This is a genomic window from Nocardia huaxiensis (assembly GCF_013744875.1).
Lineage (GTDB): Bacteria > Actinomycetota > Actinomycetes > Mycobacteriales > Mycobacteriaceae > Nocardia > Nocardia huaxiensis.
On record NZ_CP059399.1, the window covers coordinates 3503559 to 3734244 of the forward strand.

A 230686-nucleotide genomic window follows, 5' to 3' on the forward strand; every position below is an offset into this window, starting at 1 on the left:
CCGACGATTTAGACGTCGAAGTAGAGCTCGAACTCGTAGGGGTGCGGCCGCAGGTTGACGGGCGCGATTTCCTGAGTGCGCTTGATGTCGATCCAGGTCTCGATCAGGTCCTCGGTGAACACGCCGCCCTCGGTGAGGTAGTCGTGGTCCTGCTCCAGCTTGTCGATGACCGACGCGAGGGAGGTGGGGGCCTGCGGGATGTTCTTGGCCTCCTCCGGCGGGAGCTCGTAGAGGTCCTTGTCGACCGGGGCCAGCGGCTCGATCTTCTTCTTGATGCCGTCGATGCCGGCCATCAGCATGGCGGCGAAGGCCAGGTACGGGTTGCCCGAGGAGTCCGGCGCGCGGAACTCGATGCGCTTGGCCTTCGGGTTGGAACCGGTCACCGGGATGCGCACGGCGGCAGAGCGGTTGCGCTGCGAGTACACGAGGTTGATGGGGGCCTCGTAGCCGGGCACCAGACGGTGGTAGGAGTTCACGGTCGGGTTGGTGAACGCCAGCAGCGACGGGGCGTGGTGCAGGATGCCGCCGATGTAGTGACGCGCCAGATCCGACAGGCCCGCGTAGCCGGCCTCGTCGTGGAACAGCGGCTTGCCGTCCTTCCACAGCGACTGGTGAGCGTGCATGCCCGAGCCGTTGTCGCCGAACAGCGGCTTCGGCATGAAGGTAACGGTCTTACCCTCCTGCCACGCGGTGTTCTTCACGATGTACTTGAACAGCTGCAGGTCGTCAGCGGCGCCCAGCAGGGTGTTGAAGCGGTAGTTGATCTCGGCCTGACCGGCGGTGCCGACCTCGTGGTGGCCGCGCTCCAGCTCGAAGCCCGCGTTCTGCAGGTTGGTCGAGATCTTGTCGCGCAGGTCGACGTAGTGGTCGTACGGCGCGACCGGGAAGTAACCGCCCTTGTTGCGCACCTTGTAGCCACGGTTCGGGGTGCCGTCGGCGTTGTACTCGTTGCCGGTGTTCCAGGAGCCCGAGATCGAGTCGATCTCGTAGAAGGCGCCGTTCATGGCCGAGTCGTAACGGATCGAGTCGAAGATGTAGAACTCGGCCTCGGCACCGAAGTAGCAGGTGTCGGCGATGCCGGTCGACTTCAAGTACTCCTCGGCCTTACGCGCGATGTTGCGCGGGTCGCGGGAGTAGGCCTCGCGGGTGAACGGGTCGTGCACGAAGAAGTTCAGGTTGACGGTCTTCGCGGCACGGAACGGGTCCAGGCGGGCGGTGCTGAAGTCGGGCAGCAGCAGCATGTCCGACTCGTCGATCGACTGGAAGCCGCGGACGGAGGAACCGTCGAACGCCAGGCCCTCTTCGGCGAGGTCAGCGGTGAACGCCTTCGCCGGGATCGAGAAGTGCTGCTGCACACCGGGGAGGTCGGTGAACCGAACGTCGACGTACTCGACCTCCTCCTCCTTGATGTACTTGATGACCTCGTCGGCCGTGCTGAACGCCACTTAGTACTCCTTACGGATCGGTTCCCAGCCAGTTGTGAGTGCATGGGTTCGTCGCGACCAGACGGTATGGACGCGGTGTTTCCCCGCAATCAAGGCTGTGTTTCGTCAGTGTTACACGTACAGCTGGCCGGGGGGTCGGCGGTGCCCCCGGGTTCGCCGAGTGGCCTGTCCGGTCACGGAGTGACGCTCGACCAGCACCGATATCCTGCCATCCACCTGCGCCAGCAGTTCGCTAAGACTCCGAAAAGATAGGGGTCTTACGTGTCGCGGCCGCTCGGTGGTGAGAATCCTCACCGAGGGCGGCAGCCGCGCGGTTAACCCGAGTCGCGCGTCACCGCAGTCAACCACGGAAGCACGGCCCCCGCAGTGCGAGCGAACGCACGGCAGGGGAGCGAAACCGGTCGGCGTGCGCCGCCTAAGCTGGGGGCCATGGCACGCATCACCGGCTCCTGGCTGTCCGGACCGAACGCCGATTCCGGCAACAACGAGCCCGGTGACTACCCCGGCAAGGACCTGGGGCTGCCCGAATCCGGTGCGGGCGCACTCGCGCCGATGATGCGCCGCATCGTGGCCCTCATGGTCGACTGGTTCATGTCCATCGGCCTGGCCGCGCTCATCGTGCGGCCGAACGCCGACGAGATGCTCGCCAAGATGACCATCCCGGAGGGCCAGCAGCCGCCCTCGGATTTCACGCTGATCATGAGCCAGCTGTCGACTCCCACCCTGCTGGTGTGGTTCGCCATCGGCGTCATCGCCGTGACCCTGTTCGGTTTCACTCCCGGCCAGTACTTCCTCAAGATGCGCGTGATCCGCGTGGACGCCGCGGCCCCCGTCGGCTTCGTGCGCGCCCTGGCCCGGCAGGTCATCCTGCTGTTCGTCATCCCCGCGCTCTTCTCCGACGCGGACGGCCGCGGCATGCACGACCGGGCCACCGGCACCGCGCTCGCATACGCCCGCTAACTCTTGGCAAGAATTCAGCTCCTTCGTAGCCAATTTGTTACCGAATGTTGCTTTGCGTCGGTATCGTGGCGGCGTTCTGCCAGGGCCGAGCTGTGCTGAGCTCGTGTCAGGGCGAATAGCCGCTGTGGTGCTGACGGAGGATTCATGGGTGAGAACAACCGAACCGGCGAACGAGCGTTCAGTCGGCGATCGTTGTTCGCGTCCGCGGGTCTGCTCGGCGTCGCCGCCGCCGGAGCCGCGGCGGTGAGCGCCAGCGTGAACGCCGCCCCCGACGCCGACACCCCGCAACGCACCCTGCACGCGGGCGCCGTGGACGGCAAGACCGTCCTCGGCATCGACGCCACCATCCGCACCGAACGCCTCTTCTCCGCCGCCCGCGGCCGCGAGGTCGACGTGGTGACCATCCTCCCGCCGACCGTCCCGCTGGACGGCCTGCCCATGTCGCTGCTGCTGCACGGCCTGCACGGCAATGCCCACGAGGCCGCGGTCGGCGGACTCGCCGACGTGCTGTCGGTCGCCGTGGCCACCCGGCTGGTGCCCGCCTTCGGCTTCATCGCCATCGACGGCGGCGACAACTACTGGCACGAACACCACTCCGGCGACGACCCCATGCGCATGCTGCTCGACGAGGTCCCGCAGTGGCTGGCCGCCCGCCGCCTCGGCGGACCCGCCGGAGAACCCTTCGCCTGCACCGGAGTGTCCATGGGCGGCTTCGGCGCGCTCGTCTACTCGCGCCGGCGCAACGAACGCGGCCGGGCCGCCAATGCCATCGCCGCCATCTCGCCGGGCCTGCTCACCTCGTGGCCGGAGATGAGCAAGCGCAATGCCTTCTCCACACCGGACGAATGGGCCGCCCTGGACCCGCTGCGCAATACCGACAAGCTCGGCCCGTCCCCGATCGGCGTGTGGTGCGGGGACCGCGACAAATTCATCGACGGCAACCGCCGCTTCATGAGCTCGGCCCGGCTCGAGATCGCCCGCGTCACGCCCGGCGGCCACACCGAGGAATATTGGCGCACCATCACCCCGGATGTGGTCGGCTTCCTCGGCCGCCACGTCTGATCCCGTACGCTGGGACGCGCACCACCATGCTGTGACACCTGCCGTTCCCCCGGAGGGAAGTGATCGCATGAGCAGCTTTTCGCCCGGCTTCCAAGGCCGCCCGCGACAGACCGGTGACCGCGTGCCGCCCGGCCAATACCTGGTCGACGACTTCCCGGTGCTGTCGGCCGGACCCACCCCGCACATCGGCATCGACCGCTGGCAGTTCAGCATCACCAATGAGACCGGCCGCCAATACAGTTGGAGCTGGCCGCAATTCATGTCCCTGCCGCAGCAGCGCCCGCACACGGACATCCACTGCGTGACCCGCTGGTCCAAACTCGACACCGACTGGCAGGGCGTCTCACTCGACACCCTCCTCGAAAACATCGAAACCCAAGCCGAATACGCCTCGGTGTCCAGTTACGGCGGCTACACCACCAACCTGCCCCTGGATGAGCTGGTGGATGGAAAAGCCTGGCTGGTACACACTTTCGACGGCGAGGACCTGAGTCCCGAACACGGCGGCCCGGTGCGGCTGCTCGTCCCGCACCTGTATCTGTGGAAATCCGCCAAGTGGGTCAAGGGAATTCGGCTCCTCGACCAGGACGAACCCGGATTCTGGGAGAGCGGCGGCTACCACAGCCTCGGCGACCCGTGGCGCGAACAGCGCTATCAGGGCGACTGATGCGCTGGCAGCCCGCCGAATTGGTCGAGGCCCGCTTCGAAACCGCATCGGCCCGCACTCTCGTTCTGCGCGTGGACAATTGGCCGGGGCATCTACCAGGCCAGCATGTGGACGTGCGCCTCACCGCCCCCGACGGCTACCAGGCCGTGCGCAGCTACTCGCTCGCCGCCCCGGCCGCAGGCGATCTGATCGAGCTCACCGTGCAGCGGGTGCCCGACGGTGAGGTCTCCGGCTATCTGGTCGATGTCCTGCCGGTGGGTGCGCGGATCGAGGTCCGCGGCCCGGTCGGCGGCTGGTTCGTCTGGAATCCGGATCGGGGCGGCGCGGCGGTGCTGATCGCGGGCGGATCTGGCATCGTCCCGCTCACCGCCATGCTCCGGTCGCGCCGGAATTCGGTGCATACCAGCGCTTTCCGGGTGATCTACTCGCTGCGCGATCCGGTCGATCTGTACTACCGGTCCGAGTGGGGTGATGATCCGGTGCACGGCCGGGCCTACACCGGTTCGGATCCGGAGCCGGTGGAGGATGCGGCGGTGCGGCTCTTCCTCGCGTACACGCGCAGCGCACCGCTGGGGCATCCCCGCCCACCCGGCAGGCTGAGCGCCGAGGAGATCGCCGCGCACGCCTTGCCGCCGTCGCCCGAGGTCACCTGCTATGTGTGCGGCCCCACCGGATTCGTCGAATTCGCCGCCGCCGCACTGGTTTCCCTCGGCCACGACCCGGCCATGATCAGAACCGAACGCTTCGGACCGACAGGGAAGTAGCCGCCATGACGATGCCCTACACCTACGCCGCCGAGACTGGCGAGGATCTGCACCTGGACGGGAATGTGCTCGCCGGGATGCTGTCGGAGATCTTCACCGCCGATCTCACCGGATGCGGATGTCGCTGCGGCGCTTGCGGTGTGGTGGAGCCGCTGGCCCGCGCCCTGGTCTACGTGCGCTGCCCGGGCACGGTGGTGCGCTGTCCGCACTGCACCGCTGTGGTGCTGCGGGTGACCACGACGCCCACCGGCCGGTGGCTGGATTTCGGTGTGGGAGCCTCGATCTGCCTGCCGGCGCCGGGGGAGTAGGGGCGAAAAGCGCTGCGGCGCGGGGAATCCGTCAGCTCAGGGTGCGGCCCAGGAAGTCCCTGATGTACGCGGCGATTTCGGCGCCGTGGGTCTCCAGGGCGAAGTGGCCGGCGTTCAGCAGATGCAATTCGGCATCGGGCAGATCGCGCAGGTAGGCCCGCGCGCCGTCCGCGCCGAAGATCTCGTCGTGCTCACCCCAGGTGATCAGCGTCGGCGGCTGGTATTCGGCGAAGTACTTCTGGAAGGCCGGGTAGCCGTCGAGGTTGAGTTTGTAGTCGGCGAACAGCTCCAACTGGATCTCCTTGTTGCCGGGCCGATCCAGGTACGCCTGATCCAGGGTCCAGGTGTCCGGGCTGATCGACGCCTTGCGGTCTTCCGGAACACCGTGCAGGTACTGCCATTTCGTGGCGTCGAGTTCGAGCAGCTTGCGCACCTCGGGCTCGTGGGTGGCGCGGTCGTTGGCGTGGGCGAACAGCACCTCCCAGAACGGGGTGAAGCCTTCCAGGTACGCATTGCCGGACTGGGTGATCAGCGCGGTGACGCGCTCGGGGTTGCGCGAGGCGATGCGCAGGCCGATGGGTGCGCCGTAGTCCTGGATGTAGAGCGCGAAGCGGTCGATGCCGAGGGTGTCGATCAGTTCCAGTGTGATCTCGGTGAGCTTCTCGAAGCTGTACTCGAATTCGTCGACCTGCGGCATGGCCGACTGGCCGAAGCCGATGTGGTCGGGGGCGATCAGATGGTAGTCGTCGCCGAGGTCGCGCAGCAGATTGCGGAACATCGCCGAGCTGGACGGAAACCCGTGCAGCAGAACGACGGTCGGCTTCGAGGCGTCCCCGGCCTCGCGGTAGAAGATGTCCTGGCCCTGGATCTGCACGGTGTGGTGGCGCACGGTGGCGGTCATTGTTTCGTCCTGTCGTTCGGCGCCGGTTCGTCTAACCGGCTATCGATACATAGAAGGTTAGAGGCTCGGAGTTCATTCCCGTCCGCCGAAACTTTTTTCACCGAATCCGAACGCGCTCAAGCGAATCGGCGCTGACCTGCACGAACATCCCCGAAATACACGAAGGCCCGCGTCCGAATCGGACGCGGGCCTCGGTGGCTGGGTTGGCTCAGCGGCGGCGAATCGACCGCTGCATGCCCTTCATCTTCGCTCCGGAGGGCAGCGGACCCTTCGGCAGCGCCGGGCCGCCGCGGGTCGCCAGCGCCGACAACCGGCCCTCGATCAGATCCATCCGCTTGGTGTCGATATTGCGCGGCAGCTTGGTCAGGAACTTCTGCAGCTCCTTGAGCGGCACCTGATCCTTCTCGTTGCCGATGATCACGTCGTAGATCGGCGTATCGCCGACCAGCCGCGACACCTTCTTCTTCTCCTGCGCCAGCAGCGACTTCACCCGCGACGGCGACCCTTCGGCCACCAGGATCACGCCCGGCAGCCCGACCACGCGATGCACGGCATCCAGCTGCGTGGTCGCGGCCACACCCGGGGTGACCCGCCACTTGCCCTGCAGGTTGTCGAGCACCCACGCCGCCGCCCCGGCCTGCCCCTCGGCCTTGGTGTACACGTTCTTCTGCACCCGCCGCCCGAAGATGATGAACGCGGCCAGCGCACCCAGCAGCAGACCGATCGGCAGCAGGAACCACTGCAACCCGAAGATCAACCCGATCACCAGGAACAGCACGGTCACACCGACGAAAGCGCCGATCATCAGCGGCAGCAGCGCCTTGTCTTCCTTGCGCTGCATCTGGAACGCCTGCCACAGCTGCTGCCGACGCTGCTTGGACTCCGCCTTACGAGCCGCCTTAGCCGCGGCCTTCGCTTCCTTCGACGGGTTACCGCCCTTACCTGCTGCCATGGCACCCAGGATAGTGGCCGGGTACGGGCGATTCGCGGCGGGGACATGCCGGGCAGCGGTATCCCGCCATCTCTTTGCTGAAGCGCGCTCGAATGTGCTGTTCTTGAACCAGCTGTTGTAGCAAGCACTGGGGACGCCGCCGGGGCTTCCAATATTCGCGAGGGTCAGCCGGGCTACCGCATCGAATTGGATCGGGATCGCGACGGCATCGCCTGCGAGAAGAAGTAGGCAGTTGCGAAAGGCCGCCGAGCAGGCGGCCTTTCGTCATTCACGGGGGATTCTCAGTCGGAGTTCTTCGCCCGCATGTTCTCCGCCAGCTGGGTGGGCATGGGTTCGTGCCGGGCGTAGGTGCGGGCGAAGGTGGCCGCGCCGTGCGCCAGTGAACGCAGATCCACCGCGTAGCGGCTCAATTCGAGCTCGGGCACTTCGGCGCGGATGGCGGTGCGGCCGCCGCGGCCGATGGGTTCGGTGCCGAGTACGCGGCCGCGGCGGCCGGAGAGGTCACCGAGGACCGCGCCCACGTATTCGTCGGTCACCACGACCAGCACTTCGGAGATCGGCTCCAGCAGGCTGATCTTCGCCGAACTCGCGGCCTCGCGCAGGGCGAGGGCGCCGGCCATCTGGAAGGCGGCGTCGGAGGAATCCACCGAGTGCGCTTTGCCGTCGAAGAGCGTCACGCGCACGTCCACCAGCGGGTAGCCGGCCGCCACGCCACGCAGGGCCTGGGCGCGCACGCCCTTCTCCACCGACGGAATGAACTGGCGCGGAACGACTCCGCCGACCACCTTGTCCACGAACTCGATGCCCGACCCCTCGGGCAGGGGAGCGACCTCGATCTCGCAGATGGCGTACTGCCCGTGCCCGCCGGACTGCTTCACATGCCGTCCGCGCCCGGAGGCCGAACCGGCGAAGGTCTCGCGCAGCGCCACCTTGTGCTCGATGGTGTCCACCTGCACCCCGAATCGGGAGCGCAGCCGTTCCAGCGCCACATCGCGATGCGCTTCGCCCAGGCACCACAGCACCAGCTGCCGGGTGTCCGGATTCTGTTCCAGCCGCACCGTCGGATCCTCGGCGACGAGCCGGTTCAAACCCTGTGAGAGTTTGTCCTCGTCGGCCTTGCTGTGTGCCTTGATGGCGATCGGCAGCAGCGGATCCGGCATGGACCACGGTTCGATGAGCAGCGGAGAATCCTTGGTGGACAAGGTATCCCCGGTTTCCGCGCGCGCGAGTTTGGTGACGCACACGATATCCCCGGCAATGCCCTGCCCGAGCGGGCGCTGCTGTTTGCCGAACGGCACGGACACCGCGCCGATGCGCTCGTCGGAGTCGTGATTGGCGGTCTCGGTGGGCCCGTGCCCGCACACGTGCACGGTCTCGTCCGCGCGCAGGGTGCCGGAGAACACGCGCACCAGCGACATCCGGCCCACATACGGATCCGAGGCCGTCCGGATGACCTCGGCCGCCAGCGGCGCTCCCGGATCGCACACCAGCGGCGCGGATTTACCCTTGGCGCTGGTGGCCGACACCGGATGCTCTGCGGGAGTGGGGAATCCACTCGTGATGAGATCCAGGATCTCCACCGTCCCGAGCCCCTGCTTCGCCCCTTCCGGCGGCGGCGCGGCGATCAGCACGGGATGGAAACTCCCTCGCGCGACGGCCTTTTCGAGGTCGGCGACCAGCGTATCGAGGTCGATCTCCTCGCCGCTGATATACCGATCCATGAGGGTCTCGTCCTCACTTTCGGCAATGATCCCCTCGATGAGGCGATTGCGCGCCTCCTCCAGCTGCTCGCGCTGTTCCTCCGAGGCGGGCATCTCCAGATGCTCTCCGCTCGAATAGTCGTAAACATGCTGCGTCAGTAGATCGATGAGCCCGACCACCGGCCGATGCCCGTCCGCGCCTTTCGCCCCGTACACCGGAAGATGCAGCGGCAGAATACTTTCCGACTTCCCGCCGCCGAGTATTTCCCGGCAGGTCTCGGTCATGTCGTCGAAATCGGCCCGCGCCGTGTCCAAATGGGTGAGCACAATGGCGCGCGGCATGCCCACGCCCGCGCATTCCTCCCACAGCGCCAATGTCGGCCCGCCCACGCCTTCGATTCCCGCGGCGGCGGAGAGCACGAAAAGGGCCGCGTCCGCTGCTCGCAGACCGGCCCTCAATTCTCCGACGAAATCGGCATAGCCGGGGGTGTCGAGGAGGTTGATCTTCCTGCCTTCCCACCCCATCGGCACCACCGACAATTGCACCGAGCGATGCTGGCGTTGCTCGATATCGTCGTAATCCGACACCGAAGTGCCGTCCTCGACTCTCCCGGCTCGAATCACCGCCCCCGTGGCCACCGCGAGGGCTTCCACCAGCGTGGTCTTGCCGGACCCGCTGTGCCCTACCAGCACCACATTTCGTATGTCCTCCGGCCTTTCGGCCGTCACTGCCCTGCCGTTGGCGCCTGCCGACGCACTCGTTCGCTCGACCATATGGCTCGCTCCGGGGTCGATAGATGCGGTATCTCAACCTTCCCACCGGTGCCCCGATCGCGTCCACGAAACGCGCTATTGGGTGATGCCACCCCGGAATACGACACGGGCCGGAACCCCGTCGCGGGGATTCCGGCCCGAGGCGCGAACAATGTCAGGAGCCGTAACGCGCCAGCACCGAGGTGGCCTCCTGCGAGGCGGTGCCCTCTTCGGCGAGATGCGCCATCTCCGGCGCGATCTCACGGCCGTGATGCGCCATGGCCTGCGCGTACAACCGGCCCGCGCGGTAGGACGAGCGCACCAGCGGCCCGGCCATGACGCCGGCGAATCCGAGTTCGGTCGCGACCTTCGAGTGCTCGACGAATTCCTCCGGCTTGACCCACCGGTCCACCGGATGATGCCGCGGCGACGGCCGCAGGTACTGCGTAATGGTCAGAATGTCGCATCCGGCCTCGTGCAGATCCCGCATGGCCGCGGTGACCTCTTCGGGCGTCTCACCCATGCCGAGAATGAGGTTGGACTTGGTGACCAGTCCGGCCGCGCGGGCGGCGGTGATCACCGCGAGGGAGCGCTCGTAGCGGAAGGCCGGGCGAATGCGCTTGAAGATGCGCGGCACCGTCTCCAGATTGTGCGCGAGCACCTCGGGCCGGGAGGAGAACACCTCGGCCAGCTGCTCGGGATCGGCATTGAAATCCGGGATGAGCAGCTCGACGCCGGTGTGCGGGTTCAGCGCTTTGATGGCGCGCACGGTTTCCGCGTACAGCCACGCACCGCCGTCTTCCAGATCGTCGCGGGCGACGCCGGTGATGGTCGAGTAGCGCAGCCCCATGGCCTGCACGCTCTCGGCCACGCGCCGCGGTTCGTCGCGGTCCAGCGCGGCGGGCTTGCCGGTGTCGATCTGGCAGAAGTCGCAGCGGCGGGTGCACTGTTCACCGCCGATGAGGAAGGTGGCCTCGCGATCTTCCCAGCATTCGAAGATGTTGGGGCACCCGGCTTCCTCGCAGACCGTGTGCAGCCCTTCGCGTTTCACCAGTCCCTTGAGCTCGGAGTACTCGGGGCCCATGGTGGCGCGGGTGCGAATCCACTTGGGTTTGCGCTCGATCGGAGTCTCGGCGTTGCGGGCTTCGATGCGGAGCAGCTTGCGGCCTGCGGGCGCAGCCACGGGCCCGGAGGCGGCCGCTTGCGTAACCACGGAGGGACCAGCGGAGGCCGCGATGGGGTCCGGTGCGGCCGGGGTGTTCGATGTCGGGGTATCGACGGAGGTCACTCGTTCCACCCTACGCTCGTGATCATTCCGCCTTGGCGGGCACCTTGTCGGTGACCGGGGCGGGACGGTTGATCGTGTGATCGGTAACCGGGAGCTCGCCATTGAGCGCGGCGGTAATGGCCTCGGCAACCAGCGGGCGCACTTCGGCGACGGTCACTTCGCGGCCCAGTTCCCGGGACAGAGTGGTGACGCCGGCGTCGCGAATTCCGCACGGCACGATGGCGTTGAAGCCGTCGAGGCTGGAATTGCAGTTGAGCGAAATCCCGTGCATGGCCACGCCGCGCTGCACGCGCACTCCGATGGCCGCGACCTTCCGCTCCGGCAGGAAATCGTTCGCGGGCACCCACACGCCCGAACGCCCTTCCACCCGACCGGTATTCACGCCCAGCTGCGCGCACACGCTGATCAGGGCTTCCTCGAGCCGCCGCACATAGGCGACCACATCGACCGGTTCCGCTAGCCGGATGATCGGATACCCGACCAGCTGTCCGGGCCCGTGCCAGGTGATCTTGCCGCCGCGGTCCACCTCGATGACCGGGCTGCCGTCCATCGGCATGTCCTGCGCTTCGGTGCGGCGGCCGGCGGTGAACACGAACGGATGCTCCAGCAGCAGCAGCCGATCCTGTCCGATGCCTTCGGCGCGTTCGCCCGCGATCTCGCGCTGCTTCTCCCACGCCAGGGTGTAGTCGATGAGGCCCAATTCCTCCACCAGCAGCGGGGTGCTGTCGAGGCGGGCCGAGGTGCCGCGGGCCGGGGTGGTGGCCGTGCTGTTGGTGACAGAGGCGGCGGTGGTGCTCTCGCTCACGACAGCGACGTTACGCCATCGTCGATGACGAGTTGCATGAGCGTCAGATCGATCCAGCGCCCGAACTTGTGCCCGACCTCCGGCATGCGCCCGACGATCTCGAAGCCGAACTTCTGGTGCAGTGCGATGGAGGTGGTGTTGCCGGATTCGATGGCGGCCACCATGACGTGCACGCCACTGCGCCGGGCGCGCTCGAGCAGTGCGGTCATGAGTGTGCGGGCCACACCCCGGCGCTGGAATTTCTCCGCCACGTACACCGAATTCTCCACGGAGAAGCGGTATCCCGACTTCGGCCGGAACTGGGCGTAGCTGGCGTACCCGGCGACCGCGCCGTCGATCTCGATGACCAGGATCGGGTAGCCGCCCGCGGTGCGCGTCTCGAACCACGCCTTGCGTTCGTCGAGGTCGGCCGGTTCGGTATCCCAGATGGCGGTGGTCTCGGCAATGGCGTGGTTGTGGATCGCCAGGATTTCCGGCAGATCGCTCGCGCGGGCGTCGCGCACCAGGAGTTCGGTGCGCGCGGGGGAGGAGGTTTCGCTCACGGGGTCAACGGTAGCCAGGATGGGCCTGTGAGCTGGACCTCGCCCGGGTCGTCAATCGTCGTCGAGGCACTGCACGAGTTCACCGGGGGCCATCACGTGTGGCAGGCAGTGATAGGGGTCGTTGATCGTCGGGGCGTGGTATCCGGCCGCCAGCAGCGCGAATGCGACGACCAGGTCGGCCGCGATTTTCTTGAACATGGTGACCCCCTGTCACTCGATGGCCCGTAATCCACACGGGTCGAATGGGGAGTTATCGGAATCTGCTATTACCGAGTTACCGGATGGCGGACGTTCGCACCTGCTGGTCCGGGATCCGTAGCGCATCGCGCGCTACCGAAGTCGTGGATCATCCACCATACGCCGAGTGTGAAACGGACCGCTTTTGGCCTGGTGTTCAGCTACTGCGCCTCTACGTCAGTTCCGGCCGAGCGTGGCCGCCAGCGCCGCCCCGATGGTCGGATGCTGGAACTCGAACCCGGCCTCCTCCAGCGCCGCGGGAATGGCGCGCGGCCCGTGCAGAATCCCCTCCTGCGCGAATTCGCCCACGGCCCAACGCAATGCGAAGGCCGGCACCACCAGGGGAGTGGGCCGGTGCATGGCGCGACCGACCGCGCGCGTGAACTCGGCATTGGTGACCGGAGCCGGGCCCACCATGTTCACCGGGCCCGAGACGCTCTCCCGGGTCAAAGCGAAGACAATGCCCGCTACCTCGTCGGCGAGCGAGATCCACGGCAGATACTGGCGGCCGTTGCCCAGCCGCCCGCCCAGCCCCAGGGCATAGAGCGGATACAGCTGCCCCAACATGCCGCCGTGCCGGGCCAGCACCACCGCGCTGCGCAGGAGCACAGTGCGCACCCCGGCCTCGGCGGCGTATGTGGTCGCGTCCTCCCAGTCCCGGCACAGGCTCGCGAGGAAACCCGTTCCGGCGGAGTCGCTTTCGGTGACGACACGGTCACCGGTGGCGCCGCCGTAGTAGTGCACGCCGCTGGCGTTCACCAGCGTCGGCACCCCCAGGGCGGCGACCGCGGAGGCCAGCACATCGGTCGGCACGACCCGGCTGTCCCGCAGCTCCTGCTTGTAGCTGCCGTTCCAGCGCCGCCGCCCGATGCTCGCGCCGCAGAGATTCACCACGGCGTCCGCATCGCGCAGTGCCCGCTCGTCCAGATCGGCCCGTGCGGGATCCCAGCGGAACTCGTCCGGGGCCGCGGCGGGCCGCCGCACCAGACGGATGACCCGATGCCCGTCGCGGCGCAGAGCCGCGACGAGCGCCGTACCGATCAGTCCGGACGAGCCGGCGACCACTACCTTCATGCGAACCGCGCTACCTACAGGCCGAGGTCGCCCTCGAACCCGGCCTCCTCGAGACGGTGCTTGACCGTGGTGAGGAAGCGGCCGGCGTCGGCGCCGTCGATGAGCCGGTGATCGTAGGTCAGCGGCAGGTAGGCCATCGAGCGGATGCCGATGAACTCGCTGCCGTCATCGCTGATCACCATGGGGCGCTTGACGATTGCCCCGGTGCCCAGCATGGCCGCCTGCGGCGTGACCAGGATCGGGGTGTCGAACAGCGCGCCCTGCGAACCGATGTTCGTGATGGTGAACGTGCCGCCCGCCAGCTCGTCCGGCTTCAGGCCGCCGGTGCGCGCCCGGTTGGCGATATCGGCGATGGCGCGGGCCAGGCCCGCCAGCGACAGGTCGTTGGCGTTGTGGATGACCGGCGACAGCAGGCCCTTGTCGGTGTCGACCGCGATGCCCAGGTTGACCACCGAGTGGTAGGTGATCTCCTTGGTCTCCTCGTTGTACGAGGCGTTCACGTTCGGGTGCACCGCCAGCGCCTCGATGACGGCCTTGGCGTAGAAGGGCAGGAACGTGATGTTCACGCCCTCCCGCTGCTTGAACGCGGCCTTGGCCTTGTTGCGCAGCGCCGCGATCTTGGTCATGTCGACCTCGTGGACCTGCGTCAGCTGCGCGGTGGTCTGCAGCGACTCGACGGTCTTGGCGGCCGTGATCTGGCGGATGCGGTTGGCCTTCTGGACCGTGCCGGGCAGGTGCGCCAGGCTCGGACGGGCGGCCGGAGCGGATGCGGCGGGCGCGGCCGGAGCGGCGGCAGCCGGGGCCGCGGCGGCGGGCGCCGGAGCCTTCTTGGCCTCGGCGGCGGCGAGCACATCCTGCTTGCGGATGCGGCCGCCGACACCGGAGCCGGTGATGCTCGCGAGGTCGACGCCGTTCTCCTGGGCCAGCTTTCGCACCAGCGGGGTCACGTAGGGGCCGCCGTTGGTGGACGGCTCGTCGGCCGGAGTCGCACCGGCGGGAACCGGAGCGGGCTTCTGCGCGGGGGCCGGAGCGGGCGCGGGAGCCGGAGCCGGAGCAGCCGCGGCGGGAGCCGGGGCCGGAGCCGGAGCAGCCGCGGCGGGAGCCGGGGCCGGAGCGGGCGCGGGAGCCGGGGCCGGAGCGGGAGCCGCGGCGGGCGAGCCCGAGCCGATCACACCGAGCTGGCCGCCGACGTTCACCACGTCGTCCTCCTGCGCGGTGATCTCCAGCAGCGTGCCCGCGACGGGCGACGGGATCTCGGTGTCGACCTTGTCGGTGGAGACCTCGAGCAGCGGCTCGTCGACCTCGACCTGATCGCCGACCTGCTTGAGCCAGCGGGTGACGGTGCCCTCGGTGACGGATTCGCCCAGCTCGGGCATCTTCACCGGGGTACCGTTCGCGGCGGCGGCGGCGGGGGCCGGAGCCGGGGCAGGCGCGGGGGCCGGAGCCGGAGCGGCGGCCTGCGGCGCGGGGGCCGGTTCGGGTGCGGGTGCGGGTGCCGGCTCAGCGGCAGCGGGGGCAGGGGCCGAAGCGGGGGCCGGAGCCTCGCCCGCGTCGCCGATCACGCCGAGTTCGCCGCCGACCTCGATGACGTCGTCTTCCTGCGCCACGATCTTGACCAGGACACCGGCTGCGGGAGACGGGATTTCGGTGTCGACCTTGTCGGTGGAGACCTCGAGCAGCGGCTCGTCGACCTCGACCGTGTCTCCTTCCTGCTTCAGCCACCTGGTCACAGTGCCCTCGGTGACGCTCTCACCAAGAGCCGGCATCTGGACGGAGAAGGCCATGTCCGTTGACTCCTCTGACTGCTCGTCGGGTTAAACAGTTTGTCTCCGGGTGGATTTCACCGCGGGTCGCGATGAACTCCCGTACGACCACCGAACTTTCTGTGGCCCCCGGAGATCCGTAGGTTGTTGTTCCGGAACCCATCCTTGCACTACCGCGCGTGCGGCGTGTCACAGGGCGGCCGATCACCGGACCTCTCGCTACCGCCGCCCGGTTTGTGAGCGGTCCCCGACCGCCGCGAACTGCGCGGACGTCCAGGTCGGGGCGTGTCCCATGTCACCGGTCGATCGGGGCGCGCACGCCTGTGGTCCGCATCGCTGTGCTGGACGTCCGACCGAGTCTGCGCCGGTGCCGGTTGTGGCTTCAACCGGCGGAAATCCCGTCATTCGGACCTCGGCGCGGCAAACCGGACGGTGGCGAGGAAAATGAATCTTCCGAAACACACGTGTGGGAAGCATGGAGTTGCCTTGTATTTGCCTGATATACAGGCAGGAGTATGGACCTCGGTCCTGGCTGCGTTGACTTTTTTCCCGAGGGGTAGCTGCATTGCATAAGAAAGAATCACCCGCGGGTGATGCGCTATCGCTACCGACCTTCGGATCAGTCCTGCGGCGGTTGCGCGATGCGCGCGGCATCTCCCGCGAAAGGCTGGCCCGCTCCGCGCATCTGAGCGCCAGCTACGTCGCGCACCTGGAACTCGACGACCGCGACCGCAAACCCACCCGCACCGTGGTGGAGGCCCTGATCGGCTGCCTGGACGAGAAGGACCTGGTATCGGACGCCGACCGCAGGCACCTCTACGACCTGGCCGGCCTGACCGGACTCGACATGCCGACCGTCGACGATCTGCGCGCGTCGCTGTCGGCGGGCATGCGGCAGAGCCTGATCCGGCACGAACCGAATCCGGCCGCCTATCTCGACACCCGCTCGAATGTGCTGGCCTGCAACGCCGCTTACGGCCAGACCTTCACCGGCATTCTCGACAACGGCAGCATTCTGCGCTGGGTATTTGCCGACGAACGCTCGAAACATGCTTTGGTGGAATGGGAACGCGAGGCATACCTGACGGTTTCGCTCGTGCGCGGTTTCATCGGCCGCTCCGACAATCCCAAATGGTGGGCCGAAACTCTCGAGGATCTCAGCCGCTTTCCGGAATTCCGGCGCATCTGGGAGGCCGGGGACGCGGGCTACGGCCGCGAGACCCCGCGCATGGTGCTGCGCGACGCCGAGACGGGCGCGACGCGCACCATCGATCTGCAGCTCTTCCAGGTGGATTCGGTCGAATACCACGACCGAATCCTGTTCGTCGTGGGCATGCCGGCGGATCCGGTCGAGGAGTAGAACAGCTCGGCCGCCGCACAAGATATATCTTTCGGCGGCCCCCGGAGAGGCTCCGGAGCGTCGCGCACGGTGTCGGCGGGACCCCTACGGCCCCGCCGACTGCCGGACTCACTCCGCGGCGATGTCTTCCAGGGTCGCGATGAGCGTGCGCACCGGAACGCCGGTGCCGCCCTTGCCGATGTAGCCGAACGGCCCGCCGGTGTTGTACGCCGGACCCGCCACATCCAGGTGCGCCCACTGCACCGACTCCGGCACGAACTCCTTGAGGAACAGTGCGGCCGAGAGCATTCCGCCCCAGCGGTGCGCCGCCACATTCGCCAGATCGGCGATCTTGGAGTTGAGATCCGCCCGCAGTTCCGTGGGAAGCGGCATGGCCCAGGCGTTCTCGCCGACGCCCTGGGAGATGCGCGCCACTCGATCGCGGAAGGCGTCGGTGCCCATGACGCCCGGGGTGCGGGTGCCCAGCGCCACCATCTGCGCACCGGTGAGGGTGGCGACGTCGATGATGTAGTCCGGCTCGTCCTCGCCCGCGCGCACGATGGCGTCGGCCAGGATCAGCCGGCCCTCGGCATCGGTATTGAGCACCTCGACGGTGGTCCCGCCGTACTGCACCAGCACATCGCCGGGGCGCTGCGCGGTGGCCGAGGGCATGTTCTCGGCCATGGGCACGGTCGCGGTGACCGTGACGGGCAGGCTCAGCCGCGCCGCCAGCAGCGTGGTGGCGATGACCGCCGCCGCGCCGCCCATATCGGAGGTCATGTTCTCCATGTTCGCGGCCGGCTTGATGGAGATGCCGCCGGTGTCGAAGGTGATGCCCTTGCCGATGAGCGCGACCTTCTTGTCACCGCCGGCGTAGGTGATGCGGATGAGCCGCGGCGGCCGCGAGGAGCCCTTGCCGACGCCGAGGATGCCGCCGTACCCCTGGGTCTCCAGCTCGTTCTCGTCCAGGATCTCCACCTGGAGCCCGGCGGCCTTGGCCAATTCGGCTGCGCGATTGGCGAATTCGGCCGGGAACAGCGCGTTCGGCGGGGTGTTCACGAAATCCCGTGCGGTGGCGACGGCTTCGGCCACGGCCTGGGCGCGGAACAGCGCCTCGACGCCGAATCCCGCGTCGGGGACCAGGAATTCGACGCGGCCGACCGGCTGGTCGCCCGGCTTCGGCGCGGACTTGGCCGACCGGAACGCGGTGAACTGGTACGCGCCGAGGTAGAAGCCCTCGGCCGCCGCACCCAGATCCAGCCCCGACAGCGTGGTGACCGCGGTGCCGGTGCCGGTGAGCGCGCGCCCGGCCACACCGGCGGACTTGCGGATCTGTTCGGCGTCGACCTTCTCGGCCGGGCCGAGGCCGACGGCCAGCACACTGTCCACGCCGAGGCCGGCGGGCGCCGGAATCCGGGTCAGCTCTTCGGGCTTGCCCTTGGCCCCGACGGCGCGGAGCGCGGCGACCAGGGCCGCGCGGGTGTCGGCGTCCAGCACATCGTTGAAGGCATCCGCGGGGGCGATCACGGGTCCGTCGTCGGCGGAGGTGAGTCCGATGACGAGCACATCGGCCTCGCCGATGCTCTCGGTGCGTACCAGTTCCGGCCCGAGCGAACGATCTGCAACAGCTGTCATGGGCCCCACGTTACTGGGCGTGTCGAATTGAGCCGGGGTTCGGCGCGTCGAAGGTGAAATGTCTGATTAGCCGGTTTGCCTGCGGCGCTTTGTCCGGGTCCGTCCCGAGAGCTGAGATCACTCGTGTCGAATCCGCCCGCTACCGGGAGCGGTCACTAGGCTGTCTCGCACCGCTGCGGCGGTACAGGCGATGGAGGGTTGCGAGCTGGTGGAGTTGCGTGGCGACGTGGTGCCCGATGCTCGCGCGGGGGAGAGCGCGGAGAACGGATTCGGCTGGGACTGGCCGTCGAAATCGTCCCGAGTCCTGGAAATGCAGCGGCCGCAGCGAATCTGGGAACGACACCCGATCCGCGGCCGCGCCCGCCCCTATGTGGTCGCCGTCTTCAATCTCAAAGGCGGCGTGGGCAAGACGACCACCACCGCGGCCCTGGCCGAAATCCTCTCGGTCGAATTCGGCAAACGCGTCCTGCTGGTCGACCTCGACCCGCAGACCAACCTCACCACCATGATGGTCGGCGAAACCCGCAGGGACGAACTGGATCACACCGACCACACCCTCGCCGCCGTCTTCGCCGACGCCCTCGGCGGCCGCCGCCCCGGCAATGCCGCCCGCCTGGTCCAGCACCAGGTATCGCCCATGTCGGTGGTCACCTCGGTGGACCTGCTCCCCGCCTCCCCGAAACTCATTGCCCAGCAGGACGATCTGCCCCACCTGCGCGGCAACGACCCCACCACCGTCCTCGCCGCCTCCCTCGCGGATGTCCTCGGCGACTACGACTACGTGCTCATCGACTGCCCGCCCAATCTGGGCACCGTCACCCAGAACGGATTGCGCATAGCCGACGGCTATCTCATCCCCACCATCCCCGACTTCATGTCCACCTACGGCATCCCCTCGGTCCAGCACCACATCCGCCACCTCGCCGACGAATGGGGCGCCCCCATAGAAGAACTCGGCGTAGTCATCACCAAGTACCGCCGCTCCTCGGCAGTCCACCGCAAGGTCCTCGACGACCTCTCCCGCAACCACGCCCTGCCCCGCCTGTTCCCCACCCGAATCCCCGAATCCAACCAAATAGCCGCCGCCGCCGAATACGCCGACTTCGGCGGCCTCCGCCAGAAGTACGGCACCGGAGGCCAATTCCTCGCCCTCCGCGAACTCACCGCCGACTTCCTCGCCACCACCCGCATCAAACTCGCCTGGGGCCGTTGACCTCTCATGCACAGCCTGCCCGGCTATACATGAGAGGCGATCAGGGCTAGGCGGCCAGGACGTGGTGCGGTGTGCCACAGCCGGCCAGCCGGCCGTCGCGGAGCATCAGGCAGTGATCGGCGCGCTCGGCCTCGGCGCGATCGTGCGTCGACTGCACCACGGTGACTCCGGTGGCGGCGGCTTCGGCGAGGACGCGTGAGATCTCCTGCTGCGCATCGATATCCAGCCCGGTTGTCGGCTCGTCGAGCAGTAGGAGATCGGATTGCTGCGCCAGGGCCCGGGCGAGGAGCGCGCGCTGGCGCTGGCCGCCGGACAGGTCGGTCAACCGTCGTTCGGCGAGAGCGGTGATGCCCATTCGCTCGAGGCTGTCACCGACCACGGCGTGATCGGCACGGGTGAGCCGCCGCCACGGTCCGCGATGCGCCCACCGCCCCATGGCCACGGTCTCGCGCACCGTGATCGGCAAGGTTGCCGGAACGGCGGACTGCTGCACCACGAAGGCGGCCCGTTCGCGGCTCGGGCGGATCACCTCGCCGCGCAGGGGTGCGATCACCCCGGCCAGCACGCCGAGCAGCGTGGACTTTCCGGATCCGTTCGGCCCGACGATCGCGGTCACCCGGCCGGCCGGAATTGTGGCCGTCACCTCGTGCAAGACGGTCCGTGACCGGTAGCCCGCAGTTAGCTTGTCAATGCGAGTTTCCAACGCCGCTCGTGTGTTCACTACCTCACCTACCTTGAACTGAAAATCGTTTTCAGTATATGGTCCCGTGCCGTGGAGTTCCTGATCGCCCCGTTCGAGGTGTCCTTCGTGCAGAGAGCACTCTGGGGCGGACTGCTTGTCTCCTGCGTCTGCGCCCTGGCCGGGACCTGGGTTGTGATGCGCGGCATGGCATTCCTGGGCGAGGCCATGGCGCACGGGCTGCTGCCCGGAGTTGCCGTGGCATCGCTGCTGGGCGGAAACGTGCTTCTGGGAGCGGCTTTCAGCGCCGGAGCCATGGCGGCGGGCGTCACCGTCATGGGCCGCAGCGCCCGCTTCGCCGCCGACACCGCCATCGGCCTGCTGTTCGCGGGCATGCTCTCGCTCGGTGTGATCATCGTGTCCCGCTCGCAATCCTTCGCAGTGGACGTGACCGGCATGCTGTTCGGCGACATCCTCGCCATCCGCGACCGCGACCTGGTCTATCTGGTTGTGGCCCTAGGTATTTCGCTGGTGATCGCGGTCCTCGGTCACCGCGCGTTCGTGGCCCTGGCCTTCGACCCGCGCACCGCGCACACCCTGGGCCTGCGACCCCGGCTCGCACACGCCGCCCTCTTGGCACTGCTGACGCTGGCGATCGTCGCCTCCTTTCATATCGTGGGCACCCTGCTGGTCTTCGGCCTGCTCATCGCCCCGCCCGCCGCTGCCACCTACTGGTCCCACCGCATCCCGGTGATAATGGCCCTGGCCGCGCTGTTCGGCGGATTCTCCACCGTCACAGGACTTCTCGTGTCCTGGCATGCGGGCACCGCGGCGGGCGCGACCATCGCCGCCATCGCGGTCGGACTGTTCTTCGCCTCCGCGCTGACGGCCGCCCTGCGTGCGACCCTCCGCCGTGCGGGCGGATTCGGCTGGTCCCGTCGCCGTCTCGCCGCAGCCTCTCCGAATCTTGTTGTGGCGGTCGCCGTTCTGGCCTCGCTCGGCTCCCTGCTCGGCTGCGGCAAACCGGCGGACGACCCCGCCCCGGCCGACCTCCCGCACGGCTACGTGCCGGGCGCGGAGGAAACCGATTCACCCCGAACACGTTTGGTGGTCTCCGATACGGACGGAGCGATCCGCGTCATAGACCTGCTCACCGAAAAGGTCTCCGATGCAGGCCGGATCCCTGGCATCTCGGGTATCGCCGCCGACGACCGCTTCGCCTACCCGGCCACCGCCGACACCGCACGCATTGTCGACGGCGGCGCCTGGACCGTCGACCACGGCGACCATATGCACTACTACATGACCGACGTCCGCGAGCTCGGCGCACTCGGGCACGGCGGAATCCTGTCCGTGCACAGCGATTCCGAGACGGTCACGGTGATCACCCGCACCGGCACCTACCTGCTCGGCCGCAAGGCGCTGGATTCGGGCTCGATCATCGAACAGCGCACCCTCGCGGGCCTGGCCGTCCCGTACGCCTCCCACCTGATCACGGTGAACCCGTCCGGGCAGGCCGAAGTCCGGGACCGTGACGGCGCGACCCTGCAACCGCTGCCCGAACCGTGCATGGACCCGCGTGGCTCCGCGACCACCCGCCGCGGCATCGTATTCGGCTGCGCCGACGGCGCACTGGTCGTCACCGCCGATGAAGGCGTCTTCACGGCCGAGAAGATCGCTTACCCGGGCGCGGTGCCAGAAGCCGAGCGCCCGACCGCATTCACGCACCGCCCCGGCAGCACCACCGTGGTCGCCCGAGCCGGTGACCGCGGCGTCTGGCTGCTCGACATCCGTTCCGGCAGCTGGCGACTGCTCGACATCGGCCCGGTGATCGCGGCCAACACAGCCGGAGAAGGCAGCTCTCTCCTGACTCTGACCGCGGACGGCGTCCTGCACAGCTACGACGTCGCCACCGGCGCTGAAACCAGGCGCACCCCACTGCTTTCCGCGCCGGTACCCGGCACGGTTGTGATCGAGATCGACGCCAATCGCGCCTACATCAACGACCCGCAGGCCAGGGCCGTCCACGAGATCGACTATCGCGACAACCTCCGCCGCGCCCGCACCTTCCCACTCGATATCGCCCCCGCATACATGGTGGAGACCGGCCGATGATCACTACTCGCCATGAGCCGCAAACCACCCCGACTCGCGCCGATGCCTCCGCGCGTCGGCGCGCGACCCTCGTCGCCTGCGCGCTGTTGCTGGCGATCGCGGCCCTGCTGCCGGGCTGCGCCCGCACGGATGCCGACCGCCTCGAAATCGTGGTGACCACAAACATTCTCGGCGACCTCACCCGCGCCCTGGCCGGTGACGCGGCCTCGGTCATGGTGCTCATGCCGCCCGGCGCGGACCCGCACCAGTTCGCCATCTCGGCCCAGCAGGCCGCCCGCATCGAACAGGCCGCCCTCCTGATCCACAATGGCCTCGGCCTGGAGGAGGGCGTACAACGCCACGTCTCCGCCGCCGAACAGTCCGGCGTCGCAACCCTTTCCGTTGGTGAGCAGATCGATCCGATCGACTACCGCGCCACCGACCGCCCCGACCCGCACTTCTGGACCGACCCGGCCCGCACCCGCAAGGCCGTCGAGCTGATCAGCTCCCGGCTGCTGGAGCTCCCCGGAATCGACACCGCCGCAGTGCGTTCGAACACCGACCGCTACCTGGCAGAGCTGGACGCCCTCGACGCCTGGATGACCTCGAGCTTCGCTTCCATCCCGCCCGAGCAACGCCGCTTGGTCACCAACCATCACGTATTCGGCTACCTGGCTCAGCGTTTCGGCTTCGAGGTCATCGGCGCGATCGTCCCCAGCGGCACCGCTCTCGCCTCCCCGAGCGCCTCCGATCTCGCCGACCTCGCGACGGCCGTCCGCACGGCAGGCGTCCGCGCCGTGTTCGCCGACTCCTCCCAGCCCGATCGCCTCGCCCGAGTCCTGGCCGAGCAGGCGGGCCTGAACGTGAAAGTCGTGTCCCTGCACACCGAATCGCTCACCGAACCGGGCGGGGGAGCGGCCACCTACCTGGAAATGATGCGCACCAACACCGAGGCCATAGTCACCGGCCTCACCGCACCCTGATCAACCCCGTTTGTCCGATGAGGAGTTCCCCCATGCGTTTTCGTCCCGCCTCCGCGGCGGCCCTGACCGGCCTGCTGGCCTCGGCCGTCGCGCTCAGCGGCTGCGGCTCGGAGAAATCCGACGCCGCCCCGAAGATCACCGACCCGATCGCCGTCACCTACGACGGCGGCATCTACCTGCTCGACGGTGAAACCCTGAAGGTCGCAAGCGATCTGAAGCTCGAAGGCTTCAACCGCCTGAACCCCGCGGGCGACGACACCCACATGATGGTGTCCACCAAGACCGGCTTCCGCGTCCTCGACGCCGCGAACGCCAACTTCACCGATATCGAATTCCCCGGCGCCAAGCCCGGTCACGTGGTCCGCCACGCCGACCGCACCGTCCTGTTCGCCGACGGCACCGGCGAGGTCACCATCTTCGACCCGCACGATCTTGCGAACGGCAAGCCGGAAACCGAGGTGTACCAGGCCGCCGCCCCGCATCACGGTGTGGCAGTGCAGCTTTCCACCGGCGAGCTGGTGGTCACCCTCGGCACCGAGGAGAAGCGCGTCGGCATGGCCGTCCTCGGCAAGGACCGCAAGGAGATCGTCCGCAACGAGGACTGCCCCGGTGTCCACGGCGAATCCGCCGCCGCCGGTGAAGCGATCGTGATCGGTTGCCAGACCGGCGCTCTCATCTACCGCAACGGCGCCATCACCAAGGTCACCAGCCCCACCCCCTACGGCCGCATCGGCAACCAGTCCGGCAGCCCCGAGTCTCCCATCGTGCTCGGCGACTACAAGCAGGACAAGAACGCCGAATTGGAACGCCCCCAGCAGGTTTCGCTCATCGACACCCGCGACGGCAGCCTCCGTCTGGTTCCGCTGGGCACCAGCTACACCTTCCGCTCCCTGGCCCGCGGCCCCCACGGCGAGGCGCTGGTCCTCGGCACCGACGGCAAGATCCACGTCATCGACCCGGTCGCGGCCACGGTGACCCGCACCATCCCGGTCATCGGCTCCTGGGAGGAACCGCTGCAGTGGCAGCAGGCCCGCCCCGCCCTCTTCGTCCGTGGCGCAGAGGTTTTCGTCAGTGACCCGGCCACCAAGCAGATCCACCGCGTCGACCTCACCGCCGGCAAGGTCGTCACCTCGGTGACCCTGGACGCCGCCCCGAACGAACTCAGCGGAGTCGTCGGCGAGAACCACGGCCACTGAGCCGTAACCCGAACGCTCCTGCCCCGGTGGTCAAGGCAGGAGCGTTCGGCGTCTCGCCTAGCAGCTGTAGGCGTAGGTGATCCCCGCCGACGTGGCAACACCCGTCCCCGCCATCGATCCGAATCTCCCCGCCATTGTCGTAGTACAGGCTGTGCACGCTGACCCCACCGCGCGGCAGCCCACTCGGATCCTCCAGATGCAAAGCGGCGCCACTGTTCTGGCTCCACGCCTGGTCCCGTTCGTCAGGCGTCACGCACACATGATCCGTCGGCCTGGTCTCCCGCCACACATACCCCTGCACACAGGTATCCGGCCCGTAATCACCCCCGGTGGCCGACCGATGCGCGTCCGCCTCACTGTTCTGCCGCGCCGCCCGCCGCGCGTACTCGAGTGGTCCACCACTCTGCCGTCACACAGCCCACCCGGAGACGATCGAATCTGTTCCGCAGACCCCGGAACAAGGCGGCGCAGGACCCGGATTCGACACCGCCATTCGAGATCCCCACAGATTCGGCGGCCCGACAATGTTCCTCTGGATCCTCTTCCGCAATCACTGCTACCGCGCCATCCCACCGCGCGCCCGCACCGTCGCCGGGGCGGCACCGGCGCGCCCCCGGCGACCTCACCCCGACAACCGGCCGCCGCACCCGCCGGCCGTCGCACTGCCATTGTGGGATGGATCGCCCTGTATTCCTCCCGGCGCAGGCTATCCCCGCCAGTCCGCTGTGCCCGCGCGCAGCAGTGCGCACAGTTCGGATCGGTTGGCGACGCCGAGCTTTTGGTAGGCGATGTGCAGGTTGTTTTCCACGGTGCGCACCGACAGGACGAGTCGTTCCGCGATGTCGCGGTTCGGCAACCCGTCGGCCGCGAGCCGGGCGATCTCCAGTTCTCGCGGGGTGAGCCGCGGTGCGTCGAGGCGTGCCAGCGCGGGCGTGATCACGCCCTCGCAGGCGTCCGCGAGCAGCCGAGCGCGGGCCGTCGCCGAGCGGGCGGATGCGGAGCGGCCCGCCCTGTCGAAGACATCGGCGGCCTGGGCCGCGGCATCAGCGGCGAGCAAGAGGTAGCCGAGTGTTTCGAATCGCTGCGACACAGCCGTCAGCTCGGATCCATCGTTCGCCACCATCGCACGCGCGTGATCGGCTGCGGCCCGGGAGAATTCGCCCTGACAGCTCATCGCCAGTTCTGCGAGCTGTTCCGCGACACCCGCCGCGCATCCGAGCCGCACGGCATCGTGACCGGCCACCACCGCCTGGGTGATCGCCCCGGCGTGCCGCATGCGCTCCACATTGTCGAGCGCGATTTCCCCGGCCCGCGCGAATTCCCCGCGCGCCACCGCAATCCACGGCCGCGCCAGATCGACGCCGAAGCCCAGCACCACCTCGAGCGCCGTCTCCGCACCTTGGGCGAGCGCCGCTTCGGCAGTCTCGACATCCCCGGCCAATGCCGCGGCCGTCGCGAGCTCAGCCCATCGATGCGCCTGCATATCGCTCAAAGCGACTCCGGGAGTGGGGATTGCGAGCAGACGTGCCGCCGTCCGAACCCGCCCGCGCTGCCGTTCCAAGGCGCCGCGCGCGTGCGCGTTCTCGGCCTCCGACACCGCCCAGTCGGTGCCTTCCCCGGTCGTCGTCTCACCCAATTCCACTGCGGTGGCGGCTGTTTCGAGCTCACCGGCAAAAGAAGCGGCGATCTGCTTGATCCCCTGCAAGGCGCGCACGTACACCGGCACCGCGTCCTGCCACTGCTCCCGGCAGTCCAGCGCCGCCTCCACATCGGCCAGCGCATCCACCGTCCGCCCTATGAACGTGAGAATCCACCCCCGCTGTCCCACGGCCTGCGCCCGCATCGGAACACTCACCGGGTCCGCGAGTATCGCGTCCACCACGGTGAGCGCCTTGTCGAAATGCCCCAGCGCGAAGTGGATCGACGACTGCCAGAACATCAGCTCCTGCCGGTTCTCGGCCTCGGTGAGCAGCATCTCCGCCGTCTCCACCAGCGCGATGGCCTCCTCGGCGCGCCCCAGCGTCGCCAGAATGTTCAACCGCGTGGAGATCATCAATGTCCGAGTCCGCTCATCACACGGCTGTTCCCACGCCTGCGCCAGCACCGCCTCGGCCTGATCCAGCTTCCCGCCGTACCCGAGCACCGGCGCGAGCAAGACCGCTGCCTCCGGCCCCGCCCCCGATTCCACTGCCGCCCACCCGAATCGCTCGGCCAGCGGATAGTCGTACCCCGCCCAGGCCAGCCGCAGCGCCGCCAGCAACGGCCCCGGCTCGGAGCTCATCCCAGCCTCCAACCGCCACAACGCGATCCGCAGCTGGTCCCCGCGACCATCGGTGTCGTGCAGCTCGACCAGCCGTCGATACCGGTTCATGGTGCGCAGTCGCGGCAGTCCCGCCCGGACGACCTCCCCGTACAGCGGATGCGTCAGCCGAACCTCGGTACCGGCCTCGTCCGCGATCGTGACGAGCCCGCGCTCCTCCGCGCTCGCGAGCGCCTGCGGATCCTCCCCGGCGAGCAGTATGTTCAGCTCGATCGGCTCGCCGAGCGCGACCAGTTCGAGCACCTCCGCCTCCGCGGTGGTCAAGGCCCCGATGCGGGTGGTGATCAGCTCGCGCAGCTGTCCCGAGAGCGGTGCCGCCCCGCTCCAGCGCCACACGCCATCCTGCTGCGTGAGTTCCCCGCGCGTGACCGCCTCGTTCACCAATTCCCGCAGATACAGCATGTTCCCGCGACTGAGCGAGATCAGCCGCTCGGCGTTCTCGACCGATCCGCCCAGTACCCGCCTGAGCACCTCGGCCGCATCGGCATCGGAGAGCGGCTCCAATTCGATGCGTTCCGCCGGTCCCTCCCGCCACAGCGACCGGATCGTCTCCGGGCATGCCTCTCCGGACCGGACAGTCACCAAGAGCTGCTGCCCGCTGTCCGCCAGTTGCCGCACGAGCGCCCCCGACACCGCATCCAGTTGATGTGCGTCATCGACGACGAGCACCCCGCGCACGGCCTTCCGCACCAATTGCCCCGCCCATCCCAGCAGGTTGTCGGTCACCGCCTCCCCGGGCAGCAGTGCCCCGAATGCCCCGAGCGGCAGCGCTTTCGCGGCTTCGCTCCCGCGCACCCGCGCGGCCCCCGGCGCGGCCTCCGCCGCCAGCCGGCTCTTCCCGACCCCGGCCCCGCCCGCGAGCACCACGCTCCCGCCGCTTCCCAGCACCCGCCGGATTCGCGACAGTTCCTCACCCCGGCCCGCGAAAGGCCACGTCAACGACATCCCCGGATTGTAGGAACCTGTCGTCAATCCCGCTCGACTGCTGATCAGTTCATTTCCGACCTTTCACCCGACCAGCCCAATACTCTGAAATCGACACCGCAGTCGGGCATTGTCCAGCGGTGTCCTCACCCCTCCCCGATGTCCGCCTCGGATCCCACGGGCGCACAGGAGGATCGCAGTGGCGAAGGCGAAGTTCCAGCGGACCAAGCCGCATGTCAATGTCGGCACCATCGGCCACATCGACCACGGCAAAACCACGCTGACGGCGGCAATCACCAAGGTGCTGCACGAACAACATCCGGATCTCAATCCGTTCACCCCCTTCGACGCCATCGACAAGGCCCCGGAGGAACGGCAGCGCGGCATCACCATCTCCATCGCGCATGTCGAGTACCAGACCGAGAACCGGCACTACGCCCACGTCGACTGCCCCGGCCACGCCGACTACATCAAGAACATGATCACCGGCGCGGCCCAGATGGACGGCGCGATCCTGGTGGTGGCCGCCACCGACGGCCCCATGCCACAGACCAAGGAGCACGTGATCCTGGCCCGACAGGTCGGCGTCCCCAAAATCGTTGTGGCCCTGAACAAATGCGACATGGTCGACGACGAGGAGATCCTCGAGCTGGTCGAGATGGAAGTCCAGGACCTGCTCAACGAATACGAGTTCGACGGCGACAACAGCCCCGTGGTCCGCATCTCCGCCTATCAGGCGCTGGAGAATCCGGGCGGGGAGTGGGGCTCCGGCATCGTCGAACTGCTCGGGGCCGTCGACTCCTGGATCGACACGCCCGCCCGTGAGGTGGAGAAGCCGTTCCTCATGCCCATCGAGGACGTCTTCACCATCACCGGCCGCGGCACCGTGGTCACCGGACGCATCGAACGCGGCATCCTCAAGGTCAATGCCGAGGTGGAGATCGTCGGCATTCGCCCCAAGACCACGAAGACCACGGTCACCGGCATCGAAATGTTCCGCAAGCTGCTGGATGAGGGCCAGGCCGGCGAGAACGTCGGACTCCTGCTGCGCGGTATCCGCCGTGAGGATGTGGAGCGCGGCCAGTGCGTCATCAAGCCCGGCACGGTCACGCCGCACACCGAGTTCGAGGGCCAGGCGTACATCCTCTCCAAGGAGGAGGGCGGTCGGCACACACCGTTCTTCAACAACTACCGCCCGCAGTTCTACTTCCGTACGACCGATGTCACCGGCGTGGTCACGCTCCCCGAGAGCGTCGAGATGGTGCTCCCGGGCGACAACGTCCATATGTCGGTGAAGCTGATCCAGCCCATTGCCATGGAAGTCGGCCTCAAATTCGCCATCCGCGAGGGCGGCCGCACGGTCGGGGCGGGGCAGATTACGAAGATCATCAAGTAGAAGCCCGCAAAAATCGCTCTGACCAGCCGATTTGACATTGCTTTGTAGCGACACGTAACTTATTCCAGGTCAGAGCGACACGGACACCGACCCGGAGCCCCAAGGGCCTGGGAAACGAGGTTGGACGAGGAGCGCCTGATGATCACACTGGTTCCACCCTGATCAGCGGATTTGGTTCTGCTGCGACGGCTGGGCTAAGCTGTAAAAGTTGCCTCACGAACGAGCGGGACAAGCGCCCGGGAGTTCGTTTGTGCGTGTGTTCTTTGAGAACTCAATAGTGTGTCGATGAATGTCAGTGCCAATGTTTTATTGGTTCCGATCTTCACCCCCCGTGTGAGGGTCGGACATTTAGTCAGCTTAATTTCCGAGCTGGCGTTTATTTTGCTGGGTTTTCGGACTCACGTTTACTTCTGATTGCACTCTTCGGAGTGTGGTTGAGAGTCTTCAACGGAGAGTTTGATCCTGGCTCAGGACGAACGCTGGCGGCGTGCTTAACACATGCAAGTCGAGCGGTAAGGCCCTTCGGGGTACACGAGCGGCGAACGGGTGAGTAACACGTGGGTGATCTGCCTCGCACTCTGGGATAAGCCTGGGAAACTGGGTCTAATACCGGATATGAGCACCGAGTGCATGCTTGGTGTTGGAAAGGTTTACTGGTGCGAGATGGGCCCGCGGCCTATCAGCTTGTTGGTGGGGTAATGGCCTACCAAGGCGACGACGGGTAGCCGGCCTGAGAGGGCGACCGGCCACACTGGGACTGAGACACGGCCCAGACTCCTACGGGAGGCAGCAGTGGGGAATATTGCACAATGGGCGAAAGCCTGATGCAGCGACGCCGCGTGAGGGATGACGGCCTTCGGGTTGTAAACCTCTTTCGACAGGGACGAAGCGCAAGTGACGGTACCTGTAGAAGAAGCACCGGCCAACTACGTGCCAGCAGCCGCGGTAATACGTAGGGTGCGAGCGTTGTCCGGAATTACTGGGCGTAAAGAGCTTGTAGGCGGTCTGTCACGTCGATTGTGAAAACTCGCGGCTCAACCGCGAGCCTGCAGTCGATACGGGCAGACTAGAGTACTTCAGGGGAGACTGGAATTCCTGGTGTAGCGGTGAAATGCGCAGATATCAGGAGGAACACCGGTGGCGAAGGCGGGTCTCTGGGAAGTAACTGACGCTGAGAAGCGAAAGCGTGGGTAGCGAACAGGATTAGATACCCTGGTAGTCCACGCCGTAAACGGTGGGTACTAGGTGTGGGTTTCCTTCCACGGGATCCGTGCCGTAGCTAACGCATTAAGTACCCCGCCTGGGGAGTACGGCCGCAAGGCTAAAACTCAAAGGAATTGACGGGGGCCCGCACAAGCGGCGGAGCATGTGGATTAATTCGATGCAACGCGAAGAACCTTACCTGGGTTTGACATACACCGGAAAGCCATAGAGATATGGCCCCCCTTGTGGTCGGTGTACAGGTGGTGCATGGCTGTCGTCAGCTCGTGTCGTGAGATGTTGGGTTAAGTCCCGCAACGAGCGCAACCCTTATCTTATGTTGCCAGCGCGTAATGGCGGGGACTCGTGAGAGACTGCCGGGGTCAACTCGGAGGAAGGTGGGGACGACGTCAAGTCATCATGCCCCTTATGTCCAGGGCTTCACACATGCTACAATGGCCGGTACAGAGGGCTGCGATACCGTGAGGTGGAGCGAATCCCTTAAAGCCGGTCTCAGTTCGGATCGGGGTCTGCAACTCGACCCCGTGAAGTTGGAGTCGCTAGTAATCGCAGATCAGCAACGCTGCGGTGAATACGTTCCCGGGCCTTGTACACACCGCCCGTCACGTCATGAAAGTCGGTAACACCCGAAGCCAGTGGCCTAACCCTTGTGGAGGGAGCTGTCGAAGGTGGGATTGGCGATTGGGACGAAGTCGTAACAAGGTAGCCGTACCGGAAGGTGCGGCTGGATCACCTCCTTTCTAAGGAGCATCTAGCGCATGTCACCTCGAACAGTCGAGAGAGACTGCGCCAGAGCCGTTTCGGACTCACACGTAGTCCGGCGGAGCTCATGGGTGGAACACTGACAACTTTCATCGCACCAAGTTCGGAGCCAAGTCTTCGAGCGCGGTGAATATACCGACACACTATTGGGTCCTGAAAGAATACGCGTTTCGCGTTTCTTTCCAGGCAAGATAACGATCCGCTCGGATCTCCTCGAAACCGCCGGCCTCGCCGGTCAGGTCCTGGAAAACCGATTCGATGCGGGTGTGTTGTTTGAGAACTGCACAGTGGACGCGAGCATCTTTGTTAGTAAGTGTGTAAGAGCGTACGGTGGATGCCTTGGCACCAGGAGCCGATGAAGGACGTAGGAGGCTGCGATAAGCCTCGGGGAGCTGTCAACCGAGCTGAGATCCGAGGATTTCCGAATGGGGAAACCCAGCACGAGTGATGTCGTGTTACCCGCGCCTGAATATATAGGGCGTGTGGAGGGAACGTGGGGAAGTGAAACATCTCAGTACCCACAGGAAGAGAAAACAACAGTGATTCCGTGAGTAGTGGCGAGCGAAAGCGGAAGAGGCTAAACCAGGAGCGCGTGATAGCCGGCAGGCGTTTCGTTCTTGGGGTTGTGGGACCTATCTTCCTAGTTCTGCCGAACTAGGCAACAGTAAGAAACCAGAGCGTTAGTCGAATTGGTCTGGGACGGCCAACCGTAGAGGGTGAGAGTCCTGTAGACGAAAACGATCTGGCTGTTGTGATGGGCACCCGAGTAGCAGCGGGCCCGTGAAATCTGCTGTGAATCTGTCGGGACCACCCGATAAGCCTGAATACTACCTGGTGACCGATAGCGGACTAGTACCGTGAGGGAAAGGTGAAAAGTACCCCGGGAGGGGAGTGAAATAGTACCTGAAACCGTGCGCTTACAATCCGTCAGAGCCCTCATTGTGGGGTGATGGCGTGCCTTTTGAAGAATGAGCCTGCGAGTCATCGGTGTGTGGCGAGGTTAACCCGTGTGGGGGAGCCGTAGCGAAAGCGAGTCCGAATAGGGCGAGTGAGTCGCACACTATGGACCCGAAGCGGAGTGATCTACCCATGGCCAGGGTGAAGCGACGGTAAGACGTCGTGGAGGCCCGAACCCACTTAGGTTGAAAACTGAGGGGATGAGCTGTGGGTAGGGGTGAAAGGCCAATCAAACTCCGTGATAGCTGGTTCTCCCCGAAATGCATTTAGGTGCAGCGTCGCGTGTTTCTCACCGGAGGTAGAGCTACTGGATGGCCTAGGGGGCCCACAAGCTTACCGAAGTCAGCCAAACTCCGAATGCCGGTGAGTGAGAGCGCGGCAGTGAGACTGTGGGGGATAAGCTTCATAGTCGAGAGGGAAACAGCCCAGATCGCCGGCTAAGGCCCCTAAGCGTGTACTAAGTGGAAAAGGATGTGGGGTCGCGAAGACAACCAGGAGGTTGGCTTAGAAGCAGCCACCCTTGAAAGAGTGCGTAATAGCTCACTGGTCAAGTGATCCTGCGCCGACAATGTAGCGGGGCTCAAGTACACCGCCGAAGCCGCGGCATTCACACATTATCCCGCCTTCGGGCCAGGAGTGTGGATGGGTAGGGGAGCGTCGTGTAGCCAGGGAAGCGGCGGAGTGATCCAGCCGTGGAGGCTGCGCGAGTGAGAATGCAGGCATGAGTAGCGAAAGACGAGTGAGAAACTCGTCCGCCGAATGACCAAGGGTTCCTGGGCCAGGTTAATCCGCCCAGGGTGAGTCGGGACCTAAGGCGAGGCCGACAGGCGTAGTCGATGGACAACGGGTTGATATTCCCGTACCCGTGTATCCGCGCCCAATGGCGAATCAGTTGTGCTAAGTATCCAAAAGCGGATGGACCTCCTTCGGGAGGCCGGAAGTGGCTGCATACGACCCTGGCTGTAGTAGTCAAGCGATGGGGTGACGCAGGAAGGTAGCTGGGCCAGGTGATGGAATACCTGGTGTAAGCCTGTAGGGCGTGGTGTAGGCAAATCCGCACCGCATACAGCCTGAGAGGTGATGCGTAGCCGATTGAGGCGAATTCAGTGATCCTATGCTGCCGAGAAAAGCCTCTAGTGAGTTGATACACGGCCCGTACCCCAAACCGACACAGGTGGTCAGGTAGAGAATACCAAGGCGATCGAGATAACTGTGGTTAAGGAACTCGGCAAAATGCCCCCGTAACTTCGGGAGAAGGGGGACCTTGCTTGGTGACATCCCTTGCGGATCGAGCTGAGTGAGGTCGCAGAGACCAGAGAGAAGCGACTGTTTACTAAAAACACAGGTCCGTGCGAAGTCGTAAGACGATGTATACGGACTGACGCCTGCCCGGTGCCGGAAGGTTAAGAGGACCGGTTAGCGCTTCGGCGCGAAGCTGAGAATTTAAGCCCCGGTAAACGGCGGTGGTAACTATAACCATCCTAAGGTAGCGAAATTCCTTGTCGGGTAAGTTCCGACCTGCACGAATGGCGTAACGACTTCTCTGCTGTCTCAACCACAGACTCGGCGAAATTGCAGTACGAGTAAAGATGCTCGTTACGCGCGGCAGGACGAAAAGACCCCGGGACCTTCACTATAGCTTGGTATTGGTGTTCGGTACGGTTTGTGTAGGATAGGTGGGAGACTTTGATCCAGGGACGCCAGTTTCTGGGGAGTCGTCGTTGAAATACCACTCTGATCGTATTGGACCTCTAACCTCGGACCCTGATCGGGTTCAGGGACAGTGCCTGGTGGGTAGTTTAACTGGGGCGGTTGCCTCCCAAAATGTAACGGAGGCGCCCAAAGGTTCCCTCAGCCTGGTTGGCAATCAGGTGTCGAGTGCAAGTGCACAAGGGAGCTTGACTGTGAGACCGACAGGTCGAGCAGGGACGAAAGTCGGGACTAGTGATCCGGCACCGGCAAGTGGAAGCGGTGTCGCTCAACGGATAAAAGGTACCCCGGGGATAACAGGCTGATCTTCCCCAAGAGTCCATATCGACGGGATGGTTTGGCACCTCGATGTCGGCTCGTCGCATCCTGGGGCTGGAGTAGGTCCCAAGGGTTGGGCTGTTCGCCCATTAAAGCGGCACGCGAGCTGGGTTTAGAACGTCGTGAGACAGTTCGGTCTCTATCCGCCGCGCGCGTCAGAAACTTGAGGAAGGCTGTCCCTAGTACGAGAGGACCGGGACGGACGAACCTCTGGTGTGCCAGTTGTTCCGCCAGGAGCACGGCTGGTTTGCTACGTTCGGAAGGGATAACCGCTGAAAGCATCTAAGCGGGAAGCCTGTTCCAAGATGAGGTTTCTCACCCACTTGATGGGGTAAGGCCCCCGACAGACCATCGGGTTGATAGGCCGGAACTGGAAGCCAGGTAACTGGTGCAGGTGACCGGTACTAATAGGCCGAGGACTTACCAACAAAGAAGCTACGCGTCCACTGTGCGGTATCTGAAACAACACACGCATGCTCGCAGCCCGGAAGGGCGCGCAAGCGTGACAGTTTCATAGAGTTACGGCGGCTATAGCGGTGGGGAAACGCCCGGTCCCATTCCGAACCCGGAAGCTAAGGCCACCTGCGCCGATGGTACTGCACTCGACAGGGTGTGGGAGAGTAGGACACCGCCGGAACATCATTCGCGAAACCCCCTGACCTCGGTCAGGGGGTTTCTGCGTTTCCGGAACAAAATGGTGAACCCCACGAACAGCGCAATTCCCGGGAACAGCAAGAACATCGGCAGCTCATACCGCACGTCGTCAGCCGGCTTCGGTCCGACAATTCCGAGCGGATCATGTGTGACCACGATCCGATCACCCACCGCATGCCGCTTCGCCGTCTCCTCCATGCGTCCACCCAATCGATTCCCATCAGGACCCGCGAGCCGAATCCAGCAATCCGAACTCTGCCCGCGAATCCGATGGCAATATCGATCGACAACCACGCCGGATGTGGTTTCCCCGACCGCCTTCAGATAGGCGATCGGCACCGCGGTACTGCCGGGCACCAGCGTGCCGAAGACCAACGTTGTCGCCGCGACCGCCGTCCACCTCGGCGTCCCGCGCTGCCAGGTCGTTCCCTCGTACAGCACCGTGCAAACGACGATTCCCCACCCGAGGATGAGTGCGAACTGCCCGCCGTGTGCCGCGATGAGCGGCCCGACACATATGGCCCCCGATACGCGGAGAACACCCCACCACATCCCCGCAACCTACTCGTTCGTTCGCACCCCAAACATCGAAACGGCGTGTCGTGCGCGAGAACTCGTAGTCGAGCTCGATCGTCCGTTGTGCCTGGCAGGCTCGCCGCCATGACCCCAGTAAGCCGTGGCCGCAAGGCCGGTAAGCGCGGCAAGCCGTCCCGCTCCGAATATGCGGAGCTCGCCGACCTGCGCCGCAAGTTCGGTTCGGCCGTAACAGGATTCGACCCCTTCGAGGATCCGCTGGATGCGGAGTTGTTGGCCGCCTACCTGCTCGAGACCCTTGCCGACGACCCGGGTGACGTCGAATCCCAGTTCGTCCGAGCTGTTCTCGATATCGCGATCCCCGGAATCGCCGCTGCGGCCTCATCGAAAGCGGTCGCCATCCTGCGAGCCATCGCCGCACTCACGGTGGGCGAGGTATCCATGACCGCAGCCGGCGAAGCCGACCGGCTGATCGCGCAAGGCGTTGCCGTGCCGCCCTGGGTAGCCGAGCTGTCCGAACCGGTGACGGTATCCGACTGCACTCGTGTGTCCGAGCCGGAGGACGATGTCGTGTTGCTCCTGGCAGCCATTCACCGTGCCGGCCGCTCACACGTACTGGTCGCCGCGGTCGACCACCTCGATGATGGCGGCGTGGTCAACCTCAGCCTGTCGGCGCATACGCGGGTGAGCGAGTTCCTCGACGACCTGCGCGAGACCATGCCCGACCAGGTGTCAGAGCCGTTGTCCCCGGCGAGCTTTCGTACTCAACTGGAATCGGCCCTGGAGATCCGGTCCGACAGGTACTGGCACGCCCGGCAAATCCTGCGCTCGTCCGTCGACGCCCAGGAGGACATCGACAACGAGGACGACTACCGTGCCCTGGCCAAGCTCGTCCGGGCCCGTTTGGCCGGCCTGCCGGCCGCTCCCGTTCCTCACGACGTAGACGGCTCCCTCATGGACTTGCCGCCCCGCCGCGGGGAGTCCGACGGCCGAGCACCGATCGCTCACCTCAAAGTCCGTCTCCCAGAGGTCTATCCAACGATCTGGCGCCGTCTCGAGGTCCCTTTCGATATCACCCTGGAGCACCTGCACCGGGTGCTCCAAGCGGCTTTCGGCTGGGAAACCGTCCACCCCTACCTCTTTCTGACCCGCTCCGGCGCCTTCACGAATATCGAATGCGACTGCGGTGGCCACCGAAGCGAATCGCTGACCCTGGAGCAGATCGCGGAGGGTCAGAACGCGCGTCTGGCCTACCGTTACGACCCCGACGAGCAACGAGAACTCCACATTCTGCTCACACGACTGTCGGCCCCCGAGCAAGACGTGCGCTATCCCCGCTGCACAGGCGGCCGCCGGTCCGTCGCGCCCGAACCCGGCCCAGCCGGTTTCGATATGAACCGAATCAACCAGACCCTCGAGGCGTGACCAGCCATGAACCCACTCACTCTGCACCGCAAGTTCGCCTCCGCCGTAGCAGGTTTCGAGTTCCGCGCCGACCCCCTCGAAGCGGAACTCCTCGCAACCTTCCTCCTCGAGGCCCTCACCCGAAACCTCGATACCACCGGCCCCCGATTCGACCAAGCCATCATCGACACCGCCATCCCCGGCATAGCGTCGGTGGCTTCCCCGAAGTCCCTCGCGGTACTGCGCGCCATAGCCACCCTCACCCGCGGCAAGCCCGCCATAGCCGCCGCCACCGCAGCCGACCGACTGCTCGCCGCCGGTGTCCCCATCCCCGCCTGGGTCGCCGAATTGTCGGAGCGCACAACAGTTTCCGGCTGCACTTCCATTACCGGCCCCCAGCGAGACATCACCTTCCTGCTCGCGGCCTTCCACCGAGCCGGCCGCTCCCACCTCCTGGTAACCCAGGTCGACCACCGCCACGGAGGCACCGCAGTCGACATCACGTTGGCGGACGCCACCCGTGTGGGCGATTTCCTCGATCAGCTGAAGTCCGAAACCCCAACTCTGGTAGCGACCCGCCTGTCGACGAACGCCTTCCGCGCACAAGCCGAGTCCGTCTTGGCGATCCGAGCCGCCCTGGACCGGGCGGAACTGGAACAGGACTTCGCTCTCGGCGCCGTAGCCCAGGAGCACTACCGAGCCATGGCTCGCCTCCTCCGCACCCGTTTGAACACCCTCCCGCTCCCGCCCCTCCCGGTCAGGTGCGAGGCGCCGCGGCTGCGATCCGGTGTTCGGCGAGGTGGGCGAGCACGGATTGATTCGCTTCCCAGCCGTCGGGGAATTTGACCGGGACGCCGAGGTGGACGGGTTCGGTGGAGGGGTGGGCGTCGAGGAGTTCGGGGATGCCGGCGCGGCCCACGACGATGCAGGCGTGGCGGTGGCGGGAGGTGAGGACGCAGAGGCGGCCGGTTTCGAGGTGGAAGGCGGTGGCATCGCGGCGGCCCGAAAGGGGGTGCAGGACAATGGTTACGTCGTACTCGCGACCCTGTAGGCGGTTGGCGGTGTCGACGGTGACGGTGGCGGCGGGGGTGCCTTGGAGGGCGGCGCGGACGGCGGCGGCCTGGTCGCGGTGGGCGGTGCCGACGGCGATGCGGTCGGCCGTCACCGGGTTGGAGCCGCGTTCCGAGTGGGCTGTCGCGCCGCGCTCCAGAAGGCGGACAGTAAGTGCGGCAATCGCGGCGATGGCTTCGCTGTCGGTGCGGATGGTGTGGCGGGCGGGCAGTTCGTACCAGGCCCAACCGGTGAGCGCGGCTTCGTCGAGCGCGCTGTCGAGGGGCCCGCCCCAGCCGCCGGCGGTGGCGAATTCCATTCTGCGCTGGGCGGGTTCGGTGCCTGCGCGGAATCCGGTGAACGGGTAGAAGGCGTCGGAGACGACGGTGGCCGCCGAGGCGGGCAGTCGCCAGGACACCGGTAGTCGATGCATGGGGATGTCGGAGTTGTGGGCGAGCAGGACGCTGACGGCGCTCATGGTGGGATCCCAGGACAAGCCGGCCCAGCGTGCGGTGTCCACGGTGGCGAAGGGGTCCAGCTGGCCGGGGTCGCCCACGAACAGTGCGCGTTCGAAGCGGCTGGAGATGCGCAGCAGCATGTCGGAGCGCATCTGGTACGCCTCGTCGACGATGGCCCAGGACCAGTTGCCCTCCGACACGGTCGCCCATTTGGCGGCGGTGCCGATGAGGATATTGCGGTCGGCCAGATCCGTCGGACTCTTGGCGATCTTGACGTTCGGGTGCGCCATAACGCGTTCGGAAGGGTCGTACGTTCCGGCCGAGACCCGCCCGATCAGTAGTCCGGGGTCTTCGGTGGCGAGCCGGTCGATGAGGTCGTCGACCTGTTCGTTGGTTTGCGCCACGATGATCCGCTGATCCCCGCCACGGGTGAGGTGCCGCGCGGCCCGCACCACGAGCGTGGATTTCCCTGCACCAGGCGGAGAGTCGACCACGACGGCCCGATCGGAGTCCCGGTCGAGATCGGCCAGCACATTGTTGACGACCTGATCGGCGGTGCTCACGACCATTCCTCCTGAGCCTCTTCGGTTTCCGGATTCCACTCCGGTGGGGGACCGCCGTGCGTCCACGGAGTCTCTTCGCGTGCAGGCAGTTTGGGCGGCGCCTGATAGTCGTCACCGAAGCTGGCGAAGCAGACCTGCGCACCGGCCTCGGGGACGGAACCTTCCTCGGGGACAAGCTTGCGGCCCATCCCACCGGATAGCTCGAGCACGATGGTGCCGTCCTCGATGGACACCACCGTGCCCTTCTGATTCCGGCGTTCGACACTGCACAGTTTGCTGCCGATCTCGGCGGTGAACGGGTCCTCGGTTTCGACGACAATGCGCGGCCGCAGCGTAGGCCGCTTCCCGCTGGTGTCGACCCGGGTCGGGTCGCTTTGCACGACCACCCCGCGGAAGGCTTCCCCGGTGAGCCGGCGCTCTGCCATCACCCGCGGATCGTCGTATGCCCGTTGGGCTTCCAGCGCATCGAGCGCCTGCTCGCGGTCGAGCAGCCGCCGCACCGCACTCACGGCGTGATCCCGCCGCGCCTGCGGCACCCCTTCTTCGATGCTGTCCATGAACCGCGAAAAGCTGCCGCGATCCCGATCCCACCGCTTGGCCACACTCGCGCCCTCGGGTAGTGCTTGCAGCAGTTCCAGCCCCCGCCACATGAGCGCCCAGGTCGGTTCCAACTGCTGCCGCACCGACAGCTCGAGTCGTTCGAGCGCGGTATCGATGGCCCGCTCGTCGACCGCATTGTTGAACGCCGAAATCAGCGGCGCCAGTTCCTCATTGTCATATCCAGGATCGGTCGCCGGGCCTGCGGGCGGCGAACGCAACGGATCTTCCGCCAAAGCTGCCGCCTGCTGCCCGGTGAGTCCCTCCGGCGGATCGATCCACCCCAGCAGCGCCGCCAGATTCCCATCTTCCAGCGAGGATTGCCCGGAAGCCCAATGCATTCCGAGCACGGTCGTCATCGCCAAAAGTATTGAGGATCCAGGATGTTCGGCCCGATCGCCGAACCAGGTGAGCCACCGCCCGAGCAGCGGCACCGTTTCCGGCAGCGGGTTCGGCCCATCCGGTTTCAGAAACCGCAACCTGCGACCCAGCTTCTGCAGCAACGAGATTCCGCCCGAGTTCGGCACCCACACCTGCGGCGCGTCGAGGCACCGCTGATACGTCTCCCCGTCCTTGCCCGCGATCTCCTCGGTGTCCTCCAGGAACGACGCCAGATACGGCAGCACAACCTCGGCCAGTTCCGCCGCAAACCGCAACTGCAGCACCCGGTCTCGCGGCTGCGGCACGAACAACACCCGTGGTTCGGCCTGTGAGAACCCCAGCATCACCGCCAGCGGCGCCGCCGTCTCCCCAGCCATCCGCAACGGAATCATGACCAGCGGCCGCTCCGCCGAATGACAGTGCCGCACATCGGCAATCCGCTGCGCCCGCCCGGCTCGCGTGGCCTCCAACCGCGCCAGTGCGGTCAGCACACTCACCCGGCGACCTCCTGCCGCAGCCGATGCGCGAACCGCAGCACTCGAGCGATATCCGCATGCTCCTCACCCGCCGGCATGGACCCGTCCGCCAGCGCGAGAACCATTCCGATGCTGTCGATTCCGCCGAGCTGATCGCACACGCCCCGCCCGAGCATGTCGACGGACCCGCAGGCCCGCGACTCGTTTCGGCAGAAGAATGCCAGCTCACAACTCGACATGCATTCCGGCGCGTATCGCCCCGGCACTGCTCCGACAGCCTTGCCGAGATCGTCTCCCGGCTCGAAAGTCATTCCAGCAGGCAGTATCTCGACAAGGTCCTTGATGGAAGTCAATCGCGACAACTGCCGGGTGATGACGGCCAGCTGCTTCCGGACATCCACCAGTTCCGCGGTAGGCCGGTTGGTGAAATCCTTGGTGCACACCAGAATCACATTGTGCGACACCCGATCCGGCGATTCCCCGAGCTCCTCGACCAGTTCCCGTAGCGCCCGCACATACACCGCCGACTGCCGCGCGGCAGCGGCAACCTGCTCCGGATCGGCCTGCCCGTCGATGACGGCGAACGCCTTGATCTCGACAATATGAAACAGCCCATCGATCTGCACCGCAACCAGATCCGGTTCGAGAAACGCAGGCGCTCCCGCGATCTCCAACCGCAGCATCGGATGATCGAACAGCGTCCCCTCGCCGGTCTTCAGCGCCCGCGCGACGAGTTGCCGAGTCCGCTGATACCGCACATTGTTCCCGGTGTTGTCCCCCACGGAATTCAAATCGTCGTAGGCGACCTCCGGAATGGTCAACCCCAGCTTGGCCCGCAGCAGTGCCACCAACTCGGCACACCCATTGGCCTTCACCATCGCCTCGAACGCATTCCCGCGAGTAATGGCGAACTGCGACTGCCCGAACTGCGCCGGAAACCCCAACCCCTGCGCCACAGCCGCCTTGTCGACAGCGGCCGCATCCAGCACCGCCCGCCGCGAACACCCCGGATTACTGGTCAACGCCGCAATAGTTCGCGCGTTGTGCCGACAAGCCGGTGCGCCACCACGCAATTCCTCCAGCCGCGCCGACAACTCGTTCATCCCGCGGACCCTCCTGATCCCTGTCGCCGAGTACTTCCGAACCGTGTGCCGAACAGTTGCGCAGCCGGATCCCGCAGCTGCACCGCCGCCCGCTGAGCAGCATCCCACCGCTGTCCGACATCTACTTGCTGATGCACCGCGAGTTCATCGCGCGCCGCCGCGATAACAGCGTCGGCATCCACCTCGAGCCCGGTACTCCGAACCCCCGGAATAGTCGCCGAAAGCTGCCGCAGCACCCGATGCCCAGAGGGCGAAACCCGCTCGGCCTTTGAAACATGTTCCGCCAGCCGAATTACCGCCGTGAGCAGGTCCGTCCGCGCACTGAGCGGCCCCACCACCCGCCGCTCCAACGGCCACGTACTGACTGCCATCAGTCCCCGCGCAGGCGCCAGCAGATCCACCGTCAGGGCCGCACAAATGTAATAGGGCCGAGCCAACGGTGCCCCCCGAAAGCTGCGTTCCTCATCCCTGCGCAAACTTGTCAACCGGGCTGCCACCAGTTCGCCCGAAAAGAACCCCTCATGCACGCTGACAATCAACCGAGGCGCAGCCGGCACCGACAACAACGTCAACGCCCGATGCACATGCTCCCGCACCGGCACCCCGGCCCCACCCACATCCTCGATGTCCTCAGCGTCCTCACCCCCACCGAGAACAACAGCCTCCCAATCCTTTTCAGCCTGCCGCAACTGCGCCCGCAACTGCCGCGCCATAGTCCGATCCCCACCGGAAACGGCCCGCCGAACAGAACTCCGAAGCTCAGAGATCCTCTCTTCCAAGGCATCTGGCGAATCACTCACGGCACAGACATTAGCCGCACGTTCCCTCGGATGCCAGTGTCTACCAGTATTTCCCAGTATCCTGCCGCAGCCGGTGCTACTGCGGCGGATACGGCCCGGAGTACGGCGGATAGCCGGGATAGGTCGGATATACCGGCGCTGGCTGGAAGTAAGCGCGAGATTGCTTGTTCCACAACAGGATCACCGCCGCGAGCCCGACCAGCCACGTCACCACACTGACAGCAAGCGACACCGCCGTACCCTCCGCCCCCGGCATCAACAAGAACAGCATCGAAGCCGAATACAACCCGAAGAACACAGTCCCGGTGACCCGCGCCCAGTTCCTCCCCGCCCGATTCATGAACGCCATCCACACCCACAACCCCACCGACAACACCCCGAGAACGATCCCGAACCCGAACGACACCATGACAATGGTGTCGATATCCCCACTCGCAAGCACCCCACCAGAAGCCTCAGCCGCCTTCTCCCGCGCCGCCGGCAACTGCGTGAACCCAACAACAATCCCGAGCACCCCGAGCACCGCCCCGGCCAACATCAGATAGAACGCGTAGGTCACCGTCGGCGGAGGCGTCCGAGGCCCCGTAACGGCAGCTCCCGGATACGGCTGAGCCGCCCCGGGAAACGGCTGATACATATTCGGATCCGGGAAAGACTGAGGCTGCTCGTAGGTCATGATCCGCCCTTCGACATCGGTTGGGCTGGAGCATATCGGTACGGTCGTACAAACCAGGCGATCCGCTTGTTACAGTGCGACCGCTGCATCGGCACCCGCCCCTCGTCGACTCCGAATAGCTGGGCATGAGTCTCCTGGTCGGCGATAGCCAAGATTCAGACAATGGCCGGTGGAACGGGGTCGGAGGTGAATCGGCCCGCCCCGGCCCATCGACGTCGCCTGCCGACGAAGAAGCGAGGATGATGCGTAAGCCCACAACCATGGCAGCCTGCTTGCTCACGGCTTTCCTGGCCGCTGCCTGCGGTTCGAGCACGAGCCCGCTGCAGTCCGACGGAATGGCCGGGGACTGCACCGGCGTATTCGACTTCAACTCGAAGGCCGAGCCGTTGGGGTCGTCGCAGAATCTGGTGAACACCGTGTACAACCGCTCGGCCAGCCCCGATGTAATCACGTTGCAGGACTTGACAACTGCCGCCGGTTGGGCGGACGGATGGGATCGAATGATAGTCGCCGGCCAAGGCATCAGCAGGGATGTCCTCAACACCCGTGCAGATCTACCCGGGTACTGCTGGGAGAACTTCCCCAGCACCAACCCGACCGATCACCCGTACGATTGGTACATCTTCATAGAGGGGCAGACCCCCAAACAGGTGCTGAAGGTGTTGCGAAGCGACGGACTGTTCCAACGCGCCAAAGAGGGTGCACTGACTCCGGAAACCCGTCTGAGCCCAATCCCGCCGAAGGTTGGCGATCGGGGCTATTTCGTACCGGCCGAACAATAGGCTGTGCCCGGCGTTGTGCCGGGCGCAACGGCGGTGAGCCTGCGGAATCCGATACTCCTACAACCACTTCTGAACAAGTTCGATGGGGACGTCGATGCTGACCCACCATTGCCCTCGCTTCGGATCCCACCGTCCGCGAGCAACACGTTTGATCTCGTCATTGTCTGACATCGGAACATCGCCACGGAGGTATCGCCGGTCTCCGGCGACGGTCGATGGCTTGGGGGAACGGCGCTCGGCCTTCTTGTGATCGTCGGACCGATCCCGCTGAGCACGCTGGATGATCTTCCGGACCCGTTCGCAGGACCCACGATCGGTGATTCGCATCATGAGATCGGTGGGGCCACGGTTGGCCAGCAGATTCAGCGAGCCGTGCCACAGGATCTCTTCATCGACGATGACGACTTTCTCGTGCATCTGCTCGCGCTGCTGCATTTCACAACCGGCGGCACGCAGTCGTGAAGCCAAACGTCCTGCGCGCGAATCCGGTTGGTGATTCCGGGTATGGATTCGCACCGTCACCCCCGCATCGATTCGAGGTTGTAGTCGTGGCAGCCAGCGATTGACGGCGTCCGTATCGAGGAATGCACAGTAGATGTCGATACTGGACCGCGCGTTCTTGAAGTCCCAGTCGACGGCGAGTGGTACTTCGTCATGGGGGAAGAAGGCAGGTCGGTTGCGTTCGTCGGCGGGCATTCGGCCCAGTTCGTCGGCCGAACGAATAGGTACCAACTGATCGACCGGGATGTAGTACGCGTAGGTGGCCAGGTGGTCGATCATTTTGCGGGCTTCGCCGCGCGGCAGCAGCTTCTCGCGCAGGAAGTTCAGGTCGGCGACTACGACCAAGTGATCGCGGGCGCGACTGACCGCGACATTCAGCAGGCGGCACGTGCTCGATGACAGCCCCGCGCTCTCATAGAAGGTGCCGACTTTCGAGGAAGCTCCGGCCACGGTATCGATAATGACGATCGGCCGCTCGCTGCCTTGGAAGCGGTGCACGGTGTCCACCATTCCGTTGTACTTCTCACCGAACCGGTAGTTCAGGCTTGCCGTCAAGGACTGAACCTGGTCGCGGTAAGGGGTGATTACCGCGAGTGTCGAGTCGGCTCTGCCCTCGTTCGCGTAACGGGCAGGTAGAACCGTTTCATACTGCAGCGCACGCACCAACTCATGAATGATCGCGGCGTGCACCGGATTTGCGGTCGGGGTTCCCGTATTGCTGGTACCTAGGCGCTGCTGAGCTCCCGACGTATCGATCAGTACGAGCGGACTGGCCACGAGGGAGTCCTCGGACACCGACGTGGAGTCGATCCGGCCGGTGGTCAAGGGCATATCCGGGTAGGCGATCGTATTCACCAGCTCGCAGATCGCGGAACGCATTCGATACTGCTGGGTCAGGGCGACCAGCCGAGGGTCGGGTCTGACAACCCCATCGGGCCCGACCAGACCCGCGGAGTGGAAGACATCGCGATCCATCCACAGCCGGGCATGATCGCGGTCGTCCGCGGAAAGACCGCGTTCATTCGATGCCCGGGTTACCGCGGGAAGCTGACGGAAGTCGCCCGCGAAGACGATGCGTCGTCGAGCCATGCCCGCCACGCACCACGCTGATGGGAGATTCACCATGGCGGCTTCGTCCACCACCACAACATCGACTTCGTCCATGACGCGTGCGGATTGGATCGTGCGTGCCACAGTAGTGCCGAGCACTCGACAGGATTGTGCCAGCAGTTCGCGTATCTTGCTCCGTCGCTCGGTCAATTCCACGACGGCCTGCAGAGCTGTCTCGAGATCGCTTTTGACGGCCTCGAATTCAACTCCGTCCAGTTCCCGGTTGAGCTCATCGATTCGCTGATCGATCCGATCCTGCGGTGGGACGCGCCTCGGCTCCAGGCGGTCGCTGTGCGCAAGCAGCGCTTTGATGTTCACCTGCTCACTGCGCAGGGACGCAATCGCGTTGTCCAGTTCTGCGAGTCTGCGCTGACGACGCTGTGCGAACATTCCAGAAGGCTGGCCGATTTCCCCGATCTCGCGGCGGATCTCCGACAGTTCTCGTTCGATCTCCTGCCATCGGAGCAACATGCCGAGTTCCTCGAGGTTCTCGAGCCTGCGCTGGGCGCCTTCCCTCGAGATCTGCGCTGCCGCAAGCTGAATCGACAGGTCCGAGTCGAAGCGAGATGCGAGTCGATCCACATCGATCGCTGATCCGTATCGGTCCATCAGGGACGGCAGTTCGATCTCGCCGGCCCGCTGCACCAGCCCGAATTCGAATCCGGGTTCTTCACGAAGGAGATCGCAGATCCGTTCGAGAGCCTGATCGACTGCGACATTGGTGGGTGCGACGAACAACACCCGAAGTCCTTGTCGTACACAGCCTTCCACGATGTGCCCGATAACGGCTGTCTTACCTGTGCCAGGTGGTCCCCAGACGAAGGTGAGTTCACCGCCCAGCGCGAATTCGATCGCCGCGCGTTGCTGCGCGTTCAGCTGCAGACCGGCATAGCCGCGCACCCATTTCGCCGCGTCCTCCCGCTTGCCGGACACCGGCCGACCCTGCCCGAGCGTCCAACCCGCCTTGTCGAGGTCGAGTGTGTTGTGCGCAGTATCGATCCGGCGTTCCAGTGCTCGAAGTGGAGCCGTGTTGTCCTCGCGCAGCTCCGCGGTCTGGAGACCATCGTGTGCCGGGCTGTCGAGTGTCACCCGGACCCGCTCGTCCGACAACCAGACCGCGGACCCAGGTATCCATTTCTGCTGGGATCCGGCCCGGCGAATCAGCACCTTCGTATGCGGCGGAGACTTCCGTGCGACCGCGAACTCGAAGATGGTCGATCCGTCACCGTGGGCGAGCCGCAGCGGCACGCTGTCGCCAGCGCGTGAATCCGAAAGTGCGGCATCGATTTCCAGACGAACTGCATGGAGTAGCTGATCAATCGGAACCGGTCTCGACATGCGTCCCCCTGACAGCGGGTGATGTCAACTCGCTGGGCTCTCCCGCCCTCGAGCCACGGTCTCAGTATGGCGGCGGGTACGCAGAATAGCTGTCCCCATCGAAGCGGATGGCACCCTGCGTCAGTCCGAGTAGCCGTGGGTTGCTGTTCTCCGCCATGGCATCCAACTGCCGTCTGAACAGACCGACCAGAATTTGTGGCTCGCAAAGGAATTGCGTCACTCTAGTGGAGCGCCGTTCATCCGGGCGGCCGTCGTCGTCGCGAGAGCCGAGGTGGCAAGGTGGCGCGAGAAACGAGTCATGATCGGGAAGTCCGGCGAATCCGAGCGGTGGATACCCTGACCGCCATCAGGCCCATGTCTACTCGTCAACGGGATGTTCTAACGGCGATACTGGTCGACGGCCCGCGCGGTTGGAACCTGGTCGTCCGGGGTCCGGAGCCCGCGGTATCCGGCTCGGCCGACGCATTTCTGATCGGCCCCGGCGGGGTGTTCGGCCTGCTGTTCAGCGAGCGCCCACGTGAGGAAGCGGTGGCTCACCTGTTCCGGGAGCGCTGCGCGCAGTTGTTCGACGACCTGCCTATCGGCAACCATCGCAATGTCTTCGTTCCAGAAACCATCGAGTTCGTCCGGATCGTCGCTCCACATTCCGACATTCGCGGAGACGAGGGGTGCCGGGTGGTGAGCGCTCTGGAGTGGCGGTCCTTACTCGCTGCCGAGCCCAGAATGAAGCGGAGCGAGGCGGATCGGATCGCGGAGGCGGTGACGGTGCGGGATCGGGCCTACACGCGGGTGTCGGTCGATCGCTCGCTAGCTTCACGATCGGCCGACGACTCCGGCCTGCTCGACGTCGCCGATCTGTACGAGGGCGACCGCACGCGAGCGCTGGAAAAGCCCTTCCCGACGTGGATGACCTTCCTCGATCCCGCACAGCGTGCGCTGGCAACGCGTAACTACAACGGCCCGGCGCGTATCGCCGGTCCGGCCGGCTCGGGCAAAACGGTGGTGGCACTGCATCGGATGGCGCATCGGGCCCGCCGCACCACCGGAAAGTTATTGTTCACCACCTTCGTTCGCAACCTGCCACCGTGTCAGCAACGAGCTTTCGCGCAGCTCGCGCCGGACGTGAGCGCACGCGCGGAATTCAAGAACCTGCACTCCTGGGCGGGGGAGTTTCTGGCACGCCGCGACCTCCCCGACCGGATGGACCTTCGGAAGGCCGATAACGCCTTCAATATGGCTTGGTCGCGAGTCGGTAGCCGGGGTCCGCTCGCTGACATCGAATGCGACAACCGGTATTGGCGTGATGAGATCGACCGATTGATCAAAGGCCGTGGAATCGCGAAATTCGAGGAGTACGCCATCTTGGATCGGCGTGGTCGTCGAGGTGTCCTGCGGCGTCCGGCCCGAGAAGCTGTGTGGGAGCTTTACGAGCAGTACGAGAGTCTGCGCAAGCGGGCCGGGTTCCTCGACGCCAACGACCTGATCGCCGCGGCGCTGCGGGAGATTCTCAGGGAACCACCCGACGAGGACTACGCCATGGTCGTGGTGGATGAGGTACAGGACATGAGCGTGCTCGGATTGCGACTGGTGCACGCCCTCGTCGGAAACACTCCCAACGCGTTGCTGCTGGTCGGCGATCCCCAACAGCAGATCTACGCCGGTGGATGGCGATTGTCGGAAGCCGGCATACCGATCGTCGGACGCGGTGAAACCCTGAAGGTGAATTATCGCAACTGCGATGCGGTGCTCGAACTCGCCACAACCTTGGAAGGCCGGAACCTCGTCGATGATCTCGACGGCGCACCGGGCACCACCCTGAGTCGATCCGAATCCGTACTCACTGGCGGCACCGCCGAAAAATGGTGTGGCAGTGACGAAGACGTCGAGAACCAGGTCCGCGTCACGCTCGATTCGCTGGCCGAAGCGGGCATACCGCTCTCCGATACCGCCCTCATCACCCGCACCAACGCAGAAGCAGATCGGTTCCGAGTCGCATTGCGTGGCTGGGGAATCGAGTTCCGAAACCTGGAGAACTACGACGGCGCCGAGGAGGACATGATCAAAATCGGCACGGTGTATCGCGCCAAGGGCCTGGACTTCCGGGCGGTACTGCACCCCTACTTCGCGAAGTCGGTGCCGGAGGACGAACGTGGAGACTCGGCGCGTGACCGTGCGGACCTGGCAGCCAACCAGCGATTCGTCGCGATCACCCGGGCCCGCGAGTACGTCTGGCTGGGCATCGTGGCGAACGAATGAACGTCGCGGCGGTCGGCTACCTGTGTGAGCGCTGCGGCAATGCTCCTGAGCGGAAGCTCACACCGTAAAGCTGGTGTGCGCGATGGCCTTCCATGCCCGCGAGGACGGTGATCGCGGCGCACCCGCCGAGGAGCAGGGTCAGGTCGATCGGCGCGGGGAGCAGGGTTGTTTCCCGTGTGGTGAGGTTGATGATGGTGACCGTCCAGGTCACGACTACAGCCACGGTTGGTCCGAGCAACAGGTGCCCGTCGACAGCGTTGAACCAGTGCTTGGTGATCAGGAACAGGGCGCGAATCAGGAACGGCACAATCGCCAGCGTGAAGGCGATCACCGCCACCAAAACGATCAAGCCCACCAGGGGTCCGGCTTGCCCGTCGAAGGCCGACATCAGCCTGGGGACAGCGACGCAGGCGGCGATACCGGCGACACAGATTCCCATCGTCCGCAGCGGGTAGACCAGCTGGCGGGCGGTGGTGGTGCGGTGGGGCGACTCGGTGACGGCGATGAGCACGGCCATGGCGATGAGGCAGACAGGGAACGCGATCATGGCTGAAAGCATCACGCGCGCTGTGGAATCGAAGACTATCGCCTCGACCACATTGTCCGAATACTTCCCGAGGACAAGAAGATTGATCCCCACACCTATGACAGTGCGGGCCGTGCCGAGATCGTCGACGGTCTTGTCCAACGGTGCGAGCCGATAGCCCGGTGTGAACAACTTGCCCGCCAGCCCCCACCCGTAGGCGACCGGTGCGAGCAGCAGATCCCACATATGTTTCCCCCATGCTGTGCCAGGCGCACCACTGTATCCAATTGTATTGGTACGCACCAGTATCCGGCGTGCTCCGGATCCACATCGCTGTGGATCCGCCGGCTCAGGCGAACCTCTTGCCTTTGGTTGCGAGTGCGACGCGCCCGCGCGGACTGATCCGCCAGCTACCCTGCGGTTGTGTGCGTGCGGTTTCTGTGGTTGGGCGCGATGGCGTCCGGCGGGATGACGGCGGGGGAGTTCGAGCCTGCCGCCGTCGCACAGCGATAGGTGGACGGTGTCGGATTCCGCGGCGCGGGCCTCGCGGTGGAAGCCCCACGCGGACCAGAACATGATGAGCCCGCAGAGGGCGATGATCGACAGCAGTACCCATATGTACCAAGGCATTTCAGCCTCCGGTCATGGAGTTGGAACAGCGTGTGCAGATTCGGATGCAGCGGCAGACAGTCATCACACGACGGTTGTCCCCAGTCGAGGTTTATCTGCTGCTGGACGAGCAGCACTGCGGCGGGTAGCGGGTTCACGCAGAGCCATGGCCACGCAGCTCCGCGGCCTGGCTGACACTCCGCCCAACGTCACAGTCCAAGTGCTCCCTTTCAATGTCGGTTTCCACGTGGGCGGCCATGTCGGACCGTTCGTGATCCTGGAATTCCCCGGTGATCCCAGCACCGGCGACCCCATCGAACCCACCACCATCGATGTGGAGTCCGCGGATCTCGAACGGTTGTGTTTGAATTGCAGTGATTTGGCGGCCCGCCGAGCACCGAGTCCAACTCGTCGCTGCTCCCACCCGCCCACCGGATCCGGATGGGGCAGTGCGGGGAGTGCAGATGGCGCTGATGCGTGGTAGTGCGCGCAGGTTGTGGGAGTTGGCTGATGCCAATCGATTGCCCATACAACTATTGGAACGGGCGGCGACAGAGTGGGATCGGCAGCCGAGCCCTGGGGAAGTACGGTCGTGGAAGAACAGTTTGCACCGGTTTCTAGGTGATGTTGTGGAGGCGGGGCTCGGCGACATCGAGGTCTTGCTGGAGCACAGATTGCCGCATAGCCCGAAACGGGTTGATGTCATTCTGTGCGGTGTTCATCCGGAGACGCGCGTATCGAGTTTCGTTCTGGTAGAGCTCAAGCAATGGTCGGAAGCGGAACGGCTAACTCGTGACCTGGTCAGGGTGTCTTTCTACGACGATCCTGTATTGCACCCGATCGCGCAGGTTCATGAATACTGTCGGTACCTGGTAGATTTCACTCCAGACCTCGAGCGACACGATTGCTTGGTCCTAGGAATTGCATACTTGCACAATGCTCTGCCGGAGATGGGCCGGTCGCTGATGCGTGATCCTCGCGATCACGAGAGTTTGTTCACCCATGGCGATACGGACCGGATGCGGGCGCTTCTGTGTTCGTTGTTGGACGGTGGGGTTGATTCGGGAGCGGCGCGACGAGTTGCCGACGCATTTCTGCAGTTCGATCACCGGCCGAGCAAGAAGTTGCTTGACCTGGCAGCGGAAGAGATCGAAAGTCGTGAACTGTTCGTGTTGCTGGACGAGCAACGAGTCGCCTACGAGATGGTCGCCGCGGCCGTCAACCGGGCTTGGGAGGCAAGCCGCGCGCAAAGGAAAAATGTCGAGGTGTCCTTCCAGCGGACGGCGGTCATCGTGGTCGGCGGTCCGGGCTCGGGCAAGAGTGTGATCGCGCTGAGTCTGATGGGCCACCTCGCGCGTGGCGGATATGCCGTCACCCATGCGACGGGGTCCCGTGCCTTTACGAAGACAATGCAGAAAGCGTTGGGAGAGAAGTCTTCTCGGGGGCGATCACTGTTCAAATTCTTCAGTGATTACTCCGATGCCAAGAGTGGGGACGTGGATGTCCTGATTTGCGATGAGGCCCACAGGATCAGGACGACGGACGACGCTCAGCTGACGGATTCGGAGCGTCGAAGGGGTCGTCGGAACCAGTTGTACGAGTTGGTCACCGCTGCAGCGGTTCCGGTGTTCTTCCTCGATGACAATCAGGTTGTGAGACCTGGGGAAGCAGGTTCGCTCGCAACCATCAAGGAGGGGGCGGAAGGTGCGGGTCTCCGGGTTGACGTCGTCAACTTGCGTAGCCAGTTCCGTTGTGGCGGTTCGGATCTCTTCGAGCGATGGGTGGATCGACTGCTTGGTGTGATCGACGAGCCGCCACTGTCCTGGTCCCAGAGCTCTGCGGGCATCGACGACGCGTATGTGGTGGGAAGTGCCGGTTCGCCGGGCGAGTTGGAGGCATGGGTCCTTGCTGGGCAGGGCCAGGGGCCGGGCGCGGCGCGGATGTCAGCAGGCTACTGCTGGGATTGGTCAAGGCGCCCAACAGGTTCGGGTGCGAATCGACGGCTGGTGGCCGATGTTCAGATCGGCGGTTGGAGGCGACCGTGGAATGCCCGGCCGGGTGCGAATGTGCCGGGCGTTCCCGATTCGGATTTTTGGGCCTCCGACCCCGCAGGTGTCGGACAGGTCGGTTGTATCTACACCGCGCAGGGCTTCGAATATGACTGGGCGGGAGTCATTTTCGGGCCTGATCTGGTCCGGCGAGGGGGCACGTGGGTGGCGGATCGGTCATCGTCGTTCGACGGAGCCGTGAAGAGGGCCGATGTAGCGACATTCCCGGACCTGATTCGCAATACGTACAAGGTTCTGCTCACACGAGGCATGCGCGGGGTGCGTCTCTTCTCGACGGATCCCGAGACGCAGGCGTTCCTGGTGCGGATGACCAGTTGAACTACCCTCCGCAGCCCAGTTCGATTCTCGTGGAGAACATTCCGGTGCCGGTCCGGTCGGGGCAGGCCGAAGTCCAGTAATCTGATCTTCGCGGCCCGCCGGGCACCGAAGTGTCGCTTCGTCGCTGCCCCCACCCGCATGGTGAATTCCGCATGCGTCTATGGGGTGGCGAATGGTTCTTGTACGGGGTAGTGCCGAGTTCCTGCTGGCGGAGGCCAACACTGGTCGACTGACGCAACTGCTGGCTGACCAGGCGCTTTTCAAATGGGGCAAGAACGCCGGGACTTCCGAACAGCGTGCGTGGACCAACAGCTTGCCGGTCATGCTGAATGACATCGTCGATACGGGGCTCGGCAATGTCGAGGTGCTTATCGAATATGGCCTACCCCACAGCCCGAAGCGGGTCGATGCGGTGCTGTGCGGCGTGCATCCACGCACAGGGGCTCCGAGCTATGTCCTGGTCGAGCTGAAACAGTGGTCGAGGGTCGAAAGCGTGGCGGAGGATCTGGTCAGGATCCAGGGGTACCCGAGGCCGTCTTTGCATCCGGTCGAGCAGGTGCGGCGATACTGTGAGTACCTTGTGGATTCAACTCCGGCCCTTGCTGACCGGCCTGAAGTGGTGCACGGCATCGCGTACTTGCACAACGCACGATCGCGTATTGTCGCTGCGCTCGATCAGTACGAGCCCACTCCGTTCGGACTCATGTTCACCATGGACGACCGCGCACTGATGGCAAATCATCTGCGGGGCTTGCTGAACATCGGCGGGAGTCGCACCCACGCGCTCCAGGCCGCGGACGACTTCCTGCACTTCGAGCACGCTCCGACGAAGCCGTTGCTCGATCTGGCGGCGAAGGAGATTCAAGAGCGGGAGCAGTTCATTCTGCTCGATGAGCAGTGGATCGCCTACAAGCTGGTGATGCAAGCCCTCGAGCGTTCGCGCGCCGAGCACACTCGAACCGTCGTAATCGTTTCGGGCGGACCAGGTTCGGGCAAGAGCGTGATTGCGCTTAGTCTGCTCGGCGAGTTGGCGCGACAAGGTCGGCGGGTCCACCACGCAACCGGATCGAGTGCCTTCACAAGGACCATGCGGAAGATTGCCGGCAGGCGGAATCCGCGAGTGCAGACCTTGTTCAAGTACTTCAACAACTACATGAGCTCCGCGCCGCGTGAACTGGATGTTCTGATTTGTGATGAGGCGCACCGGATTCGGGAAACCAGTGCCAACCGATTCACCAGTGCACAGCAGCGCGCATCGAGCCGGCGGCAGATCGACGAGCTCCTCGAAGTGGCCTCGGTTCCGGTATTTCTGCTGGATGAGAACCAGACTGTGCGTCCAGGGGAGATGGGCTCGCTTGCGGAGATCACCGCGGCAGCGGAGGCCGCCGATTGCAAGGTCGACGTGATTCCGTTGGACGGTCAGTTCCGTTGCGGTGGTTCGGATCTGTTCGATATTTGGGTCGAGCACCTGCTGGGCTTGAACCCCCTGCAACCGATCAGCTGGTCGGAACTGACCGAGGGTTCTGACGACAGGTTTCGCGTCACCAGCGCTGTGTCGCCGCAGGCACTTGAGTCGTGGCTTCTGTGCCAGCAGGAGCGTCAGGGCGGGACTGCTCGGATCGCAGCGGGCTACTGCTGGCCGTGGAGTGACCCCGAAGCTATTGAAGACAGCAAGCGGCTGGTCGATGACATAAAGATCGGGGATTGGAAACGACCTTGGAACGCCAAGCCTGAGAAGCGAGTGCCTGATGCTCCTGAGTCCTACTACTGGGCGTCCGATGACCGTGGGTTTGGACAGGTCGGCTGTATCTATACCGCCCAGGGCTTCGAATACGACTGGGCTGGAGTAATTTTCGGCGAGGACTTCGTGCGTCGCGGCGACAAGTGGGTCGCGCGCAGGGGCCGTTCGCACGACCCCGCTGTACGAAAAGCATCCGAGAGCGAATTCGCGGCACTGATTTGCAACACCTACAAGGTATTGCTCACCCGGGGAATGCGCGGGACCTGTGTCTATTCGACTGACCCGGAGACGCAGGCATTTCTCGAGAAGATGACCGGTTGATCCTCAGCGCAGCTCGGAATGCTTCACTGCTCGCCCGCGGGTGAGCGCTACAGGATACCGCTCCTCGTTGGAGCGCACCTTCGCTTCTGCTGCGGCGACCAGATCAATCTGTAGTACGTCCGCGAGTCGCAGCAGATAGATGAAGACGTCGGCTAACTCTTCTTCCACTCGCGCCCGACCATGATCGTCGTTCGAAATGGCGGCGCTCTGCTCCGGCGTGAGCCACTGGAAGATCTCGGAGAGCTCGCCAACCTCACCCATTAGCGCCATCACCAGGTTCTTGGGGGTATGGAATTGATTCCAATCGCGCTCGGTCGCGAAGTCGGATATGAGCGCCTGCAAACGATCGATGGCCATGTGTCCTGTGTATCAGCTCGCAGGGCCGCGCACAGGTCGACGTGCCGACGTGCATCACACAATCCGAGATTCGATATCCGCAGTGTCGGATTATGTTGGGCGCCATTGCAAGCCACGCTCAACGAGCTCGAAGAGCAGTTCTCGGCCGAAACGAGTTGGATCATTCGGCCATCGAGCTCCGGCTGACCTGCGACGTCGCGGAGGAACTCCGACACGGCAGCGATGTGCCGGTTCGGGGTGAAGGGGCGGGCGACCTCGATTGCTTGTTGCTGTGAACGTATTTCGGCTTGGCGGATGGTGTCCACAAGAAGCCGTCCGAGCCTTGCCTCGCCGAGCCGCAGTGCCTGCGGGGTCAGACGGATGTCCTGGACCCGGCCCTGTGTGTCGGTGGTGACGCTGAGTTCGTGCGCGCGCGACGGGGTGACTACTCGGACTTGCGCCAGAGCATCTTTCAGTCGGTCATCGTTCACCACCGCCTTCAGCGGAGGTCGATTGCTCGAGGACGGTGATGGTGCTCGGATCGAGCGATGAGGCGGACAGGATTTCTTGGATCACTGCCTGTGGCGCCACGTCTGTGTTCAGCGCGACGACGGCGGTCCCCGAACGATCAGCCCATCCCGGCCAGATGAAGGCTACTTCCGCGCCGGATCGCAAACGGGCGAGGAGCATCTCGCGGTTGTAGCCCGGCGGGCGGCGGAGCATCTTGCGCAGCGGGCCTTGAATGGCAGGCCAGGCCACGTCGATTCGGGCGATGGGTGGGACGTCGACGAACTCGGTCCATCGGGACAAGGGGAGTTCTCGGAGAGCGGGGTCGGGCCACGGGCGCAGGTCGTCGAGTTCGGTGAGAACACGGGTCAGGAAGCCTTGGATGTCCGTTTGGGTGAACTTGGTCTGCACCACGGGATCGAGGTCTTCGCCGGAGGCCAGGGCGTCGGACAAGGCGCGGTACTCATCATCGACGGTCAAGTCCCACAATGGTTCTCGCGCCAATGTCGCCGCGGTGCGGCCGACTTCGTCGGGCCCCAGCCGCTCGGCGAACTGGATGCCGTACAGCACGGCGTTGACGACAGCGCGCCAATTGTCGGTCATGGCAGTCCCTTCTCGTGTCAGTTCGGTGCCAGCAGGGAGATCGGGCTCGGGTCGATCTTCAAGCCCTGGCTTCTCAACTGGTCTATGACCTGGTTGGAGAATGCCTGCGCGGGACGGTAGTGGCCGTTCGCGTCGGTGATCAAACGTAGTTCGCCGTTCAGCACATGCGGTTGGCCCGCGCCGGCGACGGGAGCTCCGGAACGAGAACGCCGAGCCGGGCCGCATCGTGGGATGCGACCCGGCTCGGTCGTTGTGCGGGAAGGGCTACGCGGTGCAGACGGTTGTCGCGCACTGCCTCTTGGTGGATTCCTCGGCCTTGATGACCCCGTCGACGGTGATGCGGCAGGGTTAGTGGAGGGAGACCTTGACGCCGCCGGAGAACATCGAGTCGTGGAGCATGATGTAGTCGGGCTGGGAGTCGGCGGGGAGGTCGAAGACGATCTGGGCGGTGATGGTGTTGCCGGGGTTGAGGTCGGCGTAGAGGCTGGTGTCGGCCTGGAGGTTCATGCCCGCCGAGGCGTCGTTGCTGAACTTGCGGTTCTTGGTGTCGAAGACGTACTGGTTGCCGGGGGAGAAGCCGTAGGGCTTGTCGGAGGTGTTGGTGATCGTGAGGGAGACGATGGTGTAGGCGCCCTGGGCCTTCTTGGCGAGGTAGGGGTTGTCGCCTACTTCGGGGATGCCGGACTGGATTTCGGTTACCACGAATTCGAACTTGCCGTCGCGGACGGGGGTGTTGAGGCCGGGGATGGGCTTGGTGGCGGGGGATTCCTTGGCGGGGGAATCGGTTGCGGGGGAGCCGGTTTCGGAGGTGGTGCCCTTGGATGCGGGGTCGGACTTGCTGATCAGGGCCGTGCAGCCGCCGCAGAGCACGATGATGGCGGCGAAGGCGATCAGGATGATCTTGAGGGCGTTGGACTTCTTGGGCGGGGCGGGCGGCAGGTACTGGGGCGGGACGGGGGGCGTCGGGTAGTTCTGGGGGCCGGGCTGGTAGGTCATGGGGTTCCTTTGGGGTGGAGCGGATTTGGGCGTGGCTGGGTGGGCGGCCCGCTGGTGGCGGGCCGCCTGGGTGATGGGGTGGGTCAGAGGTCGTACTGGGGGCAGTAGGCGAGGATCGCGGCGTTGAGGAAGGTGTAGGGGTACTTCAGGGTGTCGCGGGAGTCCTCGGCGAGCTTGATGTGGTTGGCGGCCGAGTTGCCGTGGGCGTCGAGCCAGCGGCACTGGGACTGGGCCAGGCGGATGGCGGAATCCTGGACGCTGCAGCTCTTTTCGTCGTAGTTGGACTTCTTCAGGAAGAGCTGGTCGGCGTTGCTGCGGGGGTTGCAGGAGGTGCCGGAGGAGCCGCCGGACGAGCCGGTGTTGGGGGCCGCGAGGGCGGTGGGGGCGGTGGCGGTGAGGGCTGCGGTGGCGGCGAGGGCGAGCAGGGTTGCGGTGGTGCGCATGGGTTTCCTTGTCGTGCAGTGGGCGTGCTGGATCGCGGCGGCACCTGTGGTGCGTGCGCCGTGGGGAGGTTGGGAGCCGGGGGTGATATCGGCCCGGCGGATGGTGGTTTGTTGATCCGCACTGTCGTGCCGGTCGATGCAAAACCGTACGAGTCGTTGAAAGCATTGTCAATCGAGATATCGAGATTGATTTTTGCTCACCTATCGATCATGGTGGGGGGACGTATACGAGAGGAGGGGTATGTCCAACCCCGCGTCAACGGTCAGCGCCGCGGAGATCTCCCGGCTCGCCGGCGTCACGCGCGCCACGGTGAGCAACTGGCGGCGGAGGCACTCCGACTTTCCCAAGCCGATCGAACCGGATGAGAGTCGTCCCCGGTTCGACCTTCGTGAAGTGCAGGAATGGCTGGCGGGGCACGGGTTCGAGGCGGCGGATTCGCCGACCAGCGAATTGCGGACGCTGGTGCGTTTGCGGGCCACGCCCGAGGCGGTCGCGCGGTTCATGGCGACGCTGCGGCGCGTCGATGACGAGTGGATCGTCGCGCCGGGCAAGGGCGGTGATGCGGAATTCGCTGCGGCCGCGACGCAGGTGATGGAGCGGTCGGCGGTCGCGGATGGTGCTCGCGCCGCTGTCGACGCACTGGCCGAGCGTGCGCTGGAGGACAGCGCGGCGTCGGGTGTGTACATCACCCCCGAGCGTCTGGCGGGTCTCATGGCGGCGCTGTTGGGCTCCCCGGGATCGCTCGAGCTGCACAGTGTGCTCGACCCCGCCTGCGGTAGCGGTTCACTGCTGCTCGCGGCGGCCGAGAACGGCGCCGACGAGTTGTACGGGCAGGATCTGCTGCCGGTGCAGGCGCAGCGCACGCGATTGCTGTTGGAAGCCGATACGACGGCCCGGCTCGTCATGAGCTCGGGGGATTCCCTCGGCGCGGACGCCTTCCCTGATCTGCAAGCCGATGCTGTGCTCTGCAATCCGCCCTACGGTCAACGTGATTGGGGCTCAGCGGAATTGGCGATGGATACCCGATGGATATTCGGCACGCCACCGCGCGGGGAGCCGGAACTGGCCTGGGTGCAGCACGCTGTGGCGCATCTGCGGCCGGGTGGCACGGCGGTGCTGCTACTTCCGCCTGCCGTGGCCACCCGGCCCTCCGGCCGCAAGATTCGCGCGAATCTGGCACGGCGCGGGGCACTTCGAGCCGTTATCGGTTTGGCTCCGGGTGCGGCGCCGCCATGGCATGTCGGTCTGCAGATGTGGGTGCTGCGGAATCCGCAACCGGGCGCTCCGGTTTCGGAGCATCTGTTGTTCGTCGACACGACCGCTCTCCCGGCGGGTGGCGACGGTGAGGATCGCATCGATTGGGATGCGGTGACGGCCGCGGTCACCCGGGCCTGGCGGGCCTTCGACAGCGAGAACCCTGAAACCGCAATTCGATCCGGAGTGGCCGCGGTGGTGCGCGTGGTCGAGATTCTCGACGACGATGTGGACCTCACCCCCGCGCAGTATGTCCGCTCATCATTGGATTCCGGAGCGGTTTCCGGTCAGGTCGACCACGCCATAGCGCGACTCTCCAGTGCCGCACAGGAATTGACGGCCGCGACCGGAGCATTGACGGGCTGGGCGGAATCGGCCGGTCAATCCTGGCGGTTCGTCACGATCGCCGACCTGCAGAATCACGGTCAGCTGCAGTGGATTCGGAATTCGCCACCGGCTTCGGAGAAACCCGCACCGGATGATCAACGCAGAGTTCTCACCGCGCCCGATGTGGCGACCGGCAGCCCGGCGTCGGGAACCATGAGTACGTCCGCGCCGGCGACGGTCGAAGAGATTCGCATCGGCGACGTACTGATTCCCGCGGTGCGCAGCGATCGCACCGGAGGCCGCAGCGCGCGGGTGGCCGAACCGGAGGATGCGGGCGCGATCATCGGCCCGCATGTGCACGCCTTGCGCGCCGATCGTGACCGGCTCGACCCCTGGTTTCTTGCCGGATTCCTCACCGGCGCCGAAAATGTTTCCGCGACAAGGACATCCACGGTCCGATTCGACCCGAGCCGATTGCGGATCCCGGTGCTCTCCCTCGCCGAACAGCAACGGTACGGGGAGATTTTCCGGCTCCTGTTCCAATTGCGCACGGCTGCCCGCCGTGCCACCTATGCGGCGGAGAATGCGGCGGAATTGGTGACGACCGGCCTTACCGCCGGTGCGCTCGCGCCCGAAGCCGACGAAGCGAAAGAGCGACTGTGGAGCACACGGAAATGACGGAATTCCGTTCGGCCGGTCCGTCCGGCCTCCGACTGCTACCGTTGCCGCTGACCGCAGAAAGTATGCGAGTGTTGATCTTGGGGGGAGACCGCGGATTGTGATGCGGGATACTGCTGACCACAGAGGATTTCGCGGTCCATTGGACGAATACCCCAAGCTGTGTGCCGATCTGCTCGAACACGTCTGGACAGTTCCCGAGCTCCACGCGAATTCCGCTGTACCGGAAGCGGTCTCGCTGGAGGAATTGATCGACGCCGAGGCGGTGACTCTGCTCGAGTCGCCGCTCGCCGTCATCTCCACCGAAGGCGATACACCGATGCTGACGGCGAAGGATGTCCGCCTGGGCCGTGCGCCCTCGCGGTGGGGTGCGGCCCGGACCGACGGCTCGGTGCTCGTCCGGACGGGTGACATCGCTGTCGTCACCGGTACCGATCCGGCTGCCCGCGTGTGCGTCGACGACGGAATGCTATTGGGGCCCACCGTGCAATTGGTGCGCACCAACCCCCGCGCGATCGACCCGCAGTTCCTGGCCGGTGTGCTGCGGGCCGCGGTCGACGCCGCAGCGGGAACCCTGGTCGACCTCTACCAGGTTCAAGTACCCCGTCTCCCGCTAGCCGAACAACGCCGCTACGGAACAGCATTCGAGCAGCTGGTCGCCCTCGAATCCGCCTGGGAACAACAGCGCGCGAGCGTCGGGCGGCTGGTGCGTCTCGGCTTCGGCGGGCTCGCGCAGGGGCGGCTGCGACCGGCCGTCTCCGCCGAGTAGGTTGGCATGTCAGCTTTTCTGGACTCACGGAGGTAGGGGCGGTGCAACCGGAGCAGGTCGTCGACGGCCGGTACCAGCTGTTCGACAAGATCGGCTCGGGCGGGATGGGACAGGTCTACGAGGGCTACGACCGGCATCTGGAGCGTCGGATCGCGGTGAAGTTCACCAACCCGGGCCTGGCCGACGACCCGGAGTGGACCAAGCGCTTCATGCGTGAGGCCCGGTTGATGGCGAGCATCAGCCACCCGGGCATGCCCGCGGTGCACGACGCCGGAATCGTTCGCGGGCAACCGGATCGGCCCTACCTCGTCATGGAGTTCGTCGATGGCGTCACCTTCGAGCAACTGCTCGACACCCACGGGCCGCTGTCGATCGGCGTGGTGGCCGCGCTGGGCTCGCAGGCGGCAGCCGTGCTCGCCGCCACCCACCGCAATCGCATCTACCACCGGGATCTCAAGCCCTCCAACCTGATGCTGTGCGCCGACGGCACCGTGAAGGTGCTCGATTTCGGATTGGCGATCGCGCCCGACACCGACATGACCAGGTACACCGCGACCGGTCACACCCTCGGCACCCCGGCGTTCATGGCGCCGGAACAGGTCAACGGACTGCCGGTGGCGCCGCAGACCGATCTCTACGCCCTGGGGCTGGTGCTGCACGAACTGCTCACCGGCGATCGGGTGATGACCGGAACGTCGGCCTTCGCGGTGTGGCACAACCAGGTCAATCAGCCGGCCCCCGATATTTTCCGCGAATGCCCGGGGGTGCCCACGGAAATGGGGCGGCTCATCATGAGCATGCTGGCCAAGCTGCCCGGTGACCGTCCCGAGGATGCCGCGACCGTGCACACCGTGTTATTGCGTCACGCGACCGGCCTCGGTGAGCTACCCGAGATCAATGACACGCGGAGCCCGGTGCAGATGTACGCGCACGCGGTGGGCGTGTCCGTGTCGCCGCGCCGAGCGCCGACCATCGTCAATCGAACCAATGGGTCGTCCAGGCCGCTCGACGTTGTCGCACCGCGTTTCGACGGGGATGCAAGTCCCACAGCCGAATTCAGCCGGGGGGATCTGCAGCGCGCCATGCGGCGGGCGCGCGATCTGGCCGACGATTCCCGCTACGGCCCGGCCATCCACGAACTGAAAACGATCGTCGATCGGGCGCAGCCGCTCCTGGGTACCCGCGACGCCGATGTGGTCGAGGCTCGGCTGCGGTTGGCGGATCTGCGTTTCGAAGGCGCGGACTACGCCGGTGCGAGTGACCTGTACCGCTCCCTCATCGACGATCTCACCGCCGAGCGTGGGCCCTACGACGACCAGGTCATGTACTGCCAGCGGCAGCTCGCCACCTGTCATGTGCACACCGGCGACAATCGGGCCGCGTTGACGCGCCTCAAGCGGCTGCACAGTCAGATGGCGGTGCGCTACGGGGAGCAGGATCGGCGTGTCGTCGAACTGGCCAATCAGATCAACAGCATTCGAGGCTCCTGACCTAGGTCGTACGGCTCGGGCGATGCGGTCGGATTCTCGGCTGACGTCCGAATAGTCCTGTCGCACAGTCGAAACAGACTCGTCGGCATGTGGGGTTCCGGGGCAACATGTCGGTGCCATCGTCTACGGTGGCCGATGCAAACCCGTCCGCAAGTACACGGAGTGTCATGAGCATCCCCGAGCAGGCTGTTCTGTCCCTGGTGGTTGTGCTGGACGAGGTGGAGGGTCGCCTCGTCGTGTGGCATGTGAATGTTGGGCAGCCGATTGGGCTTTCGCGGCTATCGGGCGCTTGGGTGCTCGAGCCGGGGGAGGGGGAGGCTGTCGCGATGTTGGCCGCAGGGCAGCGGATTGTGGTGCGGGGCGGGGGATCCGAGGTGCCAGGAGGTATCGCGGTCGCGGGGGTCGTGGATGTCGATGCCACGGTGGCGGCGGCGCAGGCCGAGGTGGAGGCGGTGGACGGGTTGTTCAGTTCGCATCAGGAGGCGGTGGCGGGGAAGTTGATACGGCCGCAATGGCCGGAGATGACGCATCCGGAGGATGGGCGGCAGGAGTTTCCCGCGGCGGATGAAATCGTGCGGCCCGCATTGGCTTTGGCGCACGGGATCGCTGATCTGGCGGATGCGTGGGCCGACTTCGAGTCGCTGCGGGTGGCGCGCTCGTTCCTTACCGCGCGTGGTGGGCGGACCGCGCGCGCACTGCCGCTGGTCGTGCGGTGACCATTCCCGGATTGTCCTTCGCTGCGCTCGATGTCGAGACGGCCAACTCCGCACGCGGAAGTATCTGTGCCATAGGTATTTCCGTGGTGCGCGACGGTCTGCGAGTGAGCACCCGGTCCTGGCTGTGCCGGCCACCGGCGGCTGTCGATTTCTTCGCACGGCACAACATTCGAGTGCACGGTATCTCGGCGGACATGGTCGCCGATCAGCCGGGTTTCGCGGATCGCTGGCCGGGCGTACTCGCCACGGTCGCGGATCTGCCGGTGGTCGCGCACAATGCCGGATTCGATAGCGGGGCCGTGCGGCAGGCGTGCGAGCACAGCGGAATCGAGGTGCCCCATTGGGAATTCCGCTGCAGCCTCGCCCTCTCTCAGCGGCACCTGGATCTCGACAGTTACCGACTGCCCAGTGTCGCAGCCGCGCTCGGTGTGGAATTGGTCGGACATCACGAGGCGGGCGCGGACGCAGCGGCGGCGGCCGACATCGTGGTGGCGCTGGCAGCCCGAGCGGGCGTCGCCTCGCTCGCCGAACTCGAGCGCATCGGAGAGCCGCAACCGATCCGACGCCGTGCGGCTCGGCGGCCCGTGGGGTCTGGTGGGTCGCGACAGCCCGAGCAGTCCGATGGGTCGCGACAGTCGAAGCGGCCCTACGAGTCTCGGCACCCTGAGCGTGGCGACTCTGGAAACTCCGGTCGGTCCCGACGGGCCTTCTTCGGCCGGGAGGAACTCGTGGCGCCCGAGGTCATTGCGCGTGACCCGGGGCATCCGCTGGACGGCCGGATCGTCGTATTCACCGGCGAGCTGGCGTCCATGACCCGGCAGGAGGCCTGGAACGCCATCGCGAAACATGGTGCGACACCGGCGAAGAACGTCACCCGCCGCACCACCTGCCTGGTCATCGGCGACGGCTACACCGGTTACGACGCCGCCGCATTCCATACGACCAAGGCACGGCGAGTGGCGGAATTGTGCAGCCGCGGACACGAGATCCAGGTGCTCGACGAACAGCAACTGCTCGCCCAGCTGGAATCGAAGCAGTCCACCGGCTAGGACAGTGGACTGCTCGTGCTGACACGTCCGTGCGTGGTGTCGTTCACGACGACCACCAGACGACCAGGCCGCCGCCGGTGACGAGTGCGGCGAGGAGTGAGACGGCGATACCCGTGCCCACCTGACGAGCTTGACCGCCGACCGCCCACAGCACCGGCACGGCCAACAGCTCGATGAGATACAGCGCCACGACGAAGACGATGAGGAGCGGTACCAGCAGGGTCACCAGCACATTCACGCAAATGCCCACGGCCGCGCCGAGGAACGAGATCTCGCCGAACCACGGTCCTCTCGTGGGCTTCGGTTCCGGGTGCGTGGGCGTCACCATACGATGCCCACCCCGGCGTGCATGAGTGCGGCGAGCAGCGTGCCGATGATCCAGAAGACGGTGGTCACCTTGGCGGCCCGGCCTACGGCGTGCGCGGTGGCGTTGGAACGTCCGCGCAGCAGGAACGCGGTGATCGCGGCGACAGCCGTGGTAACCAGAAATGCACGGAACGGTAGATCGATGACATCGAGGTCGGCGGCCGAGACGACCAGGCACATGAGTGCGATCTGGGCTACGAGCAGCGCCGCGATGCTGCACGTGGCGATTGCCCAGAATCGTTGGTCATCAGGTTTCGCCTCGGCTGACATACAACCCCTCCCCGGAAGGCAAATCGTGGGCGAACTGTAGCGCATGCGACGGCGCGGCGGCGCAGCGAATTGCCGGGGGCATCGTTGCAGCGGCGGACCGATAAGCTGCTACGGGTGACCGACGAGAAGCTGCTGCAGGGACCCATCCACAACGTCCATGTCGAATTGGGCGCCACCTTCGCGCCGTTCGGGGGGTGGGAGATGCCGGTTCAGTACGCGGGGACCGTCGGGGAGCACACCGCGGTGCGGACGACCGTCGGGTTGTTCGATGTGAGCCACCTCGGCAAGGCCACGGTCAAGGGGCCGGGGGCCGCGGCGTTCGTGAACTCGGCGCTGAGCAATGACCTCGGGCGGATCCGGCCGGGGAAGGCGCAGTACACGCTGTGCTGCACGCCGGAGGGCGGCGTCATCGACGATCTCATCGCCTACTACGTGAGCGATGACGAGATCTTCCTCGTGCCGAACGCCGCCAATACCGCGACCGTGGTGGCCGAGTTGCAGAAGGCCGCACCGGAGGGCATCACCGTCACCGACGAGCACCGGGGCTACGCGGTCTTCGCCGTGCAGGGCCCGAAGTCGGCGGAAGTGCTTGCCGCGCTGGGGCTTCCGACCGAGATGGAGTACATGGCCTACGCGGACGCCGAGTGGGAAGGCCGTCCGGTGCGGGTCTGTCGCACCGGCTACACCGGCGAGCACGGCTATGAGCTGCTGCCGCGCTGGGAGGACTCCGAAGCCGTCTTCCGCGCCCTGCTTGAGCAGGTGAAGGCCGCCGACGGTCAGCCCGCCGGACTCGGCGCTCGCGACACCCTGCGCACCGAGATGGGCTACCCGCTGCACGGTCACGAACTGTCGGTGGACATTTCGCCCCTGGAAGCGCGCACCGGCTGGGCGGTCGGCTGGAAGAAGGCCGACTTCTGGGGCAAGGCCGCCCTGGACAAGGAGAAGGCGGAGGGACCCAAGCGAATCCTGCTGGGTCTCAAGGCAATCGACCGTGGCGTCCTGCGTCAGGGGCAGACTGTTCTGCGCGGCGAGGACACCGTTGGCGAAACCACCTCCGGCACCTTCTCGCCCAGTCTGAAGGTTGGTATTGCCCTCGCGCTGCTCGATACCGCCGCGGGGATTCAGCCCGGCGATGAGGTCGAGGTCGATGTGCGTGGGCGTCGGCTCAAGTGTGAGGTCATCCGTCCGCCGTTCGTTGAGGCGCGGACTGCCTGAGGTGGTGTTTGGCCCGGCCTGAGCGCACACAATTTCGCGATCTTCTGCCATTTCGGCAGTTTTCGCCGCGATAGTGTGCGCTCAGGCCGGATCGATCACGGTTGATCGGGCCTGTGGCCGTCCGCCAACCCGGGGGAGCGTCGGACACGCTCGAGCGGGCAAATTAGACTCCCGGGCATGACAGTTGCCGCGCAGTTCACCCGTGTCACGCATCCCGCGCCCGTGCCGGCGCAGCGGCGGCAGGAGATTCTCGCGGAGCCCGGATTCGGGCGGTACTTCACCGATCACATGGTGTCGATCGACTATGCCGACGGCCAGTGGGGGAATGCGCGGGTCGAACCGTACGGACCGCTCCCCATGGATCCGGCGACCATGGTGTTCCACTACGGGCAGGCCATCTTCGAGGGGCTCAAGGCGTACCGGCAGGCGGATGGCAGCATCGCCACCTTCCGCGTCGATGCCAATGCGGCGCGGTTCCAGCGGTCGGCCAAGCGCATGGCCATGGCGGAGCTGCCCGCCGAGCTGTTCATCGAGTCGATTCGCCAGCTGATCGAGGTCGACGCGGAGTGGGTGCCGCCGGCCGGGGGCGAGGAGTCGCTGTACCTGCGGCCGTTCATGTTCTCCACCGAGGTCGGGCTGGGTGTGAAGCCTGCGGGTGCGTACAAGTACCTGCTGCTCGCCTCGCCCGCGGGTGCGTACTTCCCGCGCGGGCTGAAGCCGGTGCGCGTCTGGCTGTCCACCGAATTCGTGCGCGCGGCACCTGGCGGCACCGGTGAGGCGAAGGTCGCGGGCAACTACGCCGCCTCGCTGCTCGCGCAGCAGCAGGCCGCCGAGCAGGGCTGCGATCAGGTCGTCTGGCTGGATGCCTGCGAGCACCGCTACGTCGAGGAGATGGGCACCAACAACCTGTTCTTCGTGTTCGGCAGCGGCTCGGACGCGCGGCTGGTGACCCCCGAACTGTCCGGTTCGCTGCTGCCCGGCATCACCCGCGACTCGCTCATCACCCTCGCCGCCGACGCCGGTTACCCGGTGGAGGAGCGCAAGGTTTCGGTCGAGGAATGGCGCAAGGGCGTCGAAACCGGTGAAATCACCGAGGTTTTCGGCTGCGGCACCGCCGCCGTGGTGATCCCGGTCGGCTCGGTGAATTCCGCCGCAGGCGAATTCACCATCGGCAATGGCGAACCGGGCGAGGTCACCATGGCCCTGCGCGACACCCTCACCGGCATCCAGCGCGGCACCTTCGCCGACAGCCACGGCTGGCTGCGCACGCTCGGCTGAGTTGCCTGAAAGCTGAAATATGCCCGCCCTGAATGTATTCAGGGCGGGCATGTTCGTTTGGTGATCGGCGCTCCGCAGACGGTGTGGATCCCGGCCAAAAGCATGCCGGGATGACGGAGTGCTGCTGTGCCGGAATGATGGAGTGCTGGGTTGGCGGGGTGCGTACTGCTCAGCTGGGCATGAACATGTGCCACTGTTCCAGCGTCTGGGGGCGCATGACGTAGTTCTTGTCCTTGATGTGGGACAGGGCCGCGCTGGGTTCCTCGGAGTACCAGTGGCCGGGGTAGACGACCGGATCTCCTTGCAGCCCTGCGAGATAGCGCAGGCTGCGGAACATGGCGTCGGAGTCGCCGCCGGGGAAGTCGGTGCGGCCGCAGCCGTCGACGAAGAGGGTGTCGCCGGCGATGAGGCGGTCCTGGAAGAGGAAGCACTGGCTGCCGGGGGTGTGGCCGGGGGTGTGCAGCAGTTCGATTTCGAAGTCGCCGACCGCGACCTTGTCGCCGTGCTCGTGGCCGGTGAGTTCGCTGGGGGCGATGCCGGTGACATTCGCTACCCAGGGCAGCTCTTCCTTGTTGACGTGCACCGCCACATCCGTGCGCTCCAGGAGTTCCTTCACGCCGCGCAGGGTGAAGCCCATCATGGTGCCGCCGACGTGGTCGGGGTGGTGGTGGGTGGCCAGGACACCGGTCAGTCGCATTCCGTCTGCCTCGGCGAGATCCACCAGATCTCCGGCCGCGTACGCCGGATCGACCACCACGCATTCGCCGCTGTCGCGATCGCCGATCAGGTACGCGAAGTTTCGCATCTGCGTGGCGATGGGGTCGCCGACTGCCCAGTCACGGCCGGCGAGCAGCTGACGAAAATACAAACGGTCCGAAGCCATGGCTCACAGGTTAGTGCTTGAATGTCCAACGACCCGCACCGAGCACGCATTATGCGATCACCAACGCTGCGCTATGCCGCGAGCAAAGCCTTCGCCTCGAGCCGATCGTGAATGGCGCGCAGCCAGTTCGCGAAGAAGATCCCGGTGTGCCCGGACCAGTCGCTGGTCACCTCCGCGTAGGACGCGGGCAGCGGGAAATCGTCCAGCAGCGCCGGATCACCCTGGCTGCGCACCAGCATGGCGTGATGCATGAGGTACTGATGCGTCTCGAACGGGAAGTACGCCAGCGGGATCTCCGGAAACGGTCGCGTCTGATCGGCGAGCCAGCGCCGCAGGTCGCGCCGGTATTCGCGAGCCATGGTGTCGCACAGGTATTCCGGATGCCCTTGCAGGAACACGTGCTGGAGGCCGTCGGCGCTGGCGGCCAGATGCCATTCGGATTCGGTGGAATCCAGCAGGATCGGCACCGAAGCGTCGCGCAGATCCGCGGAGGTCATCACATTCCACCGTGAGTGCGGCACGAACACCTCGGCGGGCAGCCCGGCCACCAGTTCACCCGCGCCGGAAATCTCGTGCAGGAACGTGCCGTGGCAGCGCACCCCCAGCCGCTGTCGCCGCAGCCCGTACAGGAAATGCAGTGCGGCATGCGCGGACTGGCAGGAGAACAGCAGCGAGGTCGCCGCCGAGCACTCCCGCAGCATCCCCGCGATCAGTCCCAGGCTCGGCTCATCCGCGATATCGGCAGTCGTCGGCTCACTCCCGCTGACGATGAGCGCATCCATCGCGCGCAGCCCGGGCCAATCCACATCGTCCAGCGGACCTAGCGGGTCGATACCGAAAACTGTTGTCTCCAAACGGAAATCGCTCCGGTCGGAAATAAGCGCCGCCCCGGCCGCAACCGCTTCGGTAAATACTCGCCGCGTCATGCTGTCCGCGCGCAGCGAGATCAAGTCGACAATGCCGACCCGCACCACCATCATCAGGTCCTTCGAGAAAAGCTCAACAAATACCGCGCGATTCACCCGCGCAGAGAAAACCGCACGCCGATCACATGATCAGCGTGCGGTATGAAGAAGTCCGGCAGGTTTCAGCGAAGAATCGACTCGATCTCGGCCGCGGCCTCCGCGCCGTACGCCTCACGCAGACGCTTCAGGGCGACATCGCGATCGAGGGTCCATTCCTGGGTGCCGATGGTCTCCAGCACGAGAACCGCGATGAGCGAACCCAACTGGGCCGACCGCTCCAGCGACAGGCCCGCGGTGTGGCCGGTGAGGAAGCCGGCGCGGAAGCCGTCGCCGACGCCGGTCGGGTCGACCTTGGCGGTGTCGGGGACCACGTCGACGTGGATTTCGGTGCCGTCGCGGTCGACGATCTTGGCGCCCTTGGAGCTGAGGGTGGTGATCCGAATGCCCACGCGCTCACCGACTTCGGCCTCGGTCAGACCCGTCTTCTGGAGCAGCAGGCCCCACTCGTACTCGTTGGTGAACAGGTAGGCGGCGCCGTCGATCAGCGACAGCGCCTGCTCGCCGTCCAGGCGGGCCAGCTGCTGAGAAGGGTCGGCGGCGAACGGGATTCCGGCCGCGCGGCACTGCTCGGTGTGGCGCACCATGGCGTCCGGGTCGTTCGCGCCGACCAGCACCAGCGACAGGTCGCGGCCGGCAGCCAGCGCGGTGATGTCGATGTCGCGGGCCTCGCTCATGGCGCCCGGGTAGAACGAGGCGATCTGCGCCATGGCCTCGTCGGTGGTGCACACGAAGCGGGCGGTGTGCGCCTCGGTGGAGACCTTCACCGCGGAGCAGTCCACGCCATTGCTCTCCAGCCACTGCCGGTATTCGCCGAAGTCCGGGCCGACCGCGCCGACCAGCAGCGGGCTCTGGCCGAGCAGGCCCATGGCGTAGGCGATGTTGCCGGCGACGCCGCCGCGGCGGATCACCAGGTCGTCGACGAGAAAGGAGAGCGAAACATGCTGGAGCTGATCGGCCAGCAGCACGTCGGAGAACTTCCCGGGGAAGCGCATGAGGTGATCGGTCGCGATGGAAGCGGACACAGCGATGGTCACGAGCTTCAATCCTTCGGTGACGTGCGCTGCGCACACCTGGGCGGAACGGCAGACGCGGGGCGGCGGGTGGAGGAGGCGAACCGAGAGGTCCGCACCTTGAAAATACACTGTCCGAGACGGGAAGCCCCAGCACTCCGAGGGCTCGCACCGGTCGAGCGCCGGACGAATTCCCGGATGTCCGAGGGGGTTCGGGGGTGCAGGCCCGGAGAGTTGGGCTCGGACACACGTCAGCGCGGAACATCCCGCAGGATGTTCCGCGCTGGACGGTTATGTCAGTTGAAGCTGTCGCCGCAGGCGCAGGAGCCGGTGGCGTTCGGGTTGTCGATGGTGAAACCCTGCTTCTCGATGGTGTCGACGAAGTCGATCTGCGCGCCCTGCACGTAGGGGGCGCTCATGCGGTCGACGACGAGCTTGACGCCGCCGAATTCGACCTGCAGGTCGCCGTCGAGAATGCGGTCGTCGAAGAAGAGCTGGTAGCGCAGGCCGGCGCAACCACCCGGCTGCACGGCGATGCGCAGCGCGAGATCGTCGCGGCCTTCCTGATCCAGCAGAGCCTTCGCCTTGGAGGCGGCGGCGTCGGACAGAGTCACACCGTGAGTGGTGGTCTCGTTCTGCACAGTCATGAACTCTCCTAAAGGACCAATGGTCAACCCGTGAATTCAGCGCACGGCTCGTGGGCTGTCAACGCCACTTCGCGGGCGGCTATTCCCAATCCTACGCGGCCGGGATTCGAGAAATCGGCCAGGGATTGCGATGGTTGTCACGCCACGCGGACAGACCAGGTTTTTCCGGCGGACACGTCATCGAATAGCCTGGTCGGCGTGAAGTTCCTCCGCCGTGGCGAGTCCACCCCCTCTTCCGACACCTCCGCCGTCGACGCCGGTGGTGCCGCGACGGTCGCGGAGCGGCCTTCGAGCACCGGCAAAGGCAAGCCGACCCCGAAGCGACGCGACGCCGAAGCGCGCCGTCGCGGACCGGTCGCGCCCGCGCCGACCACCGCCAAGGAGGCCCGCGCCCGGCGCAAGGCGCTACGTGGTTCCAAGGAGGATCGCAAGGCGGCCTCGGCGCGCCGCAAGGTCGAGATGAACGATCGCCGCGCGCGCATGCTCGCCGGTGAGGAGCAGTTCCTGCTGCCGCGCGACAAGGGTCCCGTCAAGGGGTATGTGCGTGACATCGTGGATGCGCGTCGCAATCTGCTCGGGCTGTTCATGCCGTTGGCGCTGGTGTTGATCGTCAGCATGATCCTGTCGCCGGCGCTGCAGGCGATCGTGACGCTGGGCATGCTGGTGATGATGCTGTTCATGATCATCGAGGGCTTCGTGCTCGGCCGGATCGTGAACAAGCGGGTGCGCGAACGCTTCCCGGAGACCACGGACCGGCCGTTCTCGCTGGGCTGGTACGCCTTCGTGCGCGCCTCGCAGGTGCGCCGCATGCGCGCCCCGAAGCCGCGCGTGAAGCCGGGCGACAGCATCTGATTCGGGAATCCCGCGGCTCAGCCGTGTTCGCGCAGGCTTGCGACGGCACGGAGGTCGTGTTGTGCGCGCACCTGGTCGCGGTCGGAGAAGTTGGTGGAACCTGTGAGTTCCCAATTCGATTCGCGGTGGAACGGGACCGCGCGGCCGGCCGCTGCGAACAGGGCGAAGATTCGGGTGAACATGGTTACGGCTCGATGCTGGGTGCGGGTGTCGGTGTCGGCGCTGTGATCGCTGGTGTGGAATCCGGGCGCCGGGATCGCGGTTGTCATTACTGCTGCTCTCCGTCTTCGATGGAATCGGTTGAGTCCCACGCCATACCGGCGAAGGTGAGGTAGCCGAGGGCGCTCATGACGGTGCCTGCGGCGGTGATTGCGTGGAGGGCTTGCATGGCAGTAAGTTTTCTCCAGAACACTTACTGCCAACAGTGGCAGTAACGACATTGTTCGCAAATATCCGGCCAGGTATGGTGGGAACATGCTCTCGAAGGTCGCCGTCGTCCTCAACGACCGCCTCGCCATGTTCGAATTCGGCGTGGTCTGTGAGGTTTTCGGCCTGGATCGCACCATGGACGGGCTGCCCGGCTTCGACTTCCGGGTCTGCGGCGCGGAACCGGGGAAGCCGCTCAGCAGCAGCTCACCCGGCATTTCGGTAACGCCCGAATACGGCCTCGAGGCCCTGCTCGACGCGGATCTGGTTGCCATACCGGCGTTTCCGTTCACAGCCCGGCACCATTTCGACCCGCGGGTCGTGGCGGCGGTACGCGAAGCGGCCCAGCGCGGGGCCACCGTGCTCACCGTCTGCTCCGGGGCCTTCCTCGCCGGAGAGGCCGGACTGCTGGACGGACGCAAATGCACCACCCATTGGCGGTATGTCGAGCAACTGGCGCAACGGTACCCGGAAGCCACCGTCGACCCGGACGTGCTGTTCGTGGACGAGGGGAACCTGATCACCAGCGCCGGCACGGCCGCCGGCATCGACGCCTGCCTGCACCTGGTGCGGCGCGAACTCGGGTCGAGCGTCGCCAATGCCATCGCGCGGCGCATGGTAGTGCCGCCGCAGCGGGACGGCGGGCAGCGGCAGTTCATCGAAAGACCGGTCGTGGATTGCAGTTCCGACAGTCTCAGCGAGACGCTGCATTGGATGGGCGAGCATCTGGAGCTGCCGCACACCGTCGAATCGCTGTCCGCGCGCACGGCCATGTCCACCCGCACCTTCGCTCGCCGCTTCGCCGCCGAAACCGGGACCACACCGGTGAAATGGCTGACCGGGCAACGGATTCTGCTGGCCAAACAACTGCTCGAAGACACCGACATGGATTTGGAGACGCTGTCGCACCGGTGCGGATTCGGGTCGGGGACGCTGCTGCGGCATCACTTCCAGAAGCTGGTCGGCATCGCGCCCACCGAATACCGGCGGCGGTTCGGGAGCCGGGTGGACGAGAAATCGCCGGTGGCCTAGCAGCGCACCCCTGAAACAGTGGGTGTCGCAGGGCGATTGGCTCGGTTACTGTGCGGGGGATGAGCATCGAATTTCTGCTGACGACGCTCGTCATCGTGGCGACACCGGGCACCGGGGTGCTGTTCACCCTCGCCGCCGGACTGACGCGAGGTGTGCGAGCCAGTGTGATCGCGGCCTTCGGATGCACCCTCGGCATCGTCCCGCACATGGTGGCTGCCATCACCGGCCTGGCGGCGGTCATGAACACCAGCGCCGTCGCCTTCCAGACGCTGAAGTATCTCGGCGTCGCCTACCTGCTGTACATGGCGTGGAACACGCTGCGCGACAAGGGCGCTCTGGCCATTCCCGAGCAGGGGCAGGGCGTCGCACCGTCGGCGGGGCGCGTGATCGCCTCGGCCGTCGCGGTCAATGTGCTGAATCCGAAGCTGACGATCTTCTTCTTCGCCTTCCTGCCGCAGTTCGTCCCCACCGGGTCGAGCAACGCCACCCTGCGCATGCTCGAGCTGAGCGGGCTGTTCATGGCGGCCACCTTCGTGGTGTTCGCGGTCTACGGCGCTTTCGCGGCGGCGGTGCGCAACCATGTGATCTCTCGCCCCGCGGTGGTCACTTGGATGCGGCGCGTCTTCGGCGCTTCCTTTGTCGCCCTGGCTGGACGGCTGGCGGTGCAGAACCAGTAGGGATCCGGCCTCAGCGCACACAATCGGCGCAGAATCTGCCATTCGGCAGAACCCGGCGCGATTGTGTGCAAATAGGCCGACGATCGGACATACGGAGGTGCGGTCGCGAAGTTCTGGGTGGACTCGCGCAGCGGAGCCAGGTCGGCTGGACCGGGCGCGCTGTTGATACCGTGCTGACGTGTCGCACACTGCTCAGACAACCGATCGACCGCTGCGGACGCTGGTGCTCGGTGGAGCCCGGTCCGGGAAGTCGGCCTTCGCGGAACAGCTGGTCGCGTCGGAGGCGGTGCGCTATGTCGCGACCGCGGTCCCGGACCCGGCCGACGAGGATTTCGCCGAACGCATTGCGGCGCACCAGGCCCGGCGGCCCGCCACCTGGACCGTGGTCGAAGGCGACGCGGTCGCGGCCCTGGCCGACTCCGCCCCCGCCACCCTGATCGACGATCTCGGCACCTGGCTCACCGCGCGGATCGACGCGCGTGCGGCGTGGGAATCCCCGCGCGGCACCATCGCCCCGGACCTCGACGCCCTGGTCGGCGCGGTCGCGGCCTATCAGGACCGCCTGGTCATCGTCAGCCCCGAGGTCGGCCTGGGCGTGATCCCGTCGACCCGGTCCGGCCGCCTGTTCCGCGACGAACTCGGCAGCCTCAACCAGCGCCTGGCCCAGGTGTGCGACGAGGTGTACCTCCTCGTCGCCGGACAGCCCATGCGGGTGAAGCCCGACGGCGCGATCGCTTCCGCCGCCGCGCTGTCGGATGCCGCCGAGGCGATCAGCGGTGTCGCCTTAGCGGCCGGGCTGAGCGAGCCGGCGGATCAGGGGCGTGCGCAACACGCTGCCGCTGAGGCGCTTTCCGCCACCGGCCGTGCAGCGTCGCCGGATCACACTGCCCCGCAGGCGGATTCGGGCGACAGCCAGACCGTGTCGGACCCCGGCACAGGCAAGGCGGCAGCGGTCAGCGGTGCTGAAGGTGTCGATGTGGCGACGGGGCTCGCGGCTGATGCCGATGCGGCTGCGGTGGGAGCGGCGGACGCTACGGCTGCGCTCGTGAATGGTTCCTCGGCTGGCGGTGCCGGAGCGGTAGGCGCTGCGGCGGTTGGCGCTGAGGCTACGGCTGGGGGAGAAGACGATTCCGCTCCGAAGCTGACCAAGGTGTTGGCGCGGCCCGTCGAGTTCGGGCCGGTGGCTGGACCTGATGTCGCCGTGCGGGGGCTGGCGGAGGAGCGGCAGGGGCAGTTGACCAAGCCTGCGGGGGCGCTCGGGCGGCTGGAGGCGCTGGGGAATTGGGTGGCGGCTTGTCAGGGGGTTTGTCCGCCCAGGCAGTTCGAGCGGGCTCGGGTGGTGGTGTTCGCGGGGGATCACGGGGTGGCGCGGCACGGGGTTTCGGCGTATCCGAGTGAGGTGACCGCGCAGATGGTCGCCAACTTCCGCAATGGCGGGGCGGCGGTGAATGTGCTTGCGCGACTGGCGGATGCGACCGTGCGGGTGGAGGACATCGCGGTCGATGGGGAGACCGCAGCGGAGATCTCCAAGTTCAAGGTGCGGCGGTCGAGTGGCTCCATCGATCGTGAGGATGCGCTGAGCGAGGAGGAGGTGCAGGCCGCGCTGGCCGCCGGCGCCGCCATCGCGGACGAGGAAATCGATTCGGGCGCAGACCTTCTCATCGCCGGCGACATGGGGATCGGCAATACGACCCCGGCCACCGTGCTGATCGCGTCGCTCACCGACACCGAGCCGGTGATCGCGGTCGGTCGCGGCACGGGTGTCGACGATGCCGGCTGGATCCGCAAGACCGCCGCCATTCGCGACGCCATGTGGCGTGCCCGCCCGGTCCTGCGCGAGCCGGTTGCCCTGCTGCGCAAGGTATCCGGCGCAGACCTCGCCGCCATGACGGGCTTCCTCGCGCAGGCCGCGACCCGCCGCACGCCGGTGATTCTGGACGGCGTGGTCGTCACCGCCGCCGCCCTCGTCGCCGACCAGCTGGCCCCCGGCGCTCGCGCCTGGTGGGTCGCCGGGCACCGCTCCAGCGAACCGTCCCACAAGATCGCGCTCGAGCGTCTCCAGCTCGAACCCCTCGTGGACATGAATATGCGTCTCGGCGAAGGCTCCGGCGCGCTCACCGCACTGCCGGTGCTCCGCGCGGCCGTGGCGACCCTCGCCGACATGGCGACCTTCGCCGAAGCCGGGGTGAGCACCGCCGACGCCACCGAGCCCGCCAGTGCCTGATACGGCCGTGAGCGGGCTGCGGCTGGCTCTCTCATGGCTGACCGTGCTCCCGGTGCGCGGACCGGATCAGGTCGACCGGACTGCCGCGGGTCGTGCAATCGCGTGGGCTCCGGTGGTCGGGGTCTTGCTCGGGGCGGGGACCGCCGGGCTGTTGTGGCTGCTCGGGGCTGTCGGCGCGTCGTGGCTGCTGGGCGGGTTCGTCGCGGTCGCGGGGTTGGCGCTCATTACCCGGGGGATGCATATCGACGGGCTCGCCGACACCATGGACGGGCTCGGGAGTTACGGGCCGCCGGAGCGGGCCCGGGAGATCATGAAGAGTGGTGGCGCGGGGCCGTTCGGGGTGGCTGCGCTGGTGTTCGCTGTTGCGGTGCAGGCGGTTTCGTTCGCCGCGCTAGCGGAGGCCGGGCGGTGGGGTGCGATCGTGCTCGCTGTGGCGATGGGGCGGGTGGCGGTGGTGCTGGCGTGCCGGCGGGGGATCGACGCGGCTCCGGGAGCCGGATTCGGGGCGCTGGTGGCGGGTACGCAATCGCTGATCGGCGGGGCCGCCTGGAGTGGGATCGCTGTTGCCGCAGCACTGTTCGCTGCGCCGCAGTGGTGGCTGGGGCCGTTGGCCGTCGTGTCGGCGCTCGCGGTGACGGTGCTGCTGGTGCGGCATTGTGTGCGGCGGTTCGGTGGGCTCAATGGTGATGTGCTCGGCGCCGCAGTCGAATTGGCGACAGCGGTCACGGCGGCGGTGTGCAGCTTCGCCGTGTGAAGTCGGCCGCGCCTGTCACATTTCGGGTCCGCGCGGTGTCGCGTGTGTGTAGGGATGCCGCTGCCATAGCGGCATGACTCGATTGAGAGGACGAGGCCATGGAACCTCGTATCAATATGATGGCCACCGATTTCGGCGGCACGATCTTCAAGCGGCTCATCGGGCTGGGCCGGACGATTCAGGAATCGCCGCTGCCCCGGTCGATCCAGTTCCTGGTGCAGATTCGCGCCAGTCAGATCAACGGCTGTGGCGGCTGCACCGATATGCACACCAAGGACGCGGCCGCGGCGGGCGAGACTGCGGTGCGCCTGAACCTCATCGCGACCTGGCGGGATGCCATCGTGTTCACCGACGCGGAGCGGGCCGCGCTGGCCTTCACCGAGGAAGGCACCCGGCTGGCCGACGCACATCTGGGTGTCAGCGACGAGACCTGGGAGCAGGCGCGCAAGCATTTCGACGACGATCAGCTCACCGCGCTGATCGCGGCCGTCGCGGTGATCAACGCGTTCAACAGGCTCAATGTCATCGCGCGCATGCCCGCGGGTGAGTACGTGGCAGGCATGTTCGATTCGCTGTCCGTGTAAATGGATTGCGGCTCACGCGGGCTCGTTCCTAGAGTGGGCCGCATGACAGGTACCTGTTTCATGTTCGTGCGCGTGCGCAGCGACGGGGCTCTGGCCCGCTAGCGGACGCAGGTTTCGCACACACGACACCGAACTCGCGTCCGCCGGCGCGCCCAGGGCCCTTCGAGATCCCATTCACTCTCGAAGACCCGGAAGGGCAATCGCTGTGGCGCCGAAGTTTTCATCGCAGGATTCCGCGTACCGGAATTATTCGCATACCCAGAGCAAGGTCAAGGCCGGTAATGGCCGGACGCCCCGGGATCGAGCCAGACGTGTTCTGTCCCAGAACTTTCTGATCGACCCGCAGGCCATCGCCAGGATTGTCGCGGCGGCCGATCCCGTTGTGCCGGTACTGGAACCGGGCGCGGGGGAGGGAGCGCTCACCCGGGCGCTCGCCGATCACGGAGCGCGGGTGACCGCGTACGAAATCGACCCGCTGATGGCCGGGAAGCTGGCCGCCCGCACTCGTGATCACGCCGGAATACGGGTGGTGCGAGGCGATTTCCTGAAGGCCGCCGCGCCTCGGGAGCCGTTCGCGGTGGTCGGGAACATTCCGTTCTCGGCGACCGCGCGGATCGTGGACTGGTGCCTGCGGGCACCGGCGCTCACCTCGGCGACGCTGGTCACCCAGCTCGAGTACGCCCGCAAACGCACCGGCGATTACGGCCGGTGGAGTTTGGTGACGGCCGTGAACTGGCCGTGGTTCACCTGGGAGCCGGTGGGGCGCATCGAACGAAACAGCTTCCGGCCGATCCCGTCGGTCGACTCCGCGATCCTGCGCATCACCCGTCGACCCGAACCGCTGGTGCGGGATCGCCGGGCCTTCACCGAACTGGTCGAGCTCGGGTTCACCGGCCTCGGCGGCTCGGTCGACGCCTCGCTGCGCACCCGCTACCGGGGCGTGGACACCGCACTGGCGGCAGCGGGCATCAACCCCGGAACCCTTGTCTGCCATGTGCATCCGGACCAGTGGATCGAGGTGTACCGGGCGCTGCCGGGCACCCGCTGATCCCCGAGGCTGTGCCGACCGAACCGGGTCGGCGCAGCCCCGTCCGGGCCGCGTCGTGACCGGTCGCCGCGTTCTACCGCGCGAGCGCCGATCGCGCCACGGCCTGCTCGACGAACCCGATCAACCGCTCCGCCGAAAACGCCCTCCAGCGCCACCCGGACCAACTGCTCTCCGACCGCCCGCAGCGCGCCGGCCAGCACGTTTGCGTAAAAGGGCAGATGATCGAATATGGTTGTCACGCAACACCGGTCCGGGTGGCGGAATGGCAGACGCGCTAGCTTGAGGTGCTAGTGCCCGTATTAGGGCGTGGGGGTTCAAGTCCCCCTCCGGACACAACCAGTAGGCCCGTTGCCGATCATGGTGTTCGCCCATGGTGGCGGCTTCGTTTCCGGGGAACTGGACACCGCAGGTATCCCGCAGCCGAACACGGGCGTCGTACCGTTGTTCAAGGACAGCGCCACCAGCTCGGAAGGCGAGTCCGCACTCGCCGACGCGGTTCTCGTTCTTCCGCCAGCGGTTCGCCTGAGACCGTCTGGTTCCGCGGGACAGCCAGCCTCGTTCTATGACTCGATGCTGCTCTCGGCCGGGATCTTGGGGCCGAGCGCCGGGTTCGGGACGCTCGTTTCTCGGGTGGCGGGCAGGGCGCTGGGGATCTCTCGCGCGAGATGCTCCTGGAGCGCGCCGCGCACCTCGGCGCACAGCGCTCCCGCATCTGCCGCGTCGGTGACCGCCGCACTGATCTTCAAACGCAGCAATTGTGTATTCGGCTGAGGCTCCGCGACTGACACCGACCATTCGGTACGGTCCCAGAGTGTCGACGCGTCGAGGATTTCGCGAACCTTCTCGCGCACTTCGGGCACCGGGGTGGTCAGATCGACGTTGACGAAGGTTTCGGCCAGCACCCCGAGGTGCCTGCGAGTCCAGTTCTCGAAGGATTTAGTGGTGAAGAAGGTGACAGGTACGACGAGGCGCCGGTAGTCCGGGCGCTTCACCACCACGTAGGTCAGGGCGATCTCCTCCACGACGCCCTGCTGCCCGTCGACCACGACCGTGTCGCCGATGCGCACGATATCGCCGAAGGCGATCTGCAGTCCGGCGAAGAAGCTGCCCAGTGTGCCCTGGGCGGCGATGCCGATGACCAGGCTGAGCAGGCTGGCGGAGGCGAACAGGCTGGTGGCGATCGGGCGCGTCGCGGGGAAGGTGAGCATGATGAAGATGAGGGTGGCCAGCCAGATGATGACCGCCGCGGCGGTTTCGAAGACGCTGAGCTGGGTGTGAATGCGTTGCAGCCGTTGCGGATCGGCGCTCACCCGCTTGCCCACGCGGGCCGCCACAATGGCCATCAGCACCGCGGCGACCCGTACGACGAGCCATCCCAGCGCCAGCATCAACGCGACATTGAGCGCCATCCCGACCCACTGTCCCAGGTGCAGCACGCTTTCCAGCACGGCCTCGTAGGCGCGGGTCATGATCAGAACCACGACCGTGATCGCGGGCGCACGACACTGGCCCAGGCGGTCCAGAACATCGGAGTCGGCCTTGCCGCTGGCCACCCGCCGGGCGATGAGACGATTCAGCACCCAGCTGAACACCGACGTCACCACCACGATCGCCACCGCAGAGAGCACCAATCCGAGCATGCCGCCTCCGTCTGGGAGAAAAGCCGGTTCTCGCAGTCGCCGAACAAACGGTACGTTAGTACATTTTTGCTGGCGGTGGGGACAGCCCGTCGGCCGCCTCTGACCTGCGATATCGCTAGTCGCCGCGCGGTAGCACGAGACCCAGCAGCCGCGGGGAGACCCAGTCCGAGGTCAGCACCGAGGCGTGCGCGGTCGCCAGCTGCCGGGCCCGATCATCGGCCTGGCCGAGGTCGGGGTGACGGTTGCTCATCGTCGGCGTCACCTGCTGGGCGTTGGTCATGGTCAGCAGGTAGTGGTTGCGGTCGTACCATGCCGAATCCGCTTGTCCGCCCACATAGTTCGCCGCGTCACCGTCGAAGAACACGAACCAGTCGCGCAGCTGCGGGCGTGCGTAGCGCAGGCGTGGATCTCCGGTTTGCGCGGTCAGGACGGCGGGGAAGATCTGCGCGTCGGCGATCCGGCCCGCCTGCGCGAGCGACTCCAGATGGGTGGCGTACTCGATATCGGATGTGGTCGCCCGGAACGGGTTCATGGTGTCCAGCGGGGAGACCCCGGGGATGAGCTCCACGACCACCCGGCCGCGCATCGCCGAGCGGGTGGGCCAACCGTCGGCACGGGCGGCGGCATCGAGGGAGGGGTGGCCCGACAGCAGTTCGGCGGGGCGGTAGACCCGGTCACCGAGATGCTCGCGGAGCGCGGCATCGAGTTCGGCCGGACCGTGGCCGGGGCCGAATCCACCCTTGTTCTCGACCTTGATGATCAGCGGATCGCGGTTGGGGTTCTGCTCGAGCCACAGGCGGATATTGTCCAGGCAGGCACTGAAATCTTGATCGCGCACGCCGCGGCCGAGCTCGTCGGCTGTGCCGGCCACCGTGCAGTTGTTCTCGTTCGCCAGGGGATTGAGGTGACCGACAAGCCATTGTCCGGCTTGGGTTTTGGGCCAGATATCCAGCTCGACCAGACCCGCCCCGGCGTCGAGCGCCTCGGTGAGATACCCGAAGGTGGACCGGTCGTAGGTGTTGTGCACGCCCACGGAGGTGAGGTGGGCGAACCCGATGTCCGGGGTCGCGGTCGAATCTGCGGCCGCGCTCGGGGCGGTCAGGGCCATCATCGCGAAACCCAGGGCCGCTGCGGCGGGGCGCATAGTCGTAGTCGCTCGCACTGCTTTCATTCCTTGTCGCCGTTGCGGTGAGCCGTAGAGGTGCACAGGGCTGGACCCCCGAGAAGTTATACCTCCTGATGCGAAATCAGCCGTTGCGACAGCATCCGCGGCGTTCAGGCTGGGGCGGCGAGGATTTCCCAGGCAAGGCGTGTGAGGCCATGGAGCTCTATGAGGTGCTGCTGGTAGGTTCCGGTTCACTTTCGGGTGCGGGACTATGCGCTGGATGCTATGGGAGAGGACGAGATCGCTGCTGCTCGTAGGGTATTCGAGCGGAGCTGGTCCGGTTGGCCGCAGTTGGTGAGTGCCTTCTCGGCGGCTGCGGCGTTCGGGGTGCTCTGGCGGTGGGGGTGTTCGCGTTGTAGGGCGGGTTATCGGCCGGTGGTGTCCAGGTGGCGGAGGGCGTGGCGGTAGGAGTCGAGGAGGGTGGTTTCCACGTAGGGGATGCCGAGTTCGGCGCAGTGGGCTCGGACTATCGGCTGGGCTCGGTGCAGGCTGGGGCGGGGCATGGTCGGGAACAGGTGGTGTTCGATCTGGTAGTTGAGGCCGCCCAGGGCGGTGTCGGTGAACCAGCCGCCGCGCACATTGCGGGAGGAGAGGACCTGGCGGCGCAGGAAGTCGGTGCTGTCGCCTTCGGGGAAGACTTCCATGCCTTTGTGGTTGGGGGCGAAGGTGCAGCCCATGTAGAGGCCGAACAGGGCCTGCTGTACGGCAAGGAAGATGAGGGCTTTCGCCGGTGGCAGGACGAGGAATGCAGCGGAGAGCAAGCCGGTGGCGTGGGCGGTGAGTAGCGCGCCCTCCCAGATGCGATGGCGGATGGGCCATTTCGCTACCGCTCGGGCGCTCGAATAGTGCAGGCTGCCCGCCTCGAGGAGCAGCATCGGGAAGAACAGCCAGGCCTGGTAGCGGAAAATGAAACGCCGCCAGCCTTTTTCGGTCGCGACGCGGTGGGCGGAATGCGCCAGGATGCCGGAGACGTCGGGGTCCGCGCCTTCGGTGTTGGGGTGCGCGTGGTGGCGGTTGTGGTTGCTGGTCCACCAGCCGATGCTCAGGCCGATGGCGAGATTGCCTGCGATGAGACCGTACAGGTGGTTGGCGCGGCGGGTGCGGAAGATCTGGCGGTGGCCGGCGTCGTGGCCGAGGAAAGCGATCTGGGCGAATACCGCGGCCAGGAAGGCGGCAGTGGCCAGCTGCCACCAGGAATCGCCGAGCAGGCAGAACACGATCCAACCGGCTGCGTACGCGGTCGCGGTGGCCGCGGTCTTCCAGCCGTAGTAGTGCAATCGGCGATCCAGCAGGGCGGCCTGCCGGACTCGTCGCATCAGCACCGCGTAGTCGCTGCCGCGGATGGGGGCGGAATCGGACTTTGCCGGCAGAAAATCGACCGTCTGCACCGGCTCGAGTTGCGTCACGCCCACAGCATCCAGGGTGGTGGTCACTTTCGAGTGAACGGCCGGGGCGTTTCGCGCTACAGCGTGTCGGACACCTATCCATCCGGTCTACTGACCGGAATGTTTCCGGTGGCCGGGCCACCGCCGTCGTGGTCCGCGCCGAGATTGCCATTGGCGGACTGTCGTTTTCGGGAATCTCCCGATGGAGGCTGCGGGCTATTCGCCCGGTGCTCCCGCGGCCGAGTGGTCGGTGCAAAGAGCTGAGCCCGTTCGCCGCAAAGCTATTCGTGAGCAATACCTCACATGTCGTGTCGATCCGGGGAGGGGCTTGCCCGTTAGCCTGGCGGGCATGTCGGCGAACCTTCCCTCGCGAGAGGCTGAGCTACCTCGTGGCGAAGCGCGGATCATCGCACTGTGCAATCAGAAGGGCGGGGTGGGGAAGACCACTACCACCATCAACCTCGGTGCCGCGCTGGCGGAATGCGGGAAGCGGGTGCTGCTGGTCGATCTCGATCCACAGGGGGCGCTGTCGGCGGGGCTCGGTGTCGCACACAATGATCTCGCGCTGACGGTGTACGACCTGCTGGGCAGGTCTGCGCCATTGATCGACGAGGTGCTGATGAAGACCTGCGTCGACACCATGGATCTGCTGCCGAGCAATATCGATCTGTCGGCGGCGGAGATTCAGCTGGTGAACCAGGTGGGGCGCGAGCATGCGCTGCGGCGGGTGCTGGAGCCGGTGCGGGATCGGTACGACTACATACTCGTGGACTGTCAGCCGGCGCTGAGCGTGCTCACGGTGAACGCGCTCGCCTGCGCGGACGGGGTGATCATTCCGATGGAGTGCGAGTTCTTCTCGCTGCGGGGGCTGGCGCTGCTCACCGACACCATGGAGAAGGTGCGGGATCGGCTGAATCCGGGGCTGACGCTGCTCGGCATCGTCATGACCATGTTCGATGGCCGGCTACTGCATTCCCGGCAGGTGATGGCCCGGGTGGGTGAGGTGTTCGGCGGCGATGTCTACGAGACGGTGATCTCGCGGACGGTCCGGTTCCCGGATGCCACCATCGCGGGGGAGCCGATCCTCACCTGGGCGCCCAAATCCAATGGGGCGGAACAGTATCGGGCGCTGGCGCGGGAGGTGCTGCAGCAGACGGGCCGCTGAGGCCCGGCGCGAGGGGCTTGCCGGGGAGTGGCGCAGCCCGATTGACACACGGCTCCATTACCAATACCGTCGGTATTCGAATGCTAGCGGTATCCAACGAGGAGGTTGGGATGGTCCTGTGCGGTCCGGCGTGGGTGGGTGCTCGATGACTGCGCCCCGGGAGCCGCGCATTGTGATCATCGGCGCCGGTGTCTCCGGCATCGCCACTGCTATTACCTTGCAGCGCAACGGCTTCCACGACTTCGTCATGCTGGAGAAGGGCTCCGACGTCGGCGGGGTGTGGCATTGGAACCACTATCCGGGGCTGACCTGCGACGTGCCCTCGCAGCTGTACCAGTTCGGGTTCGCGCCGAAACCGGATTGGTCGCGCGTGTTCGCGCCCGGACCCGAGATCCAGGGGTATCTGGCCGATATCGCGGACAGGTACGGGCTGCGGCCGCATCTGCGCGTGAACGCCGAGGTGGTGGCGGCGCGGTTCACCGGGACCGGATGGCAGGTCGAGACCGCCGACGGCAGCAGCTACGACGCCGACTTCGTGATCGCGGCGACGGGGGTGCTGCATCATCCGGCCATACCCGATATTCCGGGACTGGCCGATTTCACCGGCGATGTGCTGCACACCGCTCGCTGGGATGACGAGATGCCCACCGACGGACGCAGGATCGCCGTCATCGGCACGGGATCCACTGGCGTGCAGGTGGTTTCGGCATTGCAGCCGAAGGCGCGGGCCATCGCGCACTTCGTGCGCAGTCCGCAGTGGGTCATCTGGGCGCCCATGAATCTGCCGCAGCCGGGCATCGTGGGCGCGGTGCTGGATCGGCTGCCGCAGCTGAATCGCGCGCTCCACCAGGCCGGAATGACCGGTGCGCGGGTGTTCACCGATGTCGTCACCCGGCCCAGCTGGCGGCGGCGCGCGGTGCAGGAGTACGCGAAGCTGAGCTTGCTCGCCCAGGTGCGGCAGCCCGCGATGCGCGAGCAGCTGACGCCCGACTATCAGCCGCTGTGCAAGCGACAGGTGTTGTCCGGCAGCTACTATCGCGCGCTGAAGGCCCGCAATGCGGAACTGGTCACCACCGGGATCGAGACGGTGACCCCGACCGGCATCCGCACTACCGACGGCCGCCACCAGGAATTCGACCTGATCGTGTTCGCCACCGGCTTCAAGGCGCACAACTACATGCGACCTATGAACCTGGTTGGCCGCGACGGCATTTCGATCGACGACGCATGGGAGAAGGGGCCGCGCGCCTATCGCATGACGGCGATTCCCGGCTTCCCCAACCTGTTCACCGTGCTGGGACCGAACTCGCCCACCGGCTCGATCCCGCTGCACCATGCGGCGGAGGTGACCGCCAGGTACATCACCCAGTGGATCGAGCGGTGGCGCGCAGGGGAATTCGACACGGTCGAGGTGACCGAGGAGGCCACCGGACGGTTCGAGTCCGAGGTCGCCGAGGCGCTCGGGCCGACCGTGTGGAACACCGGATGCAACTCCTGGTACTTCACCGAGGGCGGCAATATCGACCTGCTGCCCTTCGACCGTGCCGAGATGGAGAGCATGCTCGCCGTCCCGGAGCCCGCGGACTTCCAACTGCGGTGATCAGCGCACGCCGGCCTTGCTCGTGGTCGAGAATGTCGTCCAGAGCGGGCCGGCGACCAGCCAGATCAGCAGCACGGTGCTGAGCCGGCCCATCCAGGCCCACAGCGCTTCGGTGCGGTCGGGAGAGCCCGCGATGAGGACCAGCAGCAGCATGGCGCCGCAGGCAATGGCCCAGGCCAGCAGGCATTTACCCCATTCGCGCCATTCGTAGCCGATGCGTTTCGGGTCGTCGTGCGCGGGCGGTTTGACCGGCGGCGGCCCGCCCGCGAACCGATAGGCGACGCGCTGATCGGCCCAGCGGATCAGGCTGTGCCCGAACGCCACGCTGAACCCCAGATAGGCGGCCCCGATGCCGTGCACCGACGAGGCGGTGCTGCCGCGCGCCAGATCGACCACGGTCGCGATCAGCAGCACCACATCCAGCAGCGGGGTGCTGATCAGCAGCACATTGCTGGTGCGCCGCAACTTCAACAGGTACCGGGCGGCCAGCCCGGCCCCCAGCATCACCCAGAAGCCGATCTCGCACAGCCCGATCAGGGCCGCGAGCGGATTGGACCGAAGCTCTTCGAAGATCCCCTGCATGCCATCGAGCCTGGCCGGGAAAGAGATCGCCGCGCGTCGCCGATCAGGGCTAGTGCGCGTCATCACTTCGACGGAGGCTCGCGACATGTGGAGTCCACCGACAGCCGCGCGAAGGCTGCGTATCGGGCACCTCATCATTTCCGTTGGACGCCGGGCCGAAGCGAATCCGTACCGGGCCGAGGACGTCTTGACCGTGGCCGAGGGTGGTTGCGGGCGGCGGCTCGTCATCACTTCGACGGATCGCCGGGCCGGGCCGATCCACCCAATGGGCGAGGTAGCGGCGAGGCCGCTGTGCTGTGATGGAGGGTATGCGGCGGCCCTGGTTCGAGGATTGGCCTGCCTGGCAGCGGGACGGGCTGATGGCGGCCGCGTGCTTCGCTGTGGGCAGCCTGCTGCTGCTTGTGAACGCGCCGCTCGTGGTGCGGTTCGGCGCTGCGGCGGACGTGCCGGTGACCTGGTGGGCGCCCTATGTCGCGTTGGCCGCGATCTGCTGCACGCAGGTCTTGCGCACGCGCGCGCCGATCGCGGGCCTGCTGGCCGGAATCGTGGTGACGGCTGCGGCCGTGCCGGTGGCCGGGCTGAGTCTCGGTGCGCTGTATGTGCTTTCGGATCTGCTGTACAGCGCGACGATGAACAGTTCGCTGCGCGCCAATCGGATCATCATCGGCGTCACCGGTTCCACGGTCGCCGCGGTCGGCGTGAGTGTGGCGCTGGCGAGCGGGGACTGGCGGCTCGGGCTGCTGACCGTGCTGGGAGTGGGCGCCTTCCCGCTCATCCCGGTGTGGTGGGCCACCGAGGTGCGCTCGCATCGGGCCATGGCCGACGCCGCCCGCGAACGCGCCGACCAGCTCGAGCGCATCGCGGAGCTGGACCGCCGCGCCGCCGTCGTCGCCGAACGCGCCCGCATGGCCCGCGACCTGCACGATGTGATCGCCGGCCACCTCTCGGCCATCGCCATCCAATCCGAGGCCGCGCTCTCCATGGTCGACGGCGACCCCGAGATCACGCGCAAGGTCCTGCTGTCGGTGCGCGAGAACAGCGTCGCCTCCCTCACCGAGATGCGCGCCATGATCGGCCTGCTGCGCTCGGACGACCCGAACGCCCCCGAACCCCGCACGGCCCCGCCCCGGCTGACGGATCTGGATCCGCTGCTGGATTCGGCGCGCGCGGCCGGACTGGCGGTGCGCTCGCACATCGACACGCCACCGGATCTGCCTGCGGCGGTGGATCTTTCGGCCTACCGCATCGTGCAGGAAGCGCTCACCAATGCCGTCAAGCACGCGCCGGGCAGCCGAACCGAGGTGACGCTGTCCCGGTGCGAGGACACGCTGCTGATCGATGTGACCAACCGTGCCGCCGTCGGCGCACCCGCAAGCAACGGCGCCGCCGCGGCCCACGGACCCGACGGCGGTGTCCCGGACCACGAAAGCGGCAAGGGTGGAACAGGTTTGAGCAATATGCGGGAGCGCGCTCAGGCGGTGGGCGGGACCTTCGCCGCCGGTCCCTGTGACGACGGCTGGCGGGTGCGTGCGGAACTGCCGATTTCAGGAGGAGTTGGGTGACGGAATCCATTCGGGTGCTGCTGGCCGATGATCATGCCGCCGTACGGGCCGGGCTGGCGATGATTCTCGGTGCGGCGGAGGGGATCGAGATCGTCGGTGAGGCGGCGGATGGGCTGGCCGCGGTGCGCAAGGCCACCGCGCTGCGGCCGGATGTGGTGCTGATGGATATTCGGATGCCGGGGCTGGACGGAATCGAGGCCACGCGGCAGGTGGTGGGGCAGGGGATTGCCCAGGTGCTGGTGCTGACCACCTTCGATGTCGACGAATATGTCTATGGCGCACTGCGTTCGGGTGCGGCCGGGTTTCTGTTGAAGTCGGTGGAATCCGCGCGGCTCATCGAGGCGGTGCGGCTGGTGGCCGCGGGGGACGGGGTGCTGGAGCCGAGCGTCACCCGGCGCGTGATCACCGCGTTCGCGGATGCCGTGCCGACGCCGGCCGAACCGCCGCCCGGCTTGACTGATCTGACCGATCGTGAGCGCGATGTGCTGGAATGCCTCGGGGCGGGGCTGTCGAATCAGCAGATCGCGCGGCGGCTGATGATCGGTGAGGCGACCGTCAAGACGCATGTCTCCCGCGTGCTGGCCAAGCTGGATCTGCGCTCGCGCGTGCAGGCGGCCATGCTCGCCCGGGATGTGGGGCTCGGCGGTTAGCGCACTGCGCTGCCCTCGAGCCACTGGTCCCAGGGCAGCCCCCAGTCGCCGTTCTGCCAGACCTGTAGGGGTTCGCCGCCGGTATTGCGGATCTCGACGACGTCGCCGGGCAGTGCGAAGTTGTAGAACCAGCTCGCGTGGTCGGTGCTGAGGTTGAGGCAACCGTGCGAGACATTGGTGTTGCCTTGCGCCCACAGGGTGGCGTCGAGGGCGTGCAGGTAGACGCCGTCGGTGCTGATTCTCGTTGCCCAGCTGATGGTTTCGCGGTAGCCGAGGCGGGAGTTGATGGGCAGGCCGTAGGTGGAGGAGTCCATGATCACCGGGTTGGCCTTGTCCATGACGGTGTAGACGCCGGGCTGGGTCCAGAAGGAAATCGTGGTGCCGCCGATGGTTTCGCTGCCGCCCTGGCCCATGGAGGTGGGCATGGTGCGGACCAGGTTGCCGTTCTCGAACACTTCGATCCGATGCGTGCGGTCGTCGGCGACGGCGATGTGGGCGGGGCCGATGGTGAAGGTGGTGGCGCTGTCCTCCTGCCCGAAAAGTCCCGGGCCGAGTTGCGCGCCATAGATGTTCGCGGTGACGGTGACCCGGGTGCCGGGCTGGTAGTAAGCCTGTGGCCGCCAGTGGACATTGCGGGCGTCGAGCCAGTACCAGGAGCCTTCCACGGCCGGATCGGTGGTGACGGAGAGGCGTTTCTCGGCGGCCGCCCGGTCGGGTATGTCCTCGTCGAAGTGGGCGACGACGACCGTGCCGATGCCGTAGGTGCCGCCGTCGGCGAGAGGTTGGCCGCCGGTGGTCGTCAGGTACGCCTTGGTCTGGTTGCTCGGTGTCAGGGTGGTGAAGGTCGAGGTGATCACGCCGGTCGGTCCGTCGTCGCTGACGCCTTCGGCCTGCACGGTGTAGCTGCGGCCATAACCCAACGGTCCGTTCGGTTTCCATGTCGTCCGGTCGGGAGTGAACACGCCCTCGATCGAGCGGCCCTCCTCATTGGTCATGATCACCGTCGTCAAGGCGCCGCTGCTGATCTCGACCTGGATCGCGGCCGTGGGGTCGACATTCTGTGCACCTTGCGCCGGTTCGAACGAGATCGATTCGGCCGCAGCCTCTTTCCCGCCGGAACCGGATCCGGAGCAGGCCGCGGCGAGCAGGGTCAGCACCGCGAAAACCACTGCGGCGACGAGAGATCGGTGGCACCGTGATGAACTGGACATATCTCTCGACTCCCCGCTTCCCGCCGGAGGTAAACAATGCTGGTGGGCGGTCTGCTGCCGGATTGCGAAAGTTTTCAGGCGTACCGGTGGTTCGGTGAAGATGCGCCGGACATCGCACGGAACCCTGCCGCTGGGCCGCGCCCGCCGGTAGCGTTGACAGTGGTGCCGTTCGAGGATGTCCGGCGTTACGGGATGTGGTGTGCAGTGTGGGGTTTCGATGTGTCGCCCAGGCAATCCCTTGGTGAGTCGGTTTTGGCCGAGCTGCGGGAGCGGGCCGTCGCGGACAAGGTAGCGCTGCGGGTCGGCGTCGTGCTGGAGAACAATGGCGCGGTGCTGCTGTTGGAGCGCGATCCGCAAGGTCCGGGACGCAGTCCGCTGAGTCTGCCCGGAACCATTGTGCGACCGGGGGAGCCCTTGGCCACGGCGGTGGCGCGCGCAGTATTCGAGGAGACCGGTCTGTCGGTTGTCGATATCGTCCGGCATCTGGGCAGCTTCGACTATCTGTCGAATGCCGGAAAGCCGGTGCGGCGCGAACATTTCGCGGTCGACGTGGCCGGATTCGGGCCGATCCAGCTCTCCAACTACGCCGGATACCGGTGGGTTTCTCTCGATGGGGAACTACCGGTGACGCCGTCCATTCGCGGGATTCTCACCACCTATCGGAGCTGATGCGGCGACCGCCGTAACAGATTGTTTGCCCGCGCCATCCGAATGATCCGCGGCCGCGAATACACCGTGATCGTGTGCATGCCCGATCTCCTGTATTCCGTGGCCTGGAGGAGTCCGCCAGATGGCGCTGCAGATAATCGTGCCGGTGCTGTTCGCCGTCGTGGCACTGCTGATATTCGTGGTCGGTGATCGCCTGCGGCCCAAAACCTGGCGGCATGCGGACGATGAAGCCGCGGGCACCATGGTCACCGATCTGGTCAATATGTTCTTCGCGGCCATTGTGGCGTTCGCGGTCGTCATCTGCTGGCAGCAGTACGACAATGCCACCGCGCACACCGTGGCCGAATCCAAAGGGCTGCTGACGGTCTACTCGGCCGCCAATGATCTGCCGGACAAGGACCGCAGGGAAATCCAGGGCCTGGTCGAGGATTACACGCACGAGGTCCTCACCGACGAATGGTCGGAAATGGCGAAGCATCGCCGCCTGAGCGAAACCACCCAGACCACATTCGACGATCTCAGCGACGCGGTGGGCGCGGTGGAGTCCACCGAACCTGCGGTGCAGGACGCACTGGAACAGGCGGGCGCGGGCCTGGACGCGATCTCCGAGGCGCGCTACGACCGCGGCCTGGACGCCGAATACCGGATGCCCGCGTATCTCTATGTGGCGCTGTGGTTCGGCACGGGCATGCTGCTGCTCGGCACGGTGCTGTCCGGTGTGGGCGTCACCAAACGCAGTCTGCTCATGACCGGGCTGTTCGGCCTCGTGGTCGGTGGCGTGGTGCTCGCGGTCTACAACCTCGACGGTCCGTTCACCGGCGGCAATGTGGTGTCCAAGAGCGCTTATGAACTCGCGCTGAGCCAATTCGAGCATCTTGCCGCCACGGCCCCGGCGCAGACCATCCTGCCGCGCTGACTTCAGCCGCGAACGAGACACCCGCACACGGCGTTCGGAGACACGGCGTGAAAGACAAGACAGTGCCTGGCGACCAGACGGTGCCCGGCGACAAGACGGTGCGAACGCGGTGGACCGCACGAGGATTCGCGGTTGCGGCGGCGGTGCCCGTCGCGGCGGCGCTGCTCGCGACGCAGCCGGCGCCCGTCCGGGCCGAGCCGGGGCTGCCGGATGTCATCGGCGAAATCATCAGTGGCAGTGCGGGAAACGATGACGCCGGTCCGGTGGCCGAGCCGTCGGGTAGCTCGCTCGGTCTCGGCAGCGGGAGCGCGTTCTCCGGCAGTGGCGGGCCGGGCGGCGCCACGAACTCCGGCAGCGCCACCGGAGTCGACAGGGGCGGCGCCACGACCGGCAGCGCACTGGGGGTGGGACCGGGCCCCGTCGCCGCGGGAGTGCCGCTCGATACCGGTAGCGGGGCGGGGCAGATCGCCACCGGCGCAGGACCATTCGATACCGGCAGCGCACTCGGCGCCGGCGGTGCGCTCAGTGGCAGCGCCGGAGCTGCCAACACCCTCGCTCGCGGCATCGAAGTACTCGGCCTCGAACCGGCGGCCGCGAACCCGGTGGCCGGCACCCTCGGTGAAACCCTCGGCCTCGAATCCGGCAGTGTGCTGACCGCCTGCACCGGCAGCGCTGTGGTCGGTGTCGGCGCAATACTTCTCGGCATTGCCACCGGCAGTGTCAGCGGTTCCGGATTGCTGGGCCCCGGCTTCGTCCCCGGCTCCAGCGGCCTGGTCGGCCCGGGGTCCTCCGGTGCGGGCAGCGTCGTGGTGGGCAGCGCAGTCACCGGCAGCGCACTGCTGACTTGCCTTCTGCTGCTGCCGGTTCCGGAGCTGCCCGCGCCCGCCATCCCCCTGCTGCTGCCCCAGGCTGTCCCCGCGCAACTCGCGCCCCCGCCGGAGCCCGCGCCCGTCCCCGAACCGGTGGTCGTTCCACCGCCGCCCGTGGTCGCGCCGCCCGCTCCCTACGACCCGCCCGAGGCCCTGTTGCCCATCCCCACGTCCGAGGACTGGTCGGCCCTGCAGGTGATGACCGTCCTGATCATCACCATCATCGCCGCCACCCGCGTGAAGCGGGGCGCGCGCGACTGATCACTGCCGGAACTTGCCTTCCAGTTCGGTCAGCGTGGCTTGCAGATCGGCCTGATCGTTGGTCTTGAAGATCCCGCGATACCCGGACTCCGCCCGGATGGCCGCCTCGACGGCCGGATCATGGTAGATCTCCACGAGTTTCAGGTACGTCGGATTGTCCTTGTCGGCGGCCCGCGCCGCGAAGACATTGATGTACTGCTTCAGGTTCGGCCGTTCCGGATCATCGCTGTAGATGATCTGCTCATTGGTGAGCCCGGCCGGACCGGCGAAGGTGTCGTCCACGAACGCGGCATCCACGCTGTCCAGCGACTGTGCAGTCAGCGTCGGATCGATGGTGGTGAGCTGCACCCGGGAGGCCGCCCGGTCCACGTCCTCGATCTTGGAATCCCAGCTCGCGCCGTTCCGCAGCGTGATCAACCCCGCCGCGGCCAGGCTCAACAGCGGTCGCACCTGATTCGCGGGATTGTTGCTCAGCGTGATCTCGCCGCCCTGCGGAATCTCGGTCACCGACCTGTGCTTCTTGGAGTACAGCGCCAACGGGAACACCTCGGTCGCGCCGATCGGCACCAGGTTCTGATTGTTGCGGGCGTTGAAATTGGCCAGGTAGCGCACATGCTGAAACTTGTTGAGGTCGATCTGACCCTGTGCCAGCGCCGGATTCGGCTGGTTGTAATCGGAGAAGCTGACATATTCGATGGTGATGCCTGCCTCGGCGGCCTTCTGCCGGAAGACCTCCCAGTGCGGCAGCGCGAGATCGTTCACACCGATACGCACCACATCATCGCGGTGTTCCCGGCCACAGCCGGCCGTCACGGCCAGTGCCAGCAGCAGGGGAATCACCAGGATACGGCCCAGTTTTCGCATTTCAGCCAAGCTAGGTGCGCACCGCGCGCAGTCGCCAGGGTTTTGCTCGCGCGGATCACAACCATGGCTCCAGCGTGGTGAGCGGGGTTGCATGGCCGGGGTTCGATTTCGACTATCCATTCGGGAGCACGAGTGAAATTCAAGCGGGGACTGGCGATCCCGGTCCTGGTGGCGGCAGCCGTCGGCCTCACCCTCACGGCCACGGCATGCGGCAGCGACGACAGCGCCTCCGGCACAGTTGTGAAGATCGGCACCACCGAGAGCAGCCCGGAGTGGGATGTCTTCGAGAAGAAGGCGGCCGAGCAGGGCATCACCCTGAAGATCACCCGCTTCTCCGACTACTCGCAGCCGAATCAGGCGCTGGCGCAGCAGCAGGTCGACGTGAACCTCTTCCAGCACCTGCAGTTCCTCGGGCAGTTCAATGAGGCCAATGATCAGGATCTGACGCCGATCGGAGCCACCCAGGTGGTGCCGCTGGGGCTGTACTCCAAGAAGCACAACTCGCTGGCCGACATCCCGCAGGGCGGCGAGATCGCCATTCCGAACGATCCCACCAACCAGGCGCGGGCACTGTTCGTGCTGCAGTCGGGCGGGCTGCTGAAGCTCACCGGCAACCCGCGTCAGCCCACCCCGGCCGATATCGACAAGGCCGCCTCCAAGGTGAAGGTGACGCCGGTCGACGCCGCGCAGACCGCGCTGTCGCTGCAGTCGGTGGACGGGTCCATCATCAACAACACCTTCCTGCAGAAGTCCGGCATCGATCCGAAATCCGCGCTGTACAAGGATGATCCGAACAGCCCGGGAGCCGAGCCGTACATCAACGCGTTCGTCACGCGGGCCGCGGACAAGAACAATCCGACCTATCTGAAGCTCGTCGAGATCTGGCACGGGGCCGAGGTGCAGGCGGCCGTGCAGGAGACGTCCAAGGGCACCGCGGTCGAGGTGCGGCGCGGCGGACCGGAACTGGAGCCGATTCTGGCGCGGGTGCAGCAGACCATCCGCGAGACCAAGTGAGCGCGACGGCCGACGCCGCGGTCGAATTCCGTGCGGTCAGCAAGGTTTTCCGGACCGGGAAGCAGGAGCACACCGCGCTCGCGGAGGTGGATCTGCGCATCGAGAAGGGCGAGATCTTCGGGGTGATCGGCTATTCGGGCGCGGGGAAGAGCACCCTCGTCCGGCTCATCAACGCGCTCGAAAAGCCCTCCGGCGGAAGCATTCTCCTGTCCGGCCGGCCGATCACCGGGGTGCCGGAGTCGCGGGTGCGGCAGCTGCGCCGCGATATCGGCATGGTGTTCCAGCAGTTCAATCTGTTCCGGTCGCGGACCGCCGCCGGGAACATCGAGTATCCGCTGAAGGTGGCGGGCTGGAAGCGGGCCGAACGCAAGGCTCGCGTCGCGGAACTGCTGGAGTTCGTGGGGCTTTCGGACAAGGCCAAGAGCTACCCGGATCAGCTGTCCGGCGGGCAGAAGCAGCGCGTGGGCATTGCTCGCGCACTGGCCACCTCGCCGGCGCTGCTGCTGGCCGACGAGGCGACCTCGGCGCTGGACCCGGAAACCACGCAGGAGGTGCTGCGGCTGCTGCGGAAGGTCAATCGGGAGCTCGGCGTCACCATTGTGGTGATCACGCACGAGATGGATGTGATTCGCGCCGTGGCCGATCGGGTGGCGGTGCTGGCCGAGGGACGCATCGTGGAGCTGGCCGATACCTTCGACGTGTTCGCCGCCCCGCAGGCCGCACCCACGCGCTCCTTCGTGGAGACGGTGCTGCACAACCGGCCCGACGCCGGGGAACTGCGGCGACTCGGGGCCAAGTATCCAGGGCGGCTGGTCACCGTCGACATCGACGACCAGCGCGGCATCGGCAAGGTGCTGGCCATCGCCGTACGGGCCGGGGTGAACTTCGAGATCGTGTACGGCGGCGTGAGCACGTTGCAGGACAAGACCTTCGGCAGTATCACCCTCGCCCTGGACGGCTCGGCCGAAGCGGTGGACGGTGTGCTCGCGGCGCTCGCGCAAGGCGTCGCGCCGGTACGGAGGACCGCATGAATCCAGGGACCATCAGCACGGCGAATCTCGCTGCCGTGGACACCGATTGGGGCAAGCTGCGGCCGGTTCTCACCGAGGCCATCGGCACCACCGTCTACCTGGTGTTGCTCACCTTCGTGGTGGGCGGCGTCATCGGGCTGGCACTGGGCACCCTGCTCTACACCACGCGCAAAGGGGGCCTGCTGGCCAACGCTCCGGTGAATCTGGTGCTGAACGTGCTGGTCAACGTGGTGCGGCCGATTCCGTTCATCATTCTGCTGGCCGCATTGGGCCCGATCACGCTGGAGGTCATCGGCACCACCATCGGCACGGAGGCGGCGGCGTTCGTCATGATCGTGGCGGCGTCCTTCGGCATTGCCCGCATTGTCGAGCAGAACCTGGTGACCGTGGATCCCGGGGTGATCGAGGCCGCGCGCGCCATGGGGGCCGGGCCGGTGCGGATCATTCTGACACTGCTGATTCCGGAAGCGTTGGGGCCCTTGGTCCTCGGGTACACCTTCGTGGTCATCGCCATTGTGGACATGTCGGCCATGGCGGGCACCGTGGGTGGCGGGGGACTGGGTGACTTCGCGCTGGTCTACGGGTATCAGCGGTTCAACTGGGAGGTGACCCTCGTCGCCACGCTCATCATCATCGTGGGCGTGCAGGGGATCCAGTTCCTCGGGAACTGGGCGGCCCGCAAGGTGTTGCGGCGCTGACCTGCGCCGGCGGCGGTCGTTTCCTCCGGCCGCCGCCGGCGCCGCTCACCTCAGTGTGCTGATCCAGCGACGGGTATCGGCGGGGTCGATGACCGCGTCGAGTTCGAGAACCGTTGCGGCGGTGAGCGCTTTGCCATTCGCGTAGGCGGCTTGGACGAGCGCGTCGAAAGCCTGCTGCCGCTGCTGCGGATCCTCGATGGCCGCCAGCTCCTTCGCGAAACCCAGGCGCACAGCGCCTTCCAACCCCATGCCGCCGATTTCGCCGGTGGGCCAGGCGATCACGAATCGCGGTGCGCGGAATGATCCCGCCGCCATGGCCTGTGCGCCCAGCCCGTACCCCTTGCGCAAGATGACGGTGCCGAACGGCACGTCCAGCGCCGCCGAATCGATGAACAGGCGGCTGAACTTGGTCACCGTCGCGTGCTGCTCGGCCTCCGGTCCGACCATGAAACCCGGTGTGTCGCACAGCGAGACGATCGGCAGCCCGTGTTCTCCGCACATCCGCAGGAAGGCGCTGAGTTTATCGGCGGCGGGTGCGTCGATCGCCCCGCCGAGATGATGGCAATCGTTGGCGATCAGCCCGAACGGCCGCCCCTCCACCCGCACCAGTGCGGTGACGAGGCCGACGCCCCAGTCCCGCCGCAACTCCAGCACCGACCCGAGATCGGCGACGGCTTCGATGGCCGCGCGAATGTCGAAGGCCCGCAACCGATTCTCCGGCACGACGTGCCGGGCCAGCCGCGGATCCGGCGACTCCCACTCGGTCACCGCGCCCTGGAAGTACGCCAGGTACCGCCGTGCCAGATCCACTGCTTCCGCCTCGTCGGCGGCGACCACGTGCACCACCCCGTTGCGGCGCTGCACGTCGATCGGCCCGATGTCCTCCGGTGCGTACACCCCCAGCCCGCCACCCTCGATCATGGCCGGTCCGCCCATTCCGATATTGGCGTCCGGCGTAGCGATGACCACATCGCACATCCCCAGCAGCGCGGCGTTTCCCGCGAAGCAGCGACCGGAGACGATCCCGATCAGCGGCACCTTCCCCGACAGCGCCGCCATGGTGCGGAACGTGCCGACATCCAGCCAGGAGATCCCGCCGTGATCGGTGTCCCCGGGCCGTCCGCCCCCGCCTTCGGTGAAGAACACCACCGGAAGCCGTTGCTCCCCAGCGAGTTCCAGCATGCGATCGGTTTTGGCGTGATTGCGCACACCCTGCGTCCCCGCCAGCACCGTGTAGTCGTACGACATGACCACCGCCCTGGCCCGCTCGGCCCCGAACAGGCCCGCATTGATCGTGGCCACCCCCGCCACCAACCCGTCCGCAGGAGTGTTCGCGATCAGATCCTCGATACTCCGCCGCGCTCGCTGCGCCGCGATCCCCAGCCCGCCGTACTCCAGAAAACTGTCCGCATCAACCAGATCGGCCAGGTTCTCCCGCGCGGTCCGCCGCCCCAGTCGATGCCGCTTGGCTACCGCCTCGGGCCGCGCGGCATCCAGCGTCGCCGCGTGCCGGGCACGCACCTCGGCCAGGTCATCCCGTACCGAATCCAGATCCACCGCAGCCGATTCGGCGGCGGCCCCGTCGTGATCGGCGGCGGTCCAGGTCAACAGCACCGCATGCGGGTCCACGACCGCACCCGCGCCGACGATATGCCGCACCACCCGCAACGGTGTGTCGGCCCGCAGCACATGCTGCATCTTCATGGCCTCCAGCACCGCGATCTCCGCGCCCGCGGCCAGCAGTGTGCCCGGTTCCGCCAGCGAAACCACGGTCGCGCCCATCGGCGAGTGCAGCGCGACCTCGCTCTCGGTCAATTGCGGCCCGCTGACCCCTTGCTGCGGTGTCATGGTGTGCTCCGGCAGCGGGAGCGCGTATTCACTTGTGCGCGTCAGGAACTCGTCGAGATGTTGTTCGAGCCAGGTGGTCGTTACGGGTCCGGTGTGCACCAGGTCGTCGAGCAGCGCGCGCAGCAGGCTGAGGTTGGTATCGACTCCGACCAGCACGGTTTCGGCGAGTGCGTCCGAACAGCGTTGCAGGGCAGCGGAATACGTAGGAGCCTGCGCGATGATCTTGGCCAGCAGCGAGTCGAACCGCACGCCCTGGCGCATGCCGATCTGCGCGGCGGTATCGACTCGCACGCCGATTCCGGTCGGCGCGTCGAACCGGGTGATCGTGCCGGAGCTGGGCAGGATCGTGCCGTCGGCGGTGATCAACTCGGCATTGACGCGGGCCTGCACCGCGAATCCCCGTGGCGCAGGGGTTTCCGTGAGCCCCAACTCCGCCAGCTTGCGGCCTCGCGCCAGATCCAATTGCACCGCAACCAGATCGATGCCGGTCACCATCTCGGTGACGGTGTGCTCCACCTGTAGCCGGGGATTCACCTCCAGGAACCACACGCCCGCCGCGCCGACCAGGAATTCGACCGTGATCACGCCCCGGCAGTTCACCGACTCGGCGATCCGCACCGCGTACTCGTGCAACCGATCCCGCACTGCCGCATCCAGATCCGGTGCGGGCGCGACCTCGACGACCTTCTGATGCCTGCGCTGCACACTGCAATCACGATCGCCGAGCGCCACGGCCGCGCTTCCGTCCGCGACGATCTGCACCTCGATATGCCGCGCGTCGGCGGCGAGCGCCTCCGCATACACGGTGTCGTCCCCGAACCCGGCGAGCGCCTCGGCGCGGCTGTGCTCGTACACCTCCCCAAGCTGCGCGGGATCCCGCAGCACCCGCATCCCCCGGCCGCCACCTCCGGCCGCGGCCTTCACCATCACCCCGGCCGGATGCGCGGCCAGCAACGCCGCGATCTCCTCCGGCCCGGCCCCCGCGCGGGTAGCCGGAAGCACCGGCACCCCGGCCTGCTCGGCCGCCGCCCGCGCCGCGACCTTGTCCCCGAAGACCCGCAACACCTCCGGCGACGGCCCCGCGAAAACCAGCCCCGCCGCCGCGCATTCGGCAGCGAAGTCGGCGCTCTCGCTGAGGAAGCCGTACCCGGGGTGCACCACGGCCCCGGGGCCGTGTCCGCCGGCGGCGGTCACCATGGCCGCCATGTCCAGGTACGCCGCCGCGCCGTTCCCGGGCAGCAGCACCGCCTGATCTGCCAGGCGCACCGGCAGACTCGCGGCCTCGTCGGCCGTGTGCAGCACCACTGTCGACCATCCGCGTTCGCGGGCCGTCCGCAGCACTCGCACCGCGATCTCGCCCCGATTCGCAATCACCACTCGCACCCGGCCCAGTCTGTGCGGGAATGGTGGTCACGACAAGGGGGCACGCGGGTTGAAATCGGAGGCGGCGGCCAGTTCGGTGAACAGGCGGCGTTCGGTGTCGGAGAGGTGATCCGGCACCAGGATTCGGGCTTCGGCGTACAGGTCGCCGGGATCCCCCTGCGGATTCGGGAAGCCGCGGCCGCGCACCCGCAGGCGGCGGCCACTGGAGGTTCCGGGCGGCACCGTGAGTGTCACTGTGCCGCCGGGGGTTTCGAGGGAAACGGAGCCTCCGAGCGCCGCTTCCCAGGGGGTCAGGGGTAGATCCACGGTGATGTCGCGGCCGTCCAGCCGGTATCGCTGGTGCGGCATCAGGCGGATCACCAGGAACAGGTCTCCGGCCGGGCCGTCCCCTTCGCCCGCCGCGCCCCTGCCGCTGAGTCGAATGCGTTGCCCGTCAACGACTCCCGGCGGGATGGCAACGCGCAGTCTGCGCCATTGCGCACCGGCGGGCAGGGTCACCGGGCGGGGACCGCCTCGGAAGGCTTCCTCCACCGTGAGTTCGAGTTCGGCCTCCTGGTCGGCTCCCCGGGCCGGTTCAGGTTTCGCGTGGGCGCCCAGGAATGTGCCGATGAGATCGGCCAGGTCGAATCCGGAACCGAACGGTGAGCCGGAATCCGAACCGACCCAGACTCTTTCCCCGGGTGGCTCCTGGCGGCCGTCGTAGCGTTCGCGCAGGCGCGGATTCGAGAGCACGCGGTGGGCTTCCACGACCTCCTTGAAGCGCTCTTCGGCCTCGGGGTCAGTGCTCACGTCCGGGTGGAGGCGGCGCGCGAGGGTGCGGTAGGCGCGCTGGATCTCGTCCTGATTCGCGTCGCGGCTCACCCCGAGCGCTGTGTAGTAATCCCGTTCCGCCACCCGGTTCTCACCCTGCCTCGGCTCTACCGGTGCGAATACCCCGTGGGCGGGTGGGTTATTCGAGGGCGGGCGCGGTTTCGGGCTCAGCCGAACAGGCCGCCCAGCGCGCCGCCGCTCTGCCCGGCCTGCTGGCCGCCGCCGGTGCCGCCGATCAGACCGCCGGGCGGCAGCTCGGACGGCTGCACCACGACGAACCCGCGGCCGGAGAACTGCAGGGTCATGCCCTCGCCCGTGCTGCGGCCCATGAGCCGGCCCAAGCCGAAGGAGTCATTGCGCTTGATCCCGGTTTGCAGGCTCGACGACCACGCCACCGCGGCCTGCGGGTCGGCATAGGTGGGCGCGTCCACGTTCAGCACCACCGGATGCCCGTGCGTGGTGATGGCAATGCGCCCGCGTCCGGTGAACACGCAGTTGAAAAACCCTGCGTTGCTGGCATATCCGGCCGCGCCCTGCACCCGCTTGATGTCGTAGCGCAGGCTCGAATCGAAGGCCAGGACGTTCGAACCGTTGATGGTCAGGCCATCGGTTCCGTCCAGGTCGATGGTGTGCACATCGGCGGCGCTGTCGGCCAGGAACAGATCCCCGTGCCCGTTCACCTTCATCAACGGCACGCCTTCACCGGTGAGCCGCTGCTGAATGGCCCGCCCGATGCCGCCGGACCCGAGCGCCTGGAAGTGCAGATCACCCTGATACGCCACCATGGATCCGGCGCGCGCCATCACCTCGCCCTGCACGGCGACCTTGATCATCTTCCCGTTCTGCTTCTGAATGCCGACGCCATTGACCTCGGCATGACTCGGGCTGAACAGATCGCTCTGCATCGGCTGTGCTCCTTGCTGAGAGGCGAATCCAGGCGCCTGGGCGGCGGGCTGATATGGCTGTGGCGGGGGCGCCTGCGGCGGGTAGCCGGGCGGCTGTCCGCCTGTCGGCTGATACGGCTGCGGCGGTGCGTACCCCGGTGCGGGCGGCGCGGCAGCGTATCCGGGAGGCGTCGCGCCGCCCGGCTGCTGCGAATAGCTCTGTGCGGGTGGGGGAGTCGGAGGCTGCGTCGGCGGGGCCGGTTCGTCGTCCACGTTCACGCCGAACGCCGTGGCGATCCCCGCGAGCCCGTTGTCGTACCCCTGCCCGACCGCGCGCACCTTCCACGCGCCTTGGCGGCGGTAGATCTCCACGCACACCACGGCCGTCTCGGTTGTGAGTCCGGTGAGCGGGAAAGTCAGCGTGCCGGAAGGGGATCCGATCGTGGTGGTCAGTGCCCCGGCGCTGGCGAGGGTCGCTGGTCCGCGCCCGTCCAGACTGGCTGTCACGACGACCTTGTCCACGTCGGGCGGCAGTGCGCTGGTCGTGACGTCGACCATGTCGCCCGCGCCCTGCCCGTGCCGGTACATCACGCCCTGCGCGACCGGCTGGTTGAAGAACACGAAATCGCCGTCGGAGCGGACCTTGCCGTCGGTCCCGAGCAGCAGCGCCGAAACATCCAGTGGCGCGCCGCAGGTGACGGTGACCGTCATCCGATCTGCGGGTGCGGGACGGTTCTCGCCGCGAGCCAGCGTCGTCATCGCGTTCACGGCCTCCAGTCTGTCGTGAGTTCGGGCAGTACGCTACAACGCCGGGGCGCTGCCTCGGCGTGGGGTGGGGAGGGTGAAGCCCACGGCTGCGCCGCCGCCCGGGTTGGGGGCGGCGTGGACTGCGCCGCCGTGGGCGGCGATCACGTCGTGGACTATGGCCAGGCCCAGGCCGGAGCCGGGGGTGGAGCGGGTGGCGTCGGCTCGGTAGAAGCGGTCGAAGATGGCGGGGCGGTCGGCGGCGGGGATGCCGGGGCCCTGGTCTCGGACCGTGAGGCGGGGGCCGGACACCTCGACGGTGACGGGGGTGTCGGGTGGGCTGTATTTGGTGGCGTTGTCGAGGAGGTTGTCGATGGCGCGGGAGAGGGCTCGGGTGCGGGCTTGGACGGTGGCGGGGGATGCGGACGTGACTGTGATGAGGCGGGCTGTGCGCCTGCGGCAGCGGGCCGCGCAGTCTTCGGCCAGGTCGGCGAGCTGCAGGGGGATGGGGTCCTCGGTGGCGTACTGGTCCGATGCCAGGTCGACGAGTTCTCGGACCAGATCGTCGAGGGCTCGGGCTTCGTGGACGAGGGTGGTGAGGACTTTGGCCTCGTCTTCGGGGGAGAGGCGGCCGGCGGCGCGTTGCAGGAGTTCGGCGCTGCCTCGCACCGAGGTGAGAGGGGTGCGGAGTTCGTGGGCGGCGTCCTGGGCCAGGCGCTGTTGCTGGGCTCGGGAGACCCGCAGAGCGGCGAGCATGGTGTTGAAGTTGCGCGTCAGGTCGCCCACTTCGCCGCGGTGACGGTCGGGGAGGGTGGTGGAGAGGTCCTGGGTGTCGGCGATGCGGGCGGTGGTGGCGGCCAGGCGGCGGATCGGGCGGAGGATGCCGCCTATCGCGAGCCAGCAGAGCAGGGCGGCCACGGCCAGGGCGGCCGCGGTGATCCACATTGTGCGCGTGCGGACTTCGCTGTCGAGCTGTTCCACGCGCAGTGCCTCGGAATGATGCTGCGCCACCATGACCGCGCCGCCGCCCGGCCTGCCCTTGGTGAGGACGGCCAGTTCGGCACCGTCCTGTGCCACCTCGGTCTCGGCTTCGCCCGACCCGGCGCGGGCGATGGCGCGGTCGGTGTCGTTGACCGGCAAGGGTTTCCGGCCCGGGGTCAGGTGGGTGACGGTGCCGTCGGGGAGCAGGACCTGCTCGGTGGTGTCGGCGCGCTCCGGCACCGGCGCATTCGCTGCCACCAGGGCGAGCACGGTGTCGGCGCGGTCGGACATGCCGCGTTCGAGCTGATCGACGACCAGGGGCGCGACGGCGCGATAGGTGAGCATCATGGCCCCCACGATGGCCGCCGCCACCACGGCCACCGTGGCGAGAGTGATTCTGGTGCGCAGCATTACGACGGCCGGATGGTGTAGCCGACATTGCGGACGGTGTGAATCAGGCGGGGTGCGCCGCCCTCCTCGGTTTTGCGGCGCAGGTAGCCGATGTAGACGTCCAGGGAGCGGGATTCGGTGTCGAAGTCGAAGCCCCAGATGTCTTCGTAGATGCGGCTTTTCGGGAGTACCACGCGCTGGTTGCGCATGAGCATCTCCAGCACCTCGAATTCGGTGCGGGTCAGTTCGAGCAGGCGGTCGCCGCGGCGCACCTCCCGGGTCGCGGGGTCCAGGGTCAGGTCCGCCACGGACAGCACGTGCTGATCCACCTCGGGGGCATTGCGCCGCAGCAGGGCTCGCACCCGCGCCAGCAGCTCCTCGATATCGAAGGGCTTGCACAGGTAGTCGTCGGCGCCCGCGTCCAGGCCGGCCACCCGGTCGCCGACCTGGTGCCGGGCGGTGAGCACCAGGATCGGCACGCGGTTGCCCTTGCGCCGCAGGATGCGGCACAGCGACAGGCCGTCGAGCTCCGGCATGGTCACATCCACCAGGGCCGCGTCCGGTTGCTGCCGCTCGACGGCTTCGAGGGCTTCCAGGCCGTTGGCGGCCTGCTCCACCCGGTAGCCCTCGAATCGCAGCAGTTGATCCAGGGTGCTGCGCACATTCGGATCGTCCTCGACTACGAGAATCGTGGCGGGCACGAATTGCTGGGAGATCACCGAGCCATTCTCCATCGCATCGTTCAGCACCGGATCAGGGTGTGCGGCCTCGGACGCGGTCATGGCAGCCGTCGCCTCAGTTCGTCACCGGGGCCACCGCGATGGGCGGCACGGCGGCCACACAGTCGAGCGGGCCGGTGGCCCCGGTGCGGACGAAGGCGCCGATGATGCCCGCCGCGCAGCCGCTCGGCTCCATCTCCGGGACGTGGCCGGTATTGGGGACGGACACGAACGTGGCGTTGGCGAACTTGGCCGCGACACGGACGCCGTTCGCGTCGGGGGTGATGGCGTCGAGGTCGCCGGACATGACCAGCACCGGCACGTTCGGCAGCGCGGCGCGGATCTGGGCGGGGCGCTCGGCGGTGGTGGCGGGCCAGCCCAGGCAGGCGTCGCCGCCGTCACGCTGTGCGCCGGAGAATCCCTCGGCGCTGAACGCGCCCACCGTGCCGACCTGGTCGAGGGCCGCCCGGTACTGCTGTTCTCGTTGCGGCCCAGTGGCTTCCGGCGACCACAGCGTCGCGTAGTCGTTGCAGGTGACGGTCATGTAGAGGTCGATGTTCTCGTAGTTGGGCGCGGCGGCCGCCTGAACGGTCCACTCCCGCAACAGGGTGTCGTCGCCGCGCGCGGCCGCGTGCAGGGCCGCGGGCATGGTGCCCAGCAGGGTGGGCTGCTCGGGATGCGCTCCGACATCGGAGGTGCCTGTCTCGAACAGGAAACTGGCGAGCTTCTTCTCGTCGAGCCGCACCGGGTTCTCGCCGCCGACCTGGATCGGTGTGGTTCGCAGCCGGGCCGCCACCGTCTTCAGATCCGCCACCGCGGTATTCCCGTCACAGGCTTTGCTGCGGTCGCACACACGTTGCAGCGCACTGGAAACCGCCTCCGCGTTGGGCCGGTTCAGGGGATCGAAGTCCCACGGGTATGCCCCGGACAGCACCATGGACTGCACGCTGTCGGGATGCCGCTGCGCGTACATAGGCATGAGGTAGGTGCCGTAGGAGATGCCGTACAGCACCAGCTTCGGGATCTCCAGATGTGCTCGCACCGCGTCGAAGTCGTCGGCCGTTGCCGCCGAGGTGTATCCGGCCGCACGTTCGCCGAGCTGCTCGCCGCAGTGAGTGATGATCTCCCGCTGCCGTTCTCGCGTCGCGAGAGCGTATTCGCGTTCGTCCGCACCGCAATTCAGCGAGGTCGACACCCCGGTGCCGCGCGGGTCGATCAGCAGCAGGTCATGATCCTCGATCAGCCCGGTCCCCGTCATGACGGCGACCGCTTCGCCGGCCCGCTCGATCAGAGCCACACCCGGGCCACCGGGGTTCGGCGTGATGGTCCCCGCCGCCGGTGCGTTCGCATTGGTCCGCTGCACCCGGGCGTAACCCACCTGGATCTCGCCCAGATCCGGCCGCCCCGCCACCAGCGGCCGCATCACCTGGCCGCACTCGACCCGATGCCCCTCCACCGTCGGACACCAGTCCGGGGCAGCCGCCGTCTGCTGCGTTCCGCACGCCGTGAGCAATCCCGCCACGGTCGCCAGCGCGGCAATGCCGCTGATCACTGCCGATGCACTCTTGCGCTTTGTCATGGCAGTGATCCTGGGCCGCTCATGTCAGCGGTCAGCCAGAGCAATGGCAAAGGAATGTAAGAAGTTCCGGGGCTCAGGGAAGACGCCGGAAAACGGGAACGGGAGCGCCCTCGCAATGAGGTGCGCTCCCGCTCGCGGCAGATTCCGCTACAGGCTGACCGGGTACACCGGCTCCTGGATCTCCGGCTTGATCCGGTGCTCCACGAAGATGCCGTGCCAGATCATGAACACCAGCAGCGTCCACAGTCGCCGGCTGTGATCCAGCGGCCCGGTGCGGTGCTCCTCCAGCATGGCCAGGATCGCGGTCTTGTTCAGCAGGTGATCGGTCTGCGAATCCACGATCTGCTGGCGCGCCCAGTCGAACAGCTCCGGCCCGCGCAGCCAGTGCCGCAGCGGCACCGGGAAGCCGAGCTTGGCGCGGTTGAGCACATGCGGCGGGACGACGTCCGTGAGCGCCTGGCGCAGTGCGTATTTGGTGGTTTCCTTGGTGATCTTCTGGTCGTAGGGGATCTTCTCCGCGACCTTGAAGACCTCCGAATCCAGGAACGGCACACGCAGTTCCAGGGAGTTGGCCATGGTCATCTTGTCGGCCTTGACCAGGATGTCGCCGCGCAGCCAGGTGAACAGGTCCAGATGCTGCATGCGCGCGACCGGATCCCAGTCGCGGCCCTGCATGCCGTAGATGGGCGCGGTGACGTCCTGGTGCGTCCACTCGGGGCGGAATTCGCGCAGCACCGAACGCAATTGGGCGTCGTTGAAGCTGCGAGCATTGCCGTAGTAGCGCTCCTCCAGGGTGAGCGAGCCGCGGTGCAGCAGGCTCTTGCCGCGGGTGCCCTCGGGAATCCGGTCCGAGAGCTTGCCGGCCAGCTTGCGCACACCCTTGGGCAGGTACTCGAAGGGCTTGAGCGACAGCGGCTCCCGGTAGATGGTGTAGCCGCCGAACAGCTCGTCGGAGCCCTCGCCGGACAGCACCACCTTCACGTGCTTGCGAGCTTCCTTGGCCACGAAGTACAGCGGCACCAGCGCCGGGTCGGCCACGGGTTCGTCCAGGTACCAGACGATCTCGGGGATGGAGCTCGCGAATTCCTCGGGGCTCACGGTGCGGATGAAATGCTTGGCGCCGATGGCCTCGGCGGTCTCGGCGGCCACATCGGCCTCCGAGTAGCCCTCCCGCTCGAAGGCCGAGGTGAAGGTGAGCAGGTTCGGGTTGTGCCGGATGGCCAGGGCCGCAATGGCGGTGGAGTCGATGCCGCCGGAGAGGAACGCGCCGACGGTCACATCCGCGCGCATGTGCTTGGCGACCGAGTCTTCCAGGGCCTCGGCGATCTCCCGGTACCGGTTGGCCACGGTATTGGGCCGCTGCGAGACCGGACGCGGGTTGGTGGTGGGCGCGTACGCCGTCACATCACCGGGCTTGGGGAAGGGCACCACGCGGAACTGCGGGTTGAAGTAGCGGGTGACGCGCGGCGCCTGACCCGGTTCGATCCAGGCGTAGCAACCGGATTCGAGACGGCGGATGTCCTTGTGCAGGGTCTCCGGCTCGGGCACGTACTGCAGCACCGTGTAGTGCTCCAGGGCCCGCGGATCGAGGGCGTCCGAAAGCTCCAGCGCCGGAAGCAGTTCCAGCAGGCTCTTCTTCTCGCTGGAGAACGCCGTGCCGCCCTTGCCGGTGGCGATGAACAGCGGCTTGATGCCGAACGGGTCGCGTGCGATGAACAGCTTGTTCAGCTCGGTATCCCAGATGGCGAAGGCGAACATGCCGCGCAGCTTGCTCGCGGCCTTGGGGCCCCAGTAGTGGAAGGCCGCGACGATCGCCTCGGAGTCGCCCTCGGTCGCGAACATGGGTTCGCCGCCGAACTCGGCGCCGTGCTCGGCGGCCAGCTCCTCGCGCAGTTCGAGATAGTTGTAGATCTCGCCATTGAAGGTGAGCGCGTAGCGTTCCCGGTTCTCCGGCGGACCCCAGCGCAGCGGCTGGTGCGAGTGTTCGATGTCGATGATCGACAGGCGGTTGAAGCCGAAGATCATCCGCTCGTCGTTCCAGGTGCCCTTCTCGTCGGGGCCTCGATGGCGCTGGCAGTGCAGCGCTTCATACACCTGTGCGGCGGTCGTTTCGACGGTCCGCCCGTCCGGGGAAGTTGCCGTGGAAGCTGTCAGAAATCCGAGCAGGCCACACACTGCGCCGAGAACCTCGTTTCCGGAGTCGGGGATGGCGGCTCCCTCGACCGGGAGCGCGCAGGACGCGAAACTTACTGTCCGAGTATGCCGCACGCGTGCCGATCCCGCCGCCGGAGCCCGTAACCACGGCTTATCCGGTTTTCCTACCGAGGCGATCAGGTTCGCAGCGTGTTGAATGCGACCCGATCACAATGTCGCGCCCGGTTTGGTCTACGCTGCGTAGTACTCGGGAACTCCGAGGGTCAGCTGTGCGTTGCGCGCCGCCGATTCTCAGGTTTCCAAACGTGCTGAAAATGTGTCGCCCGGCGGTAGGGAGTTCGGGCGGCGCCGAGTCGGAATGACGACCAGGAAGGCGTTGAGCGTGGCGCACAAGGCGAGCGAAGCGATTGGGGCACGACCCGCCCAGGGTCGGCGCGGCCGTATCCTTCGCCGGGCCGGGCTGGCGGTATCCCTCGGGATCACCGCGATGCTCGTCTCCGGCTGCAACATCGACAATGAGGTGCTGCGGTTCGGCTGGCCTTCGGGTATCACGCCGCAGGCCACCCGCATGCGTGAACTGTGGACCTGGTCGGTCATCGCCGCGCTGGCGATGGGCGTGCTGGTGTGGGGTCTGACCTTCTGGACCGTCGCGTTCCACCGCAAGAAGGCGAACTCGCCGGAGTTCCCGCGGCAGACCGGTTACAACGTGCCGCTCGAGCTGAGCTACACCGCGATTCCGTTCGTCATCATCGCGGTGCTGTTCTACTTCACCGTGGTCGTGCAGAACTACGTGCACGAGAAGGTCGACAACCCGGATGTCGTGGTCGATGTGACCGCCTTCCAGTGGAACTGGAAGTTCGGCTACCAGAAGGTCGACTTCAAGGACGGCCAGGTCTACAACGGTGTCGACCTCGACCGGCAGTCGCTGAACACCGACATCCGCAAGGAATGCCTGGAGCGCAAGAACGAGGAAGGCCACGAGCAGCCCTGCCCGAACAACGGCCTGCCGTCCAACGACATCTCGTACCTGAACTACGACAAGATCGAGACCATCGGCACCTCCAACGAGGTCCCGGTCCTGGTCCTGCCGACCGGTAAGAACATCGAGTTCCAGCTGGCCGCCGCCGACGTCATCCACTCCTTCTGGGTGCCGGAGTTCCTGTTCAAGCGCGACGTCATGCCGAACCCGAAGGAAAACAACTCGGACAACGTCTTCCAGATCACCAAGATCGAGAAGGAAGGCGCCTTCGTGGGCCGCTGTGCCGAGATGTGCGGCACCTTCCACTCGATGATGAACTTCGAGGTTCGCGCGGTGTCGCCGGAGAACTTCAAGAAGTACCTGGCGGCGCGTGAGGCCGGTAAGACCAACGCCGAGGCGCTCGCGAGCATCGGTGAGTCGCCGGTCGCCACCAGCACCAAGCCGTTCAACACCGACCGCACCGCCCGCGGCGCGGGTCTCACCGAAGCCAAGTGAGGACTGAACTGACATGAAGGTCGAAGCTCGCATCTTCGAACTGATCACGATCTTCTTCGTGCTCGTGGCCGTCGTGTACGGCTACTTCACCGCCCAGTCCCGCACCGGCATCGAGTGGGCGGGCACCACCGCCATCGTGCTCTCGGCGGGCCTGTCGCTGATCGTGGCCACCTACTTCCGCTTCGTCGCCCGTCGCCTGGACCTGCGTCCCGAGGACTACGAGGACGCGGAGATCGTCGACGGCGCCGGTGACCTGGGCTTCTTCTCGCCCGGCTCGTTCTGGCCCATCCTGCTGGCCGCCGCGGGCTCCGTCGCCGCGCTGGGCTTCGCGTTCTTCCAGTTCTGGCTGATCGGCATCGGCGTGGTCTGCATCCTGATCGCCGCCGGCGGCCTGGTGTTCGAGTACCACCTCGGCCCGGAAAAGCACTGAGCTCTCCCCGCTGAACCGAAGCGCCCCACCCGAATCCGGGTGGGGCGCTTCGCTTTGTCTGCCGAACGGGCGAAAGCTATATGCCCAGTGCGTGTTTCAGGCGCAGGGTGGAGCGCGGGGCCATGTTCGCCAGGCCCACCAGGGCGCGCGGGAGGCGCGGCGGCTGCATCTGGGTGGGGCGGGTGCGGATGGCGGTTTCTATCCAGCGGGCGGCCTCCTCGGCGTCCGGGATCGCGTGCTCCGGGGCCGGGTAGTGGACCGTGGTGACGTGGATGCCGCGGGGGGACAGTTCGGCGTCGGCGCATTGGCCGAAGGTGGTCCAGGCGGCCTGGGAGCTGGCGTAGGAGGCGAAATTCGGTGCGGCGCCGGTGGTCAGGCTCCACGGGCCGACGTTCACGACGTGGCCGGAGCCGCCCGCGAGCATGGCGGGGAGCAGGCCGAGGGTGAGCCGCAGCGGGCCGAAGTAGTTGGCCGCCATCATGCGCTGGTAGTCGCGGAAGCGGTCCAGGGATTGCAGGACCGGGCGGCGCATGGGGCGCCCGGCATTGTTGATCAGGACATCGATGCTGTCGAAATCGGTGAGCAGCCACTCGACCAGCTGATCGACATCGCCCAGGGCGGAGATGTCGCAGCGGAACCAGTGTGCGCGGCCGCCGGTTTGGACGATGTCGGCGCATTCGGTGGCGAGCTGGCTACCGTGCCGTGCCACCAGCAGAACTTCGGCCCCTTGGGCCGCGAGTAATCGGGCGGTGGCGCGGCCTATGTCCGAGTACGCGTCGGTGATGACCACGCGTTTGCCCGCGACGGCTTCGGAGGGACGGGGACGGCGGGGGGAACCCGCGCGAAATTCGATCATGGGACAGGCAACCTTCACACGCGAAACGAGCTCGAGCTGAACCATGCCCCGGCACCCCGCTGCCGAAGCCGCCGCATCGGGGATTCCCAGCTGCTAATCGTTTGCTGGGAGTGCGGCGGAACACATTCTAATCGGTTGGGTCATAACGCCGGGCGCGTTCGGTGCGGCAGATCTCGTCGATTCCGGAAACGATGTCCCGCAACAGTTCCGAGGGCAGGGCGGCCGGCCGCAGGCGGCAGGTGAAGGTGATGAAGCCATGGTCCTCGTTGTCCAGTTCGCGCAGGTAGCGGGACCGCACGCCATAGGTGAGGGCCGAGATCACGGTGAAGCAGCCGGTGCGTTCGCGGTGTCCGGAGAACAGATCGTGCAGGCCGTGGAACACCCGCGGATAGGTGGACAGCGGCGCGAAAACCGAGATGCGGTAGGCGGGTCCGCGCTCCGAGGAGGAGATGACGGTGTCGGCCAGATACTCCGCGTCGCGCAGTGTCAGCACCTTGGGAGCGAACATGAGCGCACCCGCGGCGGCATTGCGCACCGGCATGCCCGCGCGCCCGCTGGCCGAGGACGCGATGGCGCCCAGCGACTTTCGGGCGCGCGCACCGACCTCGCGGCGGGCGCGCAGCGACAGGTTCGGCTGCGTGGGGTACAGGCTCGACCACTGCCCGAAGCGCACGGTGCCCAGCTGCACATGCCCGGTACCGACCGGTCGTGACACCTTCAGGGGCGCGGTATCCACCCAGCGCCCCACCTGCAACATGGACTCACCCGGCGACTGAATCTCCTTGAACGCCTGCTCCACGAAGGTGTCGAAGTCCAGGAACCGATGCGCGTCGGTGGTGAGCCAGGTCCGGTCCTTGTCGGTCTCGCGCACTTCGAGGGTGAGCGCCGTGATGATCCCGGTGCGCCCGCCCCCGCCCAGAATCCGATGGAACCGCTCGGTGTGATGATTGCGCCCGCAGGTGCCGAAACGCCCGTCCTGATCGACGTATTCGAGCTCCACCACATTGTCGCTGAACATGCCGTAGCGGTGCGAGGCCGTCGACAGCCCGCCCACCGCCGCGAACCCGCCCGCCGTGATGTCCCGATGGTCGCCGACGATGGGCAGCCCGAGCCCGTGCGCGCCCAGCGTGCGATCGATATCCGAGAGCCGTGCTCCCGCCTGCACGCGGACCGTCCGGGCGTCGGCGTCGACCACCTGCACCCGGTTCATCCTGCGCATGCTGAGCACGGCGCCCTGCTCGGGCGGCGCAAGTTCCTCGTCCGGCCGCTCCCCGCCCCGGATGATCAGCGGTTTCGTGGACTTTCGCGAATCCCGAACGGTACGAACCACATCCGCGGTGTCCCGCGGCAGAAATTCTTCGGGAAGGGTGGAGACGGGCGTGCTCATGGCGCTACAGCTAACCACAGTCACGCGCCTCGTGCTCGCAGTTGCCCGGCGGTCTCAGCGCCCGGGGGCCAACCGCTTGGTGAACAGCACGTTCCCGGTCGAATCGCACAGATTCACTGTGAGTTCGCGGGACTTCCCGTCGATCTTGACTTCGCCGAAGTGCTGATAGGCCGCATCCAGCGGCGATGCGTTCTGCACGGGCGGTGCGTGCACGAAAACCGCCTCCGGACCGAACGTCGGGTCGAGGTCGTTCGGACCGAACGCGCCGGCGTTCAGCGGGCCGGACACGAACTCCCAGAATTCATCGAAGTCCTGGTACGTGGCCCGCTCGGGCGAATAGTGGTGTGCCGCTGTGTAATGCACGTCGGCTGTCAGCCACACCACCCCGGACACCCGGTTGGACCTGATCGACGACAGCACCCGCGCGATCTCGGCCTCGCGGCCCGACGGCGCACCCGGATCGCCATTGGCCACACCCTCGAAGGCGGTGCGGTCCTTCTGCTCACCGTCCTTGACGATCAACCCGAGCGGCAAATCATTGGCGACGATCTTCCAGGTGGCCTGGGAACCGCGCAATCCGTCCATGAGCCACCGGGTTTGGGCCTCGCCCAGGATCGTGCCCGCGGGGGAGCGGTTCTCGTCGTTGGCGTCCTTGTAGGTGCGCATATCGAGCACGAAGACATCCAGCATCGGGCCGTAGGAGACCTTGCGATACAGTCGCCCGTCCACCGCCTCACGCGGCTCCACCGGCATCCACTCGTGGAAGGCCCGCCAGGACCGGGTGGCGAGGGTGTCCATGCTGCGTTCGGTGTAGCCCTGCTTGGCCGCGGGCACCTGACCGCCCGGGTACCAGTTGTTGACCGTCTCATGGTCGTCCCACTGCACGATCTGTGCCACCGCGGCATTGAACTTGCGGTAGTGCTCGTCGATCAGGTTGTAGGCGTAGTTGCCGCGGAACTGGTCGAGGGTTTGCGCCACAGCGTTTTTCGCCTCGGCGGTGATGTTCTTCCACACGCGTCCGTCGGCGAGGGTGACCGATTCCTTGACCGGATTGTCCGCGTAGATGGAATCGCCGGAGTGAATGAACAGGTGCGGATCCCGCGCGGCCATGGCGGAGAAGATCTGCATACCGCCCAGATCCGGATTGATGCCGTAGCCCTGACCGACCACATCGCCCGACCACAGCAGCGTGATATCGGAGGAAGCCGCAGGGACAGTGCGGAATACACCGGTGAGCGCCTCGGACGTCGCGCCGCCCTCGCCCTCCAGGGTGACGCGGTAGTGCACCTGCTGTCCGGCCGGCAGGCCGCTGAGACGCACCCGGCCGGTGCCGTCGGAATCCGGGGTGAGCATGGGACCTTCGAAACGCTTGGCGCCGGTGAAGGATTCGGTGGCGGCGGTCTCCACGATGAGCTTGGCGGGCCGGTCCGAACGCGCCCAGATCAGCGCGCCGTCGCTGCGCGGGTCACCCACCGCGACACCGTGGGTGAGCGCCGGGCGGTTCAGCACCAGCCCGGGGCCGTCCCCTTTCGCGCAGGCCGCGAGCGCGGGAGCGACCAGCAAACCGGTGGCGGAGGCGCGCAGCAGCGTACGGCGGGAGAGCCCGGATGAAGATTCGACAGCCATGGGGCCGACCTTTCAGCAACATGATCAACTCCGGTTGAACCGCGGCGAACCTGACAGCAAATTCTCGGCCATGCCGAACCCGGCGCCCAGGTAATCAGGGCCCCTCGGAATGTCGCGGTGCGCCCGTATAGTCCGCCCCATGGGTTTCCTCGGCGGGGTCTTCGGTTCCGAGCGAAAGCAGTTCGGGCGGAAGGTGTTACAGCACGTCCGCGGGCACGCCTCGGTCTGGGCGGCCGACTACGACCCGGCCGACGACACGGTCTTCTTCGAACTGCGCGGGGGCGGCACCGGGTGGATCAGCGTCTCGCTGCTCTACCAGCGCTGCGGCGGCCGGACCGGGACCGAACTGTGCGACGCCGTGCACGAGACGATCATGCGCGCCGGACCGGCGCTGACCACGACGCAGGACGGGCAGAACTGGGCGCGCATCGCACCCCGGCTGCGGCCCATGCTGCGCGAAGTCGAACAGAGCCACACCCCCGGGCAGGACCACAGTCCCAGCCTGCACGCCGACGGCCCGCTGCCCGGCGTGCACAAGCTCGCCCGGCCGGTGCTGCCGTATCTGGTCGAGATGGTGGTGATCGACCGGCTGGCCACCCTCGAATTCGTCACCACCCGGCATCTCGAGAACTGGGGCGTGGACGAGGACACGGCCTATGCCATCGCACACGACAATATGGCCGTCCTCGCCATGAACACCCTCGCCGCCTTCGAACCCGGCGACGGCATGCGCATCCTCGAATTCGACGACGACAAGGGCGAGACCTACGTCGGCTCGCTCCCGCTGGTGCCCGGCTGGCTGGCGGGCGTGGTCGCGCGCACCGGCACCCGGCCGATCCTCTTCTTCCCGCAGCACGTCGGCATGTACCTGGTGCTGGGCGCCACCGACGACGGACTGCGGGTTCTCATGGCCAAGATCGAGGAGCACTACCGGGCGGCGGCGCGGCCGGTGTCCCCGGTGCCCTACACGGTCGACGACGACGGCGAGCTCGTCCCGCTGTGGCTGCCCGACACCGACCCGGCCTGGAAACCCCTGCGGCACGCCGAATCCGTGCTGGAGGCCAGGGCCTACACCCTGCAGGCCCGCATTCTCGAAGACGACGAGGAACTGGCGAGCCGGGCGATCCTCAGCGCCATCAAACACGTGCGGCGCGCCGACGGCACCGAATTCACCTTCACCACCTGGGTGGACGGCGGCGTCACCCACCTGCTGCCCCGCGCACACGTGATCGTCCTCGTCGACACCGCCGGCACCCGCTTCGGCGTCACCTGGGACGACGTGGCCGCCTTCGTGGAGTTCCCGGCCGTCCCAGGCTTCTCGCCGCCGCGCTACCGCGCCGAAGGCCACCCACCCGCCGACATCATGGCCCGCCTGCGCGCCTTGGCTGTGCCGTTCTGACTGAATGAGCGGCTGTCCCAGCGAAACTCAGCGGCGGCCTGTCACCCGGGTCGGCTACTGTTCGGCGTCGTGGACAGAGCGCAGTTGACAGCGAGGATGGCGAACGGGGACCGTCCGGAATTCCTCTTCTTCTGGGGGCACACCCGCACACCGGGCCACGCCGTCGGCAAATGGGTGCTCAGCCAGTGGTGGCCGGTCGAGTTCACCGTCGACGGCCAGAACTACCGCAGCGCGGAACATTTCATGATGGGCGAGAAGGCCCGCCTGTTCGGTGACGAGGAGATCCGCGCCAAGGTGCTCACCAGCGAGACCCCCGCCGACGCCAAACGCCTCGGCCGCGCCGTCCGCGGCTTCGACCAGGACGCGTGGGTGGCCCACCGCTACGACATCGTCCTGCGCGGCAGCATCGCCAAATTCGGCCAGCACCAGCAGCTTCGGGAGTTCCTGCGCGCCACCGGCGACAAGGTGCTGGTGGAAGCCGCACCGCGCGACCGGATCTGGGGCATCGGCCTCGGCGCGGAAAACCCGGCCGCCGCCGATCCCGCACAGTGGCGGGGCGAGAACCTGCTCGGCTTCGCCTTGATGGAAGCCCGCACCGCGCTCAGTGCTGGGTAGCGCGCGTCAGCGCAGTGAATCCAATACCTGCCGCCCGGCCCCGTTCGGCGGTACGGAATGCGCTGCGGCGAGGCTTCGGAAGACGGCGGCCGTGGCGGTGTCCGGTGCCGCGCAGTAGACGATCATCCGCTGGTCGGTGTCGGAGATGGTCATGACCTGGCATTCGAATTCCAGCAGTCCCAGCGCCGGATGTTCGACGCGCTTGTGGTGCGCGCGGCGGACCTCGACGTCGTGGGCGTTCCACATGTCGGCGAAACGCGGTGAGGCGCCCAGCAATTCGGTGACCAGCTCGGCCAGTGCGGGATGCCCGGGATAACGGGCGTAGGCCGCGCGCAGATCGGCCACCGTGGATCGTGCGAAGCATCGGGTCGACTCGCTCGACCACTGCGGATGATCGTGTGCCTGCCGGAACATCCAGCGCACCATATTGCGCTCGTGATCCGGATTCGCGTCCGCATCACCGATGAACGGGATGGCGGCCCGATTCCAGGCCAGCAGTTCGTAGGTGGCGTCCACGACATAGGCCGGGGTGGCGAGCGTGTCGAGAATGACTCGAACCGAGTGCGGCACCGTGCGATTCGGGCCCGTCACCGCCGGTGGGTTCTCCCCGCCCATCCGGAACAGGTATTCCCGCTCGTCCACCGTCAGCATGAGCGCCCGCGCGAGTGCCGCGAGCACCTGCCGCGAGGGTTTCGCACCGCGCGCCTGCTCCAGGCGGATGTAGTAGTCCACCGAGATCCCCGCCAGCTGCGCGACCTCCTGCCGTCGCAAACCCGTTGCGCGCCGGTTGATCCCGTTCGGCAGTCCCACCTCGGCCGGGCTCAGGCGGGCACGCCGGGTGCGCAGGAAGGCGGCCAGTTCGTCGCGAGCGGTCATGGTTTCCAGTCTCTGCCATCACGGTCGCGCGTGGGTGGTACAACTTGGCCCTCCCGGACGCGCGTGCCCGGTGTGACGCTGGGCGATATGACGACAACAGCACTCATCACCGGAGCCAACAAGGGCATCGGCTACGAAACCGCACGCCGACTCGCGGCCCGCGGCATGACGGTCATCGTCGGCGCGCGTGACCCCGGACTCGGGCAGGCCGCGGCCGGGAAACTGCAAGCCGAAGGCGCGGACGCGCATTTCGTGCGACTCGACGTGACCGACGAGGACTCCATCGAACAGGCCGCCGCCTGGATCGGCGAGGAATTCGGCAGCCTCGACATCCTGATCAACAATGCGGGCATCGCCGGCGACCGGGGCGACGCCTGGACGCCCTCGGCCACCACCCTGCCCGCCCTGCGAAAGATATACGAAACCAATGTCTTCGGTGTCGTCGCAGTCACCAATGCGCTGCTGCCGCTGCTGCGGCGGGCCGAGGCGGCGCGGATCGTGAACGTCTCCAGCGAGGTCGGGTCGCTGACCGGAATGACCGATCAGAACAACCCGCTGTGGCCGATGGCGGCCATCTCGTACCCGTCCTCCAAAACCGCACTCAACATGGTCACCGTCATGTACGCGAAGGAGTTGTGGGACACCGGAATCAAGGTGAACGCCGCCAACCCCGGCTACTGCGCGACAGATCTCAACGGCAACACCGGATTCCGCAGCGCCGAACAGGGCGCGGAACCCAGCGTGCACCTGGCCACCCTGCCCGCAGACGGTCCCACCGGGCAGCTGTGGGGATACCTGTGGGGGCAGGACGCCTATGGGCGGCTCGACTGGTAACAGGCCCGATCGAATCAGCCTCCGGTGCTGCTGCTTTCGCTGCGTCCGGTCCTCTCGTGCAAGAGCAGCAGTAGGTACGCCGAGACGGTCTGACCGCAGTTGATCCGGCCATCGGCGATCATCGCTTCCAGCTCGGTGCGGGTGAACCACGCCGCCCGCATATCCGCCTCCGAGGGCTCCCGCTCATGCGGTCCCTCGGTCAGGCCGGTGGCGAGGAAGACATGCCCGCGATGACTGCACGTCGCCGACGCCGGAGCCAGTTTCCCCAGCAGCGTGAGGTTTTCGGCTCGCAACCCGGTCTCCTCCCGCAGTTCCGTGCGCGCGGCTTCGACCGCGTCGAACGTCTCGGCCCCGCGCACCGAGCCACCCGGGAATTCCCAACACCGTTCCTGGAGTGGATATCTGAACTGCTCGATCAGCTGAAACCGCTCGCCGTCCTGCGGAATGATGAGCGCGAAGTCGGATTTGTCGACCACCGCGTAGACGGAGGGCTCACCATTCGGCAGTCGAATGATGTCCTCACGAACCGATATCCACGGGTTCGAATAGATCTCGCGAGATGACTCGGGGGCGTCCATGGCGACGATCCTGCCGCATGTGGGTGCTCGGACAGCGTTTACGAAGAGTTGATCGGCGGGAAACCGCCATAACTGGGCAACCGACCAGCCTGGTTGTCGTGTCGTGACTTACCCTGCCCGGCACGGCAGCTCGGCGGAAGGAATCCCGTGAACCAGCCTGTGAACCTCAGTCGCAGAACACTTCTCCGAGGGGCGGCCGGTGCGGCCGTGGCCGCGACCATCACGACGACCCGACCGGCCGCCGCCACACCCGGAGCGAACCGGGACGCCGACGTCATCGTGATCGGCGCGGGACTGTCCGGTCTCGCCGCGACCAAGGCGCTCCGCGCGGCCGGACGGCGAGTCCTGCTGCTGGAGGCCCGAGACCGCGCCGGCGGCCGCGTCTTCAACGCCACCACACGCGGGGGAGTCGCCGTCGACGGCGGCGCGGAATTCCTCGGCCCCACTCAGGACCGCATCGCCGCCCTGGCCCGGGAATACGGCGTGCCGACCCTGCCCACCTACAACCAGGGCGAATCCCTGTTCTCGATTCGCGGTGTGCTGCACCGGGTTCCGGCCGCCGTACCGCTGCCCGTGCTGCCTGGCACCGTCGAAACGGCCGTCGCCATGGCCAAGATCGACACCACCGCCATCGGCTTCCCCGTCGGAGAACCCTGGCGGCACCCCGACGCGGCCCACCTCGACTCCATCACCTGGCAGGACTGGATCGACGCGAACGCGAACACCTACGAGGGCAAACTCTTCCTCGCCCTGGCCCAGACCGCCCCGCTGTCGGTGCGCCCGCACGAACTGTCCGCACTGTTCATGATGAACTACTTCGCCGCCGCCGGAAACGAACAGAACCCCGGTTCGTTCTCCCGCCTGCTCGGCGTGGACGGCGGCGCACAAGAACGATTCTTCGACGGCGGCGCGGCCCTGGTCCCCCTCCGCATGGCCGAATCCCTCTCCGACAGCATCGTTTACGGCGCACCCGCACGAGCCGTCGACCAAACCGGCGCCTGCCTGGAAGTACACACCGATCGCGGCGTCTTCCGCGCCGCGAAAGTCATCGTCGCCATGTCCCCGGCCATCGCCGACCGCATCGACTACCGACCCGTACTGCCTGCTGACCGCACCGAACTGACCAGCGGTTACACCATGGGCCGCATAGCCAAATTCCTCGCCCTCTACGACCGGCCGTTCTGGCGCGACCAGGGCCTCACCGGACAGGTGGTCGGCGACGGCACCCCCATCGACGTCACCTACGAGAGTTACGGTCAAGGCCACCACGTACTCATGGGATTCATCTCCGCCGACGCCATGGCCGATCTCGACAACCGCCCCGACCAGGATCTCGTCGAATCCGGACTCGACTGTTTCGTACAGTACTTCGGCGCTGAAGCCCGCAGTCGCGTCATCGATTACGGCTTCAAGAAATGGGACCACGACCCGTGGTCGTGGGGTGGTCCCACGGCGACAACCCGGCCAGGGATCCTCACGCGATTCGGGCCCGCCCTTCGCGAGCCGGTGGGCGGGATCCATTGGGCGGGCACCGAAACCGCCGACTACTGGCAGGGCTACATGGACGGTGCCGTTCGGAGTGGGGAGCGGGCTGCCCGGGAAGTGCTATCGGCGTGAGTTTTTCGGGGCAAGTCGGTGTTGTGCCCGGCTACGTAGGCCCCGAGCGCCTGCCCTTCGCGCGACGAACGTCAGACGGTTCGGGCGGCGGTGACCTGATCGGCGGCGGTGATGGTGGCGGTGGCCAGGTCGGATAGCCGGGCGGCGGAGAGGTTGGTGTCAGGGCAGGCGACTATCGAGGCGGCGACGGTGCCGTCCGCGGCGAAGATGGGGGCGGCCACCGAGACGACGGCATTGTGGTCGGTGAGCTCGTCGGGGAGGTAGTCGATGGTGATCAAGTCGGAGATCAAGGCGTTGAGGCGATGGCGGAGGGGATCCGTCACGGGGGAATGACGCAGGGCGGCAAGGGCTTCGAGCATGGGGGCGGAGTCGTCGGCGAGGCGTTCCACCGAGTAGCCGCGGGTGCGGATGGCGTCGAGGACCGACTCGAGGCGGGGCCGGTGGGACGGGTCGGCGGTGGCGAGCCAGGCGGTGCGGTCGGGATCCGGTGCCCAGGCGATGAATTCGCGGCAGACGGGCGGGGCCAGGGGGATGTGGCGGCCGGGGCGGATCCAGGGGACCGAGGGGGTGCCCACCACCTCGGTGATGACTATCGACGACTGTTCGCGCTCGGCCAGGAAGACCGGGATGCGGTGGGCCGTGGACAGTTCGCGCATGGCGTCGAGGGCCAGCCGGCGCAGCGGGAAGGCCGATTCGCTGCGGCGGGCGATCGAGAGCAGGCCGAGGCCGAGGCCGTAATTGCCTTCGTCGTCGCGCAGGGTCCAGCCGTCGGCGGTCAACTGCGACAGGACCGCGTGCGCGGTGGCGCGGGACATGCCGGTGGCGCGGACGATGCGCGCCAGCGACAGGTGTTCGGCGGGGCGGCGGGACAGCAACTCGATGGTCTGCACCACGCGACGGGTCGGCGGTGAGGTGAGGGTGCCGGATGCCGTATCCGCGTCCGAGGATGCGCCGGTGCGGGTGTCGGATGGCGCTGGGGCGGTGGTGATTTCGGGCACTTCAGACTCACTCACGGTTGGCGTGGGGCAGCGCGGCCGATGGTAGCGGGCTGGGCGGCCGGTCCTGTGGACACCCTCCAATACGCGGAATTCGCCGTCAGCTCTTGACCGGCCACGGCACGCCGACCTATCGTCGGTGTCACATTATCGAACGATAGCGTCGAATATTCGACAACGCAAGTTGGGCGAGATACGGCGCGGCGAGTGGGCAGGGCCGCGGTGAATGGGTAACGCAACACGGGCGGGATACGAGCTGTCGCATCTGGCGGCGTTGGAAGCCGAATCGGTGCACATCATTCGAGAGGTGGCCGCCACCTTCGAACGGCCGGTACTGCTGTTCTCGGGCGGGAAGGATTCGGCGGTCATGCTGGAGCTGGCGCGGCGCGCCTTCTGGCCCGCGCCGCTGCCGTTTCCGCTGCTGCACATCGACACCGGGCACAACTTCGACGAGGTGCTCGACTTCCGGGATCGCACGGCGGCGCGGCTGGGGGCACAGCTGCTGGTCGGCAGCGTGCAGGACGATATCGACGCCGGCCGGGTCGTCGAGAAGGCCGGGGAAACGCGCAATCGGCTGCAGACGGCGACGCTACTGCGGTCCATTCGCGAGCACCGGTTCGACGCGGTATTCGGCGGGGCGCGCCGGGATGAGGAGAAGGCGCGCGCCAAGGAGCGGGTGTTCAGCTTCCGGGACGAGTACGGGGCCTGGGATCCCCGGGCGCAGCGGCCGGAGGTGTGGAATCTCTACAACGGGCGGCACGCCAAGGGCGAGCACATCCGCGTTTTCCCGCTGTCGAACTGGACCGAGCTCGATATCTGGGAGTACATCGACCAGGCCGAGGTCGAACTGCCGTCGCTGTACTATGCGCACCGGCGGACGGTCCTGGAACGCGACGGAATGCTGTTGGCGGCCAACCGATTCCTGACAGTGCAGCCCGGCGAGCGGCAGCACGAGGCCACCGTGCGATTCCGCACCGTCGGCGACGCCACCTGCACCGGCTGCGTCGAGAGCGACGCCGCCGACCCAGCACAGGTGATCGCCGAAACCGCGGTCACCCGGCTCACCGAACGCGGCGCCACCCGGGCCGACGACCGCATCTCCGACTCCGGCATGGAAGACCGCAAACGAGAGGGCTACTTCTGATGCGCCGCAACCTTTTACGGCTCGCCACCGCCGGCAGCGTGGACGACGGCAAGTCCACGCTCATCGGGCGGCTGCTGTTCGACTCCAAGAGCCTGTTCACCGACCAGCTCGACGCCATCGAACGCGCGAGCATCGCACGCGGGGCCGGCGCGCCGGATCTGTCGCTGGTCACCGACGGACTGCGGGCCGAACGCGAGCAGGGCATCACCATCGATGTCGCGTACCGCTACTTCGCCACGCCGCGACGGAAATTCATCATCGCCGACACTCCGGGGCACGTGCAGTACACGCGCAATATGGTCACCGGGGCTTCGACCGCCGACCTGGCGCTGATCCTGGTCGACGCCCGCAAGGGCGTCTCCGAGCAGACCCGGCGGCACGCCTTCCTGTCCTCGCTGCTGGGGGTCGGGCACCTGGTGCTGTGTGTGAACAAGATGGATCTGGTCGACTGGTCCGAGCAGCGCTTCGAGGAAATCCGTTCGGAATTCGCGGATTTCGCCACCAAGCTGGATGTGGGCGATCTGAGCTTCATTCCGGTGTCGGCGCTGCACGGCGACAATGTGGTGGAGCTGTCCGAACACACCGCGGGCTGGTATCCGGGACCGCCGCTGCTGCGGCATCTCGAGGAGGTGCACGTCGCTTCCGACCGCAACCTCATCGACACGAGACTGCCTGTGCAGTACGTGATTCGGCCGCACGGGGAGACCCAGCGCAGTTACGCGGGCACCGTGGCGGGCGGGATCTTCAAGCCGGGTGACGAGGTGGTGGTGCTGCCGTCCGGTCGCGGCAGCCGCGTCGCGCAGATCTGGGGGCCGGGTGGCGACAAGGTGGAGGAAGCCTTCACCGGGATGGCGGTATCGCTGACCCTCGACGACGAAATCGATATCGGGCGTGGGGATATGCTCGCGCGGCCCGGCAACCAGCCGCATCAGGATCGCGAACTCGACGCCATGGTGTGCTGGTTCTCCGACGACACCGAACTGCGGGCGGGCCACGAGTACTCGATTCGCACGGCGACACAGACCTCGAAGGTGGAGGTCAGCGAGCTGGACTACCGGCTGGATGTGAACACCCTGCACCGGCAGACCGACGCGGATCGGCTGGGGCTCAACGACATCGGGCGGCTCATTCTCAAGAGCAGGCAGCCGCTGCTGTTCGACCCGTACCGGGACAACCGGGCCACGGGCAGCTTCATACTCATCGACGAGACCAGCAATCGGACCGTGGCCGCGGGCATGATCACCGGAAGATCCACGGGCGCACCGCGAGTCGAGCACAAGGCGTCGAATGTGGTGTGGCACCGGTCGGCCGTGGACCGCGGACAGCGACTCAGCACGGGAGCCACCATCTGGCTCACCGGGCTGTCGGGCTCCGGAAAGTCCACCATCGCGGTGGAATTGGAGCGGCAGCTCATTGCCTCCGGGCAGCCCGCCTATCTGCTGGACGGGGACAACCTGCGGCACGGGCTGAACAAGAATCTCGGCTTCACCGACGAGGACCGGCGGGAGAACGTGCGCCGGGTCGCGGAGGTGGCCGCACTGATGGCCGATGCCGGGATGGTCGCCATCGTCTCGCTCATCAGCCCGTTCGCGGCGCAGCGGCGAGAGGCGCGGAAGCTGCACGAGGACAAGCATCTTCGGTTCCGGGAGGTGTTCGTGGACACCCCGCTCGGGGAATGCGAACTGCGCGACCCCAAGGGGCTGTACAAGAAGGCGCGGGCGGGGGAGCTGCGGGAGTTCACCGGGATCGACTCGCCCTACGAGCGACCGGAATTCGCCGAGCTCGTGATCACGCCCTCCGATGGCACGCCGGCGGAGATCGCCGCACTCATTCGACGCACACTCGAGTCCTGAAAGAAGCCGATGGATCAATCCAATATCGAACAAGCAGAGCTACCGCTGACCGATCCGTTCCTGGCGGCGGTCACCGAGGCCGAGAAGCTCATCGCCGCAGCGGAATTCATTCGTGACGAGCATGATCTCGCCGAAGGCTACGACTACCTGCAGGGCAGTATCGCGGCGGTGCTCCAGCTGTCGCGGGCGCACGGGAAGTCGCATCCGTACTTCGTGACCTCCACCGGGCCCTACACCAAAATGGGGCTCGACAACCCGGACACGCTCTACTACCACGCGAGCATCGAACCGACCGCCGAATACCTGGTGACGGGCGTGCGGGGCAGCACGGCGGATCTGAGTTTCCAAGTGCTCAAGGGCGATTACACCGCCACCGATGTGCCCGGCGGTGAGGACGCCTTCGACGACCGGCGCATCGAGATCGCGGCCGACGGCAGCTTCGCGCTGAGATTCGGTCCGGCCAAGGAGAATCCGGAGCCCAACTACTTCCAACTCGGCGAGGGCGCGTCCATGCTCGCCGTGCGGGAGGTGTACGGGGACTGGAATACCGAGCGCAAGGGCAGTATTCGCATCGAGCGGGTGGATACGGTCGGCACCGCGCCGGCCGAGGCCACCGTCGAACAGTTGCGCAAGCGGTATCGGGCGGCCGGGCGCATGCTGCTGACCCGCGTGCACACCTGGTTCAACTTCCCGAAGTGGTTCTACCTCGATCTGGAGGTGAACACGCTGACCGAACCCCGGCTCACGCCGGGCGGTTTGAGCACCCAGTACTCCTCGGTGGGGCACTACGATCTCGCCGACGATCAGGCGCTGGTCATCACGGTGCCGAAATCCGATGCGCCGTACCAGGGCTTCCAGCTGGGCAGCCGCTGGTACATCTCCCTCGATTACGTGAACCACCAGACCAGCCTCAATCACACTCAGGCACAGGTGGATCCGGACGGCATGATCCGCATGGTGGTGAGCAACCGGAACCCGGGCATCACCAACTGGCTGGAAACCACCGGGCGTGGGCGCGGGATTCTGCAATTCCGGTGGCAGCGGGTGGCGCGGCCGATCACGCCCGCCGACGGTCCGACCGTGGAGCTCGTGCCCTTCGACAAGGTCCGGCAGGTGCTGCCGTACTACAGCGACAACATCATCGACGACCAGGCATGGCGGGATCGGATTGCCGCCCGTCAGCGCGCTTTCGCGGAAAGGATGCTCGGATGAGCTCGGAGAACACACGGTTGCGGACAGAACTGCTGCGCGACAAGGTCGTTGTCGTCAGCGGGGTCGGGCCGGGGCTGGGACGCGACATCTGCCTGGAGGCCGCCGCGGCCGGGGCGAAGGTCGTGCTGGCGGCGCGCACGGAATCGCGGTTGAAGGAGGTCGCGGCCGAGATCGAGGCCGAGGGCGGGACGACACTGTGCGTGCCCACCGACATCACCGATGACGAGGCCGTGCGGAACCTGGTGGCGCGCACGCTCGAGGCGTTCGGCCGAGTCGATGTGCTGGTGAACAACGCTTTTTCGGTGCCGTCGATGAAGCCGTTGGCGCGCACCGACTTTCAGCAGATCACCGACAGCCTCGATCTGACCGTGCTCGGCAATCTGCGCATGACGCAGGCGTTCACCGAGGCGCTGGAGGCGACCAAGGGCGCGGTGGTCATGATCAACTCGGCGGTGCTGCGGCACTCCGAACCCCGGTACGGCAGTTACAAGGTCGCCAAGTCCGCGCTGCTGGCCATGTCGCAGACCCTCGCCACCGAACTCGGGCCCAAGGGGATTCGGGTCAATACCGTTGCGCCGGGCTACATCTGGACCGATCAGCTGAAGTGGTACTTCGGTGAGGTCGCCAAGAAGTACAACATCACGCCCGAGCAGGTGTACGAGCAGACCGCGTCCCGCTCGGATCTCAAGCGGCTGCCCGAAACCTACGAGATCGCGCGCACCGTCGTGTTCCTCGCCTCGCCGTGGGCCAATGCCATCACGGGGCAGACCCTCGACGTCAACTGCGGCGAATACCACGTCTGAGCAAGGAGATTCACCACTCATGAGCCTACGTACCAACGTCGGCACGATCGAGGATCTGCACGCCTCGGCCACCAAGGTCAGCGGGCTGACCGACTTCGGGTCCACCGACTATCACGAGGCGCTCGGGGTGCTGCTCGAGTCCTACAGTCGCGACGCCGGGCTCACCGAGCTCGGGTCGAAGATGAGCCGGTACTTCCTGCGCGGGGCGCTGGTGGCGCGGGCGCTGAGCGAAGCGTCCTGGAAAGCGCATCCGGCGCATGCCGAAACAGCCATCGCCCGGCCGATTTTCGTGACCGGACTGCCGCGCACCGGGACCACGGCGCTGCACCGGCTGCTGGCCGCCGACCCGCAGCATCAGGCCCTCGAAATGTGGCTGGCGGAGTTCCCACAGCCGCGGCCGCCGCGGGAGAGCTGGGCCGGGAACCCGATCTATCAGCAGATCGACGCCGGGTTCGCGCAGCATCGCGTCGAGAACCCGGAATTCATGGGGCTGCACTACATGAGCGCGGCCGATGTGGAGGAGTGCTGGCAGCTGCTGCGGCAGACGGTCAAGTCGATCTCCTACGAGTCGCTGGCCTATCTGCCGACCTACTCGCAGTGGTTGCAGCAGCAGGACTGGACCGACGCCTACGCACGGCACCGAAAGAACTTGCAGCTCATCGGACTCGGTGACAGCCGGCGGTGGGTGCTGAAGAATCCGAGCCACCTGTTCGCGCTGGACGCGCTCATGACGGTGTACCCGGACGCGCTGATCATTCAGACCCATCGGGATCCGGTCACCATCATCGGCTCCTCGTGCAGCCTGTCCGAGCATGCGGCGCGCGGCTGGTCCACCACGTTCACCGGCGAGCGGATCGGGTCCACGCAGCTGGAGCTGTGGTCGCGCGGCTTCCACGACTTCAGCGCGGCGCGGGCGCGGTACAACCCGGAGCAGTTCCTCGACATCCAGTTCGAGGATCTGCGGGCCGATCCCATGGGGACCGTCGAGAAGATCTACAGCGCGTTCGGGCTGGAGTTCACCGAGGCGGCGCGCACGGCCATGCTCGCACTCGACGAGGAGAGCAAATCCGGGGATCGGAAACCGGCTCACCGGTACTCGCTGGCCGACTACGGACTCACCGAGGACCAGGTCAGAGCGCAATTTCAGAACTCCTGACCCGGTCTGCGCGGTCCCGGCAATCCTTCCAGCTATGGTTAGCATCACCTAACGCCGAACCTTGGGCGTTGAGTGGAAGGACTTGTCATGGACGGACGCGGTAAGCCGCCTGTGCGCAGCACGCTGTCGAAAAAGACAGCGCTGCGTGCGGCGGCATTCGGCGTGGCGATGGTGGTCGCGACGGCGTGCAGCAGTAACTCGTCGTCGGGCGATGATGTGAAGGCCCTCGACGGGAACCATTACGCGCAGACCAACCTGGCGGCCAACACCGCGTCCTACAAGGCGCAGTTCACCTTCCCCGACATGGTGAACGCCTGGGGTCTGGCCGACCGCCCCAAGGGTGCGGGCGGCCACTTCTGGGTCGGCGGCGGCGGGTTCTCCTTCCAGTTCGTCGGCGACGTCACCGCCTCGCCGAAGCCGGAGCTGCAGAAGCTGTTCCAGGATCAGCTGAAACTGGTCAGTGTTCCCGGCGCGGACAGCGACACCTCCGACGCGAGCATCGGCAAGACCACCGGCGTGGTTTTCAACCCGGCCGCCATCACCTCCGACTTGTTCGCGGTCCGGGATCAGCCGGTCACCGTCGACGGGAAAGAGCAGAAGCTCACCGGCTCTTCACGATTCATCTTCGCCACCGACTCCGGCAAGATCTCGGCGTGGACCGAACTGGGCGCGGGTGGCGAGATCGTGCGGCACGACGGGCCGGCGAATCTGGTGTTCGACGGGTCCAAGGACGGGATGCAGTTCTTCGGCATCGCGCTGAACCCGGCCGGGGATCAGCTGCTCGCGGCGGACTTCGGTGAGAACCCGCAGATCCGGACCTTCGACAAGAATTGGGCGCTGATTCCCACCAGCGGCTTCGCCAACCCGTTCGCCACCGGCGACGCGGTGGATCCGGCCGATCCGGCCAAGGGCAAGCAGGTGAAGCCGGGCGATCCGGCGCCGTTCAATGTGACCACCATCGGGCAGCGGGTGTTCGTGTCGTACGCGACCACCAAGCCGGATGAGGCCGATGCGGCCAAGATCGATGCAGGCGAGGAGGATTCGGCCGACGCCGACGCCGAGAAGGCCGCGAACCACAAGCCCGGCAAGGGCAAGCTGGCGGAGTTCGACGCGAGCGGCAAGCTCGTGCGCACGATCGACGGTGACAATCGGTTCAACGCGCCGTGGGCCGTGGCGGTCGCGCCGGCCGACTTCGGTCCGCTGAGCGGCAAGCTGCTGGTGGGCAACTTCGGCGGCGCCGGCCGCATTCTCGCGCTCGACGATCAGACCGGTGCGTTCGTCGACTACCTGCGCGACGAGGACGCCAAGCCGGTGGAGATCGAGGGCCTGTGGGCGCTCATGTTCGGCAACGGTGAGTCCCTGGGTGATTCGAACGCGCTGTACTTCACGGCGGGTCCGGAGGACGAGAAGGACGGGCTGTTCGGCAGCCTGCGGGTGCGCCGGCACTGACAGCTGAATTATGCAGGCCCCGAGTCGTTTCGGCTCGGGGCCTGCGCTGTGTGGCAGGAAAGCGGTGCGGCTCAGGGGGTGTCGATGCGCCGCCGTTTCGCGCGGCGCTCGGTCACGGCCTCGAAGCGCGGCCGGAGGCCGTCGATGAACGCGGCCAGGGCGAGTTCGAAGCTGTCCGTGTCGATTTCGTCGGCCTTGGCGCGCAGGCGGTGGGCCTGGTCGAGGTGCGGGTAGCGGTCGCGGTAGACCTGGGTGTCCTCGGGGAAGCCCCGGGAGAAGGAGCCGAGGGTGGAGCCCATGACCAGGTAGCGGGTGGCCGCGCCGATCATGGTGGCCTCGCGTGGGGGCCAGCCGGCGCTGATGAGGCCGCCGTGCACGGCGTCGGCGGCGCGCAGGTTCTCGTCCCGGTTGCCGGGGCCCGAGGCCAGGTAGGGGACGAAATTGGGGTGGCGGACCAGGGCGGCGCGATACGAGCGGGCCCAGTCGACCAGGCCCTCGCACCAGTCGCCGGATTCGAAGCCCGAGGTGTCGACCCGGGACATGATGCCGCGGGCGATGTCGTCGAGCAGGTCGTCCTTGGTGGGGTAGTGGCCGTAGAGGGAGGCGGCCTGCACGCCCAGTTCGGCGGCGAGTTTGCGCATGGACAGCTCGGGCAGGCCGTCGCGGTCGATGAGAGTGAGCGCGGCCCCGCGTATGCGTTCGCGGCTCAGCAGCGGCACTTTCGGCCTGGGCATGTGCAACTTCCTGTCGGGGGCGCGAGCGTCGAATTTATCACTCGGGTCTTGATAAACCGAACGGCGTTAGGATAGCTTGGGCCGCATAAACCTAACAACGTTTGGTTAGGAGCCTCACGAATGGACTTCGAACTCGGCGAGTCGCAGCGCGAACTGCGCGAACTCGCCCGCGCCTGGGTGGACAAGGAAGTTGTCCCGCACGCGGCCGCCTGGGACCGGGCGGAATCGGTGGATACCGCCATCGTCGGCAAACTCGGCGAGATGGGCTTCCTCGGCATCGAGATCCCGGAGGAGTACGGCGGGTCCGGCGGCACGGCGCTGGACTACTGCCTGCTGCTGGAGGAACTCGGGCGCGGCGACAGTTCGGTGCGCGGCATCGTGTCGGTGTCGCTGGGATTGGTGGGCAAGACCATCAAGACCTACGGGACCGCCGAGCAGAAGCGGGAATGGCTGCCGCGCTTGTGTTCCGGGGAATCGCTGGGCTGCTTCGGGCTCACCGAACCGGGCACCGGATCGGATGCGGGGAACCTGACCGCCAAGGCCGTGCGGGGCGGGGACGACTGGCTGCTGTCCGGCACCAAGATCTTCATCACCAATGGCACCTGGGCGGATGTGGCGATCATCTTCGCGCGCAGCGGCGGACCGGGGCCCAAGGGGGTCACCGCGTTCCTGGTGCCGACCGATGCGCCCGGATTCCAGCGGACCGAGATCAAGGGCAAGCTCGGGCTGCGCGGGCAGGCCACCGCCGAACTCGTGCTCGACGGGGTGCGGGTGCCGGACACCGCGCGGCTCGGGGACGAGGGGCAGGGGTTCAAAATCGCCATGGCCGCCCTCGACAAGGGGCGCATGGGAGTCGCCGCCGGGTGCGTCGGAGTCGCGCGCGGCTGCCTCGAGGCAGCGGTGAAATACGCTCGGGAGCGCGAGCAGTTCGGCAAGCCGATCGCGTCGTATCAGCTGGTGCAGGAACTGCTCGCGGATATCGCCGTCGATGTGGAGGCGGCGCGGCTGCTCACCTGGCGGGTGGCCGACCTGGTGGAGCGCGGCAAGCCGTTCGGCACCGAGGCTTCGGTGGCCAAGCTGTTCGCCAGCGAGGCGGCGGTCAAGGCGGCCAACAATGCCATTCAGGTGTTCGGCGGGTACGGCTACATCGACGAATTCCCGGCGGCCAAATACCTGCGGGACGCCCGGGTGCTCACGCTGTACGAGGGCACCAGCCAGATTCAGAAACTGCTCATCGGGCGCGCGCTCACCGGCGTGAACGCCTTTGTCTGAGAAGGAGATTCAGATGTCGAAAGTTGCCTTCGTGACCGGCGCGGCGCGCGGGATCGGCGCGGCCACCGCGGCGCGGCTGGCGGCCGACGGGTTCACCGTCGCCATCGCCGACCTGGACGAGACCGCCTGCAAGGAGACCGCGGCGCGGATCGTGGCCGACGGCGGCCAGGCGATCGCGGTGGCCTGCAATGTGACCGACGAGGCACAGGTCGACGCCGCCATCGATGGTGTTGTGGCGGAACTGGGTTCGATCGACGTGCTGGTCAACAATGCCGGCGTGCTGCGCGACAACCTGCTGTTCAAGATGTCGGTCGACGACTGGGACCTGGTCATGTCCGTGCACCTCAAGGGCGCGTTCCTGTGCACGCGGGCGGCGCAGCGGCACATGGTGAAGCAGAAGTCGGGCAAGATCGTGAACACCTCGAGCGTGTCCGCACTGGGCAGCCGGGGACAGGCCAACTACAGCGCCGCCAAGATGGGCATCCAGGGGCTGACCCGCACGCTCGCAATGGAATTGGGTCCGTTCGGGATCAATGTCAACGCGGTCGCGCCCGGCTTCATCGTCACCGAGATGACCGATGCCACCGCGGCGCGGGTCGGGGTCAGCCCGGAGGAGTTCCGGGAGAACGCCGCCAAGATCACGCCGCTGCGCCGGGTGGGCGAGCCCGCGGATATCGCGAATGTGGTGTCCTTCCTGGTCTCCGACGACGCCTCGTTCGTGACCGGGCAGACCATCTACGTCGACGGCGGACGCCGGCTCTAAGCGCAAGTCAGAGAGAAACATCCATGCAGCGAACAGTTTTCAACGCCGACCACGACGCCTTCCGGGAGACCGTGCGCGCCTTCATCGAAGCCGAGGTCGTGCCGGTGTACGACCAGTGGTACGAGGCCGGGATCGTGCCGCGCGAGTTCTATTACAAGCTGGCCGAACTCGGGGCCTTCGGGATCGAGGTGCCCGAGGAGTACGGCGGCGCGGGCATCGAATCGTTCAAGTTCCAGACCATCCTCATCGAGGAAACCGCCCGCGCCGGAGTGTCTTTCGGCGGATCGGGCGTGCACGTGGGATTGTGCCTGCCGTATCTGAAGAACCTCGCCACCGAGGTGCAGAAGAAGCGATGGCTGCCCGGGTTCGTCAGCGGCGAGATCATGTTCGCCATTGCCATGACCGAACCGGGGACCGGATCGGATCTGGCCGGAATGCGCACCACCGCAAAGCTTTCCGCGGACGGGACGCACTATGTGCTGAACGGGTCGAAGACGTTCATCACCGGCGGCGTGCACGCGGATCGGGTCATCGTGTGCGCGCGGACGGCCGCACCGCGCGAGGACGACCGGCGGTTCGGGATCTCGCTGTTCGTGGTGGACACCAAGTCGCAGGGGTACGCGGTCGGGCGCAAGCTCGACAAGCTCGGATTGAAGGTGTCCGACACCGCCGAGCTCAACTTCACCGATGTGAAGGTGCCGGTGGAGGACCTGCTGGGGGAGGAGAACAAGGGATTCTCCTACCTGGGGCAGAACCTGCCGCAGGAACGGCTGTCGATCGCGGTCGGGTCGTACGCGCAGGCGCGGGCGGCGGTGCGGTTCGCCAAGGAATACACCCAGCAGCGCAATGTGTTCGGCAAGCCGGTCGCCACCTTCCAGAACACCAAATTCGAGCTGGCCGCCTGTCAGGCCGAAGTCGACGCCGCCGAGGCCGTGGTGGATCGCGGGCTCGAGGCCCTGGACGCCGGGACGCTCACGGCCGCCGACGCCGCCTCCGCCAAGCTGTTCTGCACCGAGGTCGCGGCGCGGGTGATCGACCGGTGTCTGCAGCTGCACGGTGGGTACGGGTTTATCAACGAGTACCCGATCGCGCGGCTGTACGCCGACAACCGGGTGAACCGGATCTACGGCGGCACCAGCGAAGTCATGAAGATGATCATCGCCAAGGACATGGGGCTCTGACCCCACTTTCGGGTGGGCTCTCAGGGGCTTCGCCCCTGGAACCCCACAAGACAGGGCTGCAAATGAACGCGACTCTCTCCCTGGCAAGCATCCTCGCCGAACCGGCGCGGCGGCGGCCGGAGCATATAGCTCTTATCGAAGGCAATCAGCGGATCAGCTTCGCGGATCTGTGGCGGCAGGTGCGGGAACAGGCCGCGGCGCTCATCGACCTCGGGGTGCGGCCGGGGGATCGGGTGGCGCTCATGGGGCCCAATACGGCTGACTTCCCGCGGGCGTACTTCGCGATTCTGGCGGCCGGTGGGACGGTGGTGCCGGTGCATCTGCTGCTCACCGCCGATGAAGCCGAATATGTGCTGCGCGACAGCGGGGCCAAACTGCTCGTCTGTCACGAGTACAGTGCGGCCGTCGGGAAGGAAGCGGCGGCGCGGGTCGGGATTCCCTTCGTGAATCCGAAAGAGCTTGCCGCAGCGCCTATTGCGACGTTCGTGACGCGGAGCCCGCTCGATGTGGCGGTGGTGTTCTACACCAGCGGGACCACGGGGCGGCCCAAGGGGGCCGAGCTCAGCCACCTCAATATGGTCATGTGCGCCACGGTGAATGCGTTCGACGCCAATGAAGTTCACCGCGACGACATCGCGCTCGGGGCGCTGCCGCTGTTCCACGTGTTCGGGCAGACGGTGTCCATGAACTCGCACTGGCGGGTCGGGGCGACGCTGGTGCTGCTGCCGAGATTCGATGCGGCTGAAGCCATTCGGCTCATGGTGGCGGAGAATGTGAATACCTTCCACGGGGTGCCGACCATGTATCACGGGCTGCTGGCGGCCGCGGCGGGGCGCGACGAGCTGCCCAAGCTGCGGTTGTGCATCAGCGGCGGGGCGGCGCTGCCGCCGTCGGTGCTCGAGGACTTCGAGCGGGTGTACGGCGCGTATGTGCTGGAGGGATACGGGCTTTCGGAGACCTCGCCCACGGCCACGGTGAATCAGCCCATGCTCGGGCCCGAGGCGGGCACCGTCGGGCATCCGGTGTGGGGCGTGGACGTGGAGATCGCCGACGCGAACCTGCGCGACCGCATCGAACTGCTGCCCACCGGGAGCATCGGTGAGGTCGTGGTGCGCGGGCACAATGTGTTCAACGGCTACACCGGCAAGCCCGAGGCCACGGCGGAAGTCGTGGTGGACGGGTGGTTCCGGACCGGGGACCTGGGCGTCAAGGACGCCAACGGGTATCTGCGGATCGTGGACCGGATCAAGGAGATGATCATTCGCGGCGGGTTCAATGTGTACCCGACCGAGGTGGAGGCGGCGCTGCTGCGGCATCCGAAGATCGCACAGGTGGCGGTGATCGGGGTGCCGGACGCGACCTACGGCGAGGAGATCGTCGCGGTGGTGGTGGCGGCGGAGCCGGTGGACGCCGACGAGATCATCGACTACGCGCGAGAGCATGTGGCGCGGTACAAGTATCCGCGGCGGGTGGAATTCGTGGATGCCCTGCCGATGGGGCCGACACACAAGATCCTGAAGCGAGAACTGAAGGAGCGCTTCGCGACCGCGGGAGAGGAGCGGGCATGAGCCCTGTGGACTTCGCCGACTTCGAGGCTTTGAAGGCGGCCGTCGGCACGGAAATCGGTGTGAGCGAATGGATCACGATCGATCAGGGGCGCATCGACACCTTCGCCGACGCGACCGACGATCACCAGTGGATCCATGTGGATGCCGAGCGTGCGGCCGCGGGGCCGTACGGGAAGACCATCGCGCACGGATTTCTCACGCTGTCACTCATCGTTCCGATGACCGCGCAGGTGCTGAAGGTCAGTTGTGCCCGGATGGCAATCAACTACGGGCTCGACAGGGTTCGCTTCATCACGCCGGTGACGGTCGGCAGCCGCATCCGGGGCAGGGTCACCCTGGACACGGTCACCGACATCCCGGGCGGGGTGCAGACCGAGCGCACCGTCACCGTCGAGATCGAAGGCGCGGCGAAACCGGCCTGCGTCGCCGTGGGCATCGCACGCTACCTGGCGTGAATCACTCTCCCGGGCCGAAGGATTCGGCCCCGAGCGGGCTCTCGTCCGGAGTCATGGTGGCCACCACCGAGATTCCGGCCGCCCGGAAGTTGTTCAATGCCCGCCCGATGTGATCGGCCGAGGTGATGAGCACGGCCGCGTGCACATTGATCGCCTGCATGAGCTGCGCCGAGAAGGTCGCGTTCTGCACGGTCGAATTGGCGCGGGTCTCGGTGTGGATGCGCTCGGGCGCGACACCGCGCTGAATCAGCCAGTCCGCCATGGCCTGCGCCTCGGTGACGCCGTTCTGCGGATTGCCGCCGGTGACGATGATCGGGGCGGCGGGGGAGAGCAGCGCGGAGACGTAGCCGGCGTACAGGCGGTTGATCAGCTCCGGGCGCATCTCGCCCTCCGGCGTCAGGCCGTAGCCGAGCACCACGATGGCCGTGTCGGGGCTGAACAGGGCCGGCAGATCCAGGCCGGGCAGCGTGAAATTGAAGCCGCCCAGCGCATTGATGGCCGACAGGGCGTCCCGCGGGTAGGCGTCGACGTCGACCGGGGCCTCGATATCGGCAAGGCCGTCGACCTCGGTCCCGCTTTCGACTCCGGTCACGCCGTCGACCTCGGTGGCATCTTCGATCGCGGTCGCGCCTTCCACGTCGGCCAGGCCGGAGAGGTCGGTGAGGCCCTCGACGTCGGTCGGTCCGGCGACCTCGACAATGCCGCCCGCATCGGCCGCGGTGTCGATACCGCTGGGTGCGCTGGCCTCGGTGAGACCGTCCGGGTCGGTGTGCCCGTCGAAGGGATCCAGCGGTGCGGGTGCGGTGGGTTCGGCGTTCGCGGGGGCCGCCGTCGCGATGACGGTCAGCGTGATGCCCGCGAGCAGGGCGCGAACGGCATTCGTGCGGAAGGGATTCGGAACGACACGACGGTGCCGGCCTGGTGGAGCAGACCACTGGCGCAGGGCTTCGGGCACGCCACGGCGCAGGGCTGAGATGGGCGATAGCAGTTGATTGAGCATCGCAACCCCCTACGGCAGTCGACTTGTGACTACCGGTCGGTTCACAACTTCGGATAATGATGTCTTGAGTTGACCTCAGCCGGAAGCGAATTGGAGAAATCACGATCAGGTTGGCGGAACAGATCGCTGATCTGGCGGGACAGCCCACCTTCGTGTCCGAAGTGCGCCACGACCCGAAAAGGGCGATGGCCTCGATGCGCCGGGCGCGCCCGGGGTGTCCACGAACATGCTGGACGGTTCCGGACGCCGGTGATCGCATAAGGTTGGTCCCATGATTACCGCGATCGTGCTGATTTCCGCCGAGTCCGCCCGCATTCCGGAGACCGCGCAGGCGCTGGCCGATATCGAGGGCGTGGCCGAGGTGTACTCGTGCGCGGGCGACGTGGACCTGATCGCCAAGGTGCGGGTGCGCGACCACGAGCGGATCGCCGAGGTGGTGACCGGGCGGATCAACAAGACGCCGGGCGTCGTGCGCACGGCCACCCACATCGCCTTCAAGTCGTATTCGAGCGCCGATGTGGAGGCCGGATTCTCGATCGGCGAATAGCGCGCGACTCGAGATGTGGATCCCGGCCACAAGCACGCCGGGATGACGGAGGCGCGGTTGAGCCCGCCGGGATGACGGAGGCGCGGTTGAGCACGCCGGGATGACGGAGGCGCGGTTGAGCACGCCGGGATGACCGGGGTGGGTTGGGTCAGGCCGCGCCGAGGGTGTTGGTGACCGCGGCCCAGCGCTCCAGCAGGTCCGCGGCGGCACCGGTGTCGATAGCCGCGGCCACACGTTCCAGAGCTACCGCCAGCTTGGCGTAGAGGTCGGCCTCGAGGTCGTCGGCGGTGAGCTCGTAGGCGACCACGGCGGCGGCCGAATTCAGCAGCACCGCATCGCGGACCGGACCGCGGTCGCCGGCCAGCATATTGCGGGCGATCACCGCGTTCAGGGCGGCGTCACCGCCCTTCAACGCCTCCGGGGCGACCCGCTCGATGCCGAGTTTGGTTGGGTCCAGGGTGGTTTCGACGGTGCGGCCGCCCGCGACCAGCCACACGTCGGTGGTGTCGGCGGTGGTGATCTCGTCCAGGCCGTCGTTACCGCGAACCACCAGCGCCGACTGACCGCGCGCGGCGAACGCGCCCGCGATCACCGGGACCAGGTTGGCGAAGGCGCAGCCGATGAGGCCGGCCTGCGGCTGGGCCGGATTGGTCAGCGGGCCGAGGATATTGAAGACCGTGGGGATGCCGATCTCGCTGCGCGCGGGACCGGCGAAACGCAGGCCCGCGTGGAAGACCGGCGCGAAACAGAAACCGATACCCGCCTGGCGCACGCACTCCTCGACCGCCTCCGGGCCGAGCGCGATCTTCACGCCCAGCGCCTCCAGCACGTCCGCGCCGCCGCTCTTGGAGGAGGCCGCCCGGTTGCCGTGCTTGATGACCGGAATGCCGCTGGCCGCCACCACGATCGAGGACATGGTGGAGATGTTCACCGAACCCGAGCGGTCGCCGCCGGTGCCGACGATGTCCACCGCCCGGCCGTCGAACTCCACCCGCCGCGCGTGCGAGAGCATGCCCTTGGCCAGCCCGTCCAGCTCGGCCGGGGTCGGGCCCTTCATCTTCATGGCCACGCCGAACGCCGCGATCTGCGCGGATGTGGCGGCGTCGCTGAAGATCTCGTTCATGGCCCACGCCGCCTCGTCCGCGGACAGATCATTGCCGTCGGTGAGGGTGCCGAGGATTTCTCGCCAGCTGCGCGCGCTCATCAGTTCTTCTCTTCCGTCGCCGGGTGTTGTGGCAAGCCTAGTGTGCGGGCTGCAGGGCGTCCCAGCCCAGCACGCTGCCGTCGTGCCGCTGGGCCAGGCCCGCCATGCGGGAACGCTCCTGTGAACAGTGCAGAGCGTCCAGAATCTGCACCCGCCGCAGGATCAGCGTCGCCGGATCGGCGGCGTCCACCGCACCCGTGTCATAGCCATCCTGCGCGGCAATGACTTGCACCGCATTCACCCGGTCGGCAGGTATGACCAGATGGTGGCGCAGGACCACCTGCTCACCGGGGATCCAGTCCGTCGCGCGCCCCAGGGCGGCCGAACAGGCTTCCGCGTCATCGAAACTCGACGCCACGACAACCAGATCCGCGCGCGCGGGATCCAGTTCCGTTGCGCCGTCTCGCCGTAACAGCCGTCGCCACCAACTCATGGCCGACATTGTGCCCGCAGGGCCACAGGGAGCCGGAATCACGGCTCAGGTTTCTCTTACCTGCGGGTTCTAGGCTCTGCCGTGACACGCCGAGAGGCCCGCGAGACGCGCGCTCGCCCTGGGCTTTCCGACACGTACGACAAAGTTTCGTACCCGCCTACACCTGTCGTACTACGACGAGTCATACTTACCGGCGTGACGACCGCAGTAGGGACCCCAGGATCGGCCATTACCCAGCGTGTGCATTCGCTGAACCGGCCCAACATGGTCAGCGTCGGTACCATCATCTGGCTGTCGAGCGAGCTGATGTTCTTCGCCGGCCTGTTCGCCATGTACTTCGTTGCTCGCTCGCACGCCGACCCGGCTCTGGGCTGGCCGTCGAAGCCGACCGAGCTGAACATGGCGCTCGCGGTGCCGGTTACCGCCGTTCTGGTCGCGTCCTCCTTCACCTGCCAGATGGGTGTTTTCGCGGCGGAGCGGGGCGACGTGTTCGGCCTGCGCCGCTGGTACGTGCTGACCCTGATCATGGGTGCGTTCTTCGTCGGCGGTCAGGGCTACGAGTACTACAACCTGGTCCACGAGGGCACCTCGATCTCCAGCAGCGTCTACGGCTCGGTCTTCTACATCACGACCGGCTTCCACGGCCTGCACGTCATCGGTGGTCTCATCGCCTTCGTGTTCCTGCTGATCCGCACCGCGCTCAGCAAGTTCACCCCGGCGCAGGCCACGGCGGCGATCGTCGTCTCCTACTACTGGCACTTCGTCGACATCGTCTGGATCGGGCTCTTCGCCACGATCTACTTCGTCCGCTAGCGACGAGCGCGCCGCGACGGCCCAGCCCGCCGAACGGCACAGAAACTTCTTGTACAAGTCGGTTCCGTCTACTCCAAAGGGACACAGATGAGTTCATCTCCCCCGTCAGCGCCAGATCCCGCCGAAGGGACAGGCGAGGCCACCAAGACCCGCAAGCAGCGCCGCATCCGCCGGCGTCTGGCCGGCGGTCTGGTTCTTCTGATGGGCCTCGTCGGAGCCGGCTTCACGGCATCGGCCCTCACTCCGCAGGCACAGGTCGCCACGGCGGAGCAGGACCAGGCCGCGCTGATCCGCGAGGGCCAGCAGCTCTACGACACCTCCTGCGTCACCTGCCACGGTGTCAACCTGCAGGGTGTCCAGGATCGCGGCCCCAGCCTGATCGGCGTCGGTGAGGCCGCCGTCTACTTCCAGGTCTCGTCCGGCCGCATGCCCGCGGCCCGCAACGAAGCGCAGATCATGCGCAAGCCGGAGAAGTTCGACGCCCACCAGACCGACGCCATCGGCGCGTACGTGCAGTCGCAGGGCGGCGGCCCGACCGTCGTGCGCGACAGCAACGGCGAGATCGCCCAGGAGTCGCTCATCGAGGGCGCCGACATCGGCCGCGGTGGCGAGCTGTTCCGCATGAACTGCGCGTCCTGCCACAACTTCACCGGCAAGGGCGGCGCGCTGTCCTCCGGTAAGTTCGCGCCGCCGCTGGCCCCGGCCTCCGAGCAGCAGATCTACCTCGCGATGCTCACCGGCCCGCAGAACATGCCGAAGTTCTCCGACCGTCAGCTGACGCCGGAGGAGAAGCGCGACATCGTCGCCTACGTCAAGGACGCCACCGAGACCACCCCGCCCGGCGGCTACGGCCTCGGCGGCTTCGGTCCCGCCACCGAGGGCCTGGCCATCTGGGTGGTCGGCATCGTGGCACTGGTCGGTTCCGCCATGTGGATCGGATCCCGGTCATGAGTGAACAGGAGCGAAACAGCATGGGGGCGAACCCCTCTGGGGACTTGGAGCCCACCGAGGAGCAGCTCGACGCGATGACGCGCGACGAGCTCGTCGAACTCGGTACCAAGATGGACGGCGTCGACGTCGCCTACCGCGCGCCGCGCTGGCCCGTCGAGGGCACCCGCGCCGAGAAGCGGGCCGAGCGCCGGGTGGCGTTCTGGTTCGCGCTGTCGGCCGTCCTGGGTGTCGCGCTGATCGGTGTCTTCCTGTTCTGGCCTTGGGAGTACAAGAGCCGCAACCAGGACGGCAACGCCGCCTACAACCTGTGGACCCCGCTGGTCGGTCTGACCTTCGGTGTCGCGGTCCTCGCCATCGGCATCGCCGTGGTGCTCATCCGCAAGCACTTCATCCCGGCCGAGATCTCCATCCAGGACCGCCACGACGGCAAGTCCTCCGAGGCCAACCGCCGCACCCTGGTGGCTCAGCTGCAGGACGCGGCCGAGACCTCCACCCTGGGCCGCCGCAAGCTCATCACCCGCACCGCGGGCCTGGGCGCGGGCGTCCTCGGCATCGGCGCGCTGTTCGTCTTCGTCGGCGGCATGATCAAGAACCCGTGGGCCAAGGGCGACAAGTCGCCGCTGTGGGTTTCCGGCTGGACCCCGGACTACCCGGGCGAGACCATCTTCCTGCGCCGCGACACCGGCCGCCCCGAGGACATCGTCCTGGTGCGCCCGGAAGACCTCGACGCCGGCGCCATGGAAACGGTCTTCCCGTGGAAGGAATCGTGGCGCGGTGACGAGCACGCGACCCTGCAGTCGCTGCGCGGCATCCGCAACTCGGTCATGCTGATCCGCCTGCGCACCAAGGACGCCGAGTCGGCCATCAAGCGCAAGGGCCAGGAGAGCTTCAACTACGGCGACTACTTCGCCTACTCGAAGATCTGCACCCACCTGGGCTGCCCGACCTCGCTGTTCGAGCAGCAGACCAACCGGATCCTGTGCCCCTGCCACCAGTCGCAGTTCTCCGCGACCGAATGGGGTAAGCCGATCTTCGGTCCCGCCGCCCGCGCGCTGCCGCAGCTGCCCATCACCGTCAATGCCGATGGCTACCTGGTCGCCGCCGGCGACTTCATCGAGCCGCTCGGCCCGGCCTTCTGGGAGCGTCGTTCATGAGCCCTAGCAAAGCGGCCGCACAGGCCAATGAAATGGACGAGCGCTACCACCTGGCGGCGTTCGCGAAGCGATCGATCAACAAGGTCTTCCCGACCCACTGGTCGTTCCTGCTCGGTGAGATCGCGCTCTACGCGTTCATCATCCTGCTGCTGTCGGGTGTGTACCTGACCCTGTACTTCGACCCGTCGATGTCGGAGACCGTCTACAACGGCGCGTACCAGCCGCTGCGCGGTGTCACCATGTCGCGGGCCTACGAGACCGCACTCGACATCTCCTTCGAGGTGCGCGGTGGTCTGTTCGTGCGCCAGGTGCACCACTGGGCGGCGCTGCTGTTCGCGGCGTCGATCATCATCCACCTGTTCCGCATCTTCTTCACCGGCGCGTTCCGCCGCCCGCGTGAGGCGAACTGGGTGATCGGCTCGCTGCTGCTCATCCTGGCGATGTTCGAAGGCTTCTTCGGCTACTCGCTGCCGGACGACCTGCTGTCCGGTACCGGTCTGCGCGCCGCGTTCTCCGGCATCGTGATCGGCACGCCGGTCATCGGCACCTGGATCCACTGGCTCATGTTCGCCGGCGACTTCCCGGGCACCATCATCATTCCGCGTCTGTACATCGCGCACGTGCTGCTCTTCCCGGGCATCATCCTCGCGCTCATCGGCGCCCACGTGGCGCTGGTGTGGTACCAGAAGCACACCCAGTTCCCCGGACCGGGCCGCACCGAGAAGAACGTCGTCGGCGCCCGCATCATCCCGGTGTTCGCCGCCGACCAGGGCGCGTTCTTCGCCTTCACCCTGGGCGTCGTCGCCATCATGGGTGGCGTCCTGCAGATCAACCCGATCTGGAACCTGGGTCCGTACAACCCGTCTCAGGTCTCCGCGGGTTCGCAGCCGGACTTCTACATGATGTGGACCGACGGCATGGCGCGTCTCATGCCGCCGTGGGAGCTGTACCTGGGTCGCTACACGATCCCGGCGCCGTTCTGGGTCGCGTTGATCATGGGCCTGGTGTTCACCGTGCTGATCGCCTACCCGTGGATCGAGAAGCGCCTCACCGGCGACTACGCGCACCACAACCTGCTGCAGCGGCCGCGCGACGTGCCGGTGCGCACGGCGATCGGTTCCATGGCCATCGCCTTCTACCTGGTGCTGACCCTGGCCTGTGTCAACGACATTCTGGCGCTGCAGTTCTCGATCTCGCTCAACGCGACGACCTGGTTCTTCCGCATCGCCCTGCTCATCGTCCCGCCGATCGCGTACTTCGTGGCCTACCGCTTCTGCATCGGCCTGCAGCGCAGCGACCGCGCGGTGCTCGAGCACGGTGTCGAAACCGGTGTCATCAAGCGCCTCCCGCACGGTGAGTACATCGAGGTGCACCAGCCCCTCGGCCCGGTCGACTCGCACGGCCACCCGATCCCGCTGGAGTACCAGGGCGCCCCGGTGCCCAAGAAGATGTCCAAGCTGGGCTCCGCCGGCAAGCCCGGCACCGGCTCCTTCCTCCGCGCCGACACCGCCGCGGAGCAGGAGACCAACGTCGCCCTGGCGCACGAGGAAGAGCACCAGATGCTCGCGGTTCTCGAGCGTGCCCGCGACGAAGCGTCCAACGGCAACAGCGGACACTGAGTACCTGCATAAAGGGAAGGCCCCGAGTCGATTTCGACTCGGGGCCTTCCCCTTTTCCGAGGTTTCGAGGATCAGGGCGGTGGTCAGGCGACCGTGACCGGGAGGGAAATGCCGAGCGGGCGCAGGATGCGCTGGAATTTGGCGGTGGTCTCGGCCAATTCGGCGGCGGGATCGGATTCGGCGACGATGCCGCCGCCCGCGTGCGCGAGCAGGCTGCGGCCGTCGGCGGCGAGTTCGGCGCAGCGGATGCTGACCATCCATTCACCGTTGCCGTCGGCATCGCACCAGCCGACCGCGCCCGCGTAGAAGCCGCGGTCATCTTCGAGTTCGGCGATGAGCCGGGCGGCCTCGGCGGTGGGCGTCCCGCAGATCGCGGGTGTCGGATGCAGTGCCGCCGCCAGTTCCAGCGCCGACGGCCCGTCGGCGCGCACGGTGGCGGTGATCGGCGTCCCGAGATGCCACATTTCCGGGGTGCTGGTGAGTTCCGGTGCGGGCGTGTGTACTTCGGCGCAGCGATCACGCAGCACAGTGCTCACCTGATCGACCACATACCGATGCTCGTGCTGATCCTTCGACGACCCGAGCAGTGTCCGCGCGACCTCGCGATCGGTGGTGTCGTCGATATCGCGGCGGGCGGAGCCCGCGAGCGGATGGCTCAGTACGTCGATGCCATTGCGCCGCACCAGAATCTCCGGGCTCGACCCGATGAGGTGCCGCCCGGCATACCGTCCGCCTGCGGCGGAGAGATCGACGAGGAAGCCGTTGCCCATCGGGTCGGTGGTCACCAGGCGATCCAGGATCTGCATCGGGCGTACCGTGTCGGACGCCTGTGCCCGAATCGATCTCGCCAGCACGACCTTCCGGACCGGATGTGCCGGATCACGGAGCAGGCGAACGGCCTCGGCCACCCGGCGCATATGAGCCTCGGGTTCCGGGCGGGCCTCCCGGAATTCGAAGATCGGCTGGGCCGGACCGGGTGGTTGATAGCCGTGTTCGTCCACCGATATCGACCGCGGCGCCCACAGCGCTGCGGGAGCGTCCGCCACGAACGGCAGCGCCCCGACAATGTGGCCGACCTCGCCTCGGCGCAGCGCTGCCGCGGCCTGCTGTGTGGAGCGGAATACCCGTCCGGTGCCGTGCGCGATCACAGTGCGGTCGGGCCGGGCGAGGAGAAAGGCTGGATCGGGGTTCATCGTCTCGGGACCACTCGATTGCCCAGCAGGGCTGCCCATGCCGTGATGGTCGGTTCCGAGATCAGGTCGCCATAGGCGATGTCGTGACCCTCGTGCTGCCAGGTGGTGGCGAGCGACATGATCGCGAGCGAGTCGATCCCCTGGTCGACCAGGCTGGTCCGGCTGTCGAACTCCTCCGGTGCCCGCTGCACGACCGCGGCCACTGTCGCCCGGATTTCGTGCTCAAAGGGTGTCATCGAATGTCCTTTCGCTGAGAGTCGAGGCCCAGGCGGCTTTGACGAGATCACGGACCGGGGCCGCGCTGAGCAATGTGCGCAGTGGCAGGTCCAGCCCGGTGCGGCTGCGGAGTTCGGCGGCCAGGCGCAGGCGGGTGATCGAGTCGGGAGTGAAGTCGAGTAGTTCCGACTCCAGGTCGGGTTCCCGGCCGGTGGTTTCGTGGTAGACGTCCGCCACCACCGCGAGTATCTGTCCGGCACGGTCGTTTTCGAGGTGCTCGTCGCGGAGGTCGGTGAGAGGCCCCGGTGCACCGAGGAATTCGACCGCCAATCGGTGATACACGGCGGTGATCTCGTCCATGCGGGTTTCGTCGATGACGTCTCCGTCCGCGTTGAACAGCACCGTGAGCTGTTCGGTGAACGGATCGGTGACGAAGGTGACCAGCAGGGAGTAGTCGGTGTGCTCGAAGACCTTCGTCTCGATGATGACGCGATTGCCGTCCGCTCCCAATCGGTCGGCGAGGGTGCGGAAGTGGACGAAGTTGACGGCGGTCTGATCGGGCCGGATTCCCTTGGCGGAGGCCAGGATCGAGGCGTAAGAGTAGCGCGGGTACCGCATGGCGGTGTGCAGTGCGTCGGTCACCGATCCGTACAGCTCCGCCTCGGTGGGCGGCACGGTGATCCTGATCGGCTGGACGTTCAGGAACAGGCCGATCATGCGTTCCGCGTCGGGATGTTCGAGCCGGCCGTGGTTGAAGACCCCGGTCGTGACGTCGTCGGTGCCGGAGAGCATCGCCTGTGCACGAAAATGCATGGCCAGACAGATGTTGCGCACCGGCAGGCCGTGCTGTCGTGCGAGTTCGGCCAGGCGCTGGGAAGCCTGCGCGCCGAGGTCCAGCTCGGCTTCGGTCCAGCGCGGGCCGGTGCGCAGTGGGGGCAGTGTGGTGAGGGCGGGAGTCGGCGGTTGATCGGCGAGCACGCGACGCCAGTGGTCGTGGGCTTCGCGATCCTGCTGGGCGGTCTCCAGGGCCGCCACATAGTCCCGGTACGCGGGGGGTGTGGGAGAGGCGGCTACCGGCGGCAGTCCGAGTACCGCGCGGCGGTAGTCGTCGACGAGCCGGGCGATGAGCTGTGTGAAGCTCCAGCCGTCCAGAATCGAATGGTGGAATCCGATGGACAGTGTGAATTCTGCTGCGGCGAGGTCATGTACGGCGAAACGCAGCATCGCCGGGATCTCCCAGCGGAACGGGGTGTGCTTCTCGCCCTCTGTCCACAGCCGCACCGCGCGGCGTTGTCCGGCATCGTCGAGATGCCGGAGGTCGTATACCGCGAGGACCGGTTCGGCGCGCTGGTGAACCAGCTGTAGCGGTCTGGAATATCCCGCGAGCGCGAACGAGGTGCGCAGGACGTCGTGGTCGGCGACCATGCGCGCCAGCAGCCCGGACAGGATCGTTCGGTCCAGCGGCAGGGCCAGCCGGTAGGTGAACACGTCGTGGAAAGCCGCGCGGTTCGGATCGAGGTCGGTGTGGTAGATCATGCCGAGCTGGAGCTGCGTGGCGGGGTAGGCGTCGACGATGGTGGCGGATAGCCGATGCCTATCCGAGTCATCCAGCAGTGCAAAGGGTTTCGTTGTCTCCCACGCGGCGGAAGCGGCTTTGTGGGTGATCGCGCCGGCGTCCATGAGCCCGCGGATGGTCTGCCGCCGCATCAGCTCGTGGACCTCGGCCGCCCATCCGGCCTGCCGCATCGCGCCCGCCAGCCGGATGGCCACGATGGAGTCGATGCCGAGATCGTAGAGGCGGTCGTCGATACCGACGGCATCCCGTTCGAGCACCGTGGCCCAGATGTGGGCGAGACGCTGCTCGATCTCGTTCCGCGGGGGTGTGTGATGATCCGCAGTCGGTCCGCGCATGGTGCTGACCGCCTGTGCGGCAAGGGTTCTGCGGTCCAGCTTCCCGCTGGGCGTGAGTGGCATCCTGCCTAGCCACAGATAGTGGCTGGGCACCATATGCGCGGGCAGCCACTCGGAGAGTCTGTCCCGCACGGTGATCGGATCGGGGTGGTCGTCGGTGCGGGCGCACCCGACCAGTGTTTGCGCACCATTCGCCGTTGTCACAACGACAACGGCGACCTCCTCGCAGCGGGTGACCTCGCGCAGCGCGGTTTCGATCTCGCCGAGTTCGATGCGCAGGCCGCGCAATTTGATCTGATCGTCGATCCGCCCGAGGAATTCCACCGCGCCGTCGGGGCGGATGCGGGCGCGATCGCCGGTGCGGTAGAGGCGTTCGCCGGGGCGGAAGGGATCGTCGACGAAACGTTCCGCAGTGAGGTCCGGACGACGGAGATAGCCGCGCGCCAGGCCCGTTCCGCCCAGGTAGAGTTCGCCTGCGACGCCCGTCGGCAGCGGGCGCCGGTTCGGGTCGAGGACGAGCGTCCGGGTATTCCAGATGGGGTGGCCGATCGGAACCGGGTTTTCGGTTCGGTCGGGGCGGCATTCCCACCACGTGACGTCGATCGACGCCTCCGTCGGCCCGTACAGGTTGTGCAGTCCCGCGTCGAGAGTCCGATGGAAGGCCGCGCACAGTTCCGCGCTCAGCTCCTCGCCGCTACAGATGACGGTGGTGAGGGACGTGCAGTCCCGTGCGGTGGGTTCCTCGAGGAACGCACGCAGCATGGACGGGACGAAGTGAATCGTGGTGACGGAGTGGCGCTGGATCTCGCGGGCGAGGTAGTCGGGCTCGCGGTGTCCGCCGGGGCGCGCCAGCACCAGGGCGGCGCCGGTGAACAAGGGCCAGAAGAACTCCCACACCGAGACGTCGAAGCTCGACGGCGTTTTCTGGAGCACCCGATCGGTGGTGGTCAGGCCAAATGCCGACTGCATCCACAGCAGGCGGTTCACAATGCCCGCGTGCTCGATGACGACGCCCTTCGGCTTCCCGGTTGATCCGGAGGTGTAGAGGACGTAGGCGGAGTGGCCGGGTTCGATTCCGGTACAGGGGTTCTCGTTACCGCGGGACGCGAGGTCGGTGGCGACGGCCGGGTCGTCGAGTGCCAGGGTGGGTATGTGGCCCGTGGCCAGGGAGGTGGTCGTCTCCGTCAGGACGACCACTGGCCGGGCATCCTCGATCATGTAGCCCAGCCGCTCGGCCGGATAGTCCGGATCCAGAGGAAGGAAGGCCGCACCGGCTTTGAGTATCGCGAGCAGGGCTATGACCAGGCGCGGGGAGCGGTGCATGCCGACGGCGACGATCGCGTCGGCGGTCGCGCCCAGGTCGATCAGCCTGTGTGCCAGGCGATTCGCCTCGGCGTTCAGCTGCGAGTAGGTCAACTGGGAATCGTCCCAGATCAAAGCGGTATCGCTCGGCGAGGTGCGTACCCGATCCTGGATCAGATCCACCAGGGTCCGATTGGGTACCGGGTGTGCGCTCTGATTCCATTCCTGTTGCAGTGCGGCCCATTCGGTGGCGTTGAGCAGATCCAGCCCGCCGACGGTGTCGCTGCCGTCGGCCGCGCGCACGAACGTGTGGAGGAAGTCGTGGAAGCGCCGGGCATGCGAGGTGAGCTCGGCCGCGGTGTACAGCGCGGGATTCGCGTCGATATCGATCCGGGCGGCGCGACCGGGCTCCCGGTCGTAGACGAGCAGCGACAGGTCGTCGACCGGTCCGGCGGCAAGGTTGTGCATCCGGCACGATCCGCCCGGGAAGGCCGGCGGACGGAAGAAGGGCAGGAAGTTCACCTGCGCGCCGTGCAGTCGGGTTCGCTCTCCGAGATCGAGTGCGCGGCACAGCTCCTCGGCTCCGACGGTGCGGTGCCGCGCGGCCTCGCGCAGTTGATCCGCGGTGCCGCGGATCAACTCAGGCACGGTGTCCGCCGAGTGGACCCGCAGCCGCACCGGAACGACACGGACCGACATGCCGGGAACCCGATGCGCGACCGTCCCCAGTCCGGCGGCCAGCGGAATGCCCAGCACGAGATCATCGGCGCCGGTCATACGATGCGTGTAGGCGGCCCAGGCCGCAGTGAGCACCTCGGGCCAGGTGACCGAACACGCATGGGCGCAGGCGATCACGGCATCGAGACCGGTCAACTCGAGGGTCGTACGCAGGAATTCTGGTGCGGTCGTGGCAATTCGGCCCGAGAGCCCGGCATAGTCCGGTACGTCGGTGAACTCGCTGCGCCAGTAGGCCAGGTCGGCGGTACGGCGGGCCGTCGTGCGCTCGCTGAATTCTTCGTCCAGCAGTAGTGAAATGGGTTCTGCGGCAGTGAGGTCCGCTGCCGAGCCGCCCGCCAGGAGCGTGCTGTAGGCGGAGACCACGCGGCGCATCACGGCTGCCATTCCCGCGCCGTCGAGCATCAGGTGGTGGGCCCGCTGGTAATACCGATAGTGGTGGTCACCAACCCGAATCATGGCCTGGTGGAACAGCGGACCGTCGTCCAGCCGGACCGGCTGTCGCAGATCGGTCCTCATGAACTCCAGCGCCGCGACGTCGGGATCGACGGCCTCGGACACGTCGATGAACGGTACGTCGACCTGGCCGGGGTCTCCCGGGTGCAGTTCCTGGAATGGCCTGCCGTCACGTTCGAAGGGACGCGACCAGAGCGCCTGGGTGTCGGCCACCACGTGCCGGATGGCGCGGCGGAACAGGTCCACCTCGACCTCAGCCGAAATATCCAGGTATTGACCGGTATTGAAGATCGGATTGTCCGGCGCCAGCCGCTGGGCGTTCCAGATGCCGAGCTGTGGCGCGGTCAGCGGCCACACCTGTCGCGTGCTCGTCATCACGCGCCCCGCTCGGCCAGAACTTCCGCGCAGGTCGTGACGACGGCACATTTCCGGGCGGCGATATCGAGTGCGATGCGATGGTGTTCCGCGGAGAAGTCGGCGACCGCGTCGGCGACGAGGAAGGTCTGGATGTCGTTGCTGAACGCGTCGACGGCGGTGGTCAGCACGCCGATATGGGCGTACACCCCACAGACGATCAGCTGGTCACGACCGGCGTGGCGCATGCGTTCCAGCAGATCGGATCGGACGAAGGCGCTGTACCGCCATTTCGTGAACACCCAGTCCCCGTCGGCCGGGCGCAGATCCGCGATGACTTCGCGATCGGCGCCATCGCCGCGCATGCCGGGTCCCCAGAAGGCTTGCAGCAGACCGCGATCCGCTGCCGACATGGCGCCGGGCTGTTGGGTGTAGGCAATGCGGATACCCAATTCGTCGCAGCGTTTGCGGAGCTCCGCGATATTGGTGACAAGGCGCTCACGCAGACCTTCCGGTAGAGACCGCAGGAAGTACTGCTGCATATCGTGAATGAGCAGGACCGCTCGATCCGGGGCCACGGTCCAGTCCGCGACATTCGGCGGCAGTTCGTGGTTGGTCGGTAGCGGATAGTCGATGATTTCGGGCAGTGCGGACACGGCCATCCTTTCGTGCGGTGTCGAGAAGGGGTCAGACGCCGAGGGTGGCGCCGCCGTCGACGGTCAAGCGGTGCATGGTGATATGCGCGGCGCGGTCGGAGAGCAGGAACAGCGCGGCGTCGGCGATGTCCTCGGGCGCGGCCAGTTTCCGCAGCGGGATGCCGACCCGATAGGCGCCGGGTACGCCGTCGATGGTGCCGATGCGACCGGTCTCGTCGGCCCACATGGAGGTGAGCATCGGGGTGTCGGTGGAGCCCGGGGCCACCAGATTGCACCGGATTCCGTATTCGGCGACCTCGAGGCCGAGACACTTGGTGAACATTTCCGCGGCGGCCTTGGAGGCGGCGTACGCGGACATCTGGACGCGTGGGGTGGCGGCGGCATTGGAGACGATCGTGACCAGTGCGCCGCTTCCGCGCGGCGCCATGCGATTCACCACGGCCCGGGAGGTGTTGAACACGCCGGTGGCATTCACCGCGAAGGTCGTGGACCAGTCGGTGTCGGTGAGCTGCCGCGCAGCGCCGAGGCGCAGCACACCCGCGGCATTGACGAGGAAATCGATGGGGCCCAGCCGATTCTCGGTGGCTTCTACCATGTTCTCGACGGCGTCGGCGTCGGCGACGTCGCATGCGAAGGGCAGGACCTCCGGTGCGCCGGGCGCCGAATCCGGTTCCGCCGAGTGCAGATCCACGGCCGCGACCCGCACGCCCCGCGCGCCGAGCGATCGGACGACGGCGCCTCCTATGCCTCCCGCCGCGCCGGTAACGACGGCGACCTTGCCGCGCATCACAGCCCTCCGGTCCGGAGCTCGCGCGCTGCCTGATCGGCCAGTGCGCGTTTGTCGACCTTGCCGACGGGAGTGCGCGGCAGCCGATCCGCCACCAGCAGGATGTCCGGGTGCTTGTACGCGGCGACGCCGGATGTGCGGAGGTGGGACAGCACGTCCCGCAGGCTCGGGGCCGCGCCGTCCGCCACGACGACCGCGCAAATCCGTTCGCCGAGACGGTCGTCGGCGATGGGGACCACCGCGACATCGCGAATCAGCCCGTGCGAGAGCAGATGTCGCTCGAGCTCGGGTGCCGAGATCTTCTCGCCGCCCCGATTGATCTGGTCCTTGATCCGGCCCATCACCACGAGGTGCCCGCTGTCGGTCACCCGGACCAGATCGCCGGTGCGGTAGAAGCCGTCGGTGGTGAACGCGGAGCGATTGTGCTCGGGCGCGCGATAGTATCCGCGAATCGTGTACGGCCCCCGGACATGGAGTTCTCCGACCGAGCCCGCGGGAACCGGGACACCGTCGGCATCCAGCACCCGGATCTCGTCGGCGGGTGACATGGGCCGGCCCTGGGTGGTGTGGCGTACCTCCTCGGTATCGCTGGAACGGGTGTAGCAGATCAGGCCCTCGGCCATCCCGAAGACCTGCTGGATCGGACAGCGGAGCCGGCGCGAAATGCGGAGTGCTGCTTCAGGATCCAGGCGGGCCCCGCCGATCTGCAGCATTGCCAGCGAGGACAGGTCGGCGGATGTCGTCGTCGCGTGTGCGGCCCACAGCTCGGCCACGGCGGGCACGGCCGAGGTCACTGTGACGCCTTCCCGTTCGATCAGCGCGAAGACGGTGGCCGGGCTGGGGTCGGGTGCGAGGACCACCGTCCCGCCCGTGCTCAGCGCACCGAGCACGCCCGGACTCGCGAGCGGGAAGTTGTGCACCATCGGCAGTGCCGCCAGATACACACTGCCCGAATCGAATTCACACACCTGCGCACTGCCCCGGAAGGTGCAGGAGTAGTCGTCGTGGGTGCGGGGAATGAGTTTCGGCACCCCGGTGGTACCGCCCGACAGCAGGAACAGGGCGATCGTGCCGGGGTCGACCACGGGCAGGTCCGCCGGCTCCGCGTCCACGGCATCGAAGGAGTGGAACTCCGCTGGATCTCCGACCACGATCACCGTTCGCAGACTCGGCACTTCGACACCGACCTGCCGGGCCAGGGGACGGTAGTCGAAGCCCTGGTGCCGATCCACGATGAAGTACGCGCGGGCCTCCGTGTGCCGGGCGAAGTAGGTGATCTCGGCCTGCCGGTGACTCGCCATCGCGAAGACCGGGCGGACACCGATCCGGAACAGGGCCAGCATGAGCACGACGAGTTCGCTGCGATTGGGCAGCTGTACGACGACATTGTCGCCGGGGCGCAGCCCGGTACGCAGCAGCCCGGCGGCCAGGCGCTCGGTCCGGGAAGCCAACTCGCCGTAGGTGATCCGGCGTTGCGGATCGACAACCGCGACCGCCGCGGGATCCCCCGCCGCGATGACCCGGTACAGCGGCTCCCCGAGCCAGTAGCCGCTGTCTCGATAGGCCGCCGCCGTCTCGGCGGGCCAGGGGACCCACTCGGCGGCCCGCTCATCCGACCGGACATCCTTCGAATCGAGATCACTCGTCATACCCGTACCCCGTGCCCTCGCTGTGTGTAGTGGTCGTGCCCGCGCCGGATCAGGCGCGCCGGAAACGGCCTATCCAGGCCGGAATGTCGAACGGTTCCGGGGTGAAGGGGAAAGCTGTTCGAATGGTGGAGGTTTCGAGAGCCTCCAGCTCCCACCCAGCGGCGAAACCGCCGCGCAGCAGCTCAGCGCTCATCTTCGGCATGGTGGTCCAGTCGAAGCCGTTCCCGCCGTTCTGCGCTCGCATATCGCGGAGAATTCCGGCGAGGTCGTTGTCGAACAGCTCGCGCACGCGGTCGCTGATCGCGTGCACGATCACCACCGCACCCGGACGGCACACCCGGTGCAGGGCGGCCGCGTAGCGGACGAGTTCCGGGTGGCCGAAGCGGTGCGCGAGCCCGGAATCGACGACGGTGTCGAAGCTGTCGTCGTATCCGTCGAGCACCAGTGCGTCCGCAACGGCGAAGGTGGCCTGGAGATTTCGCTCGGCGGTTTTGCGGCGCGCGATCTCGATCGCGGTGGTCGACCGGTCCACACCGGTGACGGCGTAGCCGCGGCCCACCAGGTAGAGCGCATTGTCGCCGGTGCCGCAGCCGGCGTCGAGGACATCGCCGCGGATGTGGCCGGCGGCTTCCTCGGCGACGAACGCGGGCTGGGGGTCGCCGATCTCCCACGGCGGATTGCCGCCGAACGGTCCCTCGCCGCGGTAGACGGCCTCGTAGTCGAGTGTGCGGTCCCGTGCATCCTCGCGTGCCGTGGTCATGATGAAAGCTCCTGTCGTGCGGTTGTTGTCAGTGCTGGAGGACGGTTTCGGCTGCCGGTGACACCGGCAGGCGATAGCCCGCGCGGGTGGCCCGCTGATTTATCAGCCAGGCTTTGGCAATGGCCACGAGGATGTCGGCGATCGTCGCGACGGCGAGAGCGGGCGCCTTGCGCTGTGCGCCGACCGCCAATCGGAGATCGTCCTTCTCGAGCTCGCCGATGAGGCGGTAGTTCCGCCGGATATTGAAATCGAGGAAGGCCCGCGAGGTCGGGTGGACGGTCTGCGCCCAGTCCCGCCCGGCGTCGAGATGCCGGCGTGCGCGCTCGATCTGGAAGCGCATGAGATCCCGCAGCGCACGGCTCGGTGTGCCGGTGGTGATCTCGTGGGTGAGACGGGCCCGATCCAGCCCGAACTGCTCGAGATCCTAGAGCGGCAGATAGAGGTGCCCGGTTTCCAGGTCCTCGGGGACGTCCCAGATGAAGTCCATGAGCTTGAAAGCCGTAACCGCTTGGCGGCACAGTGCTTCCGACTCCGGTGACGAGGTCTCGTACAGCGTGTTCATCCACAGCGACGGCAGCAGCGTGATGTTCTCTACGTAGTCGAGCAGATCCTCGTATGTGCGGTATTCGGTGGTGTGGATGGCGCGGCGCTGGGCGTCGATGTAGTCGGAGACCCGCTCCAGTGGGAGATTCCAGGTACGCATCATGTGGACGAAGGCGCGCGCGGTGGCCTCGTCGTCCACCTCGCCGGTGGACAGGTTGGTGCGATCGCGGGCGGGCTCGTCATTGCGGTGGCGTTCGAACGCCCGCTGCCATTCCGCGAGTCGCAGGAGCCGGATCTCGGCACTCTGCGACGGCTCGTCGGCGAGGTCGTCGAGATATCCGATGAAGGTCCACAGCGCATCCATGTAGGGGCGCTTCGGCGTCGGGAACATGTAGCGAATCCGCTCCAAACCTCGACCGTGCCGGGCCAGGACGCGACCGGTGATCAGATAGTCGCGGCGCAGGCCGGGATCGGAGATTCCGGCGGCGTCGAGTTCTGCGTCGTTCATTACTGTTGTGCTCCTTCGGATTTCGAGACTTCCTCGGCGAGGCGCATGGCCTCCTCGATGAGGGTTTCGACGATGAGGTGTTCGGGCACGGTCTTGATGACCTCGCCCTTGACGAAGATCTGGCCGCGGCCGTTGCCCGAGGCGACACCGAGGTCGGCCTCGCGGGCTTCACCGGGACCGTTGACGACACAGCCCATGACGGCCACCCGCAGCGGGACCTCCATGCCTTCCAGGCCGGCGGTGACCTCGTTGGCCAGGGTGTACACATCGACCTGCGCGCGACCGCACGACGGACAGGACACGATCTCGAGCTTGCGGGGGCGCAGGTTCAGCGACTGCAGGATCTGACCGCCGACCTTCACCTCTTCGGCCGGAGGCGCCGACAGCGACACCCGAATGGTGTCGCCGATGCCCTGGGACAGCAGCGCACCGAACGCGGTCGCGGACTTGATGGTGCCCTGGAAGGCGGGACCGGCCTCGGTCACGCCCAGATGCAGCGGGTAGTCGCACTGGGCGGCGAGCTGACGGTAGGCCTCGACCATGACCACCGGGTCGTTGTGCTTGACCGAGATCTTGATGTCGCCGAAGCCGTGCTCCTCGAACAGCGAGGCTTCCCACAGCGCCGATTCCACCAGCGCCTCGGGGGTGGCCTTGCCGTACTTGGCCATCATGCGCTTGTCGAGCGAGCCCGCGTTGACGCCGATGCGGATCGGGATGCCCGCCGCGCCGGCCGCCTTGGCGACCTCCTTGACGCGGCCGTCGAATTCCTTGATATTGCCCGGGTTCACGCGCACCGCGGCACAGCCGGCGTCGATCGCGGCGAAAATGTATTTGGGCTGGAAGTGGATGTCGGCGATCACCGGGATGCCCGATTTCTTGGCGATGATCGGCAGCGCGTCCGCGTCCTCCTGGCGCGGGCACGCGACTCTGACGATGTCGCAGCCCGACGCGGTCAACTCCGCGATCTGCTGCAGGGTGGCGTTCACGTCATGGGTCTTGGTGGTGGTCATCGACTGGACCGACACGGGGAAATCACTGCCCACCCCGACATTGCCCACCATCAACTGGCGCGTCTTACGCCGCGGCGCGAGAGTTACTGTGCCGGTGGTACTTCCGGCGATGCCGGGCATGCCGGGCATGCCGAGCGCGATCGTGCCCGTCATCGGGTCACCTCCGCCAGCCAGGTGGTGACGCGGGTGGCGATCCCGGCACCCGTGAGTTCGAGTTCGCGCAAAATCTCATCGCGTGACCCATGTTCGAGAAACCGTTGCGGCACACCGGCAATACGGATCGAGGCGGAGACGCCGTCGTCCCGCAGCCGTGCCGTCACGGCCGAACCGAAGCCGCCGTGTACTCCCGAGTCCTCGACGGTGACCACGAGCCGGACCCCGGCCGCCAGTTCCGCGAGGGCCGGCGGCACGGGCAGCACCCAGCGCGGATCCACCACGAGCGCTTCGATTCCCCGCTCGTGCAGGGCCGCCGCGGCGATCAGCGCCTGCTCGGCGAGCGGGCCGACCGCGATCAGCAGCACTTCGGGATGCGCGGCAGCGCGCAGCACATCGACGCCACCGTCCCGTCGCGCCGCCGGAATGCCGGGTCCGGTTGCGCCCTTGGGGAATCGGAGCGCGGTCGGTCCGTCGGTGACGGCGAGCGCCTCGGCGAACTCCTCCCGCAGCGTCGCCGCATCCCGGGGCGCGGCCACCCGCATACCCGGCACCATGCCCAGCACGGACAGATCCCAGACGCCATTGTGGCTTGCCCCGTCCGGGCCGGTGACACCGGAGCGGTCCAGCACGAAGGTCACCGGCAGTCCCGGCAGCGCCACGTCCATCAGCACCTGATCGAAGGCACGATTGAGGAAGGTCGAGTAGACGGCCACGACCGGATGCAGTCCGCCCAGCGCCATTCCCGCAGCCGAGGCGACCGCGTGCTGTTCGGCGATGCCGACGTCGAACATGCGCTCCGGGAAGCGATCTCCGAACGTGGCCACTCCGGTCGGGCCCGGCATGGCGGCGGTGACGGCTACGAGATCGGGACGGCGCGCACCCCAGTTCACCAGTTCGGTGGCGAACACGTCTGTCCAGTCCGGGTATTCGGGCCGGGACGATTCGAGCGGAGCGCCGGTGATCGGATCGAGGGGCCCGCAGGCGTGCATCCGATCCCGCTCGTCGTTCTCGGCGGGCTCGTACCCCATCCCTTTGCGCGTCACCGCGTGCACGATGACCGGGCCGCCGGATTCCTTGGCGCGCACCAGCGCCGACTCCAGGGCCGGCAGGTCGTGTCCGTCGACCGGGCCGATATAGGCGATGCCCAGATCCGGGAACAAAGTATGCGGGCCGGGCGCGTCCGGCACGGAACGCAGTGTGGTCAGCCGGTTCGCGAGCCCCCCGACAGTCGGAGCGTAGGAGCGGCCGTTGTCGTTCAGCACAATGACGACCGGTTGGTTCGGGGACGCCGCTATGTTGTTCAGCGCCTCCCAGCACACGCCGCCGGTCAGCGCGCCGTCTCCGACGACCGCCACGACGTGCCGATCCGAACGCCCCGACAGGGCGAAGGCTTTCGCCAGTCCATCCGCACAGGACAGTCCGGTCGAGGCGTGGGACGACTCCACCCAGTCGTGTTCGCTCTCGGTGCGCGCCGGATAGCCGGACAGACCTCCGCGCCGGCGCAGTGTGTCGAATCCGTCCTGCCGCCCGGTCAGGATCTTGTGCACGTAGGCCTGGTGGCCAGTGTCGAAAATGATCGGGTCCGAAGGAGAGTCGAAGACCCGGTGCAGCGCCAGAGTCAGCTCGACGACCCCGAGGTTCGGGCCCAGGTGACCACCGGTCGAGGTGACCTTGCGGATCAGGAAGTGCCGGATCTCGCCGGCGAGACAGTGGAGTTCGGCGGCCGACAGCGTGCGCAGATCGGTCGGTCTCTGTATGCGGGTGAGCAGGTTGGATACCGCCGTTGCGGGTGACATGGTCGTCAGCAACGGCCCGACAGGGTCATCAGCCCGGTGGCCACAACCGCATGGCTCTGTGCCGGCACATAGCTGAGCAGCGGGCGCGGACCGAGCAGCTCCGGCGGACCGGGCCAGGAGCCGTCCGCGTGCTGTGTCGCCGCAAGGTATTCGACCGCTCGGTCCAGTGCCGCGCTGTCCTGCCAGCCGACGTGCACGAGACAGGCAAGGGCCGCGCCGGTCGCGGTGGCGCAGCTGTCCTCACCCGCTTCCTGGCCCCATCCGCCGTCCGAGTTCTGCGCCGCCGCCACACGCGCGGCCGCGTCCCGCACCGCGGGGTGGTCGTAACCGATCGCGGCGCCGATGGTGTCGATGGTGTAGGGCCGGTTCCGGTACACGCACAGGAATTCCTCACCCGCGCTGAACCGGTCCGAAAGCCATTGCCGCGCAACGGTGATCGACGGCGTCCCGGCTTCGGGAAGCTGTTTCAGGACGGCGACGATGTGCGCGACGCAGTCATCGGTCGGCACGTCCTTGGCGTAGTAGTAGGTGTTCCACAGACCGTCGGGCCGCTGGTGGTCCCGGTACAGGCCGACGGACCTCTCGATGACGGCCGGATCCGAGACGCCCACCAGTGCGTGCAGTGCCGCCGCGGTGCTGTCCAGATCCGGTTCGACCGTGGTGGCGTAGGGGAATCCGCCGTCCGGGTGCTGCATGGACTCCAGGAAGGCCACCGCGCGGTCCCGGCTGTGCTGCCGGAAGGTCTCGTGCTCGCGGAACGCCCAGATGGTGACGATGGTGTCCCACACATCGCAGACCAGCAGGCCGAATCCGCCATTGTCCAGCTGCTGTGCGACCAGATACGCCCGGGCCCGCCGCACCGCATCGCCGCCGGGATCCGCGATGCCCAGCGCCAGGACCGCCATCGCGGTGCTGATCGGCATGCCCGCGACCGAACCGTCCTCGGACTGAATGGATTCGATCGTCGCGGCCGCTTCGCGTGCCGCCTCCGCATCACCGAGATGAGTTTCGACGATCACCCGGGCAGCCGCTATCTCGACGATGCTCCACACCCGCAGCCGGTCCTTGCGCGCGGTCTCGTAGCGCTCCGACAGTTCGGACCGCAGCTGTGCCAGTGCGGCTTCGGCGCGGTCGCCCCACACGTGCTCCCACTGACCCGCGTGCAGCGTGAGCGCCTGCACCAGTGCGATCCGCCAGCGCAGCACCGGATTCCGCAGTGCGGGATGGTCCGGATCGAGTTCGACCGCCTTGCCCAGTGACAGGTCGCGAAGCGCGTTCTCGGTCATGATCGCGATCGGGTCGTGTTGCAGCGACGCGGAATTGAGTGCGAGCCAAGTGCGGGCGCGGGCTACCGCGTCGTCCGCGCCACCCGCGACGGACAGGGCGTAACAGGCGAATCCGGTCTCGAGAATGCGGGGTGCGGGCGGGGTGGTCCAGGAGCCAGCGGCGTCCTGGGTGTCGACGACGTGGCGCACCGCGCGTTCGAGGACGAGTTCGAGGGTGGACTGGGTGGTTTCCATATGTGGCTGCTTTCTGAAAGTCGTTGGCGGGCAGAAGATCAGCGGTCGCGGCGGAGAATCGCCAGCGTGAGATCACGCAGTGGACCGGCTCCCGACTCGAGCGGCCGTGCCCGGTCGAGCGCGGCCAGCGCACCGCGCGTACGGATTTCGGCTTCGGTGCTCGCCCACTCGCGCCCACCGGCGGCCTCGACCAGGTCCGCGGCCTCGAGGACGGTGGCGGCATCGAAGGGATCCGGTTGCCGGTACAGGTCGGCCAGCCGCTGACCGGCCGTCGTCCCCGACGTGAGCGCCGCGACCACCGGCAGCGACTTCTTCCGCGACGACAGGTCCGAACCCTGTGGTTTGCCGGTCTGGTCGGGCGGACTCCAGATGCCCATCAGATCGTCGACGAGCTGATAGGCCAGACCCAGCTGCCGGCCGAAGCGCCGGTAGTGCGCGGCAGTGGCGGCATCGGCGCCGGCCGCCAGCGCGCCGAGCTGGCAGGACGCCCCCAGTAGCGCACCGGTCTTGCCTTCGGCCATTCCGAGGCACTGCGCCAGTGAGACGTCCATGCGCTCCTCGAACGCGAGATCGGCGGATTGGCCGGCATAGAGCTCGAGCGTGGCCAGATTCAGTTCCCGGGTCATCGCGCCGGACAGCGGATCGTCGGCGAGCAGGTTGTTCGCAAGGGTCAGCAGGGCGTCCCCGACCAGAATGGCCTGGCTCGAACCGAATACCGTCCAGGCGGCGGGACGGCCGCGGCGCAGCTGATCCCGATCCATCACGTCGTCGTGGATCAGCGAGAAGTCGTGCACCAGTTCGACAGCCACCGCGGCATTGATGACGCTGGGGTCCTCCCAGGCGAGCGCGCCGGCGACCGCCTGGGCGCAGGTGATCGCCAGCGCGGGGCGCAGGGCCTTGCCCGCGTCGCCGGTCGGGCGGCCTTCGGCATCCCACCAGCCCAGGTGGTAGCCGGCCATGTGGCGCAGATGCGGGGCGAGATCGTCGACCACCGCGCGTTGTACCGGAGTGATCGCCCTGCGTGCGGCGGCGACGGCATCCGCCACGGCCTGGACATCCGGTGTCGATTCGCCCGCTTCTACAAGCGGTGCAATATTCGAGGTCATCGCTTCCCCCTTTCTCGTACGGCCTCCGACAGACAGGTGAGCGAGAGCATCCGACCGCGGCCGTTGCGGTGATTGATCACCTGAGCTTTTGTCACGGCCACCAGTGCGGCGCCGATCGTGTTGAGTGCCAGTCGTTTTCGTTCCATCCCGGGGTCGGCGAAGAATTCACATTCCGCGCGTTCCAGGTGCTCGAGCATGCGGTAGCGTCGCCGGACCTCCGTCTGGGCGAATGTCCGCGACGTCGCGTGCAGGGTGTCGGGCCAGGCGCTTCCGATATCCAGATGATTACGGGCGCAATCGATTTCGTAACGCATGAGACGGCGGACGGCTTTACTGGCGCGGCCGCTGCCGACCTCGTAGTGCAGACGTTCCCGATCGATTCCGAACTGCCGCAAACTCTCCTCGGGCAGGTGCAGCCGGCCCGCGTCCAGGTCCGCCCGGATATCCCACAGGAAGTCGATGAGCCGAAACGCCCGGGCGGCCTCCGAGCACAGATAGTCGGCCTCCGGGGAAATGGTTTCGAGCAGCGCGTTGAGCCACAGGGCAGGTGGCAGGGCGACCGCAGTCAGATAATCGTCGAGCTCGGCGCGCGTGCGGAATTCCTCGACCCACAGCGCGCGGCGCTGGCCCGCCAAGAAGGCGGGGACGGAATCCGCGGGCACTTTCCAGGTGTGCAGGAAATGCACGAATGCCTCGGCGAGCGCGGTATCGGCCCGCTGATCGGTTGTGGAACTGCTGGTTTCGGTGAGATCGGGGACGCCGTCCAGTGCGCACGAGAACGCGACCTGCCATTCGTCCAGGCGCAATGCGCGGACGGCGGGACTGTGCTCGAACCCGTCGGCGATATCGGTGAGGTGGGCGAGAACGCCCCAGCAGGCGTCCAGATGCGGGCGTTTGGCCGCGGGAAACAAATAGCGCGCGTGCTGTTCTCCGCGCCGCTGGCGGCGCAGGATCCGGCCGCTCGTTCGGAAAGCCGCGCGCAGATCCGGATCGTCGATGCCGGCCGCGTCGAGCTCATGATTCGACATCAGCTTCTTTGCCCTACGGTTCGTCGAAACGCCTGCGGCCCGCCCCCAGTGATGGCGTTCCCGGCACGAATTCCAATTCCACCGGGCCGGAGGCGATTCGAGTGTTCGCCCCGGCGGGAGAAGGCGGCTCGGCGCGCAACTCCCGGGGCAGTGAGAAGACCAGCGTCTCCTGCGCGGTCACCACCGGCTGCACATCGAGGTAGCCGAATTCGGCTAGCCGCTCGATCAACTCCCGTACCAGCACCGTTGGCGCCGACGCGCCCGCAGTGATGCCAATCGTCTCGGCGCTCGTCAGCCACTCGCGGTCCACCTCGCCGGCATTGTCGACCCGATGCGCCTGCCGGGCGCCCGCCTCGAGTGCAACCTCGACCAGCCGCAGCGAGTTGGAGGAATTCCGGGAACCGATGACGATCACCAGATCGCATTCGGCGGCCATGGCCTTCACTGCATTCTGGCGATTCTGGGAGGCATAGCAGATGTCGTCGCTGGGCGGATCCTGCAGTAGCGGAAAGCGTTCGCGGAGCCGCGCCACGGTCACCTTCGTCTCGTCGACACTCAGCGTGGTCTGCGACAGCCACACAACTTTCGATTCGTCACGCACGGTGACCGCGTCCACCGCGTCCGGGCCGTCGACCACCTGGACATGCGCGGGCGCCTCGCCGAATGTGCCCTCGACTTCCTCGTGACCCGCGTGCCCGATGAGCAGGATGTCGAAATCCTTGCGTGCGAAGGCGATCACCTCCTGGTGCACCTTCGTCACGAGCGGACAGGTCGCGTCGACGGTGCGTACACCGCGGTTAGTGGCGGCCTGGCGCACAGCCGGTGCGACACCGTGCGCGGAGAAGATCATCAGCGCGCCCGGCGGCACCTCGTCGACCTCGTCCACGAAGATCACCCCGCGTTCCCGCAGGCCTTCGATGACAAAGCGGTTGTGCACGATCTCCTTGCGCACGTACAGGGGTGCGCCGTGCAGGGCCAAGGCGCGCTCGACGGTCTCCACCGCCCGGTCGACGCCGGCGCAGTATCCGTGCGGTTGCGCCAGCAGAATTCGTTTCCCGCTCGCCGTGGTCATCGATCTGCCCCCTGGGAGGCGCAGCTGTGAAGCACTGAGGAATTCAACGATTCTCCTGATTTATTGCACGCGATTAATCGCCCGGATTCGATGTGATGTGGAATCGGAAGAACTGCCACTATTGCGTCCATTGCAGGTCGCGTGAAATCGATGAGTAGCAACTCCGAGAGGCTGCTGATCGCCAATTCGACTGGCTGCCTTGTGCTTCCAGGATATCCACGAATGCGCATCGCTCAAGTTGCTGGCAACATCTTGCCAACACCGGCGTCGGGGCCGCTGTCAGCTTGTTGCCAACGCACTGCTCGGATGTGCGGATCGACCAGTGCGCCATAGTATTTGGTACGCTCGTCGAGGTCTTGGGCAGTGCGATCAATGTCATGACAACCGCGCTGTACGAAGGTTGGTATTGCACGTGGAGGGGGTATGGCGTATGGTCGGCAATCTGGCGGCGGGATCGGTTGATTCGCTGTGTAATTCACCGAATGGATACGTTGACAGCGAGGTGTCGCGCTCTAATCCCGGTGCGGATCTCGAATCAGCGATGATGCTGGCGGAGAAGCTCCTGCGGCATGCGGCGGCAACCCGTGGCGGTACATCCGCAACCAATGATTCGACAACTTTGCTGTGCGATGAAAAGGAAGCTCGCGACTCCGTATTCGAAGCCCTGGAGTCGGCAGCCAGCGAAGTCATCTGCGTGACGCCGATCGACCGGATCGCCTTCGATCTGCTGTGGCCCGGCCAGGGATCCGCCCTGCCTGTGCTGCCGGACGGGCTCGACGTGCGCCTGGCCTACACGGCGCCGCGACGACTGGCCGACAGCCGAGCGATCGGCCTGCGGCCCCGATTACGCAGCCGCCGTGGGCCGGTCACCGTCGAGGTGGTGGAATCGCCTCCGGTACAAGCGCTCGTCGTCGATCAGCGGATACTATTCCTGCGCGGTAGTGACGCCACGAACTGGACACTGCGGACCACGGATACGCATCTGGCCCGCATGCTGCGCGCATTCCTGCTGCACCTTTTCACCCCCCTTCCCCCGCACGGCGACGACCGACTGCCCTGCTCACATCGCGACTGCGTCCAGGCGCGTGCCGTGCTCCAGGCAATGAGCGAGGGGCTCGGCGATACGCCCGCGGCCCGCAAACTCGGCATATCCGTGCGTACGTACCGCCGGCGCGTTGCCGATGTCCTGGCTCAGCTCGGTGCAGAAACCCGTTTCCAGGCGGGCCTTCTGGTCGCGGCCAATGGTCCGGTATGCCTCGCCGTAGTCGCAGGCTGATGTGGTCAGCCTGGAAGGACGGGAATCAGGTGTGGGTCCGAGCCGGTGTTACCGCGTGTTCCGGGGTGACCGGCTCCGTGGATGCGCGCATGGCATCCAGAGCGCCGGACAGGATGCCGCGCTGCCGGACGGCGATGTCCTGGTCGGTGCCGAGTAAACCCCGGCGGCGCAAGGGTTCCCGGATTCGGGCCGCCTGACGGAGGGCCAGGACGGCGGGATGATTGCGCGGTGGCGGAGTGTCGGGGTTGTTGTAGGCGTTCACGATGCGGCCGGTGCCGCCCCAGATCAGGGTGGACACGGCGGGGCGGAGGATCGGGGCCGTGTAGCGCCACAGTGGCTGGGGCAGAACGCGTTCGGCGCGGAGGCCGCCTCGCAGCAGGGCGCGGGTGAGGAGTTCGGTGTCGGCGTCGGGTGGGGCGAAGAGGGTGAGGGCGGCGCGGCTGAGATTCTCCGCGTCGGTGAAGGTGTGGGGGAGCAGGGGATCCGGGACGCCCATCAGGTGGCCGATCCAGTGCCAGAGGTGGCGAACGGATTCGGATTCGGGCTCGGTCAACGGCATTCCGAACAGGTCGTACATGGCCAGGGGGAGGAGCAGGAAGCCATCGATGGTCAGCGCCATGCCGGTGGTGTGGATGGGTTCGGCCCACAGGTCGGCGCGCCAGCGGCCGGAGGTGCGCAGATGGCGGCGAACCATGGCGTGCACGAAGCGGATTCGGATGGTGGCGTCGAAGCCGGGGCCGCCGGGGGTGACGGCGCCCGGGGCGGTGGCGGACAGCACCCAGCGGGCGGTTTCCTCGTAGCGGCGGGCGGCCATTTTCTCCGAGCGGGAGTTCAGAGCCTGAGGTTTGTTCAGGTCGCCGAAGTTGTAGGCGGTGAGCAGGCTGCCGCCCAGGCCGATGATGACGGCGGGCGCGAAACGCCACCAGACGCGGGCGCCGTGGGCCGCGAGTACCGGGTCGAACCAGGGAGGTGGAGACAGCAGCGGAGTCAGGAGTTCGCGCAGGGAATCCGGGGCGCCGGGTGGGGCAGGGTTGCGGGTGCGGAGGGCTTCGGCCAGCAGCTGCCAGCCCGCGCCGCGACCGAGATTCGCGAAATCTGTTACCACGCTGTCGATTACGGTGTCGGTGCGGGACATGCCCGCGAGTGCCCGGTCGACCGCGTCGTCGGGTGCCAGTCGACGTGCGCTCATTCCTGCTGGCCCGCGACCTGGTCGGGGCATCCCGGGTAGCCGGGCTGTTCATCTCACCGACGGTGCTACGCCTGGTCGCCGACCTGCGGCAGCCCATCCACGTCGACCTGCGCGATACCGTCACCCCGACCGAGATCGCCTTCGGCGCGTCCATGCTCAACTTCTTCGACATCCCCATCGAGATCGAATCCGGCGCGCACCGAACAGCTTTCACGATTCCCCGGGTGCTGCTGGACCAGCCGACCCCCGCCCCCGATCGCCACGTCGCGGCGATCTGCATCGCACAGTGCGAGGCCCTGCTCGACCAGCGCCACCGCTTCACCGGCACCGCCGCCCAGGTCCGCCACATCCTGCTGCGCGACCCCACCGCCATGCCGCCGCTCGGCGCCGTCGCACGCGAACTCGGCCTCTCCGAGCGAACTCTGCACCGCCGCCTGTCCGAAGACCACACCACCTTCCGAGACCTCCGCCAAAGCATCCGCGCCACCCTCTCCGACGAACTCCTCACCCAGGGCCTCACCGTCGAAATGGTCGCCCGCCGCCTCGGCTACGCCGACACCGCCGCCTTCAGCCACGCCTACCACCGCTGGCGCGGCCACCCACCCAGCCGCCGCCCCGGCAATCGCACCTAGACGCCGCCGGTCACGCGTGCACGGGTTTCGTCCAGAGCAGCGAATAGCGCCAGAGGACGTGACGGCGGACGCGGGAACCCGGGAGGAGGTTCGTGGCCAGATCCCGGAATTCCGGAAAGGTTTCCGGTGGTGGCCACGCCACCGGGGACGCGTGCTCCCACTGGGAGTGCACCAGGCGCTGCCAGATGGTGGCCGCCCATGCCGCCGCCACGTACGGGAGGTCGCGGGGGAAGGCATCGCGGGTGAGGCCGACCACGGCCAGGGTGCCTCCGGGGCGGAGCAGATCACGCATGTGGGTGAGGGCGGCAGTGGTGTCCATGTGATGCAGCGCGGCGACCGAGACTATGCCGTCGAAGGATTCGGGCGGGAAGGGATAGGTGAGGAAGTCGGCGTTCAGGTAGGTGATGCCGCCGTCGGGGGATTGCGCGCGCGCCCGCTCGAGGCTCGGCTCGTGCAGGTCTATCCCGGTGACCTCCGAGCCCTGCGCGCGCAGGCGGCGCGCCAGCATCCCTTCGCCGCAACCGATGTCGAGCACCTGCCCGGCGTCGGCCACCGCCTCCGCCAGCAGTCCGTGATAGTGGATGTTGTGGTTCCAGCGTTCCGCGTCAGGGACCTCCATCACCTGATTCTGCCTGCGCGCAAGGGCTTTCGTCGTGGATGGGCTGCTGCCCGAAAGTAGGGGCGGTGTGCGGCCGGGCCCCGCTACCGTGAACCGGGAGGGGGAGCCATGAGCATCATGTGGGCGCAGTGGGTGGTCGCCGTGGTTGTTGTCGCGGTGCGAATTCTGCTGGCGCCGGGGTGGATCACGATCATCGCGGTGTGGTTGGTCGTGCCGTTCCCCGTACTGCTCAGCCCGCTCGTGATCGCCGGGTATCTGGCTCCGCCCGGGATGGTGCCGTGGCTGGTGGCGGCGGATGTGCTGGTGATCCTCAGCGCTCTGACGGTGGTGGACGGTGACGACAATGACGCGATCATTCCGCTGGCGCGGCTCGTGGGCCGTGAACACGGGCCCGAGTCGTTGGTCGGGCCGGTGGGGACGTTCGGATTGCTGTGTCTGCTCGGGTATCTCGTCCTCGGCGGCGGGATGGTGATCGTGCTTGCTACTCGTTGAGCGGCGGGTCCTGGGATTTCTCGGCGGCTGCTGCGGCTTCCGCGTGGGTGAGCCAGGCGAGCCAGGGGCCGGCGCCGAGGCGGGGTTCGGCGTAGCCGTGGGTGGTGCGGACTATGCGGGTGCCGGGTTGTTCCAGCCAGCGGGCGAGCAGGCCCGCTTCTTCCGGGAGGGCGCCGCGCAGTGGGGGATACGGGCTGTCCGCGATCGGATCGTCGCCGGGCAGCGGATCGGGTGCCGGGTCGGTGGGAGCGGTCAGCCGCGCCGGGATGACCGTTTCGGCGGAGGCCACCAGGCGTTCGACGACCGGCATAGGGGAGATGCCGCGGCGGGCGGTGCCGGCGGAGGCGAGGCGGGCGTGGCGGATAACCGCGAACTCCCAGCCACCGGCGCCGTCGGGGTGGGCAGCTATCAGTTCGGGGATGGCGGCCAGCGCGGTGAGGCGCTGGGTGCGGCGGAGGGCTCGGAGCACCGGGACCATGCGGTCGCGCAGGCGGGCTGCGGCCTCGAAATGCTCTGCGGTGGAGAGGGATTCGAGTTTCGAACGCATCGCGTGGAGGAGGGTGTCGCTGCGGCCGGAGAAGAGGGCGCGGACCGCCTCGGGCGCGGCGGAGTATTCCTTTATATATAGCGCGCTGTTTTCGGCGCTCGCGGGGCAACCGCCGACCACGGCGGGCGGGCAATCGTGGCGGCCGGTGCGGGGGATGCGGGTGGTGCAGGTGCGCAGGCCCGCGTGCTCGGCGACGGTGGCGGCGATGTCGAGGGCGTCGGCGCGGGAGGTGAAGGGGCCGAGGGCATCCCGGGTCGGGGTGCGGGAGACGGCGAAGCGGGGGAAGGGCTCGTCGGTGAGGGTGAGCCACCAGGCGCGTTGCGGGAACTTGGAGCGGCGGTTGTAGGGCGGGGTGTGGGCCAGCAGCAGGCGGAGTTCGCGGACGCCGGCCTCGAGGGCGTGCGCGCACTCGACGTGATCGACGCGGGTGGCCAGCTGGACCATCTCGCGCATGCGCGGGCGGGTGTCGGAACCGGTGAAGTAGTTGCGCACCCGGCGGCGGAGATTCACCGCGGTCCCTATATAGAGGACTTCATCGGAAGGACCCCGGAAGAGGTAGACGCCCGGGGTGTCCGGAAGGTTCGCGGCGAGAGTGCGTTTGGCGCGCTGGCGGCGCGTCACCTCCGGCAGGTAATCGACCAGCTCGGTGAGGCTGTGCACGCCCTGATTGCCGACCCGCGCGATCAGGGCGTGCAGCACGTCCACGGTGGCGCGGGCATCGTCGAGGGCGCGGTGCGTGGGCCGGGTCTCGGAACCCAGGATCTGGGCGAGCATTTCGAGCTTCACCGTCGGCGCTTCGTCACGGCTGAGGACACGGCGGGCCAACTGCACCGTGCACACCACCTGGAAGGCCGGCCACGGCAGCGCGCAGCGGGCCGCGGCGGCGCGCAGGAAGCCGGTGTCGAAGCGGGCATTGTGGGCGACCAGCACCGCGCCGGCGGCGAACTCCAGGAAGCCGGGCAGCACGGACTCGATCGGCGGGGCGTCCATGACCATGGCGGTGGTGATGCCGGTGATGTGCACGATCTGCGGTGGAATCGCGCAACCGGGATTGACCAGGGTGGCGAACTCGCCGAGCACCTCGCCGCCGCGCACCTTCACCGCGCCGATCTCGGTGATGGCGTCGCCGTCGGGGCTGGTACCTGTGGTTTCCAGGTCCACGACCACGAACGTCGTGTCGTAGAGCGGGGTTTCGAGCTCGTCGAAGGCCAACTGTTCGGACACGGCCAGCAACTGTAGGCGCGGGGTCCGACAGGTCGGGCCGGAACGAATCGGCCCGTGACCGGGCGAATGCGCCGGAATACCACTGTGGAATATCGACCAGGGGATATGTCTGAATATCTCGTCGAGATTCTCGAGATGAAATCCCCGAATTGCGGAAATATGCTTCTTTGTGACCAGGGTCACAAAGATTCGAAAAGTGTATCAATTTTGGGAAAGGGGACGGTTGGTTCGCGTCCGCCTCCGGTGCGTGCTGTCCCGGGTCCGCGCGGTCGGGCGTGTCGCACTGGCGAGTCGGTCCGCCCCAGGTCGGGAGCCTCGACGCTGACCTGGTGTTATAGGGAATTCGTCCAGGTCGCGAGCGTCTCGAGCACCTGATCTTTACCCGCCGGTAGCCGTCTGGATGCTCCGGACAAAACGCCGCTCGTTATTGTTTCGTGATTGGTGTGACCTTTGTCGCACCGAAATGAGGGTGCGTAACACTTTTGGACTACCCGGGTCATCCCGCAGCTTTACAACCCACCGTTATGTCCTCGTAATCTTCCTGAGACCTCGCGGAGTCCGACCCACCAAACCGGTGCGGCGTCGCGGGGCAGATTGGAAGTTCCTCACCATGGCGACCACCACCGTCAAGCGACAGGTCCGGGGCATGCAGCGCAATGCCAAGCGCGCCGCCGCAGCCGGTGCCGTCGGCGCTGCCACGCTGAGCGCGCTGCTGCTGCCCGCTACCCCCGCGTCGGCCCAGCCGGTGACCATCCCCGGCGTCGGCACCTTCGATGTGCCCGACGCCATCCAGCTCCCCGCGGGCATCCCCGGTGTGCCGGAATCGATTCCGGTGCAGATCCCCGCCCTCCCGGGCGTCGAGGTGCCGGGCGCGCCCGCCGCGCCGCAGCAGAGCGTGCATCAGATGGCGGTCGACGCCGCGCTGAGCAAGGTCGGCTCCCCGTACGTGTACGGCGCCGCCGGCCCGAACGCCTTCGACTGCTCCGGCCTCATGCAGTGGTCCTACGCCCAGGCCGGCGTGAGCATCCCGCGCACCAGCTACGACCAGCTCGCCTCCGGCACCCCGGTGTCGATGGACGACCTGCAGCCCGGCGACATCGTCTCGTTCTACGGCGGCAGCCACTCCGGCATGTACGTCGGCAACGGCGAGGTCGTGCACGCCTCCACCTCGGGTCAGCCGGTCAAGGTTGCCCCCATCTCGTCCATGCCGTTCGCGGGCGCACGGCGCGTCTGAGACTCGGCCGCGGGCGGCGCAACTGCGACAAACAGTTGCCTGACCTGCGCACGAAGCGGCGACCGTAATTGTTCCGTGGCCTACTGGACACAAGCGGTCGCCGTTTCGTAATCTTATCGAGACCTTCTTTTCCGGCTTGGGGTAAGAGAACGGGACATGCCAAAGGTGGCAGCGCAGCGGAACGATCGAACACCGAAATACCGTGCACGGGGATATCGAAGTGCGCGCCTGGTGGGAGGCGCTCTGGCGATCGGGGTGGTCGTGCTCGGAGCATCCGGCACCGCCCCCGCGACAGCCGACCCGGTCGCCGCACCGGCCACCGCCGGGGAAGCGGTACAGCGGCTGGTCGACCTGTCGCGGGAGTCCGAACAGCTCAATCAGCAGGCGCTCGGCGCCCAGGCCGATCTCGACACCAAGCTCGCGGCGCTGAAGACCGCCGATGACCAGGCCGCCGTCGCCGCCGCCGCGCTCGACGCGGCCAAGGCCGAGATCCGCAAGTATCAGCCGGCCATCGACCGGGCCGCCACCTCGGCCCTGCTCACCAGCCGCAGCAATCAGCTCAGCTCCCTGCTGGCCGCCGACTCACCGCAGCAGCTGCTCGATCAGATGTCCATCGTGGATCTGATGGGCGCGCGCACCAATCGGCAAGTGAGCCAATACAAGCAGGCCAGCGACGCGGCCGCGGCCGCCGAATCCGCCGCCCGCGCCGCCGCCGACGCCGCCCGCGCGGCCAGCACCGCCGCCGACGCGCTGCGCACCGACCTCGAAACGAAACGCGCCGCGCTGCAAGGCTCCATCGCCGGCGTGATCGCCGCCTGGGGTCAGCTCTCCGCGGGCGACCGCTCGGCCCTGGCCGGCACCCCCTTCCCGCCCGGCTTCGACCGCGACACCCTGCTGCGCGGCCTGGTCCCCGGCAGCGGCACCAGTGCGCTGGCGGCCGGGCTCACCCGCATCGGCGCTCCTTATGTCTGGGGCGCAACCGGTCCCGACCAGTTCGACTGCTCCGGCCTCGTGCAGTGGGCGTTCAAGCAGGTCGGCAAGAGCGTGCCGCGCACCAGCCAGCAGCAGGCGAGCTTCGGCACCCCGGTGGCCGAGAAGGACCTGCAGCCCGGCGATGTGGTCTTCTTCTACCCTGAGATCTCACACGTGGGCATCTACGCGGGCAATGGATTGATGTTGCACGCCTCCACATTCGGCGTCCCGGTCCAGGTCGCGCCGATGGGGTCCACACCATTCAATTCGGCGCGCCGGTTCTGACCGGCTCCTGACCCGAGGGTGGCAATGAGCGCACTGCGACAGGCTCGCGGCTGGTTGTCGGCCAAACGACGATTCCAGTTCGTCCTCACCTGTGTGATGGTCACCGGGCTCACCGCGGCCTGCGGGGCGCTGCTCATCATGCCGAATTCGGTGCTGCCCAAGATCCGTGCGGTGGTGCCGGGGGACGCCGGGCTGGTGGCCACCGACCCGCAGGTGCCGCAGCTGCGGCGGATCATGGACTCCTACGGGAAAGTCGTGGCCGAACCGGTGCTCACCGGATCCGGGAAGGTCGGGGTGGTGCTCGGGCATCCGGCGCGGCGCAGCGAGATCGATGTACTGGCAAACGAACTCATGGCGGCCACCGTCGCGGTGAGCGCGCTGTGGGGCAACGACTGGTCGCAGGCGCCGGTCGTGGTGGTCGCGTCCAGCCCGTCGGAATTCGCCGCGCTCACCCACGCCACCGGTGATGTGCCCGCCGAGGTCGCGGCGGCCACCGTCGCCGATCCGTTCCACCCGGGCACCCAACCCGAAGGGCAGCGGGTGGTTTTCGGTCCCGAAGCCGGAAAACGGCTGGGCGCGGACGGTTTGCGCACGGTGCTGCGGCACGAGCTCACCCATGTCGCCACGCGGGCGGTCACCGTCGACGGGTCACCGCAGTGGATGCTCGAGGGATTCGCCGAGTACACCGCGCATCGCAGCACCCGCAAGCCGATCGCCGAGATCGCGCCCACGCTCATCTCGCGCGCCCGCACCGGTGACCTGCCCGCCGATCTGCCGCCCGACGCACAGTACGAACCCGCCAGCGGGCAGGCCGCGCTCGCCTACGAACAGGGCTGGGCCGCCTGCGCTTTTATTGCCGCGCAGTTCGGCGACCCGGCGCTGGTGAACCTGTATCGCCGGCTCGCGACCGGGCCGAAGGACCAGGCCGCCGTCGACACGATCCTGCAGGACACGCTCGGCGTCTCCGGACCGGCCTTCCGCACCGACTGGCGGTCCTGGATCACCGCCCGCAGTCGCGAAGCCGCCTGACCCGCAGCGCAGGTCCTCACACGGGCGCCTGCACGAGTCCCGCACCCACGTCGAGCGCGTCGCTGCCCGGCGCCAGGCCGCTCGAGGTGGTGGAGCCGATCACCTTCGCCTGCAACAGCACCGGATTGAGCGCCCCCTGCTGCGTCAGCTTCTCCGCCCACAGCGCCGCGATCCCGGCGACATGCGGTGTCGCCATGCTGGTGCCGCTTTTCGCGGTGGTGCCGCCACCGACCTTGGCGCTGGTGACATTCACGCCCGGAGCCGAAACCGTCGCACGCGTATTGGAGAACGACGCGACTTTCAGCCCGGCCGGGGTCTGACCGAGCGCTCCGACGGCGACGATGCCCGCCGACGCGGCCGGCGGCGCGACATTGATCGTGAACGGCGGATTGGCCGTGCGTTCGCTCTCATTGCCCGTCGCGGCGGCGATGAACATGGTCTGGGCCACGGCCGCGCGGGCCCCGAGCAGGTTCGAGAGCTGTTCGAACAGGCGGATATTCGCGCGATACTGCTCGAGCGCGATGGATGTGGCAGCGGGAATCCCGAATCCGTGAGTGTCGACCAATTCCTTGACCCAGCCCGGGAAGTCGATGCCCAGCGACATGGAGATGACGTGCGCCCCATTGTCGGCCGCCCACATCATCGCCTGGCACAGCACATCACTGCCGCCGCCCGCGGGACCGCCCAGCACCTTGCCGATCAGGGCCTTCTCCACCCCGTTCGCGACGCCGATGCGCAGGCCGTCGATGTCACGACCGAAGATGGTGCCCGCGCAATGGGTTCCGTGCCCATTGGTGTCCTTGGCGCTGCCCGTTCCGGTGAAATCGCGCTGCACCAGGTCGACGCCCTTGAACGCCGGATGGGTGGCGTCGATGCCGGTGTCCAGCACCGCCACCGTCACCCCCTTGCCGGTGAACGGCGAGTTCGGTGCGCCCACCGCGGTGACGCCCCAGGTGGCCGGACCGACCTCGGTCTCGAAACCTGGTGCGGCCTCCATCGGTTCGATGAGTTTCATCGGCATGGCGGGCGCGAAGGCCAGTACGGTCGCGTCGTTCACCATGGTGCCGAAACTGCGGCGATCCAGCCGCTCGTCGACTTCGACCCGAATGTTCGCGGCGGCCTCGGCCGCGTCGAACGGCAGTGCGCCGGGCCCGTCGAAGGGATCACGCGTCGCGCCCACCGCCGGTGCGCGCAGGATGATCGTCTTCTGATCGGCGGGGCCTGTGAATGGATCAGTCATCGTTGCCTCCCTGGTCTGACTACTGAACCGATGACCTCCTCAGAGTCGGCCTTGCGCGCGGACCGGTCACGAGTACCGCGGTACCTGTGTCGACCCGCCTTCGCGCCGTGTACCTGCGCCGTTCATGCAGGAGACGGGCGACTGGGAACCTGCTCACGCATTCGATTCGGCGAGGACGCGGAACCGCTCCAGATCCCGGATCAGGTTGCGCCGCAACAGGCCGCCGAACACCAGCGCCACCAGCCGATCCACACCGGAGGGCTGGATGTGCACCCGCAGCCGCACCACGCAGCTGCCGGCCCCGGCCGGTTCGACGGTGCGGGAACCGGTGGCGCGCACGCCGCTGGTCGTACGCCAGCGGAAACTGCGGCCCGGCTCGACCGCCAGCACCTCGCCGTTATTGAGGTAGGTCCGCCCGGCGAAGCGGAGCACCTCGGCGGTGCGGGTGCCCGCCGTCACCGGTCCCGGCGGCTCCGGGGCCATGGTGTGCACGCCTCGCCGCCAGCGCGGGTCATTGCCGTAGTCGGCGAGCAGTGCCCACACCGCGGCGGCGGGACGGTCGATGCGCGTCTCCGCGACCAGCTCCGTCATGGCCGGCCGCCGAGGGCCGCGAGCATGGCGGGGGTGTCGATGTAGGCGTCGTAGGCGGTGATCCGTCCATCATGGACCCGCCACACGTGCACCTCCGGGACATCGAAGGCGACACCCGCGGCGGTCGTCCCCACGGTGCGCCCGGTCTGCACCACCCGGTCGCCCGCGACGAACAGCCGTTCGCGAATCACCTTGCTGTCGATATGTTTCAGCAGTGTCGTGAAGAATTCGGCCGCGCCCGCGTGTCCCCGGAAATGGCCGCCCCACGGCAGCTCGGTGGTCTGCCGGATCTGCACCTCCGGGCTGAAAAGTGTTGCGATGGCGGCCAAATCGTGGGTGTCGAAGGCGCGGTAGACGCGCTCGATCAGGTCGAGCTCGGGTTGAGACATGGTCGGCTCCTCTGTTCCATTCCTGCCGATCGTCGCCAATAGTGCAGGTCGAATGCCATAGTCGGAGGAGTTACCGAGAGGAATCGGCCATGGGATTCGGAAAACCCGGCCGCCCACGGGAAGACCGGCTGGCGCGGCAGCAGGAGATTTTCACCGCGGTCCGGCCGCTGCTGCTCCCGGGGCGCACCCGCGAACTGACCATGACACAGGTGGCCAAACACGCGCACATGTCGGTGGGCGGGCTCTACCACTACTTCCCGAGCAAACGGGCGCTGGTGCTGTTCGGCATGGATCCGGCGAACCTGCAGCGGGTGTGCGCGGATTTCCGGCGCGAGCACGCGACGCTGGCACAGACCGATCCGCGTGCGCTGCTGACGGCCAGTCTGGACACCCTGGCCTGGGCCGCAATCCATTACGTGCAGCCCTCTGCGCTGGCAGCGGTCGAACTGGATGCCGGGACCTTCCGCGCCGCGCTCGAGGAGGTGCTGACCACCGAATTGATCGGGCTGATGGAGACCGTCGCGCTGGCACATCCGGAGTTGACCACCGCGCAGGCCGAGGAGCTCCAGCTGTCCCTGCGCCGCGTGTGCACCCTGGCCTTCGTCGATCCGGCCATGACGCGATCCCAATTGCGGGATCAGTTGCAGGCCACCCTGGACGGAACGCTGTTGCATTCCGGTGGGGCGGCCGATCGCCGCGCCTCGTAGACGCGTGCCGGGAGCGCCCGCAGCGGGTGCAGTAGGTTAAGGCATATGGGGCGAACGCTGCTGGTTACCAATGACTTCCCGCCGCGACCGGGCGGAATCCAGTCGTACCTGCATGCGCTGACCCTGCAGTTGCCGCCCGATGAGCTGGTGGTTTACGCGCCACGCTGGCGTGGGGACAGCCATCGCAAGTTCGACGCGGCCCAGCCGTTCCAGGTGGTGCGCCATCCCACCACGCTCATGCTGCCGACGCCGCTGGTCATGCGGCGCGCGGCCAAACTGCTGCGCGACGAGCAGTGCGATCGCGTGTGGTTCGGGGCGGCCGCGCCGCTGGCCCTGATGTCGCCGGTGCTGCGGCGCAAGGGCGCGGAACGGATCCTCGCGTCCACGCACGGGCACGAGGTGGGCTGGTCCATGCTGCCGGGGGCGCGGCAGGCGCTGCGCGTGATCGGCGACCACACCGATGTCGTCACCTATGTCAGCAAGTACACGCGGCGGCGGTTCTCGGCGGCCTTCGGAGCTCAGTCGGCGCTCGAATACCTGCCGCCCGCAGTGGATTCCGAGGTGTTCAAACCGGATCCGGCGGCGCGCGCGGAATTGCGCGCCCGCTACGGGCTGGGGGACCGGCCCACCATTCTGTGCCTGTCCCGCCTCGTTCCGCGCAAGGGGCAGGACATGCTGATCACGGCCATGCCGGAGATCAAGCGGCGGGTGGACGGGGCCGTGCTGGTTATCGCGGGCAGCGGCCCGTACGAGGAGAAGCTGCGCGTCTTCGCCGATGCCATGGGACTGTCCAAGGACGTGATCTTCACCGGGCGCGTGCCGTCCAAGGAGCTCGCCGCCCACCACACCATCGCCGACGTCTTCGCCATGCCGTGCCGCACGCGCGGTTTCGGCCTCGATGTGGAGGGTCTCGGCATCGTGTTCCTGGAAGCCTCCGCGACGGGAGTGCCCGTGGTCGCGGGCAATTCGGGCGGAGCGCCCGAAACCGTCCGCGAGGGTGAGACCGGCAGGGTGGTCGGCGGCCGCGATATCCAGGCCATCACCGACGCCATCGTGGAGATCCTCTCCGATCGCGACGCCGCCGCGGCCATGGGTGCGGCGGGCCGGCAGTGGGTGCAGCGGCAATGGCGCTGGGACCTCATGGGCGCGCGTCTGCGCGAGCTGCTCGGCAGCGCCGGCACCGAGCCGGGCACAGCAGACACCGAGCAGATCCACCACCTGCGCTAGGCTCAGCGGCGTGAGCAGTATCCAGGTTGCCGACCAGACGTTCGTCGCCGCGCCGGGCTCGGCCGTGGGCGAGGTGCTGGCAGATCGGGCCCGCTGGCGTCAATGGTGGCCGGACCTGCAGTTGCAGGTGCGGGAAGACCGGGGCGACAAGGGAATTCGCTGGACGGTCACCGGGGCGCTGGACGGCACCATGGAGGTGTGGCTGGAGTCCATGCTCGACGGGGTGATCCTGCACTACTTCCTGCACGCCGAACCCAAGGGCGGCGTCGAAGGTATGTCCATCCGGGATCTCATGGCCGCCAATCGGGTGCGCCGGGTCGCGGGGAAGAAGATGTCCTTCGAGATCAAGGCCAGGCTCGAGGCCGGCCGCCCGGCCGGTGTAGCGCCCGCGGCGCGCTGACCGTACGTCACCACCGGAAAGGAAGCGTTGCCACCCATGGCCGATCGGACTCAGAGGTCGATCGTGATCGACGCCCCCTCGGATCGAGTGATGGCCGTGATCGCGGATCTGGAGTCGTATCCGGAATGGGTCGCCGCGGCCCGCTCGGTCGAAGTGCTGGAGAAGTACCCGGACGGGCGCGCCCGCACTGCCCGGTTCGTTCTGGATGCCGGGGTCGTCAAGGACAATTACACGCTGTCCTACACCTGGCGGCCGGACGGCAAGGCGGTCAGCTGGACCCTCGTCGCCGGTGACCTGCAGAAGGCGCAGGACGGCACCTACGAGCTCATCGCCCTGCCCGACGGCGGCACCCAGGTGGTGTACGAGCTCACCGTCGACCTGAACATCCCCATGATCGGCATGTTCAAACGCAAAGCCGAGAAGGTCATCACCGACACGGCCCTGAAGGAACTCAAGAAACGGGTCGAAGGCTGACCGCGAGCAGGACCGAGCGCCCTTCCACCCGGGTGGAGCTGTTCATCGGCAAGGGCGGCGTGGGGAAGACGACGCTGGCATGCGCGACCGCCCTCGCCTACGCGCGGCAGGGACGACGGGTGCTGCTGGCGTCCCTGGACCAGGCCCATTCCCTCGGCGACGCACTGGGATTCCGCTTCCAGCACCAGCCCGGCGTCACACCCGGTGTGGCCTCGGTGCAGCCCGGCCTCGACGTGATCGAAGTCGATTCCCTTGCGCTGCTGGAGGATCGCTTCCGCGGCGTGGTGGCGCTGGCCGCCGGCGCGGGCCACGATCACGGATTCGACCTGAGCGCACTCGATCCCGCCGAACTGACCGGCCTGCCCGGCGTACAGGAGATCCTCGCACTGCTGGAGATCACCGACTACGCCGATGCCGGCCGGTGGGACGTCATCATCCTGGACTGCCCACCCTCGGCCGACATGCTGCGCATCATCACCGCCCCCGACATGCTGCTCGGCTACCTGGAGCGGGTGTGGCCCGCCCACAACCGCACCATGACCGCCATCGGCGGCGACCTCAAACGCGCGCTGCTCGCCGCCACCGTCCAGGAGATCGCCTCGGCCGTCACCAAGGCCCGCGATCTCATCGCCGACCGCGAACGCACCGGCGCGAAACTGGTCACGGCGGCAGAACAGGTCGCCGTCGCCGAATCGGCCCGAGTCCGTTCCGCCGCAGCCCTGCTCGGCCTGCGCCTGGACGCGGTCCTGGTCAACAAGGTGCTGCCGGAGCTGCCCGCGCCGGATGACATGTTCGCGCCCGGGCCCGCCACGAATCCGGGCGACCGCACCGCCGGCCCGAATCCGGCCGAGCGCACCGCGAGGCCCGTGGCCGAACTCGGTCCGTCATGGTCCAACACCGGCGCCGCTCCGCATTCGCCGTGGTTCGACGGGGGAGTCCCGGCGCGCCGGACCGGATCCGGTGGCGCGGTGCCGGGCATGGGGCCCAGGACCTTTGCCGCTTCGGGCGGTGCGATGACCGTGCCCTCGGCCGGACCCGGTGATCGGACCGAGGGGTTTCAACCGGCACGGCCCGGGGATGGCGATGTCATGCCGCCTATGGATGCCCCACCGTCGCACCAGGATCCGAACACCGCGCAGGCGTCCTATACGGACATGCTCGCGGCCGACGGCACCGCCGGTGGACCCCCGCACGCTGGGCCGTCCGCGTCGCCTGCCGGGCCGTTCGCCCAGGCCGCCGGACAGCCTGCCCAGGCCGCTGCCGCGGCGCATCCCGCCGTGCAGTGGTATTCGAATCGCCGTGGCGAACAGCTCCAGGTGGTCGCCGAACTGCGGCGGCGAATGGGTGGCGTCGGCGGCATCCGGGTCGCGGTGATCGCGCACGCGGGCGCGGAACCGGTGGGGCTGAATTCGCTGTCGGCGCTCTCGTACGCGATCGACGCGAGTGGTAACTGGGTGGGATCGGGTCCGGTCCCTATGCTTGGCTCAGATGCGGACGGTGTGCTGTCCGCCGACGGTGGGCCGGTGGTGCGGCTGGAGTCGGAGGCGGGCGTGGATTCCGTGTTCGCGATGCGCATGCATCTACCCGTGGTCGATCCGTCGACCCTGCAGCTGGGACGAGTGGAGGACGATTTGATCGTGGGAGCGGACGGGGTGCGGCGCCGCCTGCGGCTGGCGCCGGTATTGCGGCGGTGCACGGTCGAGGCCGCCGAACTCGACGGAGAACAGCTGGTGATCCGATTCCGGCCCGACCCGCAGGTCTGGCCGAAATGAACACCACTCACGACCATTCCCGCACCCCGCATCCGGACCAGAACCTGGGTGAGTTCGCCGAGGAGCTGAAGCTGCTCGCCGAAGCGGTCCTCGAACGCGTCGAACCGGTGCTGCGCCGCACCGCCGCCGACGGGCGCACGGACTGGGACAGCTGCAGCTGGTGCCCGGTGTGCGCGGCGGCGGCCGTCGTGCGCGGGCAGCATCACGATGTGGTGGCCTCCATCGCCGAGCACGGCACCGCCATCGTCACCGTGCTGCGCGAGGCGCTCGCCGGGGTGCCGGTGGAGCCGGTCATCCCGCCCGACCTGGACCCGGAGTCGCCGGATTACAACCCCCGCCACCACGATTCGGCGGATCCGCGGGGCGAGCACTCCGACCGCGCCGGGGATTCGGTTGACCCGAAACCGGATTCGGCCGAGCGCGGCGACGACACCACCGGGCGATTCGGCCGGGGTCCCGGCACCGCCAGGCGGCCCGCCGGTGAAAAGCCCGGCCGCGCAGGCGGTCAGGGCGGCGGGCGCAAGGCGGCGCGGCCCGGCTATGTCCCCATCCACGTCACCATCAAGGCATGACGGGGGTATCGGACGTGCCGCTGACCGTGGGAATCGATGTGGGCGGCACCAATATTCGCGCGTCCGTGGTGGACGGTTCGGGTGAAGTCCTCGACACCGTGACCGCGCCGACGCCGCATTCGGCGCGCGCCCTCGAGGACGGGCTGACACGGGCCGTGCGGGAACTGTGCGGCCGGCACGCCATCGGCGCGGTCGGTCTCGCGGTGGCCGGATTCGTCGACGAGGACCGTGCCACAGTGCGTTTCGCGCCCCACCTACCCTGGGAGGACGCCCCGGTCGCGCAGCGGCTCACCGATCGGCTCGGACTGCCGGTGATCCTGGAACACGACGCCAACGCGGCGCTGTGGGCCGAACACCGGTTCGGCGCGGCCGCGGGTGGCCGCAATGTGGTGCTGGTGGCCATCGGCACCGGGATCGGGGCCGCGCTGCTGGTCGGCGGGCAGCTCTATCGCGGAAGCTACGGTGTCGCACCGGAACTCGGTCACCTGCAGGTGGTGCCGAACGGACGCGCCTGCGCCTGCGGCAAACGTGGTTGCTGGGAAAGGTATTGCAGCGGAACCGCTCTGGTGGACACCGCGCTGGAGATGCTCGCCACCGACCCGCAGCGGTCCACCGTGCTCGCCCGTGAGGTGAAGCGGGAACCGGGCGCGCTCACCGGTCGCCGGGTCGCGGGCGCGGCCCAGGACGGCGATCCGGTCGCCCTGGAAGTGATGGCCGATTTCGCGCGCTGGCTCGGGCTCGGGCTGGCCTTCGTGAGCGATATCTTCGACCCGGATCTGATCGTGGTGGCCGGTGGCGTCAGCACTTCCGCGCCACTGTTCCTCGACGACGCGCGCGAGCATTACGCGGCCTCCATCACCGGCGCCCGGCATCGCCGGCTGGCCCGGATTCGCACCGCGCAACTGGGTGAGGCGGCAGGCATGATCGGCGCGGCGGAACTGGCGCGCGCGGCCCTTCCCGGTTACGTCACCGTAGGTTCGCAGGCGGACGGTTACCGCACGTAAAACCTGTGTTCGAACCCGCCACTTTTCGGGGGGAGCGGTTGGTCACACACAGGTCTCAGCGGTAGAGTCGCTAGTCGAGTGTGGTGCCCGCAACGGAGCCGGTCCCGGGTATCGAAACAGGGGAAAGGACGAGATGTTCTACTGGCTGCTGAAATTCGTCTTGGTGGGACCGTTCATCCATCTTTACAACCGGCCCAAATTCGAGGGCCTGGAGAACATCCCTGAGGACGGCGCAGCGATCCTGGCCGGCAATCACCTGTCGTTCACCGACTGGCTGTTCACTCCGCTGGCCAGCCCGCGCCGCATCACCTACCTGGCCAAGGCCGAGTACTTCACCACTCCGGGCCTGAAGGGCCGCCTGCAGAAGTTCTTCTTCGCCGGCACCGGCCAGTACCCGATCGACCGCTCCGGCGCCTCCGCCGCCGAGAGCGCCCTCAACACCGCACGCAAGCTGCTCAACGAGGGCCGTCTGGTGGGCCTGTACCCGGAGGGCACCCGCTCCCCGGACGGCCGCCTGTACAAGGGCAAGACCGGGGTGGCACGCCTCGCCCTGGAGACCGGTGTCCCGGTGATCCCGGTGGCTCTGATCGGCACCGACGAGGTGTGCCCGCCCGGCCCGTTCCGCTGGCGCCGCAAGAAGGTCACCGTGAAATTCGGTGCGCCGATCGACTTCTCGCGCTACGAGGGCATGGGCGGCAACCGCTTCGTCGAACGCGCCGTCACCGACGAGATCATGTACGAGCTCATGCGGATGGGCGACCAGGAGTACGTGGACGTGTACGCCGCGAGCCTGAAGAAGGGCGTCCCCTCGGGCTCGCGCCCCGACGCCGACCGCATGCCGCAGACCATGGCGGGCTGAGGCTCACCCCTCAGCCGACGAAAGGGCCGGGATCCACTCGAGATCCCGGCCCTTTCGCATGTGTACCCGAATTCTGCGGGCGCCCGCGTGGCGCTACGAGACAGCCTGCCGCCGCCGATGCGCCTCGATGGCCTCGAACTTCGCGTAGTTGTGCCGCGCATCGGCCAGCGCGTCGTGCGCGTCCTTCGGCACCGGCGGCAACGCCGGCTTCCCGTGCTGATCCCAATGCTGCCGCAGCTCATTGGTGTACCGAGGCAGCGCATTGGGCAGATCCACCATCGACCCCCACAGCTGGCACAGCGCCACATGATCGTAGGCCCCCACCCACGCCCACAGCTCCGGCTCCACCCCCGGCCGCGGCACCAGGAACTTGTACAGATCCTCCCGAATCCGCTCCCGGCTCTTCCACAGCGGCGACGACGGCGGCGGCAACTGCGGCAGCACATACCGCCGCACGAACGGCCCAGCCTTGCTCTCATCGAATTCGGTGGAGATTGCGTAGTATTCGCGCCCGTCCTCGCACACCACGGCGATGGACACGAGGTCGATGACCGTTCCGTCCTCGATGAATTCGCAATCGTAAAAGTACCTCAAAGAGCTCGGCTTTCTTCTCGGTCGTGGTCGTTGCCGACACTGTGTGGGCTCTTTACCCTAGGTCGCGGCGCTGGTGTGAGTGATTCCAGCCCTGGGGGTGGTTCGCGGGTATTGCGCGGTCCGTATTCTGAACGGGTGAACTGGACCGTCGACGTACCGATCGATCGCTTGCCGGAACTTCCTCCGCTGCCCGCCGAGCTGCGTCGGCGCCTCGACGATGCGCTGTCCCGCCCCGCGTTGCAGCAGCCGTCCTGGGATCCCGACCAGGCCGCGAGCATGCGCACCGTGCTGGAGAGTGTTCCGCCCATCTGCGTGCCCGCCGAGGTGGAGGAGCTGAAGCTGCGGCTGGCCGAGGTGGCCCGTGGCGAGGCCTTCCTCATGCAGGGTGGTGACTGCGCGGAAACCTTCGCCGACAACACCGAGCCGCACATTCGCGGCAATATCCGGACGCTGCTGCAGATGGCGGTCGTGCTCACCTACGGCGCGTCGCTGCCCGTGGTGAAGGTGGCGCGCATTGCCGGGCAGTACGCGAAACCGCGCTCGGCCGATGTGGATTCGCTGGGGCTCAAGTCCTACCGCGGTGACATGGTGAACTCGCTCGTCGCGGATGCGGCGCTGCGCGAACACGATCCGTCGCGTCTGGTGCGCGCCTACGCCAACGCCTCGGCTGCCATGAACCTGGTGCGCGCGCTCACCAGCGCCGGCATGGCCGACCTGCACAAGGTGCACGACTGGAACCGTGAGTTCGTCGCCCAGTCGCCCGCCGGCGCCCGCTACGAGGCCATGGCCACCGAGATCGATCGCGCCCTCGCGTTCATGAACGCCTGCCGCGTGAACGATCCGAACCTGTCCAGCGCTCGCATCTACGCCTCGCACGAGGCCCTGGTGCTCGATTACGAGCGGGCCATGCTGCGCCTGAGTGAGCACCCGGTCAGCGGTGAGCCCATTCTCTACGACCTGTCCGCCCACTTCCTGTGGATCGGTGAGCGCACCCGTCAGCTCGACGGCGCGCACATCGCGCTGGCGGAACTGCTGGCCAACCCCATCGGCCTCAAGATCGGCCCCACCACCACCCCCGAACAGGCGGTGGAATACGTGGAGCGGCTCGACCCGAACAACGAGCCCGGCCGCCTCACCCTGGTGGCTCGCATGGGCAATGGCAAGGTCCGCGACGTGCTGCCCGCCATCATCGAAAAGGTCCAGGCCACCGGCCATCAGGTGATCTGGCAGTGCGACCCGATGCACGGCAACACTCACGAAGCCTCCACGGGCTACAAGACCCGCCACTTCGATCGCATCGTCGATGAGGTTCAGGGCTTCTTCGAGGTGCACCACGCTCTCGGTACCCACCCCGGTGGCCTGCACATCGAACTCACCGGTGAGAACGTCACCGAATGCCTCGGCGGCGCTCAGGACATCTCCGACCTGAACCTCGAAGAGCGCTACGAGACGGCGTGTGACCCCCGCCTGAACACCCAGCAGTCCCTGGAGCTGGCCTTTTTGGTCGCCGAAATGCTGCGCTGAAAAGTTCGCTGTTAGTCTGCCAAGGTCTGAAATGAGACCTTGGGGGATGCTTTGTTCAGTGTCACACCTGAAAATCTGAAGACGACGGCCAACCGGCTACGCACGATGAGCGACGAGGTCGCGGACACCGGCAAGGTTCCGCACCTCGGAGCCAGTCGCGGCGTAACCGGCATGGCGGGATCGGCCATCGCCGCAGCACTGGGCGACGCCGACCCGGCCAGCGCCCAGGCCAAGACCGTCCTGCAATCCCGGCTCGACGCGTTCGGCCAGCTGCTCGACACCGGAGCCGCCCTCTACAGCGGCCAGGACACGGATGTCGCGGCCCGCTTCTCGGCCCTGCCCGATCTGAACCAGGCGCGCTGACATGGCCCGCCCCACCAAAGACCAGGTGCTCACCTGGAAGATCGACACGCTCCGGGAGATCGCCGACTCCGTCGAAACCGAAAAGGGCGATGCCGGCATCGAACCCGGGATCAATGGCATTCGCGCCTCCATGCGCGGCGCAATCCACGATCTGGACTGGTCCGGTGCGGCCCGCACCGCCGCCACCGGGCGCGCCGACGAGGAATGGACCGACATCGGTCGAATCATCAACGCCTACAGCAATATCGGCAGCTACTGCCGCGCGGCCTATCGCGATATGAGCCACCCGATCGACACCCTGCAGGCGGCGGTGAAAACCGTCGAGGGCGCGGGCGGTGCGGTATCCCAGGACTGGGTGGTGACCGGTCTGGGCGACTCCGAGGAGGAGACCAACGAGACCGTCCGCCTCCAAGGTCTCGCCGACGATCTGGGCCGCCGTGATGCCCGCTGGGCACCCGATATCGCCGCCGCCGTAGCCGATCTGCGCGCCATGGCCCCCGCCGAGGCCGGGACGATGGCGAACATCCCGACCCGCCCGAACGCGGACAAGGCCCCGGCGAAATCCGATCCCACCGCGAACCGGGCCTGGTGGGATTCCCTCACCGAGGACCAGCGCGAATACATGATCGCCACCCAGCCGCAGACCGTCGGTGCCCTCGACGGTCTTCCGGCCCTGGACCGGCACAAGGCGAATGTCAGCATCCTCGGCTACACCGAGCGGGAATTGCAGACGCAGCTGGCCACCGCCGACACCTCGCAGGCGCAGAAGGTGATCCAGGGCAAGATCGACGACGTCAAAGCCATTCGCGCACAGGTGGAGAACCGCTCGACCCTGCCAGACGGGACACCCGACCGGCTGCTCATGGTGCTGGACGCGAGCGGTGGCGAACACGTCGAGGCCGCCATCGCGATCGGCAATCCGGATACGGCCACTCACGTGTCGGTCACGGTGCCGGGCCTCAACACGAATGCGGCGGATTCGCTGGGCGGCATGGTCAGCGAGGCGGAACAGCTACGGTTCCACTCACAGGACTTGCTGACGAATGCGGGCCGAGCGGATGAATCCGTCGCAACGATTGCGTGGCTCGGGTACGAGCCACCGCAGAATGTGGGTGTTCCCAGTATTACCGGTGATCCGGTAGGTCTTGTCGAGGGACTTGTCGGAGTTACCTCCCCGGACCGCGCGGAGGTTGGGGCCGGTGCGCTCGCGAACTTCTATGACGGCTTGGATGCGTCGCAACGAGCTTCCGGAAACGAGAATGCGCACATCACCGCACTGGGCCATTCCTACGGCTCCACGACGACCAGCCTTGCGCTACAACAGCTGTGGAGCCAAGGCAAGCAGCCGGTGGACGATGTGGTGCTGTATGGCTCGCCTGGGCTCGGCGGTGAGATGCCGGACCACATGACGCCGCGAGTCGGCGATGCACTGGTACAGCCCAAGGACTATGGCCTCGAATATGGCCACGTATTCACCATGGCTACACCCGACGATCCTGTCGCGAAGATCAACCGGTTCGGCTTCGGTCCCACCGACACACCGGGATGGATCAGCCTCGAGACGCAGAAGACTGTCGTGGACGGGGTTGAATACGTTGGCGCCAGCGGTCACAGTGACTATCCGCGCAGCGCCGGTGAGGGGCAAACCCGAATGACCGTGCACAATATGGCGTCCGTGCTCACCGGCGTCTACAGCCAGGCGCGAGTCGAAGGATTTCCCAACCTGCCGTACAAGATTCCGGAGGGCCCATGATCCGCCGCTCAACACTCCGTCTGGTGGGCGTGAGCGTTGCTGCCTGCTCAATCCTCCTGAGCGGATGCGTGAAGCACGACGACCCCAAAGGGCCTGATCAGAGTCAGAGTGCGCTCGATGAATTGAAGCGTCGGTCCTCCCTCGAGCAGGCGCAGAACGATCTACTCGCCATGGTCGTAGAGATGGAAAACGAGGTCGCGGCGTTGGTTCCCGGGATGACCTGGGAATTCAAGCGTGAGGTCAGCAGGGTCAATTGCACCGACCGGCGTTTCGACGGAACAGGTGGCGAGGCCGTCCACATCGGGCAGTATGTCTCTGCTACTCCGCTGCCGGATGACGTTTGGCCGGAGGCCCTGCGCCGAGTCCGCGAGATTGCCGCGAAACACGGCGCCGACGGAATGACGCAGTATTCGGACCTGCCCGGGGACCACAGCGTGCAGATTTACGCCAAGGGTGACGGCATCGACCTCTACTTCGGTTCTCAGGTCAACACGGTGCTCAGTCCTCAGACCGGCTGCCACCTGCCCGCCGCGAAGCTCACGCCGCCGACCGTGCCCGGTCCCACGACCGCCCGCTGAACAGCTACGGCAGCGCGACGATGGTGATCGTCGACCCCGGTTCGGCGGCGGTCCCGGCCTGGATGCTCTGGGAGACGACGATCGAGTTGTCGTTCGAGAACAGTTGCTGCACAACCACCTTGAATCCGGCGGCCTGGAGTTCGTTGCGGGCCGAGGCCACATTGTCGCCGCGCACGTCGGGGACGGAGACGCCGGAGTTGACGATGAGGACCACGCCGTCGCCGGAGTCGACGGTGGAGCCCGCGGCGGGGTCGGTGCCGACCACCTGGCCGCCCTTGACCTTGGCGTCGTATTCGCTGCGAATGGATTTCACGGAGAGGCCGGCGGTCTGGAGGGCGGTGGTCGCCTCTTCCTCGGTTTTGCCGCGCACGTCGGGGACCTTGACCGGCTGGGAGCCTTTGCTCTTGTAGACCTTCACGTTCGCGCCGGCGGGGAGGATGGTGCCGGGGGCGGGATCTACTTTGGCGACAGTGCCTTTCGGAGCGGTACTGCCGACCTCACCGGCATCCACCGGGGTCAGGCCCGCATCGCGGATGGCCTGGTTGACACTGCTGACGTCCTGTCCCGCGGTGATATCCGGGACTTTCGGTTTGCCGCTGGAGATGAGAATCGCGACAGTGGAACCCTTGGTGACCTTGGAACCGGCGGCCGGATCGGTGCCGACCACATTGCCTTCCGGGATGACATCGCTGGCCTTCTGGCGAAGCTCGGTCCGGAAGCCCGCGCTCTCCAGAGTGGCCACGGCTCTGTCCTTGTCGAGGCCGGCGATGGAGGGCACCGCCTCGAATCTGCCGACTCCGACCCACCAGCCGCCGATGCCGAGCAGCAGGGCCAGGGTGATCACGATGCCCAGCCAGATGGCGACGGTGCGCCGGGATCTGCCTCTGTCCTCGATCAGGTCGGAGCGGGGGGCGGGCTGGCGTTGCGGCGGGCCGGGCGGGGCGGGAGGTGCGTAGTCCGGCGGGATCTCGCGGGCCGCGGTCATGACTCTGGTCTGCTGATGCTGCGGCGGGTGCACGGTGGTCGGGGGATCGACCGGGATGTGGGTGGTGGCGTCGTTCGCGCCGGGCGGTGCGGGCCGGGCGGGGGCGTGCGCGCGGGGAGCGGGAGCGGCCGCGGGGGCGCGGTAGCGCGAGCTCAGGTGTTCGGCGGAATCCTGGGGCGCGGGCACCCGGTAGTCGGGTAGCTGCAGTTGTCTCGCGATGCGGTGCAGATCGTTGGCCATCTCGGTGGCGTTGGCGTAGCGGTGCGCGGGTTCGCGGGCGGTGGCGTGTGCGACCAGTTCGTCGATCTCGGGTGGCACGCCGGTGATCAGGCGGCTCGGGCTGGGCACGTCCTTGTCGACCCGCTGCAGGGCGATGGAGATGGAGGTGTCGCCGCTGAACGGCGTTTTCCCGGTGAGCATTTCGAAGATGAGGATGCCCGCCGAGTACACGTCGCTGCGTGCGTCGGCATTGCCGCTGGTGACCTGTTCGGGGGAGAGGTAGGCGGCGGTGCCGAGAATGACGCTGTCGGAGGTGATGCCCGCCTCGGCGACGGCGCGCACGAGGCCGAAGTCGGCGATCTTCACCTCGCCGGAGTCGGAGATGAGCACGTTCTCCGGTTTGATGTCGCGGTGCACGAGGCCGTGCGCGTGTGCCACGCCGATGGCCTGCAGTACGGGTTCGGCGACGGCGCGCACCGCGTGCGGCGGCATGGGGCCGCGTTCGCGCAGCAGTTCGCGCAGGGTGCCGCCTTCGACCAATTCCATGATCAGGAACGGATGATCGCCGTCCACGCCCTGGTCGTACACGGCGACCAGCGACGGATGCTTGAGTTTGGCGACCGCGCGGGCCTCGAGTTCGAACCGGGTGAGGAACTGTGGGTCGCCGGCGAATTTGGGGTCCATCACCTTGATGGCGACCGGGCGGTCCAAGCGGACGTCAACCCCCCGGAACACCATGGACATACCGCCACGCGCGATCGGCGCGTCGATGCGGTAGCGCCCTTCCAGCATCTCGCCGATCAACTGACTACAGCCCTTCCGATGTACTCGCCGCCCGGTGCGGCTCACCCGATGGTAGTCGCGCCGGGGTGTGATGCGACGGGAGCGGCACGGGGGACTACCGTTATCGGCGTGAGTGCCATTCCTTTCAGCGAAGACGTCCTGCCGGATTCGGTGACCCTGATCCCGCTGCCCGACGTAGCCGAGCAGCTGGGCATGGTGGTCACGCGGGTGCATCAGATGCTGCGCGACCACCAGATCATCGCGGTCCGCCGCGACGGCGTGCTGGGAATCCCCAAGGAGTTCTTCGACTCCACGGGCGAGGTCGCCAAGCACCTCACCGGCCTGATCACGGTCATGCGTGACGCCAAATACACCGACGAGGAAATCCTCCAGTGGATCTACACCGAGGACGACTCACTCCCCGGCCGCCCGATCGACGCCCTGCACGGCCCCCTGGCCCGTGAGGTGATCCGCCGCGCGGCGGCCGATCCGTTCTGAGCAGTCCCATCTCTGAGCTCTCTCGTGCCTCGATGCTTGCGCATCGGGGCACGGCGGAGAGGGTGCTCCCGCGCGAGGAGTAATAGGGGAGTGGGCACGGCCCAGGCAGGTCAGTCAGCGCGGCGCAGCAGAGGGTGCGCGGCCGCGAATTCCTTTGCGGCGATGCGTAGTCGGCGGTGCTGGGGTACGACCGCGCGGCAGGTGAATATCGCGTAGTCGGCGTGTTCGATTTCGTCGAGGATGCCGCCGTAGAGGATGGCCGCCGTGCGGATGGCGGGGCGGACGCGCGGGGAGAGCAGTTCGATGCCGGGGGTGGCGAAGCGGTAGATGCCGCGGTTGACGGCGATCAGGTGGGCCAGGGCGCGGCGGACGCGGGGGTCGGTGTGGCCGGTGCGGCGGCAGTGCTGGAGGAGGTCGGCGTCGACGTCGAAGGCGGCCAGTTCGTCGGCGGGGAGGTAGATGCGGCCGCGGTCGAGGTCTTCGGCGGTGTCGCGCAGGAAGTTGGTGAGCTGGAAGGCTTCTCCGAGTGCCGCCGCGGCGGGTTCGGCGTCTTCGCGGGGGACCACGGTGCCGAGGACGGGCAGCAGTTGCAGGCCGATCGCGGCGGCCGAACCGCGCATGTACTCGCGTAGCGCCGCCATCGAGGGGTAGCGGTCGCGGTATTGCGGGCTGCCGGGGATGTCCATGCGCATGGAGTCCAGGAACACCCAGAAGTGTTCGGCGGCAATGGAATAGCGGCGGATGGTGTCGGAGACGGCGAGCAGCACGCGATCCTGTGCCGCGCTCGACGGCCGATCCAGCGTGATGCTCGGTGCGTGATCCGGCGTCGTGTGACCGGCCCGGCCGGACCCGGCCCGCGGCAGTCGCGCCGGTATCCGCGCCAGGTGCCCCCGCAGTTCGTATTCGATCCGATCCAGTTGCGCCGCGGACTCTTCCGCGTGCGCGGGTGCGTCGGCGGCGTCGACGATGTCGTCGACCATGCGCGCGAAGGCGTACAGCGCGTGTACGGCCGGTCTTCGCTCGGGTTCCAGCAGCCGGGTAGCCAGGAAGTAGGTGCGCCCGTGGGCGGCGGCGACGCGCCGGCAGTCCCGGTAGGCGTGGTCGAGCTGAATGGTCATGCCGTGCTGGGTGTCCGGGCTTGCACGGGGGAGTGGTGCTGTGGGGCGCTCAGCTTCAGCGGGTCCACGGTGCGCAGCGCCAGCGCCGCCACGACGGAGGCGAAGGTGGCCAGCGCGACATGCCACCAGTTGTAGAGCCCGATGGACCCGTCGGGCTGGAACACCAGCATGAGCCAGGTGCACACGCCCACCAGCCACTGCAATGTGGTGGTGGACAGGGCGAATCCGGCGGCCAGCGCCAGCGGCCACGAGTAGTACCAGGGCAGCGCGGCCGGCGACAGGATCACGATGGCGACGAAGGCGACGAGAATGCCGAAGACGGCTTCCTTCTCGCTGTGCCGGAACCGCCACCACGCCCACACCAGCACCGCGACGAGCGCGAACGCGCAGATGGCCCGGGTCACGGACAGGATGGAGTCCAGCCGCCACGGCGTCACCCAGGTGACCATGTGCGCGAGCACGGTCGGCAGCGACAGCCAGTTGATGATCTTCTTCGACCCGGACAGCGCGGTCAGCCACCCCAGGCCCACGCCCGCGAGCGCCGACGCCGCCACGAATACGGCCGCGAACACCGCCATGCCGAGCCCGGCGATCTTGGCGAACATGGCCACCGGATGCGGCAGATCCTCACCTTCACCACGCGCGGCCCGCCGCTCGCGTTCGTGAATCATCCAGATCCACACCAGGAATGGCAGCGCCACGCCCGCGGTCGCCTTCACCGCCACGGCAATGGCGACCACCACGATCCCGTACACGTGATGGTGTTCCAGCACGAGCGCGATGCCCGCGGCCATCAAGCCGACCATGAGCATCTCGTTGTGCACGCCGCCGATGAGATGAATCAGCACCAGCGGATTCAGCACCGCCAGCCACAGCGCGGTGGTGGGCTTACCGCCCAGATGCTTGGTGAGATGCGGGACCGCCCACATCATCAGCGCCAGCCCCGGCAGCATGACCAGCCGCAGCGCGATGGTCCCCGCCACCACATTGTCCCCGGTGATGGTCGTGATGCCGCGTGCGATCAGCAGGAAGATCGGCCCGTAGGGCGCGGTGGTGGAGGTCCACACCGGGCTCACATTGTCCAGCAGCACACCGGGATTCACGACCGGCCCGACCGCGTACGGATTGAATCCGTCGCGCAGCAGCGCTCCCTGCGCCAGATACGAGTAGGCGTCCCGGCTGAACATGGGCACCGCGAACAGCAGCGGGAAGATCCAGATGCCGACAATGGCCCGCAGCTCGTTGAGTGTGACCTTCGCGCCCGCGACGGTCCCGATGGTGGCCCGCCCCAACCGCACCCACGCGGTGATCATGGCCAGCACGCCGATCCACACGAACACCGTCGACAGCGCGTACCCGTGCCCGAAGCGCAGCCACGACAGGTGCGCGATCTCGAGCAGCGGGTCGTTGCGGCGGGTGGCGCCCGCGCCGAAGCCGCCGAAGGTGATCATGATGGCGCCGAAGAAACCGAGTATCGCCGCATGACCCTCGGGGCTGCGGGCGAAGTCGGCGGCATTGCGCGCCCAGCTGTGCTGGCCGGTGTAGGTGACACCGGCGGTGTCGTCGTGCATAACGCCCACAGTGGCGGCGTCCGTATCGGGGGTCGGCATAGGCGGTTCGTTTCCCCCCGGAAAGGTCGGCGGCGGCTGCCGCATGGATTCTGGACGCGGGCCAGTCTAGTGCGTGCGCGGCGATGCCAGCGCGTCGGTGCGGGAGGTTCGCGGCCCGGCATGTCGCAGATCACCCGTGATCCGTGTCGCTGCGAGTTTCCCGGACAGCAGCACGGTGGGGACGCCGACACCGGGCACGGTGCCCGAACCTGCGAGAACGACATTGTCGCGGCCCCGCACCAGGTTCCGGGGGCGGAATGGCCCGGTTTGCCGGAACAGGTGGGCGGCCGAGAACGGGGTGCCCGCCAGCATGCCCTGCCGCTGCCAGGTGCGCGGGGTGTCGAGGTGGTCGACCGTGAAGTGTTGCGAAATGCCTTGGTAGCCGCGGGATTCCAAGACGCCCAGCAGTTCGCGCAGGTAGGCGGGTCCGAGCCGATCCCAGTCCAGCGGAGCCGCATCGAGATTCGGGCAGGGCGCGAGCAGCGACAGCGGCTCGTGGCGGACGGTGTCCACGAGATGGCCGGTGGCGTCGATGTGCTGTCCGGCGCGATCGATGTAGAGCGTGGAATCGGTGAGCGCCGGGCGGGTGAGCAGCAGCGACGGATCGCTCATGAGGGCGCCCTGCCCGCGCCGCGCGGCGATCTCGGTGAACGTCCGGTCCCATTCACGCCCGAACTCGATGGTGTGATGCGCCTGCACCGGCCACCGCGCGGCCACCTCGGCGGGCGCCGTGCCGTGCGCGACCACCGCCGAAGGCGAGGCCCGCAACCCGAGCCGACGCCGCAGCCCGAACCGCTCGAACGACCCGAGGTCCGCGGTGACCACGACGGCATCGCACGGGATCGTGCGCCCGTCCGCGATCCGCACCCCTGTTGCCCGCCGACCGCGATAGTCGATCCCGCTGACCTCGGCGTTCAGCTCGAGTTTCCCGCCCGCCGCGAGCAGCGCCCGCGTCATGGCCTCGGCAATGGCCCGCATCCCGCCTTCGGGATAGGTGACGCCCAGGCAGGTATCCATATAGGGAATGGCCCCGTACACACCCAGCGCCTGATTCGGCGACATCCCGGCGAACAGGGCCTGGAAGCTGAACAGCCGAGCCAGCTCCTCATCCTCGACGATCCGCCGCACCTTCGGTCCGAGCCGCCCGAACGCCCCCAGTCGCACCAGCTTCAGCAGCGCCTTCCGCTTCTCCGGAATCCGCACCATATCCAGGGGCGACTCGAAGTTCGTATCCATGAACTGCCCGAACTCGGCCTCATAGACGCCCTGCAGCCACCCGCGCAGCCGCCGATACCGTTGCGCCGCAGCCCCATCCCGCACCCGCGCGACCTCGGCCGCCATTTCCTCGGTATCGGAGTAGACCCCGATGTCGGACCCGTCGGCGAACCGCGCCCGATAGGCGGGAGCCAACGGCAGAATCCGCAATCCCACCGAATCCCGCGTCTGCCCGACCGCCCCCAGTGCCTCGTCGATCAGCTCCGGCACAGTGAGAATCGTTGCCCCGGAATCGATCTCGTAATCTTCCCCGCGATACAACCCGACCCGCCCACCCGGATGATCATTGCGTTCCAGCACGGTCACCCGCCGCCCCGCCCCGGTCAGATGCAGCGCAGCGGCCAGCCCGGCCAGCCCCGCCCCCACCACCACGACCCGATCAGTCTGCCCCGCAACCGTTTTCATGCCACCCCACCAATCCTCGCCGATGCCGACCGCATCAACTCTGAAACACCAACCCGGGAAATCCCGGCCTTCATGATCAAGGAGCTCGGGTGGCGGTGATTCGGACGAATTCCCGCCACCAGAGCTCCCTCGGTCTAGTACGCCCGCGCGGTGGCGGCCAGGGCCATGGCGCGCAGTTGGCGTTTGGCTTCGGTGGTGGCGGTGCTGGCCTCCAACGCGGTCAGTGCGCGGTCGGTGAGGTCGGTGATGCGGGCCTCCACCGCGTCGACTGCGCCGAGATCGGTGATGACAGCGCGCAGTTCGGTGACCTGCTCGGGCGTCACATCCGTGCCCAGGCTGCGCCGGATGAGGGCCGCGGCCTCGGGGTTGGTTGCGTCGGCGCGCTGGAGGGCCTCGGCGATCAGTACCGTGCGCTTGCCTTCGCGCAGGTCGTCGCCGGAGGGTTTGCCGGTCACCGCGGGGTCGCCGAAGACGCCGAGGAGGTCGTCGCGGAGTTGGAAGGCGATGCCGATGTCGGTGCCGAATTCGCGGTAGGCGGCCACCAGGTCGGCGTCCGCGCCTGCCAGCGCCGCGCCCATGTGCAGCGGGCGTTCGATGGTGTAGGCGGCGGTTTTGTAGCGGTTGATGCGCAACGCCGCTTCGACGGTTTCGTCACCGGCGGATTCGCCGTGGATGTCGAGGAGCTGGCCGCCGAGGACCTCGGTGCGCATGGCCGCCCACACCGGGGCGAAGCGGGCGTGCGCTCCGGCTTCCAGCCCGGCTTCGCGGGTCATGTCGTCGGCCCAGGCCAGGGCGAGGTCGCCGATGAGGATGGCCACGCTGGTGCCGTAGTGGTCGGGGTCGCCCGCCCAGTGCTGATCCCGGTGCCGCTCTTCGTAATCCACGTGCACGGTGGGGAATCCGCGGCGGGTGCGGGAGGAATCGATGATGTCGTCGTGGATGAGCGCGCAGGCTTGCACGAGTTCCAGTGCGGCGCAGGCGGTGAGCACCGCGTCGGCTTCGGGATCCTCGGGGTGGCGTCCGGCGCCGAGCCAGCCGGTCCAGGCGAAGGCGGGGCGGGTGCGCTTGCCGCCGCGCAGCACGAAGTCCTGCAGTGCGCGGGCGGCGTCCACGAAGACCGGCCCGAGCGGTTCCACGATTTCCTTGCGGGTGGCGAAGAAACCGTGCAGCCGTGCTTCGACGGCGGTGACGAGCGATCCCGCGCCGACCGGATGGCGGGTCGGGGTACCGGGTCCGGCGGACAGGGCATCCTCCTGTGATGTGTGCGCGGAGACTTCGGCCGGTCGGGCCGAGCGCCGGCGAACCTCGAGGGGCCGCGGCGGGGGTTCAGGCACGACTGTACCGAGCGGGCGGTCCTGGCGTGGACGGGGTCGGTGTGCGAGATGGTGAAGGCTGCGAATTCCTCGCTAACTCGCGCCGCGAAGTGAAGCGCACTTGTCCCACACTGTGGGATCTGGTGGCCAAGGGCTGGGGTCCGGGCAGCGAAACCCGAGCGCCCTCTAAAATGTCCCGGTGAGTTTCGACAATGTTCGGGGATATTCGACCCCAGGCCGAGTTTCCCGGACCCCGCAAGTGTCCGGAACTCGCTCCATCGTGCAGCAGCTGGGCCCGCGCCCCGACGGGTCGGTCCCGTTCTCCATCGAATTCAACCCGCCGCGCGACGCGGCCGGTGAGGCGCGCCTGTGGCGGGCCGCCCGCGAGTTCGAGCGGCTGCACCCGGCCTTCGTGTCCATGACCTACGGCGCGGGCGGGTCCACCCGCGACCGCACCATCCGCGTCACCGGTCAGCTGGCCCGCGAAACCACCCTGCTCACGGTCGCGCACCTCACCGCCGTGGATCACAGTGTCGCCGAACTGCGTTCGATCGTCGGCGCCTACGCCGACTCCGGCATCCGCAATCTGCTGGTGCTGCGCGGCGACCCGCCGGGCGACCCGCTCGGCGACTGGGTCAAGCACCCCGAGGGCGTCGAATACGCCGAGGAGCTGGTCCGCATGGTCCGCGATCTCGGTGACTTCCACGTCGGCGTCGCCTCCTTCCCCCAGGGCCACCCGCGTTCGGCCGACCTCGACACCGACACCCGCCACCTGGTCGCGAAACTGCGTGCGGGCGCGGAGTATTCGATCACCCAGATGTTCTTCGACCCGGAGCACTACCTGCGCCTGCGTGACCGCGCCCTGGCCGCGGACCCGGTCGAGGGAGCCAAGCCGATCATCCCCGAGCTCATGCCGATCACCTCGCTGCGCACCGTGCAGCGCGCCGTCGAACTGTCCGGCCGCGAACTCCCCACCGCTCTGCTCGACCGCCTGCACAAGGCGGCCGGTGACGGTCCGGAGGAGAACCGCGCCGCGGTCCGCGCGGCGGGCATCGAGATCGCCACCGAGATCGCCCAGCGCCTCATCGACGAGGGCGCCCCCTGCCTGCACTTCATCACCCTGAATTTCGCCAAGGCCACCAGCGAAGTCCTGGCGAACCTCGGCTACACCATGTCCCCGGCTCCGGCCCACGCCTGATCGCGCCCGGCATGCCGGGCGAAATGTCGGGTTTTTCCTGGTCAGCGGAGTAGCGTCCCACCTCGACCGAGACGTTGAGGAGACACACCCATGCCCGTCTTGCACAACCTCGTCCGCGTCGCAGGCGTGCTGACCGCTTGCGCGCTGCTCACCGCCACGGGCCCGGCAGCCGCAGCCCCCGCCGACAGCGGCGTGCCCACCGAAGACGCCGCCGCCCTCCTCTCGGCGATCACCGCCGCCACCGAAACCGCCGCACCCTCGGACTGGTTCGCGGCCTACGGCGAAACCCTCAACGGCCTACAGGCTTTGGGCGTCGAGCCCTTCCTGTACCCGACCGCCGCCCCCTTCTGCCTGGGCGGCACCACCCTCGGCATGGCCCCCGCCGTCGCGGGCACCATCCCCGGCCCGTGGCCCCGCTACACCGTCTCCATCCCCGGCCTCGACCTGACCGCGGTGAAGGCCGGCCAGGCCATGTTCGCCTTCGTCCCGTACGGCCTCAGCCCTGATGGCGCCGAAACCGCTGGCATGCAGGTGGTTTGGCTCAACCTCAGTACCGGCCGCGGCGGCGCGACGCCCATGGGTCCGCTGTCCACGGTCCTCAACGGCATGATCCCCACCGCTGTCCCCGCCGAGCTCCGCCCGGTGGTCGAGCAGGCAGTCCAGGACTTCTTCGCCGGTGCTCTGCCTCGGGGTGGAGTCCGTGCGGTCCCCGTCGACACCGGCTCCGGCACCGTCCTGGCCGCCATCTTCGGCTATGTGAACAACGCTGGTCGTTCCTGCTTCTTCTTCCCCACCGTTGGCATCACTCCAGTGCCATAAGGGGGACAGCCACGGGACAAGCCCGATTGCTGTTGAGCCCCCGCCCCTTCCACGACAGCGCGCCGGCACGGTGTGCCCGGTGCGAGAGTGCCGAGAGCCGCAGATAGGCAGCGATCGACACCGGATGTGCCAGCGCGGCAGTGACTTCCGCGACTCCGGGCAGCTTCCCCGATTCAGTGGACCGGGCAAGTATTCGCGCGGAGACGGCCGCCGCATAGCCGATCAGGCCGATACGCCGGACTCGACCTCGGCCGAAGATGGCGGCCAGCGGGGGAACCCAATAGGCCAGCGCCGCGGTTGACGCGACGGCTGCGCTGCCTGCTGGACCGCCGTAGGCCGACCACAGCCAACGGGTGTAGCCGGCTTCGAGTTCGGTTGCGCCCCGGTACATCCGGGTTTCGGCGAGGCGGCCCGCACCGGCCAGCTCGGTGTGATGCCCGCTGCGGCGAAGTTCGCGAGCGATGGCCAGATCCTCGGTGACATGGTCCGCCACCGCCGCATGTCCGCCGACAGCGCTGTAGGTGGCGGCATCGAACACCAGGAATTGGCCGCACGCCACGGCGGTCGATGGGCGCAGGCTGCGATTGGCCAGGGGAATCGGCAAGGTGGACGCCCACGACCAGCAGAGGAGTGGCTGAACCAGGTATTCGCCGGCCGAGCCGGCGCGTTGCAGCGGCCACGGGCACAGCAAAGCTGCACGTGTTCGGCGCAATTCCTGAACCGCCGTCGCCAGCGCGTGCGGTGTGATTCGCACATCGGCGTCGAGGAATATCAGTGCACCGGTTCCTGGGGTGCCCGGCCGCGATGCGGCAGGCGTCGCTGGTGCGCCGGGGCACGCGGTCTCGGGGATGGCTGACGTCCTGATGCCGGCGAGCTCGGCCAAGCGCCAGCAGGCAGCCGTCTTGCCGTTCCAGCCCGGAGGTGGGTCGATGTCGTTGTGGGACAGGGTGAATCGCTTGTCGCCGGCGATTGCTTCGCGGGCCGCTGCGGAGGTTTCGTCGGTCGAGGCGTCGTCGAGGATGAGGACGCGCAGACGTGGAATGCCTTGCTGGGCGCGCAGATCGGCGATGAGGGCGGGGAGGCGGTCGGCTTCGTTGCGGGCCGGGATGCAGACCGTCACTGGTTCGGTCACGGTCTGGTCCGTGGGTTTCAGTTGGCGGAGGCTGAGTCGATTGGCCAGGGCGACAAGGGTTCCCAGGGTGGCGAGGCCGGTGCCGAGGTGGGTGAGGGTGGTCCCGGCCCGGGCTGCCGTGGCCCGGGCGCGGGATGGGGTCACGGACGCTGGTCGCGGTCGGGGCGGATCCAGCGGGCGGCGCGGACGTAGGCCGGCGGGTCGGGGTTGCGGGCCATGTAGGCGAGGACGGCGACCACGGCGGCGACGGCGAGGGTGATGCCGCCGACGATGCCGGCCCAGCCGGCGAAGGAGCGGGTATTGGGGTCGGAGTAGCCGACTTCGGCGCGCAGCTGGTTCACTTCGCCGGCGCTGAGTTTCCAGGTCACCACGGAGTCGCCTTCGCGGGTGCCGTTGGTGGTGGCGACGCGCGCGGGGAAGGCGACGGTGAACTGGACGTCGGAGCCGTGCGGCGGGAGGCTTTTCAGGTCGACGCGGCCGGTGAGGGTGACCAGGTCGCCGACGCGGTTGAACTGCAGGGTGAACATGCCCTGCGTCTGGTCGGACAGCGAGCCGAGCTGCTGCACTTCACCGAAGGTGAGGTCGTCGAAGTACACCTGGCTGCCGACGTACCCGTCCTGCGAGTAGGTGTCGACGCGCACCTTGGAGGACAGGCCGTCGGGGGCCTTCAGCTGCGGGCCCTTGTCCTGATCGTTCTGCGGCACCGCGGCCGCGACGATCCGCCCGGAGACCCGGTCGTTGGAGGACACACCCATGGATGCCTGCACTCGCAGGCATCCGGTCACCAGCGGCATTACCAACAGCGCCAATAAAACTCCGGCCCAGATCCGAACCCGGCGCGACCGCCGCCCCGGCACGGATTCGAGCTTTGCCTCTGCTGTGGAGATCATCGGACTCGGCTGCACGGCTCACATCGTGCCATGGCCCCGCCGCCCCAGCGTGATTCGACGGGCCAAAAGCCCCCGCACCAGCGGAATTCCCAGCACGCCGAGCCCGGCGAACCCATACGCGGCGGACACCGGCAACCCGAGGAACACCGCATGCGCCAGCGCCGACCCGAGCCACGTCCACCCGAACACGCCCACCGGAACGATCAACGCCTCCCGGCTGTCTCGCGCGGTCCGGTCCCACACCTCCAACAGCCCACCCATCACCAGCGCCACCCCGAACCACCCCAGATAGTTCGACACCGGAATCTCCCCGAGCCCCGGCAGTCCCGGAATCCCCGAACACCAGGTCCACTGCCCATCGGCCACCATCTGCGGATCCAGAAACAGATCCCACCCCACGGCCCCCACCGCGGTCAGCGAAACCCGCCCCACCGCACGAGAACTCAGCAACCCGGCCACCACCCACACCGGATACACCCCACCGGTCCACGCCAACGGCACCACCACCGGCACCCCCGCCACCTCCGGCCCGATCCGCCCACTCGCGTACTCGTAGCACCCGAACGGAATCCCGGTCGCGATCCCCGCCATCTCGGCCACCAACCCCACCCCGGAAACGATGACCAGAAGCCCGGCCGCCCACCGAATTCCTCGCGTGAGTGCCGCGTGCACCAGGGCCGTCCCCGCCGATAGCAACACCACCGCAACAGTCACCCGATCCCGAGCCGCGCCATGCGTGAGCGGGTACGAGATCTGCACGAGCACCAGCAGCACCGCTGGAAGCAACGCGATCCGAACCCGGGAAGACCTGAGCTCGGTGTGGATCAGGCTGTGATTCAACGGCGTAGCAGGGGAAGTCGGCGGCGCAGGTCGCGCTGGACCAGGTGGGCGGCGGTGCGGCCGCTGGCGCCGGAGACGCCGCCGCCGGGGTGGGTGGAGGCGCCGGTGAGGTAGAGGCCGGGGGCGCCGGGGACGCGCTGGCTGGAGAGTTCGGGCAGGGGACGCCACATGAACATCTGGTCCAGGGACATTTCGACGTGCATGACATTGCCGCCGAGCAGGCCCATCTCGCGTTCCAGGTCGGCGGGGGTCTGGATGTGCCGGTGGCGGATGGAGTCGGCGAATCCCGGTGCGTAGGAGTCGACTTCGGCGATGATGCGGTCGGCCTCGGGCAGGGCGTGGGACGACCAGTCGCTGCCGTCGGCGAGATCGTAGGGGTGCCACTGCGACCAGAGCGTGAGCTGATGTTCGCCCGGCGGGGCGATACTTGGGTCGAGGGCGGTGAAACTCATGGCCAGCACCACCGGCCGGGGCGGCAGGTCGCCCGCCAGCGCCGCGCCGTGCGCCCGCCGCAGTTCGCGGCGATCGGTGACGAGAAGCTGTAGACCGTGGGCGGATTCATGCGCTGCCGAACCCGGATAGCTCGGCAGAGCGCTGGTGGCGACCCGCACGACCATGCCGATACCCGGGCCGACCCGGATGCGGCGACGCCAGTCGGCGAGGGTGGCGGCGTCGAATCCGCCCTGCTCCAGCAGGTTCAGGGTGGTGAGGATGTGGCTGCCCGCGATCACGCTGTCCGCGTGCAGGTTTCGGCCGCCGGCGGTGCGCACCTGCCAGCCGGAACCGGTTCGGCCGAGAGAAGTCACCGCGTCGCCGGGCGTCACAGTGCCGCCATCGGAGCGCAATCGCGCCACCAGGGCCGCGGACAATGCTCCGCTACCGCCGACCGCCCGGCCTGGGGGCAGGGTGTGCATGAGGGCGGCGAAGCCGACCATGGGCGCGGAGCCGGGCTCGGACATGGGCGGACCGGATTGCGCGCCGAACCAGGCCAGGGCCGCTTTCAGGCGTTCGCTGTCGAAAAGGCTGTCCAGCAGGGCATCTCCGGTCTGCAGGAACTCGCGGGAGAGGGCGCTGCCGCCCTGTTTCGCGTCGAGCCCCCAGAACGACTTCAGGAGTTTGCCGGGGGTGGGCGGGCCGGAGAACGAGCGCATGACCCGCGCGGCGCGGGGACCCCATACCTCGACGAATCGCCGGTACGCCCGGGCATCTCGTGGGCCGCACGCGGCTTCGATGGACTTGCAGGTCAGGTCCACATCGCGATGGAAGACGAGCGGCGGCGCGTCCGATCCCGGCGGTGCGGGCGCGAAAGCCCATGGATCGCAATCGATGTAGCGCAGCCCGAAGCGCTCCAGCTCGAGCTCCTCGATGATGCCGGTGTGCCGGACCATGATGTGCGCCGACGATCCGCGATCCACCTGGTGGCCGGGGAATCGTTCGACCGTCGAGACGGCGCCGCCCAGCACCGTATCCCGTTCCAGCACTTCGACGTCGTGCCCGTCGCGGGCCAGGTAGCAGGCGGCGACCAGCGCATTGTGTCCCGAGCCGACGACGATGACGCGCTGGGACCGTACGTTCGGCTTGTTCACAGGGGCAGCCGCCGCCCGAGCACCGCGAAGCGGCGGGTGTCACCGGAGAAGATGAAATGCCGCACCACATCCCCGAACCCCATGCGCCGATACAGCTTCCAGGCGCGATTGGCCTCGAGGTCGACCTCGGGGGTGGACAGCAGCACGCTGCGTTCCGGCCGGTTCTGTAATAGGCGGGTGAGCAGGGTCTCCCCGATGCCGCGCCCCTGCGCGCTGGGATGCACGTGCAGCTCGGTGAGCTCGAAGTAGTCGGTGAGCAGGTCCCGCGCCGCGTGCTCGGGCCAGCCCGTGCGCCGCATACCGCTGTACACCTGCTGATGCCACCACTGGTGCGGCGCACCGTGATACCCGTAGGCGATCGCCACGATGGGTGCGGTGCGCAGGTCGAGCCGGCCGTCGTCGTCGGGCTGCAGTGCGGCCACCGCCTGCCAGCCGGGCCGGGTGGTGTGTTCGGTCCACATGGGCGCCCGCTGGTGTTCGGTGCCGCGGGGGTAGTCCATGGCCGCGACGTATACCGCGAGGGCGTCGGCCAGCCGGGCGCGCATGGTCGCGGCCGAGAGGTCGACGACGACCGGTGCGGGCGTGGTGTTGGGGGTGACGGCGGTCATCGGCTAGGCGCAGCTCTCGTTGGCGCGGACGGGACGGATGGGTTCGACGGTAGTCCCAGCGCGGGCGCCGGAACTTGTCGGTGGGTCTCTCTATATTCAAACCCACGTGAATCCTTCGAATACCTGTTCGATCTTCATCGCTGTTGCTTCACCGCTCGAAAGAGTCGAAGTGCCTGGTGAATCGGGGGTATGCGAGTGGGGAGGTACCCGATGACCGGTAAAACTGAACGTCCGGGCCATCCCGGACGGGCCGGTGAACTACTACGGCGCGCCGATGGTCTGCTCATGCAGGCGGCAGGGGAGAAGGACCCGGCCGAGCGTTTCCGCACGGCCTACCTGGCGGCCCTGCGCGGCGCGGGCGCGGTGCTGGCCCTGACCGGACTGGATCGCGCACCCCGGGCGCGGTCCCGCAATGCCTGGGTGCTGATGCAGCGCGCCGCACCGGAATTCGTGATGTGGGCCGACTACTTCAGCGCGCAGTCCGAGACGCGCGCGGCGCTGGAGGCCGGATTGCCCCGTCCGGTCGATGATCAACGCGCCGACGAGTTCGCTTCGCGGGTAGGAGCATTCCTGCATGACGTGGAGGATCTGCTGGCCGCGACGGTCCGGCAACGTCCCAGCACAGGGTGGGTTGCTGGAATGCTGGCCTGAGTATCGGCGAGTAGGTGGTCGCGCACAGATCGAACTCGTATTATTGGTGGCAGACAGCCGCCAAGGTCGGCTATCTGTCGCCTACCCGGAGGCGACTGCCACTTACCTAGTGCCGGGGGAGGTACCGTGCCACTCTCCGAGCACGAGCAGCGCATGCTCGAACAGATCGAGAGCGCGCTCTATGCTGAGGATCCGAAGTTCGCCTCGACTGTCCGGGGTGGACGGTTACGTTCTGCCACTGGCCGACGCAGACTTCAATCGGCCGCTCTGTTCGTCCTCGGCCTGTTCCTATTGGTGGCAGGCATTGCCGCTCCGGTGAAGCCGGGCGGGTTCCCGATCATCAGTCTGATCGGATTCATCGTCATGTTCGGCGCTGGTGTGCTGTTGCTGATGGGTGGCCCCAAGATGGGCGCCCAGGGTGCTCGCGGTAACGAGGGGCATCCGTCGCAGGGCGGCGGTCCCGGTGCGAGCCGGGGCAAGCAGCGCAAGCCCGGTGGTTTCTCCTCCCGCATGGAGGACCGATTCCGCCGACGGTTCGAACAGGACGGCTAGTCCGTTCCGCCGTGCGGCCGGCTTGCGGTGCGGCACGGTGACCGATCATGGTCGGCTAACTCGATACAGCGCGACACGCCGTGACGCCACACCGATTTGAGGTGTGGCGTCACGGCGTTTCTCGTAGGTCTTCGTACGGCGTGTCGCGGTTTTCCGGACCTCCCCACCTTCCCCCACGAGGGTTCCCCACCATCCCCCACGCGCGCCGGAAATGGGTGCTATCTGCGGGTTTGCTGATTGTTTCCGGATCCCCGGCGTCGCGCGTCGCGCGTGTCGGCCATCTGCGGCGAAAGTTCCCCACCGTCGTGATAGCTGGTGTGACCTGCGAAGTTCGCCAAGCGGGGACCGAGATCACCGCCGCTTTCGATTGAAAGTGGGGGAAAGTGGGGTAATGTGGAGCGCGCACTACAGGAGGCCGACAGTCGAGAGGGTGATCCAGTAGGAGGTGTCGGGAGCGTTGTTCCTCGGTACCTATACCCCTCGGCTGGACGACAAAGGGCGACTCACGTTGCCTGCGAAGTTCCGGGACGAGCTGGCGGGAGGGTTGATGGTCACGAAGGGACAGGACCACAGCCTTGCCGTGTACCCCAAGGACGAGTTCACCGCGCTCGCGCGGCGAGCTGCGGCCGCGTCACGGAGCAACCCGCAGGCCCGCGCATTCGTCCGGGCCCTCGCGGCTTCCAGCGATGAACAACGTCCGGACGCACAGGGCCGGATCATGTTGTCGGCCGAACACCGCCGCTACGCCAACCTCTCCAAGGATTGCGTAGTGATCGGCTCGGTCGACTTTCTCGAAATTTGGGACAAGACGGCGTGGGATACCTACCTCGCCGAGCACGAGGAGGATTACTCGCAGGCCAGAGACGAGTCGCTGGGCGGAATCTTCTAGCCCTGAGCGAGGCGAGTGCCCTGCGGCCTCTGCCCGACGCGGACCCTGACGTACTTCCCCAACGCCAGGTGCCGTGCTTCGGTCAGAGACCCTGGGGCATTGGCCCACCGACACTGAGGCACTCACGTACCGCGCTCAGTGAAAGTCCGAATCGCAAGCGACCCATCTGAGGCCGTGCGAACGAATGTGAGGCAAGTTCCGGGAGGTCGAGGTGCACCAGAGCAGTGACGGCCCCCGCCATGTTCCGGTTCTCCTCCATCGTGCAGACGAAATCCTCGGTCCCGCATTGCATTCCGATGGCGCGGTCTATCTGGACTGCACACTCGGGCTCGGTGGCCATGCCGAGTACTTCCTGCAGACCTATCCCAACATTCGGCTCGTCGGGCTCGATCGCGACACCAATGCGCTGAAGCTGGCGGGTGAGCGACTAGCGCCGTTCGAGGATCGAATCACGCTGGTGCACACCAGGTATGACGGGATTCCGGCGGCGCTCGAAGAGGCCGGGCTGTCGTCCACCGGTTCCGTGCACGCCATTCTCATGGATCTCGGCGTGTCCTCCATGCAGTTGGACGAGGCCGACCGCGGGTTCGCCTACTCTGTCGACGCGCCGCTCGATATGCGGATGGACTCCAGCACCGGGCCGACCGCGGCCGATGTGCTCAATACCTATGCCCACGGTGATCTGGCCCGGGTGCTGAAAACCTATGGGGAGGAACGCTTCGCGGGCAAGATCGCCTCCGAGGTGATCCGCCGGCGGGCGAAGACGCCGTTCACGACGAGCGCGCAGCTGGTGGAGCTGCTGTACGACACCATTCCGGCGGCGGCGCGGCGCACCGGCGGACATCCGGCCAAGCGGACTTTCCAAGCGCTGCGGGTCGAGGTGAACCGGGAGCTGGAATCGCTCGAAGCGGCCCTGCCGGCGGCGCTGGACGCGCTCGCGGTGGGTGGCCGGATCGTGGTCATGAGCTACCAGTCGCTGGAGGACCGGGTGGTGAAGGCGGAGTTCGCGCAGCGTTCGGCGTCGCGCACCCCGTTGGACCTGCCGGTCGAATTGCCTGGGATGGGGCCGGAATTCAAGATTCTGACCCGCGGCGCGGAGAAGGCCACGGAGCAGGAGATCGAGGACAATCCGCGGGCCGCCCCCGTGCGGATGCGGGCGGCGGAACGGATCGCAGGGGAGGTCACGTAATGGGCGGTCGAATCCGGAGTCACGGTGCGGGGAGGCGCGAGCCCGGGGCCGCCCTATGACAATCCGCACCCCGGCCCGCACACCGAAGCCGAAGGAAGATCGTGGGGGACGTCGCGTCAAGGCGGCGGAGAAGGTCAAATCCGGTGCCGCGCAACGGGCCTACGCCCGCCGCCGCAGCCGTGAGGAAGGCCGCGCCGACCTACCCCCCGTGCTGCGCCGGACCGGCCAGCCGCTGCCCCGCGGCCGCATGTCGTTCGTCGCGGGCATCATCGCCCTGCTCGGCTGCGGCCTGGCCCTCACCCTGCTCCTCACCACCCATGCCACCGAGGACAGCTACGAACTCGGCCGCGCCCGCGCCGCCAACCAGAAGCTGATCGACGAGAAGGCCGCCCTCCAGCGCGAGGTGGAAGCCGCCGACTCGGCCCCCGAACTGGCCCAGCGCGCAGCCGAACTCGGCATGATCCCCGCCAAGGACCCCGCCCGCCTGGTCGTGGGCCCGGACGGCTCGGTCACCGTGGTCGGCAAACCTCAGCCCGCCCAGGGCTCCCCGGCCGCGCCCCTCAACACCACCCCGCCCGCCCCCTCCTCGGCCCCGCCCCAGCTGGCGCAGGCCCAGGGCGAGCGCGTCCTCCCCGTCACGCCGCCGACCACGGCCCAGAACCCGAACGGCGCTCAAGGCCAACAGAACCCGGCGGTGCAGAACCCGGCGGGCCAGAACCAGGCCGCCCAGAACCCGGCAGCCCAGGACGGCGGCCAGCCGAACCCCGCCGCCCAGAACCAGGTCCAGAACCCGGCGGGCCAGCAGAACCCGCCCGCGCAGAACGGCGCTCAGCAGAACCCGGCGGCCGACAACCCCGCCCAGCCGAACCCGGCCGGGCAGGACCCGGCACAGCCGAACCCCGCGGGCCAGAACCCTGCGCAGCAGTACGCGGGTCGACCGAACGTGGCGCCCGCCCCGCAGTCCGAGGCCCCGCAGGCTGTCCCGCAAGACCAGGCCCCGGCGCCGCAGGACGCGCCGAACGGACCGGCCCAATGAGGCCGCTCCGCGCGGCGCACACCCGCGATCTCGGCTGGCAGAGTGCGGTTTCCAGCCGAGGAAGCGGGCGCCTACGCCCCGGCGGGAGCGAATACGCAAGTGACATGTCGCGAATCCGCCTGCATCGGTTGGCGGCCGGACACCGGCTGCCGGGCGGTACCACCGAACCTGCTCCGGCCCCCAGCGATGCCCGGTCCAGCAGTGGTGAATTCGGGCTGGGTGAAGCCTGCCTCGGTTGGCGCAGTGTGCCTTTCGGCCGAGACGGCGGTACTCCGCGCCCCGGCGTGGCCGGGACCTCGCCGGACCGTGGGGACATGGATCCATGCCTGGCTGACCGTGGTGAATATCGCGGTTCGCGCTGTGGTGGAGGCAGATTCGGTCTGAATCACCGATCGGCGGGACGGCGATCGACGTACTTCGGCTCGGCTGTTGCCGGTTGTGGTTGCGGGGCGGTTGGTTTCGGCGGAGGCCCGGGCGGCCTCGGCGAAGGCCGGGGGTGACGCTGTGGCCGGCGGTGGCGGGTCTGTGCGCGGTGGATCGGGTCGTGGTGGGTCGAACCGGGGTGAAACCGGGCGGGGGCGTATGGGTTTCGGGCGTGAGCGACAAGGTGCGGGGCGCGGGCGGTCCGGTGGTGGGCGGGCGACCGCCGGCCGGTCCGGGGCCGGGCGGCCGGGACCGGCGCCCGTGACGCGGGCCAGACCGCGGGCCGCGGGGCTGAACGGGGCCATGCGGTTCCGGTTCGGGGTGGGACGGGTTGTGATGTTGGTGGCGCTGCTGTTGGCGGCGGCGCAGTTGCTGTGGATTCAGACGATCAATGCGCCTCGGCTGTCGGCGGATGCGGCCAAGCAGCGCACCATGACGGAGCAGGATCCGGCGGTGCGGGGGGCGATCACGGATCGGTTCGGGAAACTGCTGGCGTTCACCACGCCGGCGCAGAAGTTGAATTTCCAGCCGGTGCAGGTGCGCAAGGCGTTGACCGAGGCGCACGAGAAGACGCCGAATACCGCGCCGGAGCCGGACGATCGGTTGCAGGCCATCGCGAAGTTCATGCACGAGAAGCTGGGGGACGCGGTCGGGCCGGAGAAGGATCTGCTGGCCAAGCTACGCAGTGACGAACCGTTCGTGTACTTGGCGTTCAAGGTGGATCCGCGGATCGCCAACGAGATTCGGAAGAAGTTCCCCGAGGTGGGGGCGGAAGCCCAGGACCTGCGGGACAACCCGGGTGGGTCGCTCGCGGCCAATGTGATCGGCACGGTCGGGTGGGACGGGCACGGTGCGGTCGGGCTGGAGGCGGCCATGGACTCGGTGCTCGCGGGCACCGACGGGTCCTACACCTACGATCGTGGGTCCGACGGGGCGGTGATCCCGGGCAGTGAACGGGATCGGCAGACCGCCGCGAACGGCAATTCGGTCGAGCTGACCATCGATTCGGATCTGCAGTACTACGTGCAGCAGCAGGTGCAGCAGGCCAAGGAGATGTCGGGGGCGCGCAGTGCGTCGGCGGTGGTGCTGGACGCGCACACCGGACAGGTGCTCGCCATGGCCAACGACAATACGTTCAATCCCAAACTGGGCCCGGAACATTGGAGCGAGGCGAATCTCGGCAACCCGTCGGTGAGCGAGGTGTTCGAGCCGGGCTCGGTGAACAAGATCGTCACCGCGGCGGCGGCGATCGAATACGGGCTGACCACGCCGGACGAGGTACTGCAGGTGCCGGGCAATACGTTCATGGGCGGTGTCACCGTCAACGACGCGTGGCCGCACGGGACGGTGCCGTTCACCACCACCGGCGTTTTCGGCAAGTCCTCGAACGTGGGCACGCTGATGCTGGCGCAGCGCATCGGCGAGGACCGCTACTTCGACATGCTCAAGAAGTTCGGGCTGGGGCAGCGCACGGGCGTCGGTCTGCCGGGTGAGAGTGCGGGCGTGGTGCCCGCGCGCGACCAGTGGTCCGGCTCGACCTTCGCGAACCTGCCCATCGGACAGGGTCTTTCGATGACGACCCTGCAGATGACCGCCATGTACCAGGCCATCGCCAATGACGGCGTGCGGATTCCGCCGCGTGTGGTGAAGGCCGAGATCGGCGCGGACGGCTCCCGCAAGGAGCAGCAGCAGCCCGACGGCATTCGCGTGGTGAGCGCGCAGACGGCGCAGTCGCTGCGGCAGATGTTCCAGGCGGTGGTGCAGAAGGACCCGAACGGCGGTGATCAGTTCGGCACCGGTCCGCAGGCCGCCATCAGCGGATATCAGGTGGCGGGCAAGACCGGGACCGCGCAGAAGATCGACCCGTCCTGCCGCTGCTATTCGACCGACAGCTACTGGATCACGTTCGCGGGCATCGCGCCCGCCGACAATCCGCGGTACGTGATCGGCATGATGCTGGACAACCCGGTGCGCAGCTCTGACGGCAGCGGCGGCGGGTCGGCCGCGCCGCTGTTCCACAGCATCGCCTCGTGGGCGCTGCAGCGCGATCGGGTGCCGCCGTCGCCGCCCGCCAAACCTCTGGTTCTGCAGGCGAGTTAGAGCGGGATGGCAGTGAACGTGATGTGCACCGCCCCGGGCGTGCGGACCGGCGGGTGATGGAACTGCGCCGTGCCGATCGCACGGCGATCGAACACAGGTAACCTCATTCGTCGATCCGGGTCGTCTGCCCGGATTTCCATAGCCGATCAAGTCATGGAGAGGAGCTTCGTGCCCGCGCAGTCCGACCAGCAGGTGCTCCGGCCCGCCGCGAACCCGGCGACCGCCCTGCGCACGGTGGCAGAGTTGACGGGTGCGAGCCCGGCGGCTGCGGCAGCGGACCTCGACACGATCCATGTCACCGGCATCGAGCAGCGCTCGAACGCCGTTCTGCCGGGTGACCTTTTCGCCGGACTCGCGGGTGCGCACGCGCACGGCGCACGGTTCGCGCACGATGCGGTGCGGCGGGGCGCGGTCGCGATCTTCACCGATCCGGCGGGCGTGGAGATCATTGGCGAGATCGGCGTTCCGGTGCTGGTGCACGACGCGCCTCGCACGGTGCTCGGCGAGTTGTCGTCGGCCCTTTACGGTGATCCCTCTCGCAAACTCCGCATTGTCGGCATCACCGGCACTTCGGGCAAAACCACCACTTCGTATCTGGTGGAAGCCGGTCTGGCCGCGAGCGGCTTGCGCACCGCCCTCATCGGCACCATCGAAACCCGCATCGGCGGCGCGCGCGTGCCCTCGGCGCTGACCACCCCCGAGGCCCCGCAGCTGCACGCCATGTTCGCCGTCATGGTCGAGCAGGGCGTGGACGCCGTCGTCATGGAGGTCTCCAGCCACGCTCTGGCGCTGGGCCGCGTGGACGGCGTGCGCTTCGATGTCGGCGCATTCACCAACCTGTCCCAGGACCACCTCGACTTCCACAGCGACTTCGAGGACTACTTCGCCGCCAAGCGCCGCCTGTTCGTGCCGGACGGCCCGCAGACCGCCGCGTCCGCGCGGCCCTCGGTCGCGGCGCGCACCTCGATCATCTGCGTGGACGACGAATGGGGCCGCCGCCTCGCCGCGGAGGTGGCCGATGACCTCGCCGCGGCCGTGCCCGGCGTCACCGCCGCGCTCCCGGCCGATCATCCGGTCGGCGAATCCGGCGGTGCCGCAGCCGATTCCGGGGCCTCCGTGGCCGCGCCGGGGGCCGGCGCGAGCCCGCGCCTGACGACCGTGGCGACGCGTCCCGGCGTCACCGCCGACTGGAGGGCCGAGCCCGCCACCGCGGGCCCCGGCGGCACCCAGGTGTTCGCCGTCTCCGGGCCGGGTGTGAATCTCGAAGCGCGCCTGCGGCTTCCGGGCGCCTACAACATCGCGAACGGCCTGCTGGCGCTGGCGATCTGCGCCGCGGCCGGGGCCGATATCGTCACTGCCGCCGCGGCACTGGCCGAGGTCGACGTACCCGGCCGCATGCAGCGGGTGGATCGGGGCCAGGATTTCCTGGCCGTGGTGGATTACGCGCACAAACCGGCGGCGATCGAATCGGTTGTCGCCACACTGCGTACGCTGATCGCCGAACAAGGGGAGGGGCGTCTGGCTGTGGTGGTCGGCGCGGGTGGTGATCGCGATGCCGGGAAGCGCCCGTTGATGGGTGCGGCCGGGGCACGCGGCGCGGACCTGCTGATCATCACCGACGACAATCCGCGCAGCGAGGACCCGGCGGCCATCCGCGCCGCGGTTCACGCGGGAGCCGAACAGGTTCCGGACGCGGAACGCGCAGAGGTCCGGGAGGTAGGGGACCGGGCAACCGCGATCGAGACCGCAGTCGACTGGGCCCGGCCCGGGGACGTGGTGCTGGTCGCGGGCAAGGGACATGAGACAGGGCAGGAGATTTCGGGAGTGAAGCATCCGTTCGACGACCGCGAGGTGCTCGCGGCGGCTCTGTCGCGGAAGACGAGGGACCTGACGCACTCATGATCGAGATGACTCTGCGGGAGATCGCGGACATCGTGGGCGGCACGCTCCACGATGTTCCCGACCCCGAGGCGAAGGTCACCGGGACGGTCGAATTCGATTCGCGCCGTGTCGATTCGGGTGACCTGTTCCTGGCGCTGCCGGGCGAGCGCGTGGACGGCCACGAGTTCGCCGCGGGCGCTGTCGACAAGGGCGCTGTCGCGGTGCTGGCCGCGCGGCCCGTGGGCGTTCCGGCCGTCGTGGTCGCGCCGCGCCCGCACGCCAGCCGCGCGATCGCGCTGGCCCACGATGCCGACGGCTCCGGCGCGGCCGTGCTGGACGCGCTGGCGAAACTCGCTCGGGTGAGCGTGGATCGGCTCGTCGCGGCCGGTGGGCTCACCGTGGTCGGCGTGACCGGATCCTCCGGCAAGACCTCCACCAAGGACCTGCTGGCAGCCGTCCTCGCCCCGCTGGGAGAGGTTGTGGCGCCGCCGGGTTCGTTCAACAACGAACTCGGGCATCCGTGGACGGCCCTGCGCGCCGATGCCGACACCCGATTCCTGGTACTGGAGCTGTCCGCGCGCGGACCGGGACATATCAAGGCGCTCACCGAGATCGCCCCGCCCAGTGTCGGCGTCGTGCTGAATGTCGGCACCGCGCACCTCGGCGAGTTCGGCACCCAGGAGGTCATCGCGCAGACCAAAGGCGAACTGGTGGAAGCGCTTCCGCCGACCGGCCTGGCCGTGCTCAATCTCGACGATCACCTGGTCGCCAAGATGGCGCAGCGCACGCGGGCCCGCGTGGTGACCGTCGGCCTCAACTCGAACGCCGATGTGCGCGCCACCGACGTCAGCCTCGACGAGCAGGCGCGGGCGCGATTCACGCTGTACCACAGGGGCGAGAGCGTCGACATCCGGCTGGCCGTGCACGGTGAGCACCAGGTCGGCAATGCGCTCTCGGCCGCGGCCGTGGCCCTCGATCAGGGGGCGGATCTCGCCACCGTCGCGCAGGCGCTGTCCGGCGCGTCCGCCGTGTCGGCCCGCCGCATGGATGTGCGCACGCGCGCCGATGGCGTCACCGTCGTCAACGACTCCTACAACGCCAACCCGGATTCGGTGCGTGCGGCGCTCAAGGCGCTGGTCACCATGGCGCGCGCCGGAGGCGCTGATGGGCAGAGCCCGGTGTCGGTTCATCGCCGCAGCTGGGCGGTGCTCGGCGAAATGGGCGAGCTGGGTGAGGAATCCGTGCTCGAGCACGATCGCATCGGCCGCCTGGTGGTGCGCCTGGATGTGGATCAGCTCGTGGTCGTCGGCGCGGGCCGTCCGGTGCGCGCCATGTTCCAGGGCGCGGTGCAGGAGGGCTCGTGGGGTGAGGAGGCCATCCATGTTCCGGATATCTCCTCGGCCATCGCCTTGCTGGATCAGGAACTCGCACCCGGCGATGTGGTGCTGGTGAAAGCGTCCAAGTCCGTGGGGCTCTGGGCTGTCGCCGAGCACCTGACCGGTGCCGCCGAGGAGGCCGCTCGATGACACAGATTCTGCTCTCGGCCGCCATCGCGCTGGCCGTCTCGATTCTGCTCACCCCCGTGGTGATCTCCTACTTCGCCAAACAGGGCTTCGGCCAGGAGATCCGGACCGAGGGCCCGGAGAGCCACCGCGCCAAGCGCGGCACCCCGACCATGGGCGGCGTCGCCATCCTGGTCGGCATGTGGGCGGGTTACCTGGGCTCGCACCTGATCTCGATGACCTACGGCGAGCCCGGCCCGTCCGCGTCCGGTCTGCTGGTCATGGGCCTGGCCACCGCGCTCGGTTTCGTCGGCTTCCTCGACGACATGATCAAACTGCGCAAGCAGCGCAACCTGGGGCTCACCGCGGCGGGCAAGTACATCGGCCAGCTGTCCTCGGCCGTCGTGTTCGCCGTGCTGGCACTGCAATTCCGGTCCAAGGACGGATTGACCCCGGCCAGCCGCAGCCTGTCCTACACCCGCGACATCTCCACCATCTCCATGGGCGTGATCATCTTCATCGCGTTCGTGTGCGTCGTGGTGGTGGCGTGGTCGAACGCGGTGAACCTCACCGACGGCCTGGACGGGCTGGCGGCCGGTTCCATGAGCCTGGTGCTGGGCGCGTACATGATCATCACCTTCTGGCAGTGGCGCAACGCCTGCGCCACGCACCCGGAGGCCGGCTGCTACAACGTGCGCGATCCGCTGGATCTGGCGCTGGTGTGCGCCGCCGGGGGCGCGGCCTGCATCGGCTTCCTGTGGTGGAACGCCGCGCCCGCCAAGATCTTCATGGGTGACACCGGTTCGCTGGCGCTGGGCGGTCTGCTGGCGGGCCTGTCCATCACCACGCACACCGAACTGCTGATGATCGTGATCGGCGCGCTGTTCGTGGCCGAGGCGGCGTCGGTGGTGCTGCAGGTGGCGGTGTTCCGCACCACGCGGAACCGATTGTTCAAGATGGCCCCGTTCCACCATCACTTCGAATTGAGTGGCTGGGCCGAAACGACGGTGATCATACGGTTCTGGTTGCTGGCCGGTATGGCCTCGGCAATCGGGCTGGGCCTGTTCTACAGCGAATACCTTTCTGCGGTCGGGTGATTGGGCGATGGTCGAACATTCTCCGAGGGTCCTGCGTTCGCCGGGCCCCATGTTGGAATTCCTGCGTGGACGTGACGTCCTGGTCGCCGGTTGGGGGGTGTCCGGGCGCTCGCTGATCGAGCCGCTCAAGGACATCGGCGCCCGCCCGGTGGTCACCGACGCCGGCGCCAAGGCGATGGCCGAGGCCGCCGAACTCGGCTTGGACACAGCCACTTCCGCGGATCTGCTGGAACCCGAAGCGCTGCAACGCTTCGCGCTGGTGATCACCAGCCCGGGCTGGCGGCCGGACTCGCCGGTGCTGGCTTCGGCTGTGACCGAAGGCATTCCGGTGTGGGGTGACGTCGAGTTCGCGTGGTGGGTGGATCAGGCGCGCATCTACGGGCCGGTCCGCAAGTGGCTGGTGATCACCGGCACGAACGGCAAGACCACCACCACGCAGATGACGCACTCGATTCTGCGCGCGGCCGGAATCCCCTCCGTGGCTTGCGGAAACATCGGCCTGCCGATCCTGGACGCGCTGCGCCGCAATCCGGGTCCGCAGATCCTGGCGGTGGAACTCTCGTCGTTCCAACTGCATTGGGCTCCGTCGGTGCGCCCCGAGGCGGGCGTGGTGCTGAATGTGGCCGAGGATCACCTGGATTGGCACGGCGGGCTCGACGCCTACGCCGCCGCCAAGGCGCGGGCGCTCACCGGCCGGGTCGGCGTGGTCGGACTCGACGACGCCGTGGCGTCGGCGCTGGCGCGAAAGTCCAAGGCGCGCCGCACCGTCGGCTTCCGCATCGGCGTCCCCGCCGACGGCGAACTCGGCGTGGTGGACGGCAAGCTGCTGGACCGCGCCTTCACCAAGGCCGCCATTCTGGCCGAGGTCGGCGATATCAGCCCGCAGGGCCCGGCCGGTGTGGCCGACGCGCTCGCGGCGGCCGCACTCACCCGATCCATCGATGTGGCCCCGCAATTCGTGAAGGAAGGGCTCCAGGAGCACAAGGTGGGCCCGCATCGCGCGGCCCATGTGCGCGAGCTGCTGGGCGTCGAATTCATCGACGACTCCAAGGCCACCAACCCGCACGCGGCCCGTTCCTCGATCCTGGCGCACCCCAATGTGATCTGGGTGGCCGGTGGTCAGCTCAAGGGTGCGAGCGTCGAGGATCTGGTCGAAGAGGTTCGCGAGCATCTGGTCGCCGCCGTGGTTTTCGGCGTCGACGCGCCCGTGATCGCCGCCGCACTGGCGCGACACGCGCCGGATGTCCCGGTCGTGGAGCTGTCTTCGGGGGACGATCAAGGAATGGGTGACCCCTTCACCTCCGAAATCGAGCCCGACGCGGTGATGGCGAGGGCGGTCCGCGTGGCCGCCGGCTTCGCGCACCGCGGCGACACCGTGCTGCTGGCCCCGGCCGCCGCCTCGCTCGATATGTTCGCGGACTACACCCATCGCGGGCGTAGTTTCGCGGCGGCGGTGCAGGCCCTGGACGAAAAGGACATCGGGAGAACGGAATGACGGCGCCGCGGCGCGCCGGGACGCAGGCTCCCCGGCAGACGGGGAAGCCGGCGGCCGGGTCCGGGTCGCAGCGCCGGGCGGGCGCCGAATGGTTCGCCGCGTGGCTGGCCCGCCCGCTGGCCTCGTTCCATCTCGTGGTCACCATCGCGGTGCTGCTCACCGTGCTCGGGCTGGTCATGGTGCTCTCGGCCTCCAGCGTCGAGTCCTATGCCGACGGCCAGTCCGCCTACAAGCTGTTCATCCAGCAGGCGCTGATGGCCATGTTCGGCGCGGTGCTGTTCTACATCGCGCTGCGGATCCCGCTGCGGCTGATGCGGCAGCTGTCGTTCCCGGTGTTCGTGCTGTCGGTGATCGCGCTGGTGCTGGTGCTCATTCCGGGCATCGGTTCGGAGGTGCAGGGTTCGCGGCGCTGGTTCGACCTCGGCGTCATCTCGGTGCAGCCGTCGGAGATCGTGAAAGTGACCCTGGTGGTGTGGGGTTCGCATCTGCTGGCCTCGCGGCAGGCCGAGAAGGCCGGGTACCGCGACATTCTCATGCCGCTGGTGCCCGCGGGTCTGATCGTCTGCTTCCTGGTCGTGCTCGAGCCCAACCTGTCCACCACCATCGCACTGGGCATCGTGCTGTCCTCGCTGCTGTGGTTCGGCGGGCTGCCGCTGCGCATGTTCGTCACCATCGCGGTGTCGGGCGCGGTGGCGGCGGCCATTCTGGCGCTGTCGGCGGGCTATCGCTCCGACCGCATGCGCGCGTTCTTCAATCCGGGCGAGGATCCGCAGGGCATCGGCTACCAGTCCCGGCAGGCGCTGTATTCGCTTGCCGACGGCGGCATCTGGGGCCGCGGGCTGGGCCAGTCGCGCGCCAAGTGGAGCTACCTGCCGAACGCACACAACGATTTCATCTTCGCGATCATCGGCGAGGAACTAGGGTTTCTCGGATGTGCGCTGGTGCTGGGGCTTTTCGCGCTGTTCGTGTACACCGGCCTGCGCATCGCGACCCGGTCGGTCGACCCGTTCCTGCGGCTGCTGACCGCCTCGGCCACCACGTGGATCACCGGCCAGGCGCTCATCAATGTCGGCTATGTGGTGGGTCTGCTGCCGGTGACCGGCCTGCAGCTGCCGCTGGTGTCGGCGGGTGGTTCGTCGCTGGCCATCACCCTGCTCATGTTCGGCATCGTCGCCAATGCCGCCCGGCACGAACCGGAGGCGGTGGCGGCCCTGCACGCGGGTCGTGACGGCCGGGTCAGCCGCATGCTGCGACTGCCCAAACCGGAGATGTACTCACCGGGCCGGGCGCAGGCCGCACGCAAGCGGTCGGCCGCGAAATCCGCCAACGGCAAGGCCTCGCGGCAGAATGGTGCACGACGGTCGCTGCCCCCGGCCAAAGCGGGCCGGGGCGGCTCCGACGCACCAGCGCGGCGATCGATAGATTCAGCGTCGGCCAGGCGCAGCAGCCGCTCCACCGAATCGTGGCGCAGCACCCGCGCCTGGGAACCCAGCTATCCGATGAAGCATGCGAGAGAACGGGGCGATTCGAGGTGACATTGGAGCCGCAGGCTGCCGAACAGCAGACGGATCTCCCTGAGGAACTGCAGCGGGTGCACATGATCGGCATCGGCGGTGCGGGCATGTCCGGCATCGCGCGGATCCTGCTGTCCCGCGGCGGCATGGTGTCCGGCTCGGACGCCAAGGAGAGCCGGGGCGTGCTGGCACTGCGGGCGCGCGGCGCGCAGGTGCGCATCGGCCACGACGCGAGCGCCCTGGACCTGCTGCCCGGCGGCCCGACCGCGGTGGTGACCACCTACGCGGCCATCCCCAAGACCAATCCGGAACTGGTCGCGGCGCACGAGCGCGGCGTGCCGGTGCTGCTGCGGCCGACCGTGCTGGCCTCGCTCATGCAGGGGCACAAGACGCTGCTGGTGTCGGGGACGCACGGCAAGACCTCCACCACCTCGATGCTGGTGGTGGCGTTGCAGCACTGCGGTTTCGATCCGTCCTTCGCGGTCGGCGGCGAGCTCAACGAGGCCGGCACCAATGCGCATCACGGCACCGGCGGGATCTTCGTGGCCGAGGCCGACGAGAGTGACGGGTCGCTGCTGCAGTACGCGCCGGATGTCGCTGTGGTCACCAATATCGAATCCGATCATCTGGACTTCTTCGGTTCGGACGAGGCCTACATCCAGGTCTTCGACGATTTCGTGGATCGGCTGCAGCCCGGCGGCAAGCTCGTGGTGTGCCTGGACGATCCGGGCTCGCTGGGTTTGGCCGAGCGGACCGTGGCCCGGCTGGCCGATGATCCGCGCGGTATCGAGGTGATCGGTTACGGCTCCGGCGACCTCAGCGCGGCCGGCGTGCCGATCGGGGCGCAGCTGCAGTCGTTCGAACCGCGGGATGTGGGCGGCGTGGCCGTCTTCCAGCTCGCCGACGAACCCGCCGCGCGCACCGTGCGACTGTCGGTGCCGGGCAAGCACATGGCTCTGAACGCGCTCGGCGCGCTGCTGGCCGCCCGCGCCGCCGGGGCCGAGGTCGGCGAAATCATCCAGGGGCTCGAAGGTTTCGGCGGGGTGCACCGGCGTTTCCAGCTCACCGGGCGGGAGAACGGCGTGCGCGTGTTCGACGACTACGCGCACCATCCGACCGAGGTGCGCGCGGTGCTCTCGGCCGCCGCCGAGCTGGTGGCGCAGGAGGCGCGCGATGGCGCACGCTCGCGGCCGGGCCGGGTGATCGTGGTCTTCCAGCCGCACTTGTACAGCCGCACCGCCACTTTCGCGACCGAGTTCGGTGACGCGCTGTCGCTGGCCGACGAGGTCGTGGTGCTCGATGTGTACGGCGCGCGCGAGGAGCCGCTGCCCGGGGTGAACGGGGCGCTGGTGGCCAGTGCCGTCACCAAACCCGTGCACTACCAGCCGGATATGTCGCGGGTCGGCAAACAGGTGGGTTCGCTGGCGCGGCCGGGTGATGTCGTGATCACCATGGGCGCGGGCGATGTGACCATGCTGGGCGGGCAGATCCTCGACGGGCTGCGCGCGCGGCCGTCCCACGGGCGGTGAGCGGACATGAGCTCGGGTGGGGGAGCAGAGGATTCGGCAGGAGCGAAGCGACGCGGCTCGGGCCGGGCGTCCGGTTCGAGTGTGGCCGAGGACGAGCGGTACGACGAGCCGGGTGATTCGGGTGCGGCCGCATCGGCCGCCGCGGCCCGGCGGGCCCGGTTGCGGCGCGGCCGGGGCGCGCGAGATTCGCGGCTGAGCAACACATTCCGGCTGAGCAATACATTCCGGCTGGGCGGCATGCTCCGGTCCGGCAAGGTCCGCATCGGCCTGGCGGTCGGTTTCGTTGTCCTGCTGGCACTGGGACTGGTCGGGTGGTTCTCGCCGGTGCTGTCCGTGCGCACGGTGCGCGTGGACGGTTTGGCGGCGGTGCCGGAAACCCAGGTGCTCGAGGCGCTTCAGGTACCGGACGGCCTGTCCATGCTGCGGATCGACACCACCGCCATGGCGCATCGCGTGGCCGAGCTACCCAAGGTCCGATCGGCCCGCGTGCAGCGGGTTTTCCCGTCCAGCGTGCGGGTGACGGTCGAGGAGCGGGTGCCGGTGCTGTACTTCGACAGTCCGCAGGGCCCACACCTGCTCGATTGCGACAGCGTGGAATTCGCGATCGAACCCGCGCCCCCGGGTGTCCCGCAACTGATCACGGTGTCCCCGGGTGGCGGCGATCCGGCCACCAAGGCCGCCATCACCGTCATCACCGCGGTGCCGCCGGGGCTGCGCCTGCTGGTGGGACAGGTTGTGGCCCGTTCGGTTTCGGATATTGCCCTCGAGTTGCGCGACGGCCGTACAGTGCTGTGGGGCGGGGTGAACGATTCGCAGCGTAAAGCGGCGGTGGTCGAACCCCTGCTGACACAAGACGGCAAGGTGTTCGATATTTCGAGTCCTAATCTGGTGACGGTAAAGTGAGCGATACCCATTGAGCCAGCGGAAATTTCGGTGGCTTTGCCGGGACGTCTCCGGTTCCATCACGGCACCGGAGGGCAACCGATCACGATACGATGCCAGGTGGTTCGTACGAGGTGAATCACACAAGATTCTGACACTCGTTTCGGCGCGCCTGCGTGGGTAACGCGGTGGCTGCGAATAGCGTTCCGCAACAGTCGGATACTTGACATAACGCTAAACCTATGGTTGAGGGTTTATCGGACCGAGACCATGGCGTACGCGCGGTGCCGAGTTTCCGAAGACGACAAGCTTTTTGGATCGAAGGAAGGCGAGCGACCATGACGCCCCCGCACAACTACCTTGCTGTGATCAAGGTCGTCGGTATCGGCGGCGGCGGCGTGAACGCCGTCAACCGAATGATCGAACAGGGACTCAAGGGAGTCGAGTTCATCGCGGTCAACACCGACGCGCAGGCGCTGCTCATGTCGGACGCCGACGTGAAACTCGATGTGGGCCGCGAACTCACGCGTGGTCTCGGCGCCGGCGCCGACCCGGAGGTCGGCCGCAAGGCCGCCGAGGACCACAAGGACGAGATCGAAGAGGTCCTCAAGGGCGCGGACATGGTGTTCGTGACCGCCGGTGAGGGCGGTGGCACCGGCACCGGTGGCGCACCGGTCGTCGCGCAGATCGCCCGCAAGCTCGGCGCGCTCACCATCGGTGTGGTCACGCGGCCGTTCTCCTTCGAGGGCAAGCGCCGCAGCGGCCAGGCCGAGGCCGGCATCCAGGCGCTGCGCGAATCCTGCGACACCCTCATCGTCATCCCGAACGACCGGCTGCTCCAGCTGGGCGACGCGGCGGTCTCGCTCATGGACGCCTTCCGCTCGGCGGACGAGGTGCTGCTCAACGGTGTTCAGGGCATCACCGACCTGATCACCACCCCCGGCCTGATCAATGTCGACTTCGCGGACGTCAAGTCCGTCATGTCCGGCGCGGGCTCGGCCCTCATGGGCATCGGGTCCGCCAGGGGAGAAGGCCGCTCGGTGAAAGCCGCTGAGGCCGCGATCAACTCGCCGCTGCTGGAAGCCTCCATGGACGGCGCCCACGGCGTGCTGCTCTCCATCGCCGGCGGCTCGGACCTCGGCCTCTTCGAGATCAACGAGGCCGCCTCGCTGGTGCAGGAGGCCGCGCACATCGAGGCCAACATCATCTTCGGAACGGTCATCGACGACTCCCTCGGCGACGAGGTCCGCGTGACCGTCATCGCCGCCGGCTTCGACGGCGGCACCCCGGCGCGCCGCATCGAACCCACCGTGGGCCGCTCCACCTTCAGCAGCACCACCACCGGCACCGCCCGCGCGACCGCCGGAGAGGTCAACCGCCCCAGCGAGTTCAGCTCCGCCCGCGCCCCCGAACCCGCCCCGGCCCGCACCCCGGACCCGGCCCCGGCCCAGCAGCCCTCGCGCATCCCGGCTCCCTCCTACGAGTCGCACCGCCCGGCCCTGGACCCCACGGTCTCCTCCAACAGCCGCTCCCACATCGAGCCCCCCGACGACGACGATGTAGACGTCCCGTCCTTCATGCGGCGGTAAGCACCCCCGAACCCGATTGCGCCCGTTCCGGATTCCGGAGCGGGCGCAATCGCTTTGTCGGCACCCCGTGACCCCACGGCCCGATCCCCCCACCCCACAGCCCCGATCCGAGCTGTGCGGTGCAGGGTTGGGGTGTGGGGTTGCCGGGGAGTGGCTACTACTCTCGGGGGTATGACTTCTGCGGCACCGGTTTTCCGGACCAGGCGTGTGGTGACGACTCGGGCGGGTGGGTTCTCCGGGGCGCCTTATGACTCGTTCAACCTCGGGGATCATGTGGGGGATGATCCGGAGGCGGTGCGGCGCAATCGAGTTCGGCTGGCCGAGAGCATCGGGCTGCCGCCTCGGCAGTTGATCTGGATGGAGCAGATCCACGGGCGGAATGTGGAGATCGTGGACGGGCCGCGGGATGAGGCGGTGCCCGCCACGGATGCGCTGGTGACCACGCAGCGGAATCTGGCGCTGGTGGTGTTGACCGCCGACTGTGTGCCGATTCTGCTGTCGGACGACGAAGCCGGGGTCATCGCGGCGGTGCATGCGGGGCGCATCGGAGCGCGGATCGGGATCGTGCCGCGGGTGCTGGAGGCCATGATCTCGGTGGGGGCGCGGGCCGAGCGCATCGGGGCCTTCCTCGGACCGGCCGCGAGTGGGCGGCAGTACGAGGTTCCGGCGGCCATGCGCGCCGATGTCGAGGCGCATCTGCCGGGCAGTGCCACCACCACGGCCAAGGGGACGCCGGGGTTGGATCTGCGCGCGGGCATTCGCCGGCAGCTCGAGGCGGCCGGTGTCGGGGCGGTGGCGGTGGATCCGCGGTGCACCATCGAGGACAAGACCCTGTTCAGTCACCGGCGCGGCGCGCCGACGGGGCGACTCGCCGGTGTGATTTGGATGTCATCCGAAGGAATCGCAGAATGACCGAGACTCCCACCGCCGCAACCGGTTCCGATCGGGCCGGGGTGGCGCGCGTCACGGGGGCGCCCGAGCGCGTCGCGGAACTGTCCGCGTCGCTGGCCGCCCTGAACGATCGCATCCACGCAGCGTGCCGGGCCGCGGACCGCGATCCGGGCACGGTGCGCCTGCTCCCGGTGACCAAGTTCTTCCCGGCCTCGGATATCGAGATCCTCTATGGGCTGGGCCGTCGCGAGTTCGGTGAGTCCCGCGAGCAGGAGGCCAGCGCCAAGGTGGCGCAGCTGGGACACCTGTCCCAGATACGCTGGGAATTCATCGGCCGCCTGCAGCGCAATAAAGCGAAACACGTTGCACGCTGGGCGGATACCGTCTATTCGGTGGACAGTGATCGGTTGGCAACCACCCTGGACACGGCTGCCGAGGCCGCCCTGGAGGCGGGGGAGCGCCACACCCCCTTGCGCGTGCTGCTGCAGGTCAGTCTCGACGGTGACACCGCGCGCGGCGGCGTCACCGCGGCCGACCTTCCGGCGCTCGCCGATCATGTCGCTGGTTCGGCATCACTGCAGCTCGGAGGCTTGATGGCGATCCCGCCGCTGGAATCCGATCCCGAAGCGGCGTTCGCTCAGCTGCAGTCCATCCACTCCTATCTATTGGCCGCGCATCCCGAGGCCGCGGAGCTGTCGGCGGGCATGTCGGGGGATCTCGAGGCCGCGATCCGCCACGGATCCACATGCGTGCGTGTCGGTACGGCGTTGATGGGCGCGCGACCGATAACCTCCGAGTAGCAAAGAAACCTCATCAGTCACATTTGAAACATATGCTTGGTGACAGACGAGGTCTGAGCAGGACAACACCCCCAGGCCAACCGGGGCCGAAGGAAGGTCGACCAGAATGAGCACGCTGCACAAGTTCAAGGCGTACTTCGGGATGGTTCCGCTCGAGGATTACGAAGACGATTACGTCGACGACCGCGGACCCGCGCCCCGGAGCACCGATGAACGCGGTCAGCGCCGCCCCCGGTCCTACGCCGAACGCGACTACGACCGGTACGAGCACGAGCGCGGTGACCGCTACGACGACGAGCCGGCCTACGAGCCGTCGTACAAGGCCCCCTACAAGCCGGGTTACAGCGCCGCCTCGCGTCGCGACGACTACGCCGACGACCGGTACGAGGACGAGCGGCTCGAGCGTGACCGCTACGACGCCCCGCGTCGTCCCACCCGCATCGACACCGCGCCCTCCAGCCGCACCCGCGGCCTGGGTGGCTCCGCGCCCATGGTGCGCGGCACCACGCGCGGCGCGCTCGCGGTGGACCCGGAGGCCGAGCGGCGCATGGAAGAGCTGCGAATGGAGGAGCGCCGAATCGAGCAGGCGCCCCGCCGTTCTCAGATCTTCGAGGACGGAGGCCCCTTGTCCAAGATCACGACGCTGCGTCCGCGGACGTACGCGGAGGCCGCCATCATCGGCGAGCGTTTCCGCGACGGCACCCCGGTGATCATGGATCTGGTCGAGATGAGCAATGCCGATGCCCGCCGTCTGGTGGACTTCGCCGCGGGTCTCGCCTTCGCCCTGCGCGGTTCGTTCGACAAGGTCGCCACCAAGGTGTTCCTGCTGTCGCCGGCCGATGTGGACGTCTCCGCCGAGGAACGCCGCCGGATCGCCGAAACCGGCTTCTACAACCAGAAGTAGGGTCCCCTCGTCATTCCGGCATGTCCTTGGCCGGAATCCATCGAAACAGGTTGCCGCACTGAGGGTGTGGATCCCGGCCAAAAAGCATGCCGGGATGACGAGGGTGGGTCCGGGCGGGGGTTGGTTCGGAAGAAAGATTGCCGCTGGGGAGCGGCGGGGGATGCAGGGGGAGTATCGCGTGTCTGGCTTGTTCAGGCCTCTTGGCTACTTTGTGGCGTTCACCCGCCGGTACCCGATTCAGAGCCGTCGAAACCGCTTTGTGAGCGGCGCGATCCCGCGTCCTATTTTGCAAGGCACCGATTCTGAGGCAGAGTGAACGACGTGGCCCTGTTCCAGGTGTTGAACCTACTGCTGTTCCTCTTCTGGCTGCTGCTGATCAGCCGAGTCATCGTCGAGTTCATTCGCAGCTTCGCGCGCGACTGGCGGCCGACCGGCTTCGTCGTGATCGTGCTGGAGGTGATCTTCACGATCACCGACCCGCCAGTGAAACTCCTGAGGCGTTTGATACCCCCAGTGAATCTTGGGGGAATTCGGCTCGATCTGTCGATTATGGTCCTGCTATTCATCGTCTTCATCCTGATGTCGATCACCGGCTCGCTCGGGCAGTCGGTAGCTCAGGTGTGACAGAATGGGCCCAAAGAAAGCTTGCCCAGATCTACCGCTAGATCTCCAACGAAGCGTGAAGGGATCGTTCCATGCCGCTGACCCCCGCTGATGTTCATAACGTCGCGTTCAGCAAACCACCGATCGGGAAGCGCGGATACAACGAGGACGAAGTCGACGCCTTCCTCGACCTGGTCGAGCAGGAGCTCTCACGCCTCATCGAGGAGAACGCGGATCTTCGCCAGCGCGTTGCCGAATTGGACGCCGAGCTGGCCGACGCGAAGAAGAACCGGGGTCCGGTTCAGCAGGTGAAGCAGCCGCCGGTGCCCGAGCCCGTGAAGGCCGCACCGCCCGCGCCGCCGCAGCCGATGCCCGCCCCGGCGCCCATGCCGGTCAAGGCCGAGGCCCCTTCCGCGGATGCGAATCTGCAGGCCGCCAAGGTCCTTTCGCTGGCTCAGGAGATGGCCGACCGCCTCACCTCCGACGCCAAGACCGAAGCCGAGCAGTTGCTGGCCAATGCCAGAGCGAACTCGGAGCGACTGGTCAGCGATGCGCGCACCCGCTCCGAGGCCATGATCGCCGACGCCCGCCAGAAGGCGGAAGCCATGCTGTCGGACGCGCAGACCCGCAGCGACTCCCAGCTGCGCCAGGCCAAGGAGAAGGCCGACGCCCTGCAGGCCGACGCCGAGCGCAAGCACACCGAGATCATGGCCACCATCACCCAGCAGCGCAGTGTGCTGGAGAGCCGGATCGAGCAGCTCAAGACCTTCGAGCGCGAGTACCGGGTGCGCCTGAAGTCCTACCTCGAGTCGCAGCTGGAGGAGCTGGAGAACCGTGGTTCCGCGGTGCCGGTCGACGGCGGCGAATTCGGTGGGGAAGCGGCCGGCAACGGCGCACTTCTCAAGGGCGGCAAGTAAAGTCGTAGATACGGCCATTGGTGCCGCGCTGGTCCAACAGTTCCGAGAAGTTCATAGGCGGGCAGCGCGGCGCCGCCACCGATCCAGCACGAGGGGTGGGTCCTCATGCTCGTGGTGACGCTTGTTCTCGCTGCTATCGGCTTCGGACTGCTCGTGACGGCCCTGACCACCGGTTCGGTGATCTGGGCGTGGGGCTGCATCATCGTCTGCGTCATCGGGGCGGTGCTGCTGCTGACGAGCGCGTTGTCGCTGCGCGAGGACGACGAAGACTCGCAATCGCATCCGGGCGGCAGGCACATGAAACACTGAGGCAGAGGGTCCAGGGAATATCCGCTGGACTGCTCTGGCTAGAATCGAAGTAGCTTTACGACGTTGATCCGGCCATCACCGGGGAGTCTTCGGAAGAACGGCAGCTCGCGCTGCTCACTAGAACCGAACGGGTGAGCCCGTCACAGCTCGCAACGAAGCGGTCCGGCAGTTCTCGCCGGGCAAGCGGGGTGGTACCGCGGTCACGACGCACCCGCGTCGGAATCGTCCCCGTGCCAAGGGTTTTCGGCACGAGGAGACTGAGAGGCCGCCATGGCGGACGAGACCACAGCCCGCGACGCGTACCCCCGCGTCGATCTGAACCAGGCCGGCAGCGGCCAGGTGTCCTTCCCTGCGCTGGAACAGCGGGTCCTCGCCTACTGGGCCGCCGACGACACCTTCCGTGCCAGCATCGAGAACCGTTCCGATGCAGAGGAATTCGTCTTCTACGACGGCCCGCCGTTCGCGAACGGCCTGCCGCATTACGGTCATCTCCTCACCGGTTATGTGAAGGATTTGATCCCACGATTTCAAACGATGCGCGGGAAGAAGGTCGAGCGCCGTTTCGGCTGGGATACTCACGGCCTGCCCGCGGAAATCGAAGCCGAGAAGCAGCTCGGTATCACGGACAAATCACAGATCGAGGAGATGGGCCTCGCGGAATTCAATGCCGCGTGCAAATCCTCGGTGCTGCGCTACACCAATGAGTGGCGCAACTATGTGACCCGCCAGGCGCGCTGGGTCGACTTCGACAACGACTACAAAACCCTCGACCTCGACTTCATGGAGTCGGTCATGTGGGCGTTCAAGTCGCTGTACGACAAGGGTCTGATCTATCAGGGCTTCCGCGTGCTGCCCTACAGCTGGTACGAGCAGACACCGCTGTCGAATCAGGAGACGCGCCTGGACGACGCGTACAAGATGCGCCAGGATCCGGCGGTTACCGTCGACATGGTGCTGAGCGTGCCGGCCGAGCATCCGCTGGCCGCCCTCGACGGCGCGAACGCGCTCATCTGGACCACCACGCCGTGGACCCTGCCGTCCAACCTCGCCATCGCCGTGCACCCGGACGTCACCTACGCGCACGTCGAGGGCAAGGACGGCAAGCGCTACCTGCTTGCCGCCGAACGCGTCTCGAACTACACCCGCGAGCTGGGCGAGGAGCCCACCGTGCTGTCCGAGCACTCGGGCGCGGCGCTGAAGGATCTGCGCTACGCGCCGCCGTTCGACTTCTTCGCCGGTCATCCGAACGCGCACCGCGTGCTCAACGCCGACTACGTGACCACCGACTCCGGCACCGGCATCGTCCACCTCGCCCCGGCCTTCGGTGAAGAGGATATGGACGTGGCCTCGGCCGCCGGCATCGAACTGGTGCAGCCGCTCGACGCGGGCGGCAAGTTCACCTCCATGGTGCCGCCGTACGAGGGCCTCATGGTGTTCGACGCCAACCCGGTCATCATCAAGGACCTCAAGGCGGCCGGAAAGCTGCTGCGGCACGAGACCATCGAGCACTCCTACCCGCACAGCTGGCGTTCCGGTCAGCCGCTGATCTACATGGCGGTGCCGTCCTGGTTCGTGGCGGTCACCAAGTTCCGCGACCGCATGGTGGAGCTCAACCAGCAGATCACCTGGGTGCCCGAGCACATCCGCGACGGCCAGTTCGGCAAGTGGCTCGAAGGCGCGCGCGACTGGAACATCAGCCGCAACCGGTACTGGGGTTCGCCCATCCCCGTGTGGGTTTCGGACAATCCGGAGTACCCGCGCATCGACGTCTACGGTTCGCTCGACGAGCTCGAGCGTGACTTCGGCGTGCGCCCGACCGACCTGCACCGGCCCATGATCGACGAGCTGGTGCGGCCGAATCCCGATGACCCGACCGGGAAGTCGATGATGCGGCGCACCCCCGAGGTGCTGGACTGCTGGTTCGAATCGGGCTCCATGCCCTTCGCGCAGGTGCACTACCCGTTCGAGAACAAGAACTGGTTCGACGGCGGCCACGGCGACGAGAACGGCAACCCGGTCCCGGGCCACAATCCGGGCGACTTCATCGTCGAGTACAACGGCCAGACCCGCGGCTGGTTCTACACCCTGCACGTGCTGGCCACCGCGCTGTTCGACCGTCCGGCGTTCAAAACCGTTGCGGCGCACGGCATCGTGCTCGGCGACGACGGGCTCAAGATGTCCAAGTCCAAGGGCAACTACCCGAACGTCAACGAGGTCTTCGACCGTGACGGCTCCGACGCCATGCGCTGGTTCCTCATGGCCTCGCCGATCCTGCGCGGCGGCAACCTGATCGTCACCGAGCGCGGCATCCGCGAGGGTGTCAGCCACGCGCTGCGGCCGCTGTGGAACGCCTGGACCTTCCTGCAGCTGTACGCTTCGAAACCCGGTACCTGGCGCACGGATTCGCAGCATGTGCTGGATCGCTACATCCTCGCGAAGCTGGCGCAGACCCGCGACGTGATGACCGAGGCGCTGGAGACCTACGACATCGCGGGCGCGTGCGACGAGCTGCGCTCGTTCGCCGACGCGCTGACCAATTGGTATGTGCGCCGGTCGCGTTCGCGGTTCTGGGAGGAGGACCGCGATGCCATCGACACCCTGCACACCGTGCTCGAGGTGACGACTCGCCTTGCGGCGCCGCTGCTTCCGCTCATCACCGAGGTGATCTGGCGGGGTCTCACCGGCGGCCGCTCGGTGCACCTGGCCGACTGGCCGGCCGCGTCCGACCTGCCGCACGACGCCGAGCTGGTGTCGGCCATGGATGAGGTGCGCACGGTCTGCTCCACGGTGCTGTCGCTGCGCAAGGCGCAGAATCTCCGTGTGCGCCTGCCGCTTTCGGAGGTCACCGTGGCCGCGGCCGACGCCGAGCGGCTCGCCCCGTTCGTCGAGCTGATCGCCGACGAGGTGAACGTCAAGAAGGTCGACCTCACCACCGATGTGGCCGCGCACGGCCGCTTCGAACTGGTCGTGAACGCCCGCGCCGCCGGTCCGCGCATCGGCAAGGAGGTGCAGACGGTCATCAAGGCGGTCAAGGCCGGGGAGTGGAGTGAGGCCGCCGACGGCACCGTCACCGCCGCGGGCATCGCCCTGCTGCCCGAGGAGTACACCCAGCGCCTGGTGGCCGCCGAACCCGAGTCCACCGCCGCCCTGCCCGGCAACTCCGGGCTGGTGGTGTTGAACTCGGTGGTCACCGAGGAGCTGGAGGCCGAGGGCTGGGCCCGCGACCTCATCCGCGACCTGCAGGAAACCCGCAAGTCCACGGGTCTCGACGTCTCCGACCGCATCACCGTGGTCCTCGACGTCCCGGCCGAGCGCCTGGCCTGGGCGCAGACGCACAGGGACCTCATCGCCGGTGAAATCCTCGCCACCGCACTGACTTTCGGTGACGCGGGCGCGGATGCCGCCGAGATCGTGGGCGGCGTGAAGGTGTCGATCAGCAAGAACTGACGATCGAGCGAACACCGAAGGGCGGGGCCACTGCGGCCCCGCCCTTCGGCTGTACCAGCACTCGTCATCCCGGCGTGCTTTTGGCCGGGATCGACACAGCGACAGCGCCCCATCTCTGTGGATTCCGGCCAAGAACATGCCGGAATGACGAGGGCGGTGTGGATTCCGGCCAAGAACATGCCGGAATGACGAGGGCGGTGTTGGGCCGGCAGTGGCGTGGCCAACACCCGCGTGCGACGTGTTGGCTCTTGTGTGGCTGCTGTTGCCTGCGATACAACAGTTATGCGCCAGCAACTATCAACGTCAGGTTGAGCTTGCGTGTTCTGCTGATCGACGCAACTGATAGAAAAGTGCACTGCCAGGCAAGTCGTACCGGTGTGGATGCCATGGGGAAGTGGTTCATCCCGCACAGGAGAGTTTGCTGTGCTGTCGCCAATCGGCTCGTCGGGTGGTGTGCCACACCTGAAGGGCGAGTTGTATGAGCAGTCGCTGGATTCGTCGTACCGCCAGATTCCTCACCACGATCACCGTCGCACTGACCCTGGCCGCACCCCTGTGGGTGGGTGCCGCCGCCGCGGACACCGGCAGCGGCACCGGCAGCGCCTCCTCCGGCAGCGCCACCGGATCGTTCTCCGGCAGCGCGAGCGGTTCGGCGCAGCTGCCGGTCACCAGTCCCCGGGCGGTCGCCGCGCTGGCGGTGGCTTCCACGCAGATCGGAAAGCCCTACGAGTGGGGTGGCACCGGGCCGGACGCCTGGGACTGCTCCGGCCTGGTGCAGTGGGCCTATCGGCAGGTGGGTATCAATCTGCCCAGAACCACCTGGCTGCAGGTGGATTCGGGGCTCGAGGTCCCGTTCCACGCGCTGCAGCCCGGCGATGTCGTGATCTTGAACGGGGATGCCTCGCACGTGGGCATCTACGCCGGGTTCGGGCAGATCCTCAATGCGTACGACTGGGGCGTGCCGGTGGGCTTCACTCCGCTGTCCCAGTTCGAGATCTACGACATTCGCCGCTTCTACTGAATCTCGTTACTCCACAACCAGTTCCACGGGGATATTGCCGCGGGTGGCCTTGGAGTAGGGGCACACCTGGTGGGCGGCCTCGACCAGGGCGCGGCCGGTTTCGTTCTGCAGGTGCTCGGGCAGTTCCACGCGCAGCACCACGGAGATGCCGAAGCCGGTCTCGTCGTCCTTGTTCAGGCTGACGTCGGCGGTGACCGAGGTGTCGCCCAGGTCGGCCTTCTGGGTGCGGGCCACGACCTGCAGCGCGCTGGCGAAACACGCCGAGTAGCCCATGGCGAAGAGCTGCTCCGGGTTGGTGCCGTCGCCGGTGCCGCCGACGGCCTTGGGCTGGGCCAGCTTCAGGTCGAGGTAGCCGTCGGAGCTGACGGAGCGGCCTTCGCGGCCGACCGAGGTGGCGGACGAGGTGAAGAGTGTGGTCATGGCGTTCCTCCTAGACAGACTTGTCTGTTCACGTCTGACGCCAAGGGTAGACAGATCTGTCTGCTAGAGTCAAGGGCATGAGCGAAGCCCGCGAACGCCTCCTGGACACGGCCACCCGGCTGTTCTATGCCGAGGGCATTCACACCGTGGGCATCGACCGCATCATCGCCGAGGCGGCCATTGCCAAGGCCACCTTCTACCGGCACTTCAAGACCAAGGACGACCTGGTCGTCGCCTACCTCACGCGCGAATACGCCCGGCAGAAGGGCGTGCTCGAGGCCGTGCCGGGCGAGGGGGCCGAGTCCATCACCGCCATCTTCGAGCGGCTCGGCGAATTGAGCTGCGGCCCGGGGTTTCGTGGCTGCCCGTTCCTGAACGCGGCGGTGGAGTTCCCGAATCCGGACCACGCGGTGCGGGCGATCGTCGACGACTACCGCGGCTGGTTCCGCGATCTCATGGCCGAACGGCTGCGCCAGGACGGGCATCCGGATCCGGACGGCACGGCCCGCGCGCTGCTGCTCACTCGGGACGGAGTTGCTCTCAGTGGCGGCGTCGGCGACAGCGAAACCGTCCGAGCCGGTATTCGAACCGCCCTGGCGCACTTGGCGAAGTAGGCCCTCGGTCAGACGCCGACCGATTCCTCCATCTCCTCCTCCGCGGCCGCGCGGGCATCGGGGTGGACGGCCTGCCGGGGAGCCGTTGCGGCGCGGCGCTTTTCAGTGCGTCCGGCGAGGGCGATGAGCAGCAGGCCCGCCGCGAACCACAGCACCAGGCTCAGGATGCGGCTGCCGAATCCCGCGCCGTCGAAGTACAGCAGGCTGCGCGCGCCCTCCATGAAGCCCGCGCCGTTCCAGAATCCGTGCAGTGTCCCGAAGAAGTCGTTCTGCAGCCACGGGCTGTAGACGCCGCCGGAGCTGGTGAAGTTCAGCATGACGAACAGCACCATCATGGCCAGGGTGGTCCAGCGTTGCAGGTAGGTGTGCAGGCCGATGCCGATGGCCAGCACGCCGGCCGAGTACAGCCACGACATGGCCCACACCGCGCCGAGGTCGTGGTCGACCACGTGGAAGACCGGTCCGGCGACGGCGAGGCCGATGAGGCTCACGATGAACGAGGTGACCAGCCCGAACAGGGCGCGAATCCACATGGGCAGCCCCGCGCCCGCCGCGCCGATGGCCGCGACCGAGCCGTAGGAGCCGATGCTCAGCGCCACCAGCAGGAAGAAGATGCCCTGCGCGGTCGGGTCGCCGGACGCGGGCGAGGTGACGTCGGTGACCGTGAGCGCCACGCCCTGTTTGTCGGTGACCTGCTGGAATACCAGCTCGGTGGCCATGGCGGTGGTGTCCGAACCGGCCTTGGCGACAAGCAGTTCCGGGTGCTGGGCGTCGGGGACGAACGCGCCCGCGAGGTCGCGGTTCTTCAGTTGCGCCACGGCCGCGTCGCGGTCCGGCACGGTGATCACGTCGAGGGCCTTGCCGCCCTGATCCTTCAGCGTCTGCGCCAGCACCATCGCCTGTGGGTTGTCGCCCACGACCGCCACCGCCAGATGGTTGGGTTCGGGCTGGTGGAACGCGCCCAGGTAGGCCAGGCCCATGCCGAGGCACATGAGCAGCGGGGTGAGCAGGTGGGTGGCGACGTGCCGGATCTGATGCGAGGCCATGAAATCTTCTCTCAATAGTTGGCAAATACAACCAAGCGAAGTTGTACTATACAACCATGGATGCGGAAGCGGAACTCCCGGACCGGGCCGAGGCGATCGAGGTCATACAGCGCGAGCTCACCGCCTTCGCCCGCCGCGCGCGGGGGCGAGCCACCGAACTGCACCCGGAGCTGTCGCTGGTGGCGTCGAGCATTCTCGACCTGGTCATCGAGCGTGACGGCTGTCTGGCCGCCGACCTGGCGGGGCATTTCCACCTGGACAAGTCCACGGTGAGCCGGCAGGTGGCGGCGCTGGAGAAGTCGGGATACCTGGCGCGCGCGGCGGATCCGGCCAATCGCCGCAATCAGGTGCTGCGGGCCACGCCGGAGGGGGAGCGCGCGGCGCACGCGGCGGCCCGCAGCCGGGCGACCGCCTTCGCCCTGCGCTTCCGCGATTGGGACGATTCGGATTTGACGCAGTTGGCGCGATATCTCCTGCGCTACAACGCCTCTGACGAATAGACTTGGCGCGCGTCTCGCCGGTCGGGGCGGGACCTTCCGCTGGAGGTGGACGTCATGTCCCAGGGGTCGAAAGGTTTCACCGAGGCAAGAGTCGGCAATCGCACGCGGATTGCCGCCATGCTGGGCGGCGCGCTGCTGCTGGCCGCCACCGTGATCGGATGCGGCGCCGAGCCGGATCCCGAGGCGAATGTCCCGGCCGAGGGCACGCGGGTCAGCGGCGGCCCCGGTACCGTCGCCAAACCCGGCTCCCTCGAGGGCTTTTCGTCACCGGAGAGCGTGCTGTTCGCCGAGGACCGCTGGTTCATCTCCAATGTCGGCGCCGAGCGCGCACCGCTCGCCAAGGACGGCGACGGGTATCTCACCGAACTCAACGCGGTCGGCACCGTGACCGCCCGCAAGGCCATGCCCCGTCAGGGCGATCCGCCGTTGCACGCGCCGAAAGGCATGGCGCATCACGACAATCGCGTATTCGTGGCCGATATCGATCGCGTGGTCGGCTACGACGTGGACACGCACGGGCAGGTGTTCGAGGCGCCGCTGTCGGGCGACGAGCCCGCCATGCTGAATGACCTCGCGCTGCTGGACTCGAAAACCTTGCTGGTCAGCGACAGCTTGCGTGGCATCGTGTACCGGCTGGATCTGGAGTCCAAGTCCTTCGAGTCGCTGGCCACGGCGATTCCGGGCGCGAACGGCATCGCGCTGGACCCGTCGGGCAAAGTGGCGTTCGTGGCCGGCACCGGAGCCGACTTCACCGGCGGCGATCTGTGGCGGCTGGATCTCACCCAGAATCCGGTGGTGCCACAGCGGGTCGGGAGCGTGCACGGCGTCCTCGATGGAATCGCGGTGCCCGCCAATGGAACCATCGTGATCTCGGACTGGGTCTCGACCACCAACCCGGATCAGGCCGGGTCGGTGCAGGTGTACAACCCGGACGGGTCGCTGTCGGCCACCGTCAGGCTGCCCGACAATCTGCGCGGCCCAGCCGATTTCACCCTCGACGGCACCGGCCGCAATATCTGGGTCCCGGCGATGGCCGACAACCGGGTCGTCGTGGTGCCGCTGCCCTAGCCGAATACGGCACCGCCGCAGGCGAATACGGCACCGCCGCAGGCGCTTACAGCTCCAGGCCCCTGGCCAGCACCGGCCAGGAGTCGCGCAGCGCGTCCTCCCAGTAGCCCCAGGAATGCGTTCCGGCCTGGCTGATCTCGAAGGTCGCCGGGATCTCCAGCGTCGCCAGCTTGTCCTTGAGATTGCGGGCGCACCAATCGCTCGCGGCCTCGAGGATGCCGCCGATGATGAGCTGCTGGGCGAGCCCGCCGTCGGCCGGGCCGAGGCTGCGCACATCGGAGAGGGTGTCGTGCTGGCCGGGCAGCCCGCTGCCGTTGGAGACGTAGAGTTCCAGTCCCCGTAGTTGTTCGGCGTGCACGTACGGGTCGTTGGCCACCCACGCCGGATCGCCGGGCGGCCCGTACATGTTCTCGGGATTGCCGCCGCCGATGCCCACCACGATCTCGGCGAACTTGCGCCCGATGGGATCACTGATCTGCGCGCACCCGCTGTAGGCCGCCACCGCCCGGTACAGCCCCGGCTTGGCGATGGGCAGCTGCAACACCGAGGTGCCGGACATGGACATGCCCGCGATGGCGCGAACTCCATTGGTGTCCAGGGCTTCATCGATGATCGGCGGCAGTTCCTCGGTGAGGAACGTCTTCCACATATTGGTGCCGAGCGCGGGATCGGCTGTGCGCCAATCGGTGTAGTAGCTGTGCTTGCCGCCGATCGGCATGACCACGTTCACGTTCTTGTCGCCGAAGAACGACACGGAGTCGGTGTTGCGCTTCCAGGTGGCCGTATCCTGGCCGCCCCCAGCGCCATTGAGCATGTACAGCACCGGGCGCGGTTCGGAGGCGTCGGCCGGCCGCTGCACCTCCACGGTGATGTCGGTGTTCATGGCGGCGGACCACACGCGCAGCACCAGATTGCGCGCGTCGCGGATCTCGAAGGCGGCGATGCGGGAGCCGTCCTCGGAAACCGGTGTGGCAGCGAGGGTTGCGGTGCTGGTGATCGGATCGGGCGGGGGAGTCGCCGTCGCCGGTGCGGACAGCACAGTGATCGAACCGAGCAGAGCACTCACCGCTGTCGCGAGCGTCGCCGCGCACGTAACCGAACCGCGTAGCAAAACCAAACCTTCGAACTCATCGGGTTCCCGACCCGCTAGGGATAATCTCCGATAAGCCCGAAATGTTGCAAGTGGGACAAGTCACTACGGCGTGTGCGGCAGGATCACTCGCCGACGAGCTGCCGCAGCAGCGGCCCGTACTCGGGATGCGCCAGCGCCGAGGCGAATTGGGCGACCAGGTAGTCGGCCGGATTGCCGGTGTCGTACCAGCTGCCGCGAATCACCTGGCCGTACACCGGGTTTTCGGCCGCGAACAGGTTGATGGCATCGGTCAGATACACCTCGCCGGTGCGGTGGGTGTACCAGTTGTCCACCTGGCGGCGCAGTTCCGCGATGATGCCGGGGGTGACCACATACCCGCCGATGGCCGCGTACGAGGAGGGCGCGTCGGCGGTCTTGGGCTTCTCCTTGAGCCCGCTGATGCGCATGAGCCCCTCGCCGATGGTCTCCTCGACGACCGGCACGCCGTAGCGCTGGGATTCGGCCGGGTCCATGGGCATGAGCGCCAGCACGGGCGCGCCGGTCTTCTCGTAGGCGTCGATGAGCTGCTGGGCGCGCGGCACCTCGGCGACGAAGACGTCGTCGGGCCACAGCACCAGCATGGGTTCGTCGCCCAGATTGCGGGCGGCATTGAGCACGGGGGTGCCGTTGCCGTA

General features: G+C 67.3%; 198 protein-coding genes, 1 tRNA gene, 3 rRNA genes and 3 pseudogenes (1 of these 205 running past the window's edge). 115 read left to right on the forward strand and 90 right to left on the reverse strand.

The genetic code is table 11. The features are described 5' to 3' along the window. Positions 1 to 8: 8 nt before the first annotated feature. Positions 9 to 1445, reverse strand: coding sequence for a type I glutamate--ammonia ligase (gene glnA / locus H0264_RS15595; RefSeq protein ID WP_181584625.1), 1437 nt, complete (start codon positions 1443 to 1445; stop codon positions 9 to 11). 429 nt (positions 1446 to 1874) lie between these two features. Here glnA and H0264_RS15600 point away from each other — a divergent pair, with 429 nt between their 5' ends. The 5 genes from H0264_RS15600 to H0264_RS15620 all read left to right on the forward strand — a co-directional run bounded on the left by H0264_RS15600 (position 1875) and on the right by H0264_RS15620 (position 5206). Continuing rightward, on the forward strand, positions 1875 to 2405 hold the full coding sequence (locus H0264_RS15600; RefSeq protein ID WP_181584626.1) for an RDD family protein: 531 nt from the start codon (positions 1875 to 1877) through the stop codon (positions 2403 to 2405). Positions 2406 to 2549: 144 nt separating this feature from the next. After that, entirely contained in the window at positions 2550 to 3467 is a 918-nt protein-coding gene (locus tag H0264_RS15605) for an alpha/beta hydrolase (RefSeq protein WP_181584627.1), read from the forward strand. 67 nt (positions 3468 to 3534) lie between these two features. Then, positions 3535 to 4134 (forward strand): sulfite oxidase-like oxidoreductase, encoded by a 600-nt coding sequence (locus H0264_RS15610; RefSeq protein ID WP_181584628.1) that lies wholly within the window; start codon positions 3535 to 3537, stop codon positions 4132 to 4134. Then, positions 4134 to 4898 carry a ferredoxin reductase gene (locus H0264_RS15615; RefSeq protein ID WP_181584629.1) on the forward strand — a complete coding sequence of 255 codons (765 nt, stop codon included), beginning with the start codon at positions 4134 to 4136 and terminating at the stop codon, positions 4896 to 4898. Before H0264_RS15610 ends, H0264_RS15615 begins: the two co-directional genes overlap by 1 nt. 5 nt (positions 4899 to 4903) lie before the next feature. Continuing rightward, the gene (locus H0264_RS15620) at positions 4904 to 5206 is read left to right on the forward strand and encodes a DUF6510 family protein (RefSeq protein ID WP_231086725.1); all 303 of its coding nucleotides are present in this window, start codon (positions 4904 to 4906) and stop codon (positions 5204 to 5206) included. Positions 5207 to 5237: 31 nt separating this feature from the next. Here the strand turns inward: H0264_RS15620 and H0264_RS15625 are convergent, their stop codons facing one another. Both H0264_RS15625 and H0264_RS15630 read right to left on the reverse strand, forming a co-directional pair. Beyond that, positions 5238 to 6107: an alpha/beta fold hydrolase gene (locus H0264_RS15625; RefSeq protein WP_181584630.1), complete on the reverse strand. Its 870-nt coding sequence runs from the start codon at positions 6105 to 6107 to the stop codon at positions 5238 to 5240. A 208-nt stretch (positions 6108 to 6315) separates the two neighbouring features. Next, the gene (locus tag H0264_RS15630; RefSeq protein WP_181584631.1) at positions 6316 to 7059 is read right to left on the reverse strand and encodes a DUF4191 domain-containing protein; all 744 of its coding nucleotides are present in this window, start codon (positions 7057 to 7059) and stop codon (positions 6316 to 6318) included. Positions 7060 to 7206: 147 nt separating this feature from the next. Between H0264_RS15630 and H0264_RS15635 the strand changes: the two are divergent. Beyond that, a pseudogene (locus H0264_RS15635) lies at positions 7207 to 7287 on the forward strand (excalibur calcium-binding domain-containing protein); the annotation flags it as partial. 53 nt (positions 7288 to 7340) lie between these two features. Here the strand turns inward: H0264_RS15635 and H0264_RS15640 are convergent. The 7 genes from H0264_RS15640 to sucB all read right to left on the reverse strand — a co-directional run bounded on the left by H0264_RS15640 (position 7341) and on the right by sucB (position 15242). Continuing rightward, positions 7341 to 9533: an elongation factor G-like protein EF-G2 gene (locus H0264_RS15640; protein ID WP_181584632.1), complete on the reverse strand. Its 2193-nt coding sequence runs from the start codon at positions 9531 to 9533 to the stop codon at positions 7341 to 7343. A gap of 154 nt (positions 9534 to 9687) precedes the next feature. Next, complete coding sequence (lipA, locus tag H0264_RS15645; RefSeq protein ID WP_420832064.1) at positions 9688 to 10800, reverse strand: lipoyl synthase; 1113 nt, start codon at positions 10798 to 10800, stop codon at positions 9688 to 9690. Between the two features lie 22 nt (positions 10801 to 10822). Next, entirely contained in the window at positions 10823 to 11515 is a 693-nt protein-coding gene (gene lipB / locus H0264_RS15650) for a lipoyl(octanoyl) transferase LipB (RefSeq protein ID WP_244976256.1), read from the reverse strand. Between the two features lie 86 nt (positions 11516 to 11601). Beyond that, positions 11602 to 12147, reverse strand: a complete 546-nt coding sequence (locus tag H0264_RS15655) for a GNAT family N-acetyltransferase (protein ID WP_276514543.1) — start codon at positions 12145 to 12147, stop codon at positions 11602 to 11604. Positions 12148 to 12198: 51 nt separating this feature from the next. Continuing rightward, the gene (locus H0264_RS15660) at positions 12199 to 12345 is read right to left on the reverse strand and encodes a hypothetical protein (protein ID WP_181584634.1); all 147 of its coding nucleotides are present in this window, start codon (positions 12343 to 12345) and stop codon (positions 12199 to 12201) included. Positions 12346 to 12561: 216 nt separating this feature from the next. Further along, the gene (locus H0264_RS15665) at positions 12562 to 13458 is read right to left on the reverse strand and encodes a TIGR01777 family oxidoreductase (protein WP_181584635.1); all 897 of its coding nucleotides are present in this window, start codon (positions 13456 to 13458) and stop codon (positions 12562 to 12564) included. 14 nt (positions 13459 to 13472) lie between these two features. Beyond that, a complete protein-coding gene (gene sucB, locus H0264_RS15670) occupies positions 13473 to 15242 on the reverse strand; it encodes a 2-oxoglutarate dehydrogenase, E2 component, dihydrolipoamide succinyltransferase (RefSeq protein ID WP_181584636.1) in 1770 nt (589 codons plus the stop codon). Positions 15243 to 15786: 544 nt separating this feature from the next. Between sucB and H0264_RS15675 the strand changes: the two genes are divergently transcribed. Then, positions 15787 to 16581: a helix-turn-helix transcriptional regulator gene (locus tag H0264_RS15675; RefSeq protein WP_181584637.1), complete on the forward strand. Its 795-nt coding sequence runs from the start codon at positions 15787 to 15789 to the stop codon at positions 16579 to 16581. A gap of 108 nt (positions 16582 to 16689) precedes the next feature. Here the strand turns inward: H0264_RS15675 and H0264_RS15680 are convergent, their stop codons facing one another. Next, positions 16690 to 18195 carry a leucyl aminopeptidase gene (locus H0264_RS15680; protein ID WP_181584638.1) on the reverse strand — a complete coding sequence of 502 codons (1506 nt, stop codon included), beginning with the start codon at positions 18193 to 18195 and terminating at the stop codon, positions 16690 to 16692. Positions 18196 to 18505: 310 nt separating this feature from the next. Here H0264_RS15680 and H0264_RS15685 point away from each other — a divergent pair, with 310 nt between their 5' ends. After that, positions 18506 to 19408: a ParA family protein gene (locus H0264_RS15685; protein WP_181585585.1), complete on the forward strand. Its 903-nt coding sequence runs from the start codon at positions 18506 to 18508 to the stop codon at positions 19406 to 19408. A gap of 46 nt (positions 19409 to 19454) precedes the next feature. Here H0264_RS15685 and aztA read toward each other — a convergent pair whose 3' ends face one another. After that, entirely contained in the window at positions 19455 to 20129 is a 675-nt protein-coding gene (gene aztA / locus H0264_RS15690; RefSeq protein WP_181584639.1) for a zinc ABC transporter ATP-binding protein AztA, read from the reverse strand. Positions 20130 to 20180: 51 nt separating this feature from the next. Between aztA and aztB the strand changes: the two genes are divergently transcribed. Genes aztB through aztD form a run of 3 tightly spaced genes read left to right on the forward strand, consistent with a single transcriptional unit; the run spans position 20181 to position 24360 of the window. Continuing rightward, positions 20181 to 22202 (forward strand): zinc ABC transporter permease AztB, encoded by a 2022-nt coding sequence (gene aztB, locus H0264_RS15695; protein ID WP_181584640.1) that lies wholly within the window; start codon positions 20181 to 20183, stop codon positions 22200 to 22202. Next, the gene (aztC, locus tag H0264_RS15700) at positions 22199 to 23164 is read left to right on the forward strand and encodes a zinc ABC transporter substrate-binding protein AztC (protein WP_181584641.1); all 966 of its coding nucleotides are present in this window, start codon (positions 22199 to 22201) and stop codon (positions 23162 to 23164) included. The genes aztB and aztC overlap by 4 nt, the downstream gene beginning before the upstream one ends. A gap of 32 nt (positions 23165 to 23196) precedes the next feature. Then, positions 23197 to 24360, forward strand: coding sequence for a zinc metallochaperone AztD (gene aztD, locus H0264_RS15705; protein ID WP_220139988.1), 1164 nt, complete (start codon positions 23197 to 23199; stop codon positions 24358 to 24360). A 706-nt stretch (positions 24361 to 25066) separates the two neighbouring features. On the opposite strand, the gene H0264_RS15710 is transcribed toward aztD, so the two are convergent. After that, positions 25067 to 27625, reverse strand: coding sequence for a helix-turn-helix transcriptional regulator (locus tag H0264_RS15710; protein ID WP_181584643.1), 2559 nt, complete (start codon positions 27623 to 27625; stop codon positions 25067 to 25069). 178 nt (positions 27626 to 27803) lie between these two features. Here H0264_RS15710 and tuf point away from each other — a divergent pair, with 178 nt between their 5' ends. From tuf to rrf, 4 genes are all read left to right on the forward strand, one after another. Then, positions 27804 to 29000 (forward strand): elongation factor Tu, encoded by a 1197-nt coding sequence (gene tuf, locus H0264_RS15715; RefSeq protein WP_181584644.1) that lies wholly within the window; start codon positions 27804 to 27806, stop codon positions 28998 to 29000. Positions 29001 to 29444: 444 nt separating this feature from the next. Continuing rightward, positions 29445 to 30961, forward strand: a 16S ribosomal RNA gene (locus H0264_RS15720). 329 nt (positions 30962 to 31290) lie between these two features. Further along, positions 31291 to 34396: ribosomal RNA gene (locus H0264_RS15725) — 23S ribosomal RNA — on the forward strand. A 92-nt stretch (positions 34397 to 34488) separates the two neighbouring features. Then, a 5S ribosomal RNA gene (gene rrf / locus H0264_RS15730) occupies positions 34489 to 34605 on the forward strand. The 16S, 23S and 5S rRNA genes sit together here, the layout of an rRNA operon. 2 nt (positions 34606 to 34607) lie before the next feature. Here rrf and H0264_RS15735 read toward each other — a convergent pair. Then, positions 34608 to 35174: a hypothetical protein gene (locus H0264_RS15735; protein ID WP_181584645.1), complete on the reverse strand. Its 567-nt coding sequence runs from the start codon at positions 35172 to 35174 to the stop codon at positions 34608 to 34610. A 108-nt stretch (positions 35175 to 35282) separates the two neighbouring features. Here H0264_RS15735 and H0264_RS15740 point away from each other — a divergent pair, with 108 nt between their 5' ends. Both H0264_RS15740 and H0264_RS15745 read left to right on the forward strand, forming a co-directional pair. After that, positions 35283 to 36581 carry a plasmid pRiA4b ORF-3 family protein gene (locus tag H0264_RS15740; RefSeq protein ID WP_181584646.1) on the forward strand — a complete coding sequence of 433 codons (1299 nt, stop codon included), beginning with the start codon at positions 35283 to 35285 and terminating at the stop codon, positions 36579 to 36581. A 6-nt stretch (positions 36582 to 36587) separates the two neighbouring features. After that, positions 36588 to 37406 (forward strand): hypothetical protein, encoded by an 819-nt coding sequence (locus H0264_RS15745; RefSeq protein WP_181584647.1) that lies wholly within the window; start codon positions 36588 to 36590, stop codon positions 37404 to 37406. On the opposite strand, the gene H0264_RS15750 is transcribed toward H0264_RS15745, so the two are convergent. The 5 genes from H0264_RS15750 to H0264_RS15770 form a co-directional block, all read right to left on the reverse strand. Then, positions 37318 to 38631, reverse strand: a complete 1314-nt coding sequence (locus tag H0264_RS15750; RefSeq protein WP_220139989.1) for an AAA domain-containing protein — start codon at positions 38629 to 38631, stop codon at positions 37318 to 37320. The genes H0264_RS15745 and H0264_RS15750 overlap by 89 nt on opposite strands. Further along, positions 38628 to 40106 (reverse strand): hypothetical protein, encoded by a 1479-nt coding sequence (locus H0264_RS15755; RefSeq protein ID WP_181584649.1) that lies wholly within the window; start codon positions 40104 to 40106, stop codon positions 38628 to 38630. Before H0264_RS15755 ends, H0264_RS15750 begins: the two co-directional genes overlap by 4 nt. Next, on the reverse strand, positions 40103 to 41188 hold the full coding sequence (locus H0264_RS15760; protein ID WP_181584650.1) for a hypothetical protein: 1086 nt from the start codon (positions 41186 to 41188) through the stop codon (positions 40103 to 40105). The genes H0264_RS15755 and H0264_RS15760 overlap by 4 nt, the downstream gene beginning before the upstream one ends. Further along, a complete protein-coding gene (locus H0264_RS15765) occupies positions 41185 to 41901 on the reverse strand; it encodes a hypothetical protein (RefSeq protein WP_231086709.1) in 717 nt (238 codons plus the stop codon). Before H0264_RS15765 ends, H0264_RS15760 begins: the two co-directional genes overlap by 4 nt. Before the next feature lie 163 nt (positions 41902 to 42064). Further along, a complete protein-coding gene (locus H0264_RS15770) occupies positions 42065 to 42664 on the reverse strand; it encodes a hypothetical protein (RefSeq protein WP_181584652.1) in 600 nt (199 codons plus the stop codon). 239 nt (positions 42665 to 42903) lie between these two features. Here H0264_RS15770 and H0264_RS15775 point away from each other — a divergent pair, with 239 nt between their 5' ends. Beyond that, on the forward strand, positions 42904 to 43446 hold the full coding sequence (locus H0264_RS15775) for a hypothetical protein (protein ID WP_181584653.1): 543 nt from the start codon (positions 42904 to 42906) through the stop codon (positions 43444 to 43446). A gap of 57 nt (positions 43447 to 43503) precedes the next feature. Here H0264_RS15775 and H0264_RS15780 read toward each other — a convergent pair whose 3' ends face one another. Continuing rightward, positions 43504 to 46395 (reverse strand): AAA domain-containing protein, encoded by a 2892-nt coding sequence (locus tag H0264_RS15780; RefSeq protein WP_181584654.1) that lies wholly within the window; start codon positions 46393 to 46395, stop codon positions 43504 to 43506. A gap of 486 nt (positions 46396 to 46881) precedes the next feature. Here H0264_RS15780 and H0264_RS15785 point away from each other — a divergent pair, with 486 nt between their 5' ends. Next, a complete protein-coding gene (locus H0264_RS15785) occupies positions 46882 to 48651 on the forward strand; it encodes a UvrD-helicase domain-containing protein (RefSeq protein ID WP_181584655.1) in 1770 nt (589 codons plus the stop codon). Positions 48652 to 48667: 16 nt separating this feature from the next. Here H0264_RS15785 and H0264_RS15790 read toward each other — a convergent pair whose 3' ends face one another. Further along, positions 48668 to 49339 carry a hypothetical protein gene (locus H0264_RS15790; RefSeq protein ID WP_181584656.1) on the reverse strand — a complete coding sequence of 224 codons (672 nt, stop codon included), beginning with the start codon at positions 49337 to 49339 and terminating at the stop codon, positions 48668 to 48670. Between the two features lie 454 nt (positions 49340 to 49793). On the opposite strand from H0264_RS15790, the gene H0264_RS39330 reads away from it, so the two are divergent. From H0264_RS39330 to H0264_RS15800, 3 genes are all read left to right on the forward strand, one after another. Next, positions 49794 to 50270, forward strand: a complete 477-nt coding sequence (locus tag H0264_RS39330; RefSeq protein WP_420832095.1) for a Scr1 family TA system antitoxin-like transcriptional regulator — start codon at positions 49794 to 49796, stop codon at positions 50268 to 50270. Continuing rightward, the gene (locus H0264_RS15795) at positions 50251 to 52173 is read left to right on the forward strand and encodes a DNA/RNA helicase domain-containing protein (RefSeq protein ID WP_181584657.1); all 1923 of its coding nucleotides are present in this window, start codon (positions 50251 to 50253) and stop codon (positions 52171 to 52173) included. The genes H0264_RS39330 and H0264_RS15795 overlap by 20 nt, the downstream gene beginning before the upstream one ends. 172 nt (positions 52174 to 52345) lie before the next feature. Continuing rightward, positions 52346 to 54235 carry a DNA/RNA helicase domain-containing protein gene (locus tag H0264_RS15800; RefSeq protein ID WP_181584658.1) on the forward strand — a complete coding sequence of 630 codons (1890 nt, stop codon included), beginning with the start codon at positions 52346 to 52348 and terminating at the stop codon, positions 54233 to 54235. Positions 54236 to 54238: 3 nt separating this feature from the next. Here H0264_RS15800 and H0264_RS15805 read toward each other — a convergent pair whose 3' ends face one another. The 4 genes from H0264_RS15805 to H0264_RS39025 all read right to left on the reverse strand — a co-directional run bounded on the left by H0264_RS15805 (position 54239) and on the right by H0264_RS39025 (position 57120). Further along, positions 54239 to 54592, reverse strand: a complete 354-nt coding sequence (locus H0264_RS15805) for a nucleotide pyrophosphohydrolase (protein ID WP_181584659.1) — start codon at positions 54590 to 54592, stop codon at positions 54239 to 54241. Positions 54593 to 55051: 459 nt separating this feature from the next. Further along, positions 55052 to 55648 (reverse strand): hypothetical protein, encoded by a 597-nt coding sequence (locus tag H0264_RS15810; RefSeq protein WP_181584660.1) that lies wholly within the window; start codon positions 55646 to 55648, stop codon positions 55052 to 55054. 381 nt (positions 55649 to 56029) lie between these two features. Then, a complete protein-coding gene (locus tag H0264_RS15815) occupies positions 56030 to 56677 on the reverse strand; it encodes a DUF4352 domain-containing protein (protein ID WP_181584661.1) in 648 nt (215 codons plus the stop codon). Positions 56678 to 56760: 83 nt separating this feature from the next. After that, complete coding sequence (locus tag H0264_RS39025) at positions 56761 to 57120, reverse strand: DUF732 domain-containing protein (RefSeq protein WP_181584662.1); 360 nt, start codon at positions 57118 to 57120, stop codon at positions 56761 to 56763. A gap of 241 nt (positions 57121 to 57361) precedes the next feature. On the opposite strand from H0264_RS39025, the gene H0264_RS15825 reads away from it, so the two are divergent. From H0264_RS15825 to H0264_RS15845, 5 genes are all read left to right on the forward strand, one after another. Further along, the gene (locus H0264_RS15825) at positions 57362 to 59380 is read left to right on the forward strand and encodes an N-6 DNA methylase (RefSeq protein WP_181584663.1); all 2019 of its coding nucleotides are present in this window, start codon (positions 57362 to 57364) and stop codon (positions 59378 to 59380) included. 142 nt (positions 59381 to 59522) lie between these two features. Further along, on the forward strand, positions 59523 to 60149 hold the full coding sequence (locus H0264_RS15830; RefSeq protein WP_181584664.1) for a restriction endonuclease subunit S domain-containing protein: 627 nt from the start codon (positions 59523 to 59525) through the stop codon (positions 60147 to 60149). Positions 60150 to 60190: 41 nt separating this feature from the next. Further along, on the forward strand, positions 60191 to 61639 hold the full coding sequence (locus H0264_RS15835) for a serine/threonine protein kinase (RefSeq protein WP_244976201.1): 1449 nt from the start codon (positions 60191 to 60193) through the stop codon (positions 61637 to 61639). A 167-nt stretch (positions 61640 to 61806) separates the two neighbouring features. After that, the gene (locus tag H0264_RS15840; protein ID WP_181584665.1) at positions 61807 to 62355 is read left to right on the forward strand and encodes a hypothetical protein; all 549 of its coding nucleotides are present in this window, start codon (positions 61807 to 61809) and stop codon (positions 62353 to 62355) included. Next, positions 62352 to 63404: a 3'-5' exonuclease gene (locus H0264_RS15845; RefSeq protein ID WP_181584666.1), complete on the forward strand. Its 1053-nt coding sequence runs from the start codon at positions 62352 to 62354 to the stop codon at positions 63402 to 63404. Before H0264_RS15840 ends, H0264_RS15845 begins: the two co-directional genes overlap by 4 nt. A gap of 43 nt (positions 63405 to 63447) precedes the next feature. On the opposite strand, the gene H0264_RS15850 is transcribed toward H0264_RS15845, so the two are convergent. Next, positions 63448 to 63732: a hypothetical protein gene (locus H0264_RS15850; RefSeq protein WP_181584667.1), complete on the reverse strand. Its 285-nt coding sequence runs from the start codon at positions 63730 to 63732 to the stop codon at positions 63448 to 63450. After that, the gene (locus H0264_RS15855) at positions 63726 to 64040 is read right to left on the reverse strand and encodes a hypothetical protein (RefSeq protein WP_181584668.1); all 315 of its coding nucleotides are present in this window, start codon (positions 64038 to 64040) and stop codon (positions 63726 to 63728) included. The genes H0264_RS15850 and H0264_RS15855 overlap by 7 nt, the downstream gene beginning before the upstream one ends. Positions 64041 to 64154: 114 nt before the next feature. Here H0264_RS15855 and gcvT point away from each other — a divergent pair, with 114 nt between their 5' ends. Together gcvT and H0264_RS15865 are read left to right on the forward strand one after the other, a co-directional pair. Further along, complete coding sequence (gcvT, locus tag H0264_RS15860) at positions 64155 to 65255, forward strand: glycine cleavage system aminomethyltransferase GcvT (protein WP_181584669.1); 1101 nt, start codon at positions 64155 to 64157, stop codon at positions 65253 to 65255. Positions 65256 to 65432: 177 nt separating this feature from the next. Continuing rightward, positions 65433 to 66533 (forward strand): branched-chain amino acid aminotransferase, encoded by a 1101-nt coding sequence (locus H0264_RS15865; protein ID WP_181584670.1) that lies wholly within the window; start codon positions 65433 to 65435, stop codon positions 66531 to 66533. Positions 66534 to 66702: 169 nt separating this feature from the next. Here H0264_RS15865 and H0264_RS15870 read toward each other — a convergent pair whose 3' ends face one another. From H0264_RS15870 to erpA, 4 genes are all read right to left on the reverse strand, one after another. Beyond that, positions 66703 to 67416 carry an MBL fold metallo-hydrolase gene (locus tag H0264_RS15870; protein WP_181584671.1) on the reverse strand — a complete coding sequence of 238 codons (714 nt, stop codon included), beginning with the start codon at positions 67414 to 67416 and terminating at the stop codon, positions 66703 to 66705. Positions 67417 to 67487: 71 nt separating this feature from the next. Next, positions 67488 to 68396, reverse strand: a complete 909-nt coding sequence (locus H0264_RS15875; protein ID WP_181584672.1) for a homoserine O-acetyltransferase/O-succinyltransferase family protein — start codon at positions 68394 to 68396, stop codon at positions 67488 to 67490. 107 nt (positions 68397 to 68503) lie between these two features. Next, positions 68504 to 69475: a carbohydrate kinase family protein gene (locus H0264_RS15880; RefSeq protein ID WP_181584673.1), complete on the reverse strand. Its 972-nt coding sequence runs from the start codon at positions 69473 to 69475 to the stop codon at positions 68504 to 68506. Positions 69476 to 69747: 272 nt separating this feature from the next. Continuing rightward, entirely contained in the window at positions 69748 to 70098 is a 351-nt protein-coding gene (erpA, locus tag H0264_RS15885) for an iron-sulfur cluster insertion protein ErpA (protein ID WP_181584674.1), read from the reverse strand. 198 nt (positions 70099 to 70296) lie between these two features. On the opposite strand from erpA, the gene H0264_RS15890 reads away from it, so the two are divergent. Beyond that, positions 70297 to 70950, forward strand: a complete 654-nt coding sequence (locus H0264_RS15890; protein ID WP_181584675.1) for a DUF3043 domain-containing protein — start codon at positions 70297 to 70299, stop codon at positions 70948 to 70950. Positions 70951 to 70967: 17 nt separating this feature from the next. Here the strand turns inward: H0264_RS15890 and H0264_RS15895 are convergent, their stop codons facing one another. Next, complete coding sequence (locus tag H0264_RS15895; RefSeq protein ID WP_181584676.1) at positions 70968 to 71219, reverse strand: hypothetical protein; 252 nt, start codon at positions 71217 to 71219, stop codon at positions 70968 to 70970. Between the two features lie 205 nt (positions 71220 to 71424). Here H0264_RS15895 and H0264_RS15900 point away from each other — a divergent pair, with 205 nt between their 5' ends. The 7 genes from H0264_RS15900 to H0264_RS15930 all read left to right on the forward strand — a co-directional run bounded on the left by H0264_RS15900 (position 71425) and on the right by H0264_RS15930 (position 78028). Then, complete coding sequence (locus H0264_RS15900; protein ID WP_181584677.1) at positions 71425 to 72408, forward strand: GlxA family transcriptional regulator; 984 nt, start codon at positions 71425 to 71427, stop codon at positions 72406 to 72408. A 59-nt stretch (positions 72409 to 72467) separates the two neighbouring features. Further along, a complete protein-coding gene (locus H0264_RS15905; RefSeq protein ID WP_181584678.1) occupies positions 72468 to 73085 on the forward strand; it encodes a LysE family translocator in 618 nt (205 codons plus the stop codon). 178 nt (positions 73086 to 73263) lie between these two features. Beyond that, positions 73264 to 75309 carry a nicotinate-nucleotide--dimethylbenzimidazole phosphoribosyltransferase gene (cobT, locus tag H0264_RS15910; protein ID WP_181584679.1) on the forward strand — a complete coding sequence of 682 codons (2046 nt, stop codon included), beginning with the start codon at positions 73264 to 73266 and terminating at the stop codon, positions 75307 to 75309. A 7-nt stretch (positions 75310 to 75316) separates the two neighbouring features. Next, positions 75317 to 76063 (forward strand): adenosylcobinamide-GDP ribazoletransferase, encoded by a 747-nt coding sequence (locus H0264_RS15915; RefSeq protein ID WP_181584680.1) that lies wholly within the window; start codon positions 75317 to 75319, stop codon positions 76061 to 76063. A 116-nt stretch (positions 76064 to 76179) separates the two neighbouring features. Then, a complete protein-coding gene (locus H0264_RS15920) occupies positions 76180 to 76647 on the forward strand; it encodes a carboxymuconolactone decarboxylase family protein (RefSeq protein ID WP_244976258.1) in 468 nt (155 codons plus the stop codon). A gap of 205 nt (positions 76648 to 76852) precedes the next feature. Further along, positions 76853 to 77695: an ErmE/ErmH/ErmO/ErmR family 23S rRNA (adenine(2058)-N(6))-methyltransferase gene (erm, locus tag H0264_RS15925; protein WP_181584682.1), complete on the forward strand. Its 843-nt coding sequence runs from the start codon at positions 76853 to 76855 to the stop codon at positions 77693 to 77695. Positions 77696 to 77943: 248 nt separating this feature from the next. Continuing rightward, a tRNA-Leu gene (locus tag H0264_RS15930) sits at positions 77944 to 78028 on the forward strand. A gap of 227 nt (positions 78029 to 78255) precedes the next feature. On the opposite strand, the gene H0264_RS15935 is transcribed toward H0264_RS15930, so the two are convergent. The 3 genes from H0264_RS15935 to H0264_RS15945 form a co-directional block, all read right to left on the reverse strand. Next, on the reverse strand, positions 78256 to 79335 hold the full coding sequence (locus H0264_RS15935; protein ID WP_181584683.1) for a mechanosensitive ion channel family protein: 1080 nt from the start codon (positions 79333 to 79335) through the stop codon (positions 78256 to 78258). Between the two features lie 115 nt (positions 79336 to 79450). Beyond that, positions 79451 to 80497: a Ca2+-dependent phosphoinositide-specific phospholipase C gene (locus H0264_RS15940; RefSeq protein ID WP_231086669.1), complete on the reverse strand. Its 1047-nt coding sequence runs from the start codon at positions 80495 to 80497 to the stop codon at positions 79451 to 79453. A 368-nt stretch (positions 80498 to 80865) separates the two neighbouring features. Continuing rightward, positions 80866 to 81906 (reverse strand): fatty acid desaturase family protein, encoded by a 1041-nt coding sequence (locus H0264_RS15945; protein WP_244976202.1) that lies wholly within the window; start codon positions 81904 to 81906, stop codon positions 80866 to 80868. Positions 81907 to 82234: 328 nt separating this feature from the next. On the opposite strand from H0264_RS15945, the gene H0264_RS15950 reads away from it, so the two are divergent. After that, entirely contained in the window at positions 82235 to 83050 is an 816-nt protein-coding gene (locus tag H0264_RS15950) for a ParA family protein (protein ID WP_244976203.1), read from the forward strand. A 145-nt stretch (positions 83051 to 83195) separates the two neighbouring features. Beyond that, complete coding sequence (locus H0264_RS15955) at positions 83196 to 84650, forward strand: flavin-containing monooxygenase (RefSeq protein ID WP_181584686.1); 1455 nt, start codon at positions 83196 to 83198, stop codon at positions 84648 to 84650. On the opposite strand, the gene H0264_RS15960 is transcribed toward H0264_RS15955, so the two are convergent. Next, complete coding sequence (locus H0264_RS15960) at positions 84651 to 85232, reverse strand: hypothetical protein (RefSeq protein WP_181584687.1); 582 nt, start codon at positions 85230 to 85232, stop codon at positions 84651 to 84653. A gap of 308 nt (positions 85233 to 85540) precedes the next feature. On the opposite strand from H0264_RS15960, the gene H0264_RS15965 reads away from it, so the two are divergent. Beyond that, complete coding sequence (locus H0264_RS15965) at positions 85541 to 86794, forward strand: sensor histidine kinase (RefSeq protein WP_181584688.1); 1254 nt, start codon at positions 85541 to 85543, stop codon at positions 86792 to 86794. Then, positions 86791 to 87444, forward strand: coding sequence for a response regulator (locus H0264_RS15970; protein ID WP_276514544.1), 654 nt, complete (start codon positions 86791 to 86793; stop codon positions 87442 to 87444). The genes H0264_RS15965 and H0264_RS15970 overlap by 4 nt, the downstream gene beginning before the upstream one ends. Here H0264_RS15970 and H0264_RS15975 read toward each other — a convergent pair. After that, positions 87441 to 88655, reverse strand: a complete 1215-nt coding sequence (locus H0264_RS15975) for a L,D-transpeptidase (protein ID WP_181584689.1) — start codon at positions 88653 to 88655, stop codon at positions 87441 to 87443. The two genes, H0264_RS15970 and H0264_RS15975, sit on opposite strands and share 4 nt — an antisense overlap. 252 nt (positions 88656 to 88907) lie before the next feature. Between H0264_RS15975 and H0264_RS15980 the strand changes: the two genes are divergently transcribed. The 3 genes from H0264_RS15980 to H0264_RS15990 all read left to right on the forward strand — a co-directional run bounded on the left by H0264_RS15980 (position 88908) and on the right by H0264_RS15990 (position 91370). Then, positions 88908 to 89324 (forward strand): NUDIX hydrolase, encoded by a 417-nt coding sequence (locus H0264_RS15980; protein WP_181584690.1) that lies wholly within the window; start codon positions 88908 to 88910, stop codon positions 89322 to 89324. 121 nt (positions 89325 to 89445) lie between these two features. Continuing rightward, on the forward strand, positions 89446 to 90240 hold the full coding sequence (locus H0264_RS15985) for a bestrophin-like domain (RefSeq protein ID WP_181584691.1): 795 nt from the start codon (positions 89446 to 89448) through the stop codon (positions 90238 to 90240). Positions 90241 to 90287: 47 nt separating this feature from the next. Beyond that, a complete protein-coding gene (locus tag H0264_RS15990; RefSeq protein ID WP_181584692.1) occupies positions 90288 to 91370 on the forward strand; it encodes a hypothetical protein in 1083 nt (360 codons plus the stop codon). Here H0264_RS15990 and H0264_RS15995 read toward each other — a convergent pair whose 3' ends face one another. Next, positions 91371 to 92234: a MetQ/NlpA family ABC transporter substrate-binding protein gene (locus H0264_RS15995; RefSeq protein WP_181584693.1), complete on the reverse strand. Its 864-nt coding sequence runs from the start codon at positions 92232 to 92234 to the stop codon at positions 91371 to 91373. A gap of 132 nt (positions 92235 to 92366) precedes the next feature. On the opposite strand from H0264_RS15995, the gene H0264_RS16000 reads away from it, so the two are divergent. From H0264_RS16000 to H0264_RS16010, 3 genes are read left to right on the forward strand one after another with little or no spacing between them, the layout of a single operon-like run. Continuing rightward, entirely contained in the window at positions 92367 to 93248 is an 882-nt protein-coding gene (locus H0264_RS16000; protein ID WP_181584694.1) for a MetQ/NlpA family ABC transporter substrate-binding protein, read from the forward strand. After that, the gene (locus tag H0264_RS16005; RefSeq protein WP_181584695.1) at positions 93245 to 94279 is read left to right on the forward strand and encodes a methionine ABC transporter ATP-binding protein; all 1035 of its coding nucleotides are present in this window, start codon (positions 93245 to 93247) and stop codon (positions 94277 to 94279) included. The genes H0264_RS16000 and H0264_RS16005 overlap by 4 nt, the downstream gene beginning before the upstream one ends. After that, entirely contained in the window at positions 94276 to 94977 is a 702-nt protein-coding gene (locus H0264_RS16010; RefSeq protein ID WP_420832065.1) for a methionine ABC transporter permease, read from the forward strand. The genes H0264_RS16005 and H0264_RS16010 overlap by 4 nt, the downstream gene beginning before the upstream one ends. Before the next feature lie 45 nt (positions 94978 to 95022). On the opposite strand, the gene H0264_RS16015 is transcribed toward H0264_RS16010, so the two are convergent. The 7 genes from H0264_RS16015 to asnB all read right to left on the reverse strand — a co-directional run bounded on the left by H0264_RS16015 (position 95023) and on the right by asnB (position 106490). Further along, a complete protein-coding gene (locus H0264_RS16015) occupies positions 95023 to 98208 on the reverse strand; it encodes an acetyl-CoA carboxylase family protein (RefSeq protein ID WP_181584696.1) in 3186 nt (1061 codons plus the stop codon). Between the two features lie 27 nt (positions 98209 to 98235). Further along, positions 98236 to 99102, reverse strand: coding sequence for a DnaJ C-terminal domain-containing protein (locus tag H0264_RS16020; protein WP_181584697.1), 867 nt, complete (start codon positions 99100 to 99102; stop codon positions 98236 to 98238). Positions 99103 to 99185: 83 nt separating this feature from the next. Then, a complete protein-coding gene (locus tag H0264_RS16025) occupies positions 99186 to 100661 on the reverse strand; it encodes an AIM24 family protein (RefSeq protein WP_181585590.1) in 1476 nt (491 codons plus the stop codon). 42 nt (positions 100662 to 100703) lie between these two features. Then, positions 100704 to 102038: a HAMP domain-containing sensor histidine kinase gene (locus H0264_RS16030; RefSeq protein ID WP_181584698.1), complete on the reverse strand. Its 1335-nt coding sequence runs from the start codon at positions 102036 to 102038 to the stop codon at positions 100704 to 100706. Continuing rightward, positions 102038 to 102751, reverse strand: coding sequence for a response regulator transcription factor (locus H0264_RS16035; protein WP_231087067.1), 714 nt, complete (start codon positions 102749 to 102751; stop codon positions 102038 to 102040). Before H0264_RS16035 ends, H0264_RS16030 begins: the two co-directional genes overlap by 1 nt. A gap of 61 nt (positions 102752 to 102812) precedes the next feature. Beyond that, on the reverse strand, positions 102813 to 104315 hold the full coding sequence (locus H0264_RS16040; RefSeq protein WP_181584699.1) for an alpha/beta fold hydrolase: 1503 nt from the start codon (positions 104313 to 104315) through the stop codon (positions 102813 to 102815). Between the two features lie 147 nt (positions 104316 to 104462). Next, positions 104463 to 106490: an asparagine synthase (glutamine-hydrolyzing) gene (gene asnB, locus H0264_RS16045; protein ID WP_181584700.1), complete on the reverse strand. Its 2028-nt coding sequence runs from the start codon at positions 106488 to 106490 to the stop codon at positions 104463 to 104465. A gap of 337 nt (positions 106491 to 106827) precedes the next feature. Between asnB and ctaC the strand changes: the two genes are divergently transcribed. Next, on the forward strand, positions 106828 to 107943 hold the full coding sequence (gene ctaC, locus H0264_RS16050; protein ID WP_181584701.1) for an aa3-type cytochrome oxidase subunit II: 1116 nt from the start codon (positions 106828 to 106830) through the stop codon (positions 107941 to 107943). Positions 107944 to 107956: 13 nt separating this feature from the next. Beyond that, positions 107957 to 108373 (forward strand): cytochrome c oxidase subunit 4, encoded by a 417-nt coding sequence (locus tag H0264_RS16055; RefSeq protein WP_181584702.1) that lies wholly within the window; start codon positions 107957 to 107959, stop codon positions 108371 to 108373. Positions 108374 to 108449: 76 nt separating this feature from the next. Here H0264_RS16055 and H0264_RS16060 read toward each other — a convergent pair whose 3' ends face one another. The 3 genes from H0264_RS16060 to H0264_RS16070 all read right to left on the reverse strand — a co-directional run bounded on the left by H0264_RS16060 (position 108450) and on the right by H0264_RS16070 (position 112242). Continuing rightward, the gene (locus tag H0264_RS16060; protein WP_181584703.1) at positions 108450 to 109229 is read right to left on the reverse strand and encodes an SDR family NAD(P)-dependent oxidoreductase; all 780 of its coding nucleotides are present in this window, start codon (positions 109227 to 109229) and stop codon (positions 108450 to 108452) included. A gap of 127 nt (positions 109230 to 109356) precedes the next feature. Beyond that, positions 109357 to 110616 carry an FAD-binding oxidoreductase gene (locus H0264_RS16065; protein ID WP_181584704.1) on the reverse strand — a complete coding sequence of 420 codons (1260 nt, stop codon included), beginning with the start codon at positions 110614 to 110616 and terminating at the stop codon, positions 109357 to 109359. A 54-nt stretch (positions 110617 to 110670) separates the two neighbouring features. Further along, positions 110671 to 112242: an alkaline phosphatase D family protein gene (locus tag H0264_RS16070; protein ID WP_181584705.1), complete on the reverse strand. Its 1572-nt coding sequence runs from the start codon at positions 112240 to 112242 to the stop codon at positions 110671 to 110673. A gap of 139 nt (positions 112243 to 112381) precedes the next feature. Here H0264_RS16070 and H0264_RS16075 point away from each other — a divergent pair, with 139 nt between their 5' ends. Both H0264_RS16075 and H0264_RS16080 read left to right on the forward strand, forming a co-directional pair. Then, positions 112382 to 113641 carry a DUF1444 domain-containing protein gene (locus H0264_RS16075; protein WP_181584706.1) on the forward strand — a complete coding sequence of 420 codons (1260 nt, stop codon included), beginning with the start codon at positions 112382 to 112384 and terminating at the stop codon, positions 113639 to 113641. Positions 113642 to 113737: 96 nt separating this feature from the next. Next, positions 113738 to 114256: an NADAR family protein gene (locus H0264_RS16080; RefSeq protein ID WP_181584707.1), complete on the forward strand. Its 519-nt coding sequence runs from the start codon at positions 113738 to 113740 to the stop codon at positions 114254 to 114256. A 6-nt stretch (positions 114257 to 114262) separates the two neighbouring features. Here the strand turns inward: H0264_RS16080 and H0264_RS16085 are convergent, their stop codons facing one another. After that, positions 114263 to 115132: a helix-turn-helix transcriptional regulator gene (locus H0264_RS16085; RefSeq protein ID WP_181584708.1), complete on the reverse strand. Its 870-nt coding sequence runs from the start codon at positions 115130 to 115132 to the stop codon at positions 114263 to 114265. Between the two features lie 87 nt (positions 115133 to 115219). Here H0264_RS16085 and H0264_RS16090 point away from each other — a divergent pair, with 87 nt between their 5' ends. Next, entirely contained in the window at positions 115220 to 115966 is a 747-nt protein-coding gene (locus tag H0264_RS16090) for an SDR family oxidoreductase (RefSeq protein ID WP_181584709.1), read from the forward strand. A gap of 14 nt (positions 115967 to 115980) precedes the next feature. Here the strand turns inward: H0264_RS16090 and H0264_RS16095 are convergent, their stop codons facing one another. Then, positions 115981 to 116544: an NUDIX domain-containing protein gene (locus H0264_RS16095; protein ID WP_181584710.1), complete on the reverse strand. Its 564-nt coding sequence runs from the start codon at positions 116542 to 116544 to the stop codon at positions 115981 to 115983. 207 nt (positions 116545 to 116751) lie between these two features. On the opposite strand from H0264_RS16095, the gene H0264_RS16100 reads away from it, so the two are divergent. Further along, positions 116752 to 118161 carry a flavin monoamine oxidase family protein gene (locus H0264_RS16100; RefSeq protein ID WP_231086646.1) on the forward strand — a complete coding sequence of 470 codons (1410 nt, stop codon included), beginning with the start codon at positions 116752 to 116754 and terminating at the stop codon, positions 118159 to 118161. A gap of 71 nt (positions 118162 to 118232) precedes the next feature. Here the strand turns inward: H0264_RS16100 and H0264_RS16105 are convergent, their stop codons facing one another. Next, positions 118233 to 119159 carry a helix-turn-helix domain-containing protein gene (locus H0264_RS16105; protein ID WP_231086645.1) on the reverse strand — a complete coding sequence of 309 codons (927 nt, stop codon included), beginning with the start codon at positions 119157 to 119159 and terminating at the stop codon, positions 118233 to 118235. Between the two features lie 223 nt (positions 119160 to 119382). Here H0264_RS16105 and cysD point away from each other — a divergent pair, with 223 nt between their 5' ends. The 6 genes from cysD to H0264_RS16135 all read left to right on the forward strand — a co-directional run bounded on the left by cysD (position 119383) and on the right by H0264_RS16135 (position 126773). Further along, positions 119383 to 120300: a sulfate adenylyltransferase subunit CysD gene (gene cysD / locus H0264_RS16110; RefSeq protein WP_181584712.1), complete on the forward strand. Its 918-nt coding sequence runs from the start codon at positions 119383 to 119385 to the stop codon at positions 120298 to 120300. Continuing rightward, a complete protein-coding gene (gene cysC / locus H0264_RS16115; RefSeq protein WP_181584713.1) occupies positions 120300 to 122153 on the forward strand; it encodes an adenylyl-sulfate kinase in 1854 nt (617 codons plus the stop codon). Before cysD ends, cysC begins: the two co-directional genes overlap by 1 nt. A gap of 9 nt (positions 122154 to 122162) precedes the next feature. Then, on the forward strand, positions 122163 to 123365 hold the full coding sequence (locus H0264_RS16120) for a hypothetical protein (protein WP_181584714.1): 1203 nt from the start codon (positions 122163 to 122165) through the stop codon (positions 123363 to 123365). Further along, a complete protein-coding gene (locus H0264_RS16125; protein WP_181584715.1) occupies positions 123362 to 124168 on the forward strand; it encodes an SDR family oxidoreductase in 807 nt (268 codons plus the stop codon). Before H0264_RS16120 ends, H0264_RS16125 begins: the two co-directional genes overlap by 4 nt. A gap of 19 nt (positions 124169 to 124187) precedes the next feature. Further along, positions 124188 to 125324: a sulfotransferase family protein gene (locus H0264_RS16130; protein WP_181584716.1), complete on the forward strand. Its 1137-nt coding sequence runs from the start codon at positions 124188 to 124190 to the stop codon at positions 125322 to 125324. 87 nt (positions 125325 to 125411) lie between these two features. Next, the gene (locus tag H0264_RS16135; protein ID WP_420832066.1) at positions 125412 to 126773 is read left to right on the forward strand and encodes a TIGR03118 family protein; all 1362 of its coding nucleotides are present in this window, start codon (positions 125412 to 125414) and stop codon (positions 126771 to 126773) included. A 71-nt stretch (positions 126774 to 126844) separates the two neighbouring features. On the opposite strand, the gene H0264_RS16140 is transcribed toward H0264_RS16135, so the two are convergent. Beyond that, entirely contained in the window at positions 126845 to 127507 is a 663-nt protein-coding gene (locus H0264_RS16140) for a TetR/AcrR family transcriptional regulator (protein ID WP_181584717.1), read from the reverse strand. A 120-nt stretch (positions 127508 to 127627) separates the two neighbouring features. Between H0264_RS16140 and H0264_RS16145 the strand changes: the two genes are divergently transcribed. From H0264_RS16145 to H0264_RS16165, 5 genes are all read left to right on the forward strand, one after another. After that, positions 127628 to 128779: an acyl-CoA dehydrogenase family protein gene (locus H0264_RS16145; RefSeq protein WP_181584718.1), complete on the forward strand. Its 1152-nt coding sequence runs from the start codon at positions 127628 to 127630 to the stop codon at positions 128777 to 128779. 13 nt (positions 128780 to 128792) lie between these two features. Then, the gene (locus tag H0264_RS16150) at positions 128793 to 129542 is read left to right on the forward strand and encodes an SDR family NAD(P)-dependent oxidoreductase (protein WP_181584719.1); all 750 of its coding nucleotides are present in this window, start codon (positions 128793 to 128795) and stop codon (positions 129540 to 129542) included. A gap of 23 nt (positions 129543 to 129565) precedes the next feature. Continuing rightward, positions 129566 to 130723 carry an acyl-CoA dehydrogenase family protein gene (locus tag H0264_RS16155; protein ID WP_181584720.1) on the forward strand — a complete coding sequence of 386 codons (1158 nt, stop codon included), beginning with the start codon at positions 129566 to 129568 and terminating at the stop codon, positions 130721 to 130723. A 62-nt stretch (positions 130724 to 130785) separates the two neighbouring features. Then, on the forward strand, positions 130786 to 132291 hold the full coding sequence (locus H0264_RS16160; RefSeq protein WP_181584721.1) for a long-chain-fatty-acid--CoA ligase: 1506 nt from the start codon (positions 130786 to 130788) through the stop codon (positions 132289 to 132291). After that, complete coding sequence (locus H0264_RS16165; RefSeq protein WP_181584722.1) at positions 132288 to 132746, forward strand: MaoC family dehydratase; 459 nt, start codon at positions 132288 to 132290, stop codon at positions 132744 to 132746. The genes H0264_RS16160 and H0264_RS16165 overlap by 4 nt, the downstream gene beginning before the upstream one ends. A 1-nt stretch (position 132747) precedes the next feature. Here H0264_RS16165 and H0264_RS38290 read toward each other — a convergent pair whose 3' ends face one another. Next, the gene (locus H0264_RS38290; RefSeq protein ID WP_220139992.1) at positions 132748 to 133746 is read right to left on the reverse strand and encodes a YdcF family protein; all 999 of its coding nucleotides are present in this window, start codon (positions 133744 to 133746) and stop codon (positions 132748 to 132750) included. 271 nt (positions 133747 to 134017) lie between these two features. Here H0264_RS38290 and H0264_RS16175 point away from each other — a divergent pair, with 271 nt between their 5' ends. After that, on the forward strand, positions 134018 to 134293 hold the full coding sequence (locus H0264_RS16175; RefSeq protein WP_181584723.1) for an Lrp/AsnC family transcriptional regulator: 276 nt from the start codon (positions 134018 to 134020) through the stop codon (positions 134291 to 134293). 148 nt (positions 134294 to 134441) lie between these two features. Here the strand turns inward: H0264_RS16175 and trpD are convergent, their stop codons facing one another. Both trpD and H0264_RS16185 read right to left on the reverse strand, forming a co-directional pair. Continuing rightward, positions 134442 to 135497, reverse strand: coding sequence for an anthranilate phosphoribosyltransferase (gene trpD, locus H0264_RS16180; RefSeq protein WP_181584724.1), 1056 nt, complete (start codon positions 135495 to 135497; stop codon positions 134442 to 134444). A 37-nt stretch (positions 135498 to 135534) separates the two neighbouring features. Beyond that, positions 135535 to 135939, reverse strand: coding sequence for a hypothetical protein (locus H0264_RS16185; protein ID WP_181584725.1), 405 nt, complete (start codon positions 135937 to 135939; stop codon positions 135535 to 135537). A gap of 186 nt (positions 135940 to 136125) precedes the next feature. Between H0264_RS16185 and ctaE the strand changes: the two genes are divergently transcribed. From ctaE to qcrB, 4 genes are all read left to right on the forward strand, one after another. Beyond that, entirely contained in the window at positions 136126 to 136743 is a 618-nt protein-coding gene (gene ctaE / locus H0264_RS16190; protein ID WP_181584726.1) for an aa3-type cytochrome oxidase subunit III, read from the forward strand. Positions 136744 to 136830: 87 nt separating this feature from the next. Further along, positions 136831 to 137694 (forward strand): cytochrome bc1 complex diheme cytochrome c subunit, encoded by an 864-nt coding sequence (qcrC, locus tag H0264_RS16195; protein WP_181584727.1) that lies wholly within the window; start codon positions 136831 to 136833, stop codon positions 137692 to 137694. Then, positions 137691 to 138848: a cytochrome bc1 complex Rieske iron-sulfur subunit gene (gene qcrA / locus H0264_RS16200; protein ID WP_231086630.1), complete on the forward strand. Its 1158-nt coding sequence runs from the start codon at positions 137691 to 137693 to the stop codon at positions 138846 to 138848. The genes qcrC and qcrA overlap by 4 nt, the downstream gene beginning before the upstream one ends. After that, positions 138845 to 140467 (forward strand): cytochrome bc1 complex cytochrome b subunit, encoded by a 1623-nt coding sequence (gene qcrB, locus H0264_RS16205; RefSeq protein WP_181584728.1) that lies wholly within the window; start codon positions 138845 to 138847, stop codon positions 140465 to 140467. The genes qcrA and qcrB overlap by 4 nt, the downstream gene beginning before the upstream one ends. Before the next feature lie 83 nt (positions 140468 to 140550). On the opposite strand, the gene H0264_RS16210 is transcribed toward qcrB, so the two are convergent. The 14 genes and pseudogenes from H0264_RS16210 to H0264_RS16280 form a co-directional block, all read right to left on the reverse strand. Further along, on the reverse strand, positions 140551 to 141660 hold the full coding sequence (locus H0264_RS16210) for an isochorismate synthase (protein WP_244976204.1): 1110 nt from the start codon (positions 141658 to 141660) through the stop codon (positions 140551 to 140553). Beyond that, positions 141657 to 141896 (reverse strand): phosphopantetheine-binding protein, encoded by a 240-nt coding sequence (locus H0264_RS16215; protein ID WP_181584730.1) that lies wholly within the window; start codon positions 141894 to 141896, stop codon positions 141657 to 141659. Before H0264_RS16215 ends, H0264_RS16210 begins: the two co-directional genes overlap by 4 nt. Further along, positions 141883 to 146655 (reverse strand): non-ribosomal peptide synthetase, encoded by a 4773-nt coding sequence (locus tag H0264_RS16220; RefSeq protein WP_181584731.1) that lies wholly within the window; start codon positions 146653 to 146655, stop codon positions 141883 to 141885. Before H0264_RS16220 ends, H0264_RS16215 begins: the two co-directional genes overlap by 14 nt. After that, positions 146655 to 147296, reverse strand: coding sequence for an isochorismatase family protein (locus H0264_RS16225; RefSeq protein WP_276314000.1), 642 nt, complete (start codon positions 147294 to 147296; stop codon positions 146655 to 146657). The genes H0264_RS16220 and H0264_RS16225 overlap by 1 nt, the downstream gene beginning before the upstream one ends. A gap of 25 nt (positions 147297 to 147321) precedes the next feature. After that, positions 147322 to 148077, reverse strand: a complete 756-nt coding sequence (locus H0264_RS16230) for a 2,3-dihydro-2,3-dihydroxybenzoate dehydrogenase (protein WP_181584733.1) — start codon at positions 148075 to 148077, stop codon at positions 147322 to 147324. Beyond that, entirely contained in the window at positions 148077 to 149726 is a 1650-nt protein-coding gene (locus H0264_RS16235; RefSeq protein ID WP_181584734.1) for a (2,3-dihydroxybenzoyl)adenylate synthase, read from the reverse strand. Before H0264_RS16235 ends, H0264_RS16230 begins: the two co-directional genes overlap by 1 nt. A 49-nt stretch (positions 149727 to 149775) precedes the next feature. Then, on the reverse strand, positions 149776 to 150486 hold the full coding sequence (locus H0264_RS16240) for a class I SAM-dependent methyltransferase (RefSeq protein WP_181584735.1): 711 nt from the start codon (positions 150484 to 150486) through the stop codon (positions 149776 to 149778). A 28-nt stretch (positions 150487 to 150514) separates the two neighbouring features. After that, positions 150515 to 151537, reverse strand: a pseudogene (locus H0264_RS39215) (squalene/phytoene synthase family protein). Continuing rightward, complete coding sequence (gene ispG, locus H0264_RS16255) at positions 151537 to 152700, reverse strand: flavodoxin-dependent (E)-4-hydroxy-3-methylbut-2-enyl-diphosphate synthase (protein WP_181584738.1); 1164 nt, start codon at positions 152698 to 152700, stop codon at positions 151537 to 151539. Before ispG ends, H0264_RS39215 begins: the two are co-directional and overlap by 1 nt. Beyond that, entirely contained in the window at positions 152697 to 154499 is a 1803-nt protein-coding gene (locus H0264_RS16260) for a 1-deoxy-D-xylulose-5-phosphate synthase (protein WP_181584739.1), read from the reverse strand. Before H0264_RS16260 ends, ispG begins: the two co-directional genes overlap by 4 nt. A gap of 5 nt (positions 154500 to 154504) precedes the next feature. Then, positions 154505 to 156019, reverse strand: coding sequence for a prenyltransferase/squalene oxidase repeat-containing protein (locus H0264_RS16265; protein ID WP_181584740.1), 1515 nt, complete (start codon positions 156017 to 156019; stop codon positions 154505 to 154507). A 38-nt stretch (positions 156020 to 156057) separates the two neighbouring features. Next, positions 156058 to 157125, reverse strand: a complete 1068-nt coding sequence (locus H0264_RS16270) for a polyprenyl synthetase family protein (RefSeq protein ID WP_181584741.1) — start codon at positions 157123 to 157125, stop codon at positions 156058 to 156060. After that, positions 157122 to 158153: a phytoene/squalene synthase family protein gene (locus H0264_RS16275; protein ID WP_181584742.1), complete on the reverse strand. Its 1032-nt coding sequence runs from the start codon at positions 158151 to 158153 to the stop codon at positions 157122 to 157124. Before H0264_RS16275 ends, H0264_RS16270 begins: the two co-directional genes overlap by 4 nt. Positions 158154 to 158283: 130 nt before the next feature. After that, positions 158284 to 159225: pseudogene (locus tag H0264_RS16280) on the reverse strand (4-hydroxy-3-methylbut-2-enyl diphosphate reductase); the annotation flags it as partial. 430 nt (positions 159226 to 159655) lie between these two features. Between H0264_RS16280 and H0264_RS16285 the strand changes: the two are divergent. Then, a complete protein-coding gene (locus tag H0264_RS16285) occupies positions 159656 to 160501 on the forward strand; it encodes a helix-turn-helix transcriptional regulator (RefSeq protein WP_181584744.1) in 846 nt (281 codons plus the stop codon). A 25-nt stretch (positions 160502 to 160526) separates the two neighbouring features. Here H0264_RS16285 and H0264_RS16290 read toward each other — a convergent pair whose 3' ends face one another. Then, the gene (locus tag H0264_RS16290; protein ID WP_181584745.1) at positions 160527 to 161690 is read right to left on the reverse strand and encodes an oxygenase MpaB family protein; all 1164 of its coding nucleotides are present in this window, start codon (positions 161688 to 161690) and stop codon (positions 160527 to 160529) included. On the opposite strand from H0264_RS16290, the gene H0264_RS16295 reads away from it, so the two are divergent. Further along, positions 161681 to 162322 carry a helix-turn-helix transcriptional regulator gene (locus H0264_RS16295; RefSeq protein WP_181584746.1) on the forward strand — a complete coding sequence of 214 codons (642 nt, stop codon included), beginning with the start codon at positions 161681 to 161683 and terminating at the stop codon, positions 162320 to 162322. The genes H0264_RS16290 and H0264_RS16295 overlap by 10 nt on opposite strands. A 10-nt stretch (positions 162323 to 162332) precedes the next feature. Here the strand turns inward: H0264_RS16295 and H0264_RS16300 are convergent, their stop codons facing one another. Then, positions 162333 to 162941, reverse strand: a complete 609-nt coding sequence (locus H0264_RS16300; RefSeq protein ID WP_181584747.1) for a class I SAM-dependent methyltransferase — start codon at positions 162939 to 162941, stop codon at positions 162333 to 162335. A gap of 108 nt (positions 162942 to 163049) precedes the next feature. Here H0264_RS16300 and H0264_RS16305 point away from each other — a divergent pair, with 108 nt between their 5' ends. Further along, positions 163050 to 163433: a hypothetical protein gene (locus H0264_RS16305; protein WP_181584748.1), complete on the forward strand. Its 384-nt coding sequence runs from the start codon at positions 163050 to 163052 to the stop codon at positions 163431 to 163433. Here H0264_RS16305 and H0264_RS16310 read toward each other — a convergent pair. After that, entirely contained in the window at positions 163423 to 165204 is a 1782-nt protein-coding gene (locus H0264_RS16310) for a DEDD exonuclease domain-containing protein (protein WP_244976205.1), read from the reverse strand. The two genes, H0264_RS16305 and H0264_RS16310, sit on opposite strands and share 11 nt — an antisense overlap. Positions 165205 to 165814: 610 nt before the next feature. On the opposite strand from H0264_RS16310, the gene H0264_RS16315 reads away from it, so the two are divergent. The 3 genes from H0264_RS16315 (at position 165815) to H0264_RS16325 (ending at position 168724) form a co-directional block, all read left to right on the forward strand. After that, positions 165815 to 166438, forward strand: coding sequence for a C40 family peptidase (locus tag H0264_RS16315; RefSeq protein ID WP_181584750.1), 624 nt, complete (start codon positions 165815 to 165817; stop codon positions 166436 to 166438). A gap of 231 nt (positions 166439 to 166669) precedes the next feature. Further along, positions 166670 to 167695, forward strand: coding sequence for an NlpC/P60 family protein (locus H0264_RS16320; RefSeq protein ID WP_231086609.1), 1026 nt, complete (start codon positions 166670 to 166672; stop codon positions 167693 to 167695). A gap of 24 nt (positions 167696 to 167719) precedes the next feature. Beyond that, positions 167720 to 168724: a hypothetical protein gene (locus H0264_RS16325; RefSeq protein WP_181584752.1), complete on the forward strand. Its 1005-nt coding sequence runs from the start codon at positions 167720 to 167722 to the stop codon at positions 168722 to 168724. Between the two features lie 16 nt (positions 168725 to 168740). On the opposite strand, the gene H0264_RS16330 is transcribed toward H0264_RS16325, so the two are convergent. The 3 genes from H0264_RS16330 to H0264_RS16340 all read right to left on the reverse strand — a co-directional run bounded on the left by H0264_RS16330 (position 168741) and on the right by H0264_RS16340 (position 170944). Then, positions 168741 to 169964, reverse strand: a complete 1224-nt coding sequence (locus tag H0264_RS16330; protein WP_181584753.1) for a S8 family peptidase — start codon at positions 169962 to 169964, stop codon at positions 168741 to 168743. Between the two features lie 153 nt (positions 169965 to 170117). Continuing rightward, the gene (locus H0264_RS16335) at positions 170118 to 170555 is read right to left on the reverse strand and encodes an SRPBCC family protein (protein WP_181584754.1); all 438 of its coding nucleotides are present in this window, start codon (positions 170553 to 170555) and stop codon (positions 170118 to 170120) included. Further along, positions 170552 to 170944 (reverse strand): nuclear transport factor 2 family protein, encoded by a 393-nt coding sequence (locus H0264_RS16340; RefSeq protein WP_181584755.1) that lies wholly within the window; start codon positions 170942 to 170944, stop codon positions 170552 to 170554. The genes H0264_RS16335 and H0264_RS16340 overlap by 4 nt, the downstream gene beginning before the upstream one ends. Before the next feature lie 89 nt (positions 170945 to 171033). On the opposite strand from H0264_RS16340, the gene H0264_RS16345 reads away from it, so the two are divergent. The 8 genes from H0264_RS16345 to H0264_RS16385 all read left to right on the forward strand — a co-directional run bounded on the left by H0264_RS16345 (position 171034) and on the right by H0264_RS16385 (position 177959). Then, the gene (locus tag H0264_RS16345) at positions 171034 to 171651 is read left to right on the forward strand and encodes a TetR/AcrR family transcriptional regulator (protein ID WP_181584756.1); all 618 of its coding nucleotides are present in this window, start codon (positions 171034 to 171036) and stop codon (positions 171649 to 171651) included. A gap of 45 nt (positions 171652 to 171696) precedes the next feature. Next, complete coding sequence (locus H0264_RS16350) at positions 171697 to 172878, forward strand: glycosyltransferase family 4 protein (protein WP_181584757.1); 1182 nt, start codon at positions 171697 to 171699, stop codon at positions 172876 to 172878. 10 nt (positions 172879 to 172888) lie between these two features. Then, positions 172889 to 173278, forward strand: coding sequence for an SRPBCC family protein (locus H0264_RS16355; RefSeq protein ID WP_181584758.1), 390 nt, complete (start codon positions 172889 to 172891; stop codon positions 173276 to 173278). 36 nt (positions 173279 to 173314) lie between these two features. Next, complete coding sequence (locus tag H0264_RS16360) at positions 173315 to 173752, forward strand: SRPBCC family protein (protein WP_181584759.1); 438 nt, start codon at positions 173315 to 173317, stop codon at positions 173750 to 173752. A gap of 32 nt (positions 173753 to 173784) precedes the next feature. Next, the gene (locus tag H0264_RS38625) at positions 173785 to 175524 is read left to right on the forward strand and encodes an ArsA family ATPase (RefSeq protein WP_244976206.1); all 1740 of its coding nucleotides are present in this window, start codon (positions 173785 to 173787) and stop codon (positions 175522 to 175524) included. Beyond that, the gene (locus H0264_RS16375) at positions 175521 to 176096 is read left to right on the forward strand and encodes a hypothetical protein (RefSeq protein WP_181584760.1); all 576 of its coding nucleotides are present in this window, start codon (positions 175521 to 175523) and stop codon (positions 176094 to 176096) included. Before H0264_RS38625 ends, H0264_RS16375 begins: the two co-directional genes overlap by 4 nt. Next, positions 176093 to 177100 (forward strand): ROK family glucokinase, encoded by a 1008-nt coding sequence (locus tag H0264_RS16380; RefSeq protein WP_181584761.1) that lies wholly within the window; start codon positions 176093 to 176095, stop codon positions 177098 to 177100. Before H0264_RS16375 ends, H0264_RS16380 begins: the two co-directional genes overlap by 4 nt. Positions 177101 to 177233: 133 nt before the next feature. Continuing rightward, a complete protein-coding gene (locus H0264_RS16385; protein ID WP_181584762.1) occupies positions 177234 to 177959 on the forward strand; it encodes a lysophospholipid acyltransferase family protein in 726 nt (241 codons plus the stop codon). A 93-nt stretch (positions 177960 to 178052) separates the two neighbouring features. Here H0264_RS16385 and H0264_RS16390 read toward each other — a convergent pair whose 3' ends face one another. Beyond that, the gene (locus tag H0264_RS16390; RefSeq protein WP_181584763.1) at positions 178053 to 178553 is read right to left on the reverse strand and encodes a polyadenylate-specific 3'-exoribonuclease AS; all 501 of its coding nucleotides are present in this window, start codon (positions 178551 to 178553) and stop codon (positions 178053 to 178055) included. A 135-nt stretch (positions 178554 to 178688) separates the two neighbouring features. Here H0264_RS16390 and H0264_RS16395 point away from each other — a divergent pair, with 135 nt between their 5' ends. The 4 genes from H0264_RS16395 to H0264_RS16410 are packed head-to-tail and all read left to right on the forward strand — an operon-like array spanning position 178689 to position 182771. Continuing rightward, positions 178689 to 180077, forward strand: coding sequence for a class II 3-deoxy-7-phosphoheptulonate synthase (locus H0264_RS16395; protein ID WP_181584764.1), 1389 nt, complete (start codon positions 178689 to 178691; stop codon positions 180075 to 180077). A 51-nt stretch (positions 180078 to 180128) separates the two neighbouring features. Beyond that, positions 180129 to 180440 carry a type VII secretion target gene (locus tag H0264_RS16400; protein WP_276514551.1) on the forward strand — a complete coding sequence of 104 codons (312 nt, stop codon included), beginning with the start codon at positions 180129 to 180131 and terminating at the stop codon, positions 180438 to 180440. Position 180441: 1 nt separating this feature from the next. After that, a complete protein-coding gene (locus H0264_RS16405; protein WP_181584766.1) occupies positions 180442 to 182193 on the forward strand; it encodes an alpha/beta hydrolase in 1752 nt (583 codons plus the stop codon). Positions 182194 to 182216: 23 nt separating this feature from the next. Beyond that, the gene (locus H0264_RS16410; RefSeq protein ID WP_220139993.1) at positions 182217 to 182771 is read left to right on the forward strand and encodes an LppA family lipoprotein; all 555 of its coding nucleotides are present in this window, start codon (positions 182217 to 182219) and stop codon (positions 182769 to 182771) included. Positions 182772 to 182775: 4 nt separating this feature from the next. On the opposite strand, the gene pknB is transcribed toward H0264_RS16410, so the two are convergent. Beyond that, positions 182776 to 184779 carry a Stk1 family PASTA domain-containing Ser/Thr kinase gene (gene pknB / locus H0264_RS16415; RefSeq protein WP_220139994.1) on the reverse strand — a complete coding sequence of 668 codons (2004 nt, stop codon included), beginning with the start codon at positions 184777 to 184779 and terminating at the stop codon, positions 182776 to 182778. Between the two features lie 108 nt (positions 184780 to 184887). Between pknB and H0264_RS16420 the strand changes: the two genes are divergently transcribed. Then, entirely contained in the window at positions 184888 to 185256 is a 369-nt protein-coding gene (locus H0264_RS16420) for an Rv2175c family DNA-binding protein (RefSeq protein WP_181584769.1), read from the forward strand. Between the two features lie 110 nt (positions 185257 to 185366). On the opposite strand, the gene H0264_RS16425 is transcribed toward H0264_RS16420, so the two are convergent. From H0264_RS16425 to H0264_RS16440, 4 genes are all read right to left on the reverse strand, one after another. After that, positions 185367 to 186374, reverse strand: coding sequence for a phytoene/squalene synthase family protein (locus H0264_RS16425; protein WP_181584770.1), 1008 nt, complete (start codon positions 186372 to 186374; stop codon positions 185367 to 185369). Then, positions 186371 to 187945, reverse strand: coding sequence for an alpha-(1->6)-mannopyranosyltransferase A (locus tag H0264_RS16430; protein ID WP_181584771.1), 1575 nt, complete (start codon positions 187943 to 187945; stop codon positions 186371 to 186373). Before H0264_RS16430 ends, H0264_RS16425 begins: the two co-directional genes overlap by 4 nt. Before the next feature lie 105 nt (positions 187946 to 188050). Continuing rightward, complete coding sequence (gene crtI, locus H0264_RS16435; RefSeq protein WP_181584772.1) at positions 188051 to 189664, reverse strand: phytoene desaturase family protein; 1614 nt, start codon at positions 189662 to 189664, stop codon at positions 188051 to 188053. Positions 189665 to 189798: 134 nt separating this feature from the next. Next, positions 189799 to 190998: a polyprenyl synthetase family protein gene (locus H0264_RS16440; RefSeq protein ID WP_476703694.1), complete on the reverse strand. Its 1200-nt coding sequence runs from the start codon at positions 190996 to 190998 to the stop codon at positions 189799 to 189801. A 178-nt stretch (positions 190999 to 191176) separates the two neighbouring features. Between H0264_RS16440 and H0264_RS16445 the strand changes: the two genes are divergently transcribed. Together H0264_RS16445 and H0264_RS16450 are read left to right on the forward strand one after the other, a co-directional pair. Beyond that, complete coding sequence (locus tag H0264_RS16445; protein WP_181584773.1) at positions 191177 to 192175, forward strand: methylenetetrahydrofolate reductase; 999 nt, start codon at positions 191177 to 191179, stop codon at positions 192173 to 192175. A 90-nt stretch (positions 192176 to 192265) separates the two neighbouring features. Further along, positions 192266 to 192994, forward strand: coding sequence for a hypothetical protein (locus H0264_RS16450; protein ID WP_181584774.1), 729 nt, complete (start codon positions 192266 to 192268; stop codon positions 192992 to 192994). Here H0264_RS16450 and H0264_RS16455 read toward each other — a convergent pair. Genes H0264_RS16455 through H0264_RS16475 form a run of 5 tightly spaced genes read right to left on the reverse strand, consistent with a single transcriptional unit; the run spans position 192978 to position 198050 of the window. After that, positions 192978 to 194270 carry a glycosyltransferase family 2 protein gene (locus H0264_RS16455; protein WP_181584775.1) on the reverse strand — a complete coding sequence of 431 codons (1293 nt, stop codon included), beginning with the start codon at positions 194268 to 194270 and terminating at the stop codon, positions 192978 to 192980. The genes H0264_RS16450 and H0264_RS16455 overlap by 17 nt on opposite strands. Further along, positions 194267 to 195016, reverse strand: a complete 750-nt coding sequence (locus tag H0264_RS16460) for a DUF3153 domain-containing protein (protein WP_181584776.1) — start codon at positions 195014 to 195016, stop codon at positions 194267 to 194269. The genes H0264_RS16455 and H0264_RS16460 overlap by 4 nt, the downstream gene beginning before the upstream one ends. An 18-nt stretch (positions 195017 to 195034) precedes the next feature. Then, positions 195035 to 195856, reverse strand: a complete 822-nt coding sequence (locus tag H0264_RS16465; protein WP_420832067.1) for a carotenoid biosynthesis protein — start codon at positions 195854 to 195856, stop codon at positions 195035 to 195037. Continuing rightward, positions 195853 to 197442, reverse strand: a complete 1590-nt coding sequence (locus H0264_RS16470) for a phytoene desaturase family protein (protein WP_181584777.1) — start codon at positions 197440 to 197442, stop codon at positions 195853 to 195855. The genes H0264_RS16465 and H0264_RS16470 overlap by 4 nt, the downstream gene beginning before the upstream one ends. Further along, positions 197439 to 198050, reverse strand: a complete 612-nt coding sequence (locus tag H0264_RS16475) for a GNAT family N-acetyltransferase (RefSeq protein WP_181584778.1) — start codon at positions 198048 to 198050, stop codon at positions 197439 to 197441. The genes H0264_RS16470 and H0264_RS16475 overlap by 4 nt, the downstream gene beginning before the upstream one ends. Positions 198051 to 198260: 210 nt before the next feature. On the opposite strand from H0264_RS16475, the gene H0264_RS16480 reads away from it, so the two are divergent. The 22 genes from H0264_RS16480 to H0264_RS16585 all read left to right on the forward strand — a co-directional run bounded on the left by H0264_RS16480 (position 198261) and on the right by H0264_RS16585 (position 225271). After that, positions 198261 to 198701 carry an SAV_6107 family HEPN domain-containing protein gene (locus H0264_RS16480; protein ID WP_231086583.1) on the forward strand — a complete coding sequence of 147 codons (441 nt, stop codon included), beginning with the start codon at positions 198261 to 198263 and terminating at the stop codon, positions 198699 to 198701. A gap of 126 nt (positions 198702 to 198827) precedes the next feature. Further along, complete coding sequence (locus tag H0264_RS16485; protein WP_181584779.1) at positions 198828 to 199253, forward strand: DUF3040 domain-containing protein; 426 nt, start codon at positions 198828 to 198830, stop codon at positions 199251 to 199253. 457 nt (positions 199254 to 199710) lie between these two features. Further along, on the forward strand, positions 199711 to 200142 hold the full coding sequence (gene mraZ, locus H0264_RS16490) for a division/cell wall cluster transcriptional repressor MraZ (protein ID WP_181585600.1): 432 nt from the start codon (positions 199711 to 199713) through the stop codon (positions 200140 to 200142). Between the two features lie 211 nt (positions 200143 to 200353). Beyond that, entirely contained in the window at positions 200354 to 201331 is a 978-nt protein-coding gene (gene rsmH / locus H0264_RS16495) for a 16S rRNA (cytosine(1402)-N(4))-methyltransferase RsmH (protein ID WP_181584780.1), read from the forward strand. A gap of 55 nt (positions 201332 to 201386) precedes the next feature. Further along, complete coding sequence (gene ftsL / locus H0264_RS39030) at positions 201387 to 202367, forward strand: cell division protein FtsL (RefSeq protein ID WP_276313999.1); 981 nt, start codon at positions 201387 to 201389, stop codon at positions 202365 to 202367. Positions 202368 to 202949: 582 nt separating this feature from the next. Continuing rightward, on the forward strand, positions 202950 to 204890 hold the full coding sequence (locus tag H0264_RS16505; RefSeq protein ID WP_181584781.1) for a peptidoglycan D,D-transpeptidase FtsI family protein: 1941 nt from the start codon (positions 202950 to 202952) through the stop codon (positions 204888 to 204890). Between the two features lie 153 nt (positions 204891 to 205043). Then, positions 205044 to 206792, forward strand: coding sequence for a Mur ligase family protein (locus H0264_RS16510; protein ID WP_181584782.1), 1749 nt, complete (start codon positions 205044 to 205046; stop codon positions 206790 to 206792). Then, positions 206789 to 208297: a UDP-N-acetylmuramoyl-tripeptide--D-alanyl-D-alanine ligase gene (locus H0264_RS16515; protein ID WP_181584783.1), complete on the forward strand. Its 1509-nt coding sequence runs from the start codon at positions 206789 to 206791 to the stop codon at positions 208295 to 208297. The genes H0264_RS16510 and H0264_RS16515 overlap by 4 nt, the downstream gene beginning before the upstream one ends. Then, positions 208294 to 209370 carry a phospho-N-acetylmuramoyl-pentapeptide-transferase gene (gene mraY, locus H0264_RS16520; RefSeq protein WP_181584784.1) on the forward strand — a complete coding sequence of 359 codons (1077 nt, stop codon included), beginning with the start codon at positions 208294 to 208296 and terminating at the stop codon, positions 209368 to 209370. The genes H0264_RS16515 and mraY overlap by 4 nt, the downstream gene beginning before the upstream one ends. Positions 209371 to 209419: 49 nt before the next feature. Next, positions 209420 to 210865 carry a UDP-N-acetylmuramoyl-L-alanine--D-glutamate ligase gene (gene murD, locus H0264_RS16525; protein WP_181584785.1) on the forward strand — a complete coding sequence of 482 codons (1446 nt, stop codon included), beginning with the start codon at positions 209420 to 209422 and terminating at the stop codon, positions 210863 to 210865. Continuing rightward, positions 210862 to 212400, forward strand: a complete 1539-nt coding sequence (gene ftsW / locus H0264_RS16530; RefSeq protein ID WP_181584786.1) for a putative lipid II flippase FtsW — start codon at positions 210862 to 210864, stop codon at positions 212398 to 212400. Before murD ends, ftsW begins: the two co-directional genes overlap by 4 nt. A gap of 62 nt (positions 212401 to 212462) precedes the next feature. Continuing rightward, positions 212463 to 213908, forward strand: coding sequence for a UDP-N-acetylmuramate--L-alanine ligase (gene murC, locus H0264_RS16535; RefSeq protein WP_220140048.1), 1446 nt, complete (start codon positions 212463 to 212465; stop codon positions 213906 to 213908). Between the two features lie 81 nt (positions 213909 to 213989). Further along, a complete protein-coding gene (locus H0264_RS16540) occupies positions 213990 to 214811 on the forward strand; it encodes a cell division protein FtsQ/DivIB (RefSeq protein WP_338040154.1) in 822 nt (273 codons plus the stop codon). A 317-nt stretch (positions 214812 to 215128) separates the two neighbouring features. Beyond that, complete coding sequence (gene ftsZ / locus H0264_RS16545) at positions 215129 to 216379, forward strand: cell division protein FtsZ (protein ID WP_181584788.1); 1251 nt, start codon at positions 215129 to 215131, stop codon at positions 216377 to 216379. Positions 216380 to 216550: 171 nt separating this feature from the next. After that, complete coding sequence (gene pgeF, locus H0264_RS16550) at positions 216551 to 217291, forward strand: peptidoglycan editing factor PgeF (protein WP_181584789.1); 741 nt, start codon at positions 216551 to 216553, stop codon at positions 217289 to 217291. After that, entirely contained in the window at positions 217288 to 218070 is a 783-nt protein-coding gene (locus H0264_RS16555) for a YggS family pyridoxal phosphate-dependent enzyme (protein ID WP_181584790.1), read from the forward strand. Before pgeF ends, H0264_RS16555 begins: the two co-directional genes overlap by 4 nt. Before the next feature lie 106 nt (positions 218071 to 218176). Further along, positions 218177 to 218974, forward strand: coding sequence for a cell division protein SepF (locus H0264_RS16560; protein ID WP_181584791.1), 798 nt, complete (start codon positions 218177 to 218179; stop codon positions 218972 to 218974). A gap of 321 nt (positions 218975 to 219295) precedes the next feature. Continuing rightward, a complete protein-coding gene (locus H0264_RS16565; RefSeq protein ID WP_181585602.1) occupies positions 219296 to 219598 on the forward strand; it encodes a YggT family protein in 303 nt (100 codons plus the stop codon). A gap of 71 nt (positions 219599 to 219669) precedes the next feature. Further along, entirely contained in the window at positions 219670 to 220494 is an 825-nt protein-coding gene (gene wag31, locus H0264_RS16570; protein ID WP_181584792.1) for a DivIVA-like cell division protein Wag31, read from the forward strand. Positions 220495 to 220599: 105 nt separating this feature from the next. Continuing rightward, positions 220600 to 220803, forward strand: a complete 204-nt coding sequence (locus tag H0264_RS16575) for a hypothetical protein (RefSeq protein WP_181584793.1) — start codon at positions 220600 to 220602, stop codon at positions 220801 to 220803. A gap of 270 nt (positions 220804 to 221073) precedes the next feature. Then, complete coding sequence (gene ileS, locus H0264_RS16580) at positions 221074 to 224250, forward strand: isoleucine--tRNA ligase (RefSeq protein ID WP_181584794.1); 3177 nt, start codon at positions 221074 to 221076, stop codon at positions 224248 to 224250. Between the two features lie 478 nt (positions 224251 to 224728). Then, positions 224729 to 225271, forward strand: coding sequence for an NlpC/P60 family protein (locus H0264_RS16585; protein WP_181584795.1), 543 nt, complete (start codon positions 224729 to 224731; stop codon positions 225269 to 225271). Positions 225272 to 225277: 6 nt separating this feature from the next. On the opposite strand, the gene H0264_RS16590 is transcribed toward H0264_RS16585, so the two are convergent. After that, positions 225278 to 225691 (reverse strand): organic hydroperoxide resistance protein, encoded by a 414-nt coding sequence (locus tag H0264_RS16590; RefSeq protein ID WP_181584796.1) that lies wholly within the window; start codon positions 225689 to 225691, stop codon positions 225278 to 225280. A 77-nt stretch (positions 225692 to 225768) separates the two neighbouring features. Between H0264_RS16590 and H0264_RS16595 the strand changes: the two genes are divergently transcribed. After that, positions 225769 to 226305: a TetR/AcrR family transcriptional regulator gene (locus tag H0264_RS16595; protein WP_181584797.1), complete on the forward strand. Its 537-nt coding sequence runs from the start codon at positions 225769 to 225771 to the stop codon at positions 226303 to 226305. A gap of 8 nt (positions 226306 to 226313) precedes the next feature. On the opposite strand, the gene H0264_RS16600 is transcribed toward H0264_RS16595, so the two are convergent. Continuing rightward, a complete protein-coding gene (locus H0264_RS16600) occupies positions 226314 to 227351 on the reverse strand; it encodes a hypothetical protein (RefSeq protein WP_181584798.1) in 1038 nt (345 codons plus the stop codon). Between the two features lie 56 nt (positions 227352 to 227407). Between H0264_RS16600 and H0264_RS16605 the strand changes: the two genes are divergently transcribed. Both H0264_RS16605 and H0264_RS16610 read left to right on the forward strand, forming a co-directional pair. Further along, the gene (locus H0264_RS16605) at positions 227408 to 227851 is read left to right on the forward strand and encodes a MarR family winged helix-turn-helix transcriptional regulator (RefSeq protein ID WP_181584799.1); all 444 of its coding nucleotides are present in this window, start codon (positions 227408 to 227410) and stop codon (positions 227849 to 227851) included. 54 nt (positions 227852 to 227905) lie between these two features. Then, positions 227906 to 228919: an SMP-30/gluconolactonase/LRE family protein gene (locus H0264_RS16610; protein WP_181584800.1), complete on the forward strand. Its 1014-nt coding sequence runs from the start codon at positions 227906 to 227908 to the stop codon at positions 228917 to 228919. Between the two features lie 46 nt (positions 228920 to 228965). Here H0264_RS16610 and H0264_RS16615 read toward each other — a convergent pair whose 3' ends face one another. Together H0264_RS16615 and H0264_RS16620 are read right to left on the reverse strand one after the other, a co-directional pair. After that, complete coding sequence (locus tag H0264_RS16615; RefSeq protein WP_420832069.1) at positions 228966 to 229985, reverse strand: alpha/beta hydrolase; 1020 nt, start codon at positions 229983 to 229985, stop codon at positions 228966 to 228968. 149 nt (positions 229986 to 230134) lie between these two features. Further along, positions 230135 to 230686, reverse strand: partial view of a UTP--glucose-1-phosphate uridylyltransferase gene (locus H0264_RS16620; RefSeq protein WP_181584801.1) — the 3' portion only. Its footprint extends 327 nt past the window's final position; the window shows 552 of its 879 coding nt (coding positions 328–879); its start codon lies beyond the right edge, outside the window; its stop codon occupies positions 230135 to 230137.

Excerpts from the sequence above, each read along its gene's own strand:
- H0264_RS15600 (WP_181584626.1), top strand. The coding sequence starts at position 1,875 with ATGGCACGCATCACCGGCTCCTGGCTGTCCGGACCGAACGCCGATTCC.
- H0264_RS15605 (WP_181584627.1), top strand. The coding sequence starts at position 2,550 with ATGGGTGAGAACAACCGAACCGGCGAACGAGCGTTCAGTCGGCGATCG.
- H0264_RS15610 (WP_181584628.1), top strand. The coding sequence starts at position 3,535 with ATGAGCAGCTTTTCGCCCGGCTTCCAAGGCCGCCCGCGACAGACCGGT.
- H0264_RS15615 (WP_181584629.1), top strand. The coding sequence starts at position 4,134 with ATGCGCTGGCAGCCCGCCGAATTGGTCGAGGCCCGCTTCGAAACCGCA.
- H0264_RS15620 (WP_231086725.1), top strand. The coding sequence starts at position 4,904 with ATGACGATGCCCTACACCTACGCCGCCGAGACTGGCGAGGATCTGCAC.
- H0264_RS15625 (WP_181584630.1), bottom strand. The coding sequence starts at position 6,107 with ATGACCGCCACCGTGCGCCACCACACCGTGCAGATCCAGGGCCAGGAC.
- H0264_RS15630 (WP_181584631.1), bottom strand. The coding sequence starts at position 7,059 with ATGGCAGCAGGTAAGGGCGGTAACCCGTCGAAGGAAGCGAAGGCCGCG.
- H0264_RS15640 (WP_181584632.1), bottom strand. The coding sequence starts at position 9,533 with ATGGTCGAGCGAACGAGTGCGTCGGCAGGCGCCAACGGCAGGGCAGTG.
- H0264_RS15660 (WP_181584634.1), bottom strand. The coding sequence starts at position 12,345 with ATGTTCAAGAAAATCGCGGCCGACCTGGTCGTCGCATTCGCGCTGCTG.
- H0264_RS15665 (WP_181584635.1), bottom strand. The coding sequence starts at position 13,458 with ATGAAGGTAGTGGTCGCCGGCTCGTCCGGACTGATCGGTACGGCGCTC.
- sucB (WP_181584636.1), bottom strand. The coding sequence starts at position 15,242 with ATGGCCTTCTCCGTCCAGATGCCGGCTCTTGGTGAGAGCGTCACCGAG.
- H0264_RS15680 (WP_181584638.1), bottom strand. The coding sequence starts at position 18,195 with ATGACAGCTGTTGCAGATCGTTCGCTCGGGCCGGAACTGGTACGCACC.
- H0264_RS15685 (WP_181585585.1), top strand. The coding sequence starts at position 18,506 with ATGCAGCGGCCGCAGCGAATCTGGGAACGACACCCGATCCGCGGCCGC.
- aztC (WP_181584641.1), top strand. The coding sequence starts at position 22,199 with ATGATCACTACTCGCCATGAGCCGCAAACCACCCCGACTCGCGCCGAT.
- aztD (WP_220139988.1), top strand. The coding sequence starts at position 23,197 with ATGCGTTTTCGTCCCGCCTCCGCGGCGGCCCTGACCGGCCTGCTGGCC.
- H0264_RS15710 (WP_181584643.1), bottom strand. The coding sequence starts at position 27,625 with ATGTCGTTGACGTGGCCTTTCGCGGGCCGGGGTGAGGAACTGTCGCGA.
- H0264_RS15735 (WP_181584645.1), bottom strand. The coding sequence starts at position 35,174 with ATGTGGTGGGGTGTTCTCCGCGTATCGGGGGCCATATGTGTCGGGCCG.
- H0264_RS15740 (WP_181584646.1), top strand. The coding sequence starts at position 35,283 with ATGACCCCAGTAAGCCGTGGCCGCAAGGCCGGTAAGCGCGGCAAGCCG.
- H0264_RS15745 (WP_181584647.1), top strand. The coding sequence starts at position 36,588 with ATGAACCCACTCACTCTGCACCGCAAGTTCGCCTCCGCCGTAGCAGGT.
- H0264_RS15760 (WP_181584650.1), bottom strand. The coding sequence starts at position 41,188 with ATGAACGAGTTGTCGGCGCGGCTGGAGGAATTGCGTGGTGGCGCACCG.
- H0264_RS15765 (WP_231086709.1), bottom strand. The coding sequence starts at position 41,901 with ATGGCGCGGCAGTTGCGGGCGCAGTTGCGGCAGGCTGAAAAGGATTGG.
- H0264_RS15770 (WP_181584652.1), bottom strand. The coding sequence starts at position 42,664 with ATGACCTACGAGCAGCCTCAGTCTTTCCCGGATCCGAATATGTATCAG.
- H0264_RS15775 (WP_181584653.1), top strand. The coding sequence starts at position 42,904 with ATGATGCGTAAGCCCACAACCATGGCAGCCTGCTTGCTCACGGCTTTC.
- H0264_RS15780 (WP_181584654.1), bottom strand. The coding sequence starts at position 46,395 with ATGTCGAGACCGGTTCCGATTGATCAGCTACTCCATGCAGTTCGTCTG.
- H0264_RS39330 (WP_420832095.1), top strand. The coding sequence starts at position 49,794 with ATGTACCAAGGCATTTCAGCCTCCGGTCATGGAGTTGGAACAGCGTGT.
- H0264_RS15795 (WP_181584657.1), top strand. The coding sequence starts at position 50,251 with ATGGCGCTGATGCGTGGTAGTGCGCGCAGGTTGTGGGAGTTGGCTGAT.
- H0264_RS15800 (WP_181584658.1), top strand. The coding sequence starts at position 52,346 with ATGGTTCTTGTACGGGGTAGTGCCGAGTTCCTGCTGGCGGAGGCCAAC.
- H0264_RS15805 (WP_181584659.1), bottom strand. The coding sequence starts at position 54,592 with ATGGCCATCGATCGTTTGCAGGCGCTCATATCCGACTTCGCGACCGAG.
- H0264_RS15815 (WP_181584661.1), bottom strand. The coding sequence starts at position 56,677 with ATGACCTACCAGCCCGGCCCCCAGAACTACCCGACGCCCCCCGTCCCG.
- H0264_RS39025 (WP_181584662.1), bottom strand. The coding sequence starts at position 57,120 with ATGCGCACCACCGCAACCCTGCTCGCCCTCGCCGCCACCGCAGCCCTC.
- H0264_RS15825 (WP_181584663.1), top strand. The coding sequence starts at position 57,362 with ATGTCCAACCCCGCGTCAACGGTCAGCGCCGCGGAGATCTCCCGGCTC.
- H0264_RS15840 (WP_181584665.1), top strand. The coding sequence starts at position 61,807 with ATGAGCATCCCCGAGCAGGCTGTTCTGTCCCTGGTGGTTGTGCTGGAC.
- H0264_RS15850 (WP_181584667.1), bottom strand. The coding sequence starts at position 63,732 with ATGGTGACGCCCACGCACCCGGAACCGAAGCCCACGAGAGGACCGTGG.
- H0264_RS15855 (WP_181584668.1), bottom strand. The coding sequence starts at position 64,040 with ATGTCAGCCGAGGCGAAACCTGATGACCAACGATTCTGGGCAATCGCC.
- H0264_RS15865 (WP_181584670.1), top strand. The coding sequence starts at position 65,433 with ATGACAGTTGCCGCGCAGTTCACCCGTGTCACGCATCCCGCGCCCGTG.
- H0264_RS15870 (WP_181584671.1), bottom strand. The coding sequence starts at position 67,416 with ATGGCTTCGGACCGTTTGTATTTTCGTCAGCTGCTCGCCGGCCGTGAC.
- H0264_RS15875 (WP_181584672.1), bottom strand. The coding sequence starts at position 68,396 with ATGATGGTGGTGCGGGTCGGCATTGTCGACTTGATCTCGCTGCGCGCG.
- erpA (WP_181584674.1), bottom strand. The coding sequence starts at position 70,098 with ATGACTGTGCAGAACGAGACCACCACTCACGGTGTGACTCTGTCCGAC.
- H0264_RS15895 (WP_181584676.1), bottom strand. The coding sequence starts at position 71,219 with ATGACAACCGCGATCCCGGCGCCCGGATTCCACACCAGCGATCACAGC.
- H0264_RS15900 (WP_181584677.1), top strand. The coding sequence starts at position 71,425 with ATGCTCTCGAAGGTCGCCGTCGTCCTCAACGACCGCCTCGCCATGTTC.
- H0264_RS15905 (WP_181584678.1), top strand. The coding sequence starts at position 72,468 with ATGAGCATCGAATTTCTGCTGACGACGCTCGTCATCGTGGCGACACCG.
- H0264_RS15920 (WP_244976258.1), top strand. The coding sequence starts at position 76,180 with ATGATGGCCACCGATTTCGGCGGCACGATCTTCAAGCGGCTCATCGGG.
- H0264_RS15935 (WP_181584683.1), bottom strand. The coding sequence starts at position 79,335 with ATGCTCGGATTGGTGCTCTCTGCGGTGGCGATCGTGGTGGTGACGTCG.
- H0264_RS15950 (WP_244976203.1), top strand. The coding sequence starts at position 82,235 with ATGTCGGCGAACCTTCCCTCGCGAGAGGCTGAGCTACCTCGTGGCGAA.
- H0264_RS15955 (WP_181584686.1), top strand. The coding sequence starts at position 83,196 with ATGACTGCGCCCCGGGAGCCGCGCATTGTGATCATCGGCGCCGGTGTC.
- H0264_RS15960 (WP_181584687.1), bottom strand. The coding sequence starts at position 85,232 with ATGCAGGGGATCTTCGAAGAGCTTCGGTCCAATCCGCTCGCGGCCCTG.
- H0264_RS15965 (WP_181584688.1), top strand. The coding sequence starts at position 85,541 with ATGCGGCGGCCCTGGTTCGAGGATTGGCCTGCCTGGCAGCGGGACGGG.
- H0264_RS15975 (WP_181584689.1), bottom strand. The coding sequence starts at position 88,655 with ATGTCCAGTTCATCACGGTGCCACCGATCTCTCGTCGCCGCAGTGGTT.
- H0264_RS15985 (WP_181584691.1), top strand. The coding sequence starts at position 89,446 with ATGGCGCTGCAGATAATCGTGCCGGTGCTGTTCGCCGTCGTGGCACTG.
- H0264_RS15995 (WP_181584693.1), bottom strand. The coding sequence starts at position 92,234 with ATGCGAAAACTGGGCCGTATCCTGGTGATTCCCCTGCTGCTGGCACTG.
- H0264_RS16010 (WP_420832065.1), top strand. The coding sequence starts at position 94,276 with ATGAATCCAGGGACCATCAGCACGGCGAATCTCGCTGCCGTGGACACC.
- H0264_RS16025 (WP_181585590.1), bottom strand. The coding sequence starts at position 100,661 with ATGACGACGCTGGCTCGCGGCGAGAACCGTCCCGCACCCGCAGATCGG.
- H0264_RS16030 (WP_181584698.1), bottom strand. The coding sequence starts at position 102,038 with ATGCTGCGCACCAGAATCACTCTCGCCACGGTGGCCGTGGTGGCGGCG.
- H0264_RS16035 (WP_231087067.1), bottom strand. The coding sequence starts at position 102,751 with ATGGAGAATGGCTCGGTGATCTCCCAGCAATTCGTGCCCGCCACGATT.
- H0264_RS16040 (WP_181584699.1), bottom strand. The coding sequence starts at position 104,315 with ATGACAAAGCGCAAGAGTGCATCGGCAGTGATCAGCGGCATTGCCGCG.
- ctaC (WP_181584701.1), top strand. The coding sequence starts at position 106,828 with ATGACGACCAGGAAGGCGTTGAGCGTGGCGCACAAGGCGAGCGAAGCG.
- H0264_RS16055 (WP_181584702.1), top strand. The coding sequence starts at position 107,957 with ATGAAGGTCGAAGCTCGCATCTTCGAACTGATCACGATCTTCTTCGTG.
- H0264_RS16060 (WP_181584703.1), bottom strand. The coding sequence starts at position 109,229 with ATGATCGAATTTCGCGCGGGTTCCCCCCGCCGTCCCCGTCCCTCCGAA.
- H0264_RS16065 (WP_181584704.1), bottom strand. The coding sequence starts at position 110,616 with ATGAGCACGCCCGTCTCCACCCTTCCCGAAGAATTTCTGCCGCGGGAC.
- H0264_RS16070 (WP_181584705.1), bottom strand. The coding sequence starts at position 112,242 with ATGGCTGTCGAATCTTCATCCGGGCTCTCCCGCCGTACGCTGCTGCGC.
- H0264_RS16075 (WP_181584706.1), top strand. The coding sequence starts at position 112,382 with ATGGGTTTCCTCGGCGGGGTCTTCGGTTCCGAGCGAAAGCAGTTCGGG.
- H0264_RS16080 (WP_181584707.1), top strand. The coding sequence starts at position 113,738 with ATGGCGAACGGGGACCGTCCGGAATTCCTCTTCTTCTGGGGGCACACC.
- H0264_RS16085 (WP_181584708.1), bottom strand. The coding sequence starts at position 115,132 with ATGACCGCTCGCGACGAACTGGCCGCCTTCCTGCGCACCCGGCGTGCC.
- H0264_RS16090 (WP_181584709.1), top strand. The coding sequence starts at position 115,220 with ATGACGACAACAGCACTCATCACCGGAGCCAACAAGGGCATCGGCTAC.
- H0264_RS16095 (WP_181584710.1), bottom strand. The coding sequence starts at position 116,544 with ATGGACGCCCCCGAGTCATCTCGCGAGATCTATTCGAACCCGTGGATA.
- cysD (WP_181584712.1), top strand. The coding sequence starts at position 119,383 with ATGGGTAACGCAACACGGGCGGGATACGAGCTGTCGCATCTGGCGGCG.
- cysC (WP_181584713.1), top strand. The coding sequence starts at position 120,300 with ATGCGCCGCAACCTTTTACGGCTCGCCACCGCCGGCAGCGTGGACGAC.
- H0264_RS16120 (WP_181584714.1), top strand. The coding sequence starts at position 122,163 with ATGGATCAATCCAATATCGAACAAGCAGAGCTACCGCTGACCGATCCG.
- H0264_RS16125 (WP_181584715.1), top strand. The coding sequence starts at position 123,362 with ATGAGCTCGGAGAACACACGGTTGCGGACAGAACTGCTGCGCGACAAG.
- H0264_RS16130 (WP_181584716.1), top strand. The coding sequence starts at position 124,188 with ATGAGCCTACGTACCAACGTCGGCACGATCGAGGATCTGCACGCCTCG.
- H0264_RS16135 (WP_420832066.1), top strand. The coding sequence starts at position 125,412 with ATGGACGGACGCGGTAAGCCGCCTGTGCGCAGCACGCTGTCGAAAAAG.
- H0264_RS16140 (WP_181584717.1), bottom strand. The coding sequence starts at position 127,507 with ATGCCCAGGCCGAAAGTGCCGCTGCTGAGCCGCGAACGCATACGCGGG.
- H0264_RS16145 (WP_181584718.1), top strand. The coding sequence starts at position 127,628 with ATGGACTTCGAACTCGGCGAGTCGCAGCGCGAACTGCGCGAACTCGCC.
- H0264_RS16150 (WP_181584719.1), top strand. The coding sequence starts at position 128,793 with ATGTCGAAAGTTGCCTTCGTGACCGGCGCGGCGCGCGGGATCGGCGCG.
- H0264_RS16155 (WP_181584720.1), top strand. The coding sequence starts at position 129,566 with ATGCAGCGAACAGTTTTCAACGCCGACCACGACGCCTTCCGGGAGACC.
- H0264_RS16160 (WP_181584721.1), top strand. The coding sequence starts at position 130,786 with ATGAACGCGACTCTCTCCCTGGCAAGCATCCTCGCCGAACCGGCGCGG.
- H0264_RS16165 (WP_181584722.1), top strand. The coding sequence starts at position 132,288 with ATGAGCCCTGTGGACTTCGCCGACTTCGAGGCTTTGAAGGCGGCCGTC.
- H0264_RS38290 (WP_220139992.1), bottom strand. The coding sequence starts at position 133,746 with ATGCTCAATCAACTGCTATCGCCCATCTCAGCCCTGCGCCGTGGCGTG.
- H0264_RS16175 (WP_181584723.1), top strand. The coding sequence starts at position 134,018 with ATGATTACCGCGATCGTGCTGATTTCCGCCGAGTCCGCCCGCATTCCG.
- trpD (WP_181584724.1), bottom strand. The coding sequence starts at position 135,497 with ATGAGCGCGCGCAGCTGGCGAGAAATCCTCGGCACCCTCACCGACGGC.
- H0264_RS16185 (WP_181584725.1), bottom strand. The coding sequence starts at position 135,939 with ATGTCGGCCATGAGTTGGTGGCGACGGCTGTTACGGCGAGACGGCGCA.
- qcrC (WP_181584727.1), top strand. The coding sequence starts at position 136,831 with ATGAGTTCATCTCCCCCGTCAGCGCCAGATCCCGCCGAAGGGACAGGC.
- qcrA (WP_231086630.1), top strand. The coding sequence starts at position 137,691 with ATGAGTGAACAGGAGCGAAACAGCATGGGGGCGAACCCCTCTGGGGAC.
- qcrB (WP_181584728.1), top strand. The coding sequence starts at position 138,845 with ATGAGCCCTAGCAAAGCGGCCGCACAGGCCAATGAAATGGACGAGCGC.
- H0264_RS16210 (WP_244976204.1), bottom strand. The coding sequence starts at position 141,660 with ATGAACCCCGATCCAGCCTTTCTCCTCGCCCGGCCCGACCGCACTGTG.
- H0264_RS16215 (WP_181584730.1), bottom strand. The coding sequence starts at position 141,896 with ATGACACCCTTTGAGCACGAAATCCGGGCGACAGTGGCCGCGGTCGTG.
- H0264_RS16220 (WP_181584731.1), bottom strand. The coding sequence starts at position 146,655 with ATGACGAGCACGCGACAGGTGTGGCCGCTGACCGCGCCACAGCTCGGC.
- H0264_RS16225 (WP_276314000.1), bottom strand. The coding sequence starts at position 147,296 with ATGGCCGTGTCCGCACTGCCCGAAATCATCGACTATCCGCTACCGACC.
- H0264_RS16230 (WP_181584733.1), bottom strand. The coding sequence starts at position 148,077 with ATGCGCGGCAAGGTCGCCGTCGTTACCGGCGCGGCGGGAGGCATAGGA.
- H0264_RS16235 (WP_181584734.1), bottom strand. The coding sequence starts at position 149,726 with ATGACGAGTGATCTCGATTCGAAGGATGTCCGGTCGGATGAGCGGGCC.
- H0264_RS16240 (WP_181584735.1), bottom strand. The coding sequence starts at position 150,486 with ATGACCACGGCACGCGAGGATGCACGGGACCGCACACTCGACTACGAG.
- ispG (WP_181584738.1), bottom strand. The coding sequence starts at position 152,700 with ATGACGGGCACGATCGCGCTCGGCATGCCCGGCATGCCCGGCATCGCC.
- H0264_RS16260 (WP_181584739.1), bottom strand. The coding sequence starts at position 154,499 with ATGTCACCCGCAACGGCGGTATCCAACCTGCTCACCCGCATACAGAGA.
- H0264_RS16265 (WP_181584740.1), bottom strand. The coding sequence starts at position 156,019 with ATGGAAACCACCCAGTCCACCCTCGAACTCGTCCTCGAACGCGCGGTG.
- H0264_RS16270 (WP_181584741.1), bottom strand. The coding sequence starts at position 157,125 with ATGACCTCGAATATTGCACCGCTTGTAGAAGCGGGCGAATCGACACCG.
- H0264_RS16275 (WP_181584742.1), bottom strand. The coding sequence starts at position 158,153 with ATGTCGAATCATGAGCTCGACGCGGCCGGCATCGACGATCCGGATCTG.
- H0264_RS16285 (WP_181584744.1), top strand. The coding sequence starts at position 159,656 with ATGGTCGGCAATCTGGCGGCGGGATCGGTTGATTCGCTGTGTAATTCA.
- H0264_RS16290 (WP_181584745.1), bottom strand. The coding sequence starts at position 161,690 with ATGAGCGCACGTCGACTGGCACCCGACGACGCGGTCGACCGGGCACTC.
- H0264_RS16300 (WP_181584747.1), bottom strand. The coding sequence starts at position 162,941 with ATGGAGGTCCCTGACGCGGAACGCTGGAACCACAACATCCACTATCAC.
- H0264_RS16305 (WP_181584748.1), top strand. The coding sequence starts at position 163,050 with ATGAGCATCATGTGGGCGCAGTGGGTGGTCGCCGTGGTTGTTGTCGCG.
- H0264_RS16315 (WP_181584750.1), top strand. The coding sequence starts at position 165,815 with ATGGCGACCACCACCGTCAAGCGACAGGTCCGGGGCATGCAGCGCAAT.
- H0264_RS16325 (WP_181584752.1), top strand. The coding sequence starts at position 167,720 with ATGAGCGCACTGCGACAGGCTCGCGGCTGGTTGTCGGCCAAACGACGA.
- H0264_RS16330 (WP_181584753.1), bottom strand. The coding sequence starts at position 169,964 with ATGACTGATCCATTCACAGGCCCCGCCGATCAGAAGACGATCATCCTG.
- H0264_RS16335 (WP_181584754.1), bottom strand. The coding sequence starts at position 170,555 with ATGACGGAGCTGGTCGCGGAGACGCGCATCGACCGTCCCGCCGCCGCG.
- H0264_RS16340 (WP_181584755.1), bottom strand. The coding sequence starts at position 170,944 with ATGTCTCAACCCGAGCTCGACCTGATCGAGCGCGTCTACCGCGCCTTC.
- H0264_RS16345 (WP_181584756.1), top strand. The coding sequence starts at position 171,034 with ATGGGATTCGGAAAACCCGGCCGCCCACGGGAAGACCGGCTGGCGCGG.
- H0264_RS16350 (WP_181584757.1), top strand. The coding sequence starts at position 171,697 with ATGGGGCGAACGCTGCTGGTTACCAATGACTTCCCGCCGCGACCGGGC.
- H0264_RS16360 (WP_181584759.1), top strand. The coding sequence starts at position 173,315 with ATGGCCGATCGGACTCAGAGGTCGATCGTGATCGACGCCCCCTCGGAT.
- H0264_RS16375 (WP_181584760.1), top strand. The coding sequence starts at position 175,521 with ATGAACACCACTCACGACCATTCCCGCACCCCGCATCCGGACCAGAAC.
- H0264_RS16380 (WP_181584761.1), top strand. The coding sequence starts at position 176,093 with ATGACGGGGGTATCGGACGTGCCGCTGACCGTGGGAATCGATGTGGGC.
- H0264_RS16385 (WP_181584762.1), top strand. The coding sequence starts at position 177,234 with ATGTTCTACTGGCTGCTGAAATTCGTCTTGGTGGGACCGTTCATCCAT.
- H0264_RS16405 (WP_181584766.1), top strand. The coding sequence starts at position 180,442 with ATGGCCCGCCCCACCAAAGACCAGGTGCTCACCTGGAAGATCGACACG.
- H0264_RS16425 (WP_181584770.1), bottom strand. The coding sequence starts at position 186,374 with ATGACCATTCAGCTCGACCACGCCTACCGGGACTGCCGGCGCGTCGCC.
- H0264_RS16430 (WP_181584771.1), bottom strand. The coding sequence starts at position 187,945 with ATGCACGACGACACCGCCGGTGTCACCTACACCGGCCAGCACAGCTGG.
- crtI (WP_181584772.1), bottom strand. The coding sequence starts at position 189,664 with ATGAAAACGGTTGCGGGGCAGACTGATCGGGTCGTGGTGGTGGGGGCG.
- H0264_RS16450 (WP_181584774.1), top strand. The coding sequence starts at position 192,266 with ATGCCCGTCTTGCACAACCTCGTCCGCGTCGCAGGCGTGCTGACCGCT.
- H0264_RS16460 (WP_181584776.1), bottom strand. The coding sequence starts at position 195,016 with ATGATCTCCACAGCAGAGGCAAAGCTCGAATCCGTGCCGGGGCGGCGG.
- H0264_RS16475 (WP_181584778.1), bottom strand. The coding sequence starts at position 198,050 with ATGACCGCCGTCACCCCCAACACCACGCCCGCACCGGTCGTCGTCGAC.
- H0264_RS16480 (WP_231086583.1), top strand. The coding sequence starts at position 198,261 with ATGACCGGTAAAACTGAACGTCCGGGCCATCCCGGACGGGCCGGTGAA.
- ftsL (WP_276313999.1), top strand. The coding sequence starts at position 201,387 with ATGACAATCCGCACCCCGGCCCGCACACCGAAGCCGAAGGAAGATCGT.
- H0264_RS16505 (WP_181584781.1), top strand. The coding sequence starts at position 202,950 with ATGGGTTTCGGGCGTGAGCGACAAGGTGCGGGGCGCGGGCGGTCCGGT.
- H0264_RS16510 (WP_181584782.1), top strand. The coding sequence starts at position 205,044 with ATGGAGAGGAGCTTCGTGCCCGCGCAGTCCGACCAGCAGGTGCTCCGG.
- H0264_RS16515 (WP_181584783.1), top strand. The coding sequence starts at position 206,789 with ATGATCGAGATGACTCTGCGGGAGATCGCGGACATCGTGGGCGGCACG.
- mraY (WP_181584784.1), top strand. The coding sequence starts at position 208,294 with ATGACACAGATTCTGCTCTCGGCCGCCATCGCGCTGGCCGTCTCGATT.
- murD (WP_181584785.1), top strand. The coding sequence starts at position 209,420 with ATGTTGGAATTCCTGCGTGGACGTGACGTCCTGGTCGCCGGTTGGGGG.
- ftsW (WP_181584786.1), top strand. The coding sequence starts at position 210,862 with ATGACGGCGCCGCGGCGCGCCGGGACGCAGGCTCCCCGGCAGACGGGG.
- murC (WP_220140048.1), top strand. The coding sequence starts at position 212,463 with ATGATCGGCATCGGCGGTGCGGGCATGTCCGGCATCGCGCGGATCCTG.
- ftsZ (WP_181584788.1), top strand. The coding sequence starts at position 215,129 with ATGACGCCCCCGCACAACTACCTTGCTGTGATCAAGGTCGTCGGTATC.
- pgeF (WP_181584789.1), top strand. The coding sequence starts at position 216,551 with ATGACTTCTGCGGCACCGGTTTTCCGGACCAGGCGTGTGGTGACGACT.
- H0264_RS16555 (WP_181584790.1), top strand. The coding sequence starts at position 217,288 with ATGACCGAGACTCCCACCGCCGCAACCGGTTCCGATCGGGCCGGGGTG.
- H0264_RS16560 (WP_181584791.1), top strand. The coding sequence starts at position 218,177 with ATGAGCACGCTGCACAAGTTCAAGGCGTACTTCGGGATGGTTCCGCTC.
- wag31 (WP_181584792.1), top strand. The coding sequence starts at position 219,670 with ATGCCGCTGACCCCCGCTGATGTTCATAACGTCGCGTTCAGCAAACCA.
- H0264_RS16575 (WP_181584793.1), top strand. The coding sequence starts at position 220,600 with ATGCTCGTGGTGACGCTTGTTCTCGCTGCTATCGGCTTCGGACTGCTC.
- ileS (WP_181584794.1), top strand. The coding sequence starts at position 221,074 with ATGGCGGACGAGACCACAGCCCGCGACGCGTACCCCCGCGTCGATCTG.
- H0264_RS16585 (WP_181584795.1), top strand. The coding sequence starts at position 224,729 with ATGAGCAGTCGCTGGATTCGTCGTACCGCCAGATTCCTCACCACGATC.
- H0264_RS16590 (WP_181584796.1), bottom strand. The coding sequence starts at position 225,691 with ATGACCACACTCTTCACCTCGTCCGCCACCTCGGTCGGCCGCGAAGGC.
- H0264_RS16595 (WP_181584797.1), top strand. The coding sequence starts at position 225,769 with ATGAGCGAAGCCCGCGAACGCCTCCTGGACACGGCCACCCGGCTGTTC.
- H0264_RS16600 (WP_181584798.1), bottom strand. The coding sequence starts at position 227,351 with ATGGCCTCGCATCAGATCCGGCACGTCGCCACCCACCTGCTCACCCCG.
- H0264_RS16605 (WP_181584799.1), top strand. The coding sequence starts at position 227,408 with ATGGATGCGGAAGCGGAACTCCCGGACCGGGCCGAGGCGATCGAGGTC.
- H0264_RS16610 (WP_181584800.1), top strand. The coding sequence starts at position 227,906 with ATGTCCCAGGGGTCGAAAGGTTTCACCGAGGCAAGAGTCGGCAATCGC.